182 protein-coding genes and 37 pseudogenes (1 of these 219 only partly in view) are annotated in these 230,686 nt (G+C 41.0%); 105 read left to right on the forward strand and 114 right to left on the reverse strand.

Annotation, left to right across the window (positions count from 1 at the left end; translation table 11 throughout):
• The 5 genes and pseudogenes from KA717_15815 to KA717_15835 form a co-directional block, all read right to left on the reverse strand.
• Positions 1-1,342 (reverse strand): annotated as a pseudogene (locus tag KA717_15815) (IS5 family transposase).
• Positions 1,343-1,883: 541 nt separating this feature from the next.
• Positions 1,884-3,209 (reverse strand): IS4 family transposase, encoded by a 1,326-nt coding sequence (locus tag KA717_15820; protein ID UXE64681.1) that lies wholly within the window; start codon positions 3,207-3,209, stop codon positions 1,884-1,886.
• 457 nt (positions 3,210-3,666) lie between these two features.
• On the reverse strand, positions 3,667-4,137 hold the full coding sequence (locus KA717_15825; GenBank protein UXE63884.1) for a hypothetical protein: 471 nt from the start codon (positions 4,135-4,137) through the stop codon (positions 3,667-3,669).
• Positions 4,138-4,520: 383 nt separating this feature from the next.
• Entirely contained in the window at positions 4,521-4,781 is a 261-nt protein-coding gene (locus KA717_15830) for a hypothetical protein (GenBank protein ID UXE63885.1), read from the reverse strand.
• A 372-nt stretch (positions 4,782-5,153) separates the two neighbouring features.
• The gene (locus KA717_15835; protein ID UXE63886.1) at positions 5,154-6,197 is read right to left on the reverse strand and encodes an IS630 family transposase; all 1,044 of its coding nucleotides are present in this window, start codon (positions 6,195-6,197) and stop codon (positions 5,154-5,156) included.
• A gap of 67 nt (positions 6,198-6,264) precedes the next feature.
• Between KA717_15835 and KA717_15840 the strand changes: the two genes are divergently transcribed.
• Both KA717_15840 and KA717_15845 read left to right on the forward strand, forming a co-directional pair.
• Positions 6,265-6,879 carry a transposase gene (locus tag KA717_15840; GenBank protein UXE63887.1) on the forward strand — a complete coding sequence of 205 codons (615 nt, stop codon included), beginning with the start codon at positions 6,265-6,267 and terminating at the stop codon, positions 6,877-6,879.
• Positions 6,880-7,147: 268 nt separating this feature from the next.
• On the forward strand, positions 7,148-7,846 hold the full coding sequence (locus KA717_15845) for a helix-turn-helix domain-containing protein (protein UXE63888.1): 699 nt from the start codon (positions 7,148-7,150) through the stop codon (positions 7,844-7,846).
• A gap of 54 nt (positions 7,847-7,900) precedes the next feature.
• On the opposite strand, the pseudogene KA717_15850 reads toward KA717_15845, so the two are convergent.
• Positions 7,901-8,377, reverse strand: a pseudogene (locus KA717_15850) (IS1634 family transposase).
• Positions 8,378-8,539: 162 nt separating this feature from the next.
• Here KA717_15850 and KA717_15855 point away from each other — a divergent pair.
• The 4 genes and pseudogenes from KA717_15855 to KA717_15870 all read left to right on the forward strand — a co-directional run bounded on the left by KA717_15855 (position 8,540) and on the right by KA717_15870 (position 12,597).
• Positions 8,540-8,815, forward strand: a complete 276-nt coding sequence (locus tag KA717_15855) for a hypothetical protein (protein ID UXE63889.1) — start codon at positions 8,540-8,542, stop codon at positions 8,813-8,815.
• Between the two features lie 98 nt (positions 8,816-8,913).
• Positions 8,914-10,239: pseudogene (locus KA717_15860) on the forward strand (IS4 family transposase).
• A gap of 250 nt (positions 10,240-10,489) precedes the next feature.
• Positions 10,490-11,290, forward strand: a pseudogene (locus tag KA717_15865) (IS4 family transposase).
• A gap of 179 nt (positions 11,291-11,469) precedes the next feature.
• Entirely contained in the window at positions 11,470-12,597 is a 1,128-nt protein-coding gene (locus KA717_15870) for an ISAs1 family transposase (GenBank protein ID UXE63890.1), read from the forward strand.
• Here the strand turns inward: KA717_15870 and KA717_15875 are convergent.
• The 3 genes from KA717_15875 to KA717_15885 all read right to left on the reverse strand — a co-directional run bounded on the left by KA717_15875 (position 12,586) and on the right by KA717_15885 (position 15,755).
• Complete coding sequence (locus KA717_15875) at positions 12,586-12,897, reverse strand: hypothetical protein (GenBank protein UXE63891.1); 312 nt, start codon at positions 12,895-12,897, stop codon at positions 12,586-12,588. The two genes, KA717_15870 and KA717_15875, sit on opposite strands and share 12 nt — an antisense overlap.
• Before the next feature lie 484 nt (positions 12,898-13,381).
• Positions 13,382-15,355: an SUMF1/EgtB/PvdO family nonheme iron enzyme gene (locus KA717_15880; GenBank protein ID UXE63892.1), complete on the reverse strand. Its 1,974-nt coding sequence runs from the start codon at positions 15,353-15,355 to the stop codon at positions 13,382-13,384.
• 13 nt (positions 15,356-15,368) lie between these two features.
• Positions 15,369-15,755, reverse strand: coding sequence for a hypothetical protein (locus KA717_15885; protein UXE63893.1), 387 nt, complete (start codon positions 15,753-15,755; stop codon positions 15,369-15,371).
• A 122-nt stretch (positions 15,756-15,877) separates the two neighbouring features.
• Between KA717_15885 and gatA the strand changes: the two genes are divergently transcribed.
• From gatA to KA717_15900, 3 genes and pseudogenes are all read left to right on the forward strand, one after another.
• Entirely contained in the window at positions 15,878-17,323 is a 1,446-nt protein-coding gene (gene gatA / locus KA717_15890; protein UXE63894.1) for an Asp-tRNA(Asn)/Glu-tRNA(Gln) amidotransferase subunit GatA, read from the forward strand.
• A gap of 388 nt (positions 17,324-17,711) precedes the next feature.
• A pseudogene (locus tag KA717_15895) lies at positions 17,712-18,567 on the forward strand (IS5 family transposase).
• 103 nt (positions 18,568-18,670) lie between these two features.
• Positions 18,671-19,198: pseudogene (locus KA717_15900) on the forward strand (transposase).
• 839 nt (positions 19,199-20,037) lie between these two features.
• Here KA717_15900 and KA717_15905 read toward each other — a convergent pair.
• On the reverse strand, positions 20,038-20,691 hold the full coding sequence (locus KA717_15905) for an IS1 family transposase (GenBank protein ID UXE64682.1): 654 nt from the start codon (positions 20,689-20,691) through the stop codon (positions 20,038-20,040).
• Between the two features lie 202 nt (positions 20,692-20,893).
• On the opposite strand from KA717_15905, the pseudogene KA717_15910 reads away from it, so the two are divergent.
• A pseudogene (locus tag KA717_15910) lies at positions 20,894-21,847 on the forward strand (transposase).
• Positions 21,848-21,949: 102 nt separating this feature from the next.
• Positions 21,950-23,287: pseudogene (locus tag KA717_15915) on the forward strand (IS5 family transposase).
• A gap of 344 nt (positions 23,288-23,631) precedes the next feature.
• On the opposite strand, the gene KA717_15920 reads toward KA717_15915, so the two are convergent.
• The 3 genes from KA717_15920 to ftsH3 form a co-directional block, all read right to left on the reverse strand.
• Positions 23,632-24,759, reverse strand: a complete 1,128-nt coding sequence (locus KA717_15920) for an ISAs1 family transposase (protein ID UXE63895.1) — start codon at positions 24,757-24,759, stop codon at positions 23,632-23,634.
• A 341-nt stretch (positions 24,760-25,100) separates the two neighbouring features.
• Entirely contained in the window at positions 25,101-25,529 is a 429-nt protein-coding gene (locus KA717_15925; GenBank protein UXE63896.1) for a hypothetical protein, read from the reverse strand.
• A gap of 158 nt (positions 25,530-25,687) precedes the next feature.
• A complete protein-coding gene (gene ftsH3 / locus KA717_15930) occupies positions 25,688-27,538 on the reverse strand; it encodes an ATP-dependent zinc metalloprotease FtsH3 (GenBank protein ID UXE63897.1) in 1,851 nt (616 codons plus the stop codon).
• 215 nt (positions 27,539-27,753) lie between these two features.
• Here ftsH3 and clcA point away from each other — a divergent pair, with 215 nt between their 5' ends.
• On the forward strand, positions 27,754-29,199 hold the full coding sequence (gene clcA, locus KA717_15935; GenBank protein UXE63898.1) for a H(+)/Cl(-) exchange transporter ClcA: 1,446 nt from the start codon (positions 27,754-27,756) through the stop codon (positions 29,197-29,199).
• Here the strand turns inward: clcA and KA717_15940 are convergent.
• The 4 genes from KA717_15940 to KA717_15955 all read right to left on the reverse strand — a co-directional run bounded on the left by KA717_15940 (position 29,141) and on the right by KA717_15955 (position 33,428).
• Positions 29,141-30,844 carry a phospholipid carrier-dependent glycosyltransferase gene (locus KA717_15940; GenBank protein UXE63899.1) on the reverse strand — a complete coding sequence of 568 codons (1,704 nt, stop codon included), beginning with the start codon at positions 30,842-30,844 and terminating at the stop codon, positions 29,141-29,143. The two genes, clcA and KA717_15940, sit on opposite strands and share 59 nt — an antisense overlap.
• Positions 30,845-31,019: 175 nt before the next feature.
• Positions 31,020-31,598: a DUF2808 domain-containing protein gene (locus KA717_15945; GenBank protein UXE63900.1), complete on the reverse strand. Its 579-nt coding sequence runs from the start codon at positions 31,596-31,598 to the stop codon at positions 31,020-31,022.
• 320 nt (positions 31,599-31,918) lie between these two features.
• On the reverse strand, positions 31,919-32,806 hold the full coding sequence (locus KA717_15950) for a hypothetical protein (GenBank protein ID UXE63901.1): 888 nt from the start codon (positions 32,804-32,806) through the stop codon (positions 31,919-31,921).
• A 106-nt stretch (positions 32,807-32,912) separates the two neighbouring features.
• Positions 32,913-33,428, reverse strand: coding sequence for a hypothetical protein (locus KA717_15955; protein UXE63902.1), 516 nt, complete (start codon positions 33,426-33,428; stop codon positions 32,913-32,915).
• Between the two features lie 487 nt (positions 33,429-33,915).
• Here KA717_15955 and KA717_15960 point away from each other — a divergent pair, with 487 nt between their 5' ends.
• Positions 33,916-35,184, forward strand: coding sequence for a glycosyltransferase family 4 protein (locus KA717_15960; protein ID UXE63903.1), 1,269 nt, complete (start codon positions 33,916-33,918; stop codon positions 35,182-35,184).
• Between the two features lie 26 nt (positions 35,185-35,210).
• Here KA717_15960 and KA717_15965 read toward each other — a convergent pair whose 3' ends face one another.
• Positions 35,211-36,203, reverse strand: a complete 993-nt coding sequence (locus KA717_15965; protein ID UXE63904.1) for a LysR family transcriptional regulator — start codon at positions 36,201-36,203, stop codon at positions 35,211-35,213.
• A gap of 154 nt (positions 36,204-36,357) precedes the next feature.
• Between KA717_15965 and KA717_15970 the strand changes: the two genes are divergently transcribed.
• Together KA717_15970 and KA717_15975 are read left to right on the forward strand one after the other, a co-directional pair.
• Positions 36,358-37,074, forward strand: coding sequence for a hypothetical protein (locus KA717_15970; protein ID UXE63905.1), 717 nt, complete (start codon positions 36,358-36,360; stop codon positions 37,072-37,074).
• A 365-nt stretch (positions 37,075-37,439) separates the two neighbouring features.
• Positions 37,440-37,568 (forward strand): IS1-like element transposase, encoded by a 129-nt coding sequence (locus KA717_15975; GenBank protein ID UXE63906.1) that lies wholly within the window; start codon positions 37,440-37,442, stop codon positions 37,566-37,568.
• Positions 37,569-37,817: 249 nt separating this feature from the next.
• On the opposite strand, the gene KA717_15980 is transcribed toward KA717_15975, so the two are convergent.
• The 3 genes from KA717_15980 to KA717_15990 form a co-directional block, all read right to left on the reverse strand.
• Positions 37,818-38,993: an IS4 family transposase gene (locus KA717_15980; GenBank protein UXE63907.1), complete on the reverse strand. Its 1,176-nt coding sequence runs from the start codon at positions 38,991-38,993 to the stop codon at positions 37,818-37,820.
• A gap of 17 nt (positions 38,994-39,010) precedes the next feature.
• Complete coding sequence (locus tag KA717_15985) at positions 39,011-39,205, reverse strand: transposase (GenBank protein UXE63908.1); 195 nt, start codon at positions 39,203-39,205, stop codon at positions 39,011-39,013.
• A 209-nt stretch (positions 39,206-39,414) separates the two neighbouring features.
• Positions 39,415-40,458 carry an IS630 family transposase gene (locus KA717_15990; GenBank protein UXE63909.1) on the reverse strand — a complete coding sequence of 348 codons (1,044 nt, stop codon included), beginning with the start codon at positions 40,456-40,458 and terminating at the stop codon, positions 39,415-39,417.
• An 82-nt stretch (positions 40,459-40,540) separates the two neighbouring features.
• On the opposite strand from KA717_15990, the pseudogene KA717_15995 reads away from it, so the two are divergent.
• The 3 genes and pseudogenes from KA717_15995 to KA717_16005 all read left to right on the forward strand — a co-directional run bounded on the left by KA717_15995 (position 40,541) and on the right by KA717_16005 (position 43,721).
• Positions 40,541-40,786: pseudogene (locus KA717_15995) on the forward strand (IS1 family transposase).
• 810 nt (positions 40,787-41,596) lie between these two features.
• A complete protein-coding gene (gene rnc, locus KA717_16000) occupies positions 41,597-42,307 on the forward strand; it encodes a ribonuclease III (GenBank protein UXE63910.1) in 711 nt (236 codons plus the stop codon).
• Positions 42,308-42,665: 358 nt separating this feature from the next.
• Entirely contained in the window at positions 42,666-43,721 is a 1,056-nt protein-coding gene (locus KA717_16005) for an IS1 family transposase (protein ID UXE63911.1), read from the forward strand.
• A 311-nt stretch (positions 43,722-44,032) separates the two neighbouring features.
• Here KA717_16005 and KA717_16010 read toward each other — a convergent pair whose 3' ends face one another.
• From KA717_16010 to KA717_16040, 7 genes and pseudogenes are all read right to left on the reverse strand, one after another.
• Complete coding sequence (locus KA717_16010) at positions 44,033-45,076, reverse strand: IS630 family transposase (GenBank protein UXE63912.1); 1,044 nt, start codon at positions 45,074-45,076, stop codon at positions 44,033-44,035.
• A 525-nt stretch (positions 45,077-45,601) separates the two neighbouring features.
• Positions 45,602-48,325 (reverse strand): TM0106 family RecB-like putative nuclease, encoded by a 2,724-nt coding sequence (locus tag KA717_16015; GenBank protein UXE63913.1) that lies wholly within the window; start codon positions 48,323-48,325, stop codon positions 45,602-45,604.
• Positions 48,326-48,496: 171 nt separating this feature from the next.
• Positions 48,497-49,873, reverse strand: a complete 1,377-nt coding sequence (trxB, locus tag KA717_16020) for a thioredoxin-disulfide reductase (GenBank protein UXE63914.1) — start codon at positions 49,871-49,873, stop codon at positions 48,497-48,499.
• Between the two features lie 99 nt (positions 49,874-49,972).
• The gene (cobM, locus tag KA717_16025; GenBank protein ID UXE63915.1) at positions 49,973-50,791 is read right to left on the reverse strand and encodes a precorrin-4 C(11)-methyltransferase; all 819 of its coding nucleotides are present in this window, start codon (positions 50,789-50,791) and stop codon (positions 49,973-49,975) included.
• A gap of 42 nt (positions 50,792-50,833) precedes the next feature.
• The gene (gene lgt / locus KA717_16030) at positions 50,834-51,751 is read right to left on the reverse strand and encodes a prolipoprotein diacylglyceryl transferase (GenBank protein ID UXE63916.1); all 918 of its coding nucleotides are present in this window, start codon (positions 51,749-51,751) and stop codon (positions 50,834-50,836) included.
• 216 nt (positions 51,752-51,967) lie between these two features.
• Positions 51,968-52,156, reverse strand: a pseudogene (locus tag KA717_16035) (hypothetical protein).
• 211 nt (positions 52,157-52,367) lie between these two features.
• A complete protein-coding gene (locus tag KA717_16040) occupies positions 52,368-53,366 on the reverse strand; it encodes an ISNCY family transposase (GenBank protein ID UXE63917.1) in 999 nt (332 codons plus the stop codon).
• A gap of 162 nt (positions 53,367-53,528) precedes the next feature.
• Here KA717_16040 and KA717_16045 point away from each other — a divergent pair, with 162 nt between their 5' ends.
• The gene (locus tag KA717_16045; protein ID UXE64683.1) at positions 53,529-54,854 is read left to right on the forward strand and encodes an IS4 family transposase; all 1,326 of its coding nucleotides are present in this window, start codon (positions 53,529-53,531) and stop codon (positions 54,852-54,854) included.
• Here the strand turns inward: KA717_16045 and KA717_16050 are convergent.
• From KA717_16050 to KA717_16065, 4 genes are all read right to left on the reverse strand, one after another.
• Entirely contained in the window at positions 54,846-55,181 is a 336-nt protein-coding gene (locus KA717_16050) for a hypothetical protein (GenBank protein UXE63918.1), read from the reverse strand. The genes KA717_16045 and KA717_16050 overlap by 9 nt on opposite strands.
• A 362-nt stretch (positions 55,182-55,543) precedes the next feature.
• Complete coding sequence (locus KA717_16055; GenBank protein UXE63919.1) at positions 55,544-56,440, reverse strand: Abi family protein; 897 nt, start codon at positions 56,438-56,440, stop codon at positions 55,544-55,546.
• Between the two features lie 637 nt (positions 56,441-57,077).
• Positions 57,078-57,569 carry a phage tail protein gene (locus KA717_16060; GenBank protein UXE63920.1) on the reverse strand — a complete coding sequence of 164 codons (492 nt, stop codon included), beginning with the start codon at positions 57,567-57,569 and terminating at the stop codon, positions 57,078-57,080.
• A 183-nt stretch (positions 57,570-57,752) separates the two neighbouring features.
• Positions 57,753-65,117, reverse strand: coding sequence for an RHS repeat-associated core domain-containing protein (locus KA717_16065; GenBank protein ID UXE63921.1), 7,365 nt, complete (start codon positions 65,115-65,117; stop codon positions 57,753-57,755).
• A 139-nt stretch (positions 65,118-65,256) separates the two neighbouring features.
• Here KA717_16065 and KA717_16070 point away from each other — a divergent pair, with 139 nt between their 5' ends.
• The 5 genes and pseudogenes from KA717_16070 (at position 65,257) to KA717_16090 (ending at position 68,410) form a co-directional block, all read left to right on the forward strand.
• Positions 65,257-65,451 (forward strand): transposase, encoded by a 195-nt coding sequence (locus tag KA717_16070; GenBank protein UXE63922.1) that lies wholly within the window; start codon positions 65,257-65,259, stop codon positions 65,449-65,451.
• A 17-nt stretch (positions 65,452-65,468) separates the two neighbouring features.
• Positions 65,469-65,729 (forward strand): annotated as a pseudogene (locus KA717_16075) (IS4 family transposase).
• Between the two features lie 521 nt (positions 65,730-66,250).
• Positions 66,251-67,165: pseudogene (locus tag KA717_16080) on the forward strand (IS4 family transposase).
• 136 nt (positions 67,166-67,301) lie between these two features.
• Positions 67,302-67,544 carry a hypothetical protein gene (locus tag KA717_16085; protein ID UXE63923.1) on the forward strand — a complete coding sequence of 81 codons (243 nt, stop codon included), beginning with the start codon at positions 67,302-67,304 and terminating at the stop codon, positions 67,542-67,544.
• Complete coding sequence (locus tag KA717_16090; GenBank protein ID UXE64684.1) at positions 67,532-68,410, forward strand: ISKra4 family transposase; 879 nt, start codon at positions 67,532-67,534, stop codon at positions 68,408-68,410. Before KA717_16085 ends, KA717_16090 begins: the two co-directional genes overlap by 13 nt.
• On the opposite strand, the gene KA717_16095 is transcribed toward KA717_16090, so the two are convergent.
• Entirely contained in the window at positions 68,394-68,936 is a 543-nt protein-coding gene (locus tag KA717_16095; GenBank protein UXE63924.1) for a hypothetical protein, read from the reverse strand. The genes KA717_16090 and KA717_16095 overlap by 17 nt on opposite strands.
• Positions 68,937-69,288: 352 nt before the next feature.
• Between KA717_16095 and KA717_16100 the strand changes: the two genes are divergently transcribed.
• Entirely contained in the window at positions 69,289-69,555 is a 267-nt protein-coding gene (locus tag KA717_16100; protein ID UXE63925.1) for a hypothetical protein, read from the forward strand.
• Entirely contained in the window at positions 69,548-69,970 is a 423-nt protein-coding gene (locus KA717_16105) for a PIN domain-containing protein (protein UXE63926.1), read from the forward strand. The genes KA717_16100 and KA717_16105 overlap by 8 nt, the downstream gene beginning before the upstream one ends.
• Positions 69,971-70,236: 266 nt before the next feature.
• Here KA717_16105 and KA717_16110 read toward each other — a convergent pair whose 3' ends face one another.
• Positions 70,237-71,253 (reverse strand): AI-2E family transporter, encoded by a 1,017-nt coding sequence (locus KA717_16110; protein UXE63927.1) that lies wholly within the window; start codon positions 71,251-71,253, stop codon positions 70,237-70,239.
• 223 nt (positions 71,254-71,476) lie between these two features.
• Positions 71,477-71,992: a Crp/Fnr family transcriptional regulator gene (locus KA717_16115; protein UXE63928.1), complete on the reverse strand. Its 516-nt coding sequence runs from the start codon at positions 71,990-71,992 to the stop codon at positions 71,477-71,479.
• A 334-nt stretch (positions 71,993-72,326) separates the two neighbouring features.
• Here KA717_16115 and KA717_16120 point away from each other — a divergent pair, with 334 nt between their 5' ends.
• The 8 genes from KA717_16120 to KA717_16155 all read left to right on the forward strand — a co-directional run bounded on the left by KA717_16120 (position 72,327) and on the right by KA717_16155 (position 79,479).
• Positions 72,327-73,502 (forward strand): transaldolase, encoded by a 1,176-nt coding sequence (locus KA717_16120; GenBank protein UXE63929.1) that lies wholly within the window; start codon positions 72,327-72,329, stop codon positions 73,500-73,502.
• Between the two features lie 442 nt (positions 73,503-73,944).
• Entirely contained in the window at positions 73,945-75,312 is a 1,368-nt protein-coding gene (locus tag KA717_16125; GenBank protein ID UXE63930.1) for an AAA family ATPase, read from the forward strand.
• On the forward strand, positions 75,312-76,334 hold the full coding sequence (locus KA717_16130) for a hypothetical protein (protein ID UXE63931.1): 1,023 nt from the start codon (positions 75,312-75,314) through the stop codon (positions 76,332-76,334). Before KA717_16125 ends, KA717_16130 begins: the two co-directional genes overlap by 1 nt.
• Positions 76,335-76,625: 291 nt before the next feature.
• On the forward strand, positions 76,626-76,949 hold the full coding sequence (locus tag KA717_16135) for a RusA family crossover junction endodeoxyribonuclease (GenBank protein UXE63932.1): 324 nt from the start codon (positions 76,626-76,628) through the stop codon (positions 76,947-76,949).
• On the forward strand, positions 76,949-77,629 hold the full coding sequence (locus KA717_16140; protein ID UXE63933.1) for a hypothetical protein: 681 nt from the start codon (positions 76,949-76,951) through the stop codon (positions 77,627-77,629). Before KA717_16135 ends, KA717_16140 begins: the two co-directional genes overlap by 1 nt.
• 267 nt (positions 77,630-77,896) lie before the next feature.
• Positions 77,897-78,475 (forward strand): sigma-70 family RNA polymerase sigma factor, encoded by a 579-nt coding sequence (locus KA717_16145; GenBank protein UXE63934.1) that lies wholly within the window; start codon positions 77,897-77,899, stop codon positions 78,473-78,475.
• Complete coding sequence (locus tag KA717_16150; GenBank protein ID UXE63935.1) at positions 78,462-78,866, forward strand: hypothetical protein; 405 nt, start codon at positions 78,462-78,464, stop codon at positions 78,864-78,866. The genes KA717_16145 and KA717_16150 overlap by 14 nt, the downstream gene beginning before the upstream one ends.
• 106 nt (positions 78,867-78,972) lie before the next feature.
• A complete protein-coding gene (locus KA717_16155; GenBank protein UXE63936.1) occupies positions 78,973-79,479 on the forward strand; it encodes a Spy/CpxP family protein refolding chaperone in 507 nt (168 codons plus the stop codon).
• A gap of 46 nt (positions 79,480-79,525) precedes the next feature.
• On the opposite strand, the gene KA717_16160 is transcribed toward KA717_16155, so the two are convergent.
• The gene (locus KA717_16160; protein ID UXE63937.1) at positions 79,526-80,278 is read right to left on the reverse strand and encodes an amino acid ABC transporter ATP-binding protein; all 753 of its coding nucleotides are present in this window, start codon (positions 80,276-80,278) and stop codon (positions 79,526-79,528) included.
• 191 nt (positions 80,279-80,469) lie between these two features.
• Between KA717_16160 and KA717_16165 the strand changes: the two genes are divergently transcribed.
• Positions 80,470-82,038 carry an ABC transporter permease subunit gene (locus tag KA717_16165; GenBank protein ID UXE63938.1) on the forward strand — a complete coding sequence of 523 codons (1,569 nt, stop codon included), beginning with the start codon at positions 80,470-80,472 and terminating at the stop codon, positions 82,036-82,038.
• A 39-nt stretch (positions 82,039-82,077) separates the two neighbouring features.
• Positions 82,078-83,805: an iron uptake porin gene (locus tag KA717_16170; GenBank protein ID UXE63939.1), complete on the forward strand. Its 1,728-nt coding sequence runs from the start codon at positions 82,078-82,080 to the stop codon at positions 83,803-83,805.
• 366 nt (positions 83,806-84,171) lie between these two features.
• Here KA717_16170 and KA717_16175 read toward each other — a convergent pair whose 3' ends face one another.
• Both KA717_16175 and pdhA read right to left on the reverse strand, forming a co-directional pair.
• Positions 84,172-84,609 carry a YraN family protein gene (locus KA717_16175; protein ID UXE63940.1) on the reverse strand — a complete coding sequence of 146 codons (438 nt, stop codon included), beginning with the start codon at positions 84,607-84,609 and terminating at the stop codon, positions 84,172-84,174.
• A gap of 42 nt (positions 84,610-84,651) precedes the next feature.
• Positions 84,652-85,680 (reverse strand): pyruvate dehydrogenase (acetyl-transferring) E1 component subunit alpha, encoded by a 1,029-nt coding sequence (gene pdhA / locus KA717_16180; protein UXE63941.1) that lies wholly within the window; start codon positions 85,678-85,680, stop codon positions 84,652-84,654.
• Between the two features lie 309 nt (positions 85,681-85,989).
• Here pdhA and KA717_16185 point away from each other — a divergent pair, with 309 nt between their 5' ends.
• Together KA717_16185 and glcD are read left to right on the forward strand one after the other, a co-directional pair.
• Positions 85,990-88,242, forward strand: a complete 2,253-nt coding sequence (locus KA717_16185; GenBank protein ID UXE63942.1) for an IMS domain-containing protein — start codon at positions 85,990-85,992, stop codon at positions 88,240-88,242.
• Positions 88,243-88,299: 57 nt separating this feature from the next.
• Positions 88,300-89,781, forward strand: a complete 1,482-nt coding sequence (gene glcD, locus KA717_16190; protein ID UXE63943.1) for a glycolate oxidase subunit GlcD — start codon at positions 88,300-88,302, stop codon at positions 89,779-89,781.
• On the opposite strand, the gene trpE is transcribed toward glcD, so the two are convergent.
• Both trpE and KA717_16200 read right to left on the reverse strand, forming a co-directional pair.
• A complete protein-coding gene (gene trpE, locus KA717_16195; protein UXE63944.1) occupies positions 89,735-91,261 on the reverse strand; it encodes an anthranilate synthase component I in 1,527 nt (508 codons plus the stop codon). The genes glcD and trpE overlap by 47 nt on opposite strands.
• 201 nt (positions 91,262-91,462) lie before the next feature.
• Positions 91,463-91,888, reverse strand: a complete 426-nt coding sequence (locus tag KA717_16200; protein ID UXE63945.1) for a photosystem I reaction center subunit II — start codon at positions 91,886-91,888, stop codon at positions 91,463-91,465.
• A gap of 711 nt (positions 91,889-92,599) precedes the next feature.
• On the opposite strand from KA717_16200, the gene KA717_16205 reads away from it, so the two are divergent.
• The 3 genes from KA717_16205 to KA717_16215 all read left to right on the forward strand — a co-directional run bounded on the left by KA717_16205 (position 92,600) and on the right by KA717_16215 (position 97,842).
• Complete coding sequence (locus KA717_16205; protein UXE63946.1) at positions 92,600-95,236, forward strand: pentapeptide repeat-containing protein; 2,637 nt, start codon at positions 92,600-92,602, stop codon at positions 95,234-95,236.
• Positions 95,237-95,317: 81 nt separating this feature from the next.
• Complete coding sequence (locus KA717_16210; GenBank protein ID UXE63947.1) at positions 95,318-96,442, forward strand: DegT/DnrJ/EryC1/StrS family aminotransferase; 1,125 nt, start codon at positions 95,318-95,320, stop codon at positions 96,440-96,442.
• Positions 96,443-96,444: 2 nt separating this feature from the next.
• Positions 96,445-97,842, forward strand: coding sequence for a DUF2079 domain-containing protein (locus tag KA717_16215; protein ID UXE63948.1), 1,398 nt, complete (start codon positions 96,445-96,447; stop codon positions 97,840-97,842).
• Here the strand turns inward: KA717_16215 and KA717_16220 are convergent.
• The gene (locus tag KA717_16220; protein ID UXE63949.1) at positions 97,839-98,330 is read right to left on the reverse strand and encodes a YajQ family cyclic di-GMP-binding protein; all 492 of its coding nucleotides are present in this window, start codon (positions 98,328-98,330) and stop codon (positions 97,839-97,841) included. The genes KA717_16215 and KA717_16220 overlap by 4 nt on opposite strands.
• A 279-nt stretch (positions 98,331-98,609) precedes the next feature.
• On the opposite strand from KA717_16220, the gene KA717_16225 reads away from it, so the two are divergent.
• Positions 98,610-98,804 (forward strand): transposase, encoded by a 195-nt coding sequence (locus KA717_16225; protein ID UXE63950.1) that lies wholly within the window; start codon positions 98,610-98,612, stop codon positions 98,802-98,804.
• A 135-nt stretch (positions 98,805-98,939) separates the two neighbouring features.
• On the opposite strand, the gene KA717_16230 is transcribed toward KA717_16225, so the two are convergent.
• Genes KA717_16230 through KA717_16240 form a run of 3 tightly spaced genes read right to left on the reverse strand, consistent with a single transcriptional unit; the run spans position 98,940 to position 100,629 of the window.
• Positions 98,940-99,692: an IS1 family transposase gene (locus KA717_16230; protein UXE63951.1), complete on the reverse strand. Its 753-nt coding sequence runs from the start codon at positions 99,690-99,692 to the stop codon at positions 98,940-98,942.
• Between the two features lie 35 nt (positions 99,693-99,727).
• Positions 99,728-100,417 (reverse strand): hypothetical protein, encoded by a 690-nt coding sequence (locus KA717_16235; GenBank protein UXE63952.1) that lies wholly within the window; start codon positions 100,415-100,417, stop codon positions 99,728-99,730.
• Positions 100,418-100,434: 17 nt separating this feature from the next.
• Positions 100,435-100,629 (reverse strand): transposase, encoded by a 195-nt coding sequence (locus tag KA717_16240; GenBank protein ID UXE63953.1) that lies wholly within the window; start codon positions 100,627-100,629, stop codon positions 100,435-100,437.
• 196 nt (positions 100,630-100,825) lie between these two features.
• Here KA717_16240 and KA717_16245 point away from each other — a divergent pair.
• The 3 genes and pseudogenes from KA717_16245 to KA717_16255 all read left to right on the forward strand — a co-directional run bounded on the left by KA717_16245 (position 100,826) and on the right by KA717_16255 (position 102,762).
• A pseudogene (locus KA717_16245) lies at positions 100,826-101,035 on the forward strand (IS4 family transposase).
• Between the two features lie 271 nt (positions 101,036-101,306).
• Positions 101,307-102,386, forward strand: a complete 1,080-nt coding sequence (locus KA717_16250; GenBank protein ID UXE63954.1) for an IS1 family transposase — start codon at positions 101,307-101,309, stop codon at positions 102,384-102,386.
• Positions 102,387-102,444: 58 nt separating this feature from the next.
• On the forward strand, positions 102,445-102,762 hold the full coding sequence (locus tag KA717_16255) for a hypothetical protein (GenBank protein ID UXE63955.1): 318 nt from the start codon (positions 102,445-102,447) through the stop codon (positions 102,760-102,762).
• Between the two features lie 115 nt (positions 102,763-102,877).
• On the opposite strand, the gene KA717_16260 is transcribed toward KA717_16255, so the two are convergent.
• The 6 genes from KA717_16260 to KA717_16285 all read right to left on the reverse strand — a co-directional run bounded on the left by KA717_16260 (position 102,878) and on the right by KA717_16285 (position 108,838).
• Complete coding sequence (locus KA717_16260; protein ID UXE63956.1) at positions 102,878-103,228, reverse strand: DUF760 domain-containing protein; 351 nt, start codon at positions 103,226-103,228, stop codon at positions 102,878-102,880.
• A 78-nt stretch (positions 103,229-103,306) separates the two neighbouring features.
• Positions 103,307-103,780, reverse strand: coding sequence for an SMC-Scp complex subunit ScpB (scpB, locus tag KA717_16265; protein UXE63957.1), 474 nt, complete (start codon positions 103,778-103,780; stop codon positions 103,307-103,309).
• Between the two features lie 154 nt (positions 103,781-103,934).
• Positions 103,935-104,594, reverse strand: coding sequence for a hypothetical protein (locus KA717_16270; GenBank protein ID UXE63958.1), 660 nt, complete (start codon positions 104,592-104,594; stop codon positions 103,935-103,937).
• Between the two features lie 51 nt (positions 104,595-104,645).
• On the reverse strand, positions 104,646-106,037 hold the full coding sequence (gene asnS / locus KA717_16275) for an asparagine--tRNA ligase (GenBank protein UXE63959.1): 1,392 nt from the start codon (positions 106,035-106,037) through the stop codon (positions 104,646-104,648).
• 273 nt (positions 106,038-106,310) lie between these two features.
• Entirely contained in the window at positions 106,311-108,365 is a 2,055-nt protein-coding gene (locus KA717_16280; protein UXE63960.1) for a pentapeptide repeat-containing protein, read from the reverse strand.
• 41 nt (positions 108,366-108,406) lie between these two features.
• Positions 108,407-108,838 (reverse strand): hypothetical protein, encoded by a 432-nt coding sequence (locus tag KA717_16285; GenBank protein UXE63961.1) that lies wholly within the window; start codon positions 108,836-108,838, stop codon positions 108,407-108,409.
• 274 nt (positions 108,839-109,112) lie between these two features.
• Here KA717_16285 and KA717_16290 point away from each other — a divergent pair, with 274 nt between their 5' ends.
• The 8 genes from KA717_16290 (at position 109,113) to KA717_16325 (ending at position 114,678) form a co-directional block, all read left to right on the forward strand.
• Positions 109,113-109,535, forward strand: coding sequence for a hypothetical protein (locus KA717_16290; GenBank protein UXE63962.1), 423 nt, complete (start codon positions 109,113-109,115; stop codon positions 109,533-109,535).
• Complete coding sequence (locus tag KA717_16295) at positions 109,535-110,125, forward strand: RES family NAD+ phosphorylase (protein UXE63963.1); 591 nt, start codon at positions 109,535-109,537, stop codon at positions 110,123-110,125. The genes KA717_16290 and KA717_16295 overlap by 1 nt, the downstream gene beginning before the upstream one ends.
• 609 nt (positions 110,126-110,734) lie before the next feature.
• Positions 110,735-111,862 carry an ISAs1 family transposase gene (locus KA717_16300; GenBank protein UXE63964.1) on the forward strand — a complete coding sequence of 376 codons (1,128 nt, stop codon included), beginning with the start codon at positions 110,735-110,737 and terminating at the stop codon, positions 111,860-111,862.
• Between the two features lie 133 nt (positions 111,863-111,995).
• On the forward strand, positions 111,996-112,241 hold the full coding sequence (locus tag KA717_16305) for a hypothetical protein (protein ID UXE63965.1): 246 nt from the start codon (positions 111,996-111,998) through the stop codon (positions 112,239-112,241).
• A 157-nt stretch (positions 112,242-112,398) separates the two neighbouring features.
• On the forward strand, positions 112,399-113,463 hold the full coding sequence (locus KA717_16310; GenBank protein UXE63966.1) for a hypothetical protein: 1,065 nt from the start codon (positions 112,399-112,401) through the stop codon (positions 113,461-113,463).
• A gap of 19 nt (positions 113,464-113,482) precedes the next feature.
• Positions 113,483-113,842, forward strand: a complete 360-nt coding sequence (locus KA717_16315; protein ID UXE63967.1) for a hypothetical protein — start codon at positions 113,483-113,485, stop codon at positions 113,840-113,842.
• 27 nt (positions 113,843-113,869) lie between these two features.
• Positions 113,870-114,097 carry a hypothetical protein gene (locus tag KA717_16320; GenBank protein UXE63968.1) on the forward strand — a complete coding sequence of 76 codons (228 nt, stop codon included), beginning with the start codon at positions 113,870-113,872 and terminating at the stop codon, positions 114,095-114,097.
• A gap of 140 nt (positions 114,098-114,237) precedes the next feature.
• Positions 114,238-114,678 carry a hypothetical protein gene (locus KA717_16325; protein ID UXE63969.1) on the forward strand — a complete coding sequence of 147 codons (441 nt, stop codon included), beginning with the start codon at positions 114,238-114,240 and terminating at the stop codon, positions 114,676-114,678.
• 157 nt (positions 114,679-114,835) lie between these two features.
• On the opposite strand, the pseudogene KA717_16330 reads toward KA717_16325, so the two are convergent.
• The 4 genes and pseudogenes from KA717_16330 to KA717_16345 all read right to left on the reverse strand — a co-directional run bounded on the left by KA717_16330 (position 114,836) and on the right by KA717_16345 (position 117,747).
• Positions 114,836-114,934, reverse strand: a pseudogene (locus tag KA717_16330) (IS982 family transposase).
• A gap of 17 nt (positions 114,935-114,951) precedes the next feature.
• Positions 114,952-115,212, reverse strand: a complete 261-nt coding sequence (locus tag KA717_16335) for a hypothetical protein (GenBank protein UXE63970.1) — start codon at positions 115,210-115,212, stop codon at positions 114,952-114,954.
• Positions 115,209-116,534 (reverse strand): IS4 family transposase, encoded by a 1,326-nt coding sequence (locus tag KA717_16340; protein UXE64685.1) that lies wholly within the window; start codon positions 116,532-116,534, stop codon positions 115,209-115,211. Before KA717_16340 ends, KA717_16335 begins: the two co-directional genes overlap by 4 nt.
• A 70-nt stretch (positions 116,535-116,604) precedes the next feature.
• The gene (locus KA717_16345) at positions 116,605-117,747 is read right to left on the reverse strand and encodes a 50S ribosome-binding GTPase (protein ID UXE63971.1); all 1,143 of its coding nucleotides are present in this window, start codon (positions 117,745-117,747) and stop codon (positions 116,605-116,607) included.
• 863 nt (positions 117,748-118,610) lie between these two features.
• On the opposite strand from KA717_16345, the gene KA717_16350 reads away from it, so the two are divergent.
• Both KA717_16350 and KA717_16355 read left to right on the forward strand, forming a co-directional pair.
• Entirely contained in the window at positions 118,611-119,459 is an 849-nt protein-coding gene (locus KA717_16350; GenBank protein UXE63972.1) for a sulfotransferase, read from the forward strand.
• An 870-nt stretch (positions 119,460-120,329) separates the two neighbouring features.
• On the forward strand, positions 120,330-122,744 hold the full coding sequence (locus tag KA717_16355) for a hypothetical protein (protein ID UXE64686.1): 2,415 nt from the start codon (positions 120,330-120,332) through the stop codon (positions 122,742-122,744).
• 463 nt (positions 122,745-123,207) lie between these two features.
• On the opposite strand, the pseudogene KA717_16360 reads toward KA717_16355, so the two are convergent.
• A pseudogene (locus KA717_16360) lies at positions 123,208-123,483 on the reverse strand (transposase).
• A 147-nt stretch (positions 123,484-123,630) separates the two neighbouring features.
• Between KA717_16360 and KA717_16365 the strand changes: the two are divergent.
• The 3 genes and pseudogenes from KA717_16365 (at position 123,631) to KA717_16375 (ending at position 127,343) form a co-directional block, all read left to right on the forward strand.
• Positions 123,631-124,967 (forward strand): annotated as a pseudogene (locus tag KA717_16365) (IS5 family transposase).
• Between the two features lie 327 nt (positions 124,968-125,294).
• Entirely contained in the window at positions 125,295-126,722 is a 1,428-nt protein-coding gene (locus tag KA717_16370; protein ID UXE63973.1) for a transposase, read from the forward strand.
• Positions 126,723-126,839: 117 nt separating this feature from the next.
• Complete coding sequence (locus KA717_16375; GenBank protein UXE63974.1) at positions 126,840-127,343, forward strand: transposase; 504 nt, start codon at positions 126,840-126,842, stop codon at positions 127,341-127,343.
• Here KA717_16375 and KA717_16380 read toward each other — a convergent pair.
• On the reverse strand, positions 127,319-127,636 hold the full coding sequence (locus tag KA717_16380) for a transposase (GenBank protein UXE63975.1): 318 nt from the start codon (positions 127,634-127,636) through the stop codon (positions 127,319-127,321). The genes KA717_16375 and KA717_16380 overlap by 25 nt on opposite strands.
• Positions 127,614-128,246, reverse strand: a complete 633-nt coding sequence (locus KA717_16385; GenBank protein ID UXE63976.1) for a transposase — start codon at positions 128,244-128,246, stop codon at positions 127,614-127,616. Before KA717_16385 ends, KA717_16380 begins: the two co-directional genes overlap by 23 nt.
• Positions 128,247-128,376: 130 nt before the next feature.
• Here KA717_16385 and KA717_16390 point away from each other — a divergent pair, with 130 nt between their 5' ends.
• Together KA717_16390 and KA717_16395 are read left to right on the forward strand one after the other, a co-directional pair.
• Positions 128,377-128,862 carry a hypothetical protein gene (locus KA717_16390; GenBank protein UXE63977.1) on the forward strand — a complete coding sequence of 162 codons (486 nt, stop codon included), beginning with the start codon at positions 128,377-128,379 and terminating at the stop codon, positions 128,860-128,862.
• A gap of 209 nt (positions 128,863-129,071) precedes the next feature.
• Complete coding sequence (locus KA717_16395; protein ID UXE64687.1) at positions 129,072-130,397, forward strand: IS4 family transposase; 1,326 nt, start codon at positions 129,072-129,074, stop codon at positions 130,395-130,397.
• Here KA717_16395 and KA717_16400 read toward each other — a convergent pair.
• A complete protein-coding gene (locus tag KA717_16400) occupies positions 130,364-130,555 on the reverse strand; it encodes a hypothetical protein (GenBank protein ID UXE63978.1) in 192 nt (63 codons plus the stop codon). The two genes, KA717_16395 and KA717_16400, sit on opposite strands and share 34 nt — an antisense overlap.
• 168 nt (positions 130,556-130,723) lie before the next feature.
• On the opposite strand from KA717_16400, the gene KA717_16405 reads away from it, so the two are divergent.
• Both KA717_16405 and KA717_16410 read left to right on the forward strand, forming a co-directional pair.
• Positions 130,724-130,918 (forward strand): transposase, encoded by a 195-nt coding sequence (locus tag KA717_16405; protein ID UXE63979.1) that lies wholly within the window; start codon positions 130,724-130,726, stop codon positions 130,916-130,918.
• Positions 130,919-130,935: 17 nt separating this feature from the next.
• Positions 130,936-132,111: an IS4 family transposase gene (locus tag KA717_16410; GenBank protein UXE63980.1), complete on the forward strand. Its 1,176-nt coding sequence runs from the start codon at positions 130,936-130,938 to the stop codon at positions 132,109-132,111.
• Here the strand turns inward: KA717_16410 and KA717_16415 are convergent.
• From KA717_16415 to KA717_16430, 4 genes are all read right to left on the reverse strand, one after another.
• Complete coding sequence (locus KA717_16415; GenBank protein ID UXE63981.1) at positions 132,108-132,272, reverse strand: hypothetical protein; 165 nt, start codon at positions 132,270-132,272, stop codon at positions 132,108-132,110. The genes KA717_16410 and KA717_16415 overlap by 4 nt on opposite strands.
• 70 nt (positions 132,273-132,342) lie before the next feature.
• Positions 132,343-132,969 carry an IS630 family transposase gene (locus KA717_16420; GenBank protein ID UXE63982.1) on the reverse strand — a complete coding sequence of 209 codons (627 nt, stop codon included), beginning with the start codon at positions 132,967-132,969 and terminating at the stop codon, positions 132,343-132,345.
• Between the two features lie 8 nt (positions 132,970-132,977).
• The gene (locus KA717_16425) at positions 132,978-134,021 is read right to left on the reverse strand and encodes an IS630 family transposase (protein UXE63983.1); all 1,044 of its coding nucleotides are present in this window, start codon (positions 134,019-134,021) and stop codon (positions 132,978-132,980) included.
• Positions 134,022-134,164: 143 nt separating this feature from the next.
• Positions 134,165-134,608 carry a helix-turn-helix domain-containing protein gene (locus tag KA717_16430; protein ID UXE63984.1) on the reverse strand — a complete coding sequence of 148 codons (444 nt, stop codon included), beginning with the start codon at positions 134,606-134,608 and terminating at the stop codon, positions 134,165-134,167.
• A 179-nt stretch (positions 134,609-134,787) separates the two neighbouring features.
• Here KA717_16430 and KA717_16435 point away from each other — a divergent pair.
• The 6 genes and pseudogenes from KA717_16435 (at position 134,788) to KA717_16460 (ending at position 140,037) form a co-directional block, all read left to right on the forward strand.
• A pseudogene (locus KA717_16435) lies at positions 134,788-135,009 on the forward strand (transposase).
• Positions 135,010-135,070: 61 nt separating this feature from the next.
• On the forward strand, positions 135,071-136,225 hold the full coding sequence (locus tag KA717_16440) for an ISL3 family transposase (protein UXE63985.1): 1,155 nt from the start codon (positions 135,071-135,073) through the stop codon (positions 136,223-136,225).
• 37 nt (positions 136,226-136,262) lie between these two features.
• Entirely contained in the window at positions 136,263-136,997 is a 735-nt protein-coding gene (locus KA717_16445) for an IS1634 family transposase (GenBank protein UXE63986.1), read from the forward strand.
• Between the two features lie 33 nt (positions 136,998-137,030).
• Positions 137,031-138,644: an IS1634 family transposase gene (locus KA717_16450; GenBank protein ID UXE63987.1), complete on the forward strand. Its 1,614-nt coding sequence runs from the start codon at positions 137,031-137,033 to the stop codon at positions 138,642-138,644.
• Between the two features lie 31 nt (positions 138,645-138,675).
• Positions 138,676-139,107 (forward strand): IS1634 family transposase, encoded by a 432-nt coding sequence (locus tag KA717_16455; GenBank protein ID UXE63988.1) that lies wholly within the window; start codon positions 138,676-138,678, stop codon positions 139,105-139,107.
• A 522-nt stretch (positions 139,108-139,629) separates the two neighbouring features.
• The gene (locus tag KA717_16460) at positions 139,630-140,037 is read left to right on the forward strand and encodes a hypothetical protein (protein ID UXE63989.1); all 408 of its coding nucleotides are present in this window, start codon (positions 139,630-139,632) and stop codon (positions 140,035-140,037) included.
• Here KA717_16460 and KA717_16465 read toward each other — a convergent pair.
• Together KA717_16465 and KA717_16470 are read right to left on the reverse strand one after the other, a co-directional pair.
• Positions 140,034-140,864: a transposase gene (locus tag KA717_16465; protein UXE63990.1), complete on the reverse strand. Its 831-nt coding sequence runs from the start codon at positions 140,862-140,864 to the stop codon at positions 140,034-140,036. The two genes, KA717_16460 and KA717_16465, sit on opposite strands and share 4 nt — an antisense overlap.
• 700 nt (positions 140,865-141,564) lie before the next feature.
• Positions 141,565-142,584: pseudogene (locus KA717_16470) on the reverse strand (IS5 family transposase).
• A gap of 93 nt (positions 142,585-142,677) precedes the next feature.
• Here KA717_16470 and KA717_16475 point away from each other — a divergent pair.
• A pseudogene (locus KA717_16475) lies at positions 142,678-143,959 on the forward strand (ISKra4 family transposase).
• A gap of 53 nt (positions 143,960-144,012) precedes the next feature.
• Here the strand turns inward: KA717_16475 and KA717_16480 are convergent.
• Positions 144,013-144,300, reverse strand: a pseudogene (locus tag KA717_16480) (transposase).
• 121 nt (positions 144,301-144,421) lie between these two features.
• Positions 144,422-144,535 (reverse strand): annotated as a pseudogene (locus tag KA717_16485) (IS701 family transposase).
• An 81-nt stretch (positions 144,536-144,616) separates the two neighbouring features.
• On the opposite strand from KA717_16485, the gene KA717_16490 reads away from it, so the two are divergent.
• Entirely contained in the window at positions 144,617-145,660 is a 1,044-nt protein-coding gene (locus tag KA717_16490; GenBank protein UXE63991.1) for an IS630 family transposase, read from the forward strand.
• Positions 145,661-145,665: 5 nt separating this feature from the next.
• Here the strand turns inward: KA717_16490 and KA717_16495 are convergent.
• Both KA717_16495 and KA717_16500 read right to left on the reverse strand, forming a co-directional pair.
• A pseudogene (locus KA717_16495) lies at positions 145,666-145,803 on the reverse strand (IS701 family transposase).
• Positions 145,804-146,201: 398 nt separating this feature from the next.
• On the reverse strand, positions 146,202-147,023 hold the full coding sequence (locus KA717_16500; GenBank protein ID UXE63992.1) for an Rpn family recombination-promoting nuclease/putative transposase: 822 nt from the start codon (positions 147,021-147,023) through the stop codon (positions 146,202-146,204).
• 431 nt (positions 147,024-147,454) lie between these two features.
• Here KA717_16500 and KA717_16505 point away from each other — a divergent pair, with 431 nt between their 5' ends.
• Positions 147,455-147,649, forward strand: a complete 195-nt coding sequence (locus KA717_16505) for a transposase (GenBank protein UXE63993.1) — start codon at positions 147,455-147,457, stop codon at positions 147,647-147,649.
• 17 nt (positions 147,650-147,666) lie between these two features.
• Positions 147,667-148,842: an IS4 family transposase gene (locus tag KA717_16510; GenBank protein UXE63994.1), complete on the forward strand. Its 1,176-nt coding sequence runs from the start codon at positions 147,667-147,669 to the stop codon at positions 148,840-148,842.
• A 264-nt stretch (positions 148,843-149,106) separates the two neighbouring features.
• On the opposite strand, the gene KA717_16515 is transcribed toward KA717_16510, so the two are convergent.
• Complete coding sequence (locus KA717_16515) at positions 149,107-150,267, reverse strand: hypothetical protein (protein UXE63995.1); 1,161 nt, start codon at positions 150,265-150,267, stop codon at positions 149,107-149,109.
• A gap of 148 nt (positions 150,268-150,415) precedes the next feature.
• Here KA717_16515 and KA717_16520 point away from each other — a divergent pair, with 148 nt between their 5' ends.
• The 4 genes and pseudogenes from KA717_16520 (at position 150,416) to KA717_16535 (ending at position 157,348) form a co-directional block, all read left to right on the forward strand.
• On the forward strand, positions 150,416-151,477 hold the full coding sequence (locus KA717_16520) for an Mrp/NBP35 family ATP-binding protein (GenBank protein ID UXE63996.1): 1,062 nt from the start codon (positions 150,416-150,418) through the stop codon (positions 151,475-151,477).
• Positions 151,478-152,213: 736 nt separating this feature from the next.
• Entirely contained in the window at positions 152,214-155,414 is a 3,201-nt protein-coding gene (locus tag KA717_16525) for a hypothetical protein (GenBank protein UXE63997.1), read from the forward strand.
• Positions 155,415-155,678: 264 nt separating this feature from the next.
• A pseudogene (locus tag KA717_16530) lies at positions 155,679-155,882 on the forward strand (IS5/IS1182 family transposase).
• A 124-nt stretch (positions 155,883-156,006) separates the two neighbouring features.
• Positions 156,007-157,348 (forward strand): annotated as a pseudogene (locus KA717_16535) (IS5 family transposase).
• Positions 157,349-157,823: 475 nt separating this feature from the next.
• Here the strand turns inward: KA717_16535 and KA717_16540 are convergent.
• The 11 genes and pseudogenes from KA717_16540 to KA717_16590 all read right to left on the reverse strand — a co-directional run bounded on the left by KA717_16540 (position 157,824) and on the right by KA717_16590 (position 170,474).
• Positions 157,824-158,414 carry an aminodeoxychorismate/anthranilate synthase component II gene (locus KA717_16540; protein UXE63998.1) on the reverse strand — a complete coding sequence of 197 codons (591 nt, stop codon included), beginning with the start codon at positions 158,412-158,414 and terminating at the stop codon, positions 157,824-157,826.
• A 46-nt stretch (positions 158,415-158,460) separates the two neighbouring features.
• Positions 158,461-158,895, reverse strand: coding sequence for a diacylglycerol kinase family protein (locus KA717_16545; protein UXE64688.1), 435 nt, complete (start codon positions 158,893-158,895; stop codon positions 158,461-158,463).
• Between the two features lie 151 nt (positions 158,896-159,046).
• Complete coding sequence (gene ybeY, locus KA717_16550; protein UXE63999.1) at positions 159,047-159,598, reverse strand: rRNA maturation RNase YbeY; 552 nt, start codon at positions 159,596-159,598, stop codon at positions 159,047-159,049.
• A 12-nt stretch (positions 159,599-159,610) separates the two neighbouring features.
• Positions 159,611-159,790 (reverse strand): DUF3285 domain-containing protein, encoded by a 180-nt coding sequence (locus KA717_16555; GenBank protein ID UXE64000.1) that lies wholly within the window; start codon positions 159,788-159,790, stop codon positions 159,611-159,613.
• 162 nt (positions 159,791-159,952) lie between these two features.
• Positions 159,953-161,072 (reverse strand): peptide chain release factor 2 gene (gene prfB, locus KA717_16560; protein UXE64001.1). Its coding sequence is split into 2 segments (ribosomal slippage): positions 159,953-160,993 and positions 160,995-161,072, totalling 1,119 coding nucleotides; the frame shifts between segments, so codons are not numbered across the junction.
• Between the two features lie 120 nt (positions 161,073-161,192).
• On the reverse strand, positions 161,193-162,590 hold the full coding sequence (locus KA717_16565; GenBank protein ID UXE64002.1) for a phospholipid carrier-dependent glycosyltransferase: 1,398 nt from the start codon (positions 162,588-162,590) through the stop codon (positions 161,193-161,195).
• Between the two features lie 219 nt (positions 162,591-162,809).
• Positions 162,810-163,808, reverse strand: a pseudogene (locus KA717_16570) (IS630 family transposase).
• 888 nt (positions 163,809-164,696) lie between these two features.
• Positions 164,697-164,963, reverse strand: coding sequence for a hypothetical protein (locus tag KA717_16575; GenBank protein ID UXE64003.1), 267 nt, complete (start codon positions 164,961-164,963; stop codon positions 164,697-164,699).
• A 429-nt stretch (positions 164,964-165,392) separates the two neighbouring features.
• Positions 165,393-166,718: a hypothetical protein gene (locus KA717_16580; protein ID UXE64004.1), complete on the reverse strand. Its 1,326-nt coding sequence runs from the start codon at positions 166,716-166,718 to the stop codon at positions 165,393-165,395.
• A gap of 7 nt (positions 166,719-166,725) precedes the next feature.
• Positions 166,726-169,539, reverse strand: coding sequence for a hypothetical protein (locus KA717_16585; protein ID UXE64005.1), 2,814 nt, complete (start codon positions 169,537-169,539; stop codon positions 166,726-166,728).
• A 452-nt stretch (positions 169,540-169,991) separates the two neighbouring features.
• Positions 169,992-170,474, reverse strand: coding sequence for a hypothetical protein (locus KA717_16590; protein UXE64006.1), 483 nt, complete (start codon positions 170,472-170,474; stop codon positions 169,992-169,994).
• A gap of 453 nt (positions 170,475-170,927) precedes the next feature.
• Here KA717_16590 and ftsH2 point away from each other — a divergent pair, with 453 nt between their 5' ends.
• Both ftsH2 and apcB read left to right on the forward strand, forming a co-directional pair.
• Complete coding sequence (gene ftsH2 / locus KA717_16595; GenBank protein UXE64007.1) at positions 170,928-172,811, forward strand: ATP-dependent zinc metalloprotease FtsH2; 1,884 nt, start codon at positions 170,928-170,930, stop codon at positions 172,809-172,811.
• 222 nt (positions 172,812-173,033) lie between these two features.
• Complete coding sequence (gene apcB, locus KA717_16600) at positions 173,034-173,543, forward strand: allophycocyanin subunit beta (GenBank protein UXE64008.1); 510 nt, start codon at positions 173,034-173,036, stop codon at positions 173,541-173,543.
• 148 nt (positions 173,544-173,691) lie between these two features.
• Here the strand turns inward: apcB and KA717_16605 are convergent, their stop codons facing one another.
• A complete protein-coding gene (locus KA717_16605) occupies positions 173,692-174,168 on the reverse strand; it encodes an NAD(P)H-quinone oxidoreductase subunit N (GenBank protein UXE64009.1) in 477 nt (158 codons plus the stop codon).
• 92 nt (positions 174,169-174,260) lie between these two features.
• On the opposite strand from KA717_16605, the gene tmk reads away from it, so the two are divergent.
• Positions 174,261-174,887: a dTMP kinase gene (gene tmk / locus KA717_16610; protein ID UXE64010.1), complete on the forward strand. Its 627-nt coding sequence runs from the start codon at positions 174,261-174,263 to the stop codon at positions 174,885-174,887.
• 17 nt (positions 174,888-174,904) lie between these two features.
• On the opposite strand, the gene KA717_16615 is transcribed toward tmk, so the two are convergent.
• Positions 174,905-175,126 carry a hypothetical protein gene (locus KA717_16615; GenBank protein ID UXE64011.1) on the reverse strand — a complete coding sequence of 74 codons (222 nt, stop codon included), beginning with the start codon at positions 175,124-175,126 and terminating at the stop codon, positions 174,905-174,907.
• A gap of 340 nt (positions 175,127-175,466) precedes the next feature.
• On the opposite strand from KA717_16615, the gene KA717_16620 reads away from it, so the two are divergent.
• Complete coding sequence (locus tag KA717_16620; protein ID UXE64689.1) at positions 175,467-178,331, forward strand: cation-translocating P-type ATPase; 2,865 nt, start codon at positions 175,467-175,469, stop codon at positions 178,329-178,331.
• Here KA717_16620 and KA717_16625 read toward each other — a convergent pair.
• Positions 178,282-178,809, reverse strand: coding sequence for a hydrogenase maturation protease (locus tag KA717_16625; GenBank protein ID UXE64012.1), 528 nt, complete (start codon positions 178,807-178,809; stop codon positions 178,282-178,284). The genes KA717_16620 and KA717_16625 overlap by 50 nt on opposite strands.
• Positions 178,810-178,952: 143 nt before the next feature.
• On the opposite strand from KA717_16625, the pseudogene KA717_16630 reads away from it, so the two are divergent.
• Positions 178,953-179,811 (forward strand): annotated as a pseudogene (locus KA717_16630) (IS5 family transposase).
• Between the two features lie 195 nt (positions 179,812-180,006).
• On the opposite strand, the gene KA717_16635 reads toward KA717_16630, so the two are convergent.
• The 4 genes from KA717_16635 to KA717_16650 form a co-directional block, all read right to left on the reverse strand.
• Positions 180,007-180,921 carry an ISKra4 family transposase gene (locus KA717_16635; protein ID UXE64013.1) on the reverse strand — a complete coding sequence of 305 codons (915 nt, stop codon included), beginning with the start codon at positions 180,919-180,921 and terminating at the stop codon, positions 180,007-180,009.
• On the reverse strand, positions 180,887-181,033 hold the full coding sequence (locus KA717_16640) for a hypothetical protein (GenBank protein ID UXE64014.1): 147 nt from the start codon (positions 181,031-181,033) through the stop codon (positions 180,887-180,889). Before KA717_16640 ends, KA717_16635 begins: the two co-directional genes overlap by 35 nt.
• Positions 181,030-182,073, reverse strand: coding sequence for an IS630 family transposase (locus KA717_16645; GenBank protein UXE64015.1), 1,044 nt, complete (start codon positions 182,071-182,073; stop codon positions 181,030-181,032). Before KA717_16645 ends, KA717_16640 begins: the two co-directional genes overlap by 4 nt.
• 77 nt (positions 182,074-182,150) lie before the next feature.
• Positions 182,151-182,438, reverse strand: a complete 288-nt coding sequence (locus KA717_16650) for a hypothetical protein (GenBank protein UXE64016.1) — start codon at positions 182,436-182,438, stop codon at positions 182,151-182,153.
• A gap of 168 nt (positions 182,439-182,606) precedes the next feature.
• Between KA717_16650 and KA717_16655 the strand changes: the two genes are divergently transcribed.
• Positions 182,607-182,801, forward strand: a complete 195-nt coding sequence (locus KA717_16655; protein ID UXE64017.1) for a transposase — start codon at positions 182,607-182,609, stop codon at positions 182,799-182,801.
• Positions 182,802-182,818: 17 nt separating this feature from the next.
• Complete coding sequence (locus tag KA717_16660; protein ID UXE64018.1) at positions 182,819-183,994, forward strand: IS4 family transposase; 1,176 nt, start codon at positions 182,819-182,821, stop codon at positions 183,992-183,994.
• Between the two features lie 202 nt (positions 183,995-184,196).
• On the opposite strand, the pseudogene KA717_16665 reads toward KA717_16660, so the two are convergent.
• A pseudogene (locus KA717_16665) lies at positions 184,197-185,308 on the reverse strand (IS630 family transposase).
• A 460-nt stretch (positions 185,309-185,768) separates the two neighbouring features.
• Here KA717_16665 and KA717_16670 point away from each other — a divergent pair.
• Together KA717_16670 and KA717_16675 are read left to right on the forward strand one after the other, a co-directional pair.
• Positions 185,769-186,017, forward strand: coding sequence for a hypothetical protein (locus KA717_16670; protein ID UXE64019.1), 249 nt, complete (start codon positions 185,769-185,771; stop codon positions 186,015-186,017).
• Between the two features lie 315 nt (positions 186,018-186,332).
• A complete protein-coding gene (locus KA717_16675) occupies positions 186,333-187,016 on the forward strand; it encodes a hypothetical protein (protein ID UXE64020.1) in 684 nt (227 codons plus the stop codon).
• Here the strand turns inward: KA717_16675 and KA717_16680 are convergent.
• Positions 186,932-187,987, reverse strand: coding sequence for an ISAs1 family transposase (locus tag KA717_16680; GenBank protein UXE64021.1), 1,056 nt, complete (start codon positions 187,985-187,987; stop codon positions 186,932-186,934). The genes KA717_16675 and KA717_16680 overlap by 85 nt on opposite strands.
• A 233-nt stretch (positions 187,988-188,220) precedes the next feature.
• Between KA717_16680 and KA717_16685 the strand changes: the two genes are divergently transcribed.
• On the forward strand, positions 188,221-188,373 hold the full coding sequence (locus KA717_16685) for a hypothetical protein (GenBank protein UXE64022.1): 153 nt from the start codon (positions 188,221-188,223) through the stop codon (positions 188,371-188,373).
• On the opposite strand, the gene KA717_16690 is transcribed toward KA717_16685, so the two are convergent.
• A complete protein-coding gene (locus KA717_16690; protein UXE64023.1) occupies positions 188,350-188,601 on the reverse strand; it encodes a DUF4277 domain-containing protein in 252 nt (83 codons plus the stop codon). The genes KA717_16685 and KA717_16690 overlap by 24 nt on opposite strands.
• A gap of 898 nt (positions 188,602-189,499) precedes the next feature.
• On the opposite strand from KA717_16690, the pseudogene KA717_16695 reads away from it, so the two are divergent.
• Positions 189,500-190,781 (forward strand): annotated as a pseudogene (locus tag KA717_16695) (ISKra4 family transposase).
• A gap of 19 nt (positions 190,782-190,800) precedes the next feature.
• On the opposite strand, the gene KA717_16700 reads toward KA717_16695, so the two are convergent.
• From KA717_16700 to KA717_16755, 12 genes and pseudogenes are all read right to left on the reverse strand, one after another.
• Positions 190,801-191,340, reverse strand: a complete 540-nt coding sequence (locus tag KA717_16700) for a hypothetical protein (GenBank protein UXE64024.1) — start codon at positions 191,338-191,340, stop codon at positions 190,801-190,803.
• A 3-nt stretch (positions 191,341-191,343) separates the two neighbouring features.
• Positions 191,344-192,696 (reverse strand): AAA family ATPase, encoded by a 1,353-nt coding sequence (locus KA717_16705; GenBank protein ID UXE64025.1) that lies wholly within the window; start codon positions 192,694-192,696, stop codon positions 191,344-191,346.
• A 59-nt stretch (positions 192,697-192,755) separates the two neighbouring features.
• On the reverse strand, positions 192,756-193,070 hold the full coding sequence (locus KA717_16710) for a hypothetical protein (GenBank protein UXE64026.1): 315 nt from the start codon (positions 193,068-193,070) through the stop codon (positions 192,756-192,758).
• Positions 193,042-193,386: a type II toxin-antitoxin system RelE/ParE family toxin gene (locus KA717_16715; protein UXE64027.1), complete on the reverse strand. Its 345-nt coding sequence runs from the start codon at positions 193,384-193,386 to the stop codon at positions 193,042-193,044. The genes KA717_16710 and KA717_16715 overlap by 29 nt, the downstream gene beginning before the upstream one ends.
• Positions 193,387-193,470: 84 nt before the next feature.
• The gene (topA, locus tag KA717_16720; protein ID UXE64028.1) at positions 193,471-196,137 is read right to left on the reverse strand and encodes a type I DNA topoisomerase; all 2,667 of its coding nucleotides are present in this window, start codon (positions 196,135-196,137) and stop codon (positions 193,471-193,473) included.
• Between the two features lie 180 nt (positions 196,138-196,317).
• Positions 196,318-197,622 (reverse strand): ATP-binding protein, encoded by a 1,305-nt coding sequence (locus KA717_16725; protein ID UXE64029.1) that lies wholly within the window; start codon positions 197,620-197,622, stop codon positions 196,318-196,320.
• 259 nt (positions 197,623-197,881) lie between these two features.
• Positions 197,882-199,163 (reverse strand): annotated as a pseudogene (locus KA717_16730) (ISKra4 family transposase).
• A 127-nt stretch (positions 199,164-199,290) separates the two neighbouring features.
• Positions 199,291-199,962, reverse strand: coding sequence for a hypothetical protein (locus KA717_16735; protein UXE64030.1), 672 nt, complete (start codon positions 199,960-199,962; stop codon positions 199,291-199,293).
• Positions 199,962-201,230 carry an ATP-binding protein gene (locus KA717_16740; protein UXE64031.1) on the reverse strand — a complete coding sequence of 423 codons (1,269 nt, stop codon included), beginning with the start codon at positions 201,228-201,230 and terminating at the stop codon, positions 199,962-199,964. The genes KA717_16735 and KA717_16740 overlap by 1 nt, the downstream gene beginning before the upstream one ends.
• An 18-nt stretch (positions 201,231-201,248) precedes the next feature.
• Entirely contained in the window at positions 201,249-201,758 is a 510-nt protein-coding gene (locus tag KA717_16745) for a Ycf51 family protein (GenBank protein ID UXE64032.1), read from the reverse strand.
• 96 nt (positions 201,759-201,854) lie between these two features.
• Positions 201,855-203,096, reverse strand: a complete 1,242-nt coding sequence (gene trpB, locus KA717_16750) for a tryptophan synthase subunit beta (GenBank protein UXE64033.1) — start codon at positions 203,094-203,096, stop codon at positions 201,855-201,857.
• A gap of 254 nt (positions 203,097-203,350) precedes the next feature.
• Positions 203,351-204,601: an NAD(P)/FAD-dependent oxidoreductase gene (locus KA717_16755; protein UXE64034.1), complete on the reverse strand. Its 1,251-nt coding sequence runs from the start codon at positions 204,599-204,601 to the stop codon at positions 203,351-203,353.
• Positions 204,602-204,838: 237 nt separating this feature from the next.
• Between KA717_16755 and KA717_16760 the strand changes: the two genes are divergently transcribed.
• Positions 204,839-205,108 (forward strand): hypothetical protein, encoded by a 270-nt coding sequence (locus KA717_16760; protein UXE64035.1) that lies wholly within the window; start codon positions 204,839-204,841, stop codon positions 205,106-205,108.
• Between the two features lie 21 nt (positions 205,109-205,129).
• A complete protein-coding gene (locus KA717_16765) occupies positions 205,130-206,236 on the forward strand; it encodes an AI-2E family transporter (protein UXE64036.1) in 1,107 nt (368 codons plus the stop codon).
• Between the two features lie 84 nt (positions 206,237-206,320).
• Here KA717_16765 and KA717_16770 read toward each other — a convergent pair.
• Together KA717_16770 and KA717_16775 are read right to left on the reverse strand one after the other, a co-directional pair.
• Positions 206,321-207,602 (reverse strand): annotated as a pseudogene (locus KA717_16770) (ISKra4 family transposase).
• A gap of 93 nt (positions 207,603-207,695) precedes the next feature.
• Entirely contained in the window at positions 207,696-208,076 is a 381-nt protein-coding gene (locus KA717_16775; protein UXE64037.1) for a cyclic nucleotide-binding domain-containing protein, read from the reverse strand.
• Positions 208,077-208,227: 151 nt separating this feature from the next.
• Here KA717_16775 and KA717_16780 point away from each other — a divergent pair.
• The 3 pseudogenes from KA717_16780 to KA717_16790 all read left to right on the forward strand — a co-directional run bounded on the left by KA717_16780 (position 208,228) and on the right by KA717_16790 (position 211,639).
• Positions 208,228-209,565: pseudogene (locus tag KA717_16780) on the forward strand (IS5 family transposase).
• A gap of 357 nt (positions 209,566-209,922) precedes the next feature.
• A pseudogene (locus KA717_16785) lies at positions 209,923-210,282 on the forward strand (ISAs1 family transposase).
• A gap of 75 nt (positions 210,283-210,357) precedes the next feature.
• A pseudogene (locus KA717_16790) lies at positions 210,358-211,639 on the forward strand (ISKra4 family transposase).
• Between the two features lie 434 nt (positions 211,640-212,073).
• Here the strand turns inward: KA717_16790 and KA717_16795 are convergent.
• The 3 genes and pseudogenes from KA717_16795 to KA717_16805 all read right to left on the reverse strand — a co-directional run bounded on the left by KA717_16795 (position 212,074) and on the right by KA717_16805 (position 214,669).
• Positions 212,074-213,179: pseudogene (locus KA717_16795) on the reverse strand (IS5 family transposase).
• Between the two features lie 25 nt (positions 213,180-213,204).
• A complete protein-coding gene (locus KA717_16800; protein ID UXE64038.1) occupies positions 213,205-214,359 on the reverse strand; it encodes an ISL3 family transposase in 1,155 nt (384 codons plus the stop codon).
• Between the two features lie 61 nt (positions 214,360-214,420).
• Positions 214,421-214,669 (reverse strand): annotated as a pseudogene (locus KA717_16805) (IS5/IS1182 family transposase).
• Positions 214,670-215,105: 436 nt separating this feature from the next.
• Here KA717_16805 and KA717_16810 point away from each other — a divergent pair.
• From KA717_16810 to KA717_16830, 5 genes and pseudogenes are all read left to right on the forward strand, one after another.
• Positions 215,106-215,712: pseudogene (locus KA717_16810) on the forward strand (transposase).
• A 110-nt stretch (positions 215,713-215,822) separates the two neighbouring features.
• Entirely contained in the window at positions 215,823-216,083 is a 261-nt protein-coding gene (locus KA717_16815; protein ID UXE64039.1) for a hypothetical protein, read from the forward strand.
• Positions 216,049-216,207, forward strand: a complete 159-nt coding sequence (locus KA717_16820; protein UXE64040.1) for a hypothetical protein — start codon at positions 216,049-216,051, stop codon at positions 216,205-216,207. The genes KA717_16815 and KA717_16820 overlap by 35 nt, the downstream gene beginning before the upstream one ends.
• A 188-nt stretch (positions 216,208-216,395) precedes the next feature.
• A complete protein-coding gene (locus KA717_16825; GenBank protein ID UXE64041.1) occupies positions 216,396-216,542 on the forward strand; it encodes a hypothetical protein in 147 nt (48 codons plus the stop codon).
• Between the two features lie 66 nt (positions 216,543-216,608).
• Complete coding sequence (locus tag KA717_16830) at positions 216,609-217,343, forward strand: hypothetical protein (GenBank protein UXE64042.1); 735 nt, start codon at positions 216,609-216,611, stop codon at positions 217,341-217,343.
• A gap of 161 nt (positions 217,344-217,504) precedes the next feature.
• On the opposite strand, the gene KA717_16835 is transcribed toward KA717_16830, so the two are convergent.
• On the reverse strand, positions 217,505-217,771 hold the full coding sequence (locus KA717_16835; protein ID UXE64690.1) for a GNAT family N-acetyltransferase: 267 nt from the start codon (positions 217,769-217,771) through the stop codon (positions 217,505-217,507).
• 318 nt (positions 217,772-218,089) lie between these two features.
• A complete protein-coding gene (locus KA717_16840; GenBank protein UXE64043.1) occupies positions 218,090-218,902 on the reverse strand; it encodes a Tab2/Atab2 family RNA-binding protein in 813 nt (270 codons plus the stop codon).
• A 77-nt stretch (positions 218,903-218,979) separates the two neighbouring features.
• On the opposite strand from KA717_16840, the gene rimM reads away from it, so the two are divergent.
• Entirely contained in the window at positions 218,980-219,609 is a 630-nt protein-coding gene (rimM, locus tag KA717_16845; protein UXE64044.1) for a ribosome maturation factor RimM, read from the forward strand.
• Between the two features lie 35 nt (positions 219,610-219,644).
• Entirely contained in the window at positions 219,645-220,367 is a 723-nt protein-coding gene (locus tag KA717_16850) for a 2-phosphosulfolactate phosphatase family protein (protein UXE64045.1), read from the forward strand.
• Positions 220,368-220,423: 56 nt separating this feature from the next.
• Here the strand turns inward: KA717_16850 and KA717_16855 are convergent.
• Positions 220,424-221,705 (reverse strand): annotated as a pseudogene (locus KA717_16855) (ISKra4 family transposase).
• Positions 221,706-221,859: 154 nt separating this feature from the next.
• Here KA717_16855 and KA717_16860 point away from each other — a divergent pair.
• Complete coding sequence (locus KA717_16860; GenBank protein ID UXE64046.1) at positions 221,860-223,317, forward strand: O-antigen ligase domain-containing protein; 1,458 nt, start codon at positions 221,860-221,862, stop codon at positions 223,315-223,317.
• Positions 223,318-223,322: 5 nt separating this feature from the next.
• Here the strand turns inward: KA717_16860 and KA717_16865 are convergent, their stop codons facing one another.
• Together KA717_16865 and dxr are read right to left on the reverse strand one after the other, a co-directional pair.
• A complete protein-coding gene (locus tag KA717_16865) occupies positions 223,323-223,532 on the reverse strand; it encodes a hypothetical protein (protein UXE64047.1) in 210 nt (69 codons plus the stop codon).
• A 61-nt stretch (positions 223,533-223,593) separates the two neighbouring features.
• Positions 223,594-224,790 carry a 1-deoxy-D-xylulose-5-phosphate reductoisomerase gene (gene dxr / locus KA717_16870; protein ID UXE64048.1) on the reverse strand — a complete coding sequence of 399 codons (1,197 nt, stop codon included), beginning with the start codon at positions 224,788-224,790 and terminating at the stop codon, positions 223,594-223,596.
• A 248-nt stretch (positions 224,791-225,038) separates the two neighbouring features.
• Here dxr and KA717_16875 point away from each other — a divergent pair, with 248 nt between their 5' ends.
• The gene (locus KA717_16875) at positions 225,039-225,134 is read left to right on the forward strand and encodes a photosystem I reaction center subunit XII (protein ID UXE64049.1); all 96 of its coding nucleotides are present in this window, start codon (positions 225,039-225,041) and stop codon (positions 225,132-225,134) included.
• Between the two features lie 92 nt (positions 225,135-225,226).
• Positions 225,227-225,607 carry a hypothetical protein gene (locus tag KA717_16880; protein UXE64050.1) on the forward strand — a complete coding sequence of 127 codons (381 nt, stop codon included), beginning with the start codon at positions 225,227-225,229 and terminating at the stop codon, positions 225,605-225,607.
• 108 nt (positions 225,608-225,715) lie between these two features.
• Here the strand turns inward: KA717_16880 and KA717_16885 are convergent, their stop codons facing one another.
• Positions 225,716-225,970, reverse strand: a complete 255-nt coding sequence (locus KA717_16885; protein ID UXE64051.1) for a hypothetical protein — start codon at positions 225,968-225,970, stop codon at positions 225,716-225,718.
• A gap of 293 nt (positions 225,971-226,263) precedes the next feature.
• On the opposite strand from KA717_16885, the gene hemF reads away from it, so the two are divergent.
• Positions 226,264-227,304, forward strand: coding sequence for an oxygen-dependent coproporphyrinogen oxidase (gene hemF, locus KA717_16890; protein ID UXE64691.1), 1,041 nt, complete (start codon positions 226,264-226,266; stop codon positions 227,302-227,304).
• Between the two features lie 51 nt (positions 227,305-227,355).
• Entirely contained in the window at positions 227,356-228,189 is an 834-nt protein-coding gene (gene menB, locus KA717_16895; GenBank protein ID UXE64052.1) for a 1,4-dihydroxy-2-naphthoyl-CoA synthase, read from the forward strand.
• 11 nt (positions 228,190-228,200) lie between these two features.
• On the opposite strand, the gene KA717_16900 is transcribed toward menB, so the two are convergent.
• Positions 228,201-228,449 (reverse strand): hypothetical protein, encoded by a 249-nt coding sequence (locus KA717_16900; GenBank protein UXE64053.1) that lies wholly within the window; start codon positions 228,447-228,449, stop codon positions 228,201-228,203.
• A gap of 1,041 nt (positions 228,450-229,490) precedes the next feature.
• On the opposite strand from KA717_16900, the gene KA717_16905 reads away from it, so the two are divergent.
• Positions 229,491-230,686, forward strand: the 5' portion of a protein-coding gene (locus KA717_16905) for a ComEC family competence protein (GenBank protein UXE64054.1). The gene runs 805 nt beyond the window's last position; 1,196 of the gene's 2,001 nt are visible here — the first part of the coding sequence; its start codon is at positions 229,491-229,493; the stop codon falls past the right edge of the window.

A 230,686-nucleotide genomic window follows, 5' to 3' on the forward strand; every position in this document is an offset into this window, starting at 1 on the left:
CTTCTGAAGTAGAGTAGAAAGATTCATTACCAAAAAGTTCATCGCAATTACCGTTTCCGAGGTCTCAGGTAGTTTGGCCATCACTCGACCAAGACTAAATTTCCTCTTTCCCTGTCCGAATTTACCCTCAATGGCATTACGCACTCTTTCATCTGAGCGTGCCTCTTTCTTTTTTTCTTTGCTCACCTCTTTCGGCGGTCTTCCCAATCGGGGACCACTCATTCTTATATCCCTTTCTTTACAATAAGCTCGATTCGCTTTTGTTCGATAGATTTTATCCACATGAACCGATTCCGGATAACATCCTGTTTCCCTTTTATATTCTTCTATTCGCGCTTGTAAATCTCCCGATTCGTTGTAATTATCCCAACTTAATTTGTCTAAGAAGACAAAGCCATTCACATTACTTGCCGATATTTTAGCTCCAAACTCTACTGCTTTTCCCGCTTTTCCACGCACTATTGGACGCACGTGAGGTTGGCTTACACTCACAATTCTGTTTTCTACTTTATTTGTCTTTTTTTCATACATTTCTAACTGTTGCTCATACACTTTTCCTATCGTTACAAGCTCTTCTTGCTCTTTTTTCGTTAGTTTTTCTAACTTTGCTCCCTCTTCTATCATTTTTTCTATATCAGACAAGTTTCTTTTTATATATCCTAGTTGTTTTTTTGTTCCTTTTCTTCTTTCTTTTTTTGACACACGACGTTTTTTTGCTATGGCTAAGTACTCTTTTCTTGCCACTTCCCTATAAGTCCTCGGCTTTTCTTTCCTTTTCTCTTTTATTTCTTCATACAGCTTATCTATTATTTTTTCTGTTTTTTCTCTTGCATCATTCAATATTCCTATATCCGTTGGATATTTTATATCTGCTGGTGTACAAGTCGCATCTAACAATAACTTTCCTTCATTTTCTTTTTTTTCTGACGCTACACCCGTCGCTTTTTTTTCTATTTCTTTATTAATTTTATTTATTTATTAATTCCATTCCTATTTTTTTACGAAAATGAACCATCATTGACGCATTAAATGCTTCTTTGCTACTATAGCTTTCCATTCCTATAAAGTACTGTAAATAAGGGTTCTCTTTTATTTGTTCTACTGTTTCTCTGTCACTTTTTCCTGAAATTTCTTTGATAATTAATGCTCCTAATGCCATTCTAAATGATTTGGCTGGGGCTCCTTTTTTTTCTGTGAAGTTTTTTGCATATTCTTCCTCATATTCTTCCCAGGGAATCATTTTTGACATTTCTATCCAACGATTTTCTTCGTCTAACTGCCCGCCGAACAGATTTTTCAAGTTTTCTGGTGTTTCAATTGAGTACTGTTGCTTTCGGTACATCTGCTTTCTCTCTTCTTAATGCAATGGTTTTGAGGCATTCTACCCTATTTTCGTGCATTCTAGCGGTTCTTAATTCGCCTACTATTTTTCTCCGTAAAGGTTTCAGCTTTTTTCAGCAAGCCCTATTTATACCGTTGAATAAGTCGGCAGTTGCTTGATTGCCAAAGGACGTAATCAATTTTTTGCTTTGAGGTTAGTGTTTATCATTTTATCGCTCTTTTCAATCATAAACAATAAAACTGTGATCGCCCTTTCTCAAATTCTATTTTCACATTAACCGTAGGGGTTTGGTTTCCAAATCCTTTCCCAAATTATTTCCCAAATTCAATTCCATTTCCAATCACAATTATTAAAAATAATCGCCCATATTTAAAAATGTTATTCTCGAATTTCGTTGTTTGCAATTGAGAGATTAGGGAAAGCTCAAAAAGCAGAAATATGGGATAGACATTGAAGATTGGGGATTTGGAAACCAAACCCCCTACACTGTACTAAAAACTCATGGGTAAAGGGAAAAGGGGTAAAAGGATAAGCATCCGTGTCAACTTAAAGGAATGGGTTCCCAAATTTGTTGATTGAGAGCGGCCTTTTCTCGATGTCGCTTTCTCTCAGCTTTGACCAAACCAAATAACTTAGCACGTTCAGCCAGATAGGTTACTGTATCAGGCTTTTCTCCTCTAGCAATAGCCTTCGCTACATAGTATAGACTCCGAAACACCATCTCTACTGAGATTTTTTCTTTCGGTTGATTTAGAGCAATCGCCACTTCCCCTACCAATTGATTTAAGACCGTATAGAAAATCAAAGTGCAAATAATCTGGATTTGGACACCATTCTTATTCCCTACCCATAAATAGGCTAGTCCTAAAAGTCTTTTCGTTAATAAAAAGGCTTCTTCGATTGTCCATCGTCTTCGATATAAATCACAGACCTCTTCGGCGGACAGTTGTTCGGGAGACAACACATTTGTTAAATACTGATACCAGATTGTTCCCCATAATACTGAGACTAATCTCACCGGATGCTTGCAAGGATTAGAACGGTAATTTCCCATAATGATAATCTCATCTCTGTAATGACTACCTTGAGACAATACTTGTTTGGTTTTGTAAGATGTACCCGCTCTAAATCTGGTTAGAAAAAACTTTTTAGCTTCTGTTAACAAATCAAACCACACAAAGCTAAAAAATCCCATATCTACGAGAATTAAACCATTTTCTGGTAATTTAGCTGCCAATTCTTCACACCATATTTTATCATTTGATTTATCATTTTCTGTGTACCATAAAGTAACGGGTCTTTGGGTAAAGGCTTCCACTACCATCATTATTTTACCCCCCAATTTACTCTTTTCTTCTTTACTTATTTTCATATTTTTCCTTATCTGCTCTAGCGTTGAGCCATCTGCTATCCACACTGCACTAAACTTTTCTCTTATTTTTTCCCATTTTTCTCCTACTTGGAGCTTCTTCCCTTTTTCGGCTGCTTTTTCTAACACTCCTTTTAGTAATATTGCAAATATTTCGGCTGGCACATTCATCATTCTTTTTGATACTGCCTGTTTGCTTACTTTTAATGATGCTACCCATAGCAATCCCTCTTCCTCTAACAGTCTTACCGCTTCACTTATACCCGCTATTTGACGATACACTATACTTAACACTAATGCCACCATTACTGGTAAATTTAGCACCCTATCTCTCATCATTTTCTCATGAGTTCCCTGTAAATATTTTAATGGTGTAAACATTGTGGGTTCTAGTAATTCAAACAACTCTTTTGTTATTTCAGGGATTTCTACCCCTGGCTGATTTGTCTTACGACGTAAGTCTGGGTTTCCTTTTCTCCGAGGATGTTGTCTTGCCATTTGTTTTTTGCTCACTTTTTTATATACTAACCTTTTTTTCAGCCTACTCTTACTTCCGCCTGCTTTTAGGCTAATCTTTTGTGAGTAGGCATTTTGGCTTAAGTTGACACCAATGGCAAGCCTTGCACCCCTACGAATCCCCAAGATTTTATGTAGGGGCGAATTGCGGTCAGTGAGTTTATCGAACTGTGGTCAGTCAGTCTATCAAACTGTGATCGCTCTTGAACTCAAAAGCAGAAAACACAATTATTTATTAAGATTTTCATCGGCTTTTTGATGATAATATTCCGCCTCTTTTTGCAACTGGACAGTGCGAAGTTCTAGGAAAATCAACGAGTTTACTAGGGTTTCAGCCCCCAACGCCCTTCAAACCTCTTCAAGACTTATAATCGCTGAAAGACTTTCAAAGCAAGGCTTTTAGGCGTTTTGTCAAAATGTCTGACAGAGAACTTCGCACTCACCAGTTTTGCAAGTAATCTGCCTGATTAAAAGACCCCTCACTTGCCCAACTTGCGGCCCGATCCTCATAATGCTTTGCCCAGCCCTCATTATTAGCCGCCGCCGCATAATCTGGAGTCGCCTCACGGGGGATCACCTCAGCATGAAAATTACTGGCGGATAGATGCTCAAAACTGGGGGTTTCGATCTGCATAGAATTGTGTAGATGATCAAGACCAGAATTAAAATCAGTCCCAGAGAAAGCAATACAGTCAGAATGCACTATTTCGTTAGGATTGAACTCGTGGGAAAAACTATTTGAGAGATCATAAGAATGAAGATCAATTCCCTGAGACATGGACTCGACATTACTGGAATAAGTTGAATTCAAATCATGATTGAGATCACTGAAATGCTGTCCTCCATGATCAATCACTCCGTCAGGTAAATGATGAGTGCCGACGATTTCTCCATGACTTAAAATATCCATACTGTTCAACCTTGAGTTAGTAATTTACAGTTCATTGGAAAATCTCTGCATAACTAACCCAATAAGGACGTTAGACAAAGTATTAGGGTATATTCTATCAATTTCCCTCAAAAAAGCACCCCTTTTAACAAAAATTTATTGATTCTACCTCAGATGATGTTGGCTTTTCTCAACTTAACCTACGCTCAGGACGATTTGAGGTACTTTCCGCGATCGCTTTTTGATGAGCGTTGAGACGGCGATCAACTATTTTGCAGTTTATAATTGGGAGCAATCGCCTTGTCGTCTTCAAAAACCGCGATCGCTTTTGTTTTCTTCTAAAAGTTAAACTAGTGATGCCCATAAATTTTCATGAAGTGCTAAGTAAAGCGTAAAGCGATCGCCTAATCATTTTTCAAAGTCAACTCGATCAAACGTTGCATCTCTAGACGCAATCCCCTAAATTCAGAGGTTACAGTTTCCCTGTCTTGTATGGACTGTTCAACAAATTGGGTAACTTTCTCCTCTAATCGGGTAATGGCAGAAGCGTTTCGTTTCGTCATCTGGTCAATCTGTATCAGATCTTCACGGAACTGTTGGCCAAGGGTGAGGGTTATTTCCAGAATTGATTCGATACGATCAAGGCGTTCGTTATCAGTGGGCATCGGTTAAACTTTGTTTAGGTTTTGGAGAGAATTTCTCCTTTGCTGTTTTCAGCGTAGCGGATTACTCGTAACGTAACGTTTTCAGTAGAGCCTAATTAGGGCTTGCTGAATAAGTATAGAACCCTTGCCAGATAATGCTTTCAAGCATTTTAAAAACGATCAGGTGCAAGGTTATGGCCTTTGGAGGCTCAAAGCCCATGCACGTCGTTGGAAAACTGGGGGTTGAAATTGGAAACTACTCTCTGAAGTCACCATTTTTCGCGTCCTGTGGCATCTAGGTTCGTTTTGTGGACTTTTTCAGCAGACCCTACTTAGGCAGTGACCGTTATGGCAGCTACAGTTGGGTGAAGCCAGAATTGCGACAACTATACTTCAAACGTTCATAATCTGAGATTTATCAAAGCGTTGAAATCGTAAGGTGAGCAGAGAATCAAGCTCCTCCTTATATTTTACGTTAGCATCTTCAAGACATCCTGAAATTGCTGCAGAAAACTGCGTAAAATCTTCATAATATTTTGCGTATAAACACTTCTTCTTCACAAACTTCCACAGTCTTTCAATTAAATTCAAGTTAGGAGAATAAGGAGGTAAGTACAGTAACTCTATTCCTAATGATTCTGCCAACTCCTGTACAATTCGGCATTTTTGATAACGAGCATTGTCTAATACCAACGTAATCGGTATTAATAGTCCTAATTCTGCTATCTTTTCTAGGAGTTCACAAACCTGAGTTCCCGTAATATAAGAACTGTTCGTTACCATAATTACTTCATGGGTAATTGCATTTAATGCTCCTAACACATTAAAACGTTTTCTCCCTGATGGTGACTTAATAAAAATCCTCTTGAAGCACCATATAAAATTTACAAATGCTCCCATTACAAAATGAGAGGCATCTACAAAGAAAACTGCCCTTTTTCCTGCTTTTGCCTCTTCTAGCCTTGGTTCTAGCTCTTTTTCTCTATAGCTATCCTGAGCTTCTACATCTGCTTTTGATGGAATTGTTCCCACCTTTAGACACCTCATTCCTATTGACTTTAAAAATTTTCTGACTTGCGTCGGACTTCTTTTTATTCCTGTTAATTCTTCTATTCTTTTTACTGCTTCATTTATTGTTGCTGGTGGATTTGACTCAAAATATGCCTCAATTGTCCCTTGATGCTCTGTTAACTCGCTTTTCGGGCGATTAAATTTTATTTCTTTTAGTTTTTCTATCCCGCCCTCTTGATAATCACGGATATAGCTTGTCACCGTATTTACTGAAACTCCTGCGAATTGAGCAATTTTTTGATGAGACAATCCCTGACTTTTTAGCCATAAAACTTCCATCTTTAGCTGCACTCTAGGATGCGGGTGATTAAACCGACCGTAAGACAACAGTCTTTTGTCTTCTTCTGTAAATTCTAACTTAATCATTTCTCAGCCTCTTGACTAATTTTTCTATTTTTATTATATTATCTCTTATTTTTAGAATTCGCAACCTGTGACCGTGTTTAGTATATGTTGGTCTCATGTGCTGAGAGACTTTCAGGCGATGGCAGAAAGAACAGGGGCATCACAAGAAATCGGCACAGCATTACTAGCGAGAGGCTATCGCCTGTTTCATTGGTGGCACAAAGCCAGAGACGGCACGCTGTCGAAGGAGTTATTTATCGAAGCAGTAGAATTGCTCAGATGGGAAATGCACCAAGAATTAATGTCGGCGGCGGCTATCGAAATTGGTTGGCGCGAAAAATCGCCCCTCGCGAAAACAGTCCGTACCTGTCGAAAGTTGCTGAAAGTGGAGGCGGCTCTCTGGACGTTTGTCTATAGAGAGGGGGTGGAACCGACGAATAATTCAGCAGAACGAGCTTTGCGACCAGCCGTAATTTGGCGTAACCTCAGCTTTGGTTCTCAGTCTCAAGCGGGGAGTGAGTTTGTGTCGAGAATGCTGACAGTCAATCATTCGTTGAAATTACAAGGGCGTTCTGTCTTAGATTTTCTGACGCAATCATGTCTAGCGGCTCGACTAGGGGAGCAGCCTCCTTCTCTAATTCCTGTTGTTCAGGAGCCCGCCGTCTCAAATCCTAGACCCTTGATTTTTTTAGGCGTTGCTTAATCAGGGTATGAAATAGAATTTTGCATACATCTAGAAACCAGTGTGAGTCAATGTTTTAAAAATTGCATCTTTAGAGATTCATACCTCAAGTCAGCAACGCCTTTTTTTATAGGCTATTGGACGGTTACGTGGCGAGAGGACTATACACCCAAGGATTTATTTGATGAAGTGGCTCCGCAAATTGAACTAGTAGTCTAAGGCGTAAGTTAAGATACTATTATTAGGCAACCGATAAAAAGATAAATATAGGTATATAGGAGAAAAAGTCATGCCCCGATTAGCCCCCAAAGAGTTAAAGTTGGAAGCAAAAGAACGAGAACATCTAGAAAAACTGATAAATCGTCATACAACAGAGCAGCAAATTGCCTTAAGGGCAAAAATAGTGCTTCTGGCAGATGAGGGAGAAAATAATCGAGAAATTGCTAGAAAATTAAAAATCAGCCGAAAAATGGCAAGTCAATGGAGAGAAAGATGGATAGCAGGACAGAAAAGTGAAATAGAAATAACAGAAAGAATCAAAGATGCTGAACGTAGTGGAGCACCCGCCAAGTTTAAACGCGAACAAATCTTGAAGTTGTTCAAATTAGCCTGTGATGACCCAAAGAATTATGAGCGTCCGATAAGTCACTGGACAGGACGAGAATTAGCCGAGGAATTAGTAAAGCAAGGAATAGTGGAAAGTATATCTCCTCGACAGGTAGGAAGATTATGGGAAGAAGCAGATATTAAACCCCATCAGTCAGGATACTGGCTGAATCCCCCCCCTGACCCAAATTTTGGGGAAAAAGTGAATGATATCTGCCAAGCCTATGAGAGTGCAATTTTAGGAGAGGAAAAGGGAGAAAAGACTATTTCTCTAGATGAAATGACGGGAATTCAAGCATTAGAGCGGAAAGCACCAGACCTTCCGATGTCTCAGGGGAAGATTCAACCGACATTCCGCAGGTTGCCGCCACCTATAGAGTAATTAATTTAAACTACTCTATTCATAGTGCATTAGAACCCACATTCCGCAGGTAAGTCAAGAGACAAAGTAGTACTTTTGACATGAAGAGCCAAGAAAGGAAAGAATATATTTGTGTTTGGAGGTCAAATTAACGATAGTTTGAATGCCGTCAATCTCTAACCAACGGATAAACAGAAAAGACTGAAAGACCCAACGCAGAGTGGGAATGGCGGTCGGTTTACCCTTTTGATTAGGAATAGTCTGATGGGCAAGAGCCAAAGCCTGTCGTAGGCGACGTTGTGCCAAAGTATAAACCAATAAAGAGACAACCATAATCATCATCAAAGCCATAATGCGTTGAGGATTCTTGAGAAAAAGAGCAGAGGCAAAAAAGAAAGGGTCTTTGAGAAAGCGAAAGCCGCGCTCGGTGTTTTGTTGAGCCTTATATTCAGCCAACATCTGGTCGGGACTCAAAACCTGAGAATCAAGAACATTAGTAGCTAAAATAAAACGTCCAGCCCGTTTAGATGCGGCTTCCAAGCAAGAGGAATCAAGGCTTAATTGCCCAGTTAAGCGGTAATGAAAACCGAGAGGGGTAGCCCCTTGTTTCGGTCCATTGGTGTCAACTTAAGTCAAAATGTCTACTCACAAAAGATTAGCCTAAAAGCAGGCGGAAGTAAGAGTAGGCTGAAAAAAAGGTTAGTATATAAAAAAGTGAGCAAAAAACAAATGGCAAGACAACATCCTCGGAGAAAAGGAAACCCAGACTTACGTCGTAAGACAAATCAGCCAGGGGTAGAAATCCCTGAAATAACAAAAGAGTTGTTTGAATTACTAGAACCCACAATGTTTACACCATTAAAATATTTACAGGGAACTCATGAGAAAATGATGAGAGATAGGGTGCTAAATTTACCAGTAATGGTGGCATTAGTGTTAAGTATAGTGTATCGTCAAATAGCGGGTATAAGTGCATTGGTGTCAACTTAAGCCAAAATGCCTACTCACAAAAGATTAGCCTAAAAGCAGGCGGAAGTAAGAGTAGGCTGAAAAAAAGGTTAGTATATAAAAAAGTGAGCAAAAAACAAATGGCAAGACAACATCCTCGGAGAAAAGGAAACCCAGACTTACGTCGTAAGACAAATCAGCCAGGGGTAGAAATCCCTGAAATAACAAAAGAGTTGTTTGAATTACTAGAACCCACAATGTTTACACCATTAAAATATTTACAGGGAACTCATGAGAAAATGATGAGAGATAGGGTGCTAAATTTACCAGTAATGGTGGCATTAGTGTTAAGTATAGTGTATCGTCAAATAGCGGGTATAAGTGAAGCGGTAAGACTGTTAGAGGAAGAGGGATTGCTATGGGTAGCATCATTAAAAGTAAGCAAACAGGCAGTATCAAAAAGAATGATGAATGTGCCAGCCGAAATATTTGCAATATTACTAAAAGGAGTGTTAGAAAAAGCAGCCGAAAAAGGGAAGAAGCTCCAAGTAGGAGAAAAATGGGAAAAAATAAGAGAAAAGTTTAGTGCAGTGTGGATAGCAGATGGCTAAACGCTAGAGCAGATAAGGAAAAATATGAAAATAAGTAAAGAAGAAAAGAGTAAATTGGGGGGTAAAATAATGATGGTAGTGGAAGCCTTTACCCAAAGACCCGTTACTTTATGGTACACAGAAAATGATAAATCAAATGATAAAATATGGTGTGAAGAATTGGCAGCTAAATTACCAGAAAATGGTTTAATTCTCGTAGATATGGGATTTTTTAGCTTTGTGTGGTTTGATTTGTTAACAGAAGCTAAAAAGTTTTTTCTAACCAGATTTAGAGCGGGTACATCTTACAAAACCAAACAAGTATTGTCTCAAGGTAGTCATTACAGAGATGAGATTATCATTATGGGAAATTACCGTTCTAATCCTTGCAAGCATCCGGTGAGATTAGTCTCAGTATTATGGGGAACAATCTGGTATCAGTATTTAACAAATGTGTTGTCTCCCGAACAACTGTCCGCCGAAGAGGTCTGTGATTTATATCGAAGACGATGGACAATCGAAGAAGCCTTTTTATTAACGAAAAGACTTTTAGGACTAGCCTATTTATGGGTAGGGAATAAGAATGGTGTCCAAATCCAGATTATTTGCACTTTGATTTTCTATACGGTCTTAAATCAATTGGTAGGGGAAGTGGCGATTGCTCTAAATCAACCGAAAGAAAAAATCTCAGTAGAGATGGTGTTTCGGAGTCTATACTATGTAGCGAAGGCTATTGCTAGAGGAGAAAAGCCTGATACAGTAACCTATCTGGCTGAACGTGCTAAGTTATTTGGTTTGGTCAAAGCTGAGAGAAAGCGACATCGAGAAAAGGCCGCTCTCAATCAACAAATTTGGGAACCCATTCCTTTAAGTTGACACGGATGGGCTGGATATCCCTCAACCTTGGGTATTAAGTAGGGTTTGCCGAATAAAGGCAGAACCTTTATCAGATAAGCTTTTCAGCCATTTTGAACACGATTAGGTGCAAGCTTATGGCATTTGAAGGCTCAAAATCCATGCACTTTGCTAGAAAATTGTGGGTTAAAATCGGAAACTGATTTCTGAAGTCACCATTTTTCGCGCCCTGTGGCATCTAGGTTCGATTTGCAGACTTATTCAGCAAGCCCTAAGTATTGACCGCACAACCTGGGAGTTTGGCAGTCATGGTTATAATATCCTCACTGTCGGCATTGTCCATGAAGGAGTAGCCATTCCCATCTTGTGGTGGATGCTTAGCAAGAAAAAGGGCAATTCTAACAGTGATGAACGAATGCGTTTTATCGAGGAGATGCTCAAGATTTTTCCCACCGCCCTGATTCGTTGTTTATGTGGCGACCGTGAGTTTATTGGTCAGGCTTGGCTTCGCTATCTTCTGCTCGAACCGCTACTGGCTTTCTGTCTGAGAATTCGGGCTACGGACAAGATTGAGCACAATGGCAAGCTTTTGGCCGCCAAAGTCATTTTTGCCCATCTTGCTATTGGTGAATCTCAACGTCTTCAAGGGAGTTGTCGGGTTTGGGGATATCCTGTTTCTGTAGAGGCTCTTCGCTTGCCTGATAATTCTCTACTTATCGTCATTGGACATCCCGATTCCCAAGGTCTTATTCACGATTATGCCCTGCGTTGGGGCATTGAAACCCTTTTTGGCATCTTTAAGACTCGTGGCTTTTGCTTGGAATCTACTCACTTTACTGACCCCAAGCGTCTTCGTAAGCTTTTGGCTTTACTGACTTTAGCTTTGGCTTGGTCTCTCAAAACTGGTCTAGCAATTCATCATCTTCATCCCATTCCCCTCAAGAAACATGGTCGCCTAGCGCAGAGTCTTTTTCGTCTTGGTTTTGACCATCTTCGTCATCTTGTTCTTAATCCTTCTCTACCCAATTTTTCTCTTTTTCTCGACTCCCTACATTTTTTGTCCTGTACTTAGGACAATCGCTTTATAAGAACGAATCACGCTAGAAATTGATTCTATACCAATATCACCGAATTTTCTATTTTTATTAGAGTTTTCTCAGGGCGAACGCATCTAAAAATGATACAGATACAAGAACATTATAGAGGGATGGATAAGGGAAAATAAGGGAAAGTGCATAGAAAACAAAAGCGATGAAACTCCGACCCAAATATAGACTGGTAGAACACTTTGCCGAAATAGATGACCCTCGCATCGAACGAACAAAACGGCATAAACTCATTGATATTCTAACGATTGCCATCTTAGCCGTCATTTGTGGAGCAGAAGGTTGGGTAGCCATGGAAAGTTTCGGCAAGGCTAAACATCAATGGCTAAAAAAAATTTTGGAATTGCCGAATGGCATCCCCTCCGACGATACGTTTGCGCGTGTATTTGCTAGTCTGAATCCAGAGCAATTTCAAGACTGTTTTCTGCATTGGGTCAAAAGTATAGCGGAGGTAAGTGAAGGAGAAGTGATAGCGATTGACGGCAAAACCCTTCGCCACTCCTATGACAATGCCAACGGAAAGGGCGCAATTCAGATGGTAAGTGCATGGGCAACAGCAAATCGTCTAGTACTAGGACAGTGCAAGGTGGAAAGCAAATCGAATGAAATCACGGCGATTCCTAAACTCCTGAAAATGCTAGAGGTCAAAGGTTGTATCGTAACGATTGATGCCATGGGAACTCAGACAAAGATTGCCCAACAGATAGTAGGGCGAGGGGGAGATTATGTTTTGGCATTGAAAGGCAATCAAGGTAATTTATGTGAGGATGTTGAACAATTATTTGCTCATGCTCAATCGGTTAATTTTGTGGGAATTAAGCATGATTTTCATCAAACAATAGACAAGGGACATGGACGGATTGAAATTCGCCGTTGCTGGACGATGGAACAAACAGAATTTTTGCTGGGTGGGGAGAAATGGGCAAAGTTGACGAGCATCTGTATGATTAAAGCGGAGAGACGATTGAAAGACAAAACAGAGTATGAGACTCGCTACTATATCAGTAGCCTGCCGAGTAATGCTCAAAAATTATCCCAATCTGTTCGTAGTCATTGGTTGATAGAAAACTCTTTACATTGGGTTCTAGACTTGGCCTTCAACGAGGATGCTTGTCGCATTCGTAAGGATTTTGCTCCTGAGAATTTAGCCGTCTTACGCCATATCGCTCTTAACTTGCTCACAAAGGAAAATACTCTGAAACTTGGTACCAAGAATAAACGGCTACGCGCTGGTTGGGACGAGGACTATCTCCTTAAGGTTTTACTCGGATAAGATGCGTTTGCCCTGAGAGTTTTCTGAAGATTTCATAATCCACAATATCCCGTGTAGATGATTGGGCATGATTGTATAAACATCTAGGGCAACATTCGCAAAATGTTGAGGGATTTCTTGCCAATATTTATCGGCAATGGAACCCAGGGAATTGAATCGCATTTTTCTGTTTTTGATGTCACCAAATATACATTGTTTTTGTTTGGTACAAATTGTAATAAGATACGCTCCTGCTTGGCTATAATCGTAATTTTTTAAGCGAATAGCTTGGCGATGGTGTATGTCTGGATTATACGGCATGGTTAAATCATGGTTTTCTTGTATTATTGTTCAATTTTTAAATCATGTTTTCCGTAGAGACATAATACCATTATGTCCTAATGTTCATATTACCTGTGGGAACATAATACCATTATTATATTAAATCATGTTTCCTGTAGGGACATAATACCATTATGTCCTAATCTTCATATTGCCTGTGGGGACATAATACATTATTAAATCATTTTTTGTAGGGACATAATACCATTATGTCCTAATCTTCATATTATCTATGGGAACATAATACCATTATTAAATCATTTTTTGTAGGGACATAATACCATTATGTCCTAATCCTCATATTTCCTGATATTATGTCCTGATTTATTTGAATTTTTATTGATTTTTCTGTTGTTGATTTGGGGTTGAGGACATAACAGTGTTATGTCCCTACGGAAGAAAATCGATCCGCCAAAAGGCGGCATTAGGTTGGCAAAGGGCAAGAGGGAAAAAGGGCAAAGAGCTAGAAATCCTGGGGGGAAACAACTCGAAAACCGTGGTAACCGCCGTGATTAACGCTGTTGTTGCGATACGCAGAACGACAATACCGAGGATTACCGTACCAAGAACCGCCGCGTATAACTCTAGTACTACCTTGAGAATGATTATCATTCCAGCTACTTCCATCCCTTGGCGCATTTTCATAGTTTTTATGCCAACCATCTTCGCACCATTCCCACACATTTCCGTGCATATCATACAATCCAAAAGCATTAGGAAAAAATTTATTTACGGGAGTTGTTTTCCGACGAGATTCTCCTTTCGGTTCGTCTCCGTAAGAATAATTGCCATCATAATTGACATAATCAGTCGTAATTGTTTCCCCCAAAGAAAAGGGCGTTTCCGTTCCTGCTCGACAGGCATATTCCCATTGGGCTTCGCTGGGTAAACTGTAATTTTTTCCTGTTTTTTCAGAGAGCTTTTGACAAAATTCCCTAACCATTTCCCAACTAACATTTTCCACAGGAAGGTTAAAAGAATCCTCAAAATCTTTGAACTTAGAAGGATTATCTCCCATAATTTGTTGATATTGAGCTTGGGTAATGGGATATTTTGCCAGAAAAAAAGATTGAAGACTTACTTGGTGACGGGGAAGTTCTCTTGCAAGCAATTTTTGATATCCTTCTTCTCCTAATTGACGAATTAATTCTTGTTTTTCAAGTTCGGTTTGTCCCATCCAGAATTGACCTGCGGGAATTTTGATCATTTCTAATAAAATATTATTGCCCAAATCTTCAGTAAAGAGTTCTATCTGCTTGGTTTGACTTTGGATAATCGCTTTTCCATTTTTAATTCCTGTAATTGTGATGGTCTGAATTTCAACTTTTTTCAGAGATTTATTAGCAAATAGAGCTTCTATTTCTTGCTGGATTGGTTCAATATCCTCATCACGCAGAGCTAAAATTCGCTGTAAATCTCGTAAACTGGCTAATTCACTTTCAATCAGAGGATATTGATGTTCACAGGACTCTAGGAAAGCTTCTCGATATTGTTGTAAATTATCCCGATATTCCTGAAAAGGGCGCAAAATGTCGGCAATAATTTCATGCGCTTCTTCTGGTGTTAGACCAAACTGTTTTCGATAGGCTTCTAGAGTCCGTTTAGCAGCGGGTAAAATTTGACCGTTTACAACAGATTTAGTTACTTTTTCACGAAATTTTTGTTTAGGATCAGTTAACTTTGCTTTTGCTAATTTAATATCAAAATTTTTAGTAATATTTCCCCTAAGCGTGATTATTTGGGGAGTCATACTGGGAGCCGCTTGTTGTACTTGACGCGCCGCATAATCGTGTAATTCGGATACGGATACCCAGCCATCTTCATCGAGATCCCCTAAACCCGTTTCAATCCCTTGCACTAAATAACGAGTATAAACCGATAAATCTGCCCCTTTTTGTTCAAAAGCATTCTGAATAGAATTAGAAGCGGTCAAAACAATGCGTCCCTCGCCTCCTAATTCAGATTGTAAATCAATGGAGCCACCATCTTTAGCAGACAAAGCAGGATCGAAAGCTCCACTAAAACAACAGTCGAGAATAATCACTAAACGTTTAAGTTGACGATTGCTAGGACTATTGATCAAATCATGGACAAAATGAGCAGAAACCGCCGTCGAAACAATCAAACGACCCTGGTTATTTTTGCGGGTAATGCGCGTGGCAAAATGCAGTTTGTTGTAATCATGATCTTTGATGCCATGACCTGAAAAAAATAATAAAACTAAGTCTTCTTTGGTACGGTTTTCTAATAAGGTTTCAATCGCAAATTGCATTTCCTGACAGTCAGGATTGGCCAAAATTTCCACAGAATCAAAATTACCGAGTTCGGGATCTTCTAAAACCGTTCCCAGAGCTTCAATATCCTTAACCGCCGCAGGTAAAGGATTTAAACCAGGTGGATATTCACTAACTCCAATTAATAATGCTACTTTCGCCACTTCAATTAGCCTATCAATTCATCATATTCATTATTTTTTCATAAGCTTCAAGAGCAACAGGCAATTCTTCTGAACTACCGACCTTGATTTTGAATTTTTTGCCCTTAACTTCCCCTGAGATTTCTATCGTCGATCTACCCTTAAAGCAATTGCCTAAAAATCGGATTAATTTCAATCCATTGGAAATGCTAACCTCTGCTTTTAACAGTCCTACCAGAGAACTAACGATAGCTTTACTGCCCTCCGGCGGATTTGGATCAGCCACCCGCTCCACTTTTTCCACCTCTTCTAGTTGGTTCAATTCAATCCACAACTGCTGAGTCTCTTCATCCAGTTCCTCGGCATCGAGTTCGGGGTCTATCAAACTAATGGTTAATTTAACAGTCGCGTCAGTCGTCATCGCCAAAATAGCCTCAATAGTTCACCTCAAATTTTACCCCAAGGCGTAGGAGTGCGACGTTTTTGGCTAAACTAATCAAGGGTCAATCCAGACTGATATTTTTTTACAGGTTCAGCACCCCTATGTCCTCTATCCGTGCCCTTCATCAACAACTGATTAGCCAAGAACGTTCTGCTGTTGAAATTGCGACTGCAACCTTGCAACGGATTGAGGCCCTTGAACCCCAACTGAAAAGTTTTCTGTGTGTAACGGCGGAACAGGCTCTGGCCAAAGCCAAACAAGTGGATGCCAAAATTGCGGCGGGGAAAGCGATCGCCCTACTAGAGGGAATTCCAGTGGCGGTAAAGGATAATATGTCAACGCGGGGCATTCCCACCACCTGTGGTTCCCGTATCTTAGAAGGTTTTGTTCCGCCCTATGAATCCACTGTGACCCAAAAGCTTCAGGATTTGGGAGCCGTGATCGTTGGCAAAACTAATCTGGATGAATTTGCGATGGGCAGTTCTACCGAAAATTCAGGCTATCAGGTGACGGCTAATCCCTGGGATTTGGAACGAGTTCCAGGCGGTTCCTCTGGAGGCTCTGCAGCAGCAGTGGCGGCGGAAGAATGTGTGGTTGCTCTAGGGTCAGATACCGGCGGCTCGATTCGTCAACCGGCTTCTCTCTGCGGTGTGGTGGGTTTAAAACCGACCTATGGTTTAGTGTCCCGTTTTGGTCTGGTGGCCTATGCCTCTTCTCTGGATCAAATTGGCCCCTTTGGTCGCACAGTAGAGGATGCAGCTATTTTGCTCCAGGCGATCGCCGGTTATGATGCCAAGGATTCAACCAGTTTAAATGTGCCGATTCCTGATTATTGCCAATCCCTTAAAACCGATTTAAAGGGGGTCAAAGTTGGGGTGATTACGGAAACCTTTGGGGAAGGTCTAGAGGGGGAAGTGGCTGAAACAGTACAAACGGCGATCGCGACTTTAAAATCTCTAGGGGCCACAGTACAAGAAATTTCCTGTCCTCGTTTTCGCTACGGTTTGCCGGTTTACTACATCATCGCCCCCTCGGAAGCTTCAGCCAATTTAGCCCGTTACGATGCGGTGAAATATGGTATTCGAGAAAAAGCTAATAATTTACTGGAAATGTACACCCAAACCAGGGCCAACGGCTTTGGTACGGAGGTTAAGCGTCGCATTATGTTAGGAACTTATGCCCTATCAGCCGGTTATTACGATGCCTATTATCTGAAGGCTCAAAAGGTCAGAACCTTGATTAAGGAAGATTTTGATCACGCTTTTGCCCAGGTGGATGTTTTAGTTTGTCCCACTTCTCCTACTACTGCCTTTAAAGCCGGTGAAAAAACAGCCGATCCTCTCAGTATGTATCTCTCGGATTTAATGACTATTCCTGTCAATTTAGCGGGTCTGCCTTCGATTAGTATTCCCTGTGGTTTTGATAGCCAGAATTTACCGATTGGAATGCAATTGATTGGCAATGTTTTACGAGAAGATATTTTATTTCATGTCAGTTATGCCTATGAACAGGCCACAAGCTGGCACCTTCAAAAACCGACTTTGTAGCAGTCACAATGATACTTTTGAGGGATATTAACAGAGGATGTTAACCAAAGGTTTAAATTGCTTGTCTTTAAGAAATTAGTTGATCCCCCTCAATCCCCCTTAAAAAGCTACTGCTTACACACATCTACCTGCCAACCTCGTTTTGCCCCCCCAGCCCCCCAAGATTGGCTACTGTGTACACACAAATTATAGAATCCCCCCTAGCCCCCCCCTTGAAAAGCTGCCGTGTACACACAAGTTTTGGGTTTTATGTTTAACCTTATCTAGGACTTACCGAAAAAGGCTAAAACCCTTATAGAGAAAAGAGTATAGCCATAAAAACAACGTCAAAGATGCAGGAAAATAAGCTAGAATGAGTCGGAAACCTTGCATCCCTCCCCTCAACAGTATGTATCGCGAAGAACAGTACACAGAAAAAACACTGGAAAACTTCAAAAACCTGTTTGAGGGGAAATTGGACGAAGAAAATCGTTGGATAAAAATGTCAAAAATGATTCCATGGGAGGAATTTGAAGGAGAATATGCTAAAAATTTCAAAGAAGAAAAAGGAGCACCAGCGAAGTCATTTAGAATAGCATTAGGGGCATTAATCATTAAAGAAAGGTTAGGAATAAGTGATAGAGAAACAGTAGAGCAAATAAAAGAAAATCCGTATTTACAATACTTTATCGGAATAGAGAGCTACAGTAGCGAGAAGCCGTTTGAAGCATCAACGATGGTTAATTTTCGTAAAAGAATAGGGATGGAATTAACAAATAAAATCAATAAAGAAATGGTAAAGAAGGTTGAGGGAGTAGAAAAAAAAAAGAAGAAAATGAAGGTAAGTTATTGTTAGATGCGACTTGTACACCAGCCGATATAAAATATCCAACGGATATAGGGATATTGAATGAAGCCAGAGAAAAAACAGAAAAAATAATAGATAAGTTGTAAAAGAAATAAAAGAAAAAAAGAAAGAAAAGCCGATAACCTATAGAGAAAAAGGGAGAAAAGACTACCTAACGGTAGCGAAAAAACGTCGTCCGTCAAAAAAAGAAAAAAGAAAAGGGATTAAAAAACAGCTACAATATATTAAAAGAAACTTATTGTATGTAAAAAAAATGTTAGATGAGGGAGCAAAATTGGAAAAACTAACAAAAAAGGAGAAGGAAATGATTATAACCATAGAAAAAGTGTATGAACAACAACTAGAAATGTATGAGAATAAGACGAATACAGTAGAAAATAGGGCGTTGCTTAATCAGGGTATGAAATAGAATTTTGCATACATCTAGAAACCAGTGTGAGTCAATGTTTTAAAAATTGCATCTTTAGAGATTCATACCTCAAGTCAGCAACGCCGAAAATAGAATTGTGAGTGTAACGCAACCTCATATCCGTCTAATAGTGCGTGGAAAAGCGGGAAAAGCAGTAGAGTTTGGAGCTAAAATATCGGCAAGTAATGTGAATGGCTTTGTTTTCTTAGACAAATTAAGTTGGGATAATTACAACGAATCGGGAGATTTACAAGCGCGAATAGAAGAATATAAAAGGGAAACAGGATGTTATCCGGAATCGGTTCATGTGGATAAAATCTATCGAACAAAAGCGAATCGAGCTTATTGTAAAGAAAGGGGTATAAGAATGAGTGGTTCCCCATTGGGAAGACCGCCGAAAGAGGTGAGCAAAGAAAAAAAGCAAGAGGCACGCTCAGAGGAAAGAGTGCGTAATGCCATTGAGGGTAAATTCGGACAGGGAAAGCGAAGATTTAGTCTTGGTCGAGTGATGGCTAAACTTCCTGAGACCTCGGAAACTGTGATTGCAATGAACTTTTTGGTAATGAATCTTTCTAGGCTACTTCAGAAGACAAAGAAGGAAGCAAAAAGTAAAAAGTAAAAAGTAAAAAGTTGTAGAGTCGTTTTTCTTCTGAAAAATGGTGTTAATTTTCTTCTCTTTTGTGAGGAGTGACTTTTGCTGACCTTTTTAGAACTAAACCACTATGCACTGAAAGTGCATAGGTTTGATGGGGACTGAAAGTCCCATATTTTAGCTTCGTTATTATACTTTGCATGGTCATAACTTACATTGTTCGTAACTATAATAATGGGGAGTACGATAAAGGCTTAAATTATAGCCGTGTGAAGTATAACTTACTGAACAACTTCAGCTTCATTTTATCTAAAATTCTAATTCGAGCCATATCTAACCTCAGAAATGTGTAGCAGCTAAAGCCTTGCACTGAAAGTGCATAGTTTTGGACTAGCGTGTTTAGGATAATAAAGCAGCAATTCCAAATTCAGAATGTAGTCCAAGATACAAAAGTCTTGAAGTGCTTACGGTCAAGGGGTTTTGTTTCAATATGTGGAATCAGCGTAATGCTCTATTTAGTGATTGATCAAGTTTGTTTGCAGGTTGCTGACTCTCCAAGAGGCTAAGATTCGAGGAGGAAGTACAAAAAACGTCAGAAATCAGCGAAATCTCTCTTGACCCCATAAAAGCGAGATAACGTCTGTATCTTATGTTACCGTTTGAATTTGGAATTGCTGATAATAAAGGGACAATAGATTAAACAAAATCTGTATTTTGACTTCTTTCTATAAGGATAAGTTATCTGTGCTTTTTCAGTCCATACCAGAACCAGCAAAAATAAATTCAGAACGATTTTGCGTCGTTTCAGCGATTCACCAAATTGTCAAGAATTGTAAAGTCCTCTTGGTGTAAGGTTTTCAGAGCTATCAAGTTTTGAATTTGGAATTGCTGGCCCCAATATGATTTTCCACATTTTTGGAAAAAGAGAGGCTTTTTCGCACCAGTCGAGAGATTCTTTGTCGAAAGGTATTATTTAATCTTTCAACATGATTAGTTTGTCCCGTCTCTTTACCGACTGCTCGATGACGTTTACTGGGAATAACTTTCTCAGAAGATACCCAAAAATCCGTGTAAGCAACGGCACATTGTCGGTAAACAGCAGGCAAACTTGCCCAAAGTTTTTTGGCTGATGCACGGCTTCTGTCCCCAATATAACAACCAACAATGTCTCTTGTTGTTCTGTCTATAGCTAACCAGACATAAAACTTATTTTCTTTGGAGAAAACAAATGACCAAAGCTCATCACATTCGATAGTCAATTTTCCTCGCGCTTTTTCTGAAACGCTTATCTGACGAGGTACCGCAGCAAATTTATCATTAACATAATTCTGTAACCATGACCAACTTACTCCTGTGACTCTTTCAATTCCCCGTAGAGAAATTCGCTCTAGTAGGAGCCTATCAATTAATTGTTTTGTCTGTTCTGAAACTCTCTTCTGACTAGAGTTAATAGCAAACTGGCGACCACAGTCTTTACATAGATTTTTGGGCTTACCATTATGGGCGGAACCATTCTTAATAGTGTGATAAGAGCCACAACTTGGGCAAGGCTGTTTAAAATTAGTCTTGAGGGACAATATTTCTCTGCCAATTGCTGTTCTACTGTCAATTGATTTAAGACAAAAAATAATAGCGCAAAAATGTTAGTCATAAAAACGTTGATTTAGGGGATAGATTTGAGAAAAATTTATATTAGTTGATATTCTACATCATCCCTGCCATATAAGCTATTTAGACCACCACTACTATCGAATCACTACCGGCAATTTATCTCATGACAGTATCAATCGGTTCTTGTGGCGAGAGGACTATACACCCAAGGATTTATTTGATGAAGTGGCTCCGCAAATTGAACTAGAAGGCGGAACACTCAGTGTAGATGACACGGTAATTGACAGGCCTTAGAGTGACCAAGCCAAGGCTGAGTTAATCGATTACTTTTACTCAGGTAAACACAAAAAGGTAGTCAAGGGTATAAACGTGGTTACCCTATATTAGACCGACGGGCAGGGATTGTCAGTTCCTGTCAATTATCGAATAGTTAATAAACAGGAGGGAAAGACAAAACATGAATATTTCTTAGAGATGTTGGCAGAAGTAAAAGCTTGGGGACTGAAGGCAGAGACAGCCACAGGAGATAGTTGGTATGCTTCGAAAAACAACCTGAATACCATTAAAGACAAGGGCTTTCAGGGATTGTTCGCTATGGAAGCAAATCGTTTAGTCTCGGTTGAACTAGAAACTAAATATGTTCAAGTTCAAACTTTAGATATTCCTCAAGATGGCTTAATTGTTTATCTCAAACAAGTGGGACGAGTCAAGGTATTTAGAACGGTTCTCAAAAACGAAATTCGTTACTACGTGATGTTCGTCCCCAATTTAGATAAACTGGACTCAATCACCTGGAGAGAATTCCAGAAAATTCATGACCAACATTGGGGAATTGAGGAGTATCATCGCGCCTTAAAACAAGTGTGTAATATTGAGAGGTTTCAAGTGAGAGAAAGTCGGGCGATAAGGACTCATATCTTTTGTGCCATTCGCTGCTTTGTTCAGTTAGAATGCCTCCGATTTAAAGGGCAAATTATCAATTGGTATTCCTTGCAGAGAAATTTATTTACTGAGGTCATCCGCTCTTTTATTGTTAATAATTTAGGGCTTGCTGAAAAAAGCTGAAACCTTTACGGAGAAAAATAGTAGGCGAATTAAGAACCGCTAGAATGCACGAAAATAGGGTATAATGCCTCAAAACCATTGCATTAAGAAGAGAGAAAGCAGATGTACCGAAAGCAACAGTACTCAATTGAAACACCAGAAAACTTGAAAAATCTGTTCGGCGGGCAGTTAGACGAAGAAAATCGTTGGATAGAAATGTCAAAAATGATTCCCTGGGAAGAATATGAGGAAGAATATGCAAAAAACTTCACAGAAAAAAAAGGAGCCCCAGCCAAATCATTTAGAATGGCATTAGGAGCATTAATTATCAAAGAAATTTCAGGAAAAAGTGACAGAGAAACAGTAGAACAAATAAAAGAGAACCCTTATTTACAGTACTTTATAGGAATGGAAAGCTATAGTAGCAAAGAAGCATTTAATGCGTCAATGATGGTTCATTTTCGTAAAAAAATAGGAATGGAATTAATAAATAAAATTAATAAAGAAATAGAAAAAAAAGCGACGGGTGTAGCGTCAGAAAAAAAAGAAAATGAAGGAAAGTTATTGTTAGATGCGACTTGTACACCAGCAGATATAAAATATCCAACGGATATAGGAATATTGAATGATGCCAGAGAAAAAACAGAAAAAATAATAGATAAGCTGTATGAAGAAATAAAAGAGAAAAGGAAAGAAAAGCCGAGGACTTATAGGGAAGTGGCAAGAAAAGAGTACTTAGCCATAGCAAAAAAACGTCGTGTGTCAAAAAAAGAAAGAAGAAAAGGAACAAAAAAACAACTAGGATATATAAAAAGAAACTTGTCTCATATAGAAAAAATGATAGAAGAGGGAGCAAAGTTAGAAAAACTAACGAAAAAAGAGCAAGAAGAGCTTGTAACGATAGGAAAAGTGTATGAGCAACAGTTAGAAATGTATGAAAAAAAGACAAATAAAGTAGAAAACAGAATTGTGAGTGTAAGCCAACCTCACGTGCGTCCAATAGTGCGTGGAAAAGCGGGAAAAGCAGTAGAGTTTGGAGCTAAAATATCGGCAAGTAATGTGAATGGCTTTGTCTTCTTAGACAAATTAAGTTGGGATAATTACAACGAATCGGGAGATTTACAAGCGCGAATAGAAGAATATAAAAGGGAAACAGGATGTTATCCGGAATCGGTTCATGTGGATAAAATCTATCGAACAAAAGCGAATCGAGCTTATTGTAAAGAAAGGGATATAAGAATGAGTGGTCCCCGATTGGGAAGACCGCCGAAAGAGGTGAGCAAAGAAAAAAAGAAAGAGGCACGCTCAGATGAAAGAGTGCGTAATGCCATTGAGGGTAAATTCGGACAGGGAAAGAGGAAATTTAGTCTTGGTCGAGTGATGGCCAAACTACCTGAGACCTCGGAAACGGTAATTGCGATGAACTTTTTGGTAATGAATCTTTCTACTCTACTTCAGAAGACAAAAAGTAAAAAGTTGTAGAGTCGTTTTTCTTGTGAAAAATGGTGTTAATTTTCCTCTCTTTTGTGAGGAGTGATTTGTGTTGACCTTTTTAGACAGAAAGGAACAATAGATTAAACAAAATCTGTATTTTGATTTGTTTCCATAAGGATAAGTTATCTATGCTTTTTCAGTCCATACTTCCCTAACCCACATTTCTTTCGTTTTTTGACTTTTTCAGCAAGCCCTAATTTAGAGTCTAACTGCCTTGACCTCAATAACTGGGAAGGAATAGTCTGAAGCTCAAACACACATTATGGAAATCCTGTCAATGCGTAAGTTCTGATAGCCAGGGCAAACGCATCTTATCCGAGTAAAACCTTAAGGAGATAGTCCTCGTCCCAACCAGCGCGTAGCCGTTTATTCTTGATACCAAGTTTCAGAGTATTTTCCTTTGTGAGCAAGTTAAGAGCGATATGGCGTAAGACGGCTAAATTCTCAGGAGCAAAATCCTTACGAATGCGACAAGCATCCTCGTTGAAGGCCAAGTCTAGAACCCAATGTAAAGAGTTTTCTATCAACCAATGACTACGAACAGATTGGGATAATTTTTGAGCATTACTCGGCAGGCTACTGATATAGTAGCGGGTCTCATACTCTGTTTTGTCTTTCAATCGTCTCTCCGCTTTAATCATACAGATGCTCGTCAACTTTGCCCATTTCTCCCCACCCAGCAAAAATTCTGTTTGTTCCATCGTCCAGCAACGGCGAATTTCAATCCGTCCATGTCCCTTGTCTATTGTTTGATGAAAATCATGCTTAATTCCCGCAAAATTAACCGATTGAGCATGAGCAAATAATTGTTCAACATCCTCACATAGATTACCTTGATTGCCTTTCAATGCCAAAACATAATCTCCCCCTCGCCCTACTATCTGTTGGGCAATCTTTGTCTGAGTTCCCATGGCATCAATCGTTACGATACAACCTTTGACCTCTAGCATTTTCAGGAGTTTGGGTATCGCCGTGATTTCATTCGATTTGCTTTCCACCTTGCACTGTCCTAGTACTAGACGATTTGCTGTTGCCCATGCACTTACCATCTGAATTGCGCCCTTTCCGTTGGCATTATCATAGGAGTGGCGAAGGGTTTTGCCGTCAATCGCTATCACTTCCCCTTCACTTACCTCCGCTATACTTTTGACCCAATGCAGAAAACAGTCTTGAAATTGCTCTGGATTCAGACTAGCAAATACACGCGCAAACGTATCGTGGGAGGGGATGCCATTTGGCAATTCCAAAATTTTTTTTAGCCATTGATGTTTAGCCTTGCCGAAACTTTCCATGGCTACCCAACCTTCTGCTCCACAAATAACGGCTAAGATGGCAATCGTTAGAATATCAATGAGTTTATGCCGTTTTGTTCGTTCGATGCGAGGGTCATCTATTTCGGCAAAGTGTTCTACCAGTCTATATTTGGGTCGGAGTTTCATCGCTTTTGTTTTCTATGCACTTTCCCTTATTTTCCCTTATCCATCCCTCTATAATGTTCTTGTATCTGTATCATTTTTAGATGCGTTCGCCCTGTTCTGATAGCAGCAATTCTCAGTTTTAGATACAGCAAGCCTTTTAGGGATTTAAAGAACATTTCAAAGGGGGTTTTTGGGGCAATTCTATGTGTACTACCATGCCTGAAAGCCTGAAGACTCGTAAAATGAACTTGTTAATCCCGTTGAATTTTACCCCGTATTACGCGAACTAAAACCTGAAACCCTTGCTACAGGGCAAATTTAGAATTGCTGTTCTGATAGTCAGCAATTCTAAATTTGAAAAATCAGGAGGAATTAGTGGCGGGCAGAGAGTCAAATGGCTCAAGCATAAAATCAAGAAGGTGTTGCCAGCTATCAAAGACAAAATAGGTAGTAAGAGTACGTAAATGGGAAAAAAAGCATCTTCGAGTCCCTAAAAGTAGTCGGATACGTTGGTAGGACTCATCTAAAAGCTGTAAAACGGTGTGAAACAAGAAAGCCAGTAAATTTAAGGTGAGCAAAAAGGTAGCAAGATGGTGGTCACCATGTCCAAAATTGTGTTCTAGATGGTAGCCCTGAGTCTTAAGAGTATTATGGTTCTCATTTTCGGTTTTCCAACGAGAGCGAGCGACACTGACTAACTCAACAATGTTATCGGCTTGGGGAAAAAGGTCGGTAATCCAATCGTTGTGAAAGAGAACCTGACCGGGTAATGTTTTAGACCTGTGGAGCACTTTTCTAGAACGTTGTCAGCGCACGAATTGCAATTGGTCTTATCCACAGATTCAGAACACTACCGACCAAATACTGGCTCCAATAAATCGATGACCCAAATCCCTAGAAAAAAGGAGGCCACAAGGCCCCCTGAATGCACAATGAAAGTAGATGAAAATTAAGCCAAAGCAGCCATTCTTACATCATTATGAGTCAGAATATTCTGCAACTCTTCTGCATCAACCGTTTCCTTTTCAACTAACATTTCTGCTATTTTGTCGAGCACGATACGATTGCTAACTAAAACATCCTTGGCCCGTTGATAAGCTTGATCCACTAAGGCACTGACTTCTTGATCGATCGCCGCCGCCGTTCGGTTGGAAAAATCACGATCTGAGGCAATATCTCGTCCCAGAAAAACGCCTCCCCCCTGTCGTCCCAAGGCCACTGGCCCCAACTTGTCACTCATCCCAAAACGAGTAATCATTTGGCGAGCAACCCGCGCTACCTGTTGCAGATCGTTAGAAGCTCCAGTGGTGACTTCCTCTTCCCCAAAGATGATTTCTTCAGCGACTCGACCCCCCAGGGCAACGGCCATTTGGTTTTGCAGATAGGAACGGGAATAGAGACCAGACTCCATGCGATCTTCACTAGGGGTAAACCAGGTTAAACCACCGGCACGACCACGAGGAATAATACTGATTTTTTGCACCGGATCATAGTCGGGCATTAAAGCCCCCACAAGGGCATGACCCGCTTCATGGTAGGCAACTAAGGTTTTGCGTTTTTCACTCATCACCCGATTTTTCTTCTCTGGCCCTGCCAAAACGCGGTCAATCGCATCATTGACTTCATCCATTGAGATTTCGGTCAGATTACGACGGGCCGCTAGGATAGCCGCTTCATTGAGTAGGTTAGATAAATCGGCTCCAGTAAAGCCAGGAGTACGACGGGCAATCTTATCTAAGTCCACATCCTTGGAGAGGGTTTTACCGCGAGAGTGAACATTAAGAATTTCCTTACGACCGGCATAATCAGGACGATCTACCACGACTTGGCGATCAAAACGGCCTGGACGAAGCAGGGCTGCATCTAAAACATCAGGACGGTTCGTTGCCGCCACAATGATAATGCCTGTATTCCCTTCAAAACCATCCATTTCCGTGAGTAACTGGTTCAAGGTTTGTTCCCGCTCATCGTTACCACCCCCTAGACCGGCTCCCCGTTGACGACCAACGGCATCAATTTCATCAATGAAGACGATACAGGGCGCACTAGCTTTCGCTTGTTCAAAGAGATCACGAACACGAGATGCACCAACCCCGACAAACATTTCCACAAATTCTGAACCAGAAATGGAGAAGAAAGGCACACCGGCCTCGCCGGCAACCGCTTTGGCTAATAAGGTTTTACCCGTTCCTGGTGGGCCCACTAATAATACCCCTTTAGGAATTTTGGCTCCGATCGCCGTAAACCGATCCGCATTTTTCAGGAAATCGACAACTTCGGTCAATTCTAATTTGGCCTGTTCAATACCAGCCACATCGCCAAAAGTTACTTGGGTTTGGGGTTCCATCTGCACTCTGGCTTTCGACTTACCAAAATTCATGGCTTGGGAACCGGGCCCACTCTGAGCACGACGCAAGAGGAAAAAGAGACCTACCAAAAGCAAAATGGGCAGGAAAAGACTGCTGGCGACCCTTAACCAAAAACTATCATCGCTCTGGGGTTGCACCGCAATATCCACATTATGTTTGGTGAGAATATTGATGAGATCCGGATCATTGGGAAGATTGACCAGAAAAGGCTGTCCACCACTGGGGTTAGGAACCTGGGCCTGGGTGCGATCCGCACTTAAATTGACCCGATCAACTTGGTTACTTTCAACTCGATGTATAAAATCGCTATAACTTAAAACCTCACGGCTTTGCGGTTGTCTATCTAAAAAGGCAGATGCTAGGGCCAAAACCACTATCAGCAATAGTGCATACAGACCAGCATTACGCCATTTTTTATTATTTTTGTTCACGCTATAGGTCTCCTAAAGACAGAAAAATAGGATGATGGCAGAGAAATCTGGTTAACCCAGGGTAAGGCAAATGATATTCTTGTTAACTTATGTTAACCTTTCTCAGAAACAATTGACTAGAGACGAGGAAATTTGTTAAGCATTCCTCCAGTGTAGCCAACAATAAGAAGCACAAAAGTTTTACCTAGACTCAAATCGTCTCTTCCTAAATATTCATGATCAATCCCAAGCAGTGGAAAACCCTTTATCGTCAAGTTCCCCAAGGATTGCAAACCGTCACCCAAACCTTAACCCAAACCTTAACCCAAACCTTAGATGTGGCTCTCTTGGGATGGGCTGCGATGGTCGGCATAATCACAGGTTTGATTGGTACTTTTTTTCAGATCTGGGTACATCAAATCCTGAATCAACGGGAACTCCTAGCGCGATCGCTGTCGGATCGGCCCTGGCTCTATTGGACAATTCCCTGTCTGATTTCGGCTGGTATGGTAACGCTGAGTTTCTGGTTAATGAGGAAATTCTCGCCTGATACGGGAGGCAGTGGCATTCCCCAAATAGAAGGCCGTTTAGAAGGAATCATGCTCTTCAATTGGCAACGGGTTTTGCCGATCAAGTTTTTTGGTGGATTGCTATCCCTGGGAGCGGGCATGGTTGGCGGTTTTGAAGGCCCGACGATTCAGATTGGCGGTAGTATCGGTCTAATGGTGGGTCAATGGTTTCGAGCCAATCAAGAGCAAGTCCGAGTTCTGATCGCATCGGGAGCCGCCGCCGGATTAACCGCGGCCTTTAACGCGCCTTTGGCCGGTATCGTTTTTATTACCGAGGAAGTTAAGCCGACTTTTCTCAATTGGGATGTGGCCTATCGCGCCATTGCGATCGCCTGCACCTTTGCCACCATTGTGGAGCGATCTTTGCGAGGTCAGGGATCTGTAATTAGTTTGACCAAATATGTACGAGTGCCTCTAGAAACCCTCTGGATTTTTGTTTTATTAGGTATCTTTTTTGGAATTTTAGGCTATTTATTTAACCACTATCTCTTTCGTGCTTTAGATTGGTTTAGTGGTCTGCCTAGTTTTCCCTATCGAGCAACTGGTTTATGGGTGGGGGGAACCATTGGCCTGTTGTCTTTGTTTTCTATTCCGATCACGGGAACCGGCGAAGCTGCCATTATGTGGGCCTTTAATAATGAAATTCCTAGTGTGATCTTAATTTTTGTTTTTATTCTTCGTTTTTTTCTGACCTTATTTTGTTATGGATCCGGGGCGATCGGCGGTATTTTTGCACCGATGTTAGCGATCGCCACCATTGCGAGTCTCGGTTTTGCCAAGGAAATTCATCATTTTTTTCCCAGTCAGGTTCCTGAACCAGGGGTCATGGCATTAGCGGGCATGGGGGCCTTAGTCTCAGCAACCGTGAGAGCACCCTTAACTTCTATCCTATTAACCATTGAAATGACCGATAATTATTTTGTCATTTTACCGTTACTGATTACCTGTTTAATCTCTAGCATGGTGGCTCAAGTATTAGGCGGCCAACCCATTTATACTGTGTTGTTACAAAGAATTATTGCCAAACAAGCAAAATTAAAGCCAACCGTAGAAATTAAGGATGAAGAGAACGGTCATCATGACAATGATATAACTGAAAACCGTAGCCATTAATATAGGGAAAATTTTCAGGATCTAGGGAACAATTTGGTAAAACAATAGGCGCACGAAAATTCACCGCCCAAATATCCGTCGGACTTGATAATGTTTGCGAAACCTGTTGCAATTTTTGGGTTGCTTCAGGGCTATTTTCCTGGTTTTGGGGAATCAAGAGAAAAGAATTCGTATTATTTGTGGGGGATTTGACCATTTCCCAAGCAATGCTCATCATTTCTCCCGTTTGAACCAGACTTTGATGGGTCGTAACGATCAGACTCGGAACCTGGGATTTTTGCTGAATAATACCTAAAAACTGTTCAGGACTATAGTATTTGCGATAGCCTAAGTTATGGGTAATACTCAAGCAACTCATGATGCCCATCAAGGCAACCCCTAAAATAATGATTTGGCCATTATTTCGACTCAGATAAAGCCAATGTTTAGGCGATTGACTCAATAACATCTTTAAATCCAATTCTGCTCTCTTTTCCTGCCAACAAACGGTTAAACTGATGGTCAAGATTAAAACCATAATTGGTAAATAGGGAAAACTATATCTCGCGCCACGAGTGATATCCATACCGCCAAAGTAAGTAATGCCTAAATAGAGCAGTACTAAGCTCAAAAAACAGATGATTAGCATTTGGGTTTCAAGGCCGAAGCTCTCCGAATGCCAAGCTTTGGTTAAACTCCATTTTGCCAAAGGGACAAACCAAAGTAAGAAGAGAAACATTCCCAAACCCGATAGAATGGCGATACCTAAATTGGCTGACTCTATAGGCAATAGACACAGCATAGTTATCCAAGCGGCTAATAGTTGAAACGGTGGACTAATAATGCCGATTAAATGACTGTTATCTTGATGAATCCATTGGGTCATACCATTGCCATAACCACGTTGATGAATGATCATAATCCAAGTTAACGCAGTAGTTACGGTTCCTAAAATGACCCAGACTAATCTCAACCAAGGATAGAAAGATTTTAAAGATTTTCGTTTTTGCCAGCATAACCAGCCTAGGGCCATAAATTCAGCGACAAAGGCTAATCCACAGAAAAAATGAACAGATAAACCGATGCCATTAATGACAATCCAACTGCTGATGAAGGAAAGAGATAAACGTTGATTTTGAGATAAATATCTGGCACTTTTGACAAAATAACCGAGGGATAATAATACCCAGATAACGGCAAAGGTATAGTGACGAGCTTCCTGGGATAAAAAAATGCTGTAGGGAGAAACGGCCATCATTAAGGCCGCTAAATGGCCTGATCGCCGCGATCGCCCTAACCAAGTTCCTAAACTGTAGCAAAGGGGAATGGCTAACACGCTAAACAAGGCTGGTAAAGCGCGACTGGCCCAAAGATTGAGATAATTTCCGGTCGGAGGAAACCAGGATAACCACAGATGGGCGATCGCAAAATAGAGAGGCGGATGATTATCTTTATCAAGTAGTAAATTAACGACATCTCCTATTCCTGTTTGAGGATTAGGCTGGAGTGGTCTTAAGAGAACTTCAGGAGTAATTATTTGGCCGAGGGGAACTTGATCAAACTGATTGCCTAAACTAAAAACTAAGGTGGCAAATTCATCTGTCCAGAGCGGTTTTACCGTTAAATGATCCAATCGTAATAAACACCCCAACCCGATCCAACACATTAATAATAGCCAGGTCTTTTGACCTTTTAAGAGCCGATTAAGGGAGAATTTTACAGTTAAATCAGCCGATGGCTCTATCATGGTCAAATCTGTCAAATCTACAGTCAAAGAAGGGGCAGCGTTTAATTGACCCAATCCTGAATTATCTTACGATTGCTTTGGCTTAATTAAGCTATTAGGGACGGAAATCATAAATTTGAATCTGACCAACGCCCAAATTCATCCCGATCGCCTGGGGGCCAGCCGGAAAGGCCCGAACAGTAAATCCATAAGTTCCACCAATAGAGGGGTTTTGCACCGCCTCTAATCCCACAGAAAAAGTGCTACCAGGCGGTACTGGTGTCTCAAATTCAACGGCGATCGCCCCCGTTTCTGGATCTTGGCTGACTGTTTTCAGCTTGAGAAGTGTTTGCTTCTGATCGGGGGTTCCTAAAAAGGCTTGGGTTTGGGAAAATCTAAAATCCAGAGTATAGGGACTCGTATTCTGTTGAATAGTCACTTTGCCAATGGATTGAATCGATTGCTCAGGAAGATAAAAGGTAAAGTAATAGGGAACATCGGGCGCGTAAATGGAATTATAAAAAACCCTAGCTCCTTGAAAACTAGGCGGTTTGCCGGTAAAGAAAGTACTGTTGGGTGGATAGGGAAAATCCTGACTCTGAACGGGGTAGATGATTGCAGGACTTAACGTAACCCCCAGACTAGTGGTTAGCAGTAAAGGGAGCAAACCCAGGGTTTGGAATTTTTTGAGCATAAATTTTCTTGACGGTATAAATTTTTAAAAATTCCCCGACTAAGTAAGTGAGCTTAATTAATTGTTAGATAGTGGAACAGGCTTCTAGCCTGTGGACGGGCAGGATGCCCATCCCACGTTTTATATTTAATTGCAACCAGCTACTTATTCAAACTGTCGTGAATCTGTTCGATGAAAATATAAGTGATTCTTCCGTTAAGTTGTTGTGCGTTTAGATTTCATAGTGACTTATTCTACAAGTTTTATAACAAGGGGCTTAAGCCCCTTGCCTGTATGGGTTTTAGATGACAAACAGCTTAGTCCTATGCAAAAGAAGAGCCTTAAATCTCAGCCACGGCCCGTTCAATCAAGCGGTGGGCAAGGGTTTGAATGCCCGTATGCTCATAGTAGTTTGTGGACATATCGAGAAAAGCGGCCACGTAATCTAATTTATCATCGGCAATTTCCACAAATTGGGATAGATGATGAGCAATGGTTTGGGGAGTTAAACCGCGATCGCCGACAAAACTAGTCATCCAACCAGAAACTGACTGAAAACTTTCGCCAATAAATGCCAATTGACCGGCAGGATTGCCACCAGGAATAAACTTGCTGATTTGATTAAAGGCCTGATTTTCCTTTAAATCTGACTGGGTTAATTGACCCAGGCGATCGCCGACATAGAGAATAAAATCGGGGCCAAGGGGCAGTAAACCGTCAAAACAAACGAGAGCAGCCATCCGCATCAGAGATTCGCCTCCGTAGTCTCCTAACGCCCCCAGAAAGTCGCCAATACTATTGCCTGGAATGCCATTAATTTGACAGAAAGCTAATAATTCCACAATCACTTTTAGCGATAAATCAATGGTCTGAGCCTTGTCCGCTTTAGGAGTAACCTTGCCTAAAAAAGATAAAAAACCGACATTTTCGCTAATCTTGTTGGCTAAGGCCGCCGTACCGAGAGCACTTCCCGCACTATCAATGGTTTGGTAGAGCCATAGTGCTGTTTGATAACCCTGGGATTTATCGTTAAAGAGATAAACCGCGCGATCGCCGATTTGCTGAATCAGGTCTTCATCGGTTTCCCCCGTAATTGTACGGATCGTATTTTCAAAACCGACCAAATTTGTCCACTGACCAGGAATGACAAAATCCAAGGCCTGTAAAGATTTAACAGTTAAATTATCTTTAGGTAATTGATCAACTAGTTCAAAAATAGATTTACTCACTGGGATATCTCCTAAATTTTAATGAGGGTTTCTGAATGTCACTCAATGTTAACTAAATGGTTGCTAAAGTAGCTTTTTGATGCAAAAGCAACTAGACTCTACGTACTCAGGACTTTAATTTGGCCAAACCCTGTAAGTCAAATTTTTCTAACCAGACCTGGCGATCGCTGGCTGTAAAAGACGGATTTCGTGATAGAACTTTGACTTGATAACGATCCGCGACTAACACTGCCGTTCCGGTTGAACCCTGTTTAACGGCTGGAAAGCCTCCAATTTGAGTCGTACTGTTTTGGAACTTGTTGGCGGCGGTTGGTGTATTGCGAATATCGGAAATCGCCATCACAGCTAAGTCCTGACCATCTTTTTTGAGCTTGGCCTCAGCAAAACCTTTTTTCTCCTGGGTATAAACCCGCTCATAGCCATCCCCCGATTTTGGGAAAAATTGGTTGAAATCGCTCCCCTTGGCTGATTCCTTAACAACAGCAGTGGCTCCTCGTTGAGTACTCGTTTGTTGAGCTTGATCAAAGCGGGAAGGCGGTTTGGGAGAACAGGCCGCGATCGCTAAAATCAGTAAAACAGGGATTAACCCAAAGGTGACAATTTTTTGCAAACGTTTAATCATGACCAAAATCTTCCCTCACAACTTTGTGATTTATTCAGGGTGGAATATACCATTCCTGTCTGCTATTATACTTTTCATCAATCCTGAATTGTCTTGCTCAGTTCAATAAGCGGCAATCGAACATCCCAAACCTCACTAAATTTGACATTTTTAGGGATTAAATATTTTTTACTATATTTAACCCGCCTCTTTTATCGCTAAATAACGATAGTAGAAGGAAGCGGTTGTGAATTATCCATAATTTATGACCTTGGTTTGTTGACTTCACCGAGGATCCCCTTTACACTGTCTTTATAATTTTCTGGTGAATACACCGCTTCATAATTTTTCGGTAAACCCGAAAGATTTATCCGTCCTTTTCCTCCGAGTTTAGGGACTCCAAGCTGTTGATGAAACCATAATTAGCCAGTAAAATCATTTCTAAAAATGAGTCTTGCTCAAACACAGCTTACAAAATTTTTAAACTCACCGATTCCAAACATAATCTATGCGAGTCTTACTTTATTCCTACAATTACTACCCCGAACCGATTGGCATTGCGCCTTTAATGACTGAGTTAGCAGAAGGACTGGTCAAACGCGGTCATGAGGTAAGAGTAGTAACGGCGATGCCTTGGTATCCGGCCAGTGAAATTGCACCAGAATATCGCAATCGTTTGTTTGCCACCGAAGAACGAAATGGAGTATTGATTCAGCGTTGTTATGTTTGGGCCAAAAAAGAACGGACTTTTCGCAATCGAGCTTTATTTGAGCTCAGTTTTGCCGGTTTAAGTTTTTTCCAAGCCTTGCGGGGCTGGCGGCCAGATGCGATTTTTCTGACCATTCCTGGTTTACCGGTTTGTGTTCCAGCCATTCTGCTTAGCCGGCTATATGGCGCACCCATGATCTTAAATGTTCAGGATATTCTGCCCGATGCGGCTGTCCATGTGGGCTTGATCCGTAATCCTAAAATGATCCGACTCTTTGAAAAGCTAGAATCTTTAGCCTATCGCCATGCCCATAAAATTGCCGTTATTGCCGACGGTTTTGTCGATAATTTGCTCAAAAAAGGGGTTAAATCCGCAAAGATTCGAGAAATTCCCAATTGGGTCGATACCCATTTTATTAAACCGCTATTCCAACCATCGAATTATTTCCGTCGTGAGAACAGTCTAGAGGATAAATTTGTTGTCTTGTACTCTGGCAATATTGGTTTAACTCAACCCCTAGAAACCTTAATTGAAGCGGCTGGACTCCTTCAGTCCCAAACCGATATTCAATTTGTGATCGTGGGCGAAGAAGAAGCTACCGAACGTTTATCTCGCTACTGCCAACGTCGTCGCATTCATAATGTTCTTTTTCGTCCCTTTCAACCTCGTCAGCAATTACCGGAAATGTTAGCCGCAGCCGATATTGTCACTGTTCTCCAAAAGGAAAATGTCATTAGTTTCAATATGCCTTCCAAAATTCAGGTGCTTTTATCGAGTCAACGTCCTATTGTCGCTTCTGTCCCGGCTGATGGTACTGCGGCCAAGGCAGTTAATGGCAGTGGTGGGGGTGTGGTTGTTCCGCCCGAAGATCCCCAGGCGTTAGCCAATGCGATTCTGGCTTTATACTATAGTCCTGCTCAGATGGCGCAATTAGCTCAAGCTGGCCGCCGCTATGCTGAAAACTATTACCGTTTTGATTTGGCCCTAGATCGTTATGAAGAGCTATTGACAGAAGCGATCGCCAAACCAGCTCAGGCTGTGCAGAAAAAACTGGTTCTCAGAAATTGAGATTTCATCAATGCAAGTCTACTAGCTTAGGGAGCGATCTCAGCGTTGGCTAGGGGATAAACGCGATCAGGAAGATTTTGCTGTTCTAGGGCTTCAGGATAAGTCGAAAAGGGCGGCAAAATTTCCTTAATAAAAGCTTCGGCGGCTTTAGAACGGTAGCGGTTGGGATTCAAGATCACATAAAGGGTGCGTCGGACTTCCACTTCCCGAATGGGAGCAATATGCAGTACATTCATTGCCAGTTCTTTTTCAATCGCCGTGGTGGAAACAAAGGCTGCTCCTAATCCTGCTTGCACAGCATTTTTAATGGCCTCAATGGAGTTGAGTTCCATTTCTACCCGTAGGCGTTTCGTGTCTATACCTCCCTGACTCAAAACCTTATCAATGACTTTGCGAATGGTCGATTGGGAATCAAGGCTAATAAATTTGAGTTTATAGAGATCGTCCTTTTGAATCGTTTCCACCTTGGCTAGGGGATGAAAAGTCGGCAAAATTAAAGCCAATTCGTCCTCGGCGTAGGGAATAATCTGGAGGGTGTCCTGTAGGTCGGAAGGAACTTCGCCGCCGATAATGGCTAAATCGACTTGGCCATTGCTAACGCCCCAGGAAGTTCGTCGGGTAGAGTGAACCTGGAGTTGCACCGCCACATCGGGGTATTTTTGACGAAACAGCCCAATCATACGGGGTAATAAATAGGTTCCGGTGGTTTGGGAAGCTCCAACAATTAAGGTTCCGCCCTGGAGGTTTTGTAAATCTTCGATCGCCCGACAGGTTTCTTGACAGAGGGTAATAATTTTTTCGCCATAGTTGAGCAATAGATAGCCCGCTTCCGTTAACTGGGCTTTGCGTCCACCGCGATCAAAAAGAGGAACACTTAACTGTTTTTCGAGGTTTTGCACCTGTAAGCTAACGGCTGGTTGGGAAACGTAGAGGGTGTCGGCAGCGCGTTTAAAACTTCCTTCAGCAGCGATCGCTTTGAGAATACGCAATTGATCCAAAGTGAACGGAATGTCTGGCATAGGTTCAGTGAGGAGGAGTAAAAAGATTGAAGGGAGAAAACGGTGTCTATCCCTATTGAAACTGAACATTAGCATAATCAGGGGATCAAATTCCCTTAGGATCAGAGATCAAGATGGTTTCAATTCTTGCTACTTCTCAAATCACGGCTTTATTATGTTGGATCTCCCTTGGTTTACGCCCAGTCATGGCATCATGTTAGGACTTTTAGGACTTTTTGCGATCGCCCATAGTGGTTTGGCGGCCCTGCGTCCCTGGGGAGAAAGTCAAATTGGGGCCAGAGCTTATCGTGTTCTCTTCGCCTTGGTGAGTTTGCCCTTAGCTGGAATTCTGGTGATTTATTTTTTCAATCATCGCTACGATGGGGTGAGATTTTGGCAATTACAAACCCTCGCTGGTGTTAAACCTTTGGTTTGGGGACTGTCGGCCCTTTCCTTTTTCTTTCTCTATCCTGCCACTTTTAATCTGTTGGAAATTGCTGCTATTCAAAAACCCGAAATTCATCTCTACGAAACGGGAATCATTCGTATTTGTCGTCATCCCCAAATGGTCGGTCAAGTAATCTGGTGTTTAGCCCATAGCCTTTGGTTGGGAACGAGTTTTACCTTGCTGACTTCCCTGGGTTTAATTGCCCATCATGGTTTTGCCGTCTGGCACGGCGATCGGCGTTGGCAACAACGGTATGGAGAGGCTTTTCTAGCAGTAAAGGCCAGAACTTCTATTATTCCCTTTCAAGCCATTTTAGAAGGCCGTCAAACTTTTGTCTGGCAAGAATTTCTCAAACCGGCCTATCTAGGAGTAACCGCTTTTATTTTTCTACTTTGGTGGGGACATCCCTGGCTGATGCAAATGACTGCCAAGGCTTATTGGTGATTTTGTATAATCTAAATGAGAACATAAAAGCAACGACTCCGCGATCGCAGACTTTGGTGACACACAAAGCCTAATTGATTACGTTAAATTGCTAATTTTATTGTAAAAGTACTGCCTTGCTTTTGTTCACTTTTCACTGTCAGACTGCCGGTCGTGTTCTAAACCTGTGGAAAAGAGTAATAATAAATAAATGTAAATCTTAAAATTGGTGTGCCATGCTATTCAAAGCAATTGTTTGCCCAAGTTGTCAAAGTACGGATATTGTGAAACACGGCCCCTCTGGGGAGGGGAAAAAGCGTTACAGATGTCGTAATACAGAATGTAAGCGTTGCACATTTATCTTAAACTATACTTATAAAGGTTATTTGCCAGAAGTAAAGGAAAAGATTGCCGAAATGGCAATGAATGGTAGTGGCATAAGGGATACAGCCCGTGTGCTGAGGATTAGTCCATCAACAGTGATTAGTGAACTAAAAAAAAAGAGTCTAGTTTAGTATTCGTCAACGAAAAAAAACTAGCAGAACTGGAACCCAGTCAGAGTATTGTAACGCTCTGCCAATGGAATGACGTGGAAGCAAAACTCGACGAAATGTGGGGTTTTGTGAAGAGCAAAAAAGAGTAAAGATGGTTATGGCACGCTATTGATCATAAGACAGGTGAGATATTAGCTTATGTTTTGTCTGGTCACAAAGACGAAGCATTTCTAAGGCTAAAAGAGTTGTTATACTTCCTGACTTTTCCCGTTAAGTGCGGATTGCAAGCTGCCAGCCTTGGCAAAGGTCATGCAACTTCAACCAACCGCGCCAAAGGACTTGGATACCGAGAGGAGTTTTACGACGATGTTCAAGATAACCACCAAGAAAAGCAACAGACTCGACAGCCCAAGCAACAGTCAAAATAGGGGGAAGTTTTTGAGAGGCGGCTGCTTTTAACACCTGAAGTTGAAGAGGATTAAGAATTTCAATCGCGAGAGCATCGGGCTGGGTACGATGAAGATAAGTAACGTGTAAAAGTTCAACAGCAATGACACTTAAAAAACCCAAAAGAGTTTTCATTCCATCAGAGGCAAGTCGATAACGCTCACTCTGACAACCAGACTTAAGGACTTTATGAAATTCTTCAACCCGCCATCGGTAGGTGTACCAACGAAGAATAGTGACAGCCATCTCAATAGTCTCAACAACTTCTGTAGTCAGAAGCATCCAAGATAAAGGAGTTTCGCCTTCGGGACAATCGATTTCTGTCGCATAAACAGCATAGACATTCAACGGGTCACGATTATCAAAACGATAGGGAGTTCGTAGATTAACTGAGCAAAATCGGACGGCAAGCTTAACCTTCCGTGCTTTTCTTTTTCCTGTACTCGGAATCTCGATTTCTTGATGAAAACGAATCGGTTCTGATTCCAAATGTTGCCAAAGTCGTTCACTATTTTTGTCTAAACTACGATTATGAGACGCTCTGACCAGCACTCCTGTATGCTTGAGTTGACGCACTGAGTCAAAGACTTCTGAAACATCTCCTTCTCTGTCAAATACATGAATTACCCTCGTTGAACTTTCTACCTGTTTCTCACAGGTGTTTAGAGCCTCTACCCATTTGTAGGATTCTTTTTCCTCAAATGGTCTTTGACGAGCTGCTTTTCTTTGTTCTTTCTGTCTTTCTTTTTTCTGCTTCGCCGTTTCATCTGTTGGGGGCTTTTCTTTTACCTCCCTATTCCACAGTTTTTGCCATAATAAACCTAATACTTGTCCTTTTTCTGGCTCAATTGCTAAAGCACTATGCAGTATTAATCCATTCCCTCCTTTTCCAGTCGGCCCATACCCTTCCCTTTTTTCCTTGATATTGCGATAATCTAAGAAGGTCGTATCTCCGACTGATAGCATTATCTTATATTCTTCTACGGCGGCAGTTGTCATTTCACAGTGCGGCTCTATTATCTTGACAAAGTCTGTTTTCGGATTCCCAAAAATTCATAGGCCCTCTTTAACTCGTTTCCTCCCTTAAACACTTCTGATAAGGCTTTTCCAAACCCCTCACTTAACTTTTTCCCAATCGAGAAGGCACGATTGTTTAGCCTCTCGTCTCCCAATTCACAACTGGCAAAGTTTTTTGTCCACCATTCCAACATTTTTTGACCTGCCCTTTAAGATTTTCTCCATCTTACAGTCTCATACTCCCTTCATCCTTTGTTTTTGAAATTTGAACGATAAGCGGGATGATGGCTTCAGAATATTTTTTTCCTGTCAAGAGAATCATTACTCAAACCCTTGCCAGATAAAGCCTCTAGAAGTTTGCATTGCTGGATTTTGGACTTAACGGGAAAAGTCAGGTTATACTTCAAACGTTCATAATCTGAGATTTATCAAAGCGTTGAAATCGTAAGGTGAGCAGAGAATCAAGCTCCTCCTTATATTTTACGTTAGCATCTTCAAGACATCCTGAAATTGCTGCAGAAAACTGCGTAAAATCTTCATAATATTTTGCGTATAAACACTTCTTCTTCACAAACTTCCACAGTCTTTCAATTAAATTCAAGTTAGGAGAATAAGGAGGTAAGTACAGTAACTCTATTCCTAATGATTCTGCCAACTCCTGTACAATTCGGCATTTTTGATAACGAGCATTGTCTAATACCAACGTAATCGGTATTAATAGTCCTAATTCTGCTATCTTTTCTAGGAGTTCACAAACCTGAGTTCCCGTAATATAAGAACTGTTCGTTACCATAATTACTTCATGGGTAATTGCATTTAATGCTCCTAACACATTAAAACGTTTTCTCCCTGATGGTGACTTAATAAAAATCCTCTTGAAGCACCATATAAAATTTACAAATGCTCCCATTACAAAATGAGAGGCATCTACAAAGAAAACTGCCCTTTTTCCTGCTTTTGCCTCTTCTAGCCTTGGTTCTAGCTCTTTTTCTCTATAGCTATCCTGAGCTTCTACATCTGCTTTTGATGGAATTGTTCCCACCTTTAGACACCTCATTCCTATTGACTTTAAAAATTTTCTGACTTGCGTCGGACTTCTTTTTATTCCTGTTAATTCTTCTATTCTTTTTACTGCTTCATTTATTGTTGCTGGTGGATTTGACTCAAAATATGCCTCAATTGTCCCTTGATGCTCTGTTAACTCGCTTTTCGGGCGATTAAATTTTATTTCTTTTAGTTTTTCTATCCCGCCCTCTTGATAATCACGGATATAGCTTGTCACCGTATTTACTGAAACTCCTGCGAATTGAGCAATTTTTTGATGAGACAATCCCTGACTTTTTAGCCATAAAACTTCCATCTTTAGCTGCACTCTAGGATGCGGGTGATTAAACCGACCGTAAGACAACAGTCTTTTGTCTTCTTCTGTAAATTCTAACTTAATCATTTCTCAGCCTCTTGACTAATTTTTCTATTTTTATTATATTATCTCTTATTTTTAGAATTCGCAACCTGTGACCGTGTTTAGTATAGAACCTTTTGGTATTACTCAATATTATACAGATGGATGGGGGGCTTACGAACGACATATTGAGCCAGCATTGCATGAGGTGGGTAAGTATAATACTCAAAAAATCGAACGAAAGCACTTGACATTGAGAACTCGAATAAAGAGATTAGCGAGAAAAACGATTTGTTTCTCCAAATCTATTGTGATGCACGATATTGTCCTTGGATTATTTATCAATCGCTTTGAATTTGGATGTCTTATTTAGGGTTTGCCGAATAAAGGCAGAACCTTTATCAGATAAGCTTTTCAGCCATTTTGAACACGATTAGGTGCAAGCTTATGGCATTTGAAGGCGTAAAATCCATGCACTTTGCTAGAAAATTGTGGGTTAAAATCGGAAACTGATTTCTGAAGTCACCATTTTTCGCGCCCTGTGGCATCTAGGTTCGATTTGCAGACTTATTCAGCAAGCCCTATTTAGATGTGCTTCCACAGATTCAGAACACTACCCTATACTTTGGCACAACGTCGCCTACGACAGGCTTTGGCTCTTGCCCATCAGACTATTCCTAATCAAAAGGGTAAACCGACCGCCATTCCCACTCTGCTTTGGGTCTTTCAGTCTTTTCTGTTTATCCGTTGGTTAGAGTAGAGATTGACGGCATTCAAACTATCGTTAATTTGACCTCCAAACACAAACATATTCTTTCCTTTCTTGGCTCTTCATGTCAAAAGTACTACTTTGTCTCTTGACTTACCTGCGGAATGTGGGCTCCAAACACAAACATATTCTTTCCTTTCTTGGCTCTTCATGTCAAAAGTACTACTTTGTCTCTTGACTTACCTGCGGAATGTGGGTTGGAACAGACTTCCGAATACTTCCCTAGTTCGGACTATCTCTAAGCCTTATTGGTAAGGCGTTGTCAGACAAGGCATCTTAGCTGTGTTGCGGGAAGGGACTTAGACAAGTTTGCTGGTTCTTGCCCTTATCGGGATTTTCAAAAACCAGCTTCCCGCAAGGGAAAACAAAGTAAAGCCGTCCTAGAAGGACGGGGTTTCAAACCCATTTTTTTCGATGACTTTAGATCCTCGTCGTCAGCAGCAACTCAGTAATTTGGTGAAGAAGTTAGGACTTTCTGAGCAAGCTTCTATTAACTGGTCATTATTGGATTTAGCTCTTACCCATCCCAGTGTTTCAACCTCGCAAAATTATCAAAAACTCGAATTTGTGGGAGATGCGGTTATTCGGTTAGCGGCGGCGGAAGTATTATTGGAAAGTTATCCTGAGGCGGCGGTAGGAGAATTTGCCTCTCTACGCTCTATGATGGTCAGCGATCGCACCTTGGCCCAATGGGCCGAGTCCTATGGATTGGATCGGTATCTATGGATTGCGCCGAGTGTCTTAGGTCATAAACCTGGACGGATTAGTTTATTGGCAGATAGTTTTGAAGCAGTTTTAGGTGCTCTCTATTTAAGTACACAGAATATGAATTTAGTGAGACCCTGGTTAGATGAACATCTAAGGGCTAAGGCGATGGAAATTTGGCAAGATCCGGCTCGGCAAAATTATAAGGATGCTCTTCAGGAATGGACTCAGGCTAAGCATAAATGTTTGCCTCAGTATCGGGTTAAGGAGAATTTTCAGGACTCGTTAGAAGAAGAACGTTTTTTTGCCGAAGTATGGTTAGCAGATCAGTTGTTAGGTAAGGGAACAGGGCCTTCTAAGAAAATAGCAGAACAAACAGCGGCCAAAGAGGCGTTTTTTGCCTTTGTAAACCCTCAGTAGTCGGGTTATAGGGTACTAGAGTTAAATAGCTGCTATTTTTGAATTCTTCGGCACTAGTATCGTCTGATCAAAGTTGGAAAAATTTATGGTGTAAGGCTTTGAGAAAATAGAAAAATAGTTTAAGACTAGACATCGGCCCGTTTTTATTATACTATTATTATTGTCATTATATCCCACATTCCGCAAACGCTACAGATAGCGCATAAATACAAATAGATGCTCTTTCTGTATGGCGTTAATTTGTTCTAATGCACTATGAATAGAGTAGTTTAAATTAATTACTCTATAGGTGGCGGCAACCTGCGGAATGTCGGTTATATCAAAGAAGAAGGAAACAGAAAACAATAAGAAAAGCTCTATGGAAATCCTGAATGATGTTGGCTTGTGCCAAGAGAAAGAGGATGCCTTATTCAAGAAAAACTGTCCTCATTGCTATAGTGAAAAAGTAAAAATACATTCTCATTATCAAACGAAAGATAACGGGGAACGTAAAATGCTCATTTGTCAAGAATGTAGTTCTTGTTTTACTGAAACTTATGGTAGCGTAATCGCTAGCTTAGAAACCCCATTAAGTGAAATTGTAAAAGTATTAAAAGCCAGAATGGAAGGAATAGGATTAAATGCAGCAGCCCGAGTATTCGGCTACGCGAAAACAACAATATTGAATTGGGAAAAGAAATTATCAGGATTACAAGAGACATTATTTTTATACGCCTTAGTGAATGAATTTGTTAAATTAGTAATAGAAGGGGATGAACTATACACAAAAGTTGGAAAAAATAAAGAAGCAAGTGCCTCTGAGGGGTGGACAATCGTGCTCATGGACAGGGCTAGCCGCTTTATTTGGCATTTAAAATGTGGTCGAAAAGAGCAGAAACTATTTCTAGAAGCAATGATGACGGTAGCGGAATTATTTGAAAGGAGTGCAGAATCTCTCCAGTTATTTACAGATGGAGAAAAGCGATATAGTCAACTGCTATTTGATATTTGTCACGAAGTATTAAGGACTGGAAAGCGAGGTCGTCCCACCAAAGTATTACCGAAAGGTATGGTGGTAAGACTAAAAAATAAGAGTAGTAAACGTCGAGATTCTGAGGGTAAACTCAAGAAAGTAGAAACTCCGAAACCAGAACATCCTGAGACAACAGAAAAACCAGAAGAAAAGGACGTCCATGCCAACCACGTTGAGGCATTTAATAGTGCTATCCGACACTATTTATCTGCCTTTCGCCGTCGTACAAATACTTATGCTAAATCTGTTGTGGGATTACAGCGAGTCCTAGATATTTTCTGGATGGTTCATAACTTTGTTCGCAGCCATTTTACTACTAGAGAAGTTCCTGCTGTAGCTCTCGGTATAATTGAAAAAGGGTTAACTTGGGAGGACTTACTCCAAATTCGCCTGATTTCTTGAACCTCCCGTATTGCAACGTTTGTAGCTTCTAGCTAGACGATACCAGTGCCTTGGATTTTTATTAGAGATAATAGTTAGGCGATCGCCGAAGTTGGGATTTATTTTTGAAACATTAATCAGTCAATGAGTAGCAAATTTAAATAATCTAACTTTTGTAAATATCGTTATTGAATTAATTCTAAAAATGATGATTTTCATTCACCTCTCCGATAAGCATCAATTTCAGCTTGAATTTCCTCTTCTGTAATGGGATTTTCAATAAAGAGGTTTTGAGTGTCTTCGCAGAGTTGATTGAATTTTTCTGCTATACTTCAAACGTTCATAATCTGAGATTTATCAAAGCGTTGAAATCGTAAGGTGAGCAGAGAATCAAGCTCCTCCTTATATTTTACGTTAGCATCCTCAAGACATCCTGAAATTGCTGCAGAAAACTGCGTAAAATCTTCATAATATTTTGCGTATAAACACTTCTTCTTCACAAACTTCCACAGTCTTTCAATTAAATTCAAGTTAGGAGAATAAGGAGGTAAGTACAGTAACTCTATTCCTAATGATTCTGCCAACTCCTGCACAATTCGGCATTTTTGATAACGAGCATTGTCTAATACCAACGTAATCGGTATTAATAGTCCTAATTCTGCTATCTTTTCTAGGAGTTCACAAACCTGAGTTCCCGTAATATAAGAACTGTTCGTTACCATAATTACTTCATGGGTAATTGCATTTAATGCTCCTAACACATTAAAACGTTTTCTCCCTGATGGTGACTTAATAAAAATCCTCTTGAAGCACCATATAAAATTTACAAATGCTCCCATTACAAAATGAGAGGCATCTACAAAGAAAACTGCCCTTTTTCCTGCTTTTGCCTCTTCTAGCCTTGGTTCTAGCTCTTTTTCTCTATAGCTATCCTGAGCTTCTACATCTGCTTTTGATGGAATTGTTCCCACCTTTAGACACCTCATTCCTATTGACTTTAAAAATTTTCTGACTTGCGTCGGACTTCTTTTTATTCCTGTTAATTCTTCTATTCTTTTTACTGCTTCATTTATTGTTGCTGGTGGATTTGACTCAAAATATGCCTCAATTGTCCCTTGATGCTCTGTTAACTCGCTTTTCGGGCGATTAAATTTTATTTCTTTTAGTTTTTCTATCCCGCCCTCTTGATAATCACGGATATAGCTTGTCACCGTATTTACTGAAACTCCTGCGAATTGAGCAATTTTTTGATGAGACAATCCCTGACTTTTTAGCCATAAAACTTCCATCTTTAGCTGCACTCTAGGATGCGGGTGATTAAACCGACCGTAAGACAACAGTCTTTTGTCTTCTTCTGTAAATTCTAACTTAATCATTTCTCAGCCTCTTGACTAATTTTTCTATTTTTATTATATTATCTCTTATTTTTAGAATTCGCAACCTGTGACCGTGTTTAGTATAATGCCGTTCGCTCTTCTTGTTTGGTAGTTTGATTTTCCCTGATCGGGAGACGTTGTTGATATAAGTTATTGACAAATGCCATAACGGTCTTAAGTTGTTCTTCTGAAAGTAGATTAATTTGATTAATTAAGTCATTTTTAAGATTGATGGTGTTCATATTGAGCCTCAATAAAGGTTAACATTTATTTGAGCAAAGCAATTCTAAATGGTATTGCTAGGGTTTCTTATTGTCCCAATCTTCAGCACTGATTACCACAATATTTGCTCCGTTTTGATTGGTGGTTTTGAGGGAAGTATGTTGATTAATGACTGGTTTGATTAGGTTTTGCAGGTTATTGATAAATTGATTGATGGTGATGGAGTTCACAATTTTTATCCTCTTGGTTTAAAATGATGGTTAAAGATTAGGTTTCTTTGATTAATGAAAGTAGTGATCGCACTCAGTAATTATTTTTCTTGAAAGTATCAAAATCGGTTTCGCCTGAACGTAGAAAATCTAAAAAATTGATATTTTTATAAATACAAGTTTCATAAATACTCAGCAAAATTAAATGCTGTTTAATACCAGATTCTGTGAAAGTACCATCATTCATTTTTCTATAAGCAGCAAATGCTTTAATTGCGTGTTCTGCGTTATTATTGTTCCAGGGGACATCATCATAATCCAAAAAAGTAAATAAATTTTCCTTAAATTTTTTGAATTTTTTAATGTACACCAAGCAAATTTCTGACTTAAAATCTTTTGACAAGTATTTTTGAAAAAATTCTTCTACTTCTTCTTTATGTTTTTGAAGATATAGTTTTTTCAATCCATAAATATCAATGGTTTTAACAATTGACTGTAATAACAAACTAAAATCTCTAATAAGATTTTTATATTCATTATCAAAAGGATAGCTACGAAGATCATCATTCATATCTCTTATAAGATGAATAAGACATTTTTGCCTTGGACAGTCTATTGAATCATAAGCAGCATAAAAATCTGATACCAAAACTCCATGAAAATCATTAATAGTATTCTTTAATAAATCTGCTTCTCGCGTTGGGTAATATAAATAGAGAACTTCTTCCATACTGGTGAATACCCAAACATAAGCTTTTACTCCTTTAATACTGACAGAAGTTTCGTCTGCATGAATAAGCTTTCCTTTGACAAGCTTATCAAGAATATTATCGTATGTAGATTGATAATATTTTGACATCCTAGCTTTTGCTTTAGAGCATATCGAAGGACTAAAATGATAGCCAAATATATCTCTAAGATCATCAATAACTTTACCAAAAGATTGGCGAAGTCCAACAATTTTATGTATAATTAATCGGTAGAAATCATCACCATACTTACTTGTAATTTTCGCATATTCTGAAGCTGGAAAATTTTTATTACATCTAGCACACTTTACTGTACGAGTTTCATATTTAACAATCCATCTTTTTATTCCAAATTCGAGAAACTTCACATTGAGGACTACTTTTGATCGATAGTTACTACGATAAAGATTAGTCCCTCCACAATAAGAACATACTTCAGGCATAACAACTAAGATTGTTTTATTGATTTTGTATTTCTCTACACTCCTATTTGTTGTAAATTGATTTTTTTTCTTTTTGTTTGAACTCTTTTCTCGAAAATAAATTTTATCTCTCTGATAATTAAAATACGCACATTTGTTGACAAAATCTAATTCTTCTAGCAGGAATTCGTTCTTTTTAAAAGTTAGATTTTCTTTATTGCTCAAACTTAAATCACTAACTGAAATAAATTTATCAAAATCTTTAGTGTCTTTATTATCATCGAAAATTTCGATAATAGATTCAAATACTTTTTTGAGAATGTGACAGTCCTCCTTATTATAAGTTATCAATTTTTTATTGAGAGCCTCATCTTCAGTCTTTTCCCAATTGTATCTCCATACCAAACTTTGAAGTCCACTAGCATCATTTTCTGACCAGCTTTCACCTAAATATTTTCCTATATCTTTCAAACTATTAGAATAAGTCGGAAAATAAACACTGGTATAAATTAATGACAAAATATTCACTAAATTTGCTTGGATTTTTTCTAACAATAAAACGTCATTCTCACCATAAATTTTGCTTTTATTCTTGAAAAAATTTGCGTCATAACTTCCATAATGGACAATAGTAAATTGATCATATAAATTGAGAATCTCCATTAATTTTCTCCAAATTTTTACTTCATCAATCTGACTATCTGCCCATAGTGAAAATTCTTTTATGTTTCCATTTTGAACGATTACTAAACCTATCAAGTAATAAAAATTTTGATCAGGAATACCTTCTATATCAAGAAAAATAAGAGTATCGGATACATTTACAACTCCTTTTTGTACTACATAAATTTTATTATCTCTAATTGATAAAGCTTTTAATGCGTGAGAATGCTTTATTTTTCGATTATTCTTTCCCTGCTTTCTAGCCCGATAAGTATAAGAAAGTTGGGTAACAGTAAAAAGTCCTTTCTTATTTAATTTATTGATTTCTCGCTCAGTAATTCCTGTTAAAAGACTTAAGTGATCCATTTCTTTAGCCTTAGCCCTGCAATTCTGCTGAAATTGGCAGGAAGAGCAATGCCGATTTAGAATCAAAGCAGGAGTTTGAGTCGGTTTTTCTTCTGTCCACTGTTTTAATATCTTTATGAATGGAGCGATTGCTTTATACCCACTTTCCAGCTTTAAATTGTGTGATTTTCCGTCCATCCCCACAATTTTTCCCGTCCCAGGTAATTGCTCTTGAATCAGACCTAAAACTTGCCCAACAAATAAAAGTTCTGTTTTTTGTTCTGGTGTAATGCTATAAGTTCCAACAACAATAGTTGGTTCATAGATTGCTTTATTTGATGTATTTGGCTCAACTTTAGTTAAAACATCACAATGAGCTTCCCAACATTCTGCCCTAATTCTTGCCTCAATCAAAAATTGCTTTTCATTTAAACCATGTTGATTGTATTGTTCGACATTTTCGTGAGATTGCTTGACTTTTTCTAGATACTGTATTTTGTTAACTTGTCTTCGTTCTTCCAAAATGCGTTGGTAATCATGGAAACTCCCTTGATCATCCGAAAACAATAGTAAAAATGCCTTAAGAGGACATTGTGAATAAGCAACAAACACTTCTGAGGTAATTATTGTTTTGAGCATGATACTGACCTTATTTAAACATTAGGAAAAAAGCCAAACTTAACAACCACACTGACCACCGCAGTAAAAATAATACCAATCAATGCGGTAGTGTTCTGAATCTGTGGATAAGACCAATTGCAATTCGTGCGCTGACAACGTTCTAGAAAAGTGCTCCACAGGTCTAAAACATTACCCTAATCCTAAGGCCTGATTGATCGCCGCTCGAAATTCGCTTTTTTGTTTAATGCCCTTAAACTCCTGTAATAGTTCCTTGTCTTTGAAAACTTGAACCGTTGGTGTACCTGTCACCCCACCCATTTGAGCAATTTCAGGATCGGCTTCGAGGTCAATTTCCACAAAATGGATTTTGCCATCATACTCATCAATAACCTTATCTAAAATTGGTTTCAATGTCCGACAGGGGCCACAGGTAGGCGACACATATTTCACCACTAAGGGGCGATCGCCTTCATGGAAAAGTTTTCGCAGAGCATAACCCCCCCCATGGCGAGTATGGGCCAGATCAAAAGTAGCCGCCGTATCGTCCACCGTCACGGTTTTTTCTGGTGCCTGGTACGCTTCAGAAGAGTTGGTTTGATGGTGTTCAATAATCAGATTCTGCTCCGATAACCAGCGTTCTGCTAATAGAGCCGCCATACAACCCGTTCCAGCCGCCGTAATCGCCTGACGATATTCGTGATCCTGCACATCCCCAGCCGCAAACACCCCCTCAATACTAGTCGCGACGGTTCCAGGTTTAACTGCAATATAACCCACGGCATCAAGTTCTAACTGACCTTGAAAGAGACCCGTATTGGGGTTATGACCGATCGCGTAGAATAGCCCCTTTACGGCCAATTCGCGTAATTCCCCAGTTTGCAGATCTCGGACTTGAATACCATCCAAACGCTGATTACTGCCAAACACATCAACGGGTTCCGTATGCCAATGAACCGTGATCTTGGCATTGGCTAAAACCCGATCTTGCATGGCTTTACTGGCCCGCATTTCGCCCCGTCTCACTAATAAATGAACCTGGGAACCATATTTGGTTAAATAAACCGCTTCCTCCGCCGCCGAATCGCCTCCCCCAATCACTGCCAAAGGAACATCTTTAAAAATAGGACTAGCCCCATCACAAATCGCACAGGCGGAAATCCCATTGCTCCAAAATTCTGCTTCTTTGGGCAAATTCAAGCGTTTGGCCGTTGCTCCCGTCGCAATAATGACACTGTTGGCCCTAACTTCCCTGTCTGCGGAACAAATCACAAAGGGATGCTGTTGCAAATCGACACTGATCACATCTTCGGTATAACATTCTGTTCCCCAACGTACTGCCTGAGCCTTCATCCGCTCCATTAATTCTGGCCCGGTAACGCCTTCAGGAAAACCAGGAAAATTTTCGACTTCCGTTGTGGTCATTAACTGTCCTCCTGGAATGCCTCCGGCTTGCAATCCCTCAAACATTAGCGGCTTAAGATTGGCTCTGGCTGCATAGATGGCCGCTGTATATCCGGCGGGCCCAGAACCAATAATTACTACATTTTCCACAGTTGAAGTTGTCATCGGCCTTGCTTAAACTCATAACGACTACACTTTCACTATAGCAGGTCTTCGGGAATAATGGCATCTCAATCCTGGGCATTGGCCAAAGAAAGATTATTGCTATTCGGGTTTTTGAGCGGGAATATTGTCTGGTGATTTTTTACCAGGTCGAAACAGATGACGGTGTTGGGGATGATACAACTGCGATCGCACTGCTTGACTTGTTGTTAAGGCGGGACTAATCAAATATAAAGTCGTGCGAATTAAATCTTCTGAGCGAGTGGCGATCGCCATTTCAGAGAGAGGTACAATCCAAATTTTTTCATCTTCCCAACCGACCCGAAAACAAATGGCCACAGGGGTATCAGGAGCATAATGTTGTAACAGTTTTTCCTGAGCCGTTTCCACATGACGGGCCGCTAAATACAGACAAAGACTCGCTTGATGAGCCGCCAACGAGGCTAATTCCTCTGCTTCAGGGACGGAGGATGCCGCCCCACTAATACGGGTGAGAATGATGGTCTGCACTAGGTCGGGAACGGTTAACTCAGTACTCAGTTTCGCCGCCGCCGCTTGAAAAGCACTAATACCTGGCACACATTCATAGGCAATATTGGCCTGACTGAGTGCCTGAATTTGTTCGTAAATAGCACTATAAAGGGTTAAATCCCCTGAATGAAGACGCACAACAATACGATTTTGCTGCACATTTTCAATCATCAAGGGTAAAATTTCTTCTAAGGTTTTATTTCCTGTTTTAATACATTGTGCCTCTGGCCGCACATCTCGCAACATCTGACTAGGAACAAGAGAATCGGCATAGAGAATGACATCCGCTTGGCTTAAGAGTTTATGTCCTTTAAGGGTTAACAAATCGGGATCACCTGGCCCGGCTCCAATAAAATAAACGGCGGGTTTAAAGGAAGAAGTCAGGGTCATGGGTTAAAAATTAAGGGTTAGAATTAAGACAAATCTTGTTAATTAAATTTTATTTTTTTTGCTTCCAGCCGTGAGATCAGAGTTCGACAAAGGATCTTCAACTGATTCTTGGGGGGTATTGAGAGCAACCACATCGGGTAAAGAGGCGTGGCGAGCGTAGAGCCAAATTAAGCCAAAACTTCCTAAGATTATAAAAATCAAACTAACGATTTGAGCAATTTTGAGCGGCCCCAGCATTAAGCTATCGGTACGCAGGGCCTCAATCCAAATTCGTCCTGAACTATAGGCAATGAGATAAAGACAAGTTAAAGTACCTACTTTTAATTGGTGAGGATGTCTCAGTCCCCAGAAAAAGAGCCAAAGCAGGAGACTAAAAAACCCTAAATTCCATAAAGATTCGTAGAGAAAAGTAGGATGGAAGTAATCAAATTCTAAATAGACATTAGGTCTCATCTGGGGGGGAATATAGAGTTTCCAAGGTAGATTGGTAGGATCGCCAAAGGCTTCCGAATTGAAAAAATTTCCCCAACGCCCGATCGCCTGACCTAGAGCCAGGGAAGGAACTACCACATCACTGAGTTGCCAAATCGAAACTTTATGGGATCTGGCAAAGATAATGGCCGCAACCATGCCCCCCAAAATGGCCCCATGAATGGCAATACCTCCTTTCCAAACAGCAAAGATATCCCAGGGATGTTGGCTATAGGCAGACCACTCAAAGAAAACGTAATAAAGGCGAGCCGAGGGAATAGCTGCCACCACCAGCCAAATAGCCAGATCGCCAATTAACTCAGGATTGAGGTGACGACGTTTTGCTAAAAATTGGGATAGGGTGACACCCAGTAAAACGGCTGTGGCAATCAGCAGACCATACCAACGGAAAGTCAGGGGGCCAAATTCAAAAAAAATGGGGCCGGGTGACTGAAATTGCCAGCCCAAGAGGGGCAACCATCCGAGCATAATATTCAACAAAAACGGATCACGCATGGGAAAAGATTCAACCTTGGCGATATTTATCATACAAGGCAACCTACTCAGAAACCCGAATAATCCCAGTTAATGATGGTGATGGGATGGCTCTGTCGGCTGACTATCTTGAATAACCGCCGGATTCTGGGGAGAATTTAAGGTCTGATGGCCATTAAGCAGCGACATACTCACTCCGCCAAAGGTCGCTAATCCCATCGAAACAAAGCCAGCCGCGATCGCTCCCATTGCTACCGTACCAATTGAAACAACGCCCATAGGAACAATACCGATGGAAATAATGCCCATGGGGACAACACCGATCGCAATATAACCAGTGGGAGTAATACCGACCGAAATCAGTTTGGCATGGTACCAGGGACGAGATGGTTTATTAATCACAGGTTGAACAACATCCACCGATGATGAAATAGGACTTTCCATAGAAATGAGCAAATAGTAAGGGCCAGAATCCTACCGTAAAGGGTTCACAGGGTCAAAAGACTGGCTGTCAAACCAGCAATTCCAAATTCAGAATGTAGTCAAAGATACAAAAGGCTCGATGTATTTACTGGCAAGGGTTTTGCTATGAAAATTGCCAATTAATCAACTAGGAAGAATTCGAGACAGCGAGAGAAACTGAGTCATCAAGCATAAAATCTAAAAGATGATGCCAGCTTTCAAAGAACAGATATTTGGTCAAAGAGAGAATATCTTGAAAGAATCCCTTACGAGTGCCGCGTTGGACGCGAATTCTCTGGTAACGTTCATCAACCAAACCTAAAACCGTGTGCAAGAGAAAAGCCAGCAAATTCAGGGTAAGCAAAACAGAGGCGAGGTGTTGTTTACCATGCCCAAAATTATGCTCTAAGTGATAGCCTCGATTTTTGAGAATATTGTGATTCTCGTTCTCAGTGCGCCAACGAGTCCGTCCAGCACGACAGACATCAAGAACGATGTGAGGGGTGAGAAAATGATTGGTAATCCAACTATTGTGATAAAGAAGTTGAGCATCGGATTCGCGGTGGATTTTTAGCTCACACCAGTTAACCAACAAAGCAGGCTGTTGGTCTCGCAGGGGAATCTGATTGAGATAACGGCAGTGCCAAATCTCGAAATACTTCCCATTCCAACGTCGGTGTTGAGTGGTTTTGACTTCTCCATTAGCTTCTAAATAGTTTAACCATTCATAGAGTGTGGGATGAGAAGTCGGTAAACAGACGAAGATAAAGTTGAAATCGTGGTCGAGACAGTGCTGACAAGTGGGCTGACGACTGTACAAGTCATCCCCTAGCAGAGTTATCTTCTGTCCCGCAAACAAACTAGCATGGTTACTTATCCAACGTTTCGCCGCATTTTGCTCGCAATCTTGCTTTTCAGACCCGTCTTGAGGGGTAATAAATTCAGGGGGTAAGGAAAAAACTGATTCATGGTCTGGGGAAACAATCACGGGCAATAATGCCTGATGGAAGTAGGTGACTTTTCCCTGTTTTGACGTTTTGGTTGAACAGCATGGACAATTTACTTTTTCCGAACTGTAGTAATTTGTCCCATCCATTGCTACTAGAAGATTTCCCCTCAATATTTCATAGGCTTTCAAGAATCCCATGCTCCTCAATGCTTGGTAAATTAACCCAAACAAAGGGAATAGACTACCATTGGTGTCAACTTAAGCCAAAATGCCTACTCACAAAAGATTAGCCTAAAAGCAGGCGGAAGTAAGAGTAGGCTGAAAAAAAGGTTAGTATATAAAAAAGTGAGCAAAAAACAAATGGCAAGACAACATCCTCGGAGAAAAGGAAACCCAGACTTACGTCGTAAGACAAATCAGCCAGGGGTAGAAATCCCTGAAATAACAAAAGAGTTGTTTGAATTACTAGAACCCACAATGTTTACACCATTAAAATATTTACAGGGAACTCATGAGAAAATGATGAGAGATAGGGTGCTAAATTTACCAGTAATGGTGGCATTAGTGTTAAGTATAGTGTATCGTCAAATAGCGGGTATAAGTGAAGCGGTAAGACTGTTAGAGGAAGAGGGATTGCTATGGGTAGCATCATTAAAAGTAAGCAAACAGGCAGTATCAAAAAGAATGATGAATGTGCCAGCCGAAATATTTGCAATATTACTAAAAGGAGTGTTAGAAAAAGCAGCCGAAAAAGGGAAGAAGCTCCAAGTAGGAGAAAAATGGGAAAAAATAAGAGAAAAGTTTAGTGCAGTGTGGATAGCAGATGGCTCAACGCTAGAGCAGATAAGGAAAAATATGAAAATAAGTAAAGAAGAAAAGAGTAAATTGGGGGGTAAAATAATGATGGTAGTGGAAGCCTTTACCCAAAGACCCGTTACTTTATGGTACACAGAAAATGATAAATCAAATGATAAAATATGGTGTGAAGAATTGGCAGCTAAATTACCAGAAAATGGTTTAATTCTCGTAGATATGGGATTTTTTAGCTTTGTGTGGTTTGATTTGTTAACAGAAGCTAAAAAGTTTTTTCTAACCAGATTTAGAGCGGGTACATCTTACAAAACCAAACAAGTATTGTCTCAAGGTAGTCATTACAGAGATGAGATTATCATTATGGGAAATTACCGTTCTAATCCTTGCAAGCATCCGGTGAGATTAGTCTCAGTATTATGGGGAACAATCTGGTATCAGTATTTAACAAATGTGTTGTCTCCCGAACAACTGTCCGCCGAAGAGGTCTGTGATTTATATCGAAGACGATGGACAATCGAAGAAGCCTTTTTATTAACGAAAAGACTTTTAGGACTAGCCTATTTATGGGTAGGGAATAAGAATGGTGTCCAAATCCAGATTATTTGCACTTTGATTTTCTATACGGTCTTAAATCAATTGGTAGGGGAAGTGGCGATTGCTCTAAATCAACCGAAAGAAAAAATCTCAGTAGAGATGGTGTTTCGGAGTCTATACTATGTAGCGAAGGCTATTGCTAGAGGAGAAAAGCCTGATACAGTAACCTATCTGGCTGAACGTGCTAAGTTATTTGGTTTGGTCAAAGCTGAGAGAAAGCGACATCGAGAAAAGGCCGCTCTCAATCAACAAATTTGGGAACCCATTCCTTTAAGTTGACACGGATGATAGACTACTCGCTGCTACCCCATCCACAATGTTGCGAATCTGTTCTACTGTTGGTATTTTTTCTAGTCCAAACAACCTCTGAGCATTATCTCGCCCACAACGGCTGTTAAGCTGACGTTGGTACTCTAAAAATGACTCATTTTGCATAAAAAAGGCGGCAAATGCCCCCAGTATCGCCTCTCTTAGACTATATTTCGTTGCATTACTAACCGAACGGGGGTCATCTATCTTCCCAATGACCTCGTTTAAACAGTGAACGATTCCGTCAAAACTTAGGTCGTTTACTTCCATCTTTCTCTCTGCAAAATCAGTAGACACTTTTCTCTTTATTCATAACTTCCTATAGGTCAAAGTTTTTCTGTCTCTATTTATACCATTTGAATTTGGAATTGCTGCTGTCAAACATTCGGTTTCCCAATTTAACTCTACCTGTAAATAATTCGTTGATAGCTTATCCTTGGTCACGGTGCGCTAAGACTTCTGCCATCGTATCAGAGCATAATCATCGTTTTAAAGTTGCCTAGTGACCTATATCAATTACTCGAATCTCACCTCAACAATACTGGTGTTACCCTGACCGATGTGGTGGAGGCTGCGATCGCGTCCTACTTTCTCCACAGCCCAATAAATCCTCTTTCATACCGCGTTTTTTCCTTACTAATTAACGATAAACAGATATTTTATTCCGATTTATTCCAAATTGACCTATTTATCCAATCTTGCGGAAAATTTATTGCCGTCAAGAAATGAGTGTGGGAAGAAAGTAGTGTCGATAAACGAGAACGCCATAGATGCTTCGGGGAAACTTGATCCATCAAGTACAGCAAAATAACCAACGTGTTATAGACCTTACGCGAACCTGTCACAAATTGAGGCATTGTCGGATTATTTTTACTGGTGGGAAGTTGAGGTACAACGGCAAAATCCCGATTCCATAGCCGAGAATGATGGGCGCAAATATTCCGAATTACCGAAAGATGGTGGAGCCAAGAACCCAAAATCTCAGCCCTAACCCCATAAACCTTAGCGATCGCCGTTTGAGTCTTAGTAAACCGTAAACTGCCATACCACCGAGAAAGCAACCCCAAAGACATCACCTCACACACAGCCCAGACAGGAGGCAATAGCTCAACATAACTCGTCTGAAAATGCTGAATAAAAAGTTCATCAGAACGCTTAACTTCTCTTGTTAAATCATCAATATTTTTTTGCCAAAATCGAGGATTAAACAAAGTAGGATCGAGATGGGCATGGGAACCGTGTAAATGAGCTAATTGATAGGCCCATTGACTCCTAACCGAAACCTCTATCCGTTCAATTGCATCCAAAACCAACAACCGTAGCTCACGGTCAAAAATGTATAATTCCAGAACATCTTGAAATCTGGTATTTTTAATAAATTGGTGACTAATTAAATCTGATTCAAAGGTTAACCAGTAAGCTCTCAATCGGTAGTAATTAATATGCTGAAGATAAAATTTAGCCGACTCACGATCCTCGACAATCATACCCCGCAATTCTAATAAATCAATCTGCTCATCAAGATTTTTGGGCTTTTTATTGAAATGTTCTGGCATCAAACCAACTACAAAAGAGTAACCCGCCTATTTGAGCTTGAATCAGAGGCTTGGCGGGTTTTGTTATCTAGATCATGACATATCACAGCTTGGAATGTCAATTATCGCCTGAAAAGACACAGCGATCGCCTCTATTCAAGCCACCGAGGGGTTATGCCGACATAAGAAGAAAATAGGACACGATGTAAGGTTTTGTAACGAATCGCACTGGACAAAAAACAACTCTAAGGCTACAAGTCTTATGCAGTAATAGTTTAAAGGTTGTTCCTTAGTAAAAATAGCCATAAACTCGGTTACGACATCGGCAGTTTTTTCGTGGCATTCCTTAGCCGTAAATCTAACCGTTCGGATTCCTTCTTTTAGTAAAACGCGATCGCGGGAATAATCTCGTTCAGTTTGCTTTTTATGGTGAACGCCATCTATTTCGAGAAGAAGAAGGTTACACCCCGTTTATCAAGTCCCTTGGAATAGGTACGACGACTATTCAGAGATCGCTTATAGCGGAGTAATGCGGTTAGGATGTTTTCGTCAAAGGAAGCAAGGGAGTTTTCTTGTAATATTGGTCATTTTAAAAACGCGAAAACTCCTCTTATGACGAATTACTGATAATTGTTTAACAATTTACGGTAAAAATCATTTATACATCCTTAGCTTTAATGATGTAATTGACGTAGATATTCTTGGGACGGGTTTCGCTACCGCCAAATTCGGTTACTTCAGCTTTATTTCCCCAGCCGTCTTGTCCTCCCTGAAAATTGGCAGAACCCTGGACATTTTCTCTTGTTGATGTATGAGTATGAGATTTTAATTCATCTCCTTGGTAAGAACCAACCTTATTACCCTCATTACCTCCATAATATAAAGAAGTACGAGAATTAGCATCGGGATCTCGTCCTGTACCTCCATCCAAACCTCGTAGAAAGAACCCTTGTAGATCAGGTACTTTGAACATTCCAGCCTTTGAAGCTGTTCCGTAATATGTTCCAATGGTATTTTCTAGGTCAGGATAGTCTGATTCAGCATATTCTGCGCCATCGCAAACGAGCCATCCTTGAGTTTCTAGGCTACCTCTAGCATTACCATCAACATCACCAGCATAAGCGAGAATTGTTCCAATAGGTACGTTCATAATTTTAAAGTTTCCTTTGTTTGATTTGAGTATTTACTTGATAGTTCAATCCGTTTTTATAGGACAAGAAATCGGGTTTTAGGATTTCCTGTTATGGCGATCGGATTGCTTTTTTTTGCTTCTGGTTTTTCATAATCGATAAATTCGCCTTAAGCTTAATTTTTAAGGTTTTTTGGATGGATATTACCAACCTCTGTCATATTGCCACCGTCCACCAGAATGTCCTAGCCAATGGTATATTCTGAGCATCAGATACAATGTCCCAGTATTAGTGTTCGGGTCATAGTCGTGAAAATGATGCCACACTTCAGTATTCGGGTCTCTAGGGGGCAATCCTTGATTTATTAACCACTGATCCGCTTCAGCAATATCATCTGCACTAGTGAGATTATATTGTATTCTTACAGAAGCCCGATAATATGTACCGGGATCTAACCCCCAACGGTTTCCCTCAATTGGTACGAATCTAGGTTGTCGGCTAAAACCGTAGCGATCTGGTGGCCTACGAAGTCTTCGCCCGTGAACGATATTGTCGGGATTTATACCAGGATACCGACGAAGAATTTTTCTTTTTCTTGCACGAGTGATGGGAGCATAATGCCCTGTATAACTATCACGCTTTGGTGGTCTTCGTTCATCACCACCACCACCAGAACCACTGCCAAAACCACCACTTGAACTAGTAGGAACACTACCTGAACCCGATGCACCACCTGAACTAGTAGGAACACTAGCTGTACCACCACTCGAACAACCACTCAGTGCAGTTCCTACTACTGCAACACTAGCTCCAATAGTAACTAAACCTTCACCAGCAGCTACTAGAGTTGACGCTATGATCGTATCTTTCACTATTTCTCCTGTTAAGGCGGCTAAGACAGGGGCAGCAGCACCAGCAGTTGCTATTGTTACAACACCTACAGCAACTACAGCCAAAGCAATCCCCAACCATCCCCACCAAGCTAACTGTCCATCGGGATCAACGTAGATAATAGGATTATTACCAGCGTATAAATAAGGACTCGCAAATTGACCCTTAGGATCAGTAGCATAAAACCGCCCCAACCTCGGATCATAAAATCGCGCTCGATAGTTATACAGTCCTAACTCAGCATCAAATTCCTGTCCCGTATAACGATAACTAATAAACTCAGGATTTCCATAAGCAGTCCCCATCAAATCCCCAAAAGGCAGATAATCAAAGGCAGCAATCACCGTTCCTGCTTCATCCACCACCACACGAGTCGAACCGAGATGATCCTTCAGTATCGTGTAAATTTTACCCTCTTTAACCAGTGCAACCAAACCCCCAAGACCATAGATATACTGGATAGGTTCGTTACTCACTTCCAACAGAGGATAATCATTCAAACCATGAACATATAGTTTCCCTGCGGTTTGATTTCCCGAACTATCCTGAGATGTTTTCAAAACTCGCTGATTTCCGCCGTTGTATTTAAAGAAAACTGATGTGTTTCCTTCAAGTTGTATCTGAGTAGTTAACTGAGTTAAAGGATCGTATTTAATCTCAGAAATCTGACGGTGAGAAGCACTTTTAACATTCCCATTCGCATCGTAACCATAGTTTTGCGGTTCACTACTATTACTAACCCTGTTTACTTTATCCGTATTCTCAATATATTTATACTGATTAGTGGTGTCCCCCTGTTTCAAGGTTTGAATATTGCCATTGATATCGTAAGTTGTCGGTTGACCGACTCCTAAACTTGCCTTTTCATCTTGACTATTTTGGGCAACTTTCAAGCGTCCTAACTGATCATACTGATATTGATAGTCATAATTTTGGGGTGGATTTTTCCATGTCCCATAATTAATGCTATTTTGGGCAATATTCCCGTTGTAATATCCTGAATCTTGATAACCATTTTCCGTATAAGCAAAAGATTGTTCCATCATTAGAGAATCATCTGCTTTCTTGTTATCAATGTGCGTTGGCCAACCAGGAGAATTATAGTTAAGACTGTTTTGTAATCCCCCATTATTGAGGGTTGTAGTTGCCAGACTACCATCAGCATTGTAACGATAAGTCGCAAACTGTTGAATATTTTCTGGTGTTCCTACCGCAATAGTTTCTCCCAAGCTGTTATAGCTGTAAACCACTTCAGGAATATTGCTATTATTGGGATAAATTACCTTGATGATATTGCCCAGATTATTGTATTCATAGCGAACCGTTTGCGCTGCATACCCCGTCACCGTCAGGGTTTTACTCGCTACATTACCCAACTCATCATAATCATAGATTTCTTCAACATCGCTGTTACCATCCCCTAGATTACTATTCAAAACCTGCCACAAACGACCTATTAAATGTGGATTTGAGCCATCCCCATCAAAAACATAGCGTTTACGCCAGTTCCCTTGTTCGGGATAATGGGGGTTACTATTCGCTTGGTTCTGTAAATCCGTTCCATCACCCCAGTCTCCAGATAACCAGCCTTCCTCAATTAAACGCCCGATAATATCATATTTTTTATAGCAGATTATCCGAGTTTCTAACCCCACCGCATCCACCATAAAACGAGGACGACCTGCGCGATCATAAATATACTTAGTTGTCCCTGAATCTGGGTTAGTTTGACTGATCATTTGTCCTAAGAAATCATATTCCATCGTGATTTCCCAAGCATCTGATTGAGAACCAGCAGGAGGATCAAAATGATTAGGAAGTAACGTTTTAACCACATTTCCTGCCGCATCATAAATACTGCGAGTGGTTTGATAAATATTACTTCCTGCTTCAATGGGGCCTGCTTTTTTCGCTAAAGTACGTCCTAATTGATCTTTTAGAGTATAAACAAGTGTTCCGTCAGCATCCGTTACCTTTTCTACTAAATATTGATGTGGTGGATAAGAATCTTCCGCAAAAAATCCTTGGAGATTCGTACCATATTCACTGGTAATAATATGGGTATTATTATTTCCAATAGCAAATGCTTTCCCTGGTATTCCTTGCTGAATGGGACGACTCAAGGGTGATGCTTCATACACTGTCCTGCTGTAAGGATAACCCTGATCATCGGGATAATGATCAGCGACTTCTCCTGTCAGTATGCCAGAGTCCCAATTAACAGTCTCAACAAATTTTTGCCGATAACCTAACAGAGTATTATCAAACCGCGCTGTTTTGGTACTAATAACACCACGACCTAAGCTATCATAAACCGTCTCTGTTACTAGACAGTTGCTTCCTTCTAATGCTTGGGTTTGCCGTTCTTTTCCCGCACCATCACTATAGGTAATACCAATTTGAGGATTTTTGAAAGTAACAATATTGGAAAAAGCAACTTTATCGGCTGTAAATAACGCTAACGCACCAGTAATGTTATTGGTGACGGTCTGAGCAAATATCTGTTGACCATCAGCATAGAAAAGCAGTACATTATTAGCAGCGACTAATAACCATTCATGGGCCATTAATCCTGTATTTGCTACTTGGGAAGATACACCATTAATGGTTAAAATCCAACCTTGATTTTGTGTCCATGTTACCGTTAATTGATTGCCGATACAAATACCTAACGGTTGTTTCGGTGTATCTGAAGCATGAACGGATAGCCTGACACCATAATTACTAAAAGATGTAGTAGATTGATAAGTAATATTGTCTGATGTATTTCCAGTGTGAACTAAAGCACCATTTTCTACCTGCCAATTATTAAGCTGGGAAGATTGCCAATCTTGTCGCCATTGTTCACCATTGATAAAGTTAGCATAAACACCTCCTTCTGTTGCACCAATACTGAGACTACTATTAGGTTTATCTTGAGGAAAGACATAATTTACACTATCAGTATCCTGTCGATTAAGATAGGAAGTCGTGAGAGCATTTACCGTTTCATTGAGTCCTATTTCTGCTACTTTTCTCTGGAAAGAATCATAAAAATGACGTGATGTATCGCCACTATTTCCCAGTTGTGCTGTCACCAGTTTATACTTAGTATCATAAACATTTGCTTGAAAACCACTGAGCAAAGGAGCAAAGCAAAGATCATCAATCAAGAAAAATTTAGAGACTTTTTGATTAGAGATTTCGATACCTAATTGTGTTTCCTGAATTTGACTCGGTTTAATCGCATAATGTAAATATTTCCAATCGTTATCAGTGGCTTCAATAGGTATAATAATTGGATTACTTACAGGGTTATTGCCATTATAAAATTGCAGTTTAACTTCAGCTTTACCCCCATCTGTCTCAAAACCTGCTTCTGTTTTAATCCAAGCTGAAACCAGATAAACTTGCTGAGTATTGGTTAAGCTTAGAGGTGTTTTTAAGTTGAGAGTAAGACTAGGCTTAAGTTGTAAACTAGACACCCCTGTATGAGCATCACCTTTAACAATTAAATCAGTTATATTCCGCTGATTTACACCCCAATTACTGAGATTTTCGTAATCTTCAAAACCAGTATAGTTTGCTTCTTTAAGACTAGCATTATCAAACTGAGCAACAGGATAAAATTGCTCTTTATCTGATAGAATTGAACTGTGAATTCCATTGACATCAATTGAATCTTGTGTTACTCCGTTTAAGGTACGAGAAATCACTTCTGAAGCCTTTAACCAATCTGTTAAATTTGGTTCAGTTTGATTGTCCCATTGTTCAAAAACAGCAGATTCATTCAGTCCTTGATAAGTTCTAAATAAACCCCATTTTCCGTCTCCCCAATCTTTCCAAGTCGAAACCGCGATCGCTGTTGTTTTCTCGTTAGTTTTGCTAACAGTTTGGACAACAGGAGTCAGGATATTTTGTTGTCTCAATTCCTCGTATTTTTCCCATCCATAGACAGAAGTTTGTGTCAGTGTTTCCTCTTCACCCAAACTATTGTAATTCTTAGTTGTCTGTGTCTTTAATAATCCTGTTGCTGAATCATATTCATATTCAACCTCTCGTTTAACTCCCACATTGGAAGCATTTCCATTAGAGTATATGCTACTAATTTCTTTGCTATAGAGAATACTTTCCTCCCGTTTTTGTTGAATATAGTACCCATATAGATTAACCTTACCTGACTCTCCTAATCGTTCTCTTTCTGTTACTATGTCATATTCCACGCTTTGGCGAGTTAGCTGATCCCCATTAGAATCATAGACTTTTTGTTGATACAGAGAACCGTGTAAAACACTGTAATAATAGGGAGGCATCCCTTTAAAATCTTTAAACCCTAAACCTTCTGCTGATAGTCCATTAAAGAAAAGATGTTCAGTCTTACCAAAAGGAGTTAATTTTGGATTATCACTACCTTTAATGACTGTAACCTGAGAATATTCAGTGACAATTCCTTGAACACTAATAGCTATTTTACTGGTGTCATAATCATAGCTAGTCTGACTTTCTTGATAACCATCATTGATACTAACTTTTACCGTAGGAAAATCAGTAACATTGCCTTTTATTGATTCATCAAAAACATAATAGAGAGTCAAATTAGAAGCTTTATCAAAATTATCTCCTTTGTAAGTAACAAAAGCATTAAATCCAGCCAACATGGTTCCAGATTTACCCTTACTGCTTTCGTTATCAACATAAATCCTTTCCTTCGAGAGAGATTCAGTATGAACAACCTTGCCATTTTTTAGCAACAATATCTGACTTTCTCCATCACTCGTTTCACAAGCAATATAAAAAGGAGCGCGGTTGATGATACTATTTGGTTTAATTTCTGATGGAATCGATTGTCGATCTTTATTCAGTTGTCCTTGATTATCTCGATAAAAAATACCATTTCCAATGGTGACAAAATTACCGCTAATAGTGGGTTCATATTCATTATTTGACCACGAATCTTGTAAATTAGCGTTTGTCCAGTTATCTCGGTAAGGATCATACTGTTTTATATCATTTGAATTAGCACTAACTGCGATCGCTAAATCTGAACCATAAGCAAACTTAGTCACTTTATTAGCAACTGTTAGACTTTCTTTTTTCCACTCACTGCCATTATATCGCCAGAGATGACCAGCATTTGCTAGTAAACTACCTGTCATTATTGAATAGTTAAAGTCTTTTGTCCCTTGAGGTACACTATAAGAATTACTTAAAGCTAAAGTTACGTTAAACTCAGCATCCCATTGGTAAACTCGAACTTCATAATCAATATCGCTACTCAACGTTTTAATAAAAGTCACTGTGGCTGAGTGATTGCTCAAACTCCAATTAAGGTAGGGATTACCTTTGTCATCTTTTTCAACTGGACTAATACTAGCAATCTTTTGATTATTCCATTGTTTGTAGATTTCATCTTGATAATATAATACTAAATCACATTTTTTAGAATCAGCATCATAGATGGCGATAGTGAAATAATTCCCTAAAGCCGCTAAAGCATAATTACCTTTACTAATACTGATATTTATATTTTTATCATTCCAACTCTTTGACTGCTGATTCCATACATAGAGACCTAAATTTGTACCACCAGAAGCACAGAAAAACACAAAATCATTACCAACAGCGAGATGAGTTTGAACATCATTTAAAGCTAAATCTAGAAAGTAATTTTTATAACTCCACTTGCCGAAACGTCCAATTTCTTGATGAAATAGATAAACGTTCATCAAAGCTCGATCTTTTTGCTTAAAGCTTAGGGCAAAGAAATCCGATTGAGTTACTATCTGTAAGCTATCAATATCCAGCTTAAAATTAAAACCTCCTGCACTGGGTTCGTCACTTATCCAATTACCATTCCAACTATAAACTTTGACATCTAAACTTCCTCGACTTTCATCATAATAAGCAACAACCACATAATCACCACCAAACCAAACACGAGGAATACCATAACCACTAATATTTTCTATATGGGATGTACCTACTAAATTTTTCTTTTCGTAATTAAAAGTCGCAATACCACCTGTGGCATAAGTAATATTTTTTAAAGCACCACGATGAATATTATCCGTTAGATCGTCTGACTTCGTGTAATACCCAAATTTATAACCAGGTAAAGACTCTTTATTAGCATTTTTCTGAGTTATTCCTGTTAGATAACGCTTGTAGAAATCTGCATTATTAAAATTATTCAAGGAAACATTCTTTACTTCGTAATCAAACTGAAGAGAAAATAATATTGAGTTTGATTCTTTATCTCTTAATTCAATAGAATCAAGAAATTTAGTTTCATACCTATCCTGATAAGCGTGAAGATTTGATTGTCCGCTATATTCATGGGGAATCTGATACTCCCTGACTTTTTCATCGTACTGCTTCAATTGATAAACAAAATTAACACTACGTCCATCTATTGCAGTAATTTGTTTTAAATAAGTGGCTCTAGTATATTGATAACCACTATTACCAATTAGTTCTAAATCAACATCATAGTTAAAAGTAACTTTTTCACCCCAAGTATTTTGGATTTCGGCTAAATTCCAAGCTAGTGCAATCGGTTCCTGTCCTGATGTATTGGTAGTGCTATCAATCCAGTTACCATTCCTACCGCCCCATTTTATACCCCATTGAATGTATCTGACTTTTCCCGTTAAGTCCAAAATCCAGCAATGCAAACTTCTAGAGGCTTTATCTGGCAAGGGTTTGAGTAATGATTCTCTTGACAGGAAAAAAATATTCTGAAGCCATCATCCCGCTTATCGTTCAAATTTCAAAAACAAAGGATGAAGGGAGTATGAGACTGTAAAATGGAGAAAATCTTAAAGGGCAGGTCAAAAAATGTTGGAATGGTGGACAAAAAACTTTGCCAGTTGTGAATTGGGAGACGAGAGGCTAAACAATCGTGCCTTCTCGATTGGGAAAAAGTTAAGTGAGGGGTTTGGAAAAGCCTTATCAGAAGTGTTTAAGGGAGGAAACGAGTTAAAGAGGGCCTATGAATTTTTGGGAATCCGAAAACAGACTTTGTCAAGATAATAGAGCCGCACTGTGAAATGACAACTGCCGCCGTAGAAGAATATAAGATAATGCTATCAGTCGGAGATACGACCTTCTTAGATTATCGCAATATCAAGGAAAAAAGGGAAGGGTATGGGCCGACTGGAAAAGGAGGGAATGGATTAATACTGCATAGTGCTTTAGCAATTGAGCCAGAAAAAGGACAAGTATTAGGTTTATTATGGCAAAAACTGTGGAATAGGGAGGTAAAAGAAAAGCCCCCAACAGATGAAACGGCGAAGCAGAAAAAAGAAAGAGGCACACAGAAAACGTAGTTAACCGAAGTTAAACAGAGTCAACTGCTTTATATTCGCTCCCCGATTGACCGATGGAGGCTTACGCTTCCTTGGTTCTAGGGTCTGGGACTTGCCTTTGTCCGTTTTCGCCTCCAATAATCAACTTCCTTGTGGTATCAATTACTGGAAACTTCCGAGTCCGTTCTAGCAATATTTCCTTTGTTTTTTAAAAAACAAGGAGGCGGGGAGTTCAAAATCCTCCATTCTTGCAGGATACCGTCGGCAACATTGGTATTTGAGTGCAATACGACCCCATTATCTCTGGTAAACTGCTCCCCAGAGCGAGCCTCTTTAAGAGTCTCGAACTGAGAATCGAGTTGTGACGTATCAACACTTGTCAATTCCAACAATCGCGCAACCTACGCGATTTGAAACTTAATAACGATTGTAGCAAAAAAAGGGGGGAATTCTCTTATCGACAAGATTCTTTTTGCTCCGATTAACCCCGTTATACTTCGTTATTCCATGATCAGGTGTGTTGACAGAAAGAACAAAGAAAAGCAGCTCGTCAAAGACCATTTGAGGAAAAAGAATCCTACAAATGGGTAGAGGCTCTAAACACCTGTGAGAAACAGGTAGAAAGTTCAACGAGGGTAATTCATGTATTTGACAGAGAAGGAGATGTTTCAGAAGTCTTTGACTCAGTGCGTCAACTCAAGCATACAGGAGTGCTGGTCAGAGCGTCTCATAATCGTAGTTTAGACAAAAATAGTGAACGACTTTGGCAACATTTGGAATCAGAACCGATTCGTTTTCATCAAGAAATCGAGATTCCGAGTACAGGAAAAAGAAAAGCACGGAAGGTTAAGCTTGCCGTCCGATTTTGCTCAGTTAATCTACGAACTCCCTATCGTTTTGATAATCGTGACCCGTTGAATGTCTATGCTGTTTATGCGACAGAAATCGATTGTCCCGAAGGCGAAACTCCTTTATCTTGGATGCTTCTGACTACAGAAGTTGTTGAGACTATTGAGATGGCTGTCACTATTCTTCGTTGGTACACCTACCGATGGCGGGTTGAAGAATTTCATAAAGTCCTTAAGTCTGGTTGTCAGAGTGAGCGTTATCGACTTGCCTCTGATGGAATGAAAACTCTTTTGGGTTTTTTAAGTGTCATTGCTGTTGAACTTTTACACGTTACTTATCTTCATCGTACCCAGCCCGATGCTCTCGCGATTGAAATTCTTAATCCTCTTCAACTTCAGGTGTTAAAAGCAGCCGCCTCTCAAAAACTTCCCCCTATTTTGACTGTTGCTTGGGCTGTCGAGTCTGTTGCTTTTCTTGGTGGTTATCTTGAACATCGTCGTAAAACTCCTCTCGGTATCCAAGTCCTTTGGCGCGGTTGGTTGAAGTTGCATGACCTTTGCCAAGGCTGGCAGCTTGCAATCCGCACTTAACGGGAAAAGTCAGATTGAATGTATGAGTTATTTTCTGGTAAATCGTCTTTTTTACCTCCATAAATCTGCTTTACCCCATTGGGTACATCCCGGATAAAGTAGTACATAGAATCTGGGGTAAAATGGAAAAAAACTGATGAGCGAAAAAAGTATGTTACCGATTCCCCCAGAAGAAAAAGCACTGTTAAAACAGCATCTCACCGAATCAGCCCGTATCCTGCGCAAATATACGGAACCAGAGAAACAGAAGGACTTTGGAAGCATCGAAGTAGAAGTCAGAACCCAGATGTTAGAAATTGTGGGGCCAACAATGGGGGAGTTTTTTTTTCAGAAGGGGGAAAAAAACGGTCTGGAAACAAGCGAAAAATCAAAACCCTAGTCGGAGAAGTGGAAATAAGCCAAAAACAAGCCAGAAAACTAAAGGTGTCGCCAAAAATCGTCTTAAGTCCAGGTTTAGAGAAATGCTGTCTAAGAGCCAGTGCGAAAACATCCTACCAACAAGCAGAAGAAGATATAGAGGAGTTGATGGGGATAAAAGTAGGACATAGCAGTTTACATCGCTTGGTAGAACGGACAGAACTGCCCTTAGCTCAAGCTCAGTCAGAGAGTGCGGGGGTCAGTATAGATGGGGGAAAGATTTGTCTGCGGGGCGAGGAGAAGGAAGGGGGACAGTGGCGAGATTATAAACTGGTGAGTCTTCATGGCAATGTCTGTGAAGCCTTTTTCCAAGACCCAGAGGGCTTAAAGAATTGGAGCAATGTTCAACCTTTGTCCCCAATAGTGACCTTTTTGGGAGATGGTCATCCCGCAATCTGGAATGCGGTAGAGAGTTTCGCCACTCAATCGTGGCTGATACGACGAGAGGTGTTGGATTGGTATCATCTCAAGGAGAATCTGTTCAAAGTGGGTGGCTCTCTCAAACGGCTAGAAGCAGTGGAGCATTTACTGTGGCGGGGTTTTGTGAACAAGGCAATAGATGCGTTTGATGGAGTCAAAAGCAAGAGGGCAAAGAATTTTCAAGCCTATTTGACGAAGCATTATCAGCGTATCCCTGATTACCAATACTATCAACAGCTTGGTATTGTGATTGGTTCTGGTGATGTGGAGTCTAAGATTAAACAGGTGGGAGCTAGGGTTAAATTGTCGGGAGCACGTTGGCATCTTCATAATGTTTCTCGTATTCTTCGGCTACGATGTGCTTATCTCAATCACTCTCCTCTTTTGAGTGTCAATGTATTATCTTAAGTGGGATGCACCCTACCCCATTCTCCTTGATAATCACCCATTTTTCGTCTTTTGGGTAATAACGAATATCCCAAGGTTTATAATCTTCAGTCTCAAAATTCCAGGATTCTATGGTTACTCTGTCTGAGGCTAAATTAACTCCATCCTGACGCAGCCGACTAGCTCCTCCGCCAGAAACAAGGTAATATTGATCATCGTAGCTAGAGCCAGTATTTTTGTTGTCTATAGCAATCATCTCATAAGGCATATTCCACCCTAACCCCAAAATACCTGTTGGGGCCTCTAAATTCCATGTGTCCACCAGGTTTTGGATATTACTCTGGTACATGATGGCAATTTTGACATCTAAATCACCCCTCCCTGGTAACGAGATCAACTCCAAGGGCAAATTTACATCGCCTCGAAAGAGATTGACGCTGTTGGAGATATTCCCAATTCCTCCCCCGTCCATCTGAAAGGTGCGAATAGCTGGTATATTGGCTAAATTGCTAGGAGTTTGCCCATTTGAGATTACTTGATTTGACATAAGACTCTCGGTTTGTGGAAATTGTTTAAGCCATATTGAGTGTTTACCAGCGACTCAATCTTGCAGAATTTGTGAATAAGTAAATTTATTGGAAATGATTATAACACAAGATGTTACAAATCTAAGCTTTTCCGTTTTTTTTAATTTGAGTGATCGCCTACCATCCCTAAACCAGAGCCGCCGTAATCGCTGTCGCATTCTATGGGGACTCATCATCTTAGTAATACCCGCCAACTCAGACGAATTTCTCACAATATGGTAAATCCCATTCCCACTCACAGGAGCGAGGGGCAATCTTGTTTCCATTTTTATTTGCTAAACTGGCAATGCTCACAACACCCACTTAACCACAATGTCCTCCACTAGCCCACAACAACAACTCCTACAAGCGATCGGCAATCTTAGTGATCAACAAATCCCAATTGTCCTGCAATTTATCTCCTCCCTAGAAACCGAAGTTAACAATTATCCAACCAAACCTCAAACAGTTTTAGAGAGAATGGGAGGATATCCAAAATTTTTACTAGAGGGGACAGGAAATTTGTCAGATAGAGATGTACGCAAAAAATTGATCGCTGACAAAATCCAAGCAAGACATCAAGCGAGACATCATGAATAACTATCCCCAGATTTTAATTGATACTGGAATTCTTGTTGCCTTCTATGACCGTAAAGATGAATATCATCAACAGTCTCTTAGTTTTTTTAGTAACTGTACCAGCCAACTCATCACAACCATTGCCTGCGTTACAGAAGTAATGTGGTTACTCGCTCCAAATACAAAAGTTCAAAATGAATTTCTATCTGCTTTATCGAAAAGAGCATTCCTATGTGAGCATTTGCTTCCCTCAGACTATCAAAGAATTCAAGAACTTAATAGTACTTACCAAGATCTGCCCGCAGATTTTACCGATTTATCACTCATTGCTATTTCTGAAAGATTAAACATCTCGGCGATCGCAACTTTAGACAAAGACTTCAATATTTATCGACGCTATCGCAAACAACCCTTTGATCGCTTATTCTTGTCATAGCTCGACAATCATTTTCTGATAGAGTGAGCGGCGATCGCTGGTTTGTGGGTGAGAGCGCGATCGCATCGCCTGTAGGTTGGATTGACGGAAGAAAACCCAACATCCTTTGGTTAATTTAATTAGCGCGATCGCCTAATCTAAACCAGATCCGCCAAAATATTAGTCACCTCCGATTGGCAAAGAAATCTTTCAATGCCTTGGAATAGGTACGACGAGTATTGGGCGATCGCATTAGATATAATCAACGAAAAATTTACAGTAAAAAATTATGTCTCTGGAGGTTCAGAAAAACTTCCTTCTTCTGATTCTAACTGAACTTTATCTTCCTTGATCGCTCGCATCCAAATAGCAATCATACCTGCAATCGGAATAGACAGAAAAACTCCCAACAATCCTGCCACTCTTTCACCGATAAACAGAGCTAAAAAGAGAACAATGGGATTTAATTCTAGGGCATTGCCCATAACTTTTGGGCGTATAATATTATCTTGAATCTGCTGAAGAATAATACAAGCAATGATTACTTTAACGGCGATCGCTAATCCCTGGGAACTAAAGACTAATAACGTCACGATCAAAACCCCTAGGGTTGCCCCAATTCCCGGAATCGCATCAAGAATACCCACAATCATAGCAAAAACTAAAGAATAGTTCACTCCTAACAGGGTAAAAATCAAGAAACTGGTGATAGACAAAAACAGCATTAATAGTAATTGTCCCCGTATAAATCCGAGAAAACTTTGTCGAAAGGTCTGGGCAAAGCGATCGCGGGAAGTAAGGGGAAGTAGCTTAAGGCAAGACTGCCAAAGTTTATCACCATCAATCAGCATATATAAACTAATTACTGCCCCAAAAATACCGGCAAAGACACTCGAAAAAATTCCCTGCACAATCCCTAAGCCAGAGGCTAAACCCGCCTGTAATTTGTCAATGACCTTGCCGATATCTAGCCGCTCAAGAAAATCCTGGTAGGGTAATAAATCTTGCTGTTTGAGTGCATCTTTGAGATGAGTGACTAAACCTTGTCCCTGATTAATCGCCTGTAGTCCAATGCCGGTTACTAACCCTAACAATAAGGCTAAGGCCACTATAAACGTAATGGCGATCGCTAATCCCCTCGGCATATAACGAGATAACCAAACCACTGGATAATTTAAGAGGGCGGCAAAAATAGCAGCCGTGGTAAATAAGGCGATCGTGCCATAAAAATAGTTAATAATTAGTATAGTGATCCAGCTACAGGCAAACAATAATAAATAGCGGGTTAATTGAGAATTACTCAAATAGTCCCAAATGTTTTCTGTCTCTACCTTTTGTTTATCCATGTACAGCCTAACGGTGAACTTTCTTTGTTCTATATCCTTGATTTTTGGCAAGATCTAGATTAGAACTTATTTTGCTCACTTTGCCATAGAGGCTTGTAATTTGTCAAAAGTCTTTAAATCTCTTAATCTGAGATGATTTTAGAGCGGTTGCCCAAATTGGTCAGGACTTGGCGACCAGGATTTAGATTTCATAGTGCCAGATTTGCTCTTCCCGCAAGATAAAACGGTGTAGGGGATTGCGCTGAATAAAACCTTGTTTTTCTAATTGACTGAGCGATCGCGTGATTGTGACCCTGGTGGTTCCTAAAATATCAGCTAAATCTTGATGGGTTAAGCGAAAATCAATGAGTTGGCCTTTTGAGGTTTCTGTCCCAAATTTCTTCCCTAGCCAATTAAATAGCTGGATGAGCATAGCTTCTACCGTCTTTTGGCTACGGATAATGGTTAATTCTTGCATCGGTTGAATATGGGAAAGGAGAATATGGGTCATATCTGCCCCTTTATTCCAGGAAATGAGAGCGGCTTTGACCTCAGTAACACATTCCAATTCGTAGGGATTAACCTTAGCAAAGCTTTTACTCACCGTGTCTCCGGGGCCCCAGACCCCCAACGTAATCATCGTGCCATCGTCTAGCCAGGTAAAACCTCGTACCATACCATACTGAATCTTCCAGAGACTATTAACTTTATACGGCAAGTTGGCACGCGAATCGAATGCCCACAATTGGTTTACGTTGGTTAATAGCATTGACCATTTTCTCCTTCGATAATTCAGCCCATCAGTCTCAATCGGACGACCTAACCCAGACAAGGTGCGATCGCTGATTGAGGAATCCTATATAATATACAGCAATTCTATCGAAAAGAAGTATTTGCTGGGATAGGGAAAAGTCTGGTATTGATGATGATCGCCTTTCTCTTGGGTTAAAACGAGCGGATTCACCAACGGAAGTTAAAAAAAAGCAAATATCCCCGTGGGGTTTTAAAGAAGGCGTTTATAGTAAAAGTTATTCTCGTCACTCAGGATTTCCATGGCCAAAACCTTACTTGAACAACTTCGGGAAGTCACCATTGTGGTAGCCGATACGGGCGATATTCAAGCCATTGAAACCTTTACGCCCAGGGATGCTACGACGAATCCCTCTTTAATTACGGCGGCGGCCCAGATGCCCCAATATCAGGAAATTGTTGATCAAACCCTGAAAAAAGCACGCACAGACCTCGGTAAACAGGCTTCGCTGTCGGAAGTCGTTACTTTGGCCTTTGATCGACTGGCGGTATCCTTTGGACTCAAAATTTTGGAAATTATTCCGGGTCGGGTTTCCACTGAGGTAGATGCCCGTTTGTCCTACGATACAGAGGCCACTATTGACAAGGCCCACTATCTGATTGCCCAATATGAGGCAGTCGGAATGTCCCGCGATCGCGTTTTAATTAAAATTGCTTCTACCTGGGAAGGTATTAAAGCCGCAGAAGTCTTGGAAAAGGAAGGTATTCACTGTAATTTAACCCTGCTCTTTGGACTTCATCAAGCGATCGCCTGTGCAGAAGCGGGAGTGACCTTAATTTCTCCCTTTGTGGGCCGAATTCTAGACTGGTATGTCAAGGAAACGGGGCAAGAGTACAGTCCTGAAGACGATCCGGGTGTGCAGTCTGTAACCAAAATCTATAATTACTACAAAAAGTTTGGTTATAAAACAGAAGTAATGGGAGCGAGTTTCCGCAATATTGGTGAAATTCAGGAATTAGCAGGCTGTGATCTCCTCACTATTTCTCCCAAATTATTGGATCAATTACGCTCGACGGAAGGAGATTTACCCCGCAAACTTGATCCGGCTCAGGTTAATCAAGACATTGCTAAAATCCCAATGGACAAAGCTATTTTTGAGGAAATGCACCAAAGCGATCGCATGGCCTCCGAGAAGTTAGCCGAAGGCATTGCCGGTTTTACCAAAGCCTTAGAAGCCTTGGAACATTTGCTAGAAGAACGACTGACCCGTCTTGAAGGTCTGGAAAGCATTACCCACGCTGCCGAAGAAATTTTCCATGCCTATGATTTGGATGGGGATGGCTTTATTACCCGTGAAGAATGGGCCGGAATGGATGCGGTTTTTGATGCGATCGACGATGATCACGATGGCAAAATTACGGTGGCAGAAATGGCGGCTGGTTTAGGAGCGGCTTTTCGATTAACAACGGTCGGTTAGTCTCCTACAGTCATTTTCTCTACTGCGTTACTCTGTCTTTGCTCCCCCTACGGAAGCCACTGTGTACACACAAGTTACAGAATCCCCCCTAGCCCCCCTTTGAAAGGGAGGAACCAGACAAATTAACGGTTGGAAGTCCCCCTTACCAAGGGGGATAAAACCTCAAAGCGTGTCTGTTTTCAAGATGTGTGTACACGACAGCTACGGAAGGGGGAATTTTTTTGAGAATTATCCCTGTCAACTGCCAGTTTTCGATGGAGGTGCTATTAAAGTGCGATCGCCGCCTTAACTCTCAGCAAACAGCGATCGCCAATTGTCTTAGGGCAATACGAAGATCGTTAATCGGTGATCGTACTATCCTCCTCGGTATTTTTACTTATTCTCTTTTGCGCGAACGATAAGTTACTATTACAAGCAACTTTGGTTAGTTGAGATAAATTCCATGCACTTACAACGGGTTCAAGTTCCCGATTTTCGGGTTTTAAAGGATATTGATATTAGCTTTGAGAAGGAGTTTTCTCCTCGTATTTTCCCCCTGGTTAGCTTAAATGGTGGCGGAAAAAGTACGTTATTGCAATTAATTTTTATTCTACTCCACTGTTCGGCTGATCCTGAAAAGCATGAATTTATTCGCAATTTATTGGCTCATTTTGATGTTCCTAAACACTCTGAGCAAAGGACTATAGCAAAGTTTGAGATTTGGGATGGTACAAAAGCTGTCAGTCTTGAATTCTTCGTTTGTCAGGGATTTTATTTAGGGGCATTGTTGTTTTTTGAAAAAAATTTAGAAGAAGAGGATATTAATGATAATTCCTTTACATTTCGGGACTGGTTGGAGATCAAACAGCAACAAACACCTATCCTTGATTATCCTGACAATCTTGACGAAGAAGAAACAGAAAAAAAATCGCAAAATATTCCTAGATTAGACCTTCCAACTAAATACTTTCTAAGTCGTCAATTTGTTCAGAATAAAATGCGAGAAGAAAAAAGATTTTCACAATCATTCGCTGAATATGACAAACAAATCAAAAAACTAATAAGTGAAAATAATTTAAAGCTTATTTATGATTATTGTGTTAGTGAAAATGGCTCAATATTATATCTTAATTTAATGTGTCGTATTGACTCAAGTGATCGAATTGATGATTTTTTAGCGGCAATATCTCAGAAAATATTTTTAGCCGCTCCCTCGACTCAAGTTTTCCTTTTTCTCAACCCTAACTATAGAAAACTTTTATTTAAACAGGATCAGAAAACCAAAAACTATTATTTTAGAATACAAGAAGCAAAATCTAAACTGGTTAATTTTTATCCCTATGATAATATTTCAATAGATGTTCTTATTGACTCTTTTAAACAAGCAAGAGATAAAGATTTTGAGGAGGCAATCGAAACACGCCACTATGGTAATCATTATCAAAACTTACTTGATGATTTTAATGAATTTCTAAGAGATAAAAAAATCAATCTAGACAAAGACTTATCAGGAGTTAATTTTAAAGCAGAAAGGAATGGTGAAATCATAGAACTATATCCTGAAGATTTAAGTCATGGGGAACTCAAAAGACTAAGTTTATATGTTTGGCTAAAACATAGTAATATTGAAAATGCGATTATTCTGTTCGATGAAATTGAAATTGCACTTCATCCTGATTGGCAATATCAAATTATTCGAGACTTGGAAGAATGGGGGCCAACTAATCAATATATTTTAGCGACCCATTCCTACGAACTTTGCCAAGCTTTAACCCCTGCTCATGTTAAAGAAATTGAACCCAAACTTTTGAATAACGTTAATCATTCGTAATGAGTTTTGATGCCCAACAACTTGAAGAACATTGTCAAACGATTCTGCAATCTCGTCGCATTAAAAATAAAATTGTCATCTTGTGTGAAGGTAGTTTTGCCCCCCTTCAAGGTCGGCGATCGCCTCAATCCTATGGACGAATGGAAGATTTTCCAGACGCAAACTTTTATAAAGCCTGTGTTCCGCAAAAACACAATCAATATTTACCTGAATTCTTTAATTGCGGCGATTGCTCAACAGTTATAGCAACCTACTTTAAACTGTTAGAACTACACGATCAAAACCCCAAAAACTCGTATCTAACACCCAAGAATTTATTCACTCTAGTTGATTTAGATATTCAAATCAGACCAATTTATGACTATTCTTTTTCGGACACAGAAAGCATTTTTGAAAATCTCTACTGTCAATTTAAAGTCAATGAAAAAAATGTAACCAGTCATCGTATTTGGACAACAGGTTTAATTCATAAAGAAGCCTATTTTTTAATACCAGAACTGCAAACAGAGTTATTTGATAAATTAGTAATTTTGGGCTGTGATAGTAAGGCAGAATATAAAAATAATCCGCTTTCTTTAGAAACGATCTATTGGGATATGATTAATTCTCTATCTCAAGATAAAGCAATCATAACTAATTTTAAAACTGTTCAAAACCGTCTAAAAAATCTTTCCTTTTTTGAAGCTAATGGGGAAGAGATAAGTCCTGAGCAATTACAAACTATTTTTCAAGAAAAATTTAAAAATGCTAAAGATGAGGAGCAAAAACAAAAAGTAATTTTGTCTTTATTAACAATTAAAAATGCAAAAACTGATTACTGGGAGAAAATTAAAAAACCCAAGAATTGGCCTTATAAGTCTGAACGCTTTCGAGAACAAATATTGCTTAAAATAGCTGATTTTTACTCTAAAAAAAGCCAAAATCCTCAATATCATATTCCCTACTTTCTGGAAACTGTTCAAGCGATCGCTGCTCAATCACAAAATGAATATTTAATTGCTCTAACTCAAAATTCTGACTGATGATCCGTGATTTGATTTATGTACCTTAATGCGCGTTAGCACAGACAACAAAGTTTATAAAAAGCGATCGCATTTTTGTCGTTTATGATTGGAAAAGCGATCGCCATCGCTGTGGGATATATCAACAAAGTGTAATGTGTCTTTAAAAAGATTGCAGTCAAGTGCAAATAGTCCTATAAAATAACTCATAACCTTTTATCGAAAAGTACATTGATAAAGTTCGAGTTCATACTAGATGGACCACCAGTATCACAACAGGCTCGTCGGCGAGATCGTCTTCGGGCTTGGAAAGTGACGGTTCGGCAAGAAGCTGAAAAATACTGGTTGTCAGAGCAAAAAGCAACTACCGGTTTTGTCATGCTGCAAGTAACCTATTTCTATGATGCCATAGCCATAGATGTGGATAATATCGTCAAGCCGATTCAGGATGCCATAATCGGATTAGCCTATGTTGATGATGACCAAATAACTGATGTTCTTGTCAGAAAGCGGAATTTATCGAGTAACTTTAGAATAGAAAATATGACCTCCACTCTAGCAGAAGGTTTTTCTCGTGGAAACGAATTTCTGCATATTGTCGTAACTGATGCTCCTGATCAAGAGGTACTTATCTGATGGCAACCCCAACTGTAAATTTAGAAAGAGAAAAAGTACTGCAACTAGCAGCAGAATATCGTAAAGAAGGGTACGAAGTTTTTTTTCGTCCTAGTTCTGATGACCTACCTGATTTTCTTAAGGGTTATCGCCCTGATTTAGTGTTAAAAAGAGGAAATGAATCCGTCATTGTTGAGGTTAGATCACGTTTTTCACTGAATTCTCCTTCTACACAATATTTGCGTTATTTGGCTCAAGTAGTGGAAGAGCATTCTGACTGGCGATTTGAGTTGGTAATGACAAACTCAGAGGATATTATCGATTCTCCAAATATTGAAGGTTCTCTTCAGCAGTCTGAAATAGAAACAAGATTACAGGCAGCAAGGCAACTTGTAAGTCAATATCCTGAATCAGCTATTCTTTATTCTTGGTCTTTAGTTGAAGCAACATTAAGGCTTGTTGCAGACCATGAGGGATTAAATTTACAAAGATTTGAGCCGCTTTATTTAATGAAGCAACTCGTAACTGAAGGTCTAATTTCTCGATCTCAATATCAGCTACTTAAAAATGCATATTCGTTGCGTAGTAACATTGCTCATGGTTTCAAAATCACCCAATTATCACAAGAATCTGTATATGAACTAATTGATATAACGGAGCATTTATTAGAAACCTTGAATACCAGTACTATGAAAGATTAACTCGTAAGTGGATTTGGTAACAGATGGTCTAAAATTTTACGGAGGGCGATCGCGTTTTTGTCGTTTATGATTGGAAAAGCGATCGCCTACTATTTTAGATAACTTTCTTCGTCTAAGCAGAAGAGTAGCAAAAGTCATTCCACAAATCAAAGCTATTTTAAAGTAGAACCCTGATTACACCATCTTCTATCAATTGGAGATCGCAGCCCTGAACCTTTTTAACTCTCCCATTGTCTATACTCAAGCATCTACGGATGAGGTAAATCGGTGCTAGGGTCAAATTCCAAGACACTGACTGATCAACAGTTAGTCATTCAGAGTCAACAAGGTGATGCAACAGCCTTTCGTCATCTCTACCAGAGCTATCAAAGTAAGGTACGCTCAACCCTTTATCAACTTTGTGGCAACCAAAACCTAGATGATTTGGTGCAAGAAGTTTTTTTGCGGGTTTGGAAAGGCTTACCCAGATTACGACAAACTAACTATTTTTCTACCTGGCTCTATCGCATTACTTGGAATGTGGCCAATGATGAACGACGACAATTTGCGAAACAAGCGATGACTCAAGGTGGCGATCTCGCAGAGTTAGAAACCCGTTTATCTCGCCATCAAGACAGTCCTAGTTTGATGGAAATGCACTACCAAGATCTGGTAAGACGGGGTTTGCAGTCCTTGAGCTTTGAACATCGAACCGTTTTAGTTCTCCACGATCTCGAAGATTTACCTCAAAAAGAAGTTGCCGAGATTCTCAAATTACCGACGGGAACTGTTAAATCTCGTCTTTTTTACGCTCGCCAAGCAATCCGCACCTTTTTGCACGAACAAGGAGTTGATGATGCATCCTGACCCCGACCATAATTTAATTCGTTTTCTGAAAAAACACCAACCCTCACCACCACCGGCTTCTTCCCATTGTGAGGAGAGGTTAATGCTATTGATTCGGCAATCTCGCCCCACAACTAATCCAATGACCCGATTTTGGCTAATTCCAACGGCGCTCGCGGCCAGTCTATTTCTGTTATGGAGTAGTCAGCAAAAAGCCTTCCAACCTGTGGCCGTCAATGATGCGAGTCATCGTGTCAATCAGTTAAATAGTGAAGTAGAACTAGAAGCTTTTTTAGTGAATAATTGGCAGAACCTAGGAGTAGAAACTTCTGAGGCGAATAGTCGCTACAGTGTTGGTGCGACCAATGACTGGCAGTTGTTAACCAATCCTGATAGCAACCACCGAGAATAATCGAGCTATCAATGAACCTTTTTAGAGCGAGTTTTGTCTAAAGGAGTGATCTCAATAATTGAGTTTTCAGTTTTGTTTCTCACTCTATTTTGTAGAGGTTTTTACCATGCAATTCTATTCTGTTTCCTTACTAACAATGCTATTAACGGTGAGTTTAGGGACAAGCTTTTGTGTTGCTAATCCTGTATTGGCTGAAGGTCAATACCTTGCGCCAACCTTACTAGTTCAAAATCGATCTGCTAAACTTGTCGATGGCCCTAATCGCCTGATGGAACAATTAAATCTTTCGAGTCAACAAAAGCAAGATCTATCGACGATTCGACAAAAATATCAAGGACAAATGAAGCAACTCCATGAACAGTTACGCACTAATCAGGAGGCATTGCGTACAATGATGAGTGGAACGGCCTCGGAAGAAAGTATTCGGACTAAACATACGGAGATCGTACAGTTAAGGCAGCAACTCGAAAATTTGGGCTTTGAAAGTATGTTAGAGAGTCGCGCTGTTCTAACTCCCGACCAACGTCAACAATTTGCCCAATTGATGGAAAAACAACGGGGAAAAATGAGATCTAAAATGGGAAATCCAGGGGACAGACCTCCGGCTTTTTAGATTTTGATGACGATCGCCTGTCCCGATTCAGAATTGCAGATTTTTGTTAATTATTAATACGGCTGAGAAAGGCTTTAAGGCGATCGCTTTGGGGATTAGTAAACACCTCATCGGGGTCGCCAGCTTCTTCGACAATGCCTTGATTGAAAAAGAGCACTTTATTGGAAACTTCCCTGGCAAACTGCATTTCGTGGGTGACAACGGCCATGGTCATCCCTTCTTCTGCCAATTGCTTCATAACCCCCAATACTTCTCCCACTAATTCCGGATCTAAAGCACTGGTGGGTTCATCAAACAATAAGACTTCCGGCTTCATGCAAAGACCACGAGCGATCGCCACCCGTTGTTTTTGACCACCAGACAGTTGATCGGGATAATTATGGGCTTTACTGCCTAGACCCACTTTTTCGAGATACATTAAAGCGCGTTCCTTAGCCTCCGTCATCGAGAGTTGTAACACTTTCTGGGGAGCTAACATTAAGTTTTGTAAAACGGTGAGATGGGGAAATAAATTAAAATGTTGAAAAACCATTCCCACCCGCACCCGTAATTGTCGCAGTTCTTTTTGACTGACATGGGCATGGGACAGATCCACTCCCGCCACCATCAATTTTCCCCCACTAATGGCCTCCAGCCGGTTTAAACAGCGCAGAAACGTACTTTTTCCGCAGCCCGATGGGCCAATAATTGAAATCACATCACCTGAATACATTTCCCCTGTTACGCCTTTCAGGACTTGTAGCGTCCCAAAATTTTTCTGAAGGTGTTCACAGGAGACAATCGGGGCAGTTGTTTCCATGGCGATCGCTCTTGGTTAAATCTAATCGTTTTAATCTTAATAAATATTAATGTATCGGAATCTTTTCGAGTTAATTGTATTCTCAATTACATTTATCCCTGACTTTAGCCCTAATACTGAAAGGTCAGTCTCGGTTACGGTTTCCCAGAAAACTTCAGTCTTGCTGGGTGTGATGAGGAGAAAACAAACAAATGAATCGATTTAACCCCTTTGGTAATCTGTTTGGCCGATGGCGACATCTGGTATATTCTCTGCTGGGATTACTCCTTGTTCTTGGTTTACAAGTGATTCCGGCCACGTCCCAGACAGCTGATACAGGTAAGCCCTTTGTAGTTGCCACCGAACCTACCTTTCCCCCCTTTGAGATGAATGATGAAAGCACGGGGACATTAACCGGTTTTGATATTGATTTGTTACAGGCAATTGGCAAGGAAGCTGGTTTAAATATTCAAATTGAAAGTTTGCCCTTTGATGGCATTATCCCTGCCCTACAAGCAGGCACTATTGATGGAGCCATTAGTGGTATTACGATTACCGCAGAACGGGCCCAATCTGTGGCTTTTTCCAGTCCCTATTTTAAAGCGGGTTTGGCGATCGCTGTTAAAGAGAACAATACGACGATCCAAAATGCCGAGGCGTTAAAAAATAAAAAAATTGCCGTTCAGATCGGGACAACTGGTGCAATGGAAGCGGCAAAAATACCCGGTGCAAAAATTAGTAGTTTTGATTCAGCGGCCCTAGCTCTTCAGGAATTAGTCAACGGGAAAGTCGATGCAGTGGTTAATGATGGCCCGGTTACTCGTTATGCCATTAAGACAGCCGGACTAAAGGGGGTGAAGGTCGTTGCCGATATTGGGACAGAGGAATTTTACGGCATTGCCATGCCCCAGGCGAAAGGCAATCAACTGAATACCAAGCAGTCCTTAGTCAACTTTGGTTTGTTTAAGGTGATTGAATCGGGAACCTATAACGCCATTTATGACAAGTGGTTTGCGGCAACTCCCAATCCCTTACCCATGGTGGCTCCAGCGATCGTGGATAAAGTCAACACCTTGGCCACTCAAACGGTACAGAAAGAATCCTTTTTTATTCTCCTTTTCCGTAATCTGATTCGGGGTTCTGGTATTACCGTTGTTCTCACCATTTTTGCAGTTTTCTTTGGTTTGGTTGGCGGTACACTAGTGGCGATCGCCTTAATTTCACCGATAGGAATTGTGCGCTGGATCTTCCGCATCTATGTGGAATTCTTTCGGGGAACGCCCATGCTGGTGCAACTATTCATCATCTATTTTGGTTTGCCTGGACTGTTTCAGGAAATCGGTTTAGAGTGGAGTTTAGATCGTTTTCCAGCGGCTATTATTGCCCTGAGTTTAAATGTCGCTGCCTATTTAGCAGAGATTATTCGGGGTGGTATTCAATCAATTGATCCTGGTCAATGGGAAGCCTGTCAGTCCTTGGGTATGTCACCTTTTCAAACCATGAAGGAAGTCATTTTTCCCCAAGCCTTTCGTCGCATTTTGCCCCCTTTAGGCAATGAGTTTATTACCCTGATTAAAGATACCAGTTTAACCGCCGTTATTGGTTTTACGGAACTCTTCCGAGAAGGTCAATTAGTGGTTGCCACTACCTACAAAGCTTTTGAAGTGTATATTGCAGTGGCGTTTGTCTATCTGATTTTAACGACCCTATCCTCAATCGCGTTTAAATGGCTAGAAATCCATCTTGATCCAGTGGGTAGAGCCAAAAAGCAAGCGGCCTAATGTTGTTTAACGTTTTTTAAATTTGTGTGTGAGATGATCATGTTTAAATTCTTCAAAACTGCTAACTTTTTCTTGCCTAGTTTTAGTTTAGCGATCGCTGGATTAAACCTGATTGCTATTGCCCCGATTCAAGCCGAAGAAATAGTATCACCGTCCCTTAATTTGTCTTTACTCCAACGTCGTGCCCTACAACTCAAAACCTTTCAAGATGGGAACCTAAACCCTGGCTCGGAAAATATGCCCAGGGTAGCAGACCTAGATCGCGGTAGCCTCAATCAAGTCACCAATGTTTCAGAATTGCGGGATATTCAACCGACCGATTGGGCCTATGAAGCTCTCAAAAGTTTGGTGGAACGCTATGGCTGTATTGTGGGTTATCCTGATCGCACCTTTAGAGGCGATGCCGAAGGCACACTTCGTGACCGCGCCCTCACTCGTTGGGAATTTGCGGCAGGTTTAAATGCTTGTTTAAATACCATTGAGAGATTGTTACAGGAAAATGTGGCGGTATTGCGGGAAGATCTAGACAAACTTAAACAATTATCCCAACAATTTGAGCAAGAACTCGCGTCAATGGGAGCGAGAGTCGATAATCTAGAATCTCGTACTGCCTATCTAGAGGATCATCAATTTTCCACGACAACCAAATTAAGCGGTGACGTAATTCTGGCCTATTCTGGCGTTTGGGGATCGGAACAAGCCAGTGGCCCGCCCAACCAACCCATTAACAATGGCCAAATTACCGCCAATTATCGTTCCCGCATCAATTTTGATACTAGTTTTAATGGTAGTGATAATCTACTGGTACGTTTTCAAACCGGCAACTTTCTCTACGGTAGAGGGGGCAGTAATCTTACCGATTTTAACTTTACCGCCGTAGGGGAGCCTAATCGTACCAGACTTGATAAGCTCCAGTACCGTTTTCCCGTTGGTGAGGATTTGAATGTCTGGATTAGTGGGGCGAAAATTACCCTGGATGATTTAGCTGATCCCCTCGCTCCTTTTACCAATTCCTTTACCGATGGTGCTGTCTCCTTTTATGGATCGATCGCCCCGATTTATTTACCGAACGACAATAATGGGCCTGGTTTAGGGGCAGCCTACAATTTTACCAAGGATCTGAGTTTGGCGGCTTTTTATTCGGCTGGTAATGGTTCGCTAACCGAGTCGAGCAATGGTTTATTTAATGGTCAGTTTGGGGCCGGTGCGCAGTTAACCTATCTGCCAGAACCGGATACAGGAGTGGGGATTGCCTATCTGCATCAATATATTCCCCAGGGTCAGTATGATCAGTTTTCGGTGCTAGGATTCACCGGACTAAGCAATACTGACGATCCGTTTAATGGTAATGCTAGTACTTCAGACAATATTGCGTTGCTCTGGACTTGGCGACTGGCCCAAAGTTTTAGTCTCGAAGGTTGGGGAATGTACACTACGGCTAATGCGGTGGGCGGCGATCGCAATGGAGACACGGCGGATATTTGGAACTGGAAAGTCAGTTTTGCGTTTCCTGATTTGTTTAAGGAGGGAAATGTGGGGGTAATTTCCGTCGGACAACCACCCTATGCAGCCACGTTAACTAACAATAATCAGATTCCCGATGCTACGCCTGCTACGAGCAATCCTCCCTGGTTTGTGGAGACATTTTATCTCTATAAAGTCAACGATAATATTTCTTTAACGCCGAGTGTTTGGGTTGGTATTAATCCGGCTAATGGTCGCGATCCGCTTTGGGTTGGGGCAATTAGAACCAGCTTTAAGTTCTAGTCAATGGGGTGGCGATCCTGTTTTAACCCAAATTCCGTACTTGGCAACAAGAATTTTAACTAATACGAACAAGTCTAGATTAGCAGAAGTGATTTCCCACAAAGGTTTCAGGAATCACAATCTGCTGATCAACAAAAGTACGCCTCTTTATGCAGTGCAAAGGCACTGATAAACGCACTACTATAGTCTTTCCTTCTCCGTCTATATCTAGTGTTATGATGGCTAATGATGCCTGCATATAGCGTGTAAATTTTAAATTATTTATTTTCTTCTAATTGGTACGGAATATGGGATATAAAGTCGTCCTCCGCTATCGCTAAAGGACGAGGTTTCTACCCATTTTTCTGATGATGAGGAAAACCCTGACTAGCTCTCGAATGCCCCTTGTATATAGTCTTGTAAACAAAAATAATTTCCTGCCCATTTCACCTGTCGCCCTAACTCAATGAGAGGAATATTTTCGTCAAGAGAAAGCGAAGCGGGAAGTTTTTGAGCATGAACAAGGGCCACATCAAAACGACAGGGAAGGTTTGCTAACTGGGGAGAGTAAGCCAGGAAAAGTTGGGCCGTTTGGATAATTTTATTTTGTTTGGCAATATTGACCGCTAAGGCTCCCCCCTGATCCCAATTCCCAGCACTACGAGTCTTGACTTCGATAAAGACTAATAGTTTTTCTGGCGATCGCCCAATTAAATCAATTTCTCCCCAACGCGATCGCCAACGTTGATGAAGAATGCTCCAACCTTGCTGTTTTAGCCACTGGGCCACAAAGTCTTCACCGCATTGGCCCAAACGACTGGTCATGGCTTAAGTAACCTCAGGATTAGAAGCAATCAACTGGCTAGATTAATCCGCAAAAACGTAGCGATATAACTCACTAGCATCCGGTTCAGGGCTACTTTCGGCAAACTCAAGGGCATCGTCAATAACCGCCTGAATTTTCCGATCAATCGCCTTCAGTTCTTCGGCACTGGCTAAATGATGTTCCAGTAAATAGGCCGCAAACTTTTGGATCGGATCCCGTGCGCCCCAGAATTGTTTCTCATCCGGCGATCGCAACTCATCGGGATCGGCCAAGGAATGACCGCGAAAACGATAGGTTAACGCTTCAATTAAAGTGGGCCCTTCCCCTGCCCTGGCACGAGCCACAGCTTCTTCCGCCACCGCATGAACTGCCACTACATCCATGCCATCCACTTCTACCCCAGGCAGATTAAAGACACTAGCCTTCTTATAAATTTCAGGTTGGGAAGTTGCTCGATCATGGGCCATCCCGATCGCCCACTTATTATTTTCCACTACAAACAAAATCGGTAATTTCCAAAGAGCCGCCATATTGAGACACTCAAAAAACTGGCCATTGTTAGTCGTACCATCACCAAAGAAACAAGCCGCCACATAGTCCGCCGAAGCATCTTTCATCACTTCCCGACGATATTTACTTTGAAAGGCTGCCCCCAGGGCTACGGGAATCCCTTCCCCAATAAAAGCAAAACCACCGAGGAGTTTATGGGGAGCAGAAAAAAGGTGCATCGAACCACCCCGTCCTTTACTACAGCCCGTTGCCTTACCAAATAACTCGGCCATTACCTCTCTTGCCGGAACGCCAGCACTGAGGGCGTGGACGTGATCTCGGTAAGTACTACACACATAGTCATGGCCTGGACGCATTGCCTTAACGATTCCTGAAGAAACCGCTTCCTGACCGTTATAAAGATGGACAAAACCAAACATTTTGCCACGATAGTACATCTCCGCACATTTGTCCTCAAATAAACGCCCTAAAACCATATCTTCATAGAGGAGTAAACCTCTTTCTGGACTCAGGGAAACCGTTGCAGTATTAAATTCGGGTAAGATACGTTCAGCAACCATGATGAAATCGGTAAGTCTGTCAGACAAAAATGAAGGATAGGGAGCCGTATTAATTTGAATTATTGGGTAATCAAACTGAGCCAGCTTAGAATAGATTTTAGGCTATCTCGTCAAGATTTTTTACGGGGTCTTAATCCTTGGGTTAGAATTTTGCCTAAAGTGGAGCCATATTTAAGACAATGCCAGGTTGTTAATTGACGTTCTAGTTTAAATTAATAACTCATTCAGGTATAGACAGGTCAGGATAAGTTACTTTATTCTAATAACCTCGTGTCATGTTTTTACGAACCTCCTTTGAGGCAGCCCGCCGTGCGAATCCCTCTCGACTATTATAGAGTTCTTGGCATTCCCTTACAGATTGCTGAAGATCAAATTAGCCAAGCCTATCAAGATCGGCTAATCCAATTGCCTCGTCGAGAATATAGTGAAGCGGCGATTACTTCCCGTAACCAATTGTTACAAGATGCCTATCGTGTTTTAGGAGATGCTAATCAGCGTCAAGCCTATGTCCAACGCTGGTGGGGACTATCAGAAGCTAATGACCTGGCTTCCCAGTCCGGGGATTTAGAGACAATAAACGTGGAAGAGAATACGGAGGCAGAAGAACAGGAGACAATCGGCCCTCTATTAGCTGAATCCCTAACGGTATCGGTTGCCGATGAACTGGGGGATCAAAATCCCAGCCTAGAGATTCCGCCGGAACAACTGGTCGGAGCCTTGCTAATTTTGCAAGAGTTGGGAGAATATGAACTGGTTTTACAATTTGCTGAATCTGCCTTATATCAAGCCATTGATCCTCTCATTCTGCTAGAAACCCGTGCTGATTTAGTTCTCACTGCGGCTTTGTCCTATCTAGAACTGAGTAGGGAACAGTGGCAGATGGAAAACTACGAGGAATCCGCTAATCGGGGCATTAAGGGTTTGGCTTGGTTACAGCAGGAGGATTTGTTTCCGACAGTACAAACAGAAATTCGTAATGAACTGTTTAAATTACGACCCTATCGCATCCTAGAGTTATTAACCCTGGAGGATATCGATAGTCTAGAACGTCAGAAGGGTCTGCAATTGCTTAGGGATATGATCCATGATCGTTTTGGTATTGAAGGGAAGGGCAATGATCGATCTGGGTTAGGAGTTGATGACTTTTTACAATTTATCCAACAGCTTAGAAGCTATTTGACCGTTGAAGAACAGGAACATTTATTTTTAAGTGAGGTTGACCGTCCCTCCGTAGTGGCGAGTTATTTGGCCGTTTATGCCCTCCTGGCTAAGGCGATCGCCGTTAAACAACCGGCCAGTTTAGGACAATGTAGGACATTACTTGTTCAGATGAAGAATCGTCAAGATGTGGCCCTCGAAGCAGCAATTTGTGCTTTATTATTAGGACAGACAGAGGAAGCACTCTCTGCCCTCACGCAAAGTCGAGATCAAAAAGCGATCGCGTTTATCCAAGAACAATCCCAAGGTTCACCGGACTTACTCCCCGGACTCTGCACATACACTGAGCATTGGTTACAAAACGAGATTTTTCCCTGTTTTCGGGATCTGTCTGAGCAAACAGTTTCCCTAGATGACTATTTTGCTAATACCGATGTTCAGTCCTACCTAGAGACGCTCTACTCCGACGTTTCTATCCCTGTTGCTGCCGTGTCATCCGCCACCGATCAGGAAAATACTATGGCTAGAAATTTAGCAAAACATCAGGATGACATCCCCTCTTCACATCCCGCTAGGAGACGCAGGGGGATGAATAGTCGTTCCCAGTCGTTACATCAATCTTCCCGCTCTAACTCAGGGGGAACGGCCACCTTGACAGCCCCAGGAATGGAGAAGTGGGAAAACAATCAGCGACCTCAAGCTTTTGTAGAGAATGTCACAAACTTTTTTGAAGGACAGTCAGATGCCGATTCTAATTATGCCTTGCCAGTATCGGCAGATAAACCCTTCTCCAAACGGCGCAAGCGACGACGCATTACGGTTAATCCGGTTCGTTTGAGTTTAGTCTTGTTGACGGCGATCGCCTGTTTAGGGGGTGGGATTTTTCTCTGGAAGCATATGGGTTCTCCTTTAGCTGCCCTGGAAGCAGAGCAACTAGATATTCAACTAGCCCAATCTCCCATTGAAATTCCCGATCTAAAAGCGGCTGGTTTCATGGAAGTTCCCCTGGGGCCCCTGACCACAGCTTCCGCACAACAACTCATCGAATTATGGGTTAATAGCAAGGCCGCTGCCTTTGGGCCAAAACATGACGTTAATCGCCTTTCTGGTATCCTAACGGGAGTGTTACTCCAGCAGTGGCAAAATCGAGCCAATCTGGAAAAAAGGCAAAATAGTTATCGACAATACCAGCATAAAGTGGAAGTGATCGAGGTCAAAACGAATCCCGTTAATCCGAATCAGGCTACGATTGTCGCAAAGGTTAAGGAAGCAACGGAATATTTTTCAGCCAGCAATCCGGCAAAACCTCGAAAAACGGAAAGTGATAGTTTAACGGTTCGCTATGAGGTAATTCGGCAAGAGGAGGGCTGGCGAATTCAAGGGGCAAAAGTTCTCCCCAATTAATCACTTTATTAATCACTTTTTTGACGCTTTTTCTATTGCATGGAACTGAAAAATCGATTGCCAAACCCATCTAATCTGCCAAACAATCTACAAAAGTTAATTGCCCTGTTTGAACAACTCCTGGGTAAAGATTGTGTGGTGCGTCGCAAAGATGAACTATTGACCTACGAATGTGATGGTCTAACGAGTTATCGTCAACGTCCTGCCTTAGTCGTCTTACCTCGTACCACGGAGCAGGTCGCGGCGGTAGTAAAACTTTGTCATGATTATCAAATTCCCTGGGTGGCTAGGGGAGCCGGAACCGGACTATCGGGGGGAGCCTTACCCTTAGAAAATGGGGTTTTGATTGTCATGACCCGTATGAATCAGATTTTGTCGGTTGATCTGGAAAATCAGCGTGTGATCGTTCAACCAGGGGTAATTAATAATTGGGTGACGCAAGCCGTTAGTGGAGCCGGATTTTATTATGCTCCCGATCCTTCTAGTCAAATTGTTTGCTCGATTGGGGGCAATATTGCGGAAAATTCGGGTGGGGTTCATTGTCTCAAATATGGAGCCACAACGAATCATGTTATCGGGTTGAAACTGGTGATTCCCGATGGCTCGGTAGTGGAGGTGGGCGGTTATTTGCCGGAAATGCCGGGTTATGATTTAACGGGCTTATTTGTTGGCTCGGAAGGCACCCTGGGTATTGCAACAGAAATCACGCTCAAGGTGCTTAAGGTTCCTGGGGCGATTTGTGTTCTCGTGGCGGACTTTGCCAGCATGGATGCGGCGGCTCAATCGGTTGCCGACATTATTGCCACTGGTATTATTCCGGCGGGTATGGAAATTATGGACAATCTTAGTATTAATGCGGTGGAAGATGTGGTGGCGACTGGCTGTTATCCCAGGGATGCGGCGGCGATTTTATTGGTGGAATTAGATGGTTTAGTGGCAGAAGTTGAAGCTAATCAAGAACGGGTCGCGGCGATTTGTCGGCAAAATGGAGCCAGAGACATTACGGCTGCCTACGACCTAGAAACTCGTTTAAAACTCTGGAAGGGAAGAAAAGCTGCTTTTGCGGCGGCGGGAAAAATGAGTCCCAGTTATTTTGTCCAGGATGGCGTGGTTCCTCGTGCTCAGTTGGTACAAATCCTACAGGATATTAATGATCTCGGTGATCGCTTTGGTTTTAAAATTGCCAATGTTTTCCATGCCGGAGATGGTAATTTACATCCCTTGATTCTTTACGATCAGGCGGTGCCAGGAGCTTGGGAAAAAGTAGAAGAATTAGGCGGAGAAATCCTCAAGCGTTGTGTAGAATTGGGGGGCAGTCTGTCGGGAGAACATGGGATTGGCATGGATAAAAATAACTTTATGCCGGCCATGTTCAACGAAGTGGACTTAGAAACGATGCAATGGATCAGAGATTGTTTTAATCCTGACGGTTTGGCCAATCCAGGGAAATTGTTTCCGACCCCCCGTTCCTGCGGTGAAGTGGCCAATGCCATTAACTTAAACAGCGAATCGCTTCCAGCAAACCCCTTGCTTTATTAATCGTCTCTTCATACTCTTTTTCGGGATCGGAATCTGCCACCAGTCCAGCCCCCGCTTGTACGGAAACGAGATGTTGTTGATTGCCCTGGGGTCTGACCACCATGGTACGAATAGCGATCGCCGTATTTAATTGCCCTTCAAAGTCATAGTACCCATAAACGCCTGAGTAAGGGCCACGACGTTCCGGTTCCAACTCATGAATAATTTCCATGGCCCGAATTTTGGGAGCACCACTCACCGTTCCAGCCGGAAAACAAGCTTGTAGTAAATCCCAGGCTGTTTTATCCGCAGCCAATTCTCCAATCACATTACTAACAATGTGCATGACGTGGGAATAGCGTTCAATGACCATCAATTCATCGACACGCACTGAACCTTGGACACAGACTCGACCCAGATCATTCCGGCCCAAGTCCACTAACATAATATGTTCGGCAATTTCCTTGGGATCTGCCAATAATTCTTCTGCCAAATGGTGATCTTCCTGGGGCGTTTGACCACGACGACGAGTGCCGGCGATCGGACGAACGGTAGCTTGCAGTTTGCCATTTTCTTGACGCTCGGCCTTAACCATTACTTCAGGACTGGAACCAATAATCTGCCAATGGCCAAAATTAAAGTAGGCCATGTAAGGGGAGGGATTAATTAAACGCAGCGATCGGTAAAGATTAAACGGTGCGTCACTGTAGGTAGTGGAGAGGCGTTGGGAGAGAACAACCTGAAAAATATCCCCGGCTCTAATATGCTCCTTCGCTTGGCGAACATTTTCACAAAACTTGGTTTTCCCCACATTACTGTCGTAGGGAACGGGTTGACTCTCAGATAAGGGACGAGGATGAAGTTCTAGGGAGGTTGCCTCTGGTGGTAAGGGTAATTGTAGTTTTAATACCAATTTAGTTACGCGATCGCAGGCCTGTTGATAGGCCTCCTGGAGATCCACCTTTTCATCCCGTAAATCTGCATAGGCGATCGCCCAAATTTTGCGTTTAACCTGATCAAAAATAATTAAATTATCCGCCTGCATCCAAACCCCATCCGGCAAATCCTGAGCAGTGGCAGGATAAATAGGAACACGGGGTTCCATCCATTGAATTAACTCATAACCCCAAAACCCAAATAATCCACCAATGCCGGGGGGTAATTGGGGCAAGGTAACGGGATGGATCGAGGCTAAACAAGCGGACAAAACTTCTAAGGGATTCCCCTCAAACCTTTCTTGACGACCATCTCGATGGGTTTGTATCGTGCTTGTGCTACGCGATTCTAAAATCCACATCGGATCACAGCCCAGAAAACTGTAACGACCGAGTTGCTCACCACCATCTACCGATTCCAGTAAAAAATTGTAGGGTTGTCCCGCACAGACCTTATACCAAGCTGAAACAGGTGTTTCAAGATCGGCGACCCATTCCTGATAAACAGGAATAAAATTACCCTGTCGCGCTAAAGCTAAAAACTGGGAAAACTCAGGGAAAATCATTGGTTTCGCGGATGAGAGTCGAGAAATGGGCAAATGAATGAATAGTGATGAGTCAATAGCGATTAGTTCATTATCCCTAAGTCATGAAAGAAACTATTATTCAATTATTGAAAATTAAACAGCTAGAGTCAAACATCCCTTTTCTTTAAATGTTCTAATTAACTATTCCCCACTCACTATTCACCCTTTACCCAGGCAGAATTAAGCACTATAGGGAGTTTGTCCTGAGAATTTTAAAGTAACAGGTTCAGGATTTTTCCCAATACTTCTGTCCTTCTTGCCATTGAATTCACGACCGGCATTTACTTTTTCAGGGAAAACACCATCGGCAGGGTGCAGATATTGGACTTCTCCACTGGGGTAAACACGGTAGATTTTATAGTCTTCAATTTTGGGCTTGAATTTTGTCCGTAGTTGGGTTCCTAAAGCCAGACACTGCTCTTTACGAGCTAGATAAAGGAGATTTTCTCCTTCATTCATGATGGCCGCGCCCCCAGTGGGCATTTCAAACACCTGTTCTGTGGAACTAGTCCAGGTGATAGCATATTTTTCTTCCCGGTCAGCTTTGGAGAGTAAACCGCCGGTGCTGCCACCGAATTTAGGAGGTTGTCCAGAAAGCTCTGTCATAGGATGATAATTTTGATTACAAAGGTATTTTAGGGAATCCTATCATTGAGACTCCTCTCTGAGGTGAGTTTGTCAAGAAGTGTAACAAAATTTGACGTAATCAATCTCCAATTCTAGATCTATTACCTGAAAAATAATACATAAGAGCTTTAATCGCAACAGGCGAGATGCCGATGGACAGGATTATTTTTTTGATTGGCATGAGACTTTTCGCTAAAGTAATCGTCAGGGGGATGAAGTTTAATTAACGGTTTTATCTCATCATTACTTGTCAAAGTATTTTAAGTACTCAAGTATTAAATCGGAGCTAGATCTAAATACCTCATAACGCAATGAGTCAGGTTGCCCTAATCGTCGATATTACGCACTATCAAGTTCTTCCCGCTCTTCCGATTGTATCTGGTGATCTTAGCGATGTTAAAGAAATTTCTAAACTGTTAAGCACCTATGGTAATTTTCAAGTCAGGTACTTACCCAGAAAAGTACAATCCCAGGGTTCGTCCCTCAAAGTAGTGCAAAAAGAACTAGAAGATTTGATTCGGGCATTGCTATATCCCAAAACGGCTCATATCCCTAGCATGGCTTTGCTTTACGGGTCATTGCCTACAGCGTCATCAGAGCCGATCGGAAATTTTTCTCGCTACCAGTGATGCCCATCCTGCCCAAGGGCGTTGGGGAATTAGTTTGTCCTGGTTACAGCATCTTTTGCAATTGAGTCCGATTCAAAACCTGATTGTTTGGTTAGATTGTTGCTATAGTGAACCTTTAAATTTTACTTTCTCCGAGCTAACTCCTAAAATTGGCAAAAGTTATTCTCTCATTGTCACTAATCGGCGTTTTCAGATGATGCCCCAGGGCATTAATCTTGATCCCAGTGCTTTGAAAGTGGCTCTTTTGCAAGATTTAAATCCTTCCTCTGCTGGGATAGGTAGGGTGACAACTTTAACACTGACCCAATTAATTGCTGCCTATCTAGCGGAGTATCGCCAACCCCTTTTTTATCTTAATTTAGGAGAACCGATTCTTTTGACCTATCACGCTGCCTCCCAACATGATCGGGAATCTTCTTCACCTCGCACAAAGAGTTCCTGTCCTTACCCTGGTTTGCGGCCTTTTCAAGTAGAAGAATCCTCTTATTTCTTTGGTCGTCGGGATCTAACGGCTAGGTTGCTGAATAAAGTTCGTTTGAGCCGTTTTGTTGCCCTGGTGGGAAATTCTGGTACGGGCAAGTCTTCTCTTTTGAAGGCCGGTTTAATCCATTCTCTTCAGACAGGTAGTTCTATTTCGGGGAGCGATCGCTGGATAGTGCGCGTTGTTCAACCAGGGGAAAAGCCCTTAAATAGTTTAGTCCTCGCATTGCTGAATCCCGACCTTTCGACTGCGGAGCAATCGCGGCAATTAAACCAAATTCAACCCCTTGTTCATCAAGGTGCAAATGGCTTTCGCAAAATTTTAGAGGTGTTTTTCCGCGATCGTCTTGTGTTAATCGTCGATCAATTCGAGGAGATGTTCACCCTCTGCCAAAACGCCTTAGAACGAGAAACTTTTTTAGATTGTCTGCTAGGAGCCATTGCTCCAGAAACATCAGTATCAGAAGTTTCCCCCCATCATAATTGGCAATCAGATAGTCAGGAAGTGTCGCGTTTTTGTTGTGTTTTATCCCTACGAGCAGATTACCTCGGACAATGTTTAGAAATGCAGGGGGGCTGTTTTAGTAATTATCTTCAGGAAAATCTGATTATGATCCCACCGATGGATCGTACAACCCTGCGGGAAGTGATTGTGGAACCAGCCCAACAGGCCAACTTTTCCCTAAACCCTGATTTGGTTAACACGATTCTTCAGGATGCGGACTATGGTTCCAATACCTTGCCACTCTTACAGTACACTCTCTTTCAACTCTGGCGACAAGGTAAAGATTTACAGGTCGATGCTTATCGAGAGCTAGGGGGAATTAGGGATAGTTTAAATCAACGGGCTAATTTAGCCTATGAGGGGTTGACCGATCTAGAACAGGAAACGACCCATCATATTTTCCTAACTCTTGTACAAATGAATGAGAGTGGCGTTCCTTTAATTCGAGGCGTAGTCAACCGCGATTTGGTGACTCCTCGTTATACCGTTGCCCTGATCAATGTGGTCGTCCAAAAACTTGTTCATGAGCAATTGCTAACGACTGAAGCGATTCCTTTAGCTACCGGCATAGAGCAACCTTTTCTAATTCGCCTCGCCCATGAAATCATTGCTCAGGAATGGAAATTATTACAAAAATGGTTAAGCCATCGTCAAGATAATCTCCGCAAAAAGCAAAAAATTGAGGAAGCCGCTAGGATTTGGCAAAATGTTCCCATTAAGACTCAAAAAAATTATCTCTTGACTGGCACTGTTTTAAAGGAAGCCCGTAAATTTCAAGAAGTCCAGCCGCAATTGGCCCCCAGCGATCGCGTTCCTCTCTCTCAGGTAGCCGAAGTCTTTATCCAAGCGAGTATTCGTGCCCAACGGAGTAATCAGGCAAAATTCGTGGCTCTAATTGGTATTATCCCGCTTATCTTACTGATTTTTGGCGGTTTTCAACTTTATCAGCAAAGTCAATTCCAACGCTATTGGCAAGTTGTCAAAGATAATCAAGGTAAAAGAGAAAGTATGCCTCGTCTTCAGGCTCTAGAAACCCTTAACCAGATGGGGCAATCCCTGAGTAATCAAGATTTTAATGAAATTAATTTACAAGGAATTAACCTGGCTAATGCCAATTTGGCCAAAAGTAGCTTTACCGAATCCTTTTTAACGGGGGCGAATCTCAGTCAAGCGAACCTGGAAAAGGCTGATCTGACCCAGACCGAATTAACTGGAGCTAATCTCACGGGGGCAAATTTAAGCCAAGGCAAACTCCTAAAAAGTTATCTCACGGGGGCAAACTTCAGTAAAGTTAATCTGGGAGAAGCGGATCTGAGTGGGGCGAATCTGATGCGCATTAATTTGACTGGTGCCAATCTCCAAAAGGCAAACTTCGCTCAAGCCGAATTAACGGGGGCAAATTTAGCGAAGGCGAATCTGAGTAACAGTAACCTAACGAAGGCGAATCTTTGGGGAGTGGATCTCAGTGATGCTAATTTAAACAATACCAATTTCAGTCATGCTGATCTAACTAGGGTCAACTTGGCTGGAGCAAAGTTGAAGGGAGTAAATCTAGAAGGGGCAAATTTGAGCAATGCCGACTTTTCCGGCGTAAATGATATTCCTTTGGCCCAGGTTAAATCGGCCTGTAATTGGCAAAAGGCAACTTTTACAGAGGAGACGAAACGTCAACTAGCCCAAACCAAAGCCGCTAAATTCCCTGCCTGTCATTAGGTTTGAGAGTCAAGATCTAGTGTTCAAGTTTAATCTTTCGCCTTATAATGCCAATATTTTGAACTTTTAACGCTTAACCCGATGACTATTCCCTTTGTTGATTTGACCTGGCAACATCGATCGCTGCAAGAAACTTTTATTGACCGCATTACTCAGGTCATGGAGCGCGGAGATTTTATTCTCGGTCAAGCCGTACGAGATTTTGAAGCTCATTTTGCCGAAAAGTCTGGTGTTCAATATGGCATCGGTGTGGCATCAGGAACAGCAGCGATCGCTCTAGGTTTGCAAGCCTGCGGTTTGGAACAGGGAGATGAAATCCTAGTCCCAACCAATACCTTTATCGCCACGATTTTAGGCATCCTACAGGCGGGTTTTAAACCCCTGTTAGTGGATTGCGATGGGGAAACCGGATTGATGGATCTAGAAAAAGCCGCCCAGACAATCACCCCCAACACTCGTGCCATTCTTCCCGTTCATCTTTATGGACAAATGGTTAATCCCCAAGCCCTTCAGAGTTTGGCCCAGGCAAATAATTTGCTGATTTTTGAAGATGCGGCCCAAGCCCATCTCGCCCAACACCAGGGAAAAATAGCTGGCTCTCTGGGAAAAGCAGCAGCCTTTAGTTTTTATCCCAGTAAAAATTTGGGGGCGATGGGCAATGGTGGCATGGTACTCACTGATGATGCAGACTTGGCCAAGCGAGTAGGCCGTTTACGGAACTACGGAGCCGAAAGCAAATACTATCACACTGAAATGGGAACCAATAGTCGTCTCGATAGTATGCAAGCTACGATTCTAGATTTAAAGTTAGAATACTTAGCTCAGTGGAATCAACTCCGCTACCAAGCCGCTCAATACTATGATCAATTATTGGCTTTTGTCCCGAAGGTTAGACCCTTAACTAATCTCAGTGGCGCGGGCCATGTTTATCATCTTTACGTGATAGTTTTGGAAGAACAGGGGCCAGAACAACGTCAGCGAATCCAGACGCAGTTAGCGGAAAAGGGCATTGAAACGGGGATTCACTACCCCTTGCCCTGTCACCTTCAGCCCAGTTGCCGATTTCTGGGTTATCAATTAGGGGATTTTCCCTATTCCGAAAATCTTTGTCAGCAGATTCTTTCTTTACCCCTTTTTCCGGGTATTACTCAGGAACAAATAGAAACAGTGGTTATGGCCTTAACAACTGCCATTAAAAGTACCTAAACATGGCAAAAATAGCTTACTTGCCTCCTCTATCAATTGTTTGGAAAATTGTTGGAGCTACGCTGATTTTTTTTCTGGCGGCCACAATCCGCCATTTACTTTTTCAATCCAATGCCTTAGATCTTGGTTGGTTTGATCAGGCTATTTATTTGATTAGTCAAGGGCAAACACCGATCATTTCCTTTCGTGGTTTTCATATTTTGGGGGATCATGCTTCTCTGATTGTTTATCCCCTAGCTCTTTTCTATAAGATATTTCCCTCGGTTTATTGGCTCTTATTTTTACAGGCGATCGCCTTAGCCTTGGGAGCTTGGCCCACCTATCAATTGGCTCAACAAGCAGGTTTAAAAGAGTCTGAATCCCAGGCAATGGTCTGGGCCTATTTACTCTATCCTCTTGTTTTTAATCTCAGTATTTTTGACTTTCATCCAGAAGTTTTTGCCCTACCGTCCCTATTATGGATGATTTGGACAGCGAGAGCCGGAAAGTCTTGGGGATTTGCGATCTCCTTAATAATTACGCTGAGTACGAAGGCCGTTCTTTCTCTAACCGTGATTGGCTTGGGATTTTGGTTATTTTTAATTGATCGAAAACGTAGCTATGGTGCGATCGCCCTATTGACTGGAATCAGTTGGTTTATCATTGCCACCAAAGGCATTATTCCGGCTTTTAGTGGTGGAGAAGCAGCAGCCGTTTCTCGTTATCAATTTTTAGGCAATTCGGTGTCAGAAATTGCTCAAAATCTCTTTCTAAAACCCCAGGTTTTACTGAGTCATCTTTTCACCGGCGAGAATTTAGGTTATTTGATTTTACTCTTTGTCCCTGTGCTCTGGGGTTTATCGTTAAAAGGTCTAAGCAGTCTAATTCCAGCCCTTCCAGCCCTATGGTTGAATTTATTAACGGATTATCAACCCCAAAAGGATCTTACCCATCAATATGCTTTGCCGATCCTCCCATTTTTAATCCTCATGGCTATCACCACCCTGGTTCACTATCCCCATCGTTTTCGTCAGCCTAAATTAATTATTGTCTGGTCATTAATTACCTTTTTGGCCCTTGGTAAATATGGTTATTTTTTCGGTAAATATTGGGAAAATTGGGATAATTTAGCAGCAATGCGAACCGCCGTTAGTTTAGTGAAAACCTCGGATAGTTTACTCACCTCTCCCCAAATCGCGCCCCATCTCAGTCAACGGGTCAATTTACAGTTAGCGATTAAGGATGCTGAACCCATTGCTCCCAAGGTTTTTACCTATATTTTGCTCAATACCCGTCATCCTGGCTGGGATAATTCTGAGGCAACGGTTAATAATCTCGTCAAAAACCTTCAACAGAATCAAGCGTTTAAGCTTCGTTATCAGCAAGATGATGTCTATTTATTTGAAAATCAGACCCGTTAACGATAGTTGGTAAATTGAAGGGCGATCGGATAATCCGCTTGTTTTAAAAATTGAATGACCTTTTGTAAATCATCCTTATCTTTGGCACTAACTCGTAGAACATCGCCTTGGATAGAAGGCTGAACTTTTTTGAAATCATCCCGAATTTGCTTACTAATTTGTTTGGCGATCTCCTGACTAATTCCTTTTTTGAGGGAAATTTTTTGCTGAACCCGATTGCCACTGACGGACTCCACCTGTCCATAGTCAAAAATCTTCAGTGATAAATTCCGCTTGGCTGCCTTCGCTTGGAGGATATCTTGAACAGCCGTTAAGGTCATATCACTAGCCGTATTGACCGTGATCTGATCATCACTGAGTTCTAGGGTGGTCTTCGTATCTTTTAAATCATAGCGGCTATTAATTTCACGGGTTGTTTGATCAATCGCATTAACTAATTCTTGACGGTCAAATTCACTAACAATATCAAAGGAGTAGGTGGAAGCCATAAATAATCGTGAACTAAATGTTTATTGCTATAAGCTTAAAACATATTATAACCGATAGTTTCACACCCTCCATCGATCTGACTTTTCCCGTTAAGTCCAAAATCCAGCAATGCAAACTTCTAGAGGCTTTATCTGGCAAGGGTTTGAGAAATGATTCTCTTGACAGGAAAAAAAATATTCTGAAGCCATCATCCCGCTTATCGTTCAAATTTCAAAAACAAAGGATGAAGGGAGTATGAGACTGTAAAATGGAGAAAATCTTAAAGGGCAGGTCAAAAAATGTTGGAATGGTGGACAAAAAACTTTGCCAGTTGTGAATTGGGAGACGAGAGGCTAAACAATCGTGCCTTCTCGATTGGGAAAAAGTTAAGTGAGGGGTTTGGAAAAGCCTTATCAGAAGTGTTTAAGGGAGGAAACGAGTTAAAGAGGGCCTATGAATTTTTGGGAATCCGAAAACAGACTTTGTCAAGATAATAGAGCCGCACTGTGAAATGACAACTGCCGCCGTAGAAGAATATAAGATAATGCTATCAGTCGGAGATACGACCTTCTTAGATTATCGCAATATCAAGGAAAAAAGGGTGGTGTTCTGAATCTGTGGAAACGAGTCTAAATGAGACACCCAAATTCAAAGCGATTGATAAATAATCCAAGGACAATATCGTGCATCACAATAGATTTAGAGAAACAAATCGTTTTTCTAGCTAATCGTTTTATTCGAGTCCTTAATGTCAGGTGCTTTCGTTCGATTTTTTGGGTATTACACTTACCAACCAAATGTAAGGCTGGCTCAATATGTCGTTCGTATGCTCCCCATCCATCTGTATAATATTGAGTAATACCAAAGGGTTCTAATAACTCTTTTAGTCTTAGAAATGCTTCGTCTTTATGACCCGATAATACATAAGCTAATATTTCACCCGTGTCGTGATCAATAGCATGCCATAACCATCTTTCCTCTTTTTTACTATTCACAAAACTCCACATTTCATCTAGTTCGGCTGACTGGTCTTCCCATTGGCATAGCTTGACTATCGTCTGACTTGGTTCCAGTTCTGCTAGCTTCTTCTCGTTCACAAATACCAAATCTGACTCCTTTTTTTTTAGTTCATTAATCACCGTTGACGGACTAATCTTCAACACACGGGCTGTATCTCTTATTCCGCTACCATTCATTGCCATATCTATAATCTTTTCTTTGACTTCTGGCAAATGACCTTGGTAAGTATAATTCAAGATAAATGTACGACGCTTACATTCGAGATTACGACATTTATACCGGTCTTTGTCTTCTCCCGATACTCCGTGTTTAACAATATCTATACTTTGGCAACTTGGACAAACAATCGTATTAAATAGCATGGCACACCATTTCTGAGATTTAAATTTGTTTATTATTACTCATTCCACAGATTTAGGACACTACCGACATTCAACGGGTCACGATTATCAAAACGATAGGGAGTTCGTAGATTAACTGAGCAAAATCGGACGGCAAGCTTAACCTTCCGTGCTTTTCTTTTTCCTGTACTCGGAATCTCGATTTCTTGATGAAAACGAATCGGTTCTGATTCCAAATGTTGCCAAAGTCGTTCACTATTTCTGTCTAAACTACGATTATGAGACGCTCTGACCAGCACTCCTGTATGCTTGAGTTGACGCACTGAGTCAAAGACTTCTGAAACATCTCCTTCTCTGTCAAATACATGAATTACCCTCGTTGAACTTTCTACCTGTTTCTCACAGGTGTTTAGAGCCTCTACCCATTTGTAGGATTCTTTTTCCTCAAATGGTCTTTGACGAGCTGCTTTTCTTTGTTCTTTCTGTCTTTCTTTTTTCTGCTTCGCCGTTTCATCTGTTGGGGGCTTTTCTTTTACCTCCCTATTCCACAGTTTTTGCCATAATAAACCTAATACTTGTCCTTTTTCTGGCTCAATTGCTAAAGCACTATGCAGTATTAATCCATTCCCTCCTTTTCCAGTCGGCCCATACCCTTCCCTTTTTTCCTTGATATTGCGATAATCTAAGAAGGTCGTATCTCCGACTGATAGCATTATCTTATATTCTTCTACGGCGGCAGTTGTCATTTCACAGTGCGGCTCTATTATCTTGACAAAGTCTGTTTTCGGATTCCCAAAAATTCATAGGCCCTCTTTAACTCGTTTCCTCCCTTAAACACTTCTGATAAGGCTTTTCCAAACCCCTCACTTAACTTTTTCCCAATCGAGAAGGCACGATTGTTTAGCCTCTCGTCTCCCAATTCACAACTGGCAAAGTTTTTTGTCCACCATTCCAACATTTTTTGACCTGCCCTTTAAGATTTTCTCCATTTTACAGTCTCATACTCCCTTCATCCTTTGTTTTTGAAATTTGAACGATAAGCGGGATGATGGCTTCAGAATATTTTTTTTCCTGTCAAGAGAATCATTTCTCAAACCCTTGCCAGATAAAGCCTCTAGAAGTTTGCATTGCTGGATTTTGGACTTAACGGGAAAAGTCAGCTTCAACTTCAGGTGTTAAAAGCAGCCGCCTCTCAAAAACTTCCCCCTATTTTGACTGTTGCTTGGGCTGTCGAGTCTGTTGCTTTTCTTGGTGGTTATCTTGAACATCGTCGTAAAACTCCTCTCGGTATCCAAGTCCTTTGGCGCGGTTGGTTGAAGTTGCATGACCTTTGCCAAGGCTGGCAGCTTGCAATCCGCACTTAACGGGAAAAGTCAGCTCCATCGATGGATGACAACAAGTTTAAACCCAACTTCACCGCGATGGTGTATTATACAAGAGCTTTGACTAGCCATTAATCTTTTTAAATGGGGAGAGAATAAACTATTAGGAACTGGTATCGTCTGATCAAAGTTGGAAAAAGTTATGGCGTAAGGCTTTGAGAAAATAGAAAAATAGTTTAAGACTAGACATCGGCCCGTTTTTATTATACTATTATTATTGTCATTATATCAAAGAAGAAGGAAACAGAAAACAATGTCAATATTAAAGAAAAGCTCTATGAAAATCCTGAATGATGTTGGCTTGTGCCAAGAGAAAGAGGATGCCTTATTCAAGAAAAACTGTCCTCATTGCTATAGTGAAAACGTAAAAATACATTCTTATTATCAAACGAAAGGTAACGGGGAACGTAAAATGTTCATTTGTCAAGAATGTAGTTCTTGTTTTGCTGAGACTTATGGTAGCGTAATCGCTGGCTTAGAAACCCCATTAAGTGAAATTGTAAAAGTATTAAAAGCCAGAATAGAAGGAATAGGATTAAATGCAGCAGCCCGAGTATTTGGCTACGCGAAAACAACAATATTGAATTGGGAAAAGAAATTATCAGGATTACAAGAGACATTATTTTTATACGCCTTAGTGAATGAATTTGTTAAATTAGTAATAGAAGGGGATGAACTATACACAAAAGTTGGAAAAAATAAAGAAGCAAGTGCCTCTGAGGGATGGACAATCGTGCTCATGGACAGGGCAAGCCGCTTTATTTGGCATTTAAAATGTGGTCGAAAAGAGCAGAAATTATTTCTAGAAGCAATGATGACGGTAGCGGAATTATTTGAAAGGAGTGCAGAATCTCTCCAGTTATTTACAGATGGAGAAAAGCGATATAGTCAACTGCTATTTAATATTTGTCACGAAGTATTAAGGACTGGAAAGCGAGGTCGTCCCACCAAAGTATTACCGAAGGGTTTTGTAGTAAGACTAAAAAATAAGAGTAGTAAACGTCGAGATTCTGAGGGTAAACTAAAGAAAGTAGAAACTCCGAAACCAGAACATCCAGAGACAACAGAAAAACCAGAAGAAAAGGACGTCCATGCCAACCACGTTGAGGCATTTAATAGTGCTATCCGACGCTATTTAGCCGCCTTTCGTCGTCGTACAAATACTTATGCTAAATCTGTTGTGGGATTACAGCGAGTCCTAGATATTTTCTGGATGGTTCATAACTTTGTTCGCAGCCATTTTACTACTAGAGAAGTTCCTGCTGTAGCTCTCGGTATAATTGAAAAAGGGTTAACTTGGGAGGACTTACTCCAAATTCGCCTGATTTCTTGAACCTCCCGTATTGCAACGTTTCTAGCTTCTAGCTAGACGATACCAGTGCCAACTATTAATGATGATCAATTTTGAAAAAAATTTTAGCCGTTTGATTAAAGTGCTTTCGCCGCTTCTTATTACAGGAGCTTTAAGTCTAGAAGGCTGGAACTTGTATGTCGTACTGGTTCATCATTCGTCACTCCCAGGATTGACTTTCTTTTTTGGGGTTGGACGATTTGCGCTGATCAGTCATGGTATTGAAGCGATTATCGCCGCCATTTACGCGCCTTCTAGACAGCGATCACCGTTGGGTTATGGCATTTACACGTTTTTTGTGGGAACGGTGGGGTTAGTGGAACTGCTCCGAGAAACGAAAATTGGAGATAACCTCTAATCTTGCTAGGTGATTACCTTTTAGTCCAAATTAAGGCGATCGCTACCAACAGAAAAGACGATTTAATGAGGGTTCGTGTTTAAACATTAGGAGCGTTATTGAGGTCGTGATGCGCCTAGTGTTCTTTGTTTTTTTTCTTCGCTTTTAAGGATTCTGAAAGAGACAATGTATTATCTAAATTTTTCCGCTGTTCCATTTGACCGAGAAAATAACCGGTCATCATGGCAGAGGCCAAAAGATTCGCTAAGTCGTCGCGATCCGTTGTAATTTGAACGTGAAAGTCTTCTGAGGGCAGCATCCCTACTAATCCTTGGACATTCTGATTAATAATATCTTTGATCTCAGAACTGGCCGACTGGGCAACCCAAGCTAAAGTTTCTGGATGTTGTTGTTGGAGATACTGAATTAAGGTATTGGTCTGTGGTTCTTCGGTTTCTGAGGCAAAAAAATCAAAATTAAATTCCATTACAACTCCCTAGCTAGAATGGACATCGCTCCTGCTTACCCTCCACTATAGCGGCTAGTGCTAAAAATTGTAACGATTTTAAGCGATGGGGGGAGGAAGTTTGTCTATCTCAAAATATTGATGAAATTTGTCGGTAATTTCTAACCAGGAAGAACGACCATCCACTTGCCGTCGTTTACGCACAAAGCCCAGTTCGACCAGTTCCTGCACTTGTTGATAGGCACTGCTACCGCGTAGGTTAATCAGGTCGGTTTGTAGTATGGGGGATTTAAGCGCGATCGCTGCTAGGGTACGCAGGCTACCAGTCCCTAACTCGGCGGGAATAAAATCTTGAATCAGTTTTTGAAACGCAACTCGCAATTGTAAACTATAGCCCTTTTCGCTTTCGATCACTTCCAAGGCACTATCCCGATGGGCGTAATCTTCCATTAACTCAATCAAAGCCTCTTCCACTTCAGCGCGATCGCATCCTGTTGATTCCGACAATTCGGCGATCGTCAGAGATTGTCCTTTCAGGTAGAGAATCGCTTCAATTTTGGTCGCTAATCGCATAGAGATTCTTTGAGATTACTGCTATTAAATGTCAACTCAGAGTAAGGAACCCAGGGCAAGCTAAGGAAATTTAGATCTTAATTTTAACTCTTCGCTTGGTTGAGTAATAATATCCCTAATTCCCTCCTCCAATTTCAAGAAACTTTAGAATCCATTATTTTTGAGTTAGGACAGTTGTTAAGGATTTTCCTAACGCTTGTAGTTCAGACGTTAATTGAGCCGCATTGGCATCAGGTTTACCACTTTTGAATAAAGTTCCGAGAGTGGTCATGTGGCCATTAATCTCTTCGTAGGCCTTTACCGACTTAGTTTTAACCGTACCTTCTAGACCTGTCCAACTTTCCTGAAGTTTCATAAATTCCTGTTGAGCCGTGCTCAAATCTCCCGCCTGTACAGCAGCTAAAGTACTGGTCACACCTGAAGACATCCCTTGAACACCATCTTTAAGGGCTATAGCTCCTTGGACTGCATTGGCAGCAGATTGTTTGGCTTTCTCAGCATTTGCCTTCATCTCATTCATTTTTGATTGAGCCGTATTGGTTGCCTGTTCTGTCGCAGTTTGGGCTTGCTCTAGAGCCGATTGAGCTTTGTTAGTGGCTTGTTCTGTCGCTGTTTGAGCCTTATTGAGAGCGGTTTGAGCCTTATCGAGAGCAGTTTGGGCAGTCTGATTGGCTTTTTCATTGGCGGATTTTGCTCGATCAATGGTCGTTTGAGCCGCAGATTCAGTCATTGTCGGTTTGGTCGCATTCTCTTCTGGCGGTTTTGTCCCACAGCCAGCCAGCAACAACAAACTAGTACTCAGAATTAAAAACATTAGGAAGCGCATATCAAATCAACCTCATTGAAAAGTAAAAGCATTAATAACTTAAAATTCAGCACTAAGCGGGGTTCGGGGAAAGGGAATCACATCGCGAATATTAGCCATTCCGGTCATAAATTGTACCACCCGTTCAAAGCCTAGACCAAAACCAGCATGGGGAACGGAACCATAACGGCGCAGATCGAGATACCACCACAAATCCTCTGGATTCATGCCTTGAGCTTCAATTCGTTGAATGAGTATATCTAGCCGTTCTTCACGTTGAGAGCCGCCAATAATTTCCCCAATTTTAGGCACTAAAATATCCATCGCCGCGACGGTTTTCGCATCCTCGTTTAGGCGCATATAAAAGGCTTTAATTTGGGTGGGATAATTGGTGACAATCATCGGTTTTTTGAAAACTTCTTCGGCTAAATAACGTTCATGTTCAGACTGTAAATCTACTCCCCAGGCAACTGGATATTGAAATTGTCGATCGCATTTTTCGAGCAGGGCGATCGCTTCGGTATAGGTAATGCGAGCAAATTCATTGTTAATAATATTTTCAGCAGTGGCTAAGACGCTGTTATCGATGCGTTCATTGAAAAAGGCCATATCTTCTGGACAGGCTTCGAGGACAAATTTAAAAAGATACTTGAGAAATTCTTCTGCTAAATTCTGATCCCCTTCGAGATCACAAAAGGCCATTTCTGGTTCTACCATCCAAAATTCGGCCAAATGACGGGAAGTATTAGAATTTTCGGCACGGAAGGTGGGGCCAAAGGTATAGACATTTTGAAAAGCGAGGGCCATAACTTCGGCTTCCAATTGACCGCTCACGGTTAAATAGGCCTGTTTCCCAAAAAAGTCCTGTTCAAAATCAACGCTTTTATCGGCTTTTAAGGGCAGTTTATTAAAATCAAAACTACTGACGGTAAATAATTCTCCCGCCCCTTCACAATCGCTGGCGGTAATAATGGGAGTATGTACCCATAAAAAGCCTCGTTCCTGAAAAAATTGATGGATCGCTGTCGCACAGGCATTTCTGACTCGCATCACGGCCCCTAGGGTATTTGTCCGCGATCGCAGGTGGCCAATCGTGCGTAAAAACTCAAAACTATGGCGTTTTTTCTGGAGGGGATAGGTTTCGGGGTCAGCTTCTCCTAACACGATCAGGGTTTCAGCCCTGAGTTCTAATTGTTGTCCTTTGCCTGGGGAAGCAACGAGTACTCCCGACACGATCAGGGAAGCCCCCGTATTTAAGCGCGTTAATTGGGTTTTATAGTCTGGTAACGTGGGAGCTAGAATCACCTGGAGATTGGCCAAGAATGAACCATCATTCACTTCGACAAAACTAAAATCTTTTAATTCTCGTTTGGTGCGGACCCAGCCCTGAATGGTCACGGTTTCATCTAGTTGACCTCGGCGAAGCAGATCAATAATGCGTCGATTTGACATGACTATCTACCCTTGTTGTTCAAGACTATTCGTAGCACTAGTTTATCATTTTGCTGCTCTCCATTTCCTCTTGTCTATATTTTTATTGTGTACAAGCTCAATTAATACGGATTAAAAAACGGCGATCGCCGCCTTACCGTTAAGTAAAAAAGCGATCGCCTCTTACCATTAAGCAAAAAAGCGATCGCCCCTTACCGTTAAGTAAAAAAGCGATCGCCGTCTAATTGGGAACCTGTATGATCGAGAATTTAAGCGAGAAGGGTTCCTACCACATTAAGCGTGAAGTTTTTCCGATTTTTCCCAGAGAGTCTCAAATCGGCTTTTGTCAATTTTGATATTTTCTGTTTTATAAGAAATGTAACCTGTTTCCGTTTGACCATCCATAATTCTCCTTGTTGTAAAGAAATTTCTTTGAACAGATAAGTCTTCGCAAATCATCAGATTAGTATTGTGCCAACTATAGCCTTCAATGTCTTTAGCCTTACTGTCACAAATACAAGCAACCTCTATACCAGAGTGAAGCTGTTCCTGAATCATTTGTAAATGATTTTGATCAGGAATTTTAGGGAGAATAAATACCCGTTTAATAGAGACACCTTTTTTGAGCAGTTGCTTGTTAATTTCAAGGAATTTCTGACCAGAAGGAGTATGCCACCAGATGTGGTCAGTCATGGGGTGAATAGCTAATATTTGATATTGACGGGGATCAATTTGTTCTAGCAATTGGGCAACTTTTTCTAAACGGGATTCGCCATTAATTTCGATTTTAATTTCAGGCATAATCGTATTAGTGAGGATTGCACCGTCAAAGAGCGTTAGGTTATTTTCATCTAATTTAACATTAGTCAAATTAGCCCCTGTTAAGTCCGCATGACTCAAATTAGCCTGACTTAAATTGGCTCCTGTTAAATCCGCATGACTCAAATTAGCCTTGCTTAAATCGGCTCCTTTCAAATCAGCATTAGTCAAGTTAACGCCTGAAAGATTGGCATTACTGAAGTTACATCCCATCAACTTTGAATCCGAGAGATTTGCTTCGGTATCCATTAAATTGACCTGGCTGAAATTTAAGCAATGAAAATCTCGTTCTCCTATCTTGTATAAACACATAAGTTCCTTTGCGCTATTAGCGTCTGAAATAGATTCATCAGGAGAGTAAATAGCAATAACGGCTTTAACGTAGGCAAATAGATAGGCTTTTAGAATGTTTTTATGGGTGTAAATAGTAATAATTTTTTTGTCACCACATTCGACAACAGCCTTAACGGTGACGGCCCCTTCTTTACCTGGTCGTAAATTGACTACATAGATAGATTTAAGGATATGTTGAATCTCGACTAAGTGAGAAAGAGCTTCATCAAAGGCGGTAAAAATGGCATCCACTGAACCTTTTTTAAAGGCCGATTCAGTGTAACGTTTTTTGCTCGTCTCATTGAATAAAATAACCGTAGCTGAAGTTAGACTGTTATTAGAACAAAGAACTTCAAAGTTTTCAATTTTCCAGCCTTTAAAAAGAGGAAGATGATCTTCAAAGTATAAGTTTTGTTGAGGCTTACTTTCTAAAAGCAGATTGAATTTAGCTTTTTCATTTTCAATAGAAATTTTACCAAGATTCTTGAGTGTTTTTTCGATAGATACGGGAGATTTATCATTCCCTAAAGACTCTAAAAATAAGGAAGGTGAACCAACAAAAGGATAGCCACTTGCAATAAATTCCCGATTCCTGATTGTAATAATACCTGCAAGCTCGTATTTGATGGCAATCTCTACTTGGATCGCTGTCTTTAAATTGACATTAGGATATTTTTCCAGATCAATCTCTTTCAAGTCAATTTGACCAACCTTAATGTTATTGAGAAGTTCAATAATTAAACGATTGGCATACTCTTGAGATTTCAGGCTTTTAATATTATGCCAGATTTTGATTAATCCCATTTCACCTATGTAAGGATTAATTTTCCCCTCTAAAACAAGTCCCATAACCCTAGTAGCTTCTCGGTTAAGAGTCGTTTGATTTCGTAATAAAAACTCTTCAATCAGATCAGCATCAATTAAGACTTTCGGGGCTTGAGAAGTGTTATCTTTTGATTGGAGTACTTCTAAATTTGCCAGAAAAAAATCAATATTTATATCAGGGTGAGAAATGACTTTATGGAGACTCAGTTTGATCTCATATTGAACAAAAGGATCATCTTCACTGTCTAGGTTATTTCTCAAATTCCAAAGTGTTTTAATCACTTCAGGTTCGGGACAATCGCCCAATTTTCTAATTATGGAAGCGCGGCGATCATTATCCTGTTCATTACACAATAACTTTGTGGTTTTCATTTTCAAATCAATCTCCTTACTTGGTAGTTTTTTAATCCATACTAATTGTGTCTGATAGCAACAGGCAACTCTAATTCAGAATTTTCAGTATGGCGTGTTGGCAAAACTCTCACTGAGTGCTCATCATTGATGTCCACAAAATAGCCTTTTCTGAAGAGAATCCTTCTTAGAGAAGTAATTCCCACACGCTCATCTTCATCTAATTCAAGGTAAAGCTTAAGATACACCCCCAGATTTTTATTAAAATCGGCATTCATATTCTTGCTACTATGCTTGAATATTTGAGCCAGTTCTTCTGCTGAATAAAGTCCTGTGGCAGCCAAATAAAACATCGCCTTATATTTATTAGATAGCGATCGTTGAATAAGATTTTGCTCTATCGCTTGCAACAAAGCTTCTAGCATGGATGTATCCAAACCACATTTGCGCGCTTGCTTTTGGACATCGGAGAGATTGATGAAAACATCTTTCATTGCTGTATTTTTGAGTTAATTAGCATATCCTAAAATGAATTTAAATTTGTTTGCCCTCACCTAGAACTTACACAAACACCAACAATTGTTGGTCAAACATGGTAATAATTGTTGGTTGAGTTTTTTTATGAAAAAACGCTATATGGTGAGTAGCGGTAAGTAATTTGATCAATAATCCAGTGAGATATGCCAATACACTGGGGTCTCTTGGACTGCTTTCTTATTATAGTCGAGGTTTTAACTAATGATACTCACAAAAGAAAGTCCGCCACTCTTGAAACCCAAAGTTTCAAGTCAGACCTCTCCTTTGGAAGCGGCCATTAAACGAGGCGAAGAGGCGAAAAAGCGATTCTTATCCAAGCAAGGGGGAGCCTTAAACAACATTGAGGCTTGCAGTATTTTAGGGTGTAGCCTTCTGGAATTAGAAACCATGAGACGCAATCATCAGGTTTTAGGTTTATCCGTCAACGAAGAACTGGTTTATCCCGCTTGGCAGTTTATCGAGGGCAAAGTTTTGTCAGGTTTAGACAAAGTATTAGCAGCTCTAAAAGAAGATGGAGCTTGGACACAGGTAATCTTCCTGCTCACGGGTGATATTCGTTTAGATGGGGCAACCCCACTAGAAAAACTTAAGGAAGGGGAAATCGATCAAGTGGTTTGGGCGGCTAAATGCTACGGGAGTCATAGCGCGGCGTAATGAGTTTGCCTCCTTTTCCTCTCCCTCCTGACAATTTTAATCAACGTGAATTGCCCTGCTTTACTACTCAAGGCCCCTGGCTAAGATTAAATAGGGCAGGGTACACTTCTAGTATTCATTTTGACCGCAGTGGTAACGGGCGTTTTGATGGCCCTGATCAAAGCTATGGACTTCTCTATGTCGGTGATCAGTACAGTGCCTTTATTGAATGTTTTGGCAGAACATTTGATGGCGCAGTAACGGTTACAGCCCTAAGAAATAGAAATCTTTTTGAGATTAAGAGCGATCGCCCTTTAGTTTTAGCCGATGCAACAGGGCCAGGTCTTGTCAGAATGGGAATAGATGCCCGAATTTCTTCAGGCGATTATGAGTATTGCAGGACTTGGGGGCAAGCAATTTGGGAACATCCCCAGGCAGTAGATGGCGTTAGATACCGTTCTCGCCATGATGATAATGTCTATTCTATCGGACTATTTGATCGAGTGAAAAGCCATTTAAAAGAAGGAAATTTAGGAAATTTATTTGACAGCCATTCCTCATTATTAGGCAAAATTTTAGAGCATTACGATTATGCTCTTATTAGTGATTAATAATAATTAGGATTATCAGTACAATTTTCTGTTGCGAAGAACCAACCACTTTCAGTGACTTTGATCCCGTTTGGGTTAAATTTTGGGGAGAAACCCGTTGGTGGCTACGACTGCTTTTCTATCATCTACCTGTACGACTTCTGATCCTAACAGGCGATAGCCCCGTCCACGACTATCATCACCGACGGCCAGCAGGGGATTGGGTTAACGCCCATCTAGATCGCCAGTCCGAAGTAGAAGCAGGCGTTTCCTATTCCCACTCCTGGGGTTTATTGGAAGCCATCAACAAAACATTCGAGTCGTTCGGTGAAATGCCGACCAGCTAAATCGAGACGTTAGGGAGAAAGTTAGAAATGGCTTCTCTCCCTAATGTTTTTTTGTATTGAGTCCTTATCATTCTATGTAGGGGCTTGGTCGCCAAGCCTTGCAGTTTCTGGATTTGGAAACCAAACCCCTACGAGATTTTGGATTATGCAACAGTTGTTGGTTTCATTCTCCTTAAAGTTTTTGAGGTTCAGGGCGAACGCATCTAAAAATGATACAGATACAAGAACATTATAGAGGGATGGATAAGGGAAAATAAGGGAAAGTGCATAGAAAACAAAAGCGATGAAACTCCGACCCAAATATAGACTGGTAGAACACTTTGCCGAAATAGATGACCCTCGCATCGAACGAACAAAACGGCATAAACTCATTGATATTCTAACGATTGCCATCTTAGCCGTCATTTGTGGAGCAGAAGGTTGGGTAGCCATGGAAAGTTTCGGCAAGGCTAAACATCAATGGCTAAAAAAAATTTTGGAATTGCCAAATGGCATCCCCTCCCACGATACGTTTGCGCGTGTATTTGCTAGTCTGAATCCAGAGCAATTTCAAGACTGTTTTCTGCATTGGGTCAAAAGTATAGCGGAGGTAAGTGAAGGGGAAGTGATAGCGATTGACGGCAAAACCCTTCGCCACTCCTATGATAATGCCAACGGAAAGGGCGCAATTCAGATGGTAAGTGCATGGGCAACAGCAAATCGTCTAGTACTAGGACAGTGCAAGGTGGAAAGCAAATCGAATGAAATCACGGCGATACCCAAACTCCTGAAAATGCTAGAGGTCAAAGGTTGTATCGTAACGATTGATGCCATGGGAACTCAGACAAAGATTGCCCAACAGATAGTAGGGCGAGGGGGAGATTATGTTTTGGCATTGAAAGGCAATCAAGGTAATCTATGTGAGGATGTTGAACAATTATTTGCTCATGCTCAATCGGTTAATTTTGCGGGAATTAAGCATGATTTTCATCAAACAATAGACAAGGGACATGGACGGATTGAAATTCGCCGTTGCTGGACGATGGAACAAACAGAATTTTTGCTGGGTGGGGAGAAATGGGCAAAGTTGACGAGCATCTGTATGATTAAAGCGGAGAGACGATTGAAAGACAAAACAGAGTATGAGACCCGCTACTATATCAGTAGCCTGCCGAGTAATGCTCAAAAATTATCCCAATCTGTTCGTAGTCATTGGTTGATAGAAAACTCTTTACATTGGGTTCTAGACTTGGCCTTCAACGAGGATGCTTGTCGCATTCGTAAGGATTTTGCTCCTGAGAATTTAGCCGTCTTACGCCATATCGCTCTTAACTTGCTCACAAAGGAAAATACTCTGAAACTTGGTATCAAGAATAAACGGCTACGCGCTGGTTGGGACGAGGACTATCTCCTTAAGGTTTTACTCGGATAAGATGCGTTTGCCCTGTTTTGAGGTTGACATTAGTTGACATTATCGGTAAGCGTCGTTTAACATTATTTAGCAAGCAACAATTGTTGGTTTACACCATAATAATATTAATAGACATAAATTCAGAGAAGAGCTTATGAGAGCCGCCAACGAATTGAGTTTAAATCGAGATGCCATACAAGCCGCCAAGAAAGAGACTTATGAGCGGCTAAGGGATTTAGGCGTTAATATGGATGACGCAGGGATAGGGTTAGCACTTACTAGCGGACATCCTACATTGAGAGTACACTTGCCTGAACCCATCCCTGAACGAAAAAAAATCAATCAAGTACAAGGCTTTGCCATTGAATATGAAGTAACGGGAATTGCTTTCGCCTACTAAAGATGAGGTTCTTGCGCTTAATTAAAAAGCAGATTTGATCCAATTTCTGTTGTGAACCTTACATTGATGTAAAATTACATCTCAACGAGCTATTACAACCACTCATGAGGAAACTATCACAATCGCTAGTCATAAAAAAGACAAGACTAAGATTTGTATGATGAATCTCAAGGAAGCTAAGGAAAAGAAAAAATACATTAGCGATATCATAGCTAGTGGGTTTGTAGTGGCCCATAATTCTTCTCACGATATTTTTCCAGGGATTGGACTGAAACTAAATTACGACAAAAATGAGTTAGAAGTTGTCATTCATGTAATTGATGAGAATCAAAGACATTACATCAAAAAATCACTAGGAAAAGAAGACATTGATATAGAAATTACTGGTCTTGCTTATGCCTATGCTGATTCTACCAATCGCTGTTCTCAACATTCTCTAAGCATGGGGGCTTCAATTTCGCGGTCTGAAGCAACATCGCAACCAGGAACACTGGGATGCTTTGTACAAAAACAAAATGATCCCTCGCTAATGATACTCAGCAACGCTCATATTCTTTGCGATATTACTGGAAATAGGGGAAATATAGGGGATAATATTTTATTACCCGCATGGCGCGATGGTGGTAATCCAGACAATCATTTGATTGCAACTTTAGCAGGTTTTGATGAACGATTGATGGAAGCTATTCATGGTCATAACCACAGATTTGATAACGAAAATCATAACCCACCAATTGTTGATGCAGGGATTGCTCGACTTTGTGATAATCAAAGAAGTAGAGAAGAAATTAACAGAATTCACAATGATCGCTATTTGCAGGGAATTCGGGATCAAGACTATTTAATACAAGTTTTTGGTGAATTAGGACTGGCAAATTATCCTGTCTTTAAATTTGGTAGAGTCACAGGATTAACTCAGGGCCGCATTAATACGATTCAAGAAGATAGAGCAATTCATTATGGATTAAATTTAAATAACGAAGGCCAAACCTGTAGCTATAGATTCTCGGAGATGATCCTTATTGAAGGAGAAGAAGAAGAACCATTTAGTCGTTCAGGAGATAGTGGCTCTCTCATTTACGATAGCGAAGGTTATGCTATTGCTCTCTTGTTAGGCGGAGTAAGACGATCTAGTAAAAATGGTAATGGGCCGCCTTTGACCTTTGCTTTGCCAATTGACCGAGTGTTTGATATACTCAATATCCGTCTTCCTTCCTTATAAATATAAAGAGTCAGCGATTATGTCTCAGGAAAATCAAATCGACATTGCCAAGTATCAAGAGCAGGTTAAAAGCATGATTAGTACTATTTTATACTTTGAAAGCTTGCCCGAAGATCAAGGAATTGCTTATGCTGGTGGGTTTGATAATGCTCAAGAGGAAGCACAAGAATATCTCAATAAATCTGCCATAAAACAACTTGTTTGCCCTGCATTAGTCGGCATTACTAATGACGTATTTTCTGTTAGTAATGCAATTACTACAGCCTTAATTACTGCTACTATTACTGGAACAATTGCAATACCGCTTAATCCTCTGATTTATGCTTGGATTGCTCTAGTAATTTTTAGAGCAGGTATCGGTGTCTATTGTAAAGAATAGATAGTTGTTGAAATTTCTGCTCCTCTGTTGGTGGTTGCGACTGTTTTTCTATCATTTACCCGTGGACTTCTGATCTTAACAGGCGACAGCCCAGTACATGACTATCATCACCGACGGCCAGCAGGTGATTGGGTTAATGCACACAGCGATCGCCAAGCCGAAGTCGAAGCAGGTGTCTATTATTCCCACTCTTGGGGGTTACTAGAGGCGATCGACAAAACCTTTGAATCTTTCAGCAAAATGCCGACCAGCTAAATCGAGACGTTAGGGAGAGAATCTAAATCAGACTTTTCTCCCTAATTTTTAGTTACAAACCTTTGCTGTATTGCGGAGTCTCATTTACAATAAGGACAACAATTGTTGGTTGTAAAAATTAGACTTCTGGTTAACCTGAAATGTTAAAATTCATCCACAAAAAACAATCTCCTCTAAGTTTAGTTTCTCCCTTAGAAACTGCCATTAAAAGAGGTGAAAAAGCAAAGACAAGCTTTTTATCCAAGCAAGGGGGAGCCTTAAGCAACATTGAAGCTTGCCGTGTTTTAACCTGTAGTCCCCCTGAATTAGAAACCATGAGACGCAATCATCAGGTTTTAGGTTTATCCGTCAACGAAGAACTGGTTTATCCCGCTTGGCAATTTATTGAGGGCAAAGTTTCGTCAGGTTTAGACAAAGTATTGGCAGCCCTAAAAGAAGATGGAGCCTGGACACAGGTGATCTTCCTGCTCACGGGTGATATTCGCTTAGATGGGGCAATCCCACTGGAAAAACTTAAGGAAGGGGAGATTGATCAAGTAGTTCGGGCGGCTAAATGCTACGGAAGTCATATCGCGGCGTAATGAGTTTGCCTCCTTTTCCTCTTGGAAACATCCCCAGGCAGTAGATGGCATTAGATACCGTTCTCGCCATGATGATAATGTCTATTCTATAGGGCTATTTGATCGAGTCAGAGACCATTTAACGGAAGAAAACTTAGGAAATTTATTTGATGAAAATACTGCTGCCCGTACATTGTCCAAAACAATGCTTGAGATAGATACATAAGGGTAGTAAGGTAGAAGGCATACATTCCACAAAACGTTGATAACTTGGCAATTGTCCCTTAATGATTTTTAATGATTTGATTTAAAACGCTGCTGGGCAACCTGAAACGCTTCTTTCATCACCGTTTGAATCTTTTTGGGATCGGGTTTTTTGCCCCCCATTAAATCCCCAAAATAGACTGAGGCTCCTTCCCCTAAGGCCCAGGTATAGGCCGCCGCCCAGGAAACCGCTACCACCGATCCAAATCCTGGTATGAATTTAATCAATTCCCGCCCCACCGCCTGGGCCAAAAAGCCACCGGCGATCGCACTGACAATCATCCGTGTCAACTTAAAGGAATGGGTTCCCAAATTTGTTGATTGAGAGCGGCCTTTTCTCGATGTCGCTTTCTCTCAGCTTTGACCAAACCAAATAACTTAGCACGTTCAGCCAGATAGGTTACTGTATCAGGCTTTTCTCCTCTAGCAATAGCCTTCGCTACATAGTATAGACTCCGAAACACCATCTCTACTGAGATTTTTTCTTTCGGTTGATTTAGAGCAATCGCCACTTCCCCTACCAATTGATTTAAGACCGTATAGAAAATCAAAGTGCAAATAATCTGGATTTGGACACCATTCTTATTCCCTACCCATAAATAGGCTAGTCCTAAAAGTCTTTTCGTTAATAAAAAGGCTTCTTCGATTGTCCATCGTCTTCGATATAAATCACAGACCTCTTCGGCGGACAGTTGTTCGGGAGACAACACATTTGTTAAATACTGATACCAGATTGTTCCCCATAATACTGAGACTAATCTCACCGGATGCTTGCAAGGATTAGAACGGTAATTTCCCATAATGATAATCTCATCTCTGTAATGACTACCTTGAGACAATACTTGTTTGGTTTTGTAAGATGTACCCGCTCTAAATCTGGTTAGAAAAAACTTTTTAGCTTCTGTTAACAAATCAAACCACACAAAGCTAAAAAATCCCATATCTACGAGAATTAAACCATTTTCTGGTAATTTAGCTGCCAATTCTTCACACCATATTTTATCATTTGATTTATCATTTTCTGTGTACCATAAAGTAACGGGTCTTTGGGTAAAGGCTTCCACTACCATCATTATTTTACCCCCCAATTTACTCTTTTCTTCTTTACTTATTTTCATATTTTTCCTTATCTGCTCTAGCGTTGAGCCATCTGCTATCCACACTGCACTAAACTTTTCTCTTATTTTTTCCCATTTTTCTCCTACTTGGAGCTTCTTCCCTTTTTCGGCTGCTTTTTCTAACACTCCTTTTAGTAATATTGCAAATATTTCGGCTGGCACATTCATCATTCTTTTTGATACTGCCTGTTTGCTTACTTTTAATGATGCTACCCATAGCAATCCCTCTTCCTCTAACAGTCTTACCGCTTCACTTATACCCGCTATTTGACGATACACTATACTTAACACTAATGCCACCATTACTGGTAAATTTAGCACCCTATCTCTCATCATTTTCTCATGAGTTCCCTGTAAATATTTTAATGGTGTAAACATTGTGGGTTCTAGTAATTCAAACAACTCTTTTGTTATTTCAGGGATTTCTACCCCTGGCTGATTTGTCTTACGACGTAAGTCTGGGTTTCCTTTTCTCCGAGGATGTTGTCTTGCCATTTGTTTTTTGCTCACTTTTTTATATACTAACCTTTTTTTCAGCCTACTCTTACTTCCGCCTGCTTTTAGGCTAATCTTTTGTGAGTAGGCATTTTGGCTTAAGTTGACACCAATGACTGACAATGCCCCCTGCTTGGGAAGGCGAGAGAATTTGACCATAAAGTTTTCCTAAAACCCCTACCAGAGAAACCTGAAGTGCTGTCAAAACAGGCATCGTTGCAAAAGGTAAGGGGACAGCCGCCAACGTTGCCGCCATAATGGCAAAGGCCAAACTATAACGTCGAGCCACATCTCGATAGAGATTTCCCAATTGTTTACTGGTTTCCCCCGCCAGGAGTTGATGAATTGCCCTGGCCTCGGCTTCTGGCAACAATTCTGCTAAGGTATCGCGCAGCGTTTCCAGTCCATAAAATATTGGTTGATAACCATCTTCTTCCAGGGTAAAGTCAATTAGAATAGCTCGATCATAAAAGGGCGAAAAATTTTCTTGAATGGCAGTAAAAGCCCGTTGAATTTCGGCTAAATCAGGAGGATAGGGGGGATGCTCAAAATTTAAATTAGGATAAACTTCATGGAGACAAGTTACTGCCAATAAACAGGGAATTTGAGCATACTGACGACGTAATTGACTAATAATATTGCGAAGACTATCCGTCGCAAAATCAGTAATTTTAACCGTCAAAATTAAAACCCTAGCGCGTTGCCTATCTGTCTCTAATTCCTTAAGTAAATCGGTAATTAAGGCCTCTGTATTTTGATTGAGATCTCCTAAGCCAACAGTATCGGTAAAAATTAATAAGGGGAGATCCTGAGCCGGATAGGTATAGCGTTGGGTGTATTGTGTATGGGGTCGAAAGCCTTGACCAATAATGTCTGGGGAAACTCCCGTCAAACCTTGCACAATCGAACTTTTCCCCGCCTGGGGTTTGCCAATTAATAAAGCTTCTGTGGTGGGTAACTCGGCTCGAACCTTGTCTAGAATTTCAGCAATCTGTTCTTCATTGACCGAAAAACTTTTGAGTATTCCTTGAGTCAGCTTTTCAATCGGCCGCAGTTTATGTAGTCCGGTAGTTGTGGTGTTCCAAAGGTTAGCAAGATGGTTGACCCAAGCTGACTTGATCGCCGTGGGAAGACTTTCTTCCTCGTTATCAGGCTCCGAAGGGCGATCGCCTTGAGATAAGTCTAGTTGTACCTGAGGAGATTTCTCTGTCATTGCGCTGAAGGATAGGGAAGAGGGCTTAAAGGAGAAGATTCTAGTGCGGTTACTATCTGACTAATACCAAAGAACAACTTTCGCTGTTTTTCTTCACAGTAAGGGGCGATCGCTGTTTATATTTATCGGTAAGGGGCGATCGCTTTTCTTCTTAATAAGGGAAGGGGCGATCACATTCTACTGTATCGGTAAGGGGCGATCGCTGTTTATATTTATCGGTAATAGGCGATCGCTGTTTATCTATATTGGTAAGGGGGCGATCGCTTTTTTCTGCTGGCTGTAAAAGATAATTTTCTACTCATCAGAGTTTGTAACAAAATTTAACATTTGGCTCTAACCCTTATATCTACTAGCTTTGTAGTAGTTGACCGTTAGAACAGGACTTGCTTTTTCTGTCCCTATTGGTAAACTGTCGAAAGTTGGCCCGCTAGAATACTGTCTCCTCGTAAATTTGTTTGTCAAAATCTGTTTTAAATTTAGTTTATTTTTATCATGACCATCAACTCTGCCTTGACCCTTGCCTATAACCAACTCACCGCTGTTGCGGGTTTCGATGACTTCTGGGGACGTTTTGATACGGCTTTTGGAACCAATTATGATCGCGCACTAGTGGTCTGTCAATCTTGAAATGAGGGGCTACAAGAACCCGTAAGTCTATTTTGGCAAGGCTTTGAGAATCTAGCAACCCATCAAAATAAAGTTGACGTGCCACTAGCTTTAACCTTTCAGTCGCAATGGTTGGCAGGAGATTTTAGTCAGTTTCCGGCGAGCGCGGCGGTGAGTAATGGGGTGTTGGGAATGGCTAATAGGGCCTATGGCAGCAGTAATAATATGAGATTATTCCTCTTGCCTCTACTAAGCAAATGACTCCCAAAATACACTTTATTTCTGGACTTCCCCGTTCTGGTTCTACTCTTCTCTCCGCTTTACTTCGCCAAAATCCCCGTTTTCATGCCAATATGTCTAGTCCTGTTGGTGGGCTAGTCAACACAATGTTAAACGCAATGAGTGAAGATAATGAATTTTCTATGTTCCTTTCAACAGAACAAAAACAGGCATTAGTCTTAGGTATTTTTTCTGCCTATTATCAGTCCCAGACAGATAAATCCATTATTTTTGATACTAACCGTCTCTGGTGTAGTAAGTTACCCCTTATTAACAAGCTATTTCCTGACGCAAAAATGATTTGCTGTGTTCGTAATGTGGCATGGATTATGGACAGTATTGAAAAATTAATCAGAAAGAATGTTTTTGATGTATCTCGTTTGTTTAACAACGTCGGTGAACGGGCAACAGTTTACACTCGCACTGAAGCATTAGGTCAAGGAGGGCGGCTGGTTGGTTTTGCTCATAATGCCTTAAAAGAAGCTTTTTATGGTGAATATAGTTCTTCTTTACTGTTGGTCGATTATGATATTTTGACCCAAGCACCAGAGAACACCCTATCTCTTATTTATCAATTTTTAGACCAGGAACCCTATCGTCATGATTTTGAAAATGTACACTACGAAGCCTCTGAATTCGATAATCGGCTCCATACCCAGGGACTGCACCATGTTCGACCCAAGGTAGAATTTCAACCTCGTTCAACTATTTTACCCCCCGATTTATTTGCTCAATTCTCGCGATTATCCTTTTGGCAGAATCCGAGTAATAGTCTAGCCAATGTGATTGTTGCCCAATCATCAGTCTCATCAGCTAACAAAACTTAAGCCAATGTTCTTAAACTTGTATTTATTTATTGAAATCTAATTAGGAAAACTCTCATGGCAAACTTCATCGTCAATCAAACCCTCGATAACGGACTCGGAAATACAGTCGGTACCCTTAGTTATGCAATTCTTCAGGCCAACCAGTTAGCGGGAGATGACATTATCACCCTTAATAATAATGTCCGTCTCACTCAGGAAATGCTTTCCATCAGTAGCAACATTAATATAGTAGGGAACGGCTTTAGTCTTAGTGGAGATGCTAATGGGAACGGTATTAATGATTTTGGAGATGTTCGAGGGTTATCTATAAGCTCTGGAATTGTGAATATTTCTAGTCTCACGATTACCAATGGACGGTCTCAAGGTCAAAATGGCTCCGATGGTGGCGATGGTGCTAATGGCGGTTATTTTGGTGGTTATGACGGCTATGGTTATGGTGGCTATTATCCCGTCAGTGGCGGTGGCGGCGGTGGCGGTGGCGGCGGTGGTGCTGGTATGGGAGGAGGGTTATTTATTTACGATGGCACTGTTACCTTAAACTCTGTAAACTTTAGCAATAATGCAGCCATTGGTGGCAATGGTGGCAACGGTGGTAATGGTGGTGGTAGCGGTGGTAGTGGTGGACCTGGTGGCTCTGGTGGTAGTGGTGGCTCTGGCTCTGGTGGTTATAGTAGCAATGGTGGCTATGGTGGCTATGGTGGCTATGGTGGTGGTTTTTTTAGTGGCGATGGTGGCAAGGGTGGCAATGGCGGGGGCTATGGTGGTCGCTATGGCGGCAATGGTGGCTATGGTAGCTTTGGTACCTATGGTATCTTTGGTGGCGATGGTGGTGGTGGTGGTGCTGCTGCTGGTCTTGGTGGTGGTATATTTATGCGTAGTGGTGCTCTTACCCTTATTAATACTAACTTTACTAATAACACAGCTGCAGGTGGCTCTGGTGGGAGTGGTGGCTATTATGGGGATGGCTCTGATGGCTCTGGTCTAGGAGGAGGGCTCTTTATCCTACAAGGTCTCACGACTGTTTCTTCTGTTGGTTCACCTACTTTCTCTGGCAATAGTGCCACAGATGATGACGGAACAGAGACTAATAACGATGACTTTTTCGGAAACATCAGTATTGTTCCTGCCAATGTTACTCTAGCCGTTTCTTCAGTCGGTGTACTAGAAAACGGAACAACTAATCTAGTTTATACCTTCACCCGCACAGGCCCAACAACCAACGCCTTAACTGTTAATTACAGCATTACAGGAACCGCCGATGCTACCGACTACACAGGGGCAACTCCAGGCACAGGGAAAACGATTACCTTCGCAGCCGGTTCAGCAACAGCAACCTTAACCATAGATCCCACTGCCGATACCACCATCGAAGCCAACGAAACCGTAGCCCTGACTTTAACAACTGGTACGGGCTATGTTATTGGAACCACTGCGGCTGTCACGGGAACTATTACCAACGATGATTTTCCGACCCTCTCCATTAATGACATCACCGTTGTCGAAGGTAAAGATGCCAGTGCTTTCCTAACTGTTAGCCTCAGTGAGCCCATCAACCAAACTGTCAGCGTTAACTATACTATCACCGCCATTAATGCTACTGCCGGCAGTGACTATACTACCACGAGTGGAACCCTAACTCTAGCCCCAAATAGTACTTTCGTTACAATCAGCATTCCCATCCTCAACGATGACATTAACGAAAGCCTTGAAGCCTTTACTGTCGCCCTTTCTAACCCTGTTAACGCTAAATTGAGTAGCAATACTAATGATAGTATCGGAGAAGTAAACATTAGCGATACTTGGTACAGTGGACTAACCAGTACCCTGCCCAACGGAGTCGAAAACCTGACTCTGATTGGAGTTAATGCTATCAACGGTACAGGCAATAGCGGTAACAATATCCTCACTGGCAACAGTGCCAGCAATACCCTCAATGGCAGTACGGGAGTAGATACTCTGATTGGTGGTTTTGGGAACGACATTTATCAAGTTGACAGTACAACCGATATCATTACCGAAAATGCTGGTGAAGGAATTGACACCATTCAATCCTCTGTCACCTATACGATCGCCTCTCTAGCCAACATCGAAAACCTGACCTTAACCGGTTCTAGTTTTATTAATGGTGCGGGTAATTCTGCCAATAACATCCTCACCGGCAATAGTGCCAACAATACCCTCGATGGCAGTACGGGAGTAGATACTCTGATTGGTGGTTTTGGGAACGACATTTATCAAGTTGACAGCACAACCGATATCATTACCGAAAATGCTGGCGAAGGAATCGACACCATTCAATCCTCTGTCACCTATACGATCGCTTCTCTAGTCAACATCGAAAACCTGACCTTAACCGGTTCTAGCGTCATTAATGGTACAGGCAATGCTGCTAACAATTCTCTAACAGGCAATACTGCCAATAACACTCTCAATGGCAGCGATGGTAACGATACCCTCAATGGCGGTGCTGGTAATGACACCCTGATTGGCGGTAATGGCAACGATTATGCCGACTATTACAGTTCCACTGCCAGCGTTACCGTGAATTTAGCAATGGGAACCGCCAACGATGGTTTAGGAGGAACCGATACCCTCTCCCAAATTGAGAATGTCCAAGGCTCCAATACCGCAGGCGATAATCTCACCGGGGATGCCAATAATAATACCTTCTATGGCTATGGCAGTAATGACACCCTCAACGGTGGGGATGGTAATGATACCTTAATTGGTGGGACAGGTAATGATAGCCTCATTGGTGGCAATGGAACCGATACTGCCTACTATTACTTGGTGACGGGAGCAGTAACGGCTAACCTGGCCACAGGAATCGCTAGTGATGGCGAAGGGGGAACCGATACCCTTTCCCAAATTGAAAATATCCAAGGCTCCAATACCGCAGGCGATAATCTCACTGGTAATACGGGTGTTAATGTTCTTTACGGTTATGGCGGTGCAGATATCCTGACAGGGGGCGGCGGCAATGATCTTCTCTCTCTCGGTAGTGATACGTTTAAAGATACAGTTAACTATGCCAGTGGTGATGGGGTTGATACGGTTTACAACTTTGTGCGTGGAGTCGGTGGAGATATCCTCAAATTCACCAGCATAGCGGCTATTGATGTCCAGGTTTCTGGCACGAGTACCCTTTTTAAAGTGGGGGATGGAATCTCAGGTAATACTGGTTTTGGAACCGGAGCTTTACTGTTAACCACCAGTGCTACGACAGGTTTTGTCGCTGCTGATGTCAATGTCAATCTCCTAGGAGCAACCTTTGCTTTTAGTTAACTAGAAATAAGAGGGCGATCGCTTTTTTAATGGATAATTGAGAATGGATAATTATCAACTATTCACTATCAACTATTCACTGAACGGTGATCGCTTTTTTTCTTAACGGTAAGGGGCGATCGCAGTTTTAGACTTTAATCAACAAAATGACGGAGATCGCAGTCAAATTTTTCAAAAATTCGGTTGGGTTAAGGAACGCAAACCAAGCAATTAAATGACAATGGTGTTGATTTGTTTTGGAGGGGGGATATTATTTGTGTAGAAATGTTGGGTTTCCTTTCGTCAACCCAACCTTGTGAACTAGTAGTCCAAGGCGTAAGTTTGGGTGCTATAAAATTTAAGCAGCCAAAACCTTCCCCCGATACGTCCATCGAAAGGGCTTCGCCATAGTGCGGTTAAAATAGTCGATGAATTCAAGAATTTGCGTTCTTAAATCATCTTGACTGAGAAAATTTCCTCGTTTCAGTAACTTACGCATTAAAATACCAAACCAAATCTCAATTTGATTGAGCCATGAACAATGCTTCGGTGTGAAGTGAAAAACAATTCGATGATTGGGGTCACTGAGAAAAGTTGCTCTACTCGCCATTGATTGAAGGATGCCACTCTTGCCCTTCTCTCCTAATTCAAGATTAAGTCCCTCAAATTCTGCTACATAGCGAACCAAAGATTCTGACTGATGGGTATTTAGGCAATCCATGCTCAAGTGCCATTTTGCTACATCAGGGCTGGTGGCAATGGTTTTTTGGATATGGCTTAAATAGGGCTTGCTGAAAAAAGCTGAAACCTTTACGGAGAAAAATAGTAGGCGAATTAAGAACCGCTAGAATGCACGAAAATAGGGTAGAATGCCTCAAAACCATTGCATTAAGAAGAGAGAAAGCAGATGTACCGAAAGCAACAGTACTCAATTGAAACACCAGAAAACTTGAAAAATCTGTTCGGCGGGCAGTTAGACGAAGAAAATCGTTGGATAGAAATGTCAAAATGATTCCCTGGGAAGAATATGAGGAAGAATATGCAAAAAACTTCACAGAAAAAAAAGGAGCCCCAGCCAAATCATTTAGAATGGCATTAGGAGCATTAATTATCAAAGAAATTTCAGGAAAAAGTGACAGAGAAACAGTAGAACAAATAAAAGAGAACCCTTATTTACAGTACTTTATAGGAATGGAAAGCTATAGTAGCAAAGAAGCATTTAATGCGTCAATGATGGTTCATTTTCGTAAAAAAATAGGAATGGAATTAATAAATAAAATTAATAAAGAAATAGAAAAAAAAGCGACGGGTGTAGCGTCAGAAAAAAAAGAAAATGAAGGAAAGTTATTGTTAGATGCGACTTGTACACCAGCAGATATAAAATATCCAACGGATATAGGAATATTGAATGATGCCAGAGAAAAAACAGAAAAAATAATAGATAAGCTGTATGAAGAAATAAAAGAGAAAAGGAAAGAAAAGCCGAGGACTTATAGGGAAGTGGCAAGAAAAGAGTACTTAGCCATAGCAAAAAAACGTCGTGTGTCAAAAAAAGAAAGAAGAAAAGGAACAAAAAAACAACTAGGATATATAAAAAGAAACTTGTCTGATATAGAAAAAATGATAGAAGAGGGAGCAAAGTTAGAAAAACTAACGAAAAAAGAGCAAGAAGAGCTTGTAACGATAGGAAAAGTGTATGAGCAACAGTTAGAAATGTATGAAAAAAAGACAAATAAAGTAGAAAACAGAATCGTGAGTGTAAGCCAACCTCACGTGCGTCCAATAGTGCGCGGAAAAGCGGGAAAAGCAGTAGAATTTGGAGCTAAAATATCGGCAAGTAATGTGAATGGCTTTGTCTTCTTAGACAAATTAAGTTGGGATAATTACAACGAATCGGGAGATTTACAAGCGCGAATAGAAGAATATAAAAGGGAAACAGGATGTTATCCGGAATCGGTTCATGTGGATAAAATCTATCGAACAAAAGCGAATCGAGCTTATTGTAAAGAAAGGGATATAAGAATGAGTGGTTTCCGATTGGGAAGACCGCCGAAAGAGGTGAGCAAAGAAAAAAAGAAAGAGGCACGCTCAGATGAAAGAGTGCGTAATGCCATTGAGGGTAAATTCGGACAGGGAAAGAGGAAATTTAGTCTTGGTCGAGTGATGGCCAAACTACCTGAGACCTCGGAAACGGTAATTGCGATGAACTTTTTGGTAATGAATCTTTCTACTCTACTTCAGAAGACAAAAAAGAAAACAAAAAGTAAAAAGTTGTAGAGTCGTTTTTCTTGTGAAAAATGGTGTTAATTTTCCTCTCTTTTGTGAGGAGTGATTTGTGTTGACCTTTTTAGACAGAAAGGAACAATAGATTAAACAAAATCTGTATTTTGATTTGTTTCCATAAGGATAAGTTATCTATGCTTTTTCAGTCCATACTTCCCTAACTGGACAGTGGGAAGTTCTCGAGCAGGGTAAGTGAGAAAAGAAAATCGGACATGCGATACCCAAGAGTGCCGTTATGTCCGAAACTGGCTGATATAGAAAATCGATAGCCAGTGCTATCTATCAATTATGCAACTATGTCAGCGACTAGAGCAAATCCTAGAGAATCTCCGTCCCGCCTTTAGCCGAGAAGCAACGTACCAATGGTTTATCCTATTAGCCTGGGGAGTAGTGCTCAACAGCCAACCGAGCGCAATAACAAGCTATGTCAATGCCTTAGGGTTAACAGAGAGCTACTACCATCAGGCACTACATTGGTTTGAATCCAAGGCATTTAACGTCAAAGGACTGACCTTGGGATGGTCGAAGTGGGTAAGTCAGCATGAAAATCTATATCGAATCAAGGAAAAACGAGTGTATGTGGGGGATGGAATCAAAGTGGGGAAAGAAGGGCGCAAGATGCCAGGGGTAAAACGACTACACCAAGAATCCGGAAATGTGGCGAAGCCAGAATGGATAAGGGGGCATTACTTCAATGCCTTGAGTGTTTTGGTGGGAGCAGGAAAAGCCTGCTTTGCCTTGCCCTTAGTGTTGCGGCTAGACGATGGCATCAAGTCCAAAGCAACGGCAAAGGAAGGGAAAAAAGGCAGCAAAAAAGAGAAGACTACTCTAGTCACGAAAATGGGGGAGCTTTGCACTACCTACGCAGAGGCGGGAAGCTATGTGATTTTGGATGCTTACTTCGCTTGTGGAGCAGTGCTCAAAAGTTTTCGCCAAAATGCCTTGCATCTCATCACCCGAGTGCGTTGCTCTACAGTGGCATATGCTCCCTTTTCTTCCGTTCCGACCTTGAGGGGGAAAGGACGACCACGGCTTTGGGGGAGTTCAATAAAACTAGAAAGCCTGTTTGCTCTTGTGGAGGATTTTCCCACCGCTAAAGTCTGGCTCTATGGTCAACAAGTCTCCGTTTCTTATCAGTGCTTTGAGTTCCACTGGGATAGTCCCCATCAGCTCGTTAAGTTTGTCCTCACCCAATTGCCCAACGGACAAAGACTGATTCTGCTTTCTACTGACCTCTGTTTGACTGGACCTGAGATTATTGCCGCTTACGGTCTCCGATTTAAGATTGAAGTCACTTTTCGTCAATTAATCCATCTTTTGGGCGGCTTTGCCTATCGTTTTTGGCTTAAGGCTCTTCCTACTTTACCGACCTGGCCTAGCAATCTTATCCTCCCTGACTATCCCCAAACTGTTCAGACTCAGATTTTAAACAAAGTAGAAGCCTTTGAGCGTTTTGTTAATCTTCATGTCATTGTTCTCGGCTTACTTCAAATTCTTTCCTTAGAGTTACCCCAGGGGATTTGGGCTAATTTCCCTCGCTGGTTTCGGACTCTACCCTCCCATGGCTATCCTAGTGAACGCATTGCTCAACTAGCCATCCAACATCAAGCCCCAATGATTTTTCCTCAAAGTCCACCTAGTCTGCTTTTGCCTAAATTCCTTGCCGCTAAACTTGACCCTTTTCCAAGTCCTGATAGACTTACTTTGGCCGCATAGTCATTACCTTCTCTGCCATCCATAAACTTCCCACTGTCCAGTTCCCTAACCCACATTTCTTTCGTTTTTTGACTTTTTCAGCAAGCCCTACTTGTGTGTACACAGTAGCCTCGCCATGTGGGACGATTGCTGGCGGAAGCCGACTTGAAACCACACCAATCGCAATATTGGTTAAATCCTCCCCCCGACCCTGAGTTTGATGAGAAAGTTAGTGACATTTGTCAGACCTACCTGAGTGCAATGGAGCGAGCAGAACAGGGAGAACAGACAATTTCCATTGATGAGATGACCGGCATTCAAGCCTTGGAACGAAAGGCTCCTGCCCAACCAATGCGACCTGGCAAACCAGAAAGGCGAGAATTTGAGTATATTCGTCACGGCACCCAGACGTTAATTGCCAGTTTTAATGTGGTTTCAGGTCAGATTGCCCAAGCCAGTGTGGGAGACACGCGCACTGAGATAGACTATCTCAATCATGTTCAACAGTTGGTTGCCAGTGACCCAAAGACTGTCAAGTGGCACCTGCTGATGGATTGCTTGAACACCCATCAATCAGAATCACTAGTAGGCTTGGGCGGGAATAGAGCGACCGTTTATCATTGCTTTAATGCCTTGCCTTGATAAGTCCATTTGAAGGGTTTAGCCATAGTGCGATTAAAGTAATCAATGAAGTCAAGGATGCGAGTTTTGAGCTGTTCTCTGCTCATGAAATTGCCTCGTCTGAGTAACTTACTCATCAGCATACTGAACCACATCTCAATTTGATTGAGCCAAGAGCAATGCTTGGGGGTGAAGTGGAAGACAATTTTATGACTGGGCTCTCGCAAAAATTCAGAACGGCTTTGCATTGATTGGAGAATGCCTGATTTTCCTTTGATGCCCAAGTCGGTCTCAAGTCCTTCGACTTGCGCCACCCAAGCCTACTAGTGATTCTGATTGATGGGTGTTCAAGCAATCCATCAGCAGGTGCCATTTGACAGTCTTTGGGTCACTGGCAACCAACTGTTGAACATGATTGAGATAGTCTATCTCAGTGCGCGTGTCTCCCACACTGGCTTGGGCAATCTGACCTGAAACCACATTAAAACTGGCAATTAACGTCTGGGTGCCGTGACGAATATACTCAAATTCTCGCCTTTCTGGTTTGCCAGGTCGCATTGGTTGGGCAGGAGCCTTTCGTTCCAAGGCTTGAATGCCGGTCATCTCATCAATGGAAATTGTCTGTTCTCCCTGTTCTGCTCGCTCCATTGCACTCAGGTAGGTCTGACAAATGTCACTAACTTTCTCATCAAACTCAGGGTCGGGGGGAGGATTTAACCAATATTGCGATTGGTGTGGTTTCAAGTCGGCTTCCGCCAGCAATCGTCCCACATGGCGAGGGGAGATGCTCTCAACAATGCCTTGTTTGAGCATTTCATCCGCCAGTTCCCGCGCTGTCCAATGACTGAGCGGTCGGTCATAATCCGCCGGTGGCTCACAAGCTATCGCAAATAACTGAAGAATCTGCTCTAAGCTAAAGGTCATGGGACCTCCCGGTCGAGGTGCATCCGTTAACATTGGTGTCAACTTAAGCCAAAATGCCTACTCACAAAAGATTAGCCTAAAAGCAGGCGGAAGTAAGAGTAGGCTGAAAAAAAGGTTAGTATATAAAAAAGTGAGCAAAAAACAAATGGCAAGACAACATCCTCGGAGAAAAGGAAACCCAGACTTACGTCGTAAGACAAATCAGCCAGGGGTAGAAATCCCTGAAATAACAAAAGAGTTGTTTGAATTACTAGAACCCACAATGTTTACACCATTAAAATATTTACAGGGAACTCATGAGAAAATGATGAGAGATAGGGTGCTAAATTTACCAGTAATGGTGGCATTAGTGTTAAGTATAGTGTATCGTCAAATAGCGGGTATAAGTGAAGCGGTAAGACTGTTAGAGGAAGAGGGATTGCTATGGGTAGCATCATTAAAAGTAAGCAAACAGGCAGTATCAAAAAGAATGATGAATGTGCCAGCCGAAATATTTGCAATATTACTAAAAGGAGTGTTAGAAAAAGCAGCCGAAAAAGGGAAGAAGCTCCAAGTAGGAGAAAAATGGGAAAAAATAAGAGAAAAGTTTAGTGCAGTGTGGATAGCAGATGGCTAAACGCTAGAGCAGATAAGGAAAAATATGAAAATAAGTAAAGAAGAAAAGAGTAAATTGGGGGGTAAAATAATGATGGTAGTGGAAGCCTTTACCCCATTGGTGTCAACTTAAGCCAAAATGCCTACTCACAAAAGATTAGCCTAAAAGCAGGCGGAAGTAAGAGTAGGCTGAAAAAAAGGTTAGTATATAAAAAAGTGAGCAAAAAACAAATGGCAAGACAACATCCTCGGAGAAAAGGAAACCCAGACTTACGTCGTAAGACAAATCAGCCAGGGGTAGAAATCCCTGAAATAACAAAAGAGTTGTTTGAATTACTAGAACCCACAATGTTTACACCATTAAAATATTTACAGGGAACTCATGAGAAAATGATGAGAGATAGGGTATTAAATTTACCAGTAATGGTGGCATTAGTGTTAAGTATAGTGTATCGTCAAATAGCGGGTATAAGTGAAGCGGTAAGACTGTTAGAGGAAGAGGGATTGCTATGGGTAGCATCATTAAAAGTAAGCAAACAGGCAGTATCAAAAAGAATGATGAATGTGCCAGCCGAAATATTTGCAATATTACTAAAAGGAGTGTTAGAAAAAGCAGCCGAAAAAGGGAAGAAGCTCCAAGTAGGAGAAAAATGGGAAAAAATAAGAGAAAAGTTTAGTGCAGTGTGGATAGCAGATGGCTCAACGCTAGAGCAGATAAGGAAAAATATGAAAATAAGTAAAGAAGAAAAGAGTAAATTGGGGGGTAAAATAATGATGGTAGTGGAAGCCTTTACCCAAAGACCCGTTACTTTATGGTACACAGAAAATGATAAATCAAATGATAAAATATGGTGTGAAGAATTGGCAGCTAAATTACCAGAAAATGGTTTAATTCTCGTAGATATGGGATTTTTTAGCTTTGTGTGGTTTGATTTGTTAACAGAAGCTAAAAAGTTTTTTCTAACCAGATTTAGAGCGGGTACATCTTACAAAACCAAACAAGTATTGTCTCAAGGTAGTCATTACAGAGATGAGATTATCATTATGGGAAATTACCGTTCTAATCCTTGCAAGCATCCGGTGAGATTAGTCTCAGTATTATGGGGAACAATCTGGTATCAGTATTTAACAAATGTGTTGTCTCCCGAACAACTGTCCGCCGAAGAGGTCTGTGATTTATATCGAAGACGATGGACAATCGAAGAAGCCTTTTTATTAACGAAAAGACTTTTAGGACTAGCCTATTTATGGGTAGGTAATAAGAATGGTGTCCAAATCCAGATTATTTGCACTTTGATTTTCTATACGGTCTTAAATCAATTGGTAGGGGAAGTGGCGATTGCTCTAAATCAACCGAAAGAAAAAATCTCAGTAGAGATGGTGTTTCGGAGTCTATACTATGTAGCGAAGGCTATTGCTAGAGGAGAAAAGCCTGATACAGTAACCTATCTGGCTGAACGTGCTAAGTTATTTGGTTTGGTCAAAGCTGAGAGAAAGCGACATCGAGAAAAGGCCGCTCTCAATCAACAAATTTGGGAACCCATTCCTTTAAGTTGACACGGATGATCCGTTAATCGCTCCACCACCGACAGGGGCTTGCCACTCAGCTCTAGCCAACGATTGCGCCATAGTCGGGCCATATCTCGACTGATGTTAAGGGCGCGACCAATCTCTTGATGATTCTGACTTTTCCCGTTAAGTCCAAAATCCAGCAATGCAAACTTCTAGAGGCTTTATCTGGCAAGGGTTTGAGTAATGATTCTCTTGACAGGAAAAAAATATTCTGAAGCCATCATCCCGCTTATCGTTCAAATTTCAAAAACAAAGGATGAAGGGAGTATGAGACTGTAAAATGGAGAAAATCTTAAAGGGCAGGTCAAAAAATGTTGGAATGGTGGACAAAAAACTTTGCCAGTTGTGAATTGGGAGACGAGAGGCTAAACAATCGTGCCTTCTCGATTGGGAAAAAGTTAAGTGAGGGGTTTGGAAAAGCCTTATCAGAAGTGTTTAAGGGAGGAAACGAGTTAAAGAGGGCCTATGAATTTTTGGGAATCCGAAAACAGACTTTGTCAAGATAATAGAGCCGCACTGTGAAATGACAACTGCCGCCGTAGAAGAATATAAGATAATGCTATCAGTCGGAGATACGACCTTCTTAGATTATCGCAATATCAAGGAAAAAAGGGAAGGGTATGGGCCGACTGGAAAAGGAGGGAATGGATTAATACTGCATAGTGCTTTAGCAATTGAGCCAGAAAAAGGACAAGTATTAGGTTTATTATGGCAAAAACTGTGGAATAGGGAGGTAAAAGAAAAGCCCCCAACAGATGAAACGGCGAAGCAGAAAAAAGAAAGACAGAAAGAACAAAGAAAAGCAGCTCGTCAAAGACCATTTGAGGAAAAAGAATCCTACAAATGGGTAGAGGCTCTAAACACCTGTGAGAAACAGGTAGAAAGTTCAACGAGGGTAATTCATGTATTTGACAGAGAAGGAGATGTTTCAGAAGTCTTTGACTCAGTGCGTCAACTCAAGCATACAGGAGTGCTGGTCAGAGCGTCTCATAATCGTAGTTTAGACAAAAATAGTGAACGACTTTGGCAACATTTGGAATCAGAACCGATTCGTTTTCATCAAGAAATCGAGATTCCGAGTACAGGAAAAAGAAAAGCACGGAAGGTTAAGCTTGCCGTCCGATTTTGCTCAGTTAATCTACGAACTCCCTATCGTTTTGATAATCGTGACCCGTTGAATGTCTATGCTGTTTATGCGACAGAAATCGATTGTCCCGAAGGCGAAACTCCTTTATCTTGGATGCTTCTGACTACAGAAGTTGTTGAGACTATTGAGATGGCTGTCACTATTCTTCGTTGGTACACCTACCGATGGCGGGTTGAAGAATTTCATAAAGTCCTTAAGTCTGGTTGTCAGAGTGAGCGTTATCGACTTGCCTCTGATGGAATGAAAACTCTTTTGGGTTTTTTAAGTGTCATTGCTGTTGAACTTTTACACGTTACTTATCTTCATCGTACCCAGCCCGATGCTCTCGCGATTGAAATTCTTAATCCTCTTCAACTTCAGGTGTTAAAAGCAGCCGCCTCTCAAAAACTTCCCCCTATTTTGACTGTTGCTTGGGCTGTCGAGTCTGTTGCTTTTCTTGGTGGTTATCTTGAACATCGTCGTAAAACTCCTCTCGGTATCCAAGTCCTTTGGCGCGGTTGGTTGAAGTTGCATGACCTTTGCCAAGGCTGGCAGCTTGCAATCCGCACTTAACGGGAAAAGTCAGCTTGATGATTCTGTCCAGCATCGGCTTGTAGAATAATCTTGGCTCTGAGGACAATTTGCTGGGAAGTACTGTGCCGATTGACCAAATGTTGCAGTTGCTCTCGCTCCAGTTCGCTTAGGTGCAGTGGCGTTGGTGCTAATCTAGGCATTGTCCTATCCTCTGTTTTAAGTTCTCCCTAAATGGTAGCTCTATTCACACCCAAGCCTACTAGTGGTCTGTCAATTTTCTATTTGTGGATAAAGACGCTTGAGACGGATACGAGCCTCAGCCATCGTGAATTGCCAATCTACCGACTTTTGGGAATGATTGCGCTGAGTGTACCAAGCCGTTGTTTCTTGCTCTAAAGTTTCCCGATCTGGAATTCGACGAGCTAGGCATTGCCGAGTCATTGCGGACAGCTCGTTTTCAGCAATATTAAGCCAACTGCCATGTTTTGGGGTATGGTGAATTTCCAACCGTTCGACTAGACGACGAGCCGTGGAAGGCTCAAATGCTTCATATAGTGAGGCAAGTTTGTGAGTATTTAGCTGATCACATACTAAAATGACTTTGTCGTTATCAGCATAGTCGTTATCGAGTAAATTCTTAATTTCTGTTGCCCAGTCAACCGATGTTCTACGTTCACTGACAACTGTCTTTCGCCACCCAGACAAGGGTTCTGTAAACATAAAGATATTGGCTGTTCCATTGCGTTCATATTCGTAATCATGCGCCTCTGGCTGTCCAGGTTTGGCTGGTAGAGGAAGGCGGGTTTCTTTGACCAATTGTATAGGTTGCTCATCCATGCAAATCACTGGACAATTGGGGTCATAGGGTCGGTGATAAATTTCTAGAACATCTTCCATGTTATACTTCAAACGTTCATAATCTGAGATTTATCAAAGCGTTGAAATCGTAAGGTGAGCAGAGAATCAAGCTCCTCCTTATATTTTACGTTAGCATCCTCAAGACATCCTGAAATTGCTGCAGAAAACTGCGTAAAATCTTCATAATATTTTGCGTATAAACACTTCTTCTTCACAAACTTCCACAGTCTTTCAATTAAATTCAAGTTAGGAGAATAAGGAGGTAAGTACAGTAACTCTATTCCTAATGATTCTGCCAACTCCTGCACAATTCGGCATTTTTGATAACGAGCATTGTCTAATACCAACGTAATCGGTATTAATAGTCCTAATTCTGCTATCTTTTCTAGGAGTTCACAAACCTGAGTTCCCGTAATATAAGAACTGTTCGTTACCATAATTACTTCATGGGTAATTGCATTTAATGCTCCTAACACATTAAAACGTTTTCTCCCTGATGGTGACTTAATAAAAATCCTCTTGAAGCACCATATAAAATTTACAAATGCTCCCATTACAAAATGAGAGGCATCTACAAAGAAAACTGCCCTTTTTCCTGCTTTTGCCTCTTCTAGCCTTGGTTCTAGCTCTTTTTCTCTATAGCTATCCTGAGCTTCTACATCTGCTTTTGATGGAATTGTTCCCACCTTTAGACACCTCATTCCTATTGACTTTAAAAATTTTCTGACTTGCGTCGGACTTCTTTTTATTCCTGTTAATTCTTCTATTCTTTTTACTGCTTCATTTATTGTTGCTGGTGGATTTGACTCAAAATATGCCTCAATTGTCCCTTGATGCTCTGTTAACTCGCTTTTCGGGCGATTAAATTTTATTTCTTTTAGTTTTTCTATCCCGCCCTCTTGATAATCACGGATATAGCTTGTCACCGTATTTACTGAAACTCCTGCGAATTGAGCAATTTTTTGATGAGACAATCCCTGACTTTTTAGCCATAAAACTTCCATCTTTAGCTGCACTCTAGGATGCGGGTGATTAAACCGACCGTAAGACAACAGTCTTTTGTCTTCTTCTTTAAATTCTAACTTAATCATTTCTCAGCCTCTTGACTAATTTTTCTATTTTTATTATATTATCTCTTATTTTTAGAATTCGCAACCTGTGACCGTGTTTAGTATAGACACAAATTCGGCACTCTTTTCTGGTGGAATCACGTACATCTGTCGCAGATGAGGTTTTAGTTCGTTTTTTTTAACACTTGACGCACGGTTTCGTGACTAATTGCTGGCACAATTTCTAACTCGACCGCCTTGTCGGCTAGTAACCTCAATGTCCAACGGGCTTGACCAGCAGGCGGTTCTCCACAACGTAAGGCGATTAGTTTTGCTTCTACCTCTCCATCAATAATCGGTTGACGAGGCGGCGTTTTGCGGGGCTTGCGGCTTAATGCTGACTCCACACCTTCATTGACCAATCGCTCCCTGAGATTGGCGACTGTGTTACGGTGACAACTAAAGGCGGCGGCAGCTTCCTCATCCGTCCATCCTTGTCCATTCACATCAATGTTTAACAGAATATTGGCGTGCTTAATTTTGTAAGCCGCTCCTTTGCCGATGGATACCAAATCTTTTAGGGTCTGACGTTCTTCTTGACTTAATCGGACAATATAGGTCTTGAGCATGGTTACTTATTACGATATCTGTTGAGGTAATGAATAGCCTCTCCATTTTCCCTCAAATTCACAATCTTTAGCTTGACAGACCACTAGTAGTCAGCAAGGGTTTTAGCCCCCCCTTTAATTAAAGAAAGCATCAATTAAACGAGTTTACGCCATTCCATGCTCCAACTCACATCAGGCGTTGTAAAGAAAGGGGTATAAGAATGAGTGGTCCCCCATTGGGAAGACCGCCGAAAGAGGTGAGCAAAGAAAAAAAGCAAGAGGCACGCTCAGATGAAAGAGTGCGTAATGCCATTGAGGGTAAATTCGGACAGGGAAAGCGAAGATTTAGTCTTGGTCGAGTGATGGCTAAACTTCCTGAGACCTCGGAAACTGTGATTGCAATGAACTTTTTGGTAATGAATCGGCTCTTCCCCCAACTGTGTGGAAAGTGTATAATAGTAATACCACAGTAGGAGGTGGAGTATGTGGATAAACTTGGATGAGCTACTAGGTTTGCCAAAGGTAACAGTCGTAAACTATCGAGAAATAGATGGTGCTTTGTTCTTAAAATTAAAAATGAAAAACGAAGTAATGGAATGTCCAAATTGTCATAAAGAATTGGAAGATATAAATCAAATAGAATATAATTTGGTTCGGGATTTATCCCTATTGGGAAAGAAAGTATATCTGGAAGTGCCCCGCCGCCAGTTCCATTGTGAAAAATGTCAGAAATACATAACAGAAAGACTGGACTTTATGCGGCTAAGAAAACATTATACAATTCGTTATGAAGAAAAGATTTATGAGCAAGTAAAAAAGAAAAATGTAGAAGAGGTAAGGCAAGAAGAAGAAATAAGTTGGGGAACATTGGAATCAATATTTGAAGAGTATGCAAAGCAGGCAGAAAAGAAGGAATGGGAATTACCAGAAAAGATAAGTTTAGACGAATTTAGTAATAGAAAAGGAAAAAAAGACTTTATTACAACAGTGATAGATATAAATAAAAAGGAATTGTTAGAAGTAATAAAAGGACACAAAAAAGAAGAGATAATAGAAGCCCTAAAAGTGCAGCCAGCAAGGGTTAGAGAGAATGTAAAGGAAGTAAGTGTGGATATGTGGGAGGGATTTACGTCAGCAATAAAGGAGTTATTTGTAAATGCTAAAATCGTCTATGATAGATTTCATGTAATGAAAAATATAAATGAAGAATTGAATAAATTGAGAAAGAAAATGAATATCCATAAAAAGGGTTTAACATACCTATTATGGAAAAATAAAGAAGAGTTAAAAGAAGAAAAAAGAGAAGAGTTAGAAGAGATATTGAAAATGTATCCTTGTTTAGGAATAGCGTATGAAATGAAGGAAGAGATTAGAGATATTTATGAGCATTCAAGAACGACAAATGGTGCAAGGAGAAAATTTGAAAAATGGATGAGAACAGCGAGCCTATTCTATAAAAAAAGTGTGGGTATGCTGAAAACTCATTTGACAGGCATATGCAATTATTTTGAAAACCATACAACTAATGGATTAACGGAAGGGATGAATACAAAAATTAAATTAATAAAAAGGAAAAGTTATGGATTTGCTAATTTTGAGCATCTACGGCTTAAATTGTTAGCTTGCTTTAACTCTTAACATAACATTACACACAGACAAGGGGAGAGCCCTATTTTTGTTCAGTCTATTGGGGCCACCTCACTTTATGCAATTAGGAGATGGCAATGAATCGGATAAAAAGGTGTTTCCCCAGATAATCAAAGACTGTCAAGAAACGTTGAATATGGAAGGTTTATCGGTGATGGATGGAGCTTTTTATACGGCGGAAAATGTGGGCATGGCGAGGTCAATTCAATGGTTAAGTCGTGTCCCTCTGAAAGAAGCCACTGAGACTTTGGCAAATATATCAGAAGACCAATGGCAGCAGGGTGAACAGGACGGTTATCGTTGGCAAGTGAGGGCTTCGGAATATGGGGGTGAACAGCAACGATGGCTTGTGGTCGAAAGTGCTCAACGTCTCCAGTCCGATAATAAAGCTATAAGTCAAAAAATTGAGAAAGCCGATAAAGTTGTCAAAAAAGAATGGCAGAAACTTTGTGGACAGAATTTTGCTTGTGAGGCCGATGCTCTTACTGAGGCTCAACTCTGGCCAAAAACCTTGACTTATCATCAACTCAGTCAAGTTGAGGTTCAGACTATTCCTTACTATGACAAGGGAGGAAGACCGAAACAAGGGGCTACTCCTCTCGGTTTTCATTACCGCTTAACTGGCCAATTAAGCCTTGATTCCTCTTGCTTAGAAGCCACATCTAAACGGGCTGGACGCTTTATTTTGGCTACTAATGTTCTCCCCGTATTCCGTACTAGTCTTGAAAAAATAAAAATAGATTCAAAAATGGCTACAGAATAGTTAAAATAAAAAAGCTAATAAACCCAAGAGAAAATGACCCAATTAAACGTTAAAAATCTCGACCATTTAGGAATAATCGCGGCGATAGTTGATGAACTAGGTCTAGTGGATTATATCAATGAACAACTAGGAGAAAATGACCGTGCTAAAATCAGTGCGGGTCTGGTAGTGAAAGCGATGATTCTCAATGGCTTAGGCTTTATCAACTCTCCTTTATATTTGTTCAGTCGTTTTTTTGAAGATAAACCAGTAGAACATCTTTTAGGAAAAGGAATAAAAGCCAGCGACCTGAATGATGACCGTTTAGGGAGAGTCTTAGATTTAATCTTTATGGCCGGCATCAGCCGTTTGTTTCTCGGAATTTGTCTAAAAGCCGTAGAAATCTTCAAAATAGTGATGAAAAGTTCCCATTTAGACTCCAGTTCATTATCGGTACAAGGGGAATATAAATTATCGGTGGAGAGAGAAGACAAAGAAAGCCAAATAATCCATATCACTCATGGCTATTCAAAGGATAAGCGACCAGACTTGAAACAATTTGTCTTGAATCTAGTCTGTTGGGGGGATGGCGACATTCCCGCTTTTCTCGAATTAGGAGATGGCAATCAAAGTGATAAAAAAGAGTTTGCTAAACTCTTGAAAAAGTTCAATGAGCAGTGGCAATTCGATGGTTTGTATATAGCAGATTCAGCCTTATACAGTGCCGATAACTTGCAAAAGTTAACCGGCATATACTGGTTATGTTCTGTGCCGAAAACGATTAGAGAAGTGCAGGATGCGGTCAGTCAATTAGCCTCGGAGCAATTCATCACAACTGATTTAGAGGGCTATCGTCTTACCTCCTTAGAAAGTGAATATGGGGGAGTCAAACAACGTTGGATAGTGGTAGATAGCGAGCAAAAAAAAGCTTTAGACCTCAAACAACTGACGAAGAAGACAGAGAAAGCAACGGCTCAAGCTCAAAGACAATTAGAACAATTACAGCGTCAGGAATTTGCTTGTCGGGAGGATGCTTTAACCGCCCTGAGCCGATGGGAGAAGAGTTTAGAATGGCATCTTCTTCAAGACCTAACTGTCGTCGAAAAATGTCATTACGGTCATCGAGGTAAACCCCGTCCCCATGAACAGCCCATTCGTCGTAGCTATCATGCCCAAGCCACTTTCAGCCTCAATAGTGCGAAAGTTCAAGCTTCAGAGCGGGCAGCAGGACGTTTTGTCTTGGCGACGAATCAGCTAGATGGAGACTCTTTGAGCGATGAGCAACTGCTTGTCCACTACAAGCAACAGCAAGGGGTAGAGCGAGGTTTTCGCTTCCTTAAAGACCCTCTGTTTTTGGCGTCCAGTGTTTTTCTCAAAACCCCTGAGCGGATTATGGCATTGAGTTTCATCATGGTGTTGTGTTTACTGGTGTACAGCTTGGGACAACGTAAACTGAGACTGGCTCTGGCAGAGCAGGAGGAGACTGTGCCTAATCAGTTGGGAAAGCCGACTCAGCGTCCGACACTGCGTTGGATTTTTCAGATGTTGAGAGGAGTTCATTGGGTTGTACTGGATAATTGTCCCCAAATAATCAATCTAACGCTTGAGCGAGAGAGGATTTTGCGCTTTTTTGGGGCTACTACTTGTCAGTATTATCTTTTGTCATAATGACTTTTCTTATTTTCTTTGTTCTTTTTTTATGTACGGAATGTGGGTTCTCGATTCTCAGATTTTAAGTCCCGACCAGATGTTAGCTGAATATAAGGCTCAACAACACACCGAGCGCGGCTTTCGTTTTCTTAAAGACCCTTTCTTTTTTGCCTCTGCTCTTTTTCTCAAGAATCCTCAACGCATTATGGCTTTGATGATGATTATGGTTGTCTCTTTGTTGGTTTGCACTTTGGCACAACGTCGCCTACGACAGGCTTTGGCCCTTTCCCATCAGACTATTCCTAATCAAAAGGGTAAACCTACTGCCATTCCCACTCTGCGTTGGGTCTTTCAGTCTTTTCTGTTTATCCGTTGCTTAGAGGTTGACGGTATTAAAACTATCGTTAATTTGACCTCCAATCACAAATATATTCTTTCCTTTCTTGGCTCTTCCTGCCAAAAATACTACTTTATCTCTTGAACTACCTGCGGAATGTGGGTTGGAGACTTGCCACGTTTTATTCGCTGGACGTAAAGCTATGTCCAACTTGGCTTTGCTGACATCTATTCCAACCCATTGGCTTGCTGTTTGAGTTACCATGTTCGTACCCCTGTTTTTGAGTTTGTCTCTTCATCACTCGACCTTGTTCCATTCGGGTTCGAGACCCTCTCGATTTTTCGAGTTGCTGAAGGGTTAATGAGTGTCGACCTAGACTAAATCTCGGCTTTGATAACCAAGGGGGCATCGGCCTACCACTCTTTCTCTAAGATACAAGGGGGCGAAAATCTCAATCTATGACCGTGCTAAGTATAGATCAGGTTAAACAGAAAGGACTTGTCTGTAAACAGTAGCCTTATCTAGGGGAGAATCTGTTTCAAATTAAATCAATATCACCAGCTTTACTGTTGACAAAATCAAGAATGTTTGATAGAAAAACTTGACTTTGGAGAAAAAATCGAGATAGGATAACAAAAAAATTTCGTTAATTGTGGAGGAAATCCCGTGAAAACATTAGCTAAACTTATCGCAAAGAGTGCGATCGGGGTAAGTACGCTTATCAGTCTAGGTTTGCTCTCCGCACCCGCGCAAGCCATCACAATCTGGAACTGGTCTTTTACTGGAAGCAGTAACCAATCGGCATCAGGTACTTTCCAGACGGCAGACGTGACCCCCACAGCAGGAGTCACCTATACCATTACTGGAATCACAGGCACGTACAACCGCGATTCTGTGGCTTATACGATCACGGGACTGGATACCACCTTTGTTAATCCGAGCAATACATTCCAATGGGATGGCACTCCATCTTCCTCACTTTTGTCAGATTTGGGCGGAATTTCCTTCAATACATCATCCAATTCAGTTAATATTTTCTATAGCTTACATCTTGCACCAAAACTCATGTTCTAAGTTGTGACAGCAACTAACTGAAGTTGGAGTCCAAAAGATTGCAAAAGTGGACGTAATCGCTCGACTTGAGAAAAAAGGGAACAAAGAGCAACATCAGGAAAAAGTGTCTGAAGAGCAGAAGCAGAAGCTTGACCCCAATCAGGTGGTTTAGAGGAGTCAGTAGAAAGATAAACCCAATGGGCAAGAAGAAAACTAATCATCGAAAGAAGCAACCAGCGATAAACCCCCAGAAGAGTTTGTTGACCAAAACGATGTAAACCAAAACGATGTTTTACGGTCTTGAAAAAGCCCTCAATACTCCATCTTCGCCGTCCCCACCAGATAATGGTACTGGACTTAAGAGGACGAGTCGATAAGACGAAGCGTTTTTCGAGTTTGCCGTTACGTTTGAGGTAGAACCAAGAGATAGTAACAGGGAAAGATAATCCATCAAGAGTGACCTGTTGTCCTTTTTTGAGCAAATCACGAAGCTGACGACCATCAGCTAATTTACGGTCACAACGCACACCGACGATAACCGCAAGACGGCGTTTTTTCATCGCTTGAAGGAATTGCACACTACTAAAGGCGGTATCGGCTAAAATGACAACCCGAAAAGCACTCAGGAGTTCTTTGGGTAGGCTATCCACTAATCGCACCGCGAGTTGAGCGGGACTTCTTGTTTCTTTACCTCTCCAAACTCGAAATCCCCAGGGGACTCGAAATTCTCCTATCACCAGATAAATCACCAAAAGATGTAAACCCCTCTTCCCGTGAAGAACATGAATTAAATGCTCAAAAGCCTTAAATTTTCCGCATTTCTCCAGTGTCGTTAAGTCCACAATCACCTGCAACCAAGGTCGTCTTCCTCTTGGAGCATAGGTAAGTAGGGTCTGCTGAAAAAGTCCACAAAACGAACCTAGATGCCACAGGAGGCGAAAAATGGTGACTTCAGAGAGTAGTTTCCAATTTCAACCCCCAGTTTTCCAACGACGTGCATGGGCTTTGAGCCTCCAAAGGCCATAACCTTGCACCTGATCGTTTTTAAAATGCTTGAAAGCATTATCTGGCAAGGGTTCTATACTTATTCAGCAAGCCCTAAGTAGGGTCTGCTGAATAAGTCCACAAAACGAACCTAGATGCCACAGGACGCGAAAAATGGTGACTTCAGAGAGTTGTTTCCAATTTCAACCCCCAGTTTTCCAACGACGTGCATGGGCTTTGAGCCTCCAAAGGCCATAACCTTGCACCTGATCGTTTTTAAAATGCTTGAAAGCATTATCTGGAAAGGGTTCTATACTTATTCAACAAGCCCTAAGTAGGGCTTGCTGAAAAAGTCAAAAAACGAAAGAAATGTGGGTTAGGGAAGTATGGACTGAAAAAGCATAGATAACTTATCCTTATGGAAACAAATCAAAATACAGATTTTGTTTAATCTATTGTTCCTTTCTGTCTAAAAAGGTCAACACAAATCACTCCTCACAAAAGAGAGGAAAATTAACACCATTTTTCACAAGAAAAACGACTCTACAACTTTTTACTTTTTGTCTTCTGAAGTAGAGTAGAAAGATTCATTACCAAAAAGTTCATCGCAATTACCGTTTCCGAGGTCTCAGGTAGTTTGGCCATCACTCGACCAAGACTAAATTTCCTCTTTCCCTGTCCGAATTTACCCTCAATGGCATTACGCACTCTTTCATCTGAGCGTGCCTCTTTCTTTTTTTCTTTGCTCACCTCTTTCGGCGGTCTTCCCAATCGGGGACCACTCATTCTTATATCCCTTTCTTTACAATAAGCTCGATTCGCTTTTGTTCGATAGATTTTATCCACATGAACCGATTCCGGATAACATCCTGTTTCCCTTTTATATTCTTCTATTCGCGCTTGTAAATCTCCCGATTCGTTGTAATTATCCCAACTTAATTTGTCTAAGAAGACAAAGCCATTCACATTACTTGCCGATATTTTAGCTCCAAACTCTACTGCTTTTCCCGCTTTTCCACGCACTATTGGACGCACGTGAGGTTGGCTTACACTCACAATTCTGTTTTCTACTTTATTTGTCTTTTTTTCATACATTTCTAACTGTTGCTCATACACTTTTCCTATCGTTACAAGCTCTTCTTGCTCTTTTTTCGTTAGTTTTTCTAACTTTGCTCCCTCTTCTATCATTTTTTCTATATGAGACAAGTTTCTTTTTATATATCCTAGTTGTTTTTTTGTTCCTTTTCTTCTTTCTTTTTTTGACACACGACGTTTTTTTGCTATGGCTAAGTACTCTTTTCTTGCCACTTCCCTATAAGTCCTCGGCTTTTCTTTCCTTTTCTCTTTTATTTCTTCATACAGCTTATCTATTATTTTTTCTGTTTTTTCTCTGGCATCATTCAATATTCCTATATCCGTTGGATATTTTATATCTGCTGGTGTACAAGTCGCATCTAACAATAACTTTCCTTCATTTTCTTTTTTTTCTGACGCTACACCCGTCGCTTTTTTTTCTATTTCTTTATTAATTTTATTTATTAATTCCATTCCTATTTTTTTACGAAAATGAACCATCATTGACGCATTAAATGCTTCTTTGCTAGGGTGTGACCTTTAGTTGATGAAGGAAAAGAAAAGTGTTAACATGGGATGAAAAGTGACAAAGAGGAAACAATGATGACAGCAAAACTAATTAATGTAGAGGGTTCAAAGATAAAAATAGAACTAACATTAGAACTCAGTCGTTCAATGTTGGATACAGAAATAAATATTCAAAAAGGCTTAAACGAAGTAGGTTGCATCGCCAGCAAAGAAGCCTTGAAATATTTAGATACAGATGGTTCACCCTTAAAAATCGGTGAAGAAATCTGGAAGAGTAAGGGAGAGCAACCGAAAGAATATCAAACACCTTATGGTGAGGTTATAGTGAATCGTCATGTATATCAGCGTTCACCTTTGAGGAAAAACGTATTGCCCCTTAGAAAGAGAAGCAAGGATAATCATAACATCAACGCCATTATTGGCAAAACAGGTATCCTCAAAAATGTCAGGGATGGCAGGCAAAGAGGTGAAAAATGATTTATTAGAAAATCATGGTAGAAAAGTAGCGCTATCCTATATCCAAAGATTGAGTGAAGCAGTAGGAAGTGTGGTACAGGCAAAAGAAGAAGCGTGGAGTTATGCCCCGCCCAAGGAGGATAGCCAAATTGCAACAGTGGGAATAGGATTAGATGGAACCTGTATGCTGATGTGTGAGGATGGCTACCGTGAAGCAATGGTGGGAACCGTTTCCCTATACGATAGTGAAGGCGAACGTCAACATACAATCTATCTAGGTGCGGCACCAGAGTATGGAAAAAAGAGTTTTCTAGAAAGATTAGAAAGAGAAATTGAGCGAGCGAAAAACCGTTATCCAGAGGCAACATTGGTCGGGATAGCAGACGGGGCAGAATCAAATTGGAAGTTTTTAGAAAAGCAAACGGAAGAACAGATATTAGATTTCTATCATGCCTCTGGTTACTTAGGTGCCTTGGCAGAAGCGTTGCATCCGAATACCGTGTCAAAACAAAAAGAATGGTTGACTGAAAATTGTCGAGAACTCAAGCATGAAAAAGGAAAAGCAGGAGAACTGCTAAATCTGATGAAAGAAGTCAAAGAAGAAAAAAGTCATTCTAAGAATCTTACCGAGAAACTACAAGCGGCGATTACTTATTACGAGAATCATCAGCATCAAATGGATTATGCTGAATACATAGAGAAAAAGTATCCGATTGGTTCAGGTGTTACGGAAGCAGCTTGTAAGACGTTGGTCAAACAACGATTATGTTGTTCAGGGATGCGATGGAAGGAAAAAGGAGCAGGAATTATTTTGAGCCTACGAGCTTTGGTATTGACCAAGGAACGATGGAGTCAATTTTGGGCAAAACTTGATCAATATGGGTTCCCTGTAGAACCCTGATTACAACAGCTTTTATCAACTAAAGGTCGCACCCCTTTGCTACTATAGCTTTCCATTCCTATAAAGTACTGTAAATAAGGGTTTTCTTTTATTTGTTCTACTGTTTCTCTGTCACTTTTTCCTGAAATTTCTTTGATAATTAATGCTCCTAATGCCATTCTAAATGATTTGGCTGGGGCTCCTTTTTTTTCTGTGAAGTTTTTTGCATATTCTTCCTCATATTCTTCCCAAAGAATCATTTTTGACATTTCTATCCAACGATTTTCTTCGTCTAACTGCCCGCCGAACAGATTTTTCAAGTTTTCTGGTGTTTCAATTGAGTACTGTTGCTTTCGGTACATCTGCTTTCTCTCTTCTTAATGCAATGGTTTTGAGGCATTCTACCCTATTTTCGTGCATTCTAGCGGTTCTTAATTCGCCTACTATTTTTCTCCGTAAAGGTTTCAGCTTTTTTCAGCAAGCCCTAAGTAGTTCTTTGAGAATTGCTTTTCGCACTGCTCGGATAATTTGGCGAGTACCCCAATCATACTGATTCAAAAATCGGCTTAAGGCCGAGGGTGATTTTGTTTGACTATACTAAACACGGTCACAGGTTGCGAATTCTAAAAATAAGAGATAATATAATAAAAATAGAAAAATTAGTCAAGAGGCTGAGAAATGATTAAGTTAGAATTTACAGAAGAAGACAAAAGACTGTTGTCTTACGGTCGGTTTAATCACCCGCATCCTAGAGTGCAGCTAAAGATGGAAGTTTTATGGCTAAAAAGTCAGGGATTGTCTCATCAAAAAATTGCTCAATTCGCAGGAGTTTCAGTAAATACGGTGACAAGCTATATCCGTGATTATCAAGAGGGCGGGATAGAAAAACTAAAAGAAATAAAATTTAATCGCCCGAAAAGCGAGTTAACAGAGCATCAAGGGACAATTGAGGCATATTTTGAGTCAAATCCACCAGCAACAATAAATGAAGCAGTAAAAAGAATAGAAGAATTAACAGGAATAAAAAGAAGTCCGACGCAAGTCAGAAAATTTTTAAAGTCAATAGGAATGAGGTGTCTAAAGGTGGGAACAATTCCATCAAAAGCAGATGTAGAAGCTCAGGATAGCTATAGAGAAAAAGAGCTAGAACCAAGGCTAGAAGAGGCAAAAGCAGGAAAAAGGGCAGTTTTCTTTGTAGATGCCTCTCATTTTGTAATGGGAGCATTTGTAAATTTTATATGGTGCTTCAAGAGGATTTTTATTAAGTCACCATCAGGGAGAAAACGTTTTAATGTGTTAGGAGCATTAAATGCAATTACCCATGAAGTAATTATGGTAACGAACAGTTCTTATATTACGGGAACTCAGGTTTGTGAACTCCTAGAAAAGATAGCAGAATTAGGACTATTAATACCGATTACGTTGGTATTAGACAATGCTCGTTATCAAAAATGCCGAATTGTACAGGAGTTGGCAGAATCATTAGGAATAGAGTTACTGTACTTACCTCCTTATTCTCCTAACTTGAATTTAATTGAAAGACTGTGGAAGTTTGTGAAGAAGAAGTGTTTATACGCAAAATATTATGAAGATTTTACGCAGTTTTCTGCAGCAATTTCAGGATGTCTTGAGGATGCTAACGTAAAATATAAGGAGGAGCTTGATTCTCTGCTCACCTTACGATTTCAACGCTTTGATAAATCTCAGATTATGAACGTTTGAAGTATATGTTGGGGTAGAGGATGACCTTGAGCTTCTAGGAATAGCCCCAACATTGCCTGCAAACTATCGCGTTGATAGGAGGTCGGCATCAAACCTAGCAATGTATAAACTAGGGTCTGGGCTTGTATAAGAATGGTTTCCATTGTTTTGCTGTTTTTTCACTTCTACTCCTTTTTCCACTTTCTTGACCCTTTCCGCCAGTCGTTCTTTTGTTCTACTGCAAGATGTAAGATAGTAGAAATGATGGCTATCAGCCTGTAGATGGCACATTTACGAATTTCGGTATCGGTGATGATTATATCGTTTCTAGTACTCTTAGCCCAGCTACTCCTGTTCCTTGGGAAACGGATGCGCTGCCGGTTATGGGTAGCACCATTCTTTTTGGGTTGGGAATTTGGGCTAAACGTAAATTTGCCAAGCCTCTCGAAAAATAGGGTCTCTGACAATTGATAGTTGATAATTGACAATTGACACAGCACTTATCAGGACTCTAACGTACAGTTTTTTCTGTACGCCTTGATCAAGCAAAGTACCGTAATTGTCAATTTTCCATTGTCAATTGTCCATTCATTTGTTGTAATTCTTGTTCCGATAAACCTGTCAGGCTGACTACCTCTGCTAAAGTCATGCCTCGCTGTAAAAGTTGTCGAGCAATTTCCAGCTTACCCTCAAGTTTGCCCTCAAGTTTGCCCTCAAGTTTGCCCTCAAGTTTGCCCTCAAGTTTGACATCTTTATAAAATTGGGTTTGTTTCCAGTCTGTTAAATCAAACATCTGCTCTAACTCCTGACGACTTTTTTGCGGAAATTTATAAATAATAATTTTCTCTACTAATTCTATAACATTAGCTTGGGTGGCAGCATCCTTAATGTCTTGACGAACTTGATTCAGTAGAAACTGGGCTTGTTGAGGAGCTTGGCTTTCTGGGACAGACACTAATTGAATAATACCTAAACCCAATGAAGAAGAAGGCTGATCCAGTTGATCGAGATAAATCTTTTGTAGGCAGGGATCAAACATTTGATAGGCAAGGGGTAATTCACCATCCAAGCTTTGCTTACCCCAAAGCACAACGGCTTGCCATTGACGCACGGGTTTATGTTGATTGAGATAGAGGATAATTTCGGTAAAAAATCGCCAATAGAAATCTGGGTCTGATTGAAATTGAACCTCAACAAAATAGAGGGGATATTCAGGATAGTTTTCATCGGGCAAAAATACACCATCAAGCCGAAAAGAAAGTTCTTTAATTTCTATGGATTTAAATTGGTAATTTTGGGCAAATTTTGAGTCTGAACCAATCAATTCAAAAAGAAGTTCAGGAAAGGCTTGAAAGAGAGTGTAGAAAATTTTATCGGTTTTCATTGCCTATTTAGGGCTTGCTGAATAAGTATAGAACCCTTGGCAGACAATGCTTTCAAGCATTTTAAAAACGATCAGGTGCAAGGTTATGGCCTTTGGAGACTCAAAGCCCATGCACGTCGTTGGAAAACTGGGGGTTGAAATTGGAAACAACTCTCTGAAGTCAGCATTTTTCGAGTCCTGTGGCATCTAGGTTAGTTTTGTGGACTTTTTCAGCAGACCCTATTTAGAGCCTGACTTTTCCCGTTAAGTCCAAAATCCAGCAATGCAAACTTCTAGAGGCTTTATCTGGCAAGGGTTTGAGTAATGATTCTCTTGACAGGAAAAAAATATTCTGAAGCCATCATCCCGCTTATCGTTCAAATTTCAAAAACAAAGGATGAAGGGAGTATGAGACTGTAAAATGGAGAAAATCTTAAAGGGCAGGTCAAAAAATGTTGGAATGGTGGACAAAAAACTTTGCCAGTTGTGAATTGGGAGACGAGAGGCTAAACAATCGTGCCTTCTCGATTGGGAAAAAGTTAAGTGAGGGGTTTGGAAAAGCCTTATCAGAAGTGTTTAAGGGAGGAAACGAGTTAAAGAGGGCCTATGAATTTTTGGGAATCCGAAAACAGACTTTGTCAAGATAATAGAGCCGCACTGTGAAATGACAACTGCCGCCGTAGAAGAATATAAGATAATGCTATCAGTCGGAGATACGACCTTCTTAGATTATCGCAATATCAAGGAAAAAAGGGAAGGGTATGGGCCGACTGGAAAAGGAGGGAATGGATTAATACTGCATAGTGCTTTAGCAATTGAGCCAGAAAAAGGACAAGTATTAGGTTTATTATGGCAAAAACTGTGGAATAGGGAGGTAAAAGAAAAGCCCCCAACAGATGAAACGGCGAAGCAGAAAAAAGAAAGACAGAAAGAACAAAGAAAAGCAGCTCGTCAAAGACCATTTGAGGAAAAAGAATCCTACAAATGGGTAGAGGCTCTAAACACCTGTGAGAAACAGGTAGAAAGTTCAACGAGGGTAATTCATGTATTTGACAGAGAAGGAGATGTTTCAGAAGTCTTTGACTCAGTGCGTCAACTCAAGCATACAGGAGTGCTGGTCAGAGCGTCTCATAATCGTAGTTTAGACAAAAATAGTGAACGACTTTGGCAACATTTGGAATCAGAACCGATTCGTTTTCATCAAGAAATCGAGATTCCGAGTACAGGAAAAAGAAAAGCACGGAAGGTTAAGCTTGCCGTCCGATTTTGCTCAGTTAATCTACGAACTCCCTATCGTTTTGATAATCGTGACCCGTTGAATGTCTATGCTGTTTATGCGACAGAAATCGATTGTCCCGAAGGCGAAACTCCTTTATCTTGGATGCTTCTGACTACAGAAGTTGTTGAGACTATTGAGATGGCTGTCACTATTCTTCGTTGGTACACCTACCGATGGCGGGTTGAAGAATTTCATAAAGTCCTTAAGTCTGGTTGTCAGAGTGAGCGTTATCGACTTGCCTCTGATGGAATGAAAACTCTTTTGGGTTTTTTAAGTGTCATTGCTGTTGAACTTTTACACGTTACTTATCTTCATCGTACCCAGCCCGATGCTCTCGCGATTGAAATTCTTAATCCTCTTCAACTTCAGGTGTTAAAAGCAGCCGCCTCTCAAAAACTTCCCCCTATTTTGACTGTTGCTTGGGCTGTCGAGTCTGTTGCTTTTCTTGGTGGTTATCTTGAACATCGTCGTAAAACTCCTCTCGGTATCCAAGTCCTTTGGCGCGGTTGGTTGAAGTTGCATGACCTTTGCCAAGGCTGGCAGCTTGCAATCCGCACTTAACGGGAAAAGTCAGATTTAGAGCAACTTGCGTTGTGATGACGGACAAATCTTTGTAGAGAGATAAGTAAGTGGGCTTAATTAATTGTTAGATAGTAGAACAGGCTTCTAGCCTGTGGACAGGTAGGATGCCCATCCCACGTTTTATATTTAATTGTAACCAGCTACTTAATAAATTATGTCCCTTCGGTAAGTTTATTTTAAGAGTGATGCCGTAGGCAGGAGAATCAAACTTTTAGGGATACAAAGTCGCCGTCAAAAGAAGGCTCACAAATCCTTGAGGTCAGATGACGGTTTTTCAAGTACCGTTGGTTCTAGCTGAGCTTCCTGGCTATTGAAATCTAAGTCAACTGCTTCTAGGACTTCATCATAGACAGCAATATTTTCCTCAATTACCTCGCTACTAACTTCAGTAGGAGTGATGGGTTCTTTAGCGATTTCATTGTCTGAATCTGACGAAAGGGTATCCACTTCAGCGACGTTAGATTCCTCTAATAATTCATCAAGATCTTCTGAAATATTGTTCTCGGGTGTTTCAGGTTCCTCTAGGAGATCATCTAGGTCATCTTCTATTTCTGTAACGGGGGTTTCTTCGATAACAGTTTCTGTCAATTCCAGTATGACCGATTCAACCATAACTTCTGGCAAGATACTGGTTTCTTTACTTACCTCTTCTTCCCAATCATGGTCTAATTCCACTGCATCCAAAGCTTCTGTAATAGTGGCGGATTTGGGGGGAGGGGAACTAGGTGCTTTTTTTGCAAAAAGACGACTGAAGAAATTAGGTTTTTTAGGTTGTGTGGATTTTTTATCAGTTTTGGCCGGTTTAGAGGGCTTGGGCGTAGGATTCTTGACAGCCTTGGGGGCCGCTGGAGTTGAGGGCGTATTTTCGGCGATCGCTTCTACGGGCGGGGCGACTATGTTCTCTGCAACAGGTTCAATCTCGATTTTTTGAATGACTTCTTGGGCAACAGGCTCAGTCATTTCGGCTGGGGCTTCTTTCGCGATCGCGGTTTCAGAAACTTTTTCCGCACTACTTACCGACTCTGTGGTCGGTTTAGAAAGGGGTTGGGGTTTAATGCCTCCCTTCGACTTAGGCACGGCTTTTTTCCGACTTAACCCACCGGCTAACCAATCCAGCAGCGAGAAATTGGGTTGTTCTGCTATTTTTTCAGGATTGGCCAGAGCCACCCGCAATTTTACTGTTTGCCAGGCAAAAGACAACACCAAGGTTGTCGCCGCTATCTGCCCTAGCAAAACCCCTCCTGTCATCCGTTGGGCACAGATCCAGAGTGTGGCAGCATAAAACAGTCCCACCCCACTCCACAGAAAATCATCCTTACGGTGTAGTTTAGGCGCGAAAAAAGCGGAGAAAAAGAAAAACAGACTGGCTATGCCAACAGCGATCGCGAGGATGAAGGCCAACATGAGGGGAAACTCCGTCGAAGTCTATGTTAGACAATTCTTAGGGTATCAAAAAACAGAACTAACAAAATTCTTAATTTTTCCAAAAACCCTTAAAATCGAAAAAGCCTGGATAATCACCCTCCAGCCCAGAAGAGAATTTTAAATTGTTATGCTAACCTCCCAAGCTGTCCTAGAAGTCCTCAGACCTGTCCAAGATCCCGAACTGCAAAAAAGTCTGGTCGAACTCAACATGATCCGCAATGTACAGATTGATGGCGGCTTAGTTAGCTTTACCTTGGTTTTAACGACCCCAGCCTGTCCTTTACGGGAGTTTATTGTCGAAGATTGCCAGAAAGCGGTTAAAACCTTGGCGGGTGTTGAGAAAGTGGAGGTCGCTGTCACGGCGGAAACCCCTCAACAGAAATCTCTGCCGGATCGGACTTCCGTGGGGAATGTCAAAAATATCGTCGCTATTTCCAGTGGTAAAGGGGGAGTCGGTAAAAGCACTGTGGCGGTTAATGTGGCCGTTGCCCTCGCAAAATTAGGTGCTAAAGTGGGCTTACTGGATGCCGATATCTATGGCCCTAACGCACCCACGATGTTGGGATTAAGTCAAGCCGAAATTAAAGTTACCAAAGATCCCCAGGGAGATATCCTTGAACCCGCTTTTAATCACGGTATTAAAATGGTTTCGATGGGTTTTCTGATTGACCCCGATCAACCGGTGATTTGGCGCGGCCCGATGCTCAATGGCATTATTCGTCAATTTCTCTATCAAGTGTCCTGGGGTGAGTTGGATTATCTGATTGTGGATATGCCGCCTGGCACCGGAGATGCTCAGTTAACTCTCTGCCAATCTGTCCCTATGGCAGGAGCCGTGATTGTCACCACACCTCAGACGGTTTCCCTGCTAGATGCTCGACGGGGTTTAAAAATGTTTCAACAGCTAGGCGTAAAGGTTCTAGGTATTGTGGAAAATATGAGTTATTTCATTCCGCCGGATCAGCCTGATCGCAGTTACGATCTTTTTGGGTCTGGGGGAGGAGAAAAGGCCTCTAAGGAGTTACAAGTTCCTTTGTTAGGCTGCGTTCCCTTAGAAATTTCTCTGCGAGAAGGGGGTGATGCGGGTATTCCTATTGTCATCTCGGCTCCTGAATCTGCTTCGGCCCAAGCTCTAACGGCGATCGCCCAACAAATTGCGGCCAAAGTATCGATCGCGGCTCTAGCCTAACTTCAAACTTCAAATCCATAAAATCTGAGTGGCGATCGCTTTTTAGGGATTAGGAAAAAAGCCAAATTTAATCACCGCAGCCGTTGTTGCTCGGTACTGGTTCAGGCTGGTTAAAAGTGGGAAGCCTTACTGGCTATGCCTTAGAGAGACAAGAAGTCAATATAAGTTTGGAAGATAACTTGCTGTAAAATTTTCGTTGATTACATCTGACGCGAGATCGAAAGCCCTATCGTAACGTTTCACAGGATAATCTATCAACTAATTATTTACAGGTAGAAGTTTTTCTAATCACACTCAACATTCAACTTTCTTAGAAAAGGATAAAATTCCGCCCGATCCGTATAAACACGGTCTTTTTGTTTTCCCTCAGTATTTGACTCGAACTCTAATTATTTAGGGTCTGCTGAAAAAGTCCACAAAACGAACCTAGATGCCACAGGAGGCGAAAAATGGTGACTTCAGAGAGTTGTTTCCAATTTCAACCCCCAGTTTTCCAACGACGTGCATGGGCTTTGAGCCTCCAAAGGCCATAACCTTGCACCTGATCGTTTTTAAAATGCTTGAAAGCATTATCTGGCAAGGGTTCTATACTTATTCAGCAAGCCCTATTTAAGTCCGTAAATGCTAGTGACAAACAGTCATGTTTCCCGTGAAGTCCAGTAGTATCACGGAAGTTCCCAATTTCTTTTTACTGGTATAACATAGTTGTTCATTGATCAAGGCTTGGGATAACATCATGTTAACCGACACATCTCACTTTTCTACCAACAACATCGCCAGTGTTATTCCCAACACAGCCCAAGACATCAATGCCATTAATCCCTATGGTTTATCTCCTCATTCACCCTCAAGTTTAGGCGCAGACTTAAGCAATAGTGTGGCTCTTAATGTGATTGCGAATAATCCTGCCACCCTTCAGCCAGCCAGCGTTGTCGTCAACAGCCTTCCTAGTGGCAGTCGAAGTTCTACCGCTTCTTTAAGCACCAATGGCCAGGCAGTTACGGGATTAACTGCGACGAAAGATAGCTTAACCAATCCTCAACTAGCTGCAAGTGTTCCTCAACTAGCACCAATTGTTAATTTTAGTCAAAAGTCCTTTACTGGTTATTCTAATCAAGATACGAGCAAAGCTGTCTATCAAATTACAGATAATGGTTCTACCCTACAATTAGCAGGGCAGGCTTGGAAAAAAATAGATTTTGCTTATAATGTAACAGCGAATACTGTATTAGAGTTTGATTTCCGCAGTGATGCGATCGGTAATACTCAAGTCATTGGTTTTGATAACGATAACTCTTATTGGAATGTCAATGTTAATAATCCTACTGGTTTCAAATTGTATGGTTATGATCAGTGGGTAGGTTGGAGTCAAACGCTAAATAACTACAAGGGAACGGATTGGAGAACCTATTCCGTCAAGATCGGTACGAACTATACTGGAGCGATCAATTATCTTTTCTTTGCCAATACTCCGATGACAAGCAATCCTTTAGAAAATAGCTTGTTCCGCAATATCCGTGTTTATGAGACCAATACTTCTGATACTGTTGCGCCTACTGTTGCTAGTCTCAATGCGCCTGCTATCACCACAAGTAGCAAAGATTACCTCTTTAAAGTGACCTATGCGGATAATACTGTTATGAATCCGGGGAGTTTGGATAGTAAAGATATTCGAGTCACAGGTGCTAACGGTTTTAATCAATTAGCGCAATTTGTTAGTGCAACCTCTTCCAGCGATCGCACAACGGTGGAAGCAACCTATAAGATTACGAGTAATGTCGGTTGGGGGATTAATGATAAAAATGGCGTTTATACCATTGCTCTAGAAGGAAATCAAGTCAGCGACTATAACTACACCTTCATGGCAGCCCGAACCCTAGGCACTTTCAACATTAATGTTCCAGCCAGCAGCATTGTTGCTGATACGACTTTAGCCACTCCCATCAATATTAATCCCTATCTCTTAAGTGGTTATTCAAATCAAGATAATCCAACCAGCGGGAAATTTCAAGTCACCGATAGTGGCTCTACTCTCCAGTTGTCGGGTCAGACTTGGAAGAAACTAGATTTTGCCTATAACGTTACTGCCAATACTGTCTTATCGTTTGACTTTCGGAGTGATGTAATGGGAGTAGATCATGCCATCGGTTTTGACAACGATAACTCTTACTGGAATGTTAACTTTAATAATCCCACCGGTTTCCTTCTTTATGGGTCGGATACTTGGCCCGGCTGGAGTCAGCAACTGAAGAATTATAGTGGTACAGATTGGAAAAGCTATTCCATCAATATTGGTAAAAACTATACGGGAGCAATACAATATCTTTTCTTTGCCAATAGTCCTAAGACAACAAATCCCCTAGAAAATAGCTTTTTCCGTAATATCCGAGTTTATGACATAAACTCTCTAGATACAGCGGCTCCCACAACAACCCTAAGCTTTCCCAATGCGACGACAAGCGGGGGAAACACGTTAAATGCTAACAATGAGTATGTTTTTACCGTTACCTATAATGATGCTTGGGGCATTGCTCTGACAACGGTTGATAGTAATGATATTAACGTGCTTTCCTCCAATGGCAACAGTCAAAAAGCAACCTTAGTCAGTGCTACCGCTAGCAGCGATCGCAAAACAGTGACAGCGACTTACAAAATTCTAGATAACATCGGCTGGAGTGCTAATCAGGCAAATCAATACACTATTCAAGCACAAAGCAACCAAGTTGGAGATCTTAACTACAATTTCATCACCCTGCAAAATATTGGCAATTTTACCGTTCAATATACCAATACTACGACTCAACAGCTTCTCAAAAGCCAATCCGAGTTTAACTTTAATGTCAACTACTATTCTCCCATTGCTCTCAATGTTAATAGTTTAGATAATCAAGATCTGTTGGTTACTGGCCCTAACGGCTTCCAAGGATTTGCTAACTTTGTTAGTGTTCAACAAAATGGTAGTAATCAGTGGGTTGCGACATATAAAATTACTGACAGTGATGGTATCTGGGATGCAAAGAATAATGGAAACTACACCATTAATCTACAGGCCAATCAAGTTAGTGATATTTCTGGTGCTGCCTTAAGTTCAGGGCCCATGGGCAACTTAGTTATCAATACCCAAGAAACCGCGATGTGGTTTTCTGGCTTTGAAAATGGTTTTCCCGGTAATGAATGGTTAAATTATTCTAATGGCACTTTAGTGGCAAATGGACAACCTGATTATAACTATAGTTCTAATTGGAGTATTCTCAATCAAACCCAAGCCAGTCAAGATGGTGTAGCTCCCTTATCAGGAAACTCTGTTTACAAAGGTTGGATTAATTATCAATCGGCAGATAGTCATCGTCCTTATCCTGTTCTTCATGTTGACCCGTCTAGTACCTATTTTCCCGATACTACCTTTAATAGCTATCTAAACGGAACACCAGTGCCTGTGGTCAATCGCTTTTATGCTTGGGCAGACTGGGATCCGAGCAGCATTACTAGTTCTGATTGGTTAAGCTTCCTCACCCTTGGCAATAACGTTAACTGGAATGTTGTTACGATGTCCCTAACCGGTCCTCAAGGAAAACTAGAAATGGCCCATGCACCCTTTACAGATGTTCTTTCCACCCCCACCTATATGCCCCAACATCAATGGGTACGTTTCACAACCTATGTGGACTTTCAACATAATCTCCTTTATGTTTGGATGAACGGACAACTAACCTTTAAAATGACTCAGGGTGGGAACCTCAACTATACTGGAGGAACTGATCCCAATGCGGCTCAAACTGCCTATCTTCGTCGTGCTCATTGGGGACTCTACGCTAACGGTAACTTCTCTAATGCGACGGTTTATAATGACGCGATCCAACTTTGGACAGTGCAACAACCGATTACCGATCCCACTCAGGAACCCTGGTCCCCCTACGATGGTAATGGTTTGAACTAAGACGACTGATTGAGAGAGAAGTAATGCATCTCTAATTTTCCTAAGTCCTCCAACCCATATTCCGTACCAATTAGAAGAAAATAAATAATTTAAAATTTACACGCTATATGCAGGCATCATTAGCCATCACAACACTAGATAGGGCTTGCTGAAAAAAGCTGAGACCTTTACGGAGAAAAATAGTAGGCGAATTAAGAACCGCTAGAATGCACGAAAATAGGGTAGAATGCCTCAAAACCATTGCATTAAGAAGAGAGAAAGCAGATGTACCGAAAGCAACAGTACTCAATTGAAACACCAGAAAACTTGAAAAATCTGTTCGGCGGGCAGTTAGACGAAGAAAATCGTTGGATAGAAATGTCAAAAATGATTCCCTGGGAAGAATATGAGGAAGAATATGCAAAAAACTTCACAGAAAAAAAAGGAGCCCCAGCCAAATCATTTAGAATGGCATTAGGAGCATTAATTAGGGCTTGCTGAAAAAAGCTGAAACCTTTACGGAGAAAAATAGTAGGCGAATTAAGAACCGCTAGAATGCACGAAAATAGGGTAGAATGCCTCAAAACCATTGCATTAAGAAGAGAGAAAGCAGATGTACCGAAAGCAACAGTACTCAATTGAAACACCAGAAAACTTGAAAAATCTGTTCGGCGGGCAGTTAGACGAAGAAAATCGTTGGATAGAAATGTCAAAAATGATTCCCTGGGAAGAATATGAGGAAGAATATGCAAAAAACTTCACAGAAAAAAAAGGAGCCCCAGCCAAATCATTTAGAATGGCATTAGGAGCATTAATTATCAAAGAAATTTCAGGAAAAAGTGACAGAGAAACAGTAGAACAAATAAAAGAGAACCCTTATTTACAGTACTTTATAGGAATGGAAAGCTATAGTAGCAAAGAAGCATTTAATGCGTCAATGATGGTTCATTTTCGTAAAAAAATAGGAATGGAATTAATAAATAAATAAAATTAATAAAGAAATAGAAAAAAAAGCGACGGGTGTAGCGTCAGAAAAAAAAGAAAATGAAGGAAAGTTATTGTTAGATGCGACTTGTACACCAGCAGATATAAAATATCCAACGGATATAGGAATATTGAATGATGCCAGAGAAAAAACAGAAAAAATAATAGATAAGCTGTATGAAGAAATAAAAGAGAGAAGGAAAGAAAAGCCGAGGACTTATAGGGAAGTGGCAAGAAAAGAGTACTTAGCCATAGCAAAAAAACGTCGTGTGTCAAAAAAAGAAAGAAGAAAAGGAACAAAAAAACAACTAGGATATATAAAAAGAAACTTGTCTGATATAGAAAAAATGATAGAAGAGGGAGCAAAGTTAGAAAAACTAACGAAAAAAGAGCAAGAAGAGCTTGTAACGATAGGAAAAGTGTATGAGCAACAGTTAGAAATGTATGAAAAAAAGACAAATAAAGTAGAAAACAGAATTGTGAGTGTAAGCCAACCTCACGTGCGTCCAATAGTGCGTGGAAAAGCGGGAAAAGCAGTAGAGTTTGGAGCTAAAATATCGGCAAGTAATGTGAATGGCTTTGTCTTCTTAGACAAATTAAGTTGGGATAATTACAACGAATCGGGAGATTTACAAGCGCGAATAGAAGAATATAAAAGGGAAACAGGATGTTATCCGGAATCGGTTCATGTGGATAAAATCTATCGAACAAAAGCGAATCGAGCTTATTGTAAAGAAAGGGATATAAGAATGAGTGGTCCCCGATTGGGAAGACCGCCGAAAGAGGTGAGCAAAGAAAAAAAGAAAGAGGCACGCTCAGATGAAAGAGTGCGTAATGCCATTGAGGGTAAATTCGGACAGGGAAAGAGGAAATTTAGTCTTGGTCGAGTGATGGCCAAACTACCTGAGACCTCGGAAACGGTAATTGCGATGAACTTTTTGGTAATGAATCTTTCTACTCTACTTCAGAAGACAAAAAGTAAAAAGTTGTAGAGTCGTTTTTCTTGTGAAAAATGGTGTTAATTTTCCTCTCTTTTGTGAGGAGTGATTTGTGTTGACCTTTTTAGACAGAAAGGAACAATAGATTAAACAAAATCTGTATTTTGATTTGTTTCCATAAGGATAAGTTATCTATGCTTTTTCAGTCCATACTTCCCTAACCCACATTTCTTTCGTTTTTTGACTTTTTCAGCAAGCCCTAGATATCTAGATATAGATGGAGAAGGAAAGACTATAGTAGTGCGCTTATCAGTGCTTTTGTGCTGCATAAAGAGGAGTACTTTTGTTGATCAGCAGACTGTGATTCCTGAAACCTTTGTGGGGAAGCACTTATGCTAATCTAGACTTGTTCGTATTAATTAAAATTCTTGTTGCCAAGTACGGAATGTGGGCTCCAATCATTGGGGGATTTAACTTAATCCTAAGACTTTGCAGAAAATCACTTTCCTTAACTTAAGGATTGCAGAAAATTTCGTAAAAGTTGTTTGCCTTCGCTGGTTAAAATACTTTCGGGGTGGAATTGCACTCCTTGAATATGAGGATATTGACGATGACGTAAACCCATAATCATGCCATCGTCGATCCAACCCGTGATTTCTAAACAATCGGGCAATGTCTCTTTTTCTACCACTAAACTGTGGTATCGAGTCGCTGAAAATGGATTACTGACTCCGTTAAAAATACCTTGTCCACTGTGATAGATTTCTGAAGTTTTGCCATGCATGAGGGTTGGGGCCGAAATGACGTTGCCGCCAAATATCTGGCCAATGCTTTGATGTCCTAGACAAACCCCTAAAATTGGAACGGTAGGGCCTAATTCTTGAATAATAGCTAAGGAGATTCCCGCATCATCGGGGCGACCGGGGCCAGGAGAGATGACAATACCATCGGGTTGAATCAATCGAATTTTCTCTAGATCGATCTTATCATTACGGTAAACTTGGATATCGGCTGCCACTGGGAATTCCTGTCCTAATTCCCCTAAATATTGAACGAGATTATAGGTAAAACTATCGTAATTATCGATAACGAGTATCAAAGCGGGTCTCCTGGTCTTGGTCTCGGCAAAGGGTGTGTCACCGTTATTAAAACACTAAAGCCACCAATGGGGGAACTAATAAACAACTGGCGACGATAACTGCCGCGATCGCCGAAATTAAAACGGCACCAGCCGCACAATCCTTGGCTATTTTAGCTAATTCGTGATAGGACTGCCCTACGGTTAGATCGACCACTGATTCGAGGGCGGTATTCAGCAGTTCCAATACCATAACGAGGGCAGAGGTGAGGGTCAAAATCGCCAGACTAACGGAACTTAAACTTAGAGAAAGGCCGGCCGCGATCGCCAGGATACCAATGACCGTATGAATGCGAAAATTCCGTTGAGTAACATAGGCATAACGTACCCCTGACCAGGCATAACGGAAACTAGTAAATAAGTCCGGTGCAATTTGCCAAGCGAGATCTCGGCCCGGAATCTTATTTTGGGGAGGATGGGTTAATCCCTTGACTGGAGTCATCGTAGAAGAACGGGAATTGCCATTGCCTAAAAATGCCTTAGTTGAAAATGAAGCGGGGGAAAGGGGAGGCATCGGAATTTGAGATTTCATTATGGGAACACTCCAGAGCAGCGTAGTAAACAGTAATTTCTCAAAACAATATCTTGAAGTACTAGGATTCAAAATTGGCCACTAATCCAACTTGTTCTAAGAGCAGGGCTTGTTTAGCTAACATTGTATTTAGGCTTTGATCATCAGGATGATCCCATCCCAGGAGATGCAAAAGACCGTGAGTCGCTAACCAAGCTAATTCTATGATCAGGGAATGACAATGCTCTATTGCCTGTTGGGAGGCAGTTTCTAGGGAAATAACGATATCACCTAAATAAAGGGCTTCCCTAACCTGATCATCAGATTGACAGTCATGGTAATCAGGGAGATCGGCCTCCAAGGCCGCAAAGGATAAAACATCAGTGGGTTTCTCCTGTTGACGAAATTGGCTATTAAGCTGCTTTATCTCCTGGTCATCAGTCAACCGTAAGGTTAATTCATAGGCATCTGCATCAGGGAGATCTTCTCGTAAGCTATTGAACCAAGTCTGTATCCAATTTTGCCATTTCTCTCCATCAGGATATTGCCAGGCCCCATCCACGTCTATTACTAGCTGAAAAACAGCTTGAAAATAGAGTTCAACGGTAACGGCAGTTTGAGAAGAAACCGGCATAGACTGTTAACCTTAGCGAGTGAGATAAGAAATACCAATCAACACAGCCAATAAACCAGTGGTCGTTAAGAAAAAATGAGTGAGGGATTTTCCTTTTTTTCGCACCATATTTCGCATAGCCAGCTTAACGTAACTGGGAGGCGGTTCCAGGGGAGGAACATCGGTGGGATTCGGAGAAGGCGTATCACTCATGGAAATTTGCTAATTTTAGGGTTGTTTTAAGCGTTAAAATCTGCTATTCACTCTAATCAGGTTATGCAGAAAATGCAAGGGGGGAGTCTCGTAATTTCAAAAATTCTTGCAGATGAACTTCTTACCCGATGGCATAACTATAGCATTCCCCCATTAGCTGCTTTAATTATCGTTCCGAGTTGAATAACGCAGATAAGATTCGATAAAAGCCTCTAAATCACCACCCATTACGCCATTGATATCCGTCGTTTCGATGTTAGTGCGTAGATCTTTTACCAATTGGTAGGGATGGAAAACGTAATTACGAATTTGATTACCCCAGGCGGCTTCCACCATATCTCCTCGAATTTCGGCGATCGCCTGGGCCCGTTGTTCCTGTAAAACAATTAATAATTTAGCCTTGAGAATGGTCAGGGCTTTTTCTTTATTTTGTAACTGCGATCGCTCCTGGGTACAACGAACAGCAATCCCCGTCGGAATATGGACAATTCTAACGGCGGTTTCCACTTTGTTGACATTCTGTCCACCTTTACCCCCCGCACGGGAAGTACTAATGTCCAGATCCTTTTCGGGAATATCTAGCTTAATCGCCCCTTCCTCCAAAATGGGCATCACTTCCACACCGGCAAAACTGGTTTGTCGCTTACCATTGGCATTAAAGGGCGAAATCCGCACCAAACGATGGGTTCCCTTCTCACCCTTGAGATAACCATAGGCATAACGTCCCACAATTTCTAGAGTGACAGATTTAATACCTGCTTCATCCCCCTCAGATAACTCCGCTAGATGGACTTGATATCCTTGCTTTTCTCCCCAACGAGTGTACATTCGTAATAACATTTCGGCCCAATCCTGAGCATCAGTGCCGCCAGCCCCCGCATTGATGGTCAAAATCGCGCCCTGGCTATCGTAGGGGCCAGACAGTAATCGTTGTAATTCCCAGCGCTCTAGATCCTGGGTCAAGGCTTTGAGGGTAGCTTCCGCTTCGTTAAACAGGGATTGATCGGGTTCTAACTCTAGCAGTTCTACGATCGCTTGACTATCTTCCCACTGACGCTGCCATTGCTGATACTGTTCAATCTGAGATTTATAATCGTTGAGTTCCTGAAGCTTAGCCTGGGCAGTTTCGGGGCTATCCCAAAATTCAGGCTGGGCGGCGACCTGTTCTAAATCTTGAATGGTCGCTTGTAGAGCAGGGAAGTCAAAGATAGTCCTGGGTTTTCCCCAGGCGCGAATCGAGAATCTCTAGCTCTCGTTTAAGATTGCTAATTTCGATAACCATTGATTGAACCGTTAATTGAATAAGAAAACTAAAATGGGCAAGGTATTTAACCGACTCCCCATTGTAGCAGTGTTTAGTCTAAGATTTGAGATTTCAATCCTGTTTTCATCACCAAATTTCCTAAATCCAACTCGGTAATAGCATTCGCCAATAAAAAGCTTGGGAAGTTAAAGGCAATCCTAAAAATATCGGTAGCCAATAAAAAAAAGATAATGCAATTAATCCCAAAATACTAAAGCCTAAATAACGAGGGAAGGGATTAGGCTTGGTAATCAAATTTTCTAATATTAATGCCAGGGCAAACCAGCTAAAAAGATAGGCGGCCATATAGTGATAAAAAAAAGTACAGCGACTAACTTTCAGCCAGGGGAGTAAATTAGCCAAATAATTAATGCCAATATAGAGGGTAATTCCTCGCAGGGGTAGTAGTTGAGATTGTCGATGACGAGAGATAAAAGACAAGCAAACTGTTCCAAAAAGAATGATCATTGCGCCAGTGGAAAACCACAATAGGAGTGGATTGGCCATACTGTGGACATCATAGACAATATTTTGGGGCCCCTTGGTTTGATAGTAATAGGCCACAGGTCGCCAAAGAATTAACCAGCTATACCAGGGAGAGCAATAGGGATGAACTTGTGGAGTATTACCAATCCGTTCGTGATAGGAGAGAGTTTCTTTTTGAATGCGCCAAAAGCCTTCTAGGGAACGATAGTCTGGATTCATGAGTAAATGGGGAATCCAGAGCAAACTATAGACAATTATCGGTAATAGAACTAATACAAAAAATAGGGGGAGAGGCTTAAGATTTCCTAATTGCGTTAATAATCCGATGGCTTTTTCGTCTGATTGCTTCTCTTTATTGCTGATAGCTTTCTGTAGCCAAGCGATCGCTACGAGGAGATAAAGGCCTAGTAAAAAAGCAAAACCATTCCATTTAACGCTACCCGCACAACCGAGAAAAATACCTGCTAGGATTAAATCTTTAAGACGGTGATGCTGAAGATAGTAAAGAAAAAATAACTGTCCTAATAAGCCAAAGAAAATGAGATAAATATTATTTAAAGCATAACGAGATTCCACTAAATAAATACCATCTAAGGCAGCCAAAGTCATCACAATTACGCTAAAAAGACGACGTTGGGTTAACTGATAGGCAAGTCCAGCGACTAATACAGGAATAAAGGAACCGGTTAGGGCATTCAGCCAGCGATAACTCCAGGTCGAGTGCAGAGAACCCGTTAAATTATTGACAGTATCAGGGGAAGCGGGAAAAAGAGAACCAACCGCCATGCCCAAGGCAATGAGATAATGACTGAGGGGGGGATGGGACGGAAAAAAGGGTTTCCCTAACCAGTAATCGTTGGCAAATTTGGCATAGTAAACTTCATCAAAGACCAATACATTAAACTGACTTAACTTCCAAAAGCGCAACAGTAAGCCCAATAAAAAGATGACGGCGATCGCCCATTGAAAGGGAGAATTGCGCCAAAGCCAGAAAGGTTGCTGCCTGCTCAATACTCAATCCCCTCTGCATGAAAACTTAACTTCCCATCTTAGCTAGTTTCTGCCCATGCCTTATACCAAACTCTTAAGATGATATGTATAAGAAACTTTAATCTGACCTATTTTATTCTAAACACGGTTTAGCGTAGCAGTCATCCTGCTCTAGTCGCTCTATGATATACTAAGCACGGTCATAGGTTGTGAATTAAAAAAAGAGGAGATAATAAGTGATCATGCAAAATTAATTACATACTCAGTCCCGAAGCCTTCAAGCACTTTTGTGAGGTAATTGCGTAAACTCTTTTTGCTTTCATACGCACTTACTTCTACCCATTCATATTTTATGAATTTCCATAGTATTTCAATTAAATTTAACTTTGGTGAATAAGCTGGCAACCAAAATATTTCTAGATTTTTCTCTTTCCACTCTTCTATTTTTTCCATTATTTTGTCACTTGTGTGAATTGTTGCTTGATCCATTAACAATACTGTTTTCTTCTCTATCTTTTCACTAAATTTATCAATAAAACTAATTATCATTTCACTGTTAATATTTTTTTCATGCTGCTCATAATATAACTCATTTCTTACGTTCATTACACCTATTACATTAATTCTTTTTCCTTATACATCTTTTAATATTACTGGCTCATCTTTTTCTTGCCACCCATAAGGAATACAGGCTCTCATTCCCCAGCCTGCTTCATCAAAGTATCTCAGATCAATTTCTCCTTGTTCATCTTGTTCTTTTAGCTCTTTTATTTTAGGTAATTTCACCTCTAACTCCCATTCCACAGCACTTTTGCTCAGACCCATCTTCATTCTTTTCCATCTCATATCAAACTTTTTTATAGTTCTTTTAATTGTATCTTTACTGATTTTATAGTCCCATTCTTTCTCTATTTTAATTTGGACATTCTTTAGATTTTTAGGATCCTCTTTTACCCACTCTTTTACTTGTTTTTCTTGTTCTTTTGTTAACTTTGGCTTTCTGCCTCGACCCGCACGCTCATACAGCCCTAACAATTTATTTTCTTCCCAAGAACTAAACCAATTGTAAATTGTCTTTCTTGTTACTTCAAATATTTTCATTAGCTCTTTTATTGGCGTTCCTTTTAAGCTCAATAGAAGGCACTTTGCACGTTGTCTTGTTTGATGATGCTTACTTTGCTCGTAAATGTGTTCTAGCATTTTCTTTGTGTCCCAACTTAAATCACAAATAAACTTCATAGTCATCTCCTTTTTGATTTTTTATATGGTATCATTACTTTTGATTTAGGCTATTATAGCACTTGTCTGTATAGGTAATTAATTTTGCATGACTACTTAATATCAATTCTTCCCATCTTTAAACCTTGGGTGATCGCATTTCGGGATATTGTTTAGACGATCGCAGTTTATAAAAACAATCGCAGTTTATAAAAATGATCGCATTTCGGGATATTGTTTAGACAATCGCAGTTTATAAAAACAATCGCATTTCGGGATATTGTTTAGATAATCGCAGTTTATAAAAAGAATCGCAGTTTATAAAAATGATCGCATTTCGGGATATTCTTTAGACGATCGCAGTTTATAAAAACAATCGCAGTTTATAAAAATGATCGCATTTTGTAAAGACAGAATAAGAAAAATGATCGCAATTCGGAATATTGTTTAGATGATCGCAGTTTATAAAAATGATCGCATTTTCTAAAAACAGAATAGGAAGCGCGATCGCTTTCATAAATCAATTAGCTTAAACTTTTCAACGATTGAATTACGACTATTCCACGCTCGATCGCATCAAGCTGTATCCGATAGCCGTAAAGCAAACTCATACCGACCAAAGGATCTGTTTCGGCGGCGTTAACATCAATATATCGATATTCACCGTCCCAAATAACAAGACCACTGTACACGTCAAAGATACAGGTACTTCCATCCCCTAATATTCCCTCTTCACGGCTATACAAGCGTAAGTCGAGGCTGTTGATTACTATTAGAGGTAACGTCAAAAAGCCTGTGAACCCTGTATCAATGACAGCATCAATTGTCTGTCTCTGTTTACTTTCATTGCTTACGACTAACCGAATTGTCGCCTCGCAGTTTTGATTGACAATTCCATTCATCATAAAATTAAAGCAGACGACCTACGCCAAAGCGGTGAACTCCTTTATGCCCAATGCGGATACGCCAGATTTGAGCATCAGGGTTTCGTTCAAGCAGTCGATTAGAAGCCGTTATTGTGTCGTTGGCAAGCTCAAAATCACCCGTTTCGATATCGATCGCCACAATTTTGCCGTGATTGCTTTCCTCTACTTGGGGACGCACCTGAGATTGATAAATTTCATTGCCACGTTGAGCAAATTCTTCTTTGCTATAACGAAGTTGATTAACTGTCATGGGCTTGCTCCCGTTGCAAGGGTTGTACTTTTATTTTAACTTAGCATAAACCATTGGCTTCAGGGATTATGTTGAGTCTCGCTATGGTTTCATCCAATCAAAGATCGCAATTTTTAAAAACAGAATAGGAAACGTGATCGCATTTCGGGATATTGTTTAGACGATCGCAGTTTATAAAAATGATCGCAGTTTATAAAAATGATCGCATTTCGGGATATTGCATCGCATTTCTGGATATTGTTTAGACGATCGCAGTTTATAAAAAAAATCGCAGTTTATAAAAACAGAATAAGAAGCGCGATCGCTTTAAAAAATTTGATTTTGTGTGCTAACCGATTTTATCGGATGTCTTTTCGTTTTATTGTTGTGGGATGTTGGGTTTCCCATTGTCAAACCAACTTACAGGTTTACCCAACTTTCTCACTACTTTCAGAATTTTTGAAGAATCACCGGAATAAGTGACTCAAAGGCTTCAGGACGTATATTTTCGAGTAAAGCCATCGTCAGTTCAATTGCGACCTTCTCTTTCCAAATTCCGCGCATAACTGAGATAAGTCCTGCTGTAGTTAGTCCAGTTGCACCAAATAAAATGGTTATCTTATCAGGCTCTCGAAAAAGGGTAACAACTAGACCAATCGAGATGAGAAAAGCTAATATAACCATGCCTGCACAAATATAAAATGCCCAATCCTTAGATTTTTGTAATCGTTGTAAATCAACTTTAAGCCGTTCTTTCTGTAATGGAATTTCTTCCTCTCCCATTTTTATTGTAGGAGCATAACGCCGTAACACGCTTTTTAGATCCTTCATGAGTTTCCCCCTCATATTTGAATAGTTAAACCATTTTAAACTTGTATGTCGGATCATTGCAGCAGCATTCATATAATCGATATCAAGCCGAGACAATAGCTCAATTATGCCTTTGTAAATGACCATTCTAAGTTCCAGTGTTGCTAGTTCTTTGTTAACAATAACAATACACCTTCGCTGTCGTTTTATTGCGTCACCAATCAAAACTGAATTACACACTGTAAAGTCAATTAAGCCATCATAGTTTTGTGGAATTGCTGTTACGAAGTCTTCGATAGGATGTAATTCGTCAAAAAACTCAATGCGATTTCCTGGTAAAATAAAGTCTCTAAATATGCCATCGATCGCTATTCGATTCAGATACTTTTGGTAATCGACATCATAAGTAGTAGTTTGGTAAGTTTGATTTGGTACAAGTTCAGGATGTAGTTTAACGGATTCTAAAAAAACGTTAAATTCGTTTGCTAAAGTTTTGGCTAATGTCTGTGTAATATCATTGTCAGCTTCAAGCTTTTGTATGGTTGATATCCAGTTTTGTGGAAGTATATTGACAAATTTCTCTATTAAGGATGTTGGCGGCTGTACAAGAGCTTTGATGAGTTGGTTAGGATCGAGAAAGTCTGCTGGATAGAATCTTGCCGATCGCCAATGAGCAACAAGAGTTACTACCCGAAATTGTCGAAATAAATCTCGTACATCGCTCAGAGTCGCGTTAGTTATAACTGTCACACCCTTAGCTGAAGCTGCTTGAGCTACTGATGTAACCGTTGTAACTGTGTGAGCATAGACTGTCTCCCATAAAGCATCTTCTGTTAAAGCCGCATTCCGACGAGCTAGGCTTTTAATAAAGTCTTTGTTGGCACTCAGATCTAAACCTAACAAGAAGTCATTTCGATTTAATGGAATCGCTAATGCCAAGGCGCATTCATGGGGTTTAGTAGTCATGTATAGTTCATCGACGTGCAAGATAATCCGATCTCACTGGTTGTGTAATATATATGTCTCCAGCTTCGATCTGAACACCAAGATCAATATCTGGAAATTCCTTTCTCAGTTCTTTATGAATATCAAAAGCTATTTGATTGACGGTGCGTTTCTGAGTCGTAGGTCTATTTAAAACTCTTTGAACAATAGCAGCAATTTTGTCAGCAATCTCCTTAGGTAATTCTTTTAAGAAAGTGATGATTCGCATTTTGAGAGAAGGAACATTGGGGCTTATTGATGGAATTTCAATATCAATGATTACCCTCTCACCTGATTTGGATGCGACTGAAAAAGGCTCAGTTTTTACTTCTTTAATTATTGCTCTATCCCAGTTATAGGAACGCTTCAGCAAAGCCATATTTTCAGAGAAATCACTGTCTCGTCGAAAAGAAATCTGTTGAGTTTTTTGTCGTAAAGAGCCTGTCAGTGCAAGGGCTTGAGCTTCATCAGGTGTAAAGCCATTGAGATAAATCTTAATTGGTGGATCGCCATCAGGAATAGAGCGCATAAATTGAGGTAATAATTCATCATAAAAGCTGGTAATAGTGTGGGCTTCTACAACTTGATTATTTCCAGAGCGAAGAACAGCATACCCATTAGATAAACGCTCGATAATAATGGACTGAGAACCAAGTTGATCACCTATTAAAAGTCGTTGTATTTCATCAGGGGTAAGGGGTTTATCACGCAAACCCCATCCCAAAAGAGGGCTTGCTGTAGGAGGCTCAAGGGCTGGAGGTAAGCCTCTGTGTGTAGAAGTCGACGCAGGCGGAAGATCTAATACTTGTGCTAGTGGACGACTTGAAGGAGTTTCCCTTAAAGCTTTCTCCAGACTATTAGTAATACTTTTAACATCATTCGTTGTTATTCGTTCTGTTGCCAGTCTGCGAACTAATGGATGAATTCTACTTAAGTCATTTGGATTGTAAAGAATAACTGGTTCAGTGCCACTTCCCCTAACAAGACGAATTTTTCCAGTTGGTACATCAGGACTCGCTCGTAGTTGTGTCAGCGTCGAATCCAGATTATGTCCCCCCACAATCGTATTACTACCTACATCTTTTGAAAGCACAATAGATGGAGTCTTAATCCAGGTATTAGAATCTACATCAAATGCTTCAACATAATTTTCTTTGATGTTCTCAATGTTAACCTCTAATAATGTGTGGAGAATCTCAGAATTTGTTACAACAACTTCATAGCTTGAGAAAAGCCATTCTTTAAAGTTAGGATCATTGCTCTTTAAACTAAAGGTTTGAGGAGCAGCTATCATTTTAGAGAGTGTATGAATGGCAGACATTCCCCAGCGTGATTTACCTTGATTGATTATCTTGTACAGATTCTCGAATGAATTTCTCAGTGTGCCTTTTGTTTGGCGAGTCAAACTATATCTTCCAAGAGTATCTTCTAGCTTTTTAGAATACTCGTTAAGTGGCATTACCAATATTTTTTCTAATACAAGGTTAGTGTCTGTCTCAAGAACTTTATCTCCCAACGACAGGCTTTTTTGAATCGATAGTTCTTTAGTGCCAATGCCAAATTGGTGGAAGATTTGATAAAGTGCTGTATATTGAACAACTCTTGCTAAATCTGGATTGCCTAATTCCGAAAAGTAATTATATGCAATTTCTTCATAAGCTTTAACTGATTCGGACTCAGCACCATAGGTAATTGGTAGTGAACCGGTTTTATTTAGGGCATAGAATTCATAAGGTTGAATCAGAGTGGTATAACCTGCTCCTGCTGTATTCCAATTAAAGAGGAATGACCCTGCCTTCTTAATCAATACCTTTATAGTCGAGGGAAATTGTGGAAACCGCTGTGGTTTAGGATATTTGTTGAAGTTGATATACTGAATTTCCCCATTCATTGACCAAGACTTTAGCACCTGATCAGTAATATTGAGCAAACTACCAAATTCAGTATCGATGAGGCTGTTACTGAGGTAAATCGGTGCCCAGTCAGTTGTGTCAGACAACTTTCCAGCAAACAACTGCTTTCTTTCATAGCTCTGTCCTAATTCATAACTTCTTTCGCCTGCTAAAGTTAAAGCTGTTTCAAAACGTAAAGGCGGTAGACGCAATAAAGATTCGGTTCGTTCGCGGGCAACAATTGCAAGTTGGTGATTATTGGCGATCGCTCCAACAATCAAGTCTGAATCTAAGAAAAACTGCCGAGCTTCTGCGCGATATTTCGCTAAGTCCTGGTTGCGTGGAATTGACCAAACAACTAAACCACGCTGGTTACTAATAAAAACGCCAGATTGCCTAGATGACAAGATATCAGATATAGGACGAGCATTCCCTCCTATGATTGATGTGAACTTTATTTCCTTACTATTAAGCCATTTACTTAAGTCCCCAACAGATACAGATAAATCGAGCGAACGATTGTTTACAGGTGGCGGTTTAATAGGTAATTGGACGGCATTTGCCTTATAAGAAGTACCGTATAAATCCTGGTGAAGTCGAGTTAGAAGGAAAGCAAGCTTGTCTTCGCTTAAAGGCGGTAATGCTAATACTGCATCTTTCACCCACCCGTCATAGCCAATTCGGTTTGTTCTGACAAAAGCCTTACCACCAACAGAATCTACGATACTCAGAAAATAATCAGGACTAATATGCGGTGGTGGTTCCGAGATGATGAGAACGCGGCTTTGGTCTTTGAGTGGTGAGGTTAAGCCAACAATTTGCAAATGAAACGGGTAAATTTCCCGAAATGAATCCCCTACTTGCTCAGCTTGCTCAATCGATGCCAACACAGCAAAGGCTGCACTCTGCATCCCTAGCGACAACAGAAGAGATACAAATACAATCCCGATAACTTTAGGCAATGTGTTGCCTGGTACTGAAGTATTTCCCATGTGTATCAGAAGAGCGTGTTGACATTCGTTGCTTAAACATAGTAGTTATCCTTAACCAACTGATAACCCCAAAAAATAAGGGGTTTAAAAATCCAGCTTTGACAAGTTTCTGTACTTGATTGCACAAGGTAGGGTGCTGACTGTTTTTATGCTACCAGAACTAAGCGGTATAACCATTTATATTACAGAAATTTTTCATATAATCAACCCTTAGAGGAAAAAAAAGCAGAAACTTTCCATATATTACCCCAAAATAGAACGATCACTAGAAAAATTCCTTATAATCCCTGTAAAAAGCGTGTTATACCAATTAGCGTAATCTTTTATGAACTCTCGACCTCCGCGATCGCACTTAACAAATTAAAACCCTATTAATCGTCGGTTTTACCCCGAATCAAAAAACGCACCTCCTCCAATAAAATATTAAACCGTTGATCACTTTCCGATTGACGTTGTTTCACTAATGTCATCTCTTCGTCAAACCGATCCATTCTCACTTGATTTTGTGCCGCAACCTGTAACAATGCTTGGGAAGTGATTCTCAATCCATCTACACTATCTCGAATCTCTCCAATACTTTCCCGCATATCCGCCATACCTTCGCGCACATCCGAAAAGCCGTTGCGTAACTCAGTGACGCTTTCCCGTAGCTCAGTGACACTTTCCCGTAACTCGGTCGAACCTTCCCGTAATTCGGTCGTACTGGAAGCCAGATTATCCAGCATTTCATCCGTCCAACGTTGTACTGTCATAGTTCTTATTGCTAACCCTAAACACTTCCCTTTTATTTTAAACGGCGATCGCCAAGGCTTACCGAAGACAGAAGTAGCACTGTAGATTAGGTTAAGTAACACAGCCCAACAAATTTAATGATAATGATACGTCTGATGTGAGTCAAAATAACCTAGTAGTCAGCAAGGGTTTTAGCCCCCCCTTTAATTAGAGAAAGCATCAATTAAACGAGTTTACGCCATTCCATGCTCCAACTCACATCAGGCGTATGATGTTAACAATTTTTTGGGAATATTGTTTATGTAGCAGATATGGGGGTTTCCTTTTGTCAACCCAACCCAGCCTAATAAAGCTACGATGCGACGATCGCACTTTACGTTAGCCAAGATTGCAGTACACTGTAACGGAGGTTGTCATAAAGCTGAGAATTACGTTAAATTTAGTTAAGACAACTTTGCAACTGGCATTGATCTATGCTAGGGGCTTGACAAAAAAAGTAAGTTCGGCTAGAGCAATCTACTCTAAATGTACCCCGAAATTATACAAATGACCTATTCCATTCTTTAGAAAAAAACATGAAACTTTCTTGGAGAACAATTTTACTTTGGACGTTGCCAGCTTTAGTGGTTGGTTTCTTTCTCTGGCAGGGAACGTTTGCCAATCGTGCCGCTAATGTGGGCAGTAACACGGCGAATACCCGCATGACCTATGGACGCTTTTTAGAATACCTCGATGCCGATCGCATTCAGAGTGTGGATTTATATGATGGCGGTCGGACGGCGATCGTTCAGGTTCGTGACCCCGATGTGGATCGCATCTTGCGTTCACGAGTGGATCTACCGTTGAATGCGCCAGAATTGATTTCCCAATTGCGAGATGCGAATGTGCGCTTGGATTCCCATCCGGTTCGCAACGATGGCATGATCTGGGGCTTTTTAGGTAATCTAGTTTTCCCCGTTTTATTAATTGCCTCTCTGTTTTTCCTCTTCCGTCGTTCTAGCAATTTGCCCGGTGGCCCTGGCCAGGCGATGAATTTTGGTAAATCCCGCGCTCGTTTCCAGATGGATGCTAAAACAGGCATCATGTTTGACGATGTGGCCGGTATTGATGAAGCCAAGGAAGAATTACAGGAAGTGGTCACTTTCCTCAAACAGCCGGAACGTTTTACTGCTGTCGGAGCCAAAATTCCCAAGGGTGTTCTACTAGTGGGTCCGCCTGGAACAGGAAAAACCCTATTAGCTAAGGCGATCGCCGGAGAAGCGGGAGTACCTTTCTTCAGTATTTCGGGATCGGAATTTGTGGAAATGTTTGTCGGAGTAGGAGCCAGTCGAGTACGGGATCTCTTCAAAAAAGCCAAAGAAAACGCACCTTGCTTAATCTTTATCGATGAAATTGATGCGGTGGGTCGTCAACGCGGGGCTGGCATTGGGGGCGGTAACGACGAACGGGAACAAACCCTGAACCAGTTACTGACGGAAATGGACGGTTTTGAAGGCAATACGGGCATTATTATTATTGCCGCCACGAACCGCCCCGATGTTTTAGACTCGGCCTTGATGCGTCCGGGTCGTTTTGATCGTCAAGTAATGGTGGATGCGCCCGACTTCAAAGGTCGCTTAGAAATTCTGGAAGTCCATGCTCGCAATAAAAAATTGGCTCCAGAGGTTTCCATCGAGGCCGTTGCCCGTCGTACCCCTGGCTTTAGCGGTGCTGATTTGGCTAACCTGTTAAATGAAGCGGCTATTTTAACGGCTCGTCGTCGTAAAGAAGCGATCACCCTTTTAGAAATTGATGCGGCGGTGGATCGGGTCGTAGCCGGTATGGAAGGAACGCCCCTGGTTGATAGCAAGAGCAAACGTTTAATTGCTTACCATGAGGTTGGTCATGCGATCGTGGGCACTCTGATGAAGGATCATGATCCGGTACAAAAAGTGACGCTTATTCCCCGTGGTCAGGCCCAAGGTTTAACCTGGTTTATGCCGACTGAAGAACAGGGATTAACCACCAAAGCCCAATTAATGGCCCGTATTGCTGGTGCAATGGGGGGACGGGCTGCGGAAGAGGAAGTCTTTGGCGATGATGAAGTGACGACGGGGGCAGGCGGTGATCTACAACAGGTGACAGAAATGGCCCGTCAGATGGTAACTCGCTTCGGGATGAGCATCCTTGGCCCCATCTCCCTAGAAGGCTCCGGTGGTGAGGTTTTTCTCGGTGGTGGTTTAATGAATCGCTCTGAGTATTCCGAAGAAGTGGCGGCTCAAATTGATTTTCAGGTGCGGGCGATCGCCGAGCAAGGTCATCAAATTGCCCGTCAAATCGTCCAAGACAACCGAGAAGTGGTTGACCGTCTAGTGGAGTTACTGATTGACAAGGAAACCATTGATGGTGAAGAGTTTCGCCAAATTGTAGCTGAATACGTGGTGGTTCCAGAGAAAGAGCAATTTGTACCCCATCTCTAGAACCTGAAGTCATTCCCCTGGCCTGTGGATAGGTTGGGGGTTTCTGGTTTCTATCGCTTGAAGCTTGTCACCGTCCCAAGAACAATGATGATAGTGAAAGAGTATCGATTTGTATCTTCTCAGCAAGATAACTTGACTTGCGTTCACTCGGAAATGATCATTAATAAATAACCTAAAAAATTACGGCTTCCTGTAAGCCAAAACCATTGGGAGAAAAATTTAATGCGAGACGCGGTTACTACCCTTATTAGAAACTACGATGTCACGGGTCGTTATCTAGACCGTAATGCCATCGATCAACTTAAAGCCTACTTTGAGTCTGGTGCTACCCGTATTGCGGCGGCAAATCTGATCAACAGCAATTCTCCGACCCTGGTTAAAAAAGCAGCGGCCCAACTCTTTGAAGAAGTACCGGAACTGATTCGTCCAAGTGGTAACGCCTATACAACTCGTCGTTTCTCTGCTTGTTTACGAGATATGGACTACTACCTACGCTATGCCAGTTATGCTCTTGTGGCGGGTGATAACCAGGTCTTAGACGAGCGGGTATTGCAGGGATTACGGGAAACCTATAATTCTTTAGGCGTTCCCATTGGCCCCACGGTGCGTGGTATTCAAATCATGAAAGAAATGCTCAAAGATATGGCCATCGAAGCGGGTCTAGCCAATATAGATCTCATTGATGCTCCCTTTGATCACCTGGCTCAGGAATTTAGTGACGTATCGGTCTAGACTAACGTTCAACTATCTTAAGAAAACGGTTGTGTGAGTAAGGAGTTAGGCCTTTGGGTTTAACTTCTTTTATTTTTTCCCTAATTGATAACGCCAGGGTCTAGGTCTCCAGGCTGCCCCAAACCCCAAAGCAAGTAGGTTTCATTGCCTAAGCAGCTTGTAGTAATTCCGTTAAGGCTTGCCAGCGAAAAACGCGATCGCCGCCCATCTCTAGGACAATTTTTAAGCGGGGTTCCTGCTGAGTTAAACCGATCAAATACTGTAACTCGGCTTGGGAAAGCACAAAACCTTCTAAGATCCAAAGCACTAATCCTTTAGATTGAGGCGAAAGATTTTCTAACTGGTAAGTGGCGATCGGGGGAATGAAATAAACCTGACCAACGGCTCCCTCTTGACCAATATTTTTTTTACCTAAATGGGCAGGACGTACCCCATGAATGCCGGTCAAATAAGCCCCTAAATCTCCCAGTCCTCGCGCAGTCAGAGAAAGACTCGTGTAACCGGTTGCCCGCAGACGACGTTGATAGCGGCCCTCATAACCACCCTCCAGGGGAGCATAGACACCTAAAGCCCCTGACTGCTCCAATGCTCGAATAAAACCTTTCCCAGTCGTAAGCAGTGACATAACCATTGCAATTATTGAAGTGAGAGTACGAAATTAACCTGTCCTTGATTATAGGGTAAACTCAAAACACATTAAACCTCATCTCCAGTCTAATGCGACCTTTATTTATTGTGTTTGAAGGTATTGATGGGTCTGGTAAAACGACCCAGGCTGAAGCGTTAAAAGCCTATTTTATTCGTCAGGGTGAACCGGCAATCCTCAGTCCCGAACCCTCCGATGGGCTGATTGGCCAATTGATTCGTCAATCTTTACAGCAAGAAATCATTCCCATAGAAAACCAAAAGCGGCGTGAAGAACAGATGGCTTATCTCTTTGCGGCCGATCGCCATTATCACCTTTATAACGACTTAGACGGTATTTTAAAACTCATTGAAAAAGATCATTGTCATGTCATTACCCCCCGTTATTATTTTTCATCTCTCGCCTACAATTGCCATACGCCGGAAGAATACATCTTTGTTAGTCGTCTTAATCAAGCTTTTCCGAATCCCGACCTCGTTATCTACCTAGATCTGCCCGTCGATATTGCCCTAGCCCGCATCAGCGATCGCCAACAAAAAGAATGCTACGAAAAAGCCGATAAATTGACAGAAGTTAGCCAAAATTATCAACGTATTTTTCAAGATTATTCAGGGCGACTCCTTTCTATTAATGGGCAAAAGTCTCCCGAAAAAATCCAGACAGAAATTATTAATTTTATTACCCACTCTTTAGCCTAGACTTTTGCAGTTTTTGCTTATAGCCCTAACCGTTCTTTATTTTTAGCCCTAAAGGAAGAAAATAACCAAATAGAGCCAGAAACCAGCGAAGGGGCCAGAACAAATACCGTGGCCGTAATAATTGGATGCTGCCGAGCATCAGCAAAAGCAAACATCACACCTAACATCAAGGCACAATAGGCTGCTCCCAGCAAGGGAACACCAACTACTAATAGGGCAAATTTCGTATCTTTATCCATGATGACGCTCCTGTCTGCATTGCTTAACGTGAGAATAGGAAGCTTTACGCTAATTATACCTTGGCAGACTCCAAAACCTAGCAAAAAATCAACCCTCAATTATCATCAATATTTTAACCAATCCGGCTTGAACTGAACTATTTTCTTCTCTTTTTTTCTGACAGAAAGAGGCTAAGACTTAGGCTATCCTCTTCGAGGAAAGTCGGGGTGTTCTTCTAACTAATTAGGAATAATCCTCAATTAGCATAAATAATTGCTACAAATCGTTACAGTTCTCTCATTGTTCCTTAGACTAGATCTATGAGGCTTTTGCAACTTTTTCTTGTCTAGGACTACCATGATGTCTGCGATCGACCATTCTCCGTTTCCGACTCTTGATCAGCCCTGGCATACTTACCCAGTGGAAAAAACTCTGAGGATACTGGAAACCAGTGCAGATAATGGTCTAACCTCAACGTCCCTGACATTACGTCAAGATCACTACGGCATTAATGAACTTCAGGAAGGCTCAAAACGGAGTCATTGGCGCATATTACTGGATCAATTTAATAACGTGATGCTGCTGATGTTGATTGGAGTCGCGGTGGTTGCGGGTCTCTTTGAACTGGTGCAACTTCATAGTGGCAATGCAGCAAAATCAGGAGTCCCTTTCAAGGATACGATCGCCATTTTGGCCATTGTTGTATTAAACGGACTGTTAGGTTATTTCCAGGAAAGTCGTGCCGAAAAAGCCCTAGCTGCTCTGAAACGATTAGCGGCTCCTCAAGTCCAGGTAATCCGCGATCGCACTCGTCTGCTGGTTGAGTCCAGTAGTTTAGTGCCAGGAGATATTTTTCTCTTAGAAGCCGGAACCCAACTCTGTGCCGATGGCCAATTAATCGAAGCCCATAATCTCCAGATTCGAGAAGCGGCCTTAACCGGCGAGGCCCATGCCGTGATGAAAGAAAGCCATCTAGCCGGTGTTCCCCAGGCAACCGCCCTCGGCGATCGCCCTAATATGATCTTTGCTGGGACAGAGGTGGTACAGGGTAGAGGGAAGGCTGTGGTGACGGGAACGGGCATGGCCACGGAATTGGGGAAAATCGCCCAAATGCTTCAGGATGTGACCAATGAAGCCACTCCCCTACAACGACGGATGAGTGATCTAGGGAATGTATTAGTTAGTTCTTCCCTAACGATGGTGGCCCTCGTCATTGCGATCGGGGTAATACAGAGGGGATGGAAAATTTTACCCCAACTGGTTGAAGTCTCTCTCAGCATGGCCGTGGCGGTGGTTCCTGAAGGCTTACCTGCTGTGATTACCGTCACTCTGGCCTTAGGCACTCAACGCATGATTAAACGCAACGCCCTGATCCGCAAACTGCCCGCCGTAGAAACCCTGGGTTCGGTAAATGTCATTTGTTCCGATAAAACGGGAACCCTCACCCAAAATAAAATGGTCGTCAAAGAAGTACAAACTGCTAGAGAACAGTTTACGGTTACGGGAGAAGGCTATGCCCCCCTGGGTCATTTTTATGATCGTCAGGGAGAACGTCTGGCGGTGGAAACTCATCTCGATCTACGTTTTCTCTTACTGAGTGCCCTTCTCTGCAATGATGCCCATCTTTATCAAGCGGCAGAGGATTGGACAATTATCGGCGATCCCACCGAAGGGGCTTTATTAGCTCTGGCTGGCAAAGGAGGATTAACCTCCACCGCCCTAGGGCAAATCTTTGTTCGTCAAGGAGAAATTCCCTTTTCTTCAGAACGAAAACAAATGAGTGTCATGATTTCCTACCAGCCCAGTACCCCGATCTCTATCTGGGCAGAATTACTGGCAGAGTCTCCCTATTTTCTGTTAACTAAAGGATCGCCCGAAACCCTCCTACCAAGATGCTCATCCGGTTTGATTAATGGCAAAATTCAGCCCCTAGACCCCACAGGCCAAGAGAAAATTTTGTCTGAAAATAATCATTTAGCCGGACGAGGATTGAGAGTATTAGGTTTTGCCTATAAACCCCTGGAGCAAATTCTGAATGTGGGAGGGGAACTCATCCAAAAATACTCTTCCTCCGATTTTGTGTGGCTCGGTTTTGTGGGAATGCTAGATGCACCGCGACCAGAGGTAAAAGCAGCTGTGGCCAAGTGTCAGGGAGCCGGAATTCGGACAATTATGATTACGGGGGATCATCCCTTAACGGCAGCAGTGATTGCCCAACAGTTGGGGATTAGTACTCAAAATGAAGCGGTGATGACAGGTCAACAATTAGATCAACTTTCTCAATCTCAATTGGAAGCAGAGGTAGAACGGATCGGCGTTTTTGCGAGGGTATCTCCTGAACATAAATTGCGGATTGTCCAAGCTTTGCAAAAATGCCAGAAATTTGTGGCCATGACGGGAGATGGTGTGAATGATGCACCGGCTTTAAAACAGGCAGATATTGGGATTGCGATGGGCATCACCGGCACTGATGTGAGTAAAGAGGCCAGTGATATGGTCTTATTAGATGATAATTTTGCTACCATTGTTGCCGCAACGGAAGAAGGGCGAGTCGTTTATAGTAATATTCGTCATTTTATTAAATATATTCTAGGCAGTAATATTGGTGAAGTGATTACGATCGCCGCTTCACCGTTATTAGGATTATCGGGTGTTCCTCTGACACCATTACAAATTTTGTGGATGAATTTAGTTACCGATGGTTTACCGGCTTTAGCTCTAGCGGTAGAGCCAGGGGATCCTCACATTATGCGTCGTCAACCCTATAAACTCAAGGAAAGTATTTTTGCTAGGGGGTTAGGATTTTATATTATTCGTATTGGCTTAGTTTTTTCAATAATTACTATTACCTTAATGCTTTGGGCTTATCATGATGCGGCCCAGTCCGATTATCCTGATAGTTGGAAAACGATGGTTTTTACCACCCTCTGTATCGCCCAGATGGGCCACGCGATCGCCGTTAGATCCAATACGCGACTCACCATTGAAATGAATCCCCTAACCAATCTCTATCTTTGGGGGGCTGTAATTATTACTATTATTCTGCAACTGATGTTGATCTATGTAGAACCTCTACGACAATTTTTTAATACTGATTGGTTAAGCCCTCGACAACTGCTCATCTGTTTAGGCTTTAGTAGTTTAATGTTTCTTTGGGTAGAAATGGAAAAAATTGTTAGCCGTCTGTATTTATATTTTCTTCATCGCAGAAACCGTCATCCCTAATGGATCCCAGAGAAATTGTCTCATGAGGTAAATCCGCTTCAAAAATCAAGGTAAAAATTTTTGCTAGGGCCTCGGTCATTGCCTGGGTTGTGATCACGGAAAAATATTCCCCAAATTCAAAATTCTGGGCGGGAACCATCACCCAAAAACTGGGGGGACAATAACCGTAGAGATGTTTCGCTAGAGCTAATAAATAACTGGGATTGCCACTATGATCTAAGCCAGAATAATTGTCTTTTGGTTCTAGAACTTCCATGATCACTTCCGAGCTTTGCCGATTGGCGATCGCATCAATAAAAATTACCTTCGTTGCTTGAGCAATCTGAGGCGCGAGTTCGGGAGTGAGTTGATGAACGGATAAAGTTTGTACTCCTGGCCAAGCTTTTTGAGCAATGGTCTCAGCCAGATAAGGCCCCACGCCATCATCACAGCGCAGACTATTACCGTAACCAATCACCAAAATGGGAGAATCAACCATAGACCTCTTGCATAAATACTATATGTTATAATAAAGGGTTAACTAAAATACGTTTTATACAAACAGTGGCATAAATTTACCGTATAAAAACAGAAAATGCTATCGTGAAAGTGGAAACTAAAATCACTCATCGTAATTTAATTATGGAATATAGCAAGGCAAGAAAACTATCAGCAAATCGATTCAAGAGACTGACAGGGGTTCAAAAACCGACATTTAAGCGAATGGTAGAGTTGGTCAAAAATGAGGAGAAAAAAAAAGAAGGTTGGTTGTCCGTGTAAATTGAGAATAGAAGATCAAGTTTTAATGGCCCTTCAATATTTAAGAGAATATAGAACACAGTACCATATTAAAACAGACTGGGGAGTATCAGAATCAACGGTGTGTCGTACAACTCAGAAAATCGAAAATAGCTTAATTCGCTCAGGAGTATTCAGTCTACCTGGAAAGAAAGAGTTACGTCAAAAAGGGACAGAAGAAAAAGTAGTGGCAATGGATGTAACAGAGAGTCCGATAGAAAAACCAAAAGAAAATCAGAAAAATTATTATAGTGGGAAGCAAAAAGAACATACATTAAAGACGCAAATAATTGTTGACCTAAAAAGCCAGAAAATCATCTGTCTAGCGAGTGGTAAAGGGAGAGTGCATGACTTCAAGCTATTCCAAAATAGTGGAGTAAGAGTAGGAGATTTGATAAAAATGATAGCGGACAAGGGATATCAAGGAATTGCCAAAATTCATAAATGAAGTGAAACACCGATTAAGAGAAAAAAGGGTAAAAAATTAAGTAAAGAGGAAAAGCAATATAATCGGTTGTTAAACCGTCTTCGAGTAGTAGTAGAACACGTTAATCGACGATTAAAAATTTTCAGAATATTATCTTCAACCTATAGAAATAGACATCGTAGGTTCGGTTTAAGAGCAAATTTAATAGCAGGTATTTATAACTACGAATTAGAAACAAAAGAGTTAAAAACTAAGGTGGAGATGAAAACAGAATAATTTATTCTTTAAGTTCAGCTTTTGGAGACAAGCTGAGCGGATTGAGTGTGCCAATTTTTTGTTCTTCTACTTTAAGAGATTATTTTGGCTTGATTTTCGATGAGTTGTTCACCGTTTTTGACAGTCGAGGCGAATTTTCTAGATTAAATGTATTTTTCATCGGGTGTGACCTTTAGTTGATAAAAGCTGTTGTAATCAGGGTTCTACAGGGAACCCATATTGATCAAGTTTTGCCCAAAATTGACTCCATCGTTCCTTCGTCAATACCAAAGCTCGTAGGCTCAAAATAATTCCTGCTCCTTTTTCCTTCCATCGCATCCCTGAACAACATAATCGTTGTTTGACCAACGTCTTACAAGCTGCTTCCGTAACACCTGAACCAATCGGATACTTTTTCTCTATGTATTCAGCATAATCCATTTGATGCTGATGATTCTCGTAATAAGTAATCGCTGCTTGTAGTTTCTCGGTAAGATTCTTAGAATGACTTTTTTCTTCTTTGACTTCTTTCATCAGATTTAGCAGTTCTCCTGCTTTTCCTTTTTCATGCTTGAGTTCTCGACAATTTTCAGTCAACCATTCTTTTTGTTTTGACACGGTATTCGGATGCAACGCTTCTGCCAAGGCACCTAAGTAACCAGAGGCATGATAGAAATCTAATATCTGTTCTTCCGTTTGCTTTTCTAAAAACTTCCAATTTGATTCTGCCCCGTCTGCTATCCCGACCAATGTTGCCTCTGGATAACGGTTTTTCGCTCGCTCAATTTCTCTTTCTAATCTTTCTAGAAAACTCTTTTTTCCATACTCTGGTGCCGCACCTAGATAGATTGTATGTTGACGTTCGCCTTCACTATCGTATAGGGAAACGGTTCCCACCATTGCTTCACGGTAGCCATCCTCACACATCAGCATACAGGTTCCATCTAATCCTATTCCCACTGTTGCAATTTGGCTATCCTCCTTGGGCGGGGCATAACTCCACGCTTCTTCTTTTGCCTGTACCACACTTCCTACTGCTTCACTCAATCTTTGGATATAGGATAGCGCTACTTTTCTACCATGATTTTCTAATAAATCATTTTTCACCTCTTTGCCTGCCATCCCTGACATTTTTGAGGATACCTGTTTTGCCAATAATGGCGTTGATGTTATGATTATCCTTGCTTCTCTTTCTAAGGGGCAATACGTTTTTCCTCCTACTGAACGCTGATATATACTTCAAACGTTCATAATCTGAGATTTATCAAAGCGTTGAAATCGTAAGGTGAGCAAAGAATCAAGCTCCTCCTTATATTTTACGTTAGCATCTTCAAGACATCCTGAAATTGCTGCAGAAAACTGCGTAAAATCTTCATAATATTTTGCGTATAAACACTTCTTTTTCACAAACTTCCACAGTCTTTCAATTAAATTCAAGTTAGGAGAATAAGGAGGTAAGTACAGTAACTCTATTCCTAATGATTCTGCCAACTCCTGCACAATTCGGCATTTTTGATAACGAGCATTGTCTAATACCAACGTAATCGGTATTAATAGTCCTAATTCTGCTATCTTTTCTAGGAGTTCACAAACCTGAGTTCCCGTAATATAAGAACTGTTCGTTACCATAATTACTTCATGGGTAATTGCATTTAATGCTCCTAACACATTAAAACGTTTTCTCCCTGATGGTAACTTAATAAAAATCCTTTTGAAGCACCATATAAAATTTACAAATGCTCCCATTACAAAATGAGAGGCATCTACAAAGAAAACTGCCCTTTTTCCTGCTTTTGCCTCTTCTAGCCTTGGTTCTAGCTCTTTTTCTCTATAGCTATCCTGAGCTTCTGCATCTGCTTTTGATGCAATTGTTCCCACCTTTAGACACCTCATTCCTATTGACTTTAAAAATTTTCTGACTTGCGTTGGACTTCTTTTTATTCCCGTTAATTCTTCTATTCTTTTTACTGCTTCATTTATTTTTGCTGGTGGATTTAACTCAAAATATGCCTCAATTTTCCCTTGATGCTCTGTTAACTCGCTTTTCGGGCGATTAAATTTTATTTCTTTTAGTTTTTCTATCCCGCCCTCTTGATAATCACGGATATAGCTTGTCACCGTATTTACTGAAACTCCTGCGAATTGAGCAATTTTTTGATGAGATAATCCTTGACTTTTTAACCATAAAACTTCCATCTTTAGCTGTACTCTAGGATGCGGGTGATTAAACCGACCGTAAGACAACAGTCTTTTGTCTTCTTCCGTAAATTCTAACTTAATCATTTCTCAGCCTCTTGACTACTTTTTCTATTTTTACTATATTATCTCTTATTTTTAAAATTCGCAACTTGTGACCGTGTTCAGTATACATGACGATTCACTATAACCTCACCATAAGGTGTTTGATATTCTTTCGGTTGCTCTCCCTTACTCTTCCAGATTTCTTCACCGATTTTTAAGGGTGAACCATCTGTATCTAAATATTTCAAGGCTTCTTTGCTGGCGATGCAACCTACTTCGTTTAAGCCTTTTTGAATATTTATTTCTGTATCCAACATTGAACGACTTAGTTCTAATGTTAGTTCTATTTTTATCTTTGAACCCTCTACATTAATCTGACTTTTCCCGTTAAGTCCAAAATCCAGCAATGCAAACTTCTAGAGGCTTTATCTGGCAAGGGTTTGAGTAATGATTCTCTTGACAGGAAAAAAATATTCTGAAGCCATCATCCCGCTTATCGTTCAAATTTCAAAAACAAAGGATGAAGGGAGTATGAGACTGTAAAATGGAGAAAATCTTAAAGGGCAGGTCAAAAAATGTTGGAATGGTGGACAAAAAACTTTGCCAGTTGTGAATTGGGAGACGAGAGGCTAAACAATCGTGCCTTCTCGATTGGGAAAAAGTTAAGTGAGGGGTTTGGAAAAGCCTTATCAGAAGTGTTTAAGGGAGGAAACGAGTTAAAGAGGGCCTATGAATTTTTGGGAATCCGAAAACAGACTTTGTCAAGATAATAGAGCCGCACTGTGAAATGACAACTGCCGCCGTAGAAGAATATAAGATAATGCTATCAGTCGGAGATACGACCTTCTTAGATTATCGCAATATCAAGGAAAAAAGGGAAGGGTATGGGCCGACTGGAAAAGGAGGGAATGGATTAATACTGCATAGTGCTTTAGCAATTGAGCCAGAAAAAGGACAAGTATTAGGTTTATTATGGCAAAAACTGTGGAATAGGGAGGTAAAAGAAAAGCCCCCAACAGATGAAACGGCGAAGCAGAAAAAAGAAAGACAGAAAGAACAAAGAAAAGCAGCTCGTCAAAGACCATTTGAGGAAAAAGAATCCTACAAATGGGTAGAGGCTCTAAACACCTGTGAGAAACAGGTAGAAAGTTCAACGAGGGTAATTCATGTATTTGACAGAGAAGGAGATGTTTCAGAAGTCTTTGACTCAGTGCGTCAACTCAAGCATACAGGAGTGCTGGTCAGAGCGTCTCATAATCGTAGTTTAGACAAAAATAGTGAACGACTTTGGCAACATTTGGAATCAGAACCGATTCGTTTTCATCAAGAAATCGAGATTCCGAGTACAGGAAAAAGAAAAGCACGGAAGGTTAAGCTTGCCGTCCGATTTTGCTCAGTTAATCTACGAACTCCCTATCGTTTTGATAATCGTGACCCGTTGAATGTCTATGCTGTTTATGCGACAGAAATCGATTGTCCCGAAGGCGAAACTCCTTTATCTTGGATGCTTCTGACTACAGAAGTTGTTGAGACTATTGAGATGGCTGTCACTATTCTTCGTTGGTACACCTACCGATGGCGGGTTGAAGAATTTCATAAAGTCCTTAAGTCTGGTTGTCAGAGTGAGCGTTATCGACTTGCCTCTGATGGAATGAAAACTCTTTTGGGTTTTTTAAGTGTCATTGCTGTTGAACTTTTACACGTTACTTATCTTCATCGTACCCAGCCCGATGCTCTCGCGATTGAAATTCTTAATCCTCTTCAACTTCAGGTGTTAAAAGCAGCCGCCTCTCAAAAACTTCCCCCTATTTTGACTGTTGCTTGGGCTGTCGAGTCTGTTGCTTTTCTTGGTGGTTATCTTGAACATCGTCGTAAAACTCCTCTCGGTATCCAAGTCCTTTGGCGCGGTTGGTTGAAGTTGCATGACCTTTGCCAAGGCTGGCAGCTTGCAATCCGCACTTAACGGGAAAAGTCAGCTACATTAATTAGTTTTGCTGTCATCATTGTTTCCTCTTTGTCACTTTTCATTTCATGTTAACACTTTTCTTTTCCTTCATCAACTAAAGGTCGCACCCCTCTATACTTGCTGCCAAGTACGCTATCAGACCAGTCATACTGATTATTCCTTGCATCTTTTCTTCCTCTCTGGCTAAGCTGTCATCAGTTTAACTTGCAATAATACTTGAGCCCTTGTTTTTGATTTTACGTCCCCAACATATTGTCAATCCACCTTCATTAAGAAGTTTATGGATGAGAGATTCTAATTCTTCAATTGATTTGAATAATTTATTTGCAATATATTCTTTTGCTGAATGCCATACCAATTCCATTAAATTATAATCGGGACTATAGGGGGGTAAAACTCCAAAATAATGTTTGGCATTTCTTCCGTGCTCTCGTCTAGAATTTCTTGCTTTTTGTGGAAGCTCGCATTATCTAAAATAATCACAATCTTCGGACCATTCTTTTCAAAGTCTTCTTTTTTATTTCCTTGTTCTATCCATTCTCTTTGTATGTCTTTGTAAAATTTTAATAATACACTCTTGAAGTTCTGAGAGTTACCAGTGGGAATCAAATCAACCCACCGTTTTTTGTCAGTATATCTAATACCACCCATTACATTGACTCTTCCTTTTCTTCTATCTCCCCTCACTTTTTTACGCTTTCCTTTTTTTGTCCAATGTTTTCTCCGTATTACTCTTAAGCTGAAGCCACTTTCATCCCAAAACCATATCTGGATCGATTCTGGCTTTTCTTTCAAAAGCTTCTTGTACTCTTCAACTTTCTTTCTAAATTCCTCTCTTTTTTGCTCATCTTTTTTATCTTCTAGACTATATTTTGCCCAGATATAGACAAATCGCTTTTTTTTAAGCATATTTCTAAGTTGTGTATTTCCTAACAATATACCCGTTTCTTTTTCCATATGAGTTGATAGTCTTGCTACTGTCCAACGTCCAAATTCATATCCAAACTCTTCAGGCTCTTTGATTATTATCTCCGTCAATTTCTCTATGTATTCTTCTGTTACTTTCCTGTGATTTCCTTTTTTTCTTTTGTCTCTTAAGCTTTCTATCTCTTTCGGATTTCCATTATTGCACCAGTACCACACTTGTCGTTTGCAACATCCTAATAATCCTGATATTTCATCATACGTTTTTCCTTCATTTCTCAGTAACATAATCAATATTCTCTCTCTTGTAACTGCGTGCTCTTCCGTTTTAAGGGCTTTTTGTAGCTCTTTCTTGGTCTTTTGGTCTAAGAAGTTTAACGTCAGCATAGTCATACAAAAAAGTAAGTCTATATATTCTACCTTATATCCACTTAGAGTGATGACAGCTTACCTTGTTGTCCTTTCCCATTATCCTTTTTTTCTACAACCCTTACCTCGCCTTAAATTTAGAATTGCTGCTCTGTTGTATGACGATTTATCAGTTTTTCTAGATGTTCTCGTTCTTTTGCTTCCAACTTTAACTCTTTGGGGGCTAATCGGGGCATGACTTTTTCTCCTATATACCTATATTTATCTTTTTATCGGTTGCCTAATAATAGTATCTTAACTTGCGCCTCAGACTACTAGTGGCACGTCAACTTTATTTTGATGGGTTGCTAGATTCTCAAAGCCTTGCCAAAATAGACTTACGGGTTCTTGTAGCCCCTCATTTCAAGATTGACAGACCACTAGTGACAATCAAATTCGCAATATTCTAGACAAAATCAAAGCCAATTCGTTATTTGGGGTGTTTAGTGACATTTACCAACTCCTGAAGACCAGAGGAATATTGACTCAGTATGAGGTGTTAGACAAGCAATTACTAATTCCGCTTGATGGCACAGAGTATTTCTCCTCTCAAAATATTCACTGTGAGCAATGTTCCCATCGAACCCATAAAAACGGGACAGTGACTTACTTTCATTCGGCAATCTTACCCGTAATTGTCTCACCTCAGCAAAAAGCGGTAATTAGTCTCAGCAATTCTCAGTTTTAGACACAGCAAGCCTTTTAGGGATTTAAAGAACATTTCAAAGGGGGTTTTTGGGGCAATCCTGTATGTACTATTGCGCCTAAAAGCCTGAAGACTCGTAAAATGAACTTGTTAATCCCGTTGAATTTTACCCCGTATTACGCGAACTAAAACCTGAAACTCTTGCTACAGCGCAAATTTAGAATTGCTGAATTAGTCTTGACCCTGAATTTATTACCCCTCAAGATGGTCACGAGAAACAAGACTGTGAGGTAGCAGCGGCAAAACGTTGGCTCCACAGACATCGAGAATTTTTTGACCCGTTCAGCGTTACTATGATTGGGGGATGACCTCTATAGTCGTCAACCGATGTGCGAAGAGGCTCTTCAAAACCACTTTCACTATCTCTTTGTCTGTTTGCCTGAATCTCACCCCACTCTTTATGAGTTTTTGGACTATGCCGAGAAGATTGGAGAGGTTTACTCTTTCCATGAGCGTCGTCGTCATGGTCGCGATTGGCATGATTATCATTATCGTTGGACTTATCACTTGCCCCTAAGAGATGGTTCCGCCGCCCTCAATACTCATTGGTTCGAGGTTACCGTTACTCGCCGTTCTGATGGTCAGGTTCTCTTTCACAACGATTGGATTACCGACCTTTTTCCCCAAGCCGATAACATTGTTGAGTTAGTCAGTGTCGCTCGCTCTCGTTGGAAAACCGAAAATGAGAACCATAATACTCTTAAGACTCAGGGCTACCATCTAGAACACAATTTTGGACATGGTGACCACCATCTTGCTACCTTTTTGCTCACCTTAAATTTACTGGCTTTCTTGTTTCACACCGTTTTACAGCTTTTAGATGAGTCCTACCAACGTATCCGACTACTTTTAGGGACTCGAAGATGCTTTTTTTCCCATTTACGTACTCTTACTACCTATTTTGTCTTTGATAGCTGGCAACACCTTCTTGATTTTATGCTTGAGCCATTTGACTCTCTGCCCGCCACTAATTCCTCCTGATTTTTCAAATTTAGAATTGCTGCATGGCTATGACGTTCGGCATCCGTAGGAAGACTGCTAATATAATAGCGAAACGTCTCTGTTGTTTTATGACCGAATTGAGTTTTACTTTTAACCATCACAACAGTTGCTAAACCGACCCACTGATTTTGGCGATGCAATGCGGAAAGCTGATTGATTGACACTGTCCAGACTTGACGAGTTTCTAAACGGTAATGTCCTTTTTCTGTCTTCTCATGATAACTGTATTCAATTCCTTGCCAGTTCTGAGCGACCGCTTGTTTAAACCAATCCCTAACTTGTTTATTAAGTTTGCCCTGATTTCCTTTGAGAGCCAATACATAGTCACCTTCACCTTGCTTTATTTGTTTTGCGATTTCTGTCTGCGTTCCCATTGCATCTAGGGTTACTACTGCCCCCTTGATGTTAAGTAACTTCAGTAACAAGGGGACTGCTTTTATTTCATTAGATTTACTATCTACTTTCTTTTGCGCTAACATCAGTCCCCGCTCACTACTCCACGCACTTATGCTGTGTAACGCATTTAGTCCTTTTTCCCTATCATAAGAACCTCTTTTCGTTTTTCCATCTATCTGTATCAGCTCTATGTCCATTTTCTCCGTTAGACTGCTTATCCAGCTCAGAAAACTTTTTTCTAGTTCTTCTGTTTCCAACATTCCAAATACTCTTCCAAAGGTATCGTGAGAGGGAATTCCCTTTGGTAACTCTAGAAACATTTCTAGCCATTCTCGTTTGGCTTTGCCATAGGCTTCAATTGCTACGAAGCCATCTGCCCCTGACAATACTGCCAATATTCCTATGGTGACAATTGCTGTTAAGTTATGGTCTTGCCTTCTCCCTGTTCTCGGTTCTTTTAGGCACTGAAAATGTTTCAGTATGCTTCTTTTGATAATTTTGACTTCTTTTTCTTGTTGTGGGGTTAGAACTCTTGCGCCGAAGCCTTTTGCCATCTTTGACCTCACTCACTTACTTTTTTTAAATAATAGCCTTTTCTTCTCTTAGATGACTGCTTCTTTTTTACACTATATTTCTCTCTTTTTGTCTGTATTTTTTGTAACAAATAAGATGCGATTACCCTGCCCCCGACCCTGAGTTTGATGAGAAAGTTAGTGACATTTGTCAGACCTACCTGAGTGCAATGGAGTGAGCAGAACAGGGAGAACAGACAATTTCCATTGATGAGATGACCGGCATTCAAGCCTTGGAACGAAAGGCTCCTGCCCAACCAATGCGACCTGGCAAACCAGAAAGGCGAGAATTTGAGTATATTCGTCACGGCACCCAGACGTTAATTGCCAGTTTTAATGTGGTTTCAGGTCAGATTGCCTTTGCCTAAGAGATGTTCTAGGGGTTTATCTTTAAAAAACTGACTGAACAGATATAAGGGAGAGTTGATAAATCCTAAGCCATTGAGAATCATTGCCTTAACGACTAGACCTGCACTTATTTTAGTGGTGTCTTTTTCTCCAAGTTGTTGATTAATATAGTCCACAATGCCTAGCTCATCAACGATAGCGGCGATGATGCCTAAATGGTCGAGATTTTTAACGGTTAGTTGAGTCATTGTAAGGTGAGTGACTGGTTGATTTGATTGTAGCTATTCCGTCGCTATTTCTGAGTTTATTTTTTACCTCCTCTTAACCAGTACGGAATATGGGTTTTAAAAATTGCATTTTTAGAGATTAATACCGTAAATCAGCAACGCCGAGAAAAGTGCCTGCTGTTGCTCTTGGTATTCTCCAAAAAGGTCTAACTTGGGAAGAACTACTTCAACTTCGTATTCTCTGCTAATCCCTTGTCCTGCAAGAGTTTTAGCCCAACAATTACACGGAACCAGTGCCAAATTGGCGATCGCCCTCTGGATTAGTGGGGTAAATTCCTTGTAAACGACGATTATAGTCTTAAAAATCTAAAGTGGTGTGGTATGTACTTTATTTTTAAATTGCCGTTCTTTTGTTAATCATATTAAAATTATAACCAAAATTGGCGATCGCCCTCTGGATTAGTGGGGTAAATTCCTTGTAAACGACGATTATAGTCTTAAAAATCTAAAGTGGTGTGGTATGTACTTTATTTTTAAATTGCCGTTCTTTTGTTAATCATATTAAAATTATAACCAAAATTGGCGATCGCCCTCTCGATTAGTGGGGTAAATTCCTTGTAAACGACGATAAGCGATCGCACCTCTAAATAATAAAACTGTTTACGAAAGTTTTGAAAGTTTCTTTTGTAGAAAATAGATGACATATTGGCAGTAAGGAGCATACTTCCCATCTTTATTAACTTGTGAATAAGTTGCGATCTCTTTTTCGAGACTTCTTTTAGAGCATGGCTTGTTGGGATATTTTTTTGCTATTTTCTTAAGAACGGTATTATATGCTTCGTATCGGGTGTGACCTTTAGTTGATGAAGGAAAAGAAAAGTGTTAACATGGGATGAAAAGTGACAAAGAGGAAACAATGATGACAGCAAAACTAATTAATGTAGAGGGTTCAAAGATAAAAATAGAACTAACATTAGAACTCAGTCGTTCAATGTTGGATACAGAAATAAATATTCAAAAAGGCTTAAACGAAGTAGGTTGCATCGCCAGCAAAGAAGCCTTGAAATATTTAGATACAGATGGTTCACCCTTAAAAATCGGTGAAGAAATCTGGAAGAGTAAGGGAGAGCAACCGAAAGAATATCAAACACCTTATGGTGAGGTTATAGTGAATCGTCATGTATATCAGCGTTCACCTTTGAGGAAAAACGTATTGCCCCTTAGAAAGAGAAGCAAGGATAATCATAACATCAACGCCATTATTGGCAAAACAGGTATCCTCAAAAATGTCAGGGATGGCAGGCAAAGAGGTGAAAAATGATTTATTAGAAAATCATGGTAGAAAAGTAGCGCTATCCTATATCCAAAGATTGAGTGAAGCAGTAGGAAGTGTGGTACAGGCAAAAGAAGAAGCGTGGAGTTATGCCCCGCCCAAGGAGGATAGCCAAATTGCAACAGTGGGAATAGGATTAGATGGAACCTGTATGCTGATGTGTGAGGATGGCTACCGTGAAGCAATGGTGGGAACCGTTTCCCTATACGATAGTGAAGGCGAACGTCAACCTACAATCTATCTAGGTGCGGCACCAGAGTATGGAAAAAAGAGTTTTCTAGAAAGATTAGAAAGAGAAATTGAGCGAGCGAAAAACCGTTATCCAGAGGCAACATTGGTCGGGATAGCAGACGGGGCAGAATCAAATTGGAAGTTTTTAGAAAAGCAAACGGAAGAACAGATATTAGATTTCTATCATGCCTCTGGTTACTTAGGTGCCTTGGCAGAAGCGTTGCATCCGAATACCGTGTCAAAACAAAAAGAATGGTTGACTGAAAATTGTCGAGAACTCAAGCATGAAAAAGGAAAAGCAGGAGAACTGCTAAATCTGATGAAAGAAGTCAAAGAAGAAAAAAGTCATTCTAAGAATCTTACCGAGAAACTACAAGCGGCGATTACTTATTACGAGAATCATCAGCATCAAATGGATTATGCTGAATACTTAGAGAAAAAGTATCCGATTGGTTCAGGTGTTACGGAAGCAGCTTGTAAGACGTTGGTCAAACAACGATTATGTTGTTCAGGGATGCGATGGAAGGAAAAAGGAGCAGGAATTATTTTGAGCCTACGAGCTTTGGTATTGACCAAGGAACGATGGAGTCAATTTTGGGCAAAACTTGATCAATATGGGTTCCCTGTAGAACCCTGATTACAACAGCTTTTATCAACTAAAGGTCGCACCCTTCGTATCTGGCTTTTTTAATGGTCTCTAAATTCAAATTTAAAATTTCTTGAAGGTCGTGGTTAATATCAGAATCGTTCGAGTAAATTTCACCACTAGACCTGTAGGCGATTAAATTCTCACAATTCTTAGTCGGATCGGCGGGATTAATTTTTAAAATCGCGTTTCCTTGTTTGGTATCACAATGCTGCAAATGAGATGGTTGACCTTTACCTCCATCGCAAGCAGCAAGCATATTAGCGTAACGTAAATCTCGATTTTCCTTTTCTACCTTTTGTTTATCTTCATCTGAAACTGGGTTTTGAGGAAAGATATGAGCAATTTTTGTGGTCTCATTACTGTTCTCTATTCTTTCCATGCAAAAGCAGCAAATATAGCCCTGCTCTTTTAACAAGGATTGTCGAAGTTTCTCCTTTTCACGAAAGTTTGTATAGTTGGGAATAATATCTGCTTTTTTCTCAGATTGAATAAAATTAAGAAGTTCCTGCATCACTAAAGGATCAGGATTTTTAGTGATTTTTTTCATTTATTAATCCTCCATAAAATGAAATATAGTTTGTGCTTGAACAACAGCAGTATCATTGTTTCCAAACAAATTTGATAGCTCTTCTAGAGCTTCTCTGGCTTCATTCCAATTTTCATCATCTATTAATCTTAAACAATCGTCAATTTTTTGTTGAGACCATTCTGGTCTTTCTTTAACACCAAAAATTTCATACAAAATTGAATTACTATCGCGGCCAATAGTATGGGGAGAATACTCTATTAATTTTCCATCTTCTAAAATAAAAACACTTTCTTTAGGGACTTCACTTAATACCTGGGGAGAGTGAGTCGTAACAATAAATTGACAGTTAGGAAACGTTTTTGTCAGGGCAGGTAATACTCGTCGTTGCCACTGGGGATGAAGATGTAAATCAATTTCATCAATTAAGACAATTCCTTCCCCTTGCCAGGCATTTTCTCCTAGTCCTGGGTTGGCGATCGCCAAGCGTCGAGCAAGATCAGTCGCTAACATTAATAACCTTTTTTCCCCACTTGATAATTGATCAAGTTTAAAATCTTGGTTATCTTTGCTAATTACTAGAGTTGGATTAGGAATCCTCCGTCTAAATGGGAAAACTCGATCCCTAGAATTGCTAACAATACGTAAATCAGAAAAAGGAATACTTGTTAGATTACTGAGCAATTTTTCAAATGTTTTGCGAACAGCTTCTAAGCTAGAAATTCTGTAATTAGGATTTTCACTTATTCGTCTTTCCTTTTCAAAATTTTCTTTTCTTTCAAACCATTGAGTAAATTCATAAAAATCATCCAGATCGGCTTGCATACAGCCCCGATAAATATTTAACTGCTGTTTGTCAAAATATATTTTTAAAGGTTTTGTATATTGTTTTATTTGTTTTCTATGTTTGTTATGGTAATAGTCTATAGGTCTGTCATGGTAATAGACAAAGAGAGGAAAATTTTGATAAGAATCTTGAGAGTATTGTTCAATATAATTAACTCCTGTAATGTTTGAAGTGGTCGATTCAGAATTATCTTCTTCTAAAATTTTTGCTGTACATAAAACTGTAATTGTATGTTCATCATTCTCTTTAATAACAGCATCTAACTGCGAAGATTCTGCTGTGTAATGAATTTCATCTTGTTCAATGATTGTTAAACTCCCAATAATATCTTGCAAAACAAAATCTTTTTTTATTTCCAGTTGAATTAATTGATTAATGATCGAGCTTAAGACTATTTTTAGACAATCTAAAATAGTGGTTTTTCCTGCTCCATTAATACCAACAATTACTGCGATGTTATTATCAGGAAAATTTATCGAAATATCCTCTAAGCAGCGAAAATTTTTAACCTCTAATTGTTCAATACGCACGGTAATTTCCTCAGATTAATAAATGTTAAATATCTAAAAATAAAGCGATTCATCAACAATTAAATGCTGGGCATAATATTTATCTGTAATCCAAACTCTTCTAATAAATCAACAAAACTATAAATTTCTTGACCATCAGTTTGAGCTAAAATTGCCGCTAGTTTTTCATAGGCTAGTTGAGCAGACTCACTAAGATTATTAGCTTTTTTACGAGCATTAACAATATCTTCCAACGTTAATTGAAGCATTCCCGATAATCGCTCTTTTTCTTGTAAAGCCATTTCAATGTTACCTGCTGCTCTTTGCGGATCATTAAGCGAGATCGCCAAATAATCTTGATAATCTTTAGTTGGGGCTGTTTTGACGGTTTGCATAATCTTTCCAATAGAGTTTTGCTAGATTAATATCTTTTTGTTGGGTACTTTTATCACCACCACAAAGCAACAAAATAAGTCTTGTTCCTCTTTGACCAAAATAGATGCGATAGCCAGAACCATAATCAATCCTGAACTCAAAAATGCCATCTCCGACAGACTTGTAGTCGCCTAAATTACCTAAGCGAACTCGCCTCAGACGATGATCAATTTTTAAAACGGCTTTTTGATCTTTTAAAGTATTTAACCATTCTTCAAAAGGACAATTCCCTTTGGTGGTAACGTAGATTTGAATTTCTTTAGGTTGAGCCTCCATTGATCATTTTAGAAATTGACTTTTGTTAATAATAGGTTTGAGGATACGAACAAAAGAAAATCAGTTTGTACGCATCCCCCAATCCTAAGACGTTTTTGTTTTTGTAGAACGCTTAGTCGTCGTTGTCTTCTTAGCCGTAGCAGCCTTAGTTGTCGTCGTTGTCTTAGCAGTAGTCGAACTCGCTTTTTTAGCCGTTTTTTTCGTACCCTCCTTAGCCGCTAAAGCAGGTAAAGCCTTTTCTAATGTCATTGTTTCCAACGTCTCACCCTCCGGCAAACTGGCATTCACCTTGCCATGCTTCACATACTGACCGTAGGGGCCATCATAAATATTGACCGGTTCGTTGTCCTGGGGATGCACTCCCAACTCTTTTAACGGAGCCTTGGTGCTGCCCTTGCTACCGCCGCGCCCCTTTTTCGGTTCCGCCAATAATTCTAAGGCTCGCTCTAGATTGATCGTCAATACATCATCGCCAGCCTTGAGCGAACGATACTCCTTGCTTTCTTTGCCCTGATCATGGACAACGTAGGGGCCAAAACGCCCTAAACTAGCCTGAATTTTCGCACCTGTTTCGGGATGCTGTCCCAATGTACGCGGTAAGGCCAATAAACCTACAGCCATTTCGAGGGTGACATCTTCAGGTTTAACACCTTTGGGTAAAGAAGCCCGTTTCGGTTTTTTATTGGTTTCACTAACATCTCCTAACTGCACATAGGGGCCATAGGTTCCCAAAAGAAGATAGATCGGTTCATTGCTATCTGGATGTGTACCAATCTGATCAGGGCCTTCCAATTTTTGCTTGAGTAGAATCTCAACCTGTTCGGGACTTAGATCGGCGGGGGTTAAATCGGCGGGAATGGAAGCGGTGACAATTTCTTCGCCCTGGGGAATTTCAATATAGGGGCCAAACTTACCAATTTTAACCTTGGCCGCCAGATTTTCCAAAATCACTGCCTTGGCGGAACTAGGATCAATCTGACTTTCGCGCACTTTAACCTGATTTTCCAGACCTTCATCTCCCAGGAAAAAACCCTGCAAATAAGGCAACCATTTGGTTTCCCCTGTGGCAATTTCATCCAGGGTCTGTTCCATGCGCGAGGTAAAACCCGTATCCACAAGATCGGGAAAGTGTGCCTCTAATAAACTGACCACTGCAAAGGCTGTAAAGGTAGGAACCAAGGCTTTACCCCGCATCTGGGCATAGCCGCGATCCATAATTGTCCCAATAATACTGGCATAGGTACTGGGACGACCAACTCCTTCACTTTCCAAGGTTTTTACCAAAGAGGCTTCGGTATAACGGGCCGGGGGTTGGGTTTCGTGACCGACTTCTTCAATATTTTTACAATCAGGGCGATCGCCTTTTTTCAACGCAGGCAAGATCACCTCTTGACTATCGAGAGCCGCATCAGGATCATCGGAACCTTCCACATAGGCCCGGAAAAAACCAGGAAAATCAATGCGTTTTCCCGATGAACGAAATTCTGTATCTTCAACTTTGAGGGTGACACTGATTTGAGTAACTCGTGCTTCGGCCATTTGACAAGCCACTGTCCGTTTCCAGATCAGATCGTAGAGAGCTAATTCCTGACCATTTAACCCTGTTCGGTTGGGAATCCGAAACTCTGTTCCAGCCGGACGAATGGCCTCGTGGGCTTCCTGCGCTCCCTTGCTTTTGGTTGTAAATTGGCGAGGCTGAGGACTTAAATACTCTCTGCCATACATCTGCTCCACACAACTACGAGAAGCAGCGATCGCCTGGTCAGAGAGATGCACCGAATCCGTCCGCATATAGGTAATAAAACCCTCTTCATAGAGCTTTTGGGCCACGCGCATAGTGTCCCGTGCCGAAATTCCCAGTTTACGGTTGGATTCCTGTTGCAGGGTGGAAGTGGTAAAGGGAGGTGAAGGCTTGCGATTGGTAGGTCGTTCCTCTGTATTGGTTACTTGCCAGGGTTTATCGGTTAATCGTTCTTTAAGGGCGATCGCCTCGGCCTCATTGAGCAAAACCACATCCCGACCTGGAATTAACTGCCCCGTATTGTCATCAAAATCGCTACCAGTGGCGACTCGTTTACCGGCAATGGTGATTAATTTACTTTCAAAGGGACTTTTTGCCTGCTCTAGCAAAGCTTTTAAATCCCAATAACCGGCTTCCTTAAAGGCTCGTCTTAACCGTTCCCGTTGCACCAGCAGTCGTACCGCCACCGACTGTACCCGACCCGCCGATAATCCCCAGGCAATCTTTTTCCAAAGCAAGGGAGACAGGGTATAACCCACCAAACGATCTAAGATACGACGGGTTTCCTGAGCGTGAACTAAATTTTCATTAATATTGCGACAGTTTCGTAACGCCTGTTGAATGGCTTCCTGGGTAATCTCATGGAAAACCATCCGTTTAATCGGGACTTTGGGTTTGAGCAATTGGGCTAAGTGCCAGCTAATGCTTTCTCCTTCACGGTCTTCATCCGTCGCCAGGATAATTTCATCGGCCTGCTTGAGAGCCGCCTGCAATTCCTTAACAATTTTTTTCTTACTCTTCGGAATCACATAGAGGGGTTCAAAGTCACTTTCCACATCTACCCCTAAATTAGCCCAAGGTTTTTCCTTAAACTCTGCGGGAATTTCCTCCGCCGATGCGGGTAAGTCTCTCACATGGCCCATTGACGCTTCTACCCGATAGTCCTGGGGCAGATAGTTGCGAATGGTACGCGCTTTAGTAGGAGATTCAACGATAACGAGTTTAGACATAGGGCGGGGAAATAAGGCAATGCAGAGAGTCTATACAGAAAACATCCTAAACAACGATGGCTGATGAACGGGAGGCGGATCAACCTTGCGCCATAAAGGGAACGAATGAATTTATTCTATTTATCAAAATAGCATGAGCAGCTAAAAGCCAACGTCTTACTTAATCTTTTCTAACTATAGTCAAAGATTAGGATGTCTGAGAGCAAGTTCCCCCTGAAGGTAGTCGATAAATTGACGGGCTGTTCTGCCGGAGCGTCCATTGTGACGGGTTGCCCATTGTTTTGCCCGAAAATCTAAGTCTTCTTTTTCTAGGGTAATGCCAATTTGTTGGGCTAGATGATGAACTATGGCTAAATAGGTGTCTTGATTGGCTGGTTCAAAGGTGAGGGTCAGTCCAAAGCGATCGCCGAAGGAGAGTTTTTCTTGTACGGTATCCCAAGCCTGGACTTCATCACTATCCAAGGGACGGGGGCGATCGCTAAAAAATTCCCGCACCAGATGACGACGGTTGGAAGTCGCATAGACCACAACATTAGGAGCTTTAGCCGTAATACTGCCTTCTAGGATCACTTTTAAGGACTTAAAGGTATCATCATCCTCTTCAAAGGACAGATCATCCACAAAGAGGATAAATTTCTGGGGAACAGGCCGTAACAGTTCAAGGATTTGGGGCAGATTGTGTAATTCTGATTTGCTGACCTCAATTAAGCGCAGACCGCGATCGCCGTATTCTGTCAATAGAGCCTTGACTAAAGAAGATTTGCCACTCCCTCGGCTACCGTAGAGCAACACATTGAGGGCCGAATAACCCTGCAAAAGACATTCCGTATTCTGAATTAATTTAGCCTTGGGTTCTTCGTAGCCTACTAAGGTAGAGAGGGTAAGGCGATCGGGATTATTTACACCCTGTAATTGACCCTGTTGCCAGATAAAGGCTTGATAGGAACCAAATAAACCAATGCCATGATGCTGATAGTAATTGACTAAATCGTCTAAATGATTTGTCCAATCGGAGGAAGCTGCTAGAAAATTATCACCCTGATTAGGAATCTCCCAGGCAACAACATTCGCTAAAGTTTGAGAGGCGATTTCTACCCATTGAATAATTTGGGTCAGACTACAATCATAAATATTTTGTAAAATCATGAGATCATGCTTAACCGCTTGAATTAATGACGGTGGCAGATCTTGTACCGACCGATATTGAGCCTGTTTGCTAAAGGGATTTTCACTATTAAGAATTTGTTGAATTAGGAAATCTTGCCAACTTTGCTGACTATTCGCTAACAACTGGAAAAATTCACCATAGGCCTGTAAGCAGGCCGTCGAATTATAGGATTGTTCGTTATCTTTGTGATGAAGTGTATTGAGGAGATGGGTAAAACTTTTGCCGATCGCATTGTCAAAAACAGATTGATAAAGTAGAAGGGCAGAAACTCGATGATAGAGTGTACGGCTCGATGTAATAGCAAACAAATTCTCCATTGTAGTCCTCTATAGTCCTCAATTTTCTTTCAGTTTACGTTACTAGTGATCCAGCATTACCAGGAGGTAGCTCAGTTACCTGACAAGTACAAATACTTAGGAGCTGAGCCTTTCTTTGACAAAAATCTGACCAGTAGATTTATCGGGGGAATCATTATAATTAGGATTTACTCAATCAAGGTATAAGGTATGCCAGATAGTGTTCCATTTTGGCTTGGTTTAGATGGGTGCGACCTTTAGTTGATAAAAGCTGTTGTAATCAGGGTTCTACAGGGAACCCATATTGATCAAGTTTTGCCCAAAATTGACTCCATCGTTCCTTGGTCAATACCAAAGCTCGTAGGCTCAAAATAATTCCTGCTCCTTTTTCCTTCCATCGCATCCCTGAACAACATAATCGTTGTTTGACCAACGTCTTACAAGCTGCTTCCGTAACACCTGAACCAATCGGATACTTTTTCTCTAAGTATTCAGCATAATCCATTTGATGCTGATGATTCTCGTAATAAGTAATCGCCGCTTGTAGTTTCTCGGTAAGATTCTTAGAATGACTTTTTTCTTCTTTGACTTCTTTCATCAGATTTAGCAGTTCTCCTGCTTTTCCTTTTTCATGCTTGAGTTCTCGACAATTTTCAGTCAACCATTCTTTTTGTTTTGACACGGTATTCGGATGCAACGCTTCTGCCAAGGCACCTAAGTAACCAGAGGCATGATAGAAATCTAATATCTGTTCTTCCGTTTGCTTTTCTAAAAACTTCCAATTTGATTCTGCCCCGTCTGCTATCCCGACCAATGTTGCCTCTGGATAACGGTTTTTCGCTCGCTCAATTTCTCTTTCTAATCTTTCTAGAAAACTCTTTTTTCCATACTCTGGTGCCGCACCTAGATAGATTGTAGGTTGACGTTCGCCTTCACTATCGTATAGGGAAACGGTTCCCACCATTGCTTCACGGTAGCCATCCTCACACATCAGCATACAGGTTCCATCTAATCCTATTCCCACTGTTGCAATTTGGCTATCCTCCTTGGGCGGGGCATAACTCCACGCTTCTTCTTTTGCCTGTACCACACTTCCTGCTGCTTCACTCAATCTTTGGATATAGGATAGCGCTACTTTTCTACCATGATTTTCTAATAAATCATTTTTCACCTCTTTGCCTGCCATCCCTGACATTTTTGAGGATACCTGTTTTGCCAATAATGGCGTTGATGTTATGATTATCCTTGCTTCTCTTTCTAAGGGGCAATACGTTTTTCCTCAAAGGTGAACGCTGATATACATGACGATTCACTATAACCTCACCATAAGGTGTTTGATATTCTTTCGGTTGCTCTCCCTTACTCTTCCAGATTTCTTCACCGATTTTTAAGGGTGAACCATCTGTATCTAAATATTTCAAGGCTTCTTTGCTGGCGATGCAACCTACTTCGTTTAAGCCTTTTTGAATATTTATTTCTGTATCCAACATTGAACGACTGAGTTCTAATGTTAGTTCTATTTTTATCTTTGAACCCTCTACATTAATTAGTTTTGCTGTCATCATTGTTTCCTCTTTGTCACTTTTCATCTCATGTTAACACTTTTCTTTTCCTTCATCAACTAAAGGTCACACCCGTTTAGATGAGTATGAAATTATTTTTTTCGAGCCTTGCTTGAGGAAAAGCCTGTTATTTAAGCTTCTCACAAAATGAAATAAAGTCTCTAAAAGTCTGTAAATGTTCAGGCTCTTGGTCGATTCGCTTTAATAATTGTTCAAAATAATGTTTCTCCTGGGCATCTCTGGGCCTTGTTTTAGTATATTTTAATCCCTTGGCGTTAAATATTGCTTTCAGATAAATTTCGTGAAATTCAGCATAGTAATCTTGATTATACTTGCCCAGCAACTCTGGATCATAACGAGAAACGTCATAGTAATTAGTATAATCAATAAGTGGTTTTTCTAAGGGTTGTCTAGAATCAAATAATTTGCGATTTCCTAATAACCAAGTTTCAATACACCGATTCTGAACAAAGATTTTTAAGGGAATTGAAGTCAGATCAATTTTCTTTTTTTCAAGAAATTGATAAATATAATCTTGACGTTCTTGAACACTTTCTTCGTCAGCATCAACGCAAAGTATTAAGTAGTCATATTTTTGAGATGATTGAATATTATCAAGAGCTTTATGAATCCCATCGTCTAAGATCCCAGGAAAGCCATAATCACCAATAATATAGTAGCAATTTTGAGTGACTTGATCATGAAATTTAACCTGCTGAAAATTGGGTAGTAAATATTTTAGCCATGTCCGATACAGGATTATTTCAGTTACACCTTCTACTAAAAAATAAAGATTCATTATATTCCACTATCTTGCTCATCATCTTTAAGGACATTAATTAAATCGATATAGGCTTTCTGTCTAGATTTAGCAATATGAAAATCCTCGGCACTTTTAACCGTAACATTTCCCCCTTGACGAGTAACAATTTTCCAGTGAGATGGTCGAATGTTATTAATAACATAGGGATGATGACTAGTTATAATGAACTGCAATTGATTAGGAGAGTCATTTATGTCTTCTGTTACCGCATCTAGACAGTTAACACCTAAACTATTTTCAAATTCGTCGATTAGAATTACACTTCCGGGCAGAGAAAAATAAAGTTCACTGAGATGCAGGAGTGTTTTAAGCATTCCTGATGATACTTCAGCTTGAGAAATTAGCCAGTCAGAATGCTTTTCCTTGAATCTTATATCCAGAACAAGCTCATCAATATCAATAGAATAATATATTGCCTCGACTTTCTCTATAGAAGAAAATATTTCCTTAAATTTAGTCGTGATTTCTCTAAAGTATTTAGGAACCAAAAAAGCTGATAATACAAGTTTTCCTTTCATAGAAATTCTTTCATTCTGAATCAAGGATAGAATTTCACTGTCCATTAAATCCTTAGAACATTGCTGATAATCTTCAAAAGTTACCTTTTTAAACAAAACACTATTTCTATTAAAACCTTTAAAACCACTAAAACCATTTTCATATTCTTCATCTGTATTGGAACGGAAAGCATCATCTTCAAACAATGCCGCTTGACTAATTTTAATCAAGCTAAACTCTTTGCTGAGTATTTTAACATCTTCTTCACCATTAAATAAACTAATTAAACTTTGTTTTTGAGAAAGCTTGACAATAACATTTTCATTATTAAAGGTGATTGTCTCTTGTTTTCTCTGAATAGATAATGGTGATTCTTGTTTGTTATGAGACAAAGATTCATAAATAATTTTAGGATTGGGAAAATCACTTTCATCTTCTTCAGACGCAATTTTGGAAAATTTATTTTCACTTTTGTCAACATTTTGACGTTGATTTTCAGTATTCCCAAAATCGAATTCTCCTTCCCATTGATACTCAACTTGATCTATGGTCAAAAAACGAATAGACCATTTAATACCTCGATAACGGAAACCTTTGGCGATCGCTTTTATCTTGAGAATAGCTTTCAGAATTTTAGTCTTACCGACCCCAGAGACACCAACTAACAAATTCAAATCAGAAAACTGGACTGGGTTTAATTTCCAGCCCGTTACTTTGTCTTCGTAGGCAAGTTCTAGGATTTTCATCGATTTTCATCGGCCTAATTAACTTTTAGTCTTCGGTAATTGGGCAAAGGCTTTTTTATCAATTTCCACCTTAATCCCTTGATCCTCTTGGACACCGAGAGTGCGACGTACCTGACCCAAATAAAGCGGCTTCGATAAATTGGGTTTGGGATGAATAATGGCTCTGGCCCGAACGGTCATCTTGTTATCCCCATCTCTAGCTCCCCGACCATAGGAACGATAGGTATTGGCGGCTTGTAATAGGGTTGCCTCTAACTCCGTTGGCGTAATGCTGGCTGGTACAGAAATCACAAGCTGATTGGCTCCATTATCGTAAACTCGATTGAAATGAACCGATCCTTCTACCTCAGCACGGTCAAAGAGTCCCAATCCTAAACCGAATAGACCAATACTTAACACGGCTATAAAGCCTGTGGCTCCCACTAAGCGAAAACGAAAGCCCCATTTTAAAACGAAGGCAATAATCGTTAATCCCAAAACAGCGATCGCGGCATAACCTGACCAGAGGGCATAGGTTGAAAATTCCATAGATAATCTTGATAATTTTGAGTGTTAATGATGAGTCTGAAGCGGAGACATTAATAAACGCCTGGCAATATAAGGGGAATTTAGAAAGATGCAAATCTAAATCGTCATCCCCAGATATTTAGCCACAGTTTGTACATCCTTATCGCCTCGACCCGAACAGTTAATAATAATCCGAGGATTACCCGTCAGTTGAGGACAAAGCATTTCTAAATAGGCGATCGCATGGGAGGTTTCTAAGGCCGGAATAATACCTTCTAATTGACACAAACGTTGCAAGGCCGCGATCGCCTCTTGATCAGTGACACTGTAATACTCAGCCCGACCGGCATCTTTGAGGTAACTATGCTCTGGCCCCACCCCTGGATAATCTAGACCGGCACTAATTGAATGGGCCTCAATCACCTGACCTTCCGTATCCTGTAACAGATAACTCATGGCTCCATGTAACACCCCAGGACGGCCTTTGGTAAGAGTGGCTGCGTGTTTACCAGAGGCAATACTTTCTCCGGCGGCTTCCACCCCAATTAAACGCACCGAGGTATCCGGCAAAAATTCATAGAACAAACCCATGGCATTGGAACCACCGCCCACACAGGCCAACAAAATATCCGGTAAGCCGCCCCATTTTTCCAGACATTGAACACGAGTTTCTTGCCCAATAATGTGATGGAAGTCACGCACCATCATCGGGTAAGGGTGGGGGCCAGCCACAGAACCGAGAATATAGTGGGTAGTCTCCACATTTGTCACCCAATCGCGGATCGCTTCTGATGTGGCATCTTTGAGAGTGCCCGTACCAGCTTCGACCGGTTGAACCCGCGCCCCTAACAAATTCATGCGGAAGACATTCAGCTTTTGACGTTCCATATCCTGAACGCCCATGTAAATAATACATTCCAAGCCAAAACGAGCACAGACGGTGGCCGTTGCCACACCATGCTGGCCTGCCCCTGTCTCAGCAATAATGCGTTTTTTGCCCATGCGTTTAGCGAGGAGAACTTGACCCAGGGCATTATTAATTTTGTGCGCGCCGGTATGGTTGAGATCTTCCCGTTTGAGATAGATTTGGGGGCCTGTCCCGTCTGCTTTAGCATAGTGGGTGGTTAAACGTTCGGCAAAGTAGAGAGGGCTTGGACGACCCACATAATCCTTGAGGAGTTGATCTAATTCGGCTTTAAATTCGGGATCGTCTTTATAGTTTTTGTAAGCGGCTTCTAGCTCAAAGAGAGCGGGCATCAAGGTTTCAGGAACATATTTGCCACCATATTGGCCAAAGCGGCCTAGGGCATCAGGATAAGAGGTCGTAACAGGGTTAGGAGTTAGGGGTGTTGTGGTCACAGTTGCGATGGGGAACGATGAAGAGTGAGATCTTGTCTGGATAGATTCTAGATAGCTGATTGTATTTTACGCTTTGATCGTCTCAAGAATATCCTCATCATGATGATGATCGCTATTTTCTCCTTACAAAACCCAAAAGCGATCGCTGATTATCCATTAAAAACGCGATCGCCTACTTCTAGCAGCAAACCGGAAACAGTCGTCAAAGTTAGAACTTTTCTTGACAATCTTTAATAATTTTTAAAGACTGAGATTTAGTCCGTTTTACCGAGTAAGGGTTTCCATTTATCCGGCTCGAAGGATTCTCCTTTTAACATCCGATTCCAGTAAAGCCAGGGCAAAACATAGCGTTTAACCATCCACATACTCCATCGTTCCTGGGTGGGATCAAAGGGAAAGCTCGATTTGGGTTTGCTTTCATAGTCAAATTCCGCCATGATCGTTTTTCCGTAACCGGTGATCAAGGGACAACAGGTGTAACCGCCATAGTTTCCAGCCAGAGATTTAGAGGCAATAAGGGCGAGTAGGTTTTCGGCTACGACGGGGGCCTGTTTGCGAATAGCCGCAGCAGTACGGGAGGTTGGCAAGGAAGAGGCATCCCCTAAACTGAAAATATTGGGATAGACATTGTGTTGCAGCGTTAACTTATTCACATCTACCCAGCCCTTGCCTGGCCCCTCTTGAACGGAGACAGCACTATTTTTGATAAAGTCTGGCGCACTCATCGGCGGTGCTACGTGCAACAAATCGTAGTGGAAGCTGACTTCTTGAGTCCCTTGATCCGTGGTTACATCGAAAATGGCTTCCTGGCGATCGCTGTTAATCGCCTTTAAATTATGTTTGTATTTAACATCAATTTCTTTTCGAGCCGCAATTTTCTCCAACGCCTCACAATAACCTGGAATCCCAAAAATTTTAGCGACAGCAACCCCATAGATAATCTGAGTTTGATTTCTGACCCCATTTTTGCGAAAGGTTTCATCCGCTAAATACATAATTTTTTGCGGCGCACCTGCACATTTAATGGGAGTAGCAGGGAAGGTAAAAATAGCATTCCCCCCTTTAAAATTGCGAATTAAATCCCAGGTGTAGGGGGCATAGCGACGGTCATAGTTACTGGTGACACCTTTTTTCCCTAAAGACTCCTGTAAACCTGGAATCAGATGCCAGTCAATTTGAATACCAGGACAAATAATTAAATAGTCATAGGAGATTGTCCGACCGTCTTGAGTAACCACTTTGTTGAAGCCTGGATCTAGGGTCGTAACGGCGGCTTTTATCCATTGAGCATTGGCTGGAATACAATCTTTTTCTGCCTTGATGGTATCTTCCATTCTGTAAACACCACCACCCACTAATGTCCAAGCGGGTTGGTAGTAGTGTTTATCGCAAGGTTCAATAATCGCAATATCTAATTGACTATTTTTTTTAAGAAGTTGGGCCGTTACGGTGATTCCGGCGGTTCCGCCTCCCACAACAACGATTTGATGATGTAAAGATGACATATTAGGAAGCTAATTGAAGACTGCGATATTTTACCGTCTTCAACCATAGCGCAAGGGATGGCAGGGCAAAAGTCTTGTTCATAAAAATTTAAGATCTTTGAAAATTCCCTGTTTCTTAACGACGGAAACAACCGACAAAATGTATCTTGATCTAAAATGAACACCTAAATGTTAGCTTGAATTTATTTTTTAAAGTGAATTTCGGCGATCGCTTATTATGCTATTATAAATGGCAAAATGAATATAAAAGCAATGTTTTCTCTAAAATATATTAACTTTTTATGGTGTCTCCAAAGATGGTCTTTAAGACTGTTAATGAGTCTAGGGATGCTTCCGGCCTCTCCCGTCTGGAGTCAAGCAGTTGAAACGATTACCCAAAATTTTCGTCCAGCGATCGCTCCTGAGCAAAAGCAATATATTGTTAGCTATGGCAGTCTGATGGAAGACGAATCCCGTCATCGACCCCCCATCAGGAGAAGCCTATCCCATGTTACTAATAAACAATAGGTACTTTTCCCTTTCTTATTCATGACTGTACTGGAAAACTTTCAAAAACTGCCTCCCTGGCTACGAATTAGCTTATTATTTCCCCTGGCTTTTCTCAATAGTTGGCTAATATTTGTCCTTTTAGACTATTTTCAACCCCTATCTAGTCTTTTTCTGGCAGCAGCCCTTCTGGCCTTTTTGCTAGATTTACCAGTTCGTCTTCTGACAGTACGAGGTCTGCAACGGGGCTGGGCTATTTTTCTGGTGTTGGCGATCGCCTTAATTTTATTGGGGATGGCTCTGTTAGTGTTGATTCCCCTCATTATTAATCAGTTGAGTGAATTGTTGATTAATTTACCCCAGTGGATTAAATCAGGTAATGAGCAATTAAATAGTCTGCAAGCCTGGGCGATCTCACACAAAGTAGCCCTAGATATTGATATCAGTCAAATCGTAGGTGAAACCATCCAGAAAATTACTGGTATCTTAAATTCTCTTGGCAATCAAGTTTTTAGCTTTGTGGGTATTACGATCAGCACCATTTTTAATGGACTGATACTAATTGTATTAACCATCTTTCTGGTAATTACGGGGGAAAAAGTTTGGGACGGAATATTTAGTTGGTTGCCCTCTCCCTGGCCAGAAAAATTAAAGGAACCAATTCGAGAAACCTTTGAACGTTACTTTGCAACCCAGGCAATGTTAGCAGGCATCCTCAGTTTTGCCCAAATGCTCGTTTTTACAATCTTACAGGTTCCCTATGCTATTTTATTTGCCGTAACCATTGGCTTAACGACTCTCATTCCCTATGCCAGTGGACTTAGCATTGTCACCATTAGTTTATTGCTGATGTTGCAGGATTTTTGGCTCGGATTTAATGTTCTCATTGCAGCCGTTATTGTTGGTCAAATTAATGACAACATTATCTCTCCTCGTTTAATGGGCGATATGACAGGATTAAATCCCGTTTGGATCATTGTTGCTCTATTTGTAGGGGGAAAATTAGGGGGAGTTTTAGGCTTATTAATTGCTGTTCCCTTAGCCAGTGTTCTGAAAGCAACGATCGACAATGTGCGTGCCCATTCCCAGGATGATGCGGCTTTAAAATTGGGGGATCATGCTCATAATGATAGTCTAGAAATCTCGTAATGATAGTTTAGAAATGCTTGCTAAAGTCGAGAATGTTTCTCCTTTAGATAGGGTGCGACCTTTAGTTGATAAAAGCTGTTGTAATCAGGGTTCTACAGGGAACCCATATTGATCAAGTTTTGCCCAAAATTGACTCCATCGTTCCTTGGTCAATACCAAAGCTCGTAGGCTCAAAATAATTCCTGCTCCTTTTTCCTTCCATCGCATCCCTGAACAACATAATCGTTGTTTGACCAACGTCTTACAAGCTGCTTCCGTAACACCTGAACCAATCGGATACTTTTTCTCTATGTATTCAGCATAATCCATTTGATGCTGATGATTCTCGTAATAAGTAATCGCCGCTTGTAGTTTCTCGGTAAGATTCTTAGAATGACTTTTTTCTTCTTTGACTTCTTTCATCAGATTTAGCAGTTCTCCTGCTTTTCCTTTTTCATGCTTGAGTTCTCGACAATTTTCAGTCAACCATTCTTTTTGTTTTGACACGGTATTCGGATGCAACGCTTCTGCCAAGGCACCTAAGTAACCAGAGGCATGATAGAAATCTAATATCTGTTCTTCCGTTTGCTTTTCTAAAAACTTCCAATTTGATTCTGCCCCGTCTGCTATCCCGACCAATGTTGCCTCTGGATAACGGTTTTTCGCTCGCTCAATTTCTCTTTCTAATCTTTCTAGAAAACTCTTTTTTCCATACTCTGGTGCCGCACCTAGATAGATTGTAGGTTGACGTTCGCCTTCACTATCGTATAGGGAAACGGTTCCCACCATTGCTTCACGGTAGCCATCCTCACACATCAGCATACAGGTTCCATCTAATCCTATTCCCACTGTTGCAATTTGGCTATCCTCCTTGGGCGGGGCATAACTCCACGCTTCTTCTTTTGCCTGTACCACACTTCCTACTGCTTCACTCAATCTTTGGATATAGGATAGCGCTACTTTTCTACCATGATTTTCTAATAAATCATTTTTCACCTCTTTGCCTGCCATCCCTGACATTTTTGAGGATACCTGTTTTGCCAATAATGGCGTTGATGTTATGATTATCCTTGCTTCTCTTTCTAAGGGGCAATACGTTTTTCCTCAAAGGTGAACGCTGATATACATGACGATTCACTATAACCTCACCATAAGGTGTTTGATATTCTTTCGGTTGCTCTCCCTTACTCTTCCAGATTTCTTCACCGATTTTTAAGGGTGAACCATCTGTATCTAAATATTTCAAGGCTTCTTTGCTGGCGATGCAACCTACTTCGTTTAAGCCTTTTTGAATATTTATTTCTGTATCCAACATTGAACGACTGAGTTCTAATGTTAGTTCTATTTTTATCTTTGAACCCTCTACATTAATTAGTTTTGCTGTCATCATTGTTTCCTCTTTGTCACTTTTCATCCCATGTTAACACTTTTCTTTTCCTTCATCAACTAAAGGTCACACCCTTTAGATATTAACTTGCCTCTACAGTAAAGCCTGTAAACGTGCCTTGACCCGTCGAAAACGATCTGAGTAGCTTTTTAACACTTCCAAGGCAAACATAGGGGTTTGTTGAACTGCAAACATAAAGTGCTCCCGATCTGCTGTGACCAGAGTACAATCAGTTTTGGCGATCGCGTTAGAAACTCGTTGGTGATCAGGATGAAGCAATGCCCCTTCCCCAAATACATCACCTTGTTCGAGCGTTTCAATCAGTTTATTGTCGAGATAAACTTCTACCGTTCCTTGCACTAGCCCATACATAACATCTCCTGGTTCTCCCACTTGAAAAATCACCTCTCCCGCTTTGACTTGTTGTTCAGGACGATTGTTCAATAATTTGAGGGTATCGATGGGCGTTAGCATGGGTAATCTCTCCGGCGATCGCTAAATAGGGCTTGCTGAAAAAAGCTGAAACCTTTACGGAGAAAAATAGTAGGCGAATTAAGAACCGCTAGAATGCACGAAAATAGGGTAGAATGCCTCAAAACCATTGCATTAAGAAGAGAGAAAGCAGATGTACCGAAAGCAACAGTACTCAATTGAAACACCAGAAAACTTGAAAAATCTGTTCGGCGGGCAGTTAGACGAAGAAAATCGTTGGATAGAAATGTCAAAAATGATTCCCTGGGAAGAATATGAGGAAGAATATGCAAAAAACTTCACAGAAAAAAAAGGAGCCCCAGCCAAATCATTTAGAATGGCATTAGGAGCATTAATTATCAAAGAAATTTCAGGAAAAAGTGACAGAGAAACAGTAGAACAAATAAAAGAGAACCCTTATTTACAGTACTTTATAGGAATGGAAAGCTATAGTAGCAAAGAAGCATTTAATGCGTCAATGATGGTTCATTTTCGTAAAAAAATAGGAATGGAATTAATAAATAAAATTAATAAAGAAATAGAAAAAAAAGCGACGGGTGTAGCGTCAGAAAAAAAAGAAAATGAAGGAAAGTTATTGTTAGATGCGACTTGTACACCAGCAGATATAAAATATCCAACGGATATAGGAATATTGAATGATGCAAGAGAAAAAACAGAAAAAATAATAGATAAGCTGTATGAAGAAATAAAAGAGAAAAGGAAAGAAAAGCCGAGGACTTATAGGGAAGTGGCAAGAAAAGAGTACTTAGCCATAGCAAAAAAACGTCGTGTGTCAAAAAAAGAAAGAAGAAAAGGAACAAAAAAACAACTAGGATATATAAAAAGAAACTTGTCTGATATAGAAAAAATGATAGAAGAGGGAGCAAAGTTAGAAAAACTAACGAAAAAAGAGCAAGAAGAGCTTGTAACGATAGGAAAAGTGTATGAGCAACAGTTAGAAATGTATGAAAAAAAGACAAATAAAGTAGAAAACAGAATTGTGAGTGTAAGCCAACCTCACGTGCGTCCAATAGTGCGTGGAAAAGCGGGAAAAGCAGTAGAGTTTGGAGCTAAAATATCGGCAAGTAATGTGAATGGCTTTGTCTTCTTAGACAAATTAAGTTGGGATAATTACAACGAATCGGGAGATTTACAAGCGCGAATAGAAGAATATAAAAGGGAAACAGGATGTTATCCGGAATCGGTTCATGTGGATAAAATCTATCGAACAAAAGCGAATCGAGCTTATTGTAAAGAAAGGGATATAAGAATGAGTGGTCCCCGATTGGGAAGACCGCCGAAAGAGGTGAGCAAAGAAAAAAAGAAAGAGGCACGCTCAGATGAAAGAGTGCGTAATGCCATTGAGGGTAAATTCGGACAGGGAAAGAGGAAATTTAGTCTTGGTCGAGTGATGGCCAAACTACCTGAGACCTCGGAAACGGTAATTGCGATGAACTTTTTGGTAATGAATCTTTCTACTCTACTTCAGAAGACAAAAAGTAAAAAGTTGTAGAGTCGTTTTTCTTGTGAAAAATGGTGTTAATTTTCCTCTCTTTTGTGAGGAGTGATTTGTGTTGACCTTTTTAGACAGAAAGGAACAATAGATTAAACAAAATCTGTATTTTGATTTGTTTCCATAAGGATAAGTTATCTATGCTTTTTCAGTCCATACTTCCCTAACCCACATTTCTTTCGTTTTTTGACTTTTTCAGCAAGCCCTAAATAAACTGTTAATCTTCCCCCATTATCCCAGACCAGGGCGAACGCATCTAAAAACGATACAGATACAAGAACATTATAGAGGGATGGATAAGGGAAAATAAGGGAAAGTGCATAGAAAACAAAAGCGATGAAACTCCGACCCAAATATAGACTGGTAGAACACTTTGCCGAAATAGATGACCCTCGCATCGAACGAACAAAACGGCATAAACTCATTGATATTCTAACGATTGCCATCTTAGCCGTCATTTGTGGAGCAGAAGGTTGGGTAGCCATGGAAAGTTTCGGCAAGGCTAAACATCAATGGCTAAAAAAAATTTTGGAATTGCCGAATGGCATCCCCTCCGACGATACGTTTGCGCGTGTATTTGCTAGTCTGAACCCAGAGCAATTTCAAGACTGTTTTCTCGATTGGGTCAAAAGTATAGCGGAGGTAAGTGAAGGGGAAGTGATAGCGATTGACGGACAAACCCTCCGCCAATCCTATGGGGTGTGACCTTTAGTTGATGAAGGAAAAGAAAAGTGTTAACATGGGATGAAAAGTGACAAAGAGGAAACAATGATGACAGCAAAACTAATTAATGTAGAGGGTTCAAAGATAAAAATAGAACTAACATTAGAACTCAGTCGTTCAATGTTGGATACAGAAATAAATATTCAAAAAGGCTTAAACGAAGTAGGTTGCATCGCCAGCAAAGAAGCCTTGAAATATTTAGATACAGATGGTTCACCCTTAAAAATCGGTGAAGAAATCTGGAAGAGTAAGGGAGAGCAACCGAAAGAATATCAAACACCTTATGGTGAGGTTATAGTGAATCGTCATGTATATCAGCGTTCACCTTTGAGGAAAAACGTATTGCCCCTTAGAAAGAGAAGCAAGGATAATCATAACATCAACGCCATTATTGGCAAAACAGGTATCCTCAAAAATGTCAGGGATGGCAGGCAAAGAGGTGAAAAATGATTTATTAGAAAATCATGGTAGAAAAGTAGCGCTATCCTATATCCAAAGATTGAGTGAAGCAGTAGGAAGTGTGGTACAGGCAAAAGAAGAAGCGTGGAGTTATGCCCCGCCCAAGGAGGATAGCCAAATTGCAACAGTGGGAATAGGATTAGATGGAACCTGTATGCTGATGTGTGAGGATGGCTACCGTGAAGCAATGGTGGGAACCGTTTCCCTATACGATAGTGAAGGCGAACGTCAACATACAATCTATCTAGGTGCGGCACCAGAGTATGGAAAAAAGAGTTTTCTAGAAAGATTAGAAAGAGAAATTGAGCGAGCGAAAAACCGTTATCCAGAGGCAACATTGGTCGGGATAGCAGACGGGGCAGAATCAAATTGGAAGTTTTTAGAAAAGCAAACGGAAGAACAGATATTAGATTTCTATCATGCCTCTGGTTACTTAGGTGCCTTGGCAGAAGCGTTGCATCCGAATACCGTGTCAAAACAAAAAGAATGGTTGACTGAAAATTGTCGAGAACTCAAGCATGAAAAAGGAAAAGCAGGAGAACTGCTAAATCTGATGAAAGAAGTCAAAGAAGAAAAAAGTCATTCTAAGAATCTTACCGAGAAACTACAAGCGGCGATTACTTATTACGAGAATCATCAGCATCAAATGGATTATGCTGAATACTTAGAGAAAAAGTATCCGATTGGTTCAGGTGTTACGGAAGCAGCTTGTAAGACGTTGGTCAAACAACGATTATGTTGTTCAGGGATGCGATGGAAGGAAAAAGGAGCAGGAATTATTTTGAGCCTACGAGCTTTGGTATTGACCAAGGAACGATGGAGTCAATTTTGGGCAAAACTTGATCAATATGGGTTCCCTGTAGAACCCTGATTACAACAGCTTTTATCAACTAAAGGTCGCACCCATCCTATGACAATGCCAACGGGAAGGGTGCAATTCAGATGGTGAGTGCATGGGCAACAGCGAATCGCTTAGTGCTAGGACAGTGCAAAGTGGAAAGCAAATCGAATGAAAATCACATAGCTTCCCGCCTCTGCGTAGGTAGTGCAAAGCTCCCCCATTTTCGTGACTAGAGTAGGGCTTGCTGAAAAAGTCAAAAAACGAAAGAAATGTGGGTTAGGGAAGTATGGACTGAAAAAGCATAGATAACTTATCCTTATGGAAACAAATCAAAATACAGATTTTGTTTAATCTATTGTTCCTTTCTGTCTAAAAAGGTCAACACAAATCACTCCTCACAAAAGAGAGGAAAATTAACACCATTTTTCACAAGAAAAACGACTCTACAACTTTTTACTTTTTGTCTTCTGAAGTAGAGTAGAAAGATTCATTACCAAAAAGTTCATCGCAATTACCGTTTCCGAGGTCTCAGGTAGTTTGGCCATCACTCGACCAAGACTAAATTTCCTCTTTCCCTGTCCGAATTTACCCTCAATGGCATTACGCACTCTTTCATCTGAGCGTGCCTCTTTCTTTTTTTCTTTGCTCACCTCTTTCGGCGGTCTTCCCAATCGGGGACCACTCATTCTTATATCCCTTTCTTTACAATAAGCTCGATTCGCTTTTGTTCGATAGATTTTATCCACATGAACCGATTCCGGATAACATCCTGTTTCCCTTTTATATTCTTCTATTCGCGCTTGTAAATCTCCCGATTCGTTGTAATTATCCCAACTTAATTTGTCTAAGAAGACAAAGCCATTCACATTACTTGCCGATATTTTAGCTCCAAACTCTACTGCTTTTCCCGCTTTTCCACGCACTATTGGACGCACGTGAGGTTGGCTTACACTCACAATTCTGTTTTCTACTTTATTTGTCTTTTTTTCATACATTTCTAACTGTTGCTCATACACTTTTCCTATCGTTACAAGCTCTTCTTGCTCTTTTTTCGTTAGTTTTTCTAACTTTGCTCCCTCTTCTATCATTTTTTCTATATCAGACAAGTTTCTTTTTATATATCCTAGTTGTTTTTTTGTTCCTTTTCTTCTTTCTTTTTTTGACACACGACGTTTTTTTGCTATGGCTAAGTACTCTTTTCTTGCCACTTCCCTATAAGTCCTCGGCTTTTCTTTCCTTTTCTCTTTTATTTCTTCATACAGCTTATCTATTATTTTTTCTGTTTTTTCTCTTGCATCATTCAATATTCCTATATCCGTTGGATATTTTATATCTGCTGGTGTACAAGTCGCATCTAACAATAACTTTCCTTCATTTTCTTTTTTTTCTGACGCTACACCCGTCGCTTTTTTTCTATTTCTTTATTAATTTTATTTATTAATTCCATTCCTATTTTTTTACGAAAATGAACCATCATTGACGCATTAAATGCTTCTTTGCTACTATAGCTTTCCATTCCTATAAAGTACTGTAAATAAGGGTTCTCTTTTATTTGTTCTAGGTTCTCCTGAACAAAGAGTGATAATTAAAGCTTATCATGAAAAGCAAGCTAAAAAACGATTTCGCATATTATCAAAGTTCATAAATCCATAAGCTTGACGCTTGATTAGTTTAAGACGATTATTGATGCCTTCCATTGCCCCATTCGTCGTTCGACTCAAAAAGTAGTTACAAATAGAGTCCAAATTCCTACGAATTGTGCTAATTACATCTGTATAAATGCTCTTTGCATTCTCTAACCATTCTGTAAATTTTAATCTTCCTTCTTCCTTATCATTTACTTTTTCATATATCTCTCTAAATGACTCTTTATATTCATACGCTTTACGCAAACGAGCAGATTGCTTTAACACCAATTCTAGTTTTTCTAACTCTTCCTCTTTTAGGTCTTCTTTATTTTTTAATAATAGCCACTTTTCTCCCTTGATTTTTACATTCAATTTTGTCTGTTTACGGATTTTATTCAATTCTTCATTCAACGCCTTCATTACATGAAATCTATCTGTTACAATTACTGCATTCGGAAATACTTTTTCTATTACTTTAGGAAATCCTCCCCACATATCTACACTCACTTGTTCTACTCCTTCCCTCACCTCTAATTCTTTCTTCATCAGCACTTCGATGATTTTATCTTGTTGATGACTATCTATCACTTCTATTAATTCTCCTTTCTCTATATCTCCTAACACTGTTACAAAATTCTGATGACCTTTTCGTTTCGCTATTTCATCCATCCCGAGGTGTTTTACTCCTTGCCAATCTTTTTTTTTAGCTTCACATTGACGTTGGTAAATTCCATTCACTTGATCCCATGATAGAGATTCCTCTCTACCTACTTGTTCCACACTGCTCACATTTACTCGTCCATAAATATATTCTTCATACCTCACTGTGTATTTCCTACGGGCTTCCATAAATTCTAGATTTTCTGTAAAAAACCTTTGACAATCTTTACAGTAAAATTTACGACGAGGGACTTTCAGATATACCATTTGACCAGAGATAGACAAGTCCCTTACTAATACACTGTTCGTCTGATGTAATTCATCCGTTAAGCTACCACAATAATTACATTTGACTTCTTCCTCTTGACAACTCAGTATTAAAAACGCTTGTTTTCCCTCTTGAATCACATTTCTTATGTTTACTTTTGGTAAATTCAGAAGATTTTCCAGAAAAAATAACATTGATGTCGTCCTCATATAGTGTATCTTATTATACATCTTCTACCGCAAAGCCAGAAGAACCTTGTTCTACTGTTTCTCTGTCACTTTTTCCTGAAATTTCTTTGATAATTAATGCTCCTAATGCCATTCTAAATGATTTGGCTGGGGCTCCTTTTTTTTCTGTGAAGTTTTTTGCATATTCTTCCTCATATTCTTCCCAAAGAATCATTTTTGACATTTCTATCCAACGATTTTCTTCGTCTAACTGCCCGCCGAACAGATTTTTCAAGTTTTCTGGTGTTTCAATTGAGTACTGTTGCTTTCGGTACATCTGCTTTCTCTCTTCTTAATGCAATGGTTTTGAGGCATTCTACCCTATTTTCGTGCATTCTAGCGGTTCTTAATTCGCCTACTATTTTTCTCCGTAAAGGTTTCAGCTTTTTTCAGCAAGCCCTAGCTTAGAGCAGATTCTTCAGTTATTTGCGATAGCTTGTGAGCCACCGGCGGATTATGACCGACCGCTCAGTCATTGGACAGCGCGGGAACTGGCGGATGAAATGCTCAAACAAGGCATTGTTGAGAGCATCTCCCCTCGCCATGTGGGACGATTGCTGGCGGAAGCCGACTTGAAACCACACCAATCGCAATATTGGTTAAATCCTCCCCCCGACCCTGAGTTTGATGAGAAAGTTAGTGACATTTGTCAGACCTACCTGAGTGCAATGGAGCGAGCAGAACAGGGAGAACAGACAATTTCCATTGATGAGATGACCGGCATTCAAGCCTTGGAACGAAAGGCTCCTGCCCAACCAATGCGACCTGGCAAACCAGAAAGGCGAGAATTTGAGTATATTCGTCACGGCACCCAGACGTTAATTGCCAGTTTTAATGTGGTTTCAGGTCAGATTGCCCAAGCCAGTGTGGGAGACACGCGCACTGAGATAGACTATCTCAATCATGTTCAACAGTTGGTTGCCAGTGACCCAAAGACTGTCAAGTGGCACCTGCTGATGGATTGCTTGAACACCCATCAATCAGAATCACTAGTAGGCTTGGGTGGCGCAAGTCGAAGGACTTGAGACCGACTTGGGCATCAAAGGAAAATCAGGCATTCTCCAATCAATGCAAAGCCGTTCTGAATTTTTGCGAGAGCCCAGTCATAAAATTGTCTTCCACTTCACCCCCAAGCATTGCTCTTGGCTCAATCAAATTGAGATGTGGTTCAGTATGCTGATGAGTAAGTTACTCAGACGAGGCAATTTCATGAGCAGAGAACAGCTCAAAACTCGCATCCTTGACTTCATTGATTACTTTAATCGCACTATGGCTAAACCCTTCAAATGGACTTATCAAGGCAAGGCATTAAAGCAATGATAAACGGTCGCTCTATTCCCGCCCAAGCCTACTAGTCGTTCAATGTTGGATCAGAAATAAATATTCAAAAAGGCTTAAACGAAGTAGGTTGCATCGCCAGCAAAGAAGCCTTGAAATATTTAGATACAGATGGTTCTCCCTTAAAAATCGGTGAAGAAATCTGGAAGAGTAAGGGAGAGCAACCGAAAGAATATCAAACACTTTATGGTGAGGTTATAGTGAATCGTCATGTATATCAGCGTTCAGTAGGAGGAAAAACGTATTGCCCCTTAGAAAGAGAAGCAAGGATAATCATAACATCAACCCCCATTATTGGCAAAACAGGTATCCTCAAAAATGTCAGGGATGGCAGGCAAAGAGGTGAAAAATGATTTATTAGAAAATCATGGTAGAAAAGTAGCGCTATCCTATATCCAAAGATTGAGTGAAGCAGTAGGAAGTGTGGTACAGGCAAAAGAAGAAGCGTGGAGTTATGCCCCGCCCCAGCAATTCTAAATTTGCCCTGTAGCAAGGGTTTCAGGTTTTAGTTCGCGTAATACGGGGTAAAATTCAACGGGATTAACAAGTTCATTTTACGAGTCTTCAGGCTTTCAGGCATGGTAGTACACATAGAATTGCCCCAAAAACCCCCTTTGAAATGTTCTTTAAATCCCTAAAAGGCTTGCTGTATCTAAAACTGAGAATTGCTGGCCCCGCCCAAAGAGGATAGCCAAATTGCAACAGTGGGAATAGGATTAGATAGAACCTGTATGCTGATAGGCGAAGATGGCTACCGTGAAGCAATGGTGGGAACCTGGTTGACTGACAAAACATGGATCACTAACCCCTGAAACCCTTAGCTGACAAGGATTACAGGCGAGACAAAGCCATAAAACGATCTTGATCACCTAAAACCCTTGCTAGAAGGGGCTTTGAGTGGCATCAAGGCAAACTTTTGTCAGTCAATCAGGGTGGGAACCCTTTCCCTATACGATAGTGAGGGAGAACGTCAACAGACAATTTATCTAGGTGCGGCACCAGAGTATGGAAAAAAGAGTTTTCTAGAAAGATTGGAAAGAGAAATTGAGCGAGCGAAAAACCGTTATCCAGAGGCAAAATTGGTCGGTATAGCAGATGGTGCAGAATCAAATTGGAAGTTTTTAGAAAAGCAAACGGAAGAACAGATATTAGATTTCTATCATGCCTCTGGTTACTTAGGTGCCTTGGCAGAAGCGTTGCATCCGAATACCGTGTCAAAACAAAAAGAATGGTTGACTGAAAATTGTCGAGAACTCAAGCATGAAAAAGGAAAAGCAGGAGAACTGCTAAATCTGATGAAAGAAGTCAAAGAGGAAAAAAGTCATTCTAAGAATCTTACCGAGAAACTACAAGCGGCGATTACTTATTACGAGAATCATCAGCATCAAATGGATTATGCTGAATACTTAGAGAAAAAGTATCCGATTGGTTCAGGTGTTACGGAAGCAGCTTGTAAGACGTTGGTCAAACAACGATTATGTTGTTCAGGGATGCGATGGAAGGAAAAAGGAGCAGGAATTATTTTGAGCCTACGAGCTTTGGTATTGACCAAGGAACGATGGAGTCAATTTTGGGCAAAACTTGATCAATATGGGTTCCCTGTAGAACCCTGATTACAACAGCTTTTATCAACTAAAGGTCGCACCCCAATCTATTTTCTAAAGGCGATCGCTCTTCCTATGAGTCGTTATTCTTAGGCGATCGCATTAACAATCTATCTCCTCAAGGCGATCGCTATTACGATGAGTCGTGGTTTTTAGGCGATCGCTTTAAGCTAGTTCAGCTTCTTACGGAAAACGATTTTGTCAACTCCAGCCGCATAAAACTCTCGGATTCGCGCTTCTTCCTCATACCCACTCTTGCGATAGAACTCCCTAACGTACTCAAAGTCATCCGTTCCAGAAGTTTCTACCAGCAATACACGTTCACCTTTTTCCGTTAACATCTTCTCAACATATTGCAGCATTGACTTCCCGCACCCCTGTCTCTGATGATGAGGATGCACAGCGATTAAATATAAATTCCATGTTCCCTCAGTCATTCTTTCTGGAGCTACATATGCCACACTCACTGGCTCGTTATCGTAGTCAGTAAACTAGAATTCTTGAGTTTTAGCTTTATCGTTGAAGTGGTCAAAAAGCATTTGAGAGAGATCCTCTGTTTGACTTGGCTCGAATAGACCAGTCGCCTCTGCTAAAGCGATCAATGCTGTTGTGTCATCTTGTGTAATTAGTCTAATCATCGTAAATCCTGTTTACATCACAACAGTTATCATAATACAAACATAACAACTGTTATGATAAAGTGTTATTGGTTGGGCGATCGTATTTTTGGCGTGAGTGGTTAGGCGATCGCGTTTTTATGGTTCAGTTTGTAATAGCCAAAAGCCAGTATAAGTAGCTCCAGAATTATCCGGCTGAATCAGTAAAAAATGTAAATGATGGACAACTGCTTTGCGTTGTTCAAAGAGAGTCGCTCCCTGAGCCACTTCAGGATCAGCAAAAGTCGCTAAGATCCAACGATCCATTAATCCAGCTTCTAAAACTAAGCCACCGGATTGCCCTATTTCTGTGGCTTGATAATTTAAACTCACAGGACTAATATCTGCTAACCATTGACATAAATAACGAGCTTGCCGACCTGCATAGATGATACTCCCTGGAATGGGAAGCTCCGCCACTAATTCTCGACACAGGGATAAATAAGCTTCTGGCATGGAACGATAGGGAATAGGGGCATCACCAAATGAGGTGAGCAAAGATTCTACTGATAGGGTGGCAAAACACCATTGTTCTCCCCAGAGATTTTCTGGCAGGGGTTGGGGCGGTGGAACATCTAAGACTAAGGCTTGGTTTCCATAGCGTTTTTGTAGTAAAGCTTTTAGCATTGTTGTCTGGCGCGTGGCCACAATCTCCAATCCAAGTTGCTCTCCTGCGAGTTTAAATAGGTTTAAGGATTGAGGGCGAAAGACCTGAATAGCAGTGGGTTTTCCTTCGGTCAGTAATGACTCTAGCTGAACGATTAACCAAGCACTACTGGCTTGGGACTGGGGACAGGATTTTTCACAGAGAACATTCCCCTGAATATCGCAAAGTATTAACTCCCAGAGAATTTCTTCTCCATTACGATGAGCAACGGCATGTTTATAAAAGTCAGCTTGCCAAAGGGTCATAATTATCGGGTTTTGACAAAATTTTAACAAACTAAACGTTAAGATGAAAAACTGTCAGTGACGAATAAGAAGGGGCAATGAGCAATCAACCGGAGCAAGAACAGTGGCTAGAGATTGGCACAATTGTTGCCGCCCAAGGGATTCAGGGAGAATTGAGAGTTTTATCTAGTTCGGATTTTCCTGAGCGTTTTACTCGTAAGGGCAACCTTTGGCTGCGATCGCCCCACCATGAAGCCCCCCAAGCCTTTACCCTTAAATCGGGACGGGCAGTACCAGGCAAGAATCTGTTTGTGATTAGATTGGCTGAAGTAACGGATCGCAATCAAGCTGAAGCTTTAAAAGACTATACCCTGCTCATTACCGCCAGCGATCGCCTCCCCCTAGAGGAGAATGAATATCATGTGGCGGATCTGATCAATCTGAAGGCCTATCATCATCTCACCGGCGAATTAATCGGTATGGTGAAAGATGTTTATTTCGCTGGCAATGACTTATTAGTTATTCAGTTAGAAGAACAATACTTTCCTCCAAAGCCAGCCAGTAACGAGGAAAATACCGTACCTCTGCCCCCTCAACCGGCGTTGATCCCTTTTGTGCAGTCCATTGTTCCCGTCGTGGATCTCCCTAATCAACGTCTAGAAATAATGCCTCCTGACGGTTTACTGGAACTATTTTGTGGGCAACCATTGATCGATACGATAGAGTAGTTTTATTTTCTAACCTTACTTTTTCCCAACATATAGTGAAAATCTTTGTCTATCACACCCCGGAACTGACTCCTCCTGAAAGCTTACCGGATTGTGCTGTTGTTATTGATGTTTTGCGAGCGACTAGCACGATTGCCACGGCCTTGAGCGTGGGGGCTGAAGCGGTTCAGACTTTTAGTGATTTATCGGAGCTAATGGCTGTCAGTGAACAATGGCCTTCAGACAAACGACTACGGGCTGGAGAAAGGGGAGGAGCAAAAGTAGAAGGCTGTGATTTAGGCAATTCTCCCCTCGATTGTACACCGACATTAATGGCGGATAAACGTCTTTTTTTAACGACGACCAATGGCACTAGGGCCCTACAGCGCGTTCAAGATTGTTCTTCGGTGATTACAGCGGCCATGATTAATCGTCAAGCGGCGGTGAACTATCTTTTAGAGAAAAAATTTGCAACGATTTGGTTGCTGGGATCGGGTTGGGAAGGTGGTTATTCCCTCGAAGATACGGTCTGTGCTGGCGCGATCGCCTGTTTATTATCAAAAGCTCAGGATTTTACTGTTGGCAATGATGAAGTTATTGCGGCGATCGCCCTTTATCAACAATGGCAAGATCAATTATTAGACCTCTTTCAGCAGGCTAGTCATGGACAGCGGTTACTCAAACTAAACTGTGACGAAGATCTGAAATATTGTGCAACCTTAGATTCTTTGGATATTTTACCCCGACAAAAATCTCCTGGTGTTTTAGTAAAATTTTGAGCAAAATTGAGACATCTCGGATGGGTGCGACCTTTAGTTGATAAAAGCTGTTGTAATCAGGGTTCTACAGGGAACCCATATTGATCAAGTTTTGCCCAAAATTGACTCCATCGTTCCTTGGTCAATACCAAAGCTCGTAGGCTCAAAATAATTCCTGCTCCTTTTTCCTTCCATCGCATCCCTGAACAACATAATCGTTGTTTGACCAACGTCTTACAAGCTGCTTCCGTAACACCTGAACCAATCGGATACTTTTTCTCTATGTATTCAGCATAATCCATTTGATGCTGATGATTCTCGTAATAAGTAATCGCCGCTTGTAGTTTCTCGGTAAGATTCTTAGAATGACTTTTTTCTTCTTTGACTTCTTTCATCAGATTTAGCAGTTCTCCTGCTTTTCCTTTTTCATGCTTGAGTTCTCGACAATTTTCAGTCAACCATTCTTTTTGTTTTGACACGGTATTCGGATGCAACGCTTCTGCCAAGGCACCTAAGTAACCAGAGGCATGATAGAAATCTAATATCTGTTCTTCCGTTTGCTTTTCTAAAAACTTCCAATTTGATTCTGCCCCGTCTGCTATCCCGACCAATGTTGCCTCTGGATAACGGTTTTTCGCTCGCTCAATTTCTCTTTCTAATCTTTCTAGAAAACTCTTTTTTCCATACTCTGGTGCCGCACCTAGATAGATTGTATGTTGACGTTCGCCTTCACTATCGTATAGGGAAACGGTTCCCACCATTGCTTCACGGTAGCCATCCTCACACATCAGCATACAGGTTCCATCTAATCCTATTCCCACTGTTGCAATTTGGCTATCCTCCTTGGGCGGGGCATAACTCCACGCTTCTTCTTTTGCCTGTACCACACTTCCTACTGCTTCACTCAATCTTTGGATATAGGATAGCGCTACTTTTCTACCATGATTTTCTAATAAATCATTTTTCACCTCTTTGCCTGCCATCCCTGACATTTTTGAGGATACCTGTTTTGCCAATAATGGCGTTGATGTTATGATTATCCTTGCTTCTCTTTCTAAGGGGCAATACGTTTTTCCTCAAAGGTGAACGCTGATATACATGACGATTCACTATAACCTCACCATAAGGTGTTTGATATTCTTTCGGTTGCTCTCCCTTACTCTTCCAGATTTCTTCACCGATTTTTAAGGGTGAACCATCTGTATCTAAATATTTCAAGGCTTCTTTGCTGGCGATGCAACCTACTTCGTTTAAGCCTTTTTGAATATTTATTTCTGTATCCAACATTGAACGACTTAGTTCTAATGTTAGTTCTATTTTTATCTTTGAACCCTCTACATTAATTAGTTTTGCTGTCATCATTGTTTCCTCTTTGTCACTTTTCATCTCATGTTAACACTTTTCTTTTCCTTCATCAACTAAAGGTCACACCCTCTCGGATCAACTTCGATCATCACCCTATTGACAGTCAATGCTTTTATCCGCGATCGCAGAGCCTAGCTCTAGCTAAGACATGAGTCCTCAAGCCCAACTGGTGATGCTGCTATGGCTTCCCGTCATTTTCTACTTATTTTCTCGTTATCCCTCCCAAAAAGCCATCCTTCTGAGTTTCATCGGCGGACTCTTATTTTTACCCCAAAGAGCCGGATTTAAACTACCACTCATTCCAGATTATGAAGGAATGGTTGCCACTTGCTATGGCATTTTAATTGCAACTTTTATTTACGATTCTCAACGTTTCAATGACTTTAAATGGCAATGGATTGATCTGCCAATGGTCTGTTGGTGTATCTGCCCAATGTTCTCTTCGCTGACCAATGATTTAGGAGCCTATGACGGCTTTAATGGTGCTTTAGAACAAACTGCGGTGTGGGGATTACCCTATCTACTCGGAAGACTCTACCTCGGAAATTTAGACGGACTCAAGGAATTAGCCTTAACCATGTTGAAAGGGGGCATCATTTATACTCCCCTTTGCCTTTATGAAATCAAAATGAGTCCGGTTTTTCATCTCATCATTTATGGTTATTACGCCCATCCTTCTGGAAATAGTCAAGCCTCACGGGGCAGCACTTGGCGACCGAGCGTTTTCATGGAACATGGTTTGGTGGTTGCCATGTTTATGTTTACCGTCACCTTAATTGCCATTTGGTTATGGCAGTCTAAAACAGTTAAGGAAATTTGGGGACAGTCGATTCAAACCTGGTCAATTATCCTCGTTTTGACTTTTATTTTAATGAAATCTTCTGGCAGTTATGGCTATTTAATTTATGGTTTGATCATTCTATTTGTTGCTAAGTTTGTTAAGTCTAATATTCCTCTCTTTTTATTAATTTTCATAATTGTTTATTATCTTTATTTGGGAGTAACTGGAAATTTTAATGGAGAGGCGATCGTGGACTGGATTAGCAAAACCTATAGTCCTGATCGTGCCTACTCTTTGGGATATCGTTTGAAGAATGAAGAGGTTCTAAGAGTTAAAGCCCAGGAGAGGATGCTGTTTGGTTGGGGCGGTTGGGGCAGAAATCGTATCTATGAATATAACTGGCGTGGGGAATTGGTCGATGTTTCAGTCACGGATAGTTTATGGATTATTGTCTTTGGCATTAATGGGGTATTCGGTTTAGTAAGTATTACCACTAGCCTTTTACTTCCGGTTGTTGTCTTTGCTCAATTTCGTTACCCCCCTAAAACCTGGTTTCATCCCAAGGTTGCGCCCTCTGCTGTCCTCGCTGTTTGTTTAAGTTTATTCATGTTGGATTGTTTGCTCAATGTAACGACAAATCCCACCTTTCCTCTAATTTGTGGCGGCATTTCGGGGTTAGTTGTCAAGGAACCTGAATCCCTTACTAGTGAAAATAAAGTTTCTAAAAAGTCAGTGCTGAAAAAGCTAACCAACAAGGGGGGAGTAAGAAGACAGCCGTTCCCTAAAAAAAGATCCTTTGGCAATCGTCATCCTCGTCTATTATGAATCCATTAACGTTTACCCCAACTGGAAATCAATTGTGGTAAATGCAAGATTTCTTCCCATAGTTTTTGGGGACTAATACCAAAAGCAAATTGTAAAATTAAAACGATCGCCGCAATCAGAAAAGCTGTCTTAAGACTAACCTTAATAACCTTAAAAAGCCAAGTAAAAACTAACCAGGCAACCAAAATCGCGCCAATAACTAAAACGATTTCCATTGATCATCACTGCCAAAATCACTGGGACTTATTTTAATCTATCAAATTTAGCTATCAAATTTTAAACCATTGAAATTAGGCGATCGCCATTATTTAAAGTTTGACTAGCCGTAAGCACATTTTCCCTGGCCCATTGATCCGCCGCCAAAATATCCGATAAACTGGGAGTGCTAGTATTTTGAGTTGCAAAGCGATCGCAGGCCATCTCAATTAAACGGGGAATATCTAGAAAAGCAATTTTTTCCTCTAAAAAAAGAGCCACAGCCTGTTCATTGGCTGCATTTAACACAGCCGGCATGGCCCCACCCGCCCGACCAGCACTATAGGCTAATTGCATACAAGGATATTTCTGATGATCGGGTTCTCGAAAAGTTAAACTACCGGCTTTCACTAAGTCTAGGGTTTCCCAATTGGTATAGAGGCGATCGGGCCAGGACAGTGAGTAGAGCAAGGGTAAACGCATATCTGGCCAACCCAACTGTGCCAAAACTGAGGTATCTTGTACTTCAATAAGAGAATGAATAATACTTTGGGGATGAATGACAATATCAATGGCACCGTAATCTACGCCAAACAGAAAATGGGCTTCAATGACTTCCAATCCCTTATTCATCAAGGTAGCCGAATCAACAGTAATTTTACGACCCATCGACCAGTTGGGATGTTTAAGGGCATCCTGTACCGTTACATAGGGTAACTGTTCCACTGACCAATCTCGAAAAGCTCCCCCCGAAGCCGTTAAAACAATGCGTCGCAAGCCCCCTGGGGGAACGCCCTGTAAACATTGGAAAATCGCAGAATGTTCTGAGTCAGCCGGTAATAATTTCACCCCCTGTTTTTCCACTAAAGGCAAAACCACTGGCCCACCCGCAATTAAGGTTTCTTTATTCGCTAAGGCAATATCTTTTCCGGCTTCAATAGCGGCGATCGTGGGTAACAGTCCGGCGCAACCCACAATGCCTGTCACCACCGTTTGAGCATCTCCATAGCGTGCCAATTCTACTATTCCCGCTTCTCCCGTCACAAAAATAGGGATTTGCTCTAATCCAGTTAAGGCTTCTTTGAGGAGATCTAACAAGTTTGGGTCACGAATCGCGACGATTTCTGGATGAAACTGACGAATTTGCTCTGCGAGTAACGTAATATTGCTCCCCGCCGCTAGGCCCACCACCTGAAATTGCTCAGGATATTGGGAAACAATATCAAGGGTTTGTGTACCGATGGAGCCAGTTGAGCCAAGAATAGAGATGCGTTTCACAATAGTTGTTTAAACGGGGATGTCATCTAGTCTAAAGGGATAGGGATCATCTGGGAAGATTGGGGAGACTGGGGGATGGGGAGACTGGGGGATGGGGAGACTGGGAGGCTGGGAGATGGGGAGATGGGGAGATGGGAAAAATGAAGAAAGTTGAAGACTTGTAACAAGATATTTCCTAAATGGTCGCTCATGTTGCAAAGTTATGATGAAAGCTGTTAAACCGTTTCTATTTTAGGAGTCAAGTTATCATGGCATTATCTGATACTCAGGTTCTGGTAGCATTAGTGATCGCTTTGTTACCGGCTATTCTAGCGTTTCGGTTGTCAACGGAACTTTACAAATAGAACTCCGTCTCACTCTGGATAGCTAAAGTTCTAGGGCGTATGACCTGCGCCCTTTTAGGACTTCCTAAGATCTTCATTTTTGTCTTCTATCTATGACTGCTCGTTCTCTCCAGACTGCACCCTTACGTCGTTCAACGGCTGCCCGTCGTCGTAGTCGCCCTCAAACTGCTCTCTCGCCGGAACATCGATGGGTCGTAGCGGAAATTGTCTTTAAGATGGGTCTTAATGGTATTTTACTGATGGGTGCGATCGCTGCCTTAGTTCGTTTGTTACCCTACCAGCAGGTCCAACAGGCGAAACTAGAAGAAGTACAGATGCAGGTACAAGAAACGCAACAAAGAGTAGCGGAATTGCGAATGGATTTTAATCGTAGCTTTGATCCTCAAGAATCTCGCAAAATTATGGAGGAACAAACTCCCCGCCTTTTTCCGAACCAACGTCATATTATTCTGACGGAACCCAGTAAGAAATAATTTAGTAAAACCCCCAACAAACCTCAGGGAATTTGTTTCGTTACTAAAATCCCTGGGTTTTTGGTCGCAATCCGACAATGGGGTACTCTGATGTCTGAAATTAGCAATTTAAAGTTGATCGAATTTTTCCGCGACTAACAAACCTTGATTGACTTTTTCCGTGACTAAACGGCGATAGAGTTGTAATTCCTGGTAAAGCAGTTCAGGACTAGGATTCCCAGCTAAGGCGGCAGCGCGAAGACTCTGTTCTTCAGCCTTGGAAATCACATTGTCGGCGATCGCTTTTTCAATTAAAGTATGCAGTCTGGCTAGTTCTTGTTGCTCTTCTGGGGTTAAATCTTGTCCGTGACGAGTAATTTCCATTACTTTAATCCTCCTTAAGACAATAAAAATGTTATCGGAATCTATACATCTGATATTGTAAGGCAATTAAACTGTTCTCCTCATTGAATCTTCAGAGTCTCTTAATAAAAATAGCTTAGTCTTAGCGTCGTGAGTGCCTTGATTGGCAGAAAGTTTACTAGACGGAAGGTTCCCCAAGCCGTAGAGTAATAAAAGTGCTAATCCCATTTTTCTTGCCGATTCTGTGGGGGGACATTGGGGTTGTATCTCATTCTTTACTATTCAATGACCAGTTTTTTCAGTTGTTAAATACTATGACCGTTTCTGCCGTTAGTGATCCCCAAACCTCTGTTCAACCTTCTTTACCGCCGGCTGATGCGAAAACCAGAGTCAGCCAGTTCATGCAATCTATTCAGGATGAAATTTGTCAAGGCTTAGAACAATTAGATGGCAAGGGACACTTTCGGGAAGATAGTTGGCAAAGAGAAGAGGGGGGCGGCGGGCGATCTCGGGTGTTGCAGAATGGTGGTTTCCTAGAACAAGGCGGCGTTAACTTTTCGGAAGTTTGGGGCAAAGAACTACCACCATCCATTTTAAAACAACGTCCTGAGGCGGCGGGGCATGGCTTTTATGCAACCGGAACCTCAATGGTATTGCATCCCTACAATCCCTATGTACCAACTGTGCATTTGAATTATCGCTATTTTGAAGCGGGGCCAGTGTGGTGGTTTGGTGGCGGGATTGATCTCACCCCCTACTATCCTTTTGCCGAAGATGCAGCCCATTTCCATCGCACCCTGAAAGCTGCCTGCGATCAAACCAATCCAGAATTTTATCCCGTTTTTAAACCCTGGTGTGATGAATATTTTTATTTGAATCATCGTCAGGAAATGCGGGGTATTGGTGGCATTTTCTTTGATTACCAGGATGGTCGTTCGCCCCTTTATCGTGGCCCCCATGCGGATAAGGCCGCCGCACAGTATAGCAATCAACTGGCCCCGATTCAGCCCCTAGATTGGGAAAATCTGTTCCAATTTGCTCAAAACTGCGCCCAAGCTTTTTTACCGGCCTATAGTCCCATTGTCGAAAAACGACGCAATACAGAATACGGCGATCGCCAACGACAATTTCAACTCTATCGTCGAGGTCGTTATGTGGAATTTAACCTGGTCTATGATCGAGGCACGATTTTTGGTCTGCAAACCAATGGCCGCACTGAATCTATCTTGATGTCCTTACCACCCTTGGTTCGTTGGGAATATGCGTATCAACCAGCGGCCAATTCCCCAGAAGCAGAGTTAACCGAACGCTTTTTAGTTCCTCAAGATTGGGCTAACTGGAAAGCCAGTCATTAGTTTTATCTTTTCTTAAGCCTTCACTAACCCGCTAACCCCCAATGAATCTCCATGCAACCTGATTGGCAAGTCGCTAAAGTTTACGAAGATATTTTCTATCACAAATGGGAAGGTATCGCTAAAATTACGATCAATCGTCCCCATAAACGCAATGCTTTTCGCCCGAAAACGGTCATTGAAATGTACGATGCTTTTTGGGATGCCAGGGAAGATGCTCAAATTGGCGTGATCCTATTGACAGGAGCGGGGCCCCATACCGATGGTAAATATGCCTTTTGTTCCGGTGGTGATCAATCGGTGCGGGGAGAAGCAGGTTACATCGATGAAGCGGGAACCCCTCGTTTAAATGTCCTGGATCTACAACGGCTAATTCGATCTCTGCCCAAAGTGGTGATTGCTCTAGTGGCGGGTTATGCGATCGGGGGAGGTCATGTTCTGCATTTGGTGTGTGATCTGACGATCGCTGCCGACAACGCTATTTTTGGACAAACAGGGCCGAAGGTGGGAAGTTTTGATGGTGGCTTTGGCTCTAGCTATCTAGCTCGCATTGTCGGCCAGAAAAAAGCACGAGAAATTTGGTATCTCTGCCGTCAATATAGTGCGGAACAGGCCCTGGCAATGGGATTGGTCAACACTGTTGTACCGATTGAAGCCCTAGAGGCAGAGGGCATTCAGTGGGCGCAGGAAATTCTGAGTAAAAGTCCGTTGGCCATTCGTTGTCTGAAAGCAGCCTTTAATGCAGACTGTGACGGTCAGGCTGGCTTACAGGAATTGGCCGGTAATGCAACACTACTTTATTACATGACCGAAGAGGGTAGTGAAGGAAAACAGGCTTTCCTTGAAAAGCGTTCCCCCAATTTTCAACAATATCCTTGGCTTCCTTAAAAAAAATTTAATTAATGACCGGCGATCGCCGAAGATTCTACGGGAACAACTTCGGTAACACGGTCATCGCTATAGGATAATGCTAAAGATTGCTCAAGCCGAACCACATCTTCCAGATTTTCCCAAGCCGTTGCAAAAGGACGGACTGCCAAAGCGCAAGCCTTCCATTCGCCACGCACCGGAACACTGAGTTGATTACATAGCCCACCCCGTCGCCCTCCCGCCTGATAATAGCGGCAGTACCGGCAAGAAGAAGTCATAAAATTAGCGTTTTTCATCGGTATCTCTAAAAAAATAATTTTTATGCGTCACTTAATAATGTCTCGTCTATACCCATTTATTATCCTCTATCCCTCAAATCACTTCTTTGGGGTTATAAGGGAGATTAGGTAAGGATTTCAGTGATCCCCGTCAAAAAAATCTCTTTAGCTTCTTTTAATAATCCTTTTACAATTCGATACAATGACAAGGCAATCCACTTACCTTCCCAGTAAATAAAAATGAATTATACCGACAGTCTCCGTCAAAGAAAGCATTGGGGATCAAGTCTAACTGGCTTATAAATGAGACAACTATCATAGTTTATAGAAACTAGTCGCTTAAGGGTTATAGCTAAAATCAATAGCATTATTCAAATTTGTCTATTTCAAAATCTCAGAAAAATTTTGGTTTGTTGTATTAAATGCTACAGATAAATTTTAAAAATATTAGTCCCTTAGCTGTAAAAACAGCTTTCATCAAAACCTAGGGAAATGCCAAAGAAGGGGCTATTCTGGGAAAGAGTAGGTATAGTAACTGGGCAGAATTTACCGCCATTAATGAGACTTACTTCCGTGCAAACGTCCTGCTAAACGCCCTTGGCAGCTTTTAAAGCCCTGCTAATTACTTAAATCCTTTTTTCCCTATTGGCAAGATTTACTAGTAATAAATACTCAGTGACCAGGCTTGATCTTTAAAGATAAAGAATTTAGAGACTTTGTTGTGATTGATTGGCTTGACTCACGAACAATGCAAAAAGTTCTTTCCCCGTATTGAACAACACAGGAATTCTGCCTTATCGTTGATCTGCATCAATATTGCATTAAAGAGGAAAGTAAATAATTACACTCAAAGAAGATTACGAATTGTTAAGCCAAAGGCTCGGCATGGGACATAAAATTAGTCTAGATTTCTTTCTATAAAATGCTTTTTCTCTAAATGCCATGCAGGTCAGAGCCACAATTATCTGTCTTGTTTTTATTGGAGGTCTATTCTCTACGGTTCTTTTGGAGAATGATCCCCATTTTGTTCAATGGTTAGGGTTGACCCTGTTTTGGGCCATCATCAGTGTTTTGGCCGGTTTGACATTACCACGTTATTGGCGACGGGGGCCGAGGATGTCTTTTTGGCTCTGTATGGGAATTTTGGCTATCTGTGCAGCGATGTATGGTCAATGGCGTATTCCCCAAGCGAGTCCCCAGGATGTTAGTCAGGTTGTACAGATCTCCGATCGCGGTTCCCAGCCAGTAACCATCACGGGAGAATTGCTAAGTGTGGGCAGAAGCAATCTTCATGATCGACTGCAATTTTGGCTGCGGGGGGAATTGGTACAGATTGATGCCGATCCGCGATTTAAACCGATCGCTGGCCAGGTCTATCTAACCTTGCCGAGGGAAGTGGGAGAAAAGTTCACGCCCTGTCAAAAAGTCAGGGTTCAAGGCATACTCTATCAACCTCCAGGCAGTAAAAATCCAGGGAGTCAGGATTTTCGTCAGTATTTAGCCGGTCAAGGCGTTTTTGCCGGACTCAAAGGAGAAACGGCGGTTCCCATTGGTCAAGGTTTTTGTGGTTTTTCCCAACTGCGATCGCGGATTGTGGATGCCCAGGGTTTATGGTTGCCGAAAACAGAAGGTTCACTGATTAGTTCAATTGTCCTGGGACAAAAAGCAGTGGATTTACCCTACAATCTCCGCAATTTATTTTCCCAAGTAGGTTTATCCCATGTTTTAGCGGCATCAGGATATCAGGTTTCTCTACTAGTGGGTACGACCCTCCTTTTAACCCAAAAATTGTCTCGGCGATCGCGCTTTTGGTTAGGACTGGGGGTTTTACTCTTTTATTTGGGACTGACCGGATTACAGCCTTCGGTTACTAGAGCCGGTTTGATGTGGGTTGGGGTTTTAATCGGGGAATTGTACGAACGTCGGTTGAAAACCTTAGGGGCGTTACTACTGGTGGCCACCTTACTTTTGATCGTTAACCCAATTTGGATCTGGGACTTAGGATTTCAACTCAGCTTTTTAGCCACCTTTGGCATTGTTGTGACCAGTCCCTATTTACAAAGCCAATTCGATTTTTTGCCTCCTAAAATTGCTGAAATAATGGCTGTTCCTCTAGCGGCTTCCGTTTGGACATTACCCCTTATCCTTTATCAATTTAGTGTTTTCGCTCTAGCCGCAATTCCGCTTAATATTCTGGTCAGTCCCCTGATAGAAATAATCAGTTTAGGGGGAGTTAT

Source organism: Woronichinia naegeliana WA131 (assembly GCA_025370055.1).
Classification (GTDB): domain Bacteria; phylum Cyanobacteriota; class Cyanobacteriia; order Cyanobacteriales; family Microcystaceae; genus Woronichinia; species Woronichinia naegeliana.

Bases quoted from the DNA above. Each gene is read 5' to 3' on its own strand.
- KA717_16685 (UXE64022.1), top strand. From the start codon at position 188,221: ATGACCGGCATTCAAGCCTTGGAACGAAAGGCTCCTGCCCAACCAATG.
- KA717_15835 (UXE63886.1), bottom strand. From the start codon at position 6,197: ATGATTAAGTTAGAATTTACAGAAGAAGACAAAAGACTGTTGTCTTAC.
- KA717_16250 (UXE63954.1), top strand. From the start codon at position 101,307: ATGTCAATATTAAAGAAAAGCTCTATGAAAATCCTGAATGATGTTGGC.
- KA717_16405 (UXE63979.1), top strand. From the start codon at position 130,724: ATGTTGGAATGGTGGACAAAAAACTTTGCCAGTTGTGAATTGGGAGAC.
- cobM (UXE63915.1), bottom strand. From the start codon at position 50,791: ATGACCCTGACTTCTTCCTTTAAACCCGCCGTTTATTTTATTGGAGCC.
- KA717_16270 (UXE63958.1), bottom strand. From the start codon at position 104,594: ATGTTTTTAATTCTGAGTACTAGTTTGTTGTTGCTGGCTGGCTGTGGG.
- KA717_16280 (UXE63960.1), bottom strand. From the start codon at position 108,365: ATGAAAACCACAAAGTTATTGTGTAATGAACAGGATAATGATCGCCGC.
- KA717_16340 (UXE64685.1), bottom strand. From the start codon at position 116,534: ATGGCAAGACAACATCCTCGGAGAAAAGGAAACCCAGACTTACGTCGT.
- KA717_16225 (UXE63950.1), top strand. From the start codon at position 98,610: ATGTTGGAATGGTGGACAAAAAACTTTGCCAGTTGTGAATTGGGAGAC.
- KA717_16745 (UXE64032.1), bottom strand. From the start codon at position 201,758: ATGGAATTTTCAACCTATGCCCTCTGGTCAGGTTATGCCGCGATCGCT.
- KA717_16835 (UXE64690.1), bottom strand. From the start codon at position 217,771: ATGACTGAGGGAACATGGAATTTATATTTAATCGCTGTGCATCCTCAT.
- topA (UXE64028.1), bottom strand. From the start codon at position 196,137: ATGTCTAAACTCGTTATCGTTGAATCTCCTACTAAAGCGCGTACCATT.
- KA717_16775 (UXE64037.1), bottom strand. From the start codon at position 208,076: ATGCTAACGCCCATCGATACCCTCAAATTATTGAACAATCGTCCTGAA.
- KA717_16430 (UXE63984.1), bottom strand. From the start codon at position 134,608: ATGCTCAAGACCTATATTGTCCGATTAAGTCAAGAAGAACGTCAGACC.
- KA717_16255 (UXE63955.1), top strand. From the start codon at position 102,445: ATGATGATCAATTTTGAAAAAAATTTTAGCCGTTTGATTAAAGTGCTT.
- KA717_16165 (UXE63938.1), top strand. From the start codon at position 80,470: ATGAATCGATTTAACCCCTTTGGTAATCTGTTTGGCCGATGGCGACAT.
- KA717_16010 (UXE63912.1), bottom strand. From the start codon at position 45,076: ATGATTAAGTTAGAATTTACAGAAGAAGACAAAAGACTGTTGTCTTAC.
- KA717_15875 (UXE63891.1), bottom strand. From the start codon at position 12,897: ATGCCGTATAATCCAGACATACACCATCGCCAAGCTATTCGCTTAAAA.
- KA717_16880 (UXE64050.1), top strand. From the start codon at position 225,227: ATGACTGCTCGTTCTCTCCAGACTGCACCCTTACGTCGTTCAACGGCT.
- KA717_16800 (UXE64038.1), bottom strand. From the start codon at position 214,359: ATGTTATTTTTTCTGGAAAATCTTCTGAATTTACCAAAAGTAAACATA.
- KA717_16735 (UXE64030.1), bottom strand. From the start codon at position 199,962: ATGAATCTTTATTTTTTAGTAGAAGGTGTAACTGAAATAATCCTGTAT.
- KA717_16875 (UXE64049.1), top strand. From the start codon at position 225,039: ATGGCATTATCTGATACTCAGGTTCTGGTAGCATTAGTGATCGCTTTG.
- KA717_16490 (UXE63991.1), top strand. From the start codon at position 144,617: ATGATTAAGTTAGAATTTACAGAAGAAGACAAAAGACTGTTGTCTTAC.
- KA717_16690 (UXE64023.1), bottom strand. From the start codon at position 188,601: ATGACTCAACTAACCGTTAAAAATCTCGACCATTTAGGCATCATCGCC.
- KA717_16055 (UXE63919.1), bottom strand. From the start codon at position 56,440: ATGCCAGAACATTTCAATAAAAAGCCCAAAAATCTTGATGAGCAGATT.
- KA717_16155 (UXE63936.1), top strand. From the start codon at position 78,973: ATGCAATTCTATTCTGTTTCCTTACTAACAATGCTATTAACGGTGAGT.
- KA717_15955 (UXE63902.1), bottom strand. From the start codon at position 33,428: ATGATTAAACGTTTGCAAAAAATTGTCACCTTTGGGTTAATCCCTGTT.
- KA717_16210 (UXE63947.1), top strand. From the start codon at position 95,318: ATGACTATTCCCTTTGTTGATTTGACCTGGCAACATCGATCGCTGCAA.
- KA717_16230 (UXE63951.1), bottom strand. From the start codon at position 99,692: ATGCTATTTAATACGATTGTTTGTCCAAGTTGCCAAAGTATAGATATT.
- KA717_16310 (UXE63966.1), top strand. From the start codon at position 112,399: ATGATGAATCTCAAGGAAGCTAAGGAAAAGAAAAAATACATTAGCGAT.
- KA717_16060 (UXE63920.1), bottom strand. From the start codon at position 57,569: ATGAACGTACCTATTGGAACAATTCTCGCTTATGCTGGTGATGTTGAT.
- gatA (UXE63894.1), top strand. From the start codon at position 15,878: ATGTCCTCTATCCGTGCCCTTCATCAACAACTGATTAGCCAAGAACGT.
- clcA (UXE63898.1), top strand. From the start codon at position 27,754: ATGATCAATCCCAAGCAGTGGAAAACCCTTTATCGTCAAGTTCCCCAA.
- KA717_15960 (UXE63903.1), top strand. From the start codon at position 33,916: ATGCGAGTCTTACTTTATTCCTACAATTACTACCCCGAACCGATTGGC.
- KA717_16140 (UXE63933.1), top strand. From the start codon at position 76,949: ATGGCAACCCCAACTGTAAATTTAGAAAGAGAAAAAGTACTGCAACTA.
- KA717_16160 (UXE63937.1), bottom strand. From the start codon at position 80,278: ATGGAAACAACTGCCCCGATTGTCTCCTGTGAACACCTTCAGAAAAAT.
- KA717_16840 (UXE64043.1), bottom strand. From the start codon at position 218,902: ATGACCCTTTGGCAAGCTGACTTTTATAAACATGCCGTTGCTCATCGT.
- rnc (UXE63910.1), top strand. From the start codon at position 41,597: ATGACTTTAGATCCTCGTCGTCAGCAGCAACTCAGTAATTTGGTGAAG.
- KA717_16545 (UXE64688.1), bottom strand. From the start codon at position 158,895: ATGACTCCAGTCAAGGGATTAACCCATCCTCCCCAAAATAAGATTCCG.
- KA717_16285 (UXE63961.1), bottom strand. From the start codon at position 108,838: ATGAAAGATGTTTTCATCAATCTCTCCGATGTCCAAAAGCAAGCGCGC.
- KA717_16755 (UXE64034.1), bottom strand. From the start codon at position 204,601: ATGTCATCTTTACATCATCAAATCGTTGTTGTGGGAGGCGGAACCGCC.
- KA717_16125 (UXE63930.1), top strand. From the start codon at position 73,945: ATGCACTTACAACGGGTTCAAGTTCCCGATTTTCGGGTTTTAAAGGAT.
- KA717_16525 (UXE63997.1), top strand. From the start codon at position 152,214: ATGTTAACCGACACATCTCACTTTTCTACCAACAACATCGCCAGTGTT.
- KA717_16370 (UXE63973.1), top strand. From the start codon at position 125,295: ATGCAACTATGTCAGCGACTAGAGCAAATCCTAGAGAATCTCCGTCCC.
- KA717_16105 (UXE63926.1), top strand. From the start codon at position 69,548: ATGAATAACTATCCCCAGATTTTAATTGATACTGGAATTCTTGTTGCC.
- KA717_16305 (UXE63965.1), top strand. From the start codon at position 111,996: ATGAGAGCCGCCAACGAATTGAGTTTAAATCGAGATGCCATACAAGCC.
- KA717_16215 (UXE63948.1), top strand. From the start codon at position 96,445: ATGGCAAAAATAGCTTACTTGCCTCCTCTATCAATTGTTTGGAAAATT.
- KA717_16710 (UXE64026.1), bottom strand. From the start codon at position 193,070: ATGCAAACCGTCAAAACAGCCCCAACTAAAGATTATCAAGATTATTTG.
- KA717_16440 (UXE63985.1), top strand. From the start codon at position 135,071: ATGTGGATAAACTTGGATGAGCTACTAGGTTTGCCAAAGGTAACAGTC.
- KA717_16455 (UXE63988.1), top strand. From the start codon at position 138,676: ATGTACGGAATGTGGGTTCTCGATTCTCAGATTTTAAGTCCCGACCAG.
- ybeY (UXE63999.1), bottom strand. From the start codon at position 159,598: ATGCCGGTTTCTTCTCAAACTGCCGTTACCGTTGAACTCTATTTTCAA.
- tmk (UXE64010.1), top strand. From the start codon at position 174,261: ATGCGACCTTTATTTATTGTGTTTGAAGGTATTGATGGGTCTGGTAAA.
- KA717_16860 (UXE64046.1), top strand. From the start codon at position 221,860: ATGAGTCCTCAAGCCCAACTGGTGATGCTGCTATGGCTTCCCGTCATT.
- lgt (UXE63916.1), bottom strand. From the start codon at position 51,751: ATGCTCGGATGGTTGCCCCTCTTGGGCTGGCAATTTCAGTCACCCGGC.
- KA717_15870 (UXE63890.1), top strand. From the start codon at position 11,470: ATGAAACTCCGACCCAAATATAGACTGGTAGAACACTTTGCCGAAATA.
- rimM (UXE64044.1), top strand. From the start codon at position 218,980: ATGAGCAATCAACCGGAGCAAGAACAGTGGCTAGAGATTGGCACAATT.
- KA717_16200 (UXE63945.1), bottom strand. From the start codon at position 91,888: ATGACAGAGCTTTCTGGACAACCTCCTAAATTCGGTGGCAGCACCGGC.
- KA717_16015 (UXE63913.1), bottom strand. From the start codon at position 48,325: ATGCTCAAAACAATAATTACCTCAGAAGTGTTTGTTGCTTATTCACAA.
- KA717_15920 (UXE63895.1), bottom strand. From the start codon at position 24,759: ATGAAACTCCGACCCAAATATAGACTGGTAGAACACTTTGCCGAAATA.
- KA717_16420 (UXE63982.1), bottom strand. From the start codon at position 132,969: ATGGAAGATGTTCTAGAAATTTATCACCGACCCTATGACCCCAATTGT.
- apcB (UXE64008.1), top strand. From the start codon at position 173,034: ATGCGAGACGCGGTTACTACCCTTATTAGAAACTACGATGTCACGGGT.
- KA717_16510 (UXE63994.1), top strand. From the start codon at position 147,667: ATGACAACTGCCGCCGTAGAAGAATATAAGATAATGCTATCAGTCGGA.
- trpE (UXE63944.1), bottom strand. From the start codon at position 91,261: ATGATTTTCCCTGAGTTTTCCCAGTTTTTAGCTTTAGCGCGACAGGGT.
- scpB (UXE63957.1), bottom strand. From the start codon at position 103,780: ATGCGATTAGCGACCAAAATTGAAGCGATTCTCTACCTGAAAGGACAA.
- KA717_16130 (UXE63931.1), top strand. From the start codon at position 75,312: ATGAGTTTTGATGCCCAACAACTTGAAGAACATTGTCAAACGATTCTG.
- KA717_16740 (UXE64031.1), bottom strand. From the start codon at position 201,230: ATGAAAATCCTAGAACTTGCCTACGAAGACAAAGTAACGGGCTGGAAA.
- KA717_16315 (UXE63967.1), top strand. From the start codon at position 113,483: ATGTCTCAGGAAAATCAAATCGACATTGCCAAGTATCAAGAGCAGGTT.
- KA717_16625 (UXE64012.1), bottom strand. From the start codon at position 178,809: ATGGTTGATTCTCCCATTTTGGTGATTGGTTACGGTAATAGTCTGCGC.
- KA717_16040 (UXE63917.1), bottom strand. From the start codon at position 53,366: ATGGGATTCTTGAAAGCCTATGAAATATTGAGGGGAAATCTTCTAGTA.
- KA717_16900 (UXE64053.1), bottom strand. From the start codon at position 228,449: ATGACTTCTTCTTGCCGGTACTGCCGCTATTATCAGGCGGGAGGGCGA.
- KA717_15885 (UXE63893.1), bottom strand. From the start codon at position 15,755: ATGACGACTGACGCGACTGTTAAATTAACCATTAGTTTGATAGACCCC.
- KA717_16235 (UXE63952.1), bottom strand. From the start codon at position 100,417: ATGACAACTGCCGCCGTAGAAGAATATAAGATAATGCTATCAGTCGGA.
- KA717_16070 (UXE63922.1), top strand. From the start codon at position 65,257: ATGTTGGAATGGTGGACAAAAAACTTTGCCAGTTGTGAATTGGGAGAC.
- asnS (UXE63959.1), bottom strand. From the start codon at position 106,037: ATGTCAAATCGACGCATTATTGATCTGCTTCGCCGAGGTCAACTAGAT.
- KA717_16715 (UXE64027.1), bottom strand. From the start codon at position 193,386: ATGGAGGCTCAACCTAAAGAAATTCAAATCTACGTTACCACCAAAGGG.
- KA717_16425 (UXE63983.1), bottom strand. From the start codon at position 134,021: ATGATTAAGTTAGAATTTAAAGAAGAAGACAAAAGACTGTTGTCTTAC.
- KA717_16345 (UXE63971.1), bottom strand. From the start codon at position 117,747: ATGACAGAGAAATCTCCTCAGGTACAACTAGACTTATCTCAAGGCGAT.
- menB (UXE64052.1), top strand. From the start codon at position 227,356: ATGCAACCTGATTGGCAAGTCGCTAAAGTTTACGAAGATATTTTCTAT.
- KA717_15845 (UXE63888.1), top strand. From the start codon at position 7,148: ATGCCCCGATTAGCCCCCAAAGAGTTAAAGTTGGAAGCAAAAGAACGA.
- KA717_16505 (UXE63993.1), top strand. From the start codon at position 147,455: ATGTTGGAATGGTGGACAAAAAACTTTGCCAGTTGTGAATTGGGAGAC.
- KA717_16700 (UXE64024.1), bottom strand. From the start codon at position 191,340: ATGAAAAAAATCACTAAAAATCCTGATCCTTTAGTGATGCAGGAACTT.
- KA717_16045 (UXE64683.1), top strand. From the start codon at position 53,529: ATGGCAAGACAACATCCTCGGAGAAAAGGAAACCCAGACTTACGTCGT.
- KA717_16085 (UXE63923.1), top strand. From the start codon at position 67,302: ATGAGCGAAAAAAGTATGTTACCGATTCCCCCAGAAGAAAAAGCACTG.
- KA717_16865 (UXE64047.1), bottom strand. From the start codon at position 223,532: ATGGAAATCGTTTTAGTTATTGGCGCGATTTTGGTTGCCTGGTTAGTT.
- KA717_16095 (UXE63924.1), bottom strand. From the start codon at position 68,936: ATGTCAAATCAAGTAATCTCAAATGGGCAAACTCCTAGCAATTTAGCC.
- KA717_16385 (UXE63976.1), bottom strand. From the start codon at position 128,246: ATGACCTTTAGCTTAGAGCAGATTCTTCAGTTATTTGCGATAGCTTGT.
- KA717_16175 (UXE63940.1), bottom strand. From the start codon at position 84,609: ATGACCAGTCGTTTGGGCCAATGCGGTGAAGACTTTGTGGCCCAGTGG.
- KA717_16520 (UXE63996.1), top strand. From the start codon at position 150,416: ATGCTAACCTCCCAAGCTGTCCTAGAAGTCCTCAGACCTGTCCAAGAT.
- KA717_15820 (UXE64681.1), bottom strand. From the start codon at position 3,209: ATGGCAAGACAACATCCTCGGAGAAAAGGAAACCCAGACTTACGTCGT.
- hemF (UXE64691.1), top strand. From the start codon at position 226,264: ATGACCGTTTCTGCCGTTAGTGATCCCCAAACCTCTGTTCAACCTTCT.
- KA717_16260 (UXE63956.1), bottom strand. From the start codon at position 103,228: ATGGAATTTAATTTTGATTTTTTTGCCTCAGAAACCGAAGAACCACAG.
- KA717_16580 (UXE64004.1), bottom strand. From the start codon at position 166,718: ATGACTACTAAACCCCATGAATGCGCCTTGGCATTAGCGATTCCATTA.
- KA717_15945 (UXE63900.1), bottom strand. From the start codon at position 31,598: ATGCTCAAAAAATTCCAAACCCTGGGTTTGCTCCCTTTACTGCTAACC.
- KA717_16885 (UXE64051.1), bottom strand. From the start codon at position 225,970: ATGGAAATTACTCGTCACGGACAAGATTTAACCCCAGAAGAGCAACAA.
- KA717_16350 (UXE63972.1), top strand. From the start codon at position 118,611: ATGACTCCCAAAATACACTTTATTTCTGGACTTCCCCGTTCTGGTTCT.
- KA717_16660 (UXE64018.1), top strand. From the start codon at position 182,819: ATGACAACTGCCGCCGTAGAAGAATATAAGATAATGCTATCAGTCGGA.
- KA717_16765 (UXE64036.1), top strand. From the start codon at position 205,130: ATGACTGTACTGGAAAACTTTCAAAAACTGCCTCCCTGGCTACGAATT.
- KA717_15965 (UXE63904.1), bottom strand. From the start codon at position 36,203: ATGCCAGACATTCCGTTCACTTTGGATCAATTGCGTATTCTCAAAGCG.
- KA717_16680 (UXE64021.1), bottom strand. From the start codon at position 187,987: ATGGCAAAAGGCTTCGGCGCAAGAGTTCTAACCCCACAACAAGAAAAA.
- KA717_15980 (UXE63907.1), bottom strand. From the start codon at position 38,993: ATGACAACTGCCGCCGTAGAAGAATATAAGATAATGCTATCAGTCGGA.
- KA717_16585 (UXE64005.1), bottom strand. From the start codon at position 169,539: ATGCAGAGTGCAGCCTTTGCTGTGTTGGCATCGATTGAGCAAGCTGAG.
- KA717_15825 (UXE63884.1), bottom strand. From the start codon at position 4,137: ATGGATATTTTAAGTCATGGAGAAATCGTCGGCACTCATCATTTACCT.
- KA717_16410 (UXE63980.1), top strand. From the start codon at position 130,936: ATGACAACTGCCGCCGTAGAAGAATATAAGATAATGCTATCAGTCGGA.
- KA717_16635 (UXE64013.1), bottom strand. From the start codon at position 180,921: ATGTCAGGGATGGCAGGCAAAGAGGTGAAAAATGATTTATTAGAAAAT.
- KA717_16415 (UXE63981.1), bottom strand. From the start codon at position 132,272: ATGCCTAGATTAGCACCAACGCCACTGCACCTAAGCGAACTGGAGCGA.
- KA717_16575 (UXE64003.1), bottom strand. From the start codon at position 164,963: ATGACAGTTAATCAACTTCGTTATAGCAAAGAAGAATTTGCTCAACGT.
- KA717_16760 (UXE64035.1), top strand. From the start codon at position 204,839: ATGAATATAAAAGCAATGTTTTCTCTAAAATATATTAACTTTTTATGG.
- KA717_16605 (UXE64009.1), bottom strand. From the start codon at position 174,168: ATGTCACTGCTTACGACTGGGAAAGGTTTTATTCGAGCATTGGAGCAG.
- KA717_16295 (UXE63963.1), top strand. From the start codon at position 109,535: ATGAGTTTGCCTCCTTTTCCTCTCCCTCCTGACAATTTTAATCAACGT.
- KA717_16150 (UXE63935.1), top strand. From the start codon at position 78,462: ATGATGCATCCTGACCCCGACCATAATTTAATTCGTTTTCTGAAAAAA.
- KA717_16515 (UXE63995.1), bottom strand. From the start codon at position 150,267: ATGTTGGCCTTCATCCTCGCGATCGCTGTTGGCATAGCCAGTCTGTTT.
- KA717_16645 (UXE64015.1), bottom strand. From the start codon at position 182,073: ATGATTAAGTTAGAATTTACGGAAGAAGACAAAAGACTGTTGTCTTAC.
- trxB (UXE63914.1), bottom strand. From the start codon at position 49,873: ATGACAACTTCAACTGTGGAAAATGTAGTAATTATTGGTTCTGGGCCC.
- ftsH2 (UXE64007.1), top strand. From the start codon at position 170,928: ATGAAACTTTCTTGGAGAACAATTTTACTTTGGACGTTGCCAGCTTTA.
- KA717_15990 (UXE63909.1), bottom strand. From the start codon at position 40,458: ATGATTAAGTTAGAATTTACAGAAGAAGACAAAAGACTGTTGTCTTAC.
- KA717_16500 (UXE63992.1), bottom strand. From the start codon at position 147,023: ATGAAAACCGATAAAATTTTCTACACTCTCTTTCAAGCCTTTCCTGAA.
- KA717_16655 (UXE64017.1), top strand. From the start codon at position 182,607: ATGTTGGAATGGTGGACAAAAAACTTTGCCAGTTGTGAATTGGGAGAC.
- KA717_16395 (UXE64687.1), top strand. From the start codon at position 129,072: ATGGCAAGACAACATCCTCGGAGAAAAGGAAACCCAGACTTACGTCGT.
- KA717_16450 (UXE63987.1), top strand. From the start codon at position 137,031: ATGACCCAATTAAACGTTAAAAATCTCGACCATTTAGGAATAATCGCG.
- KA717_16615 (UXE64011.1), bottom strand. From the start codon at position 175,126: ATGGATAAAGATACGAAATTTGCCCTATTAGTAGTTGGTGTTCCCTTG.
- KA717_15940 (UXE63899.1), bottom strand. From the start codon at position 30,844: ATGTGTTGGATCGGGTTGGGGTGTTTATTACGATTGGATCATTTAACG.
- KA717_16620 (UXE64689.1), top strand. From the start codon at position 175,467: ATGTCTGCGATCGACCATTCTCCGTTTCCGACTCTTGATCAGCCCTGG.
- KA717_16820 (UXE64040.1), top strand. From the start codon at position 216,049: ATGTCAGGGATGGCAGGCAAAGAGGTGAAAAATGATTTATTAGAAAAT.
- KA717_16120 (UXE63929.1), top strand. From the start codon at position 72,327: ATGGCCAAAACCTTACTTGAACAACTTCGGGAAGTCACCATTGTGGTA.
- KA717_15985 (UXE63908.1), bottom strand. From the start codon at position 39,205: ATGTTGGAATGGTGGACAAAAAACTTTGCCAGTTGTGAATTGGGAGAC.
- KA717_16100 (UXE63925.1), top strand. From the start codon at position 69,289: ATGTCCTCCACTAGCCCACAACAACAACTCCTACAAGCGATCGGCAAT.
- KA717_16725 (UXE64029.1), bottom strand. From the start codon at position 197,622: ATGGAGAATTTGTTTGCTATTACATCGAGCCGTACACTCTATCATCGA.
- KA717_15970 (UXE63905.1), top strand. From the start codon at position 36,358: ATGTTGGATCTCCCTTGGTTTACGCCCAGTCATGGCATCATGTTAGGA.
- KA717_16240 (UXE63953.1), bottom strand. From the start codon at position 100,629: ATGTTGGAATGGTGGACAAAAAACTTTGCCAGTTGTGAATTGGGAGAC.
- KA717_16555 (UXE64000.1), bottom strand. From the start codon at position 159,790: ATGAGTGATACGCCTTCTCCGAATCCCACCGATGTTCCTCCCCTGGAA.
- KA717_16355 (UXE64686.1), top strand. From the start codon at position 120,330: ATGCGTAGTGGTGCTCTTACCCTTATTAATACTAACTTTACTAATAAC.
- pdhA (UXE63941.1), bottom strand. From the start codon at position 85,680: ATGGTTGCTGAACGTATCTTACCCGAATTTAATACTGCAACGGTTTCC.
- KA717_15830 (UXE63885.1), bottom strand. From the start codon at position 4,781: ATGCCCACTGATAACGAACGCCTTGATCGTATCGAATCAATTCTGGAA.
- KA717_16300 (UXE63964.1), top strand. From the start codon at position 110,735: ATGAAACTCCGACCCAAATATAGACTGGTAGAACACTTTGCCGAAATA.
- KA717_16325 (UXE63969.1), top strand. From the start codon at position 114,238: ATGTTAAAATTCATCCACAAAAAACAATCTCCTCTAAGTTTAGTTTCT.
- KA717_16170 (UXE63939.1), top strand. From the start codon at position 82,078: ATGTTTAAATTCTTCAAAACTGCTAACTTTTTCTTGCCTAGTTTTAGT.
- KA717_16220 (UXE63949.1), bottom strand. From the start codon at position 98,330: ATGGCTTCCACCTACTCCTTTGATATTGTTAGTGAATTTGACCGTCAA.
- KA717_16005 (UXE63911.1), top strand. From the start codon at position 42,666: ATGGAAATCCTGAATGATGTTGGCTTGTGCCAAGAGAAAGAGGATGCC.